214 protein-coding genes, 2 tRNA genes, 2 pseudogenes and 1 riboswitch (1 of these 219 running past the window's edge) are annotated in these 205480 nt (G+C 66.5%); of the genes and pseudogenes, 99 read left to right on the top strand and 119 right to left on the bottom strand.

Going from position 1 to position 205480, the window contains the following annotated elements; all coding sequences use genetic code 11:
- Together JC881_RS05535 and JC881_RS05540 are read left to right on the top strand one after the other, a co-directional pair.
- Positions 1–397: the final stretch of a hypothetical protein gene (locus tag JC881_RS05535; RefSeq protein WP_198784648.1), read on the top strand. The gene continues 1850 nt to the left of window position 1, outside the view; 397 of the gene's 2247 nt are visible here — the last part of the coding sequence; the start codon falls outside the window, past its left edge; the stop codon is at positions 395–397.
- A 73-nt stretch (positions 398–470) separates the two neighbouring features.
- Positions 471–1427, top strand: coding sequence for a S1C family serine protease (locus tag JC881_RS05540; protein WP_198784649.1), 957 nt, complete (start codon positions 471–473; stop codon positions 1425–1427).
- A 13-nt stretch (positions 1428–1440) separates the two neighbouring features.
- Here the strand turns inward: JC881_RS05540 and JC881_RS05545 are convergent, their stop codons facing one another.
- From JC881_RS05545 to JC881_RS05565, 5 genes are all read right to left on the bottom strand, one after another.
- Complete coding sequence (locus tag JC881_RS05545; protein WP_198784650.1) at positions 1441–2490, bottom strand: alpha/beta fold hydrolase; 1050 nt, start codon at positions 2488–2490, stop codon at positions 1441–1443.
- Between the two features lie 175 nt (positions 2491–2665).
- Positions 2666–2896 carry a hypothetical protein gene (locus JC881_RS05550; protein ID WP_198784651.1) on the bottom strand — a complete coding sequence of 77 codons (231 nt, stop codon included), beginning with the start codon at positions 2894–2896 and terminating at the stop codon, positions 2666–2668.
- Between the two features lie 80 nt (positions 2897–2976).
- Positions 2977–3954 carry a Bug family tripartite tricarboxylate transporter substrate binding protein gene (locus JC881_RS05555; protein WP_198784652.1) on the bottom strand — a complete coding sequence of 326 codons (978 nt, stop codon included), beginning with the start codon at positions 3952–3954 and terminating at the stop codon, positions 2977–2979.
- 29 nt (positions 3955–3983) lie between these two features.
- Complete coding sequence (locus JC881_RS05560; protein WP_198784653.1) at positions 3984–4922, bottom strand: dihydrodipicolinate synthase family protein; 939 nt, start codon at positions 4920–4922, stop codon at positions 3984–3986.
- On the bottom strand, positions 4919–6043 hold the full coding sequence (locus JC881_RS05565; protein ID WP_198784654.1) for a mandelate racemase/muconate lactonizing enzyme family protein: 1125 nt from the start codon (positions 6041–6043) through the stop codon (positions 4919–4921). The genes JC881_RS05560 and JC881_RS05565 overlap by 4 nt, the downstream gene beginning before the upstream one ends.
- Positions 6044–6203: 160 nt before the next feature.
- On the opposite strand from JC881_RS05565, the gene JC881_RS05570 reads away from it, so the two are divergent.
- Positions 6204–7079 (top strand): LysR family transcriptional regulator, encoded by an 876-nt coding sequence (locus tag JC881_RS05570; protein ID WP_198784655.1) that lies wholly within the window; start codon positions 6204–6206, stop codon positions 7077–7079.
- Between the two features lie 95 nt (positions 7080–7174).
- Entirely contained in the window at positions 7175–8860 is a 1686-nt protein-coding gene (locus tag JC881_RS05575; RefSeq protein WP_198784656.1) for an alpha/beta fold hydrolase, read from the top strand.
- Positions 8861–8869: 9 nt separating this feature from the next.
- On the opposite strand, the gene JC881_RS05580 is transcribed toward JC881_RS05575, so the two are convergent.
- Positions 8870–10573: a M14 family zinc carboxypeptidase gene (locus JC881_RS05580; RefSeq protein WP_198784657.1), complete on the bottom strand. Its 1704-nt coding sequence runs from the start codon at positions 10571–10573 to the stop codon at positions 8870–8872.
- 79 nt (positions 10574–10652) lie between these two features.
- On the opposite strand from JC881_RS05580, the pseudogene JC881_RS05585 reads away from it, so the two are divergent.
- Positions 10653–11543, top strand: a pseudogene (locus JC881_RS05585) (amidohydrolase family protein).
- A 149-nt stretch (positions 11544–11692) separates the two neighbouring features.
- Positions 11693–12838, top strand: coding sequence for an ABC transporter substrate-binding protein (locus JC881_RS05590; RefSeq protein ID WP_198784658.1), 1146 nt, complete (start codon positions 11693–11695; stop codon positions 12836–12838).
- A gap of 16 nt (positions 12839–12854) precedes the next feature.
- Here JC881_RS05590 and JC881_RS05595 read toward each other — a convergent pair whose 3' ends face one another.
- On the bottom strand, positions 12855–13625 hold the full coding sequence (locus tag JC881_RS05595; protein ID WP_198784659.1) for an IclR family transcriptional regulator: 771 nt from the start codon (positions 13623–13625) through the stop codon (positions 12855–12857).
- 132 nt (positions 13626–13757) lie between these two features.
- On the opposite strand from JC881_RS05595, the gene JC881_RS05600 reads away from it, so the two are divergent.
- Genes JC881_RS05600 through JC881_RS05610 form a run of 3 tightly spaced genes read left to right on the top strand, consistent with a single transcriptional unit; the run spans position 13758 to position 17678 of the window.
- Positions 13758–14735, top strand: coding sequence for a tripartite tricarboxylate transporter substrate binding protein (locus tag JC881_RS05600; RefSeq protein ID WP_198784660.1), 978 nt, complete (start codon positions 13758–13760; stop codon positions 14733–14735).
- A gap of 13 nt (positions 14736–14748) precedes the next feature.
- Entirely contained in the window at positions 14749–15561 is an 813-nt protein-coding gene (locus JC881_RS05605; RefSeq protein ID WP_198784661.1) for an enoyl-CoA hydratase/isomerase family protein, read from the top strand.
- Entirely contained in the window at positions 15558–17678 is a 2121-nt protein-coding gene (locus JC881_RS05610) for an acetate--CoA ligase family protein (RefSeq protein WP_233101537.1), read from the top strand. Before JC881_RS05605 ends, JC881_RS05610 begins: the two co-directional genes overlap by 4 nt.
- Before the next feature lie 18 nt (positions 17679–17696).
- Here JC881_RS05610 and JC881_RS05615 read toward each other — a convergent pair whose 3' ends face one another.
- Positions 17697–18680 carry a D-2-hydroxyacid dehydrogenase family protein gene (locus JC881_RS05615; RefSeq protein WP_198784662.1) on the bottom strand — a complete coding sequence of 328 codons (984 nt, stop codon included), beginning with the start codon at positions 18678–18680 and terminating at the stop codon, positions 17697–17699.
- 17 nt (positions 18681–18697) lie between these two features.
- Complete coding sequence (locus tag JC881_RS05620) at positions 18698–19687, bottom strand: Bug family tripartite tricarboxylate transporter substrate binding protein (protein ID WP_198784663.1); 990 nt, start codon at positions 19685–19687, stop codon at positions 18698–18700.
- 372 nt (positions 19688–20059) lie between these two features.
- On the opposite strand from JC881_RS05620, the gene JC881_RS05625 reads away from it, so the two are divergent.
- From JC881_RS05625 to JC881_RS05640, 4 genes are all read left to right on the top strand, one after another.
- Positions 20060–20215, top strand: a complete 156-nt coding sequence (locus JC881_RS05625; RefSeq protein ID WP_198784664.1) for an HHHH-motif protein — start codon at positions 20060–20062, stop codon at positions 20213–20215.
- 607 nt (positions 20216–20822) lie between these two features.
- Positions 20823–21002, top strand: coding sequence for a DUF3606 domain-containing protein (locus JC881_RS05630; protein ID WP_198784665.1), 180 nt, complete (start codon positions 20823–20825; stop codon positions 21000–21002).
- A complete protein-coding gene (locus JC881_RS05635) occupies positions 21002–21259 on the top strand; it encodes a hypothetical protein (RefSeq protein ID WP_198784666.1) in 258 nt (85 codons plus the stop codon). The genes JC881_RS05630 and JC881_RS05635 overlap by 1 nt, the downstream gene beginning before the upstream one ends.
- A gap of 10 nt (positions 21260–21269) precedes the next feature.
- The gene (locus JC881_RS05640) at positions 21270–21509 is read left to right on the top strand and encodes a hypothetical protein (RefSeq protein WP_198784667.1); all 240 of its coding nucleotides are present in this window, start codon (positions 21270–21272) and stop codon (positions 21507–21509) included.
- 4 nt (positions 21510–21513) lie between these two features.
- Here JC881_RS05640 and JC881_RS05645 read toward each other — a convergent pair whose 3' ends face one another.
- The gene (locus tag JC881_RS05645) at positions 21514–22281 is read right to left on the bottom strand and encodes an SOS response-associated peptidase (protein ID WP_198784668.1); all 768 of its coding nucleotides are present in this window, start codon (positions 22279–22281) and stop codon (positions 21514–21516) included.
- A gap of 75 nt (positions 22282–22356) precedes the next feature.
- On the opposite strand from JC881_RS05645, the gene JC881_RS05650 reads away from it, so the two are divergent.
- The 4 genes from JC881_RS05650 (at position 22357) to JC881_RS05665 (ending at position 25048) form a co-directional block, all read left to right on the top strand.
- Positions 22357–22824, top strand: a complete 468-nt coding sequence (locus tag JC881_RS05650) for a hypothetical protein (RefSeq protein ID WP_198784669.1) — start codon at positions 22357–22359, stop codon at positions 22822–22824.
- Between the two features lie 315 nt (positions 22825–23139).
- Positions 23140–23358, top strand: coding sequence for a hypothetical protein (locus tag JC881_RS05655; protein WP_198784670.1), 219 nt, complete (start codon positions 23140–23142; stop codon positions 23356–23358).
- Between the two features lie 74 nt (positions 23359–23432).
- On the top strand, positions 23433–24554 hold the full coding sequence (locus JC881_RS05660) for a HigA family addiction module antitoxin (protein ID WP_198784671.1): 1122 nt from the start codon (positions 23433–23435) through the stop codon (positions 24552–24554).
- Positions 24555–24562: 8 nt separating this feature from the next.
- On the top strand, positions 24563–25048 hold the full coding sequence (locus JC881_RS05665) for a hypothetical protein (protein WP_198784672.1): 486 nt from the start codon (positions 24563–24565) through the stop codon (positions 25046–25048).
- 51 nt (positions 25049–25099) lie between these two features.
- Here the strand turns inward: JC881_RS05665 and JC881_RS05670 are convergent, their stop codons facing one another.
- Positions 25100–25390, bottom strand: a complete 291-nt coding sequence (locus JC881_RS05670) for an HNH endonuclease (RefSeq protein WP_233101538.1) — start codon at positions 25388–25390, stop codon at positions 25100–25102.
- 180 nt (positions 25391–25570) lie between these two features.
- On the opposite strand from JC881_RS05670, the gene JC881_RS05675 reads away from it, so the two are divergent.
- Positions 25571–25795 (top strand): hypothetical protein, encoded by a 225-nt coding sequence (locus JC881_RS05675; protein ID WP_233101539.1) that lies wholly within the window; start codon positions 25571–25573, stop codon positions 25793–25795.
- Positions 25796–25942: 147 nt separating this feature from the next.
- On the opposite strand, the gene JC881_RS05680 is transcribed toward JC881_RS05675, so the two are convergent.
- From JC881_RS05680 to JC881_RS05835, 33 genes are all read right to left on the bottom strand, one after another.
- Positions 25943–26185, bottom strand: a complete 243-nt coding sequence (locus JC881_RS05680) for a hypothetical protein (protein ID WP_198784675.1) — start codon at positions 26183–26185, stop codon at positions 25943–25945.
- 3 nt (positions 26186–26188) lie between these two features.
- Positions 26189–26620, bottom strand: a complete 432-nt coding sequence (locus tag JC881_RS05685) for a hypothetical protein (RefSeq protein WP_198784676.1) — start codon at positions 26618–26620, stop codon at positions 26189–26191.
- A gap of 117 nt (positions 26621–26737) precedes the next feature.
- Positions 26738–27262 carry a DUF2514 family protein gene (locus JC881_RS05690; RefSeq protein ID WP_198784677.1) on the bottom strand — a complete coding sequence of 175 codons (525 nt, stop codon included), beginning with the start codon at positions 27260–27262 and terminating at the stop codon, positions 26738–26740.
- On the bottom strand, positions 27262–27780 hold the full coding sequence (locus JC881_RS05695; RefSeq protein WP_198784678.1) for a lysozyme: 519 nt from the start codon (positions 27778–27780) through the stop codon (positions 27262–27264). Before JC881_RS05695 ends, JC881_RS05690 begins: the two co-directional genes overlap by 1 nt.
- Positions 27777–28079 carry a hypothetical protein gene (locus tag JC881_RS05700; RefSeq protein ID WP_198784679.1) on the bottom strand — a complete coding sequence of 101 codons (303 nt, stop codon included), beginning with the start codon at positions 28077–28079 and terminating at the stop codon, positions 27777–27779. Before JC881_RS05700 ends, JC881_RS05695 begins: the two co-directional genes overlap by 4 nt.
- An 8-nt stretch (positions 28080–28087) precedes the next feature.
- Complete coding sequence (locus JC881_RS05705) at positions 28088–28597, bottom strand: hypothetical protein (protein WP_198784680.1); 510 nt, start codon at positions 28595–28597, stop codon at positions 28088–28090.
- Between the two features lie 12 nt (positions 28598–28609).
- Positions 28610–29239, bottom strand: coding sequence for a phage tail protein (locus JC881_RS05710; RefSeq protein WP_198784681.1), 630 nt, complete (start codon positions 29237–29239; stop codon positions 28610–28612).
- Position 29240: 1 nt separating this feature from the next.
- Entirely contained in the window at positions 29241–32303 is a 3063-nt protein-coding gene (locus tag JC881_RS05715; RefSeq protein WP_198784682.1) for a phage tail protein, read from the bottom strand.
- On the bottom strand, positions 32303–32722 hold the full coding sequence (locus JC881_RS05720; protein ID WP_198784683.1) for a DUF6950 family protein: 420 nt from the start codon (positions 32720–32722) through the stop codon (positions 32303–32305). The genes JC881_RS05715 and JC881_RS05720 overlap by 1 nt, the downstream gene beginning before the upstream one ends.
- Positions 32719–33303 carry a hypothetical protein gene (locus JC881_RS05725; RefSeq protein WP_198784684.1) on the bottom strand — a complete coding sequence of 195 codons (585 nt, stop codon included), beginning with the start codon at positions 33301–33303 and terminating at the stop codon, positions 32719–32721. The genes JC881_RS05720 and JC881_RS05725 overlap by 4 nt, the downstream gene beginning before the upstream one ends.
- The gene (locus JC881_RS05730; protein ID WP_198784685.1) at positions 33300–33893 is read right to left on the bottom strand and encodes a hypothetical protein; all 594 of its coding nucleotides are present in this window, start codon (positions 33891–33893) and stop codon (positions 33300–33302) included. The genes JC881_RS05725 and JC881_RS05730 overlap by 4 nt, the downstream gene beginning before the upstream one ends.
- Entirely contained in the window at positions 33890–36052 is a 2163-nt protein-coding gene (locus JC881_RS05735; protein ID WP_198784686.1) for a hypothetical protein, read from the bottom strand. Before JC881_RS05735 ends, JC881_RS05730 begins: the two co-directional genes overlap by 4 nt.
- 1 nt (position 36053) lies before the next feature.
- Entirely contained in the window at positions 36054–36314 is a 261-nt protein-coding gene (locus JC881_RS05740) for a hypothetical protein (RefSeq protein WP_198784687.1), read from the bottom strand.
- 77 nt (positions 36315–36391) lie between these two features.
- Positions 36392–36760 (bottom strand): hypothetical protein, encoded by a 369-nt coding sequence (locus tag JC881_RS05745; RefSeq protein WP_198784688.1) that lies wholly within the window; start codon positions 36758–36760, stop codon positions 36392–36394.
- A 2-nt stretch (positions 36761–36762) separates the two neighbouring features.
- Positions 36763–37413, bottom strand: coding sequence for a phage tail tube protein (locus JC881_RS05750; protein WP_198784689.1), 651 nt, complete (start codon positions 37411–37413; stop codon positions 36763–36765).
- Between the two features lie 12 nt (positions 37414–37425).
- On the bottom strand, positions 37426–37878 hold the full coding sequence (locus JC881_RS05755) for a hypothetical protein (protein ID WP_198784690.1): 453 nt from the start codon (positions 37876–37878) through the stop codon (positions 37426–37428).
- A complete protein-coding gene (locus JC881_RS05760; RefSeq protein ID WP_198784691.1) occupies positions 37878–38180 on the bottom strand; it encodes a head-tail joining protein in 303 nt (100 codons plus the stop codon). Before JC881_RS05760 ends, JC881_RS05755 begins: the two co-directional genes overlap by 1 nt.
- Before the next feature lie 15 nt (positions 38181–38195).
- The gene (locus JC881_RS05765) at positions 38196–38519 is read right to left on the bottom strand and encodes a DUF2190 family protein (protein WP_198784692.1); all 324 of its coding nucleotides are present in this window, start codon (positions 38517–38519) and stop codon (positions 38196–38198) included.
- Between the two features lie 70 nt (positions 38520–38589).
- On the bottom strand, positions 38590–40635 hold the full coding sequence (locus JC881_RS05770) for a ClpP-like prohead protease/major capsid protein fusion protein (protein ID WP_198784693.1): 2046 nt from the start codon (positions 40633–40635) through the stop codon (positions 38590–38592).
- A 95-nt stretch (positions 40636–40730) separates the two neighbouring features.
- The gene (locus JC881_RS05775) at positions 40731–42311 is read right to left on the bottom strand and encodes a phage portal protein (protein WP_233101540.1); all 1581 of its coding nucleotides are present in this window, start codon (positions 42309–42311) and stop codon (positions 40731–40733) included.
- 3 nt (positions 42312–42314) lie between these two features.
- Positions 42315–42548, bottom strand: a complete 234-nt coding sequence (locus tag JC881_RS05780; protein WP_233101541.1) for a hypothetical protein — start codon at positions 42546–42548, stop codon at positions 42315–42317.
- A 10-nt stretch (positions 42549–42558) separates the two neighbouring features.
- Positions 42559–42921 (bottom strand): Mor transcription activator family protein, encoded by a 363-nt coding sequence (locus tag JC881_RS05785; protein WP_198784694.1) that lies wholly within the window; start codon positions 42919–42921, stop codon positions 42559–42561.
- Entirely contained in the window at positions 42918–44990 is a 2073-nt protein-coding gene (locus JC881_RS05790) for a phage terminase large subunit family protein (RefSeq protein ID WP_198784695.1), read from the bottom strand. Before JC881_RS05790 ends, JC881_RS05785 begins: the two co-directional genes overlap by 4 nt.
- Positions 44990–45532, bottom strand: coding sequence for a hypothetical protein (locus JC881_RS05795; protein WP_198784696.1), 543 nt, complete (start codon positions 45530–45532; stop codon positions 44990–44992). Before JC881_RS05795 ends, JC881_RS05790 begins: the two co-directional genes overlap by 1 nt.
- A gap of 175 nt (positions 45533–45707) precedes the next feature.
- Positions 45708–46496, bottom strand: coding sequence for a hypothetical protein (locus tag JC881_RS05800; RefSeq protein ID WP_198784697.1), 789 nt, complete (start codon positions 46494–46496; stop codon positions 45708–45710).
- Positions 46497–46832: 336 nt separating this feature from the next.
- A complete protein-coding gene (locus JC881_RS32675) occupies positions 46833–47783 on the bottom strand; it encodes a toprim domain-containing protein (RefSeq protein ID WP_198784698.1) in 951 nt (316 codons plus the stop codon).
- Positions 47784–47793: 10 nt separating this feature from the next.
- Positions 47794–49335, bottom strand: a complete 1542-nt coding sequence (locus JC881_RS05810) for a DEAD/DEAH box helicase (RefSeq protein WP_198784699.1) — start codon at positions 49333–49335, stop codon at positions 47794–47796.
- Positions 49332–50285 (bottom strand): ParB N-terminal domain-containing protein, encoded by a 954-nt coding sequence (locus JC881_RS05815; RefSeq protein WP_198784700.1) that lies wholly within the window; start codon positions 50283–50285, stop codon positions 49332–49334. The genes JC881_RS05810 and JC881_RS05815 overlap by 4 nt, the downstream gene beginning before the upstream one ends.
- Positions 50282–50566 (bottom strand): hypothetical protein, encoded by a 285-nt coding sequence (locus JC881_RS05820; protein WP_198784701.1) that lies wholly within the window; start codon positions 50564–50566, stop codon positions 50282–50284. Before JC881_RS05820 ends, JC881_RS05815 begins: the two co-directional genes overlap by 4 nt.
- The gene (locus JC881_RS05825; protein WP_198784702.1) at positions 50566–50919 is read right to left on the bottom strand and encodes a hypothetical protein; all 354 of its coding nucleotides are present in this window, start codon (positions 50917–50919) and stop codon (positions 50566–50568) included. Before JC881_RS05825 ends, JC881_RS05820 begins: the two co-directional genes overlap by 1 nt.
- Positions 50920–50935: 16 nt before the next feature.
- Positions 50936–51061: a hypothetical protein gene (locus JC881_RS32560; RefSeq protein ID WP_269823127.1), complete on the bottom strand. Its 126-nt coding sequence runs from the start codon at positions 51059–51061 to the stop codon at positions 50936–50938.
- Positions 51061–51552, bottom strand: coding sequence for a phage regulatory CII family protein (locus tag JC881_RS05830; RefSeq protein ID WP_198784703.1), 492 nt, complete (start codon positions 51550–51552; stop codon positions 51061–51063). The genes JC881_RS32560 and JC881_RS05830 overlap by 1 nt, the downstream gene beginning before the upstream one ends.
- A gap of 331 nt (positions 51553–51883) precedes the next feature.
- Positions 51884–52129, bottom strand: a complete 246-nt coding sequence (locus tag JC881_RS05835; RefSeq protein ID WP_198784704.1) for a YdaS family helix-turn-helix protein — start codon at positions 52127–52129, stop codon at positions 51884–51886.
- Between the two features lie 78 nt (positions 52130–52207).
- On the opposite strand from JC881_RS05835, the gene JC881_RS05840 reads away from it, so the two are divergent.
- The 6 genes from JC881_RS05840 to JC881_RS05865 all read left to right on the top strand — a co-directional run bounded on the left by JC881_RS05840 (position 52208) and on the right by JC881_RS05865 (position 54569).
- Positions 52208–52630 (top strand): helix-turn-helix domain-containing protein, encoded by a 423-nt coding sequence (locus JC881_RS05840; protein ID WP_198784705.1) that lies wholly within the window; start codon positions 52208–52210, stop codon positions 52628–52630.
- 68 nt (positions 52631–52698) lie between these two features.
- The gene (locus JC881_RS05845) at positions 52699–52974 is read left to right on the top strand and encodes a hypothetical protein (protein ID WP_198784706.1); all 276 of its coding nucleotides are present in this window, start codon (positions 52699–52701) and stop codon (positions 52972–52974) included.
- A gap of 41 nt (positions 52975–53015) precedes the next feature.
- Positions 53016–53228, top strand: coding sequence for a hypothetical protein (locus tag JC881_RS05850; protein WP_198784707.1), 213 nt, complete (start codon positions 53016–53018; stop codon positions 53226–53228).
- Positions 53229–53272: 44 nt separating this feature from the next.
- On the top strand, positions 53273–53899 hold the full coding sequence (locus JC881_RS05855; RefSeq protein ID WP_198784708.1) for a hypothetical protein: 627 nt from the start codon (positions 53273–53275) through the stop codon (positions 53897–53899).
- A 6-nt stretch (positions 53900–53905) separates the two neighbouring features.
- Positions 53906–54193 carry a hypothetical protein gene (locus JC881_RS05860; RefSeq protein WP_198784709.1) on the top strand — a complete coding sequence of 96 codons (288 nt, stop codon included), beginning with the start codon at positions 53906–53908 and terminating at the stop codon, positions 54191–54193.
- Positions 54183–54569, top strand: a complete 387-nt coding sequence (locus JC881_RS05865) for an HIRAN domain-containing protein (protein ID WP_198784710.1) — start codon at positions 54183–54185, stop codon at positions 54567–54569. The genes JC881_RS05860 and JC881_RS05865 overlap by 11 nt, the downstream gene beginning before the upstream one ends.
- A 66-nt stretch (positions 54570–54635) precedes the next feature.
- Here JC881_RS05865 and JC881_RS05870 read toward each other — a convergent pair whose 3' ends face one another.
- The 3 genes from JC881_RS05870 to JC881_RS05880 form a co-directional block, all read right to left on the bottom strand.
- Positions 54636–55067, bottom strand: a complete 432-nt coding sequence (locus JC881_RS05870; RefSeq protein WP_198784711.1) for a type II toxin-antitoxin system YafO family toxin — start codon at positions 55065–55067, stop codon at positions 54636–54638.
- 12 nt (positions 55068–55079) lie between these two features.
- Complete coding sequence (locus tag JC881_RS05875; RefSeq protein ID WP_198784712.1) at positions 55080–55307, bottom strand: hypothetical protein; 228 nt, start codon at positions 55305–55307, stop codon at positions 55080–55082.
- 236 nt (positions 55308–55543) lie between these two features.
- Positions 55544–56320, bottom strand: a complete 777-nt coding sequence (locus JC881_RS05880; RefSeq protein WP_198784713.1) for a hypothetical protein — start codon at positions 56318–56320, stop codon at positions 55544–55546.
- Positions 56321–56444: 124 nt separating this feature from the next.
- Between JC881_RS05880 and JC881_RS05885 the strand changes: the two genes are divergently transcribed.
- Positions 56445–57596: an ATP-binding protein gene (locus JC881_RS05885; protein ID WP_198784714.1), complete on the top strand. Its 1152-nt coding sequence runs from the start codon at positions 56445–56447 to the stop codon at positions 57594–57596.
- A 100-nt stretch (positions 57597–57696) separates the two neighbouring features.
- Here JC881_RS05885 and JC881_RS05890 read toward each other — a convergent pair whose 3' ends face one another.
- From JC881_RS05890 to JC881_RS32565, 3 genes are all read right to left on the bottom strand, one after another.
- Positions 57697–58137 carry a hypothetical protein gene (locus JC881_RS05890; RefSeq protein ID WP_198784715.1) on the bottom strand — a complete coding sequence of 147 codons (441 nt, stop codon included), beginning with the start codon at positions 58135–58137 and terminating at the stop codon, positions 57697–57699.
- Between the two features lie 153 nt (positions 58138–58290).
- The gene (locus JC881_RS05895; RefSeq protein WP_198784716.1) at positions 58291–58872 is read right to left on the bottom strand and encodes a hypothetical protein; all 582 of its coding nucleotides are present in this window, start codon (positions 58870–58872) and stop codon (positions 58291–58293) included.
- A 544-nt stretch (positions 58873–59416) separates the two neighbouring features.
- A complete protein-coding gene (locus JC881_RS32565; protein WP_198784717.1) occupies positions 59417–59623 on the bottom strand; it encodes a YegP family protein in 207 nt (68 codons plus the stop codon).
- A 190-nt stretch (positions 59624–59813) separates the two neighbouring features.
- On the opposite strand from JC881_RS32565, the gene JC881_RS05905 reads away from it, so the two are divergent.
- Entirely contained in the window at positions 59814–60530 is a 717-nt protein-coding gene (locus tag JC881_RS05905; RefSeq protein ID WP_198784718.1) for a hypothetical protein, read from the top strand.
- Between the two features lies 1 nt (position 60531).
- Positions 60532–61353 (top strand): hypothetical protein, encoded by an 822-nt coding sequence (locus JC881_RS05910; protein ID WP_198784719.1) that lies wholly within the window; start codon positions 60532–60534, stop codon positions 61351–61353.
- A gap of 164 nt (positions 61354–61517) precedes the next feature.
- On the opposite strand, the gene JC881_RS05915 is transcribed toward JC881_RS05910, so the two are convergent.
- Positions 61518–62072: an Arc family DNA-binding protein gene (locus tag JC881_RS05915; RefSeq protein WP_198784720.1), complete on the bottom strand. Its 555-nt coding sequence runs from the start codon at positions 62070–62072 to the stop codon at positions 61518–61520.
- A 90-nt stretch (positions 62073–62162) separates the two neighbouring features.
- Here JC881_RS05915 and JC881_RS32785 point away from each other — a divergent pair, with 90 nt between their 5' ends.
- The 7 genes from JC881_RS32785 (at position 62163) to JC881_RS05950 (ending at position 66155) form a co-directional block, all read left to right on the top strand.
- Positions 62163–62345: an Arc family DNA-binding protein gene (locus JC881_RS32785; protein ID WP_198784721.1), complete on the top strand. Its 183-nt coding sequence runs from the start codon at positions 62163–62165 to the stop codon at positions 62343–62345.
- Positions 62342–63052, top strand: a complete 711-nt coding sequence (locus JC881_RS05925) for a phage antirepressor KilAC domain-containing protein (protein ID WP_198784722.1) — start codon at positions 62342–62344, stop codon at positions 63050–63052. Before JC881_RS32785 ends, JC881_RS05925 begins: the two co-directional genes overlap by 4 nt.
- 81 nt (positions 63053–63133) lie before the next feature.
- The gene (locus JC881_RS05930; protein ID WP_198784723.1) at positions 63134–63490 is read left to right on the top strand and encodes a hypothetical protein; all 357 of its coding nucleotides are present in this window, start codon (positions 63134–63136) and stop codon (positions 63488–63490) included.
- Positions 63487–64596, top strand: coding sequence for a hypothetical protein (locus JC881_RS05935; RefSeq protein WP_198784724.1), 1110 nt, complete (start codon positions 63487–63489; stop codon positions 64594–64596). Before JC881_RS05930 ends, JC881_RS05935 begins: the two co-directional genes overlap by 4 nt.
- Entirely contained in the window at positions 64593–64820 is a 228-nt protein-coding gene (locus tag JC881_RS05940; RefSeq protein ID WP_198784725.1) for a hypothetical protein, read from the top strand. The genes JC881_RS05935 and JC881_RS05940 overlap by 4 nt, the downstream gene beginning before the upstream one ends.
- Before the next feature lie 35 nt (positions 64821–64855).
- The gene (locus tag JC881_RS05945) at positions 64856–65041 is read left to right on the top strand and encodes a hypothetical protein (RefSeq protein ID WP_198784726.1); all 186 of its coding nucleotides are present in this window, start codon (positions 64856–64858) and stop codon (positions 65039–65041) included.
- A gap of 28 nt (positions 65042–65069) precedes the next feature.
- Positions 65070–66155 carry a site-specific integrase gene (locus JC881_RS05950; protein ID WP_198784727.1) on the top strand — a complete coding sequence of 362 codons (1086 nt, stop codon included), beginning with the start codon at positions 65070–65072 and terminating at the stop codon, positions 66153–66155.
- Between the two features lie 96 nt (positions 66156–66251).
- On the opposite strand, the gene JC881_RS05955 is transcribed toward JC881_RS05950, so the two are convergent.
- The 11 genes from JC881_RS05955 to JC881_RS06005 all read right to left on the bottom strand — a co-directional run bounded on the left by JC881_RS05955 (position 66252) and on the right by JC881_RS06005 (position 76576).
- Positions 66252–66328: transfer RNA gene (locus tag JC881_RS05955), tRNA-Pro, on the bottom strand.
- Between the two features lie 26 nt (positions 66329–66354).
- Positions 66355–66810 carry a MerR family transcriptional regulator gene (locus JC881_RS05960; protein WP_198784728.1) on the bottom strand — a complete coding sequence of 152 codons (456 nt, stop codon included), beginning with the start codon at positions 66808–66810 and terminating at the stop codon, positions 66355–66357.
- A gap of 64 nt (positions 66811–66874) precedes the next feature.
- Positions 66875–67246, bottom strand: a complete 372-nt coding sequence (locus tag JC881_RS05965) for an integration host factor subunit alpha (RefSeq protein ID WP_198784729.1) — start codon at positions 67244–67246, stop codon at positions 66875–66877.
- A gap of 2 nt (positions 67247–67248) precedes the next feature.
- On the bottom strand, positions 67249–69690 hold the full coding sequence (gene pheT / locus JC881_RS05970) for a phenylalanine--tRNA ligase subunit beta (RefSeq protein ID WP_198784730.1): 2442 nt from the start codon (positions 69688–69690) through the stop codon (positions 67249–67251).
- Positions 69691–69727: 37 nt separating this feature from the next.
- Positions 69728–70804, bottom strand: a complete 1077-nt coding sequence (gene pheS, locus JC881_RS05975; protein ID WP_198784731.1) for a phenylalanine--tRNA ligase subunit alpha — start codon at positions 70802–70804, stop codon at positions 69728–69730.
- A gap of 113 nt (positions 70805–70917) precedes the next feature.
- On the bottom strand, positions 70918–71277 hold the full coding sequence (gene rplT / locus JC881_RS05980) for a 50S ribosomal protein L20 (RefSeq protein ID WP_007832499.1): 360 nt from the start codon (positions 71275–71277) through the stop codon (positions 70918–70920).
- 24 nt (positions 71278–71301) lie between these two features.
- On the bottom strand, positions 71302–71505 hold the full coding sequence (rpmI, locus tag JC881_RS05985; protein WP_007832497.1) for a 50S ribosomal protein L35: 204 nt from the start codon (positions 71503–71505) through the stop codon (positions 71302–71304).
- Between the two features lie 154 nt (positions 71506–71659).
- A complete protein-coding gene (infC, locus tag JC881_RS05990; protein ID WP_080898454.1) occupies positions 71660–72283 on the bottom strand; it encodes a translation initiation factor IF-3 in 624 nt (207 codons plus the stop codon).
- 101 nt (positions 72284–72384) lie between these two features.
- Complete coding sequence (thrS, locus tag JC881_RS05995; protein WP_198784732.1) at positions 72385–74292, bottom strand: threonine--tRNA ligase; 1908 nt, start codon at positions 74290–74292, stop codon at positions 72385–72387.
- Positions 74293–74624: 332 nt separating this feature from the next.
- Entirely contained in the window at positions 74625–75944 is a 1320-nt protein-coding gene (aceA, locus tag JC881_RS06000; RefSeq protein WP_093434976.1) for an isocitrate lyase, read from the bottom strand.
- A 218-nt stretch (positions 75945–76162) separates the two neighbouring features.
- Positions 76163–76576 carry a gamma-glutamylcyclotransferase family protein gene (locus tag JC881_RS06005; protein WP_198784733.1) on the bottom strand — a complete coding sequence of 138 codons (414 nt, stop codon included), beginning with the start codon at positions 76574–76576 and terminating at the stop codon, positions 76163–76165.
- Positions 76577–76614: 38 nt separating this feature from the next.
- Between JC881_RS06005 and JC881_RS06010 the strand changes: the two genes are divergently transcribed.
- Both JC881_RS06010 and JC881_RS06015 read left to right on the top strand, forming a co-directional pair.
- Positions 76615–77538 carry a DMT family transporter gene (locus JC881_RS06010; protein ID WP_198784734.1) on the top strand — a complete coding sequence of 308 codons (924 nt, stop codon included), beginning with the start codon at positions 76615–76617 and terminating at the stop codon, positions 77536–77538.
- 155 nt (positions 77539–77693) lie between these two features.
- Positions 77694–78134 carry an SWIB/MDM2 domain-containing protein gene (locus JC881_RS06015; RefSeq protein ID WP_176656515.1) on the top strand — a complete coding sequence of 147 codons (441 nt, stop codon included), beginning with the start codon at positions 77694–77696 and terminating at the stop codon, positions 78132–78134.
- Positions 78135–78173: 39 nt separating this feature from the next.
- On the opposite strand, the gene JC881_RS06020 is transcribed toward JC881_RS06015, so the two are convergent.
- Entirely contained in the window at positions 78174–78953 is a 780-nt protein-coding gene (locus tag JC881_RS06020; RefSeq protein WP_198784735.1) for an AraC family transcriptional regulator, read from the bottom strand.
- A 103-nt stretch (positions 78954–79056) separates the two neighbouring features.
- Between JC881_RS06020 and JC881_RS06025 the strand changes: the two genes are divergently transcribed.
- Positions 79057–79350: a hypothetical protein gene (locus JC881_RS06025; RefSeq protein WP_198784736.1), complete on the top strand. Its 294-nt coding sequence runs from the start codon at positions 79057–79059 to the stop codon at positions 79348–79350.
- Here JC881_RS06025 and JC881_RS06030 read toward each other — a convergent pair.
- Positions 79316–81040: a thiamine pyrophosphate-binding protein gene (locus JC881_RS06030; protein ID WP_198784737.1), complete on the bottom strand. Its 1725-nt coding sequence runs from the start codon at positions 81038–81040 to the stop codon at positions 79316–79318. The genes JC881_RS06025 and JC881_RS06030 overlap by 35 nt on opposite strands.
- Positions 81041–81133: 93 nt before the next feature.
- On the opposite strand from JC881_RS06030, the gene JC881_RS06035 reads away from it, so the two are divergent.
- The 13 genes from JC881_RS06035 to arsC all read left to right on the top strand — a co-directional run bounded on the left by JC881_RS06035 (position 81134) and on the right by arsC (position 93657).
- Positions 81134–81790 (top strand): TetR/AcrR family transcriptional regulator, encoded by a 657-nt coding sequence (locus JC881_RS06035; protein ID WP_198784738.1) that lies wholly within the window; start codon positions 81134–81136, stop codon positions 81788–81790.
- Between the two features lie 288 nt (positions 81791–82078).
- The gene (locus tag JC881_RS06040) at positions 82079–83083 is read left to right on the top strand and encodes a tripartite tricarboxylate transporter substrate binding protein (RefSeq protein ID WP_198784739.1); all 1005 of its coding nucleotides are present in this window, start codon (positions 82079–82081) and stop codon (positions 83081–83083) included.
- A gap of 40 nt (positions 83084–83123) precedes the next feature.
- Positions 83124–83897, top strand: coding sequence for an ABC transporter permease (locus JC881_RS06045; RefSeq protein ID WP_198784740.1), 774 nt, complete (start codon positions 83124–83126; stop codon positions 83895–83897).
- 41 nt (positions 83898–83938) lie between these two features.
- Entirely contained in the window at positions 83939–84949 is a 1011-nt protein-coding gene (locus JC881_RS06050; protein WP_198784741.1) for an ABC transporter substrate-binding protein, read from the top strand.
- Between the two features lie 50 nt (positions 84950–84999).
- Positions 85000–85779, top strand: a complete 780-nt coding sequence (locus tag JC881_RS06055; protein WP_198784742.1) for an ABC transporter ATP-binding protein — start codon at positions 85000–85002, stop codon at positions 85777–85779.
- Positions 85780–85788: 9 nt separating this feature from the next.
- Entirely contained in the window at positions 85789–87219 is a 1431-nt protein-coding gene (locus JC881_RS06060) for an enolase C-terminal domain-like protein (protein WP_198784743.1), read from the top strand.
- A 43-nt stretch (positions 87220–87262) separates the two neighbouring features.
- The gene (locus JC881_RS06065) at positions 87263–88426 is read left to right on the top strand and encodes a Gfo/Idh/MocA family protein (RefSeq protein ID WP_198784744.1); all 1164 of its coding nucleotides are present in this window, start codon (positions 87263–87265) and stop codon (positions 88424–88426) included.
- A gap of 13 nt (positions 88427–88439) precedes the next feature.
- Complete coding sequence (locus JC881_RS06070) at positions 88440–89627, top strand: dihydrodipicolinate synthase family protein (protein WP_198784745.1); 1188 nt, start codon at positions 88440–88442, stop codon at positions 89625–89627.
- Between the two features lie 8 nt (positions 89628–89635).
- Positions 89636–90514, top strand: coding sequence for a sugar phosphate isomerase/epimerase family protein (locus JC881_RS06075; RefSeq protein ID WP_198784746.1), 879 nt, complete (start codon positions 89636–89638; stop codon positions 90512–90514).
- Between the two features lie 48 nt (positions 90515–90562).
- A complete protein-coding gene (locus JC881_RS06080) occupies positions 90563–91669 on the top strand; it encodes a DNA glycosylase AlkZ-like family protein (RefSeq protein WP_198784747.1) in 1107 nt (368 codons plus the stop codon).
- A 92-nt stretch (positions 91670–91761) separates the two neighbouring features.
- Positions 91762–91925, top strand: a riboswitch (FMN riboswitch).
- Positions 91926–92021: 96 nt separating this feature from the next.
- Positions 92022–92534: a 6,7-dimethyl-8-ribityllumazine synthase gene (locus tag JC881_RS06085; RefSeq protein ID WP_198784748.1), complete on the top strand. Its 513-nt coding sequence runs from the start codon at positions 92022–92024 to the stop codon at positions 92532–92534.
- A gap of 32 nt (positions 92535–92566) precedes the next feature.
- A complete protein-coding gene (locus tag JC881_RS06090) occupies positions 92567–93250 on the top strand; it encodes a glutathione S-transferase family protein (RefSeq protein ID WP_198784749.1) in 684 nt (227 codons plus the stop codon).
- A 26-nt stretch (positions 93251–93276) separates the two neighbouring features.
- The gene (gene arsC, locus JC881_RS06095; RefSeq protein WP_198784750.1) at positions 93277–93657 is read left to right on the top strand and encodes an arsenate reductase (glutaredoxin); all 381 of its coding nucleotides are present in this window, start codon (positions 93277–93279) and stop codon (positions 93655–93657) included.
- A gap of 123 nt (positions 93658–93780) precedes the next feature.
- Here arsC and queG read toward each other — a convergent pair whose 3' ends face one another.
- Positions 93781–94851, bottom strand: coding sequence for a tRNA epoxyqueuosine(34) reductase QueG (queG, locus tag JC881_RS06100; protein WP_198784751.1), 1071 nt, complete (start codon positions 94849–94851; stop codon positions 93781–93783).
- Between queG and tsaE the strand changes: the two genes are divergently transcribed.
- The 3 genes from tsaE to JC881_RS06115 all read left to right on the top strand — a co-directional run bounded on the left by tsaE (position 94837) and on the right by JC881_RS06115 (position 97277).
- Complete coding sequence (gene tsaE / locus JC881_RS06105; RefSeq protein ID WP_198784752.1) at positions 94837–95352, top strand: tRNA (adenosine(37)-N6)-threonylcarbamoyltransferase complex ATPase subunit type 1 TsaE; 516 nt, start codon at positions 94837–94839, stop codon at positions 95350–95352. The genes queG and tsaE overlap by 15 nt on opposite strands.
- Positions 95349–96839: an N-acetylmuramoyl-L-alanine amidase gene (locus JC881_RS06110; protein ID WP_198784753.1), complete on the top strand. Its 1491-nt coding sequence runs from the start codon at positions 95349–95351 to the stop codon at positions 96837–96839. The genes tsaE and JC881_RS06110 overlap by 4 nt, the downstream gene beginning before the upstream one ends.
- Positions 96840–96992: 153 nt before the next feature.
- Positions 96993–97277 carry a glycine zipper domain-containing protein gene (locus JC881_RS06115; RefSeq protein ID WP_198784754.1) on the top strand — a complete coding sequence of 95 codons (285 nt, stop codon included), beginning with the start codon at positions 96993–96995 and terminating at the stop codon, positions 97275–97277.
- Between the two features lie 71 nt (positions 97278–97348).
- Here JC881_RS06115 and JC881_RS06120 read toward each other — a convergent pair whose 3' ends face one another.
- Complete coding sequence (locus JC881_RS06120; RefSeq protein WP_198784755.1) at positions 97349–98011, bottom strand: DedA family protein; 663 nt, start codon at positions 98009–98011, stop codon at positions 97349–97351.
- 49 nt (positions 98012–98060) lie between these two features.
- Here JC881_RS06120 and JC881_RS06125 point away from each other — a divergent pair, with 49 nt between their 5' ends.
- The 3 genes from JC881_RS06125 (at position 98061) to JC881_RS06135 (ending at position 101722) form a co-directional block, all read left to right on the top strand.
- Positions 98061–98552 (top strand): GNAT family N-acetyltransferase, encoded by a 492-nt coding sequence (locus tag JC881_RS06125; protein WP_198784756.1) that lies wholly within the window; start codon positions 98061–98063, stop codon positions 98550–98552.
- A 103-nt stretch (positions 98553–98655) separates the two neighbouring features.
- Positions 98656–100557, top strand: a complete 1902-nt coding sequence (mutL, locus tag JC881_RS06130) for a DNA mismatch repair endonuclease MutL (protein ID WP_198784757.1) — start codon at positions 98656–98658, stop codon at positions 100555–100557.
- A 187-nt stretch (positions 100558–100744) separates the two neighbouring features.
- A complete protein-coding gene (locus JC881_RS06135; RefSeq protein ID WP_198784758.1) occupies positions 100745–101722 on the top strand; it encodes an alpha/beta fold hydrolase in 978 nt (325 codons plus the stop codon).
- Positions 101723–101868: 146 nt separating this feature from the next.
- Here the strand turns inward: JC881_RS06135 and JC881_RS06140 are convergent, their stop codons facing one another.
- From JC881_RS06140 to JC881_RS06150, 3 genes are read right to left on the bottom strand one after another with little or no spacing between them, the layout of a single operon-like run.
- Complete coding sequence (locus JC881_RS06140) at positions 101869–104115, bottom strand: xanthine dehydrogenase family protein molybdopterin-binding subunit (protein ID WP_198784759.1); 2247 nt, start codon at positions 104113–104115, stop codon at positions 101869–101871.
- Positions 104116–104125: 10 nt separating this feature from the next.
- A complete protein-coding gene (locus JC881_RS06145; protein WP_198784760.1) occupies positions 104126–104599 on the bottom strand; it encodes a (2Fe-2S)-binding protein in 474 nt (157 codons plus the stop codon).
- Positions 104600–104645: 46 nt separating this feature from the next.
- Positions 104646–104996, bottom strand: a complete 351-nt coding sequence (locus JC881_RS06150; protein WP_198784761.1) for a c-type cytochrome — start codon at positions 104994–104996, stop codon at positions 104646–104648.
- A 243-nt stretch (positions 104997–105239) separates the two neighbouring features.
- Here JC881_RS06150 and JC881_RS06155 point away from each other — a divergent pair, with 243 nt between their 5' ends.
- From JC881_RS06155 to JC881_RS06165, 3 genes are all read left to right on the top strand, one after another.
- Positions 105240–106166 (top strand): AraC family transcriptional regulator, encoded by a 927-nt coding sequence (locus tag JC881_RS06155; RefSeq protein WP_198784762.1) that lies wholly within the window; start codon positions 105240–105242, stop codon positions 106164–106166.
- A 110-nt stretch (positions 106167–106276) separates the two neighbouring features.
- On the top strand, positions 106277–107266 hold the full coding sequence (gene miaA, locus JC881_RS06160) for a tRNA (adenosine(37)-N6)-dimethylallyltransferase MiaA (protein WP_198784913.1): 990 nt from the start codon (positions 106277–106279) through the stop codon (positions 107264–107266).
- Positions 107263–107913, top strand: a complete 651-nt coding sequence (locus tag JC881_RS06165) for an ABC transporter ATP-binding protein (protein ID WP_198784763.1) — start codon at positions 107263–107265, stop codon at positions 107911–107913. Before miaA ends, JC881_RS06165 begins: the two co-directional genes overlap by 4 nt.
- A gap of 6 nt (positions 107914–107919) precedes the next feature.
- Here the strand turns inward: JC881_RS06165 and JC881_RS06170 are convergent, their stop codons facing one another.
- Entirely contained in the window at positions 107920–108876 is a 957-nt protein-coding gene (locus JC881_RS06170; RefSeq protein WP_198784764.1) for a threo-3-hydroxy-L-aspartate ammonia-lyase, read from the bottom strand.
- 114 nt (positions 108877–108990) lie between these two features.
- Here JC881_RS06170 and JC881_RS06175 point away from each other — a divergent pair, with 114 nt between their 5' ends.
- The 5 genes from JC881_RS06175 (at position 108991) to JC881_RS06195 (ending at position 113713) form a co-directional block, all read left to right on the top strand.
- A complete protein-coding gene (locus JC881_RS06175; RefSeq protein WP_198784765.1) occupies positions 108991–109707 on the top strand; it encodes a GntR family transcriptional regulator in 717 nt (238 codons plus the stop codon).
- Positions 109704–110579 (top strand): phytanoyl-CoA dioxygenase family protein, encoded by an 876-nt coding sequence (locus JC881_RS06180; protein WP_198784766.1) that lies wholly within the window; start codon positions 109704–109706, stop codon positions 110577–110579. Before JC881_RS06175 ends, JC881_RS06180 begins: the two co-directional genes overlap by 4 nt.
- 4 nt (positions 110580–110583) lie before the next feature.
- Positions 110584–111945, top strand: a complete 1362-nt coding sequence (locus JC881_RS06185; RefSeq protein ID WP_198784767.1) for an NAD(P)H-dependent oxidoreductase — start codon at positions 110584–110586, stop codon at positions 111943–111945.
- Between the two features lie 167 nt (positions 111946–112112).
- On the top strand, positions 112113–112484 hold the full coding sequence (locus JC881_RS06190; RefSeq protein WP_198784768.1) for a YciI family protein: 372 nt from the start codon (positions 112113–112115) through the stop codon (positions 112482–112484).
- A complete protein-coding gene (locus tag JC881_RS06195; protein WP_198784769.1) occupies positions 112481–113713 on the top strand; it encodes an RNA polymerase sigma factor in 1233 nt (410 codons plus the stop codon). The genes JC881_RS06190 and JC881_RS06195 overlap by 4 nt, the downstream gene beginning before the upstream one ends.
- Positions 113714–113725: 12 nt before the next feature.
- Here the strand turns inward: JC881_RS06195 and JC881_RS06200 are convergent, their stop codons facing one another.
- The gene (locus JC881_RS06200; RefSeq protein WP_233101545.1) at positions 113726–115180 is read right to left on the bottom strand and encodes a serine hydrolase domain-containing protein; all 1455 of its coding nucleotides are present in this window, start codon (positions 115178–115180) and stop codon (positions 113726–113728) included.
- 107 nt (positions 115181–115287) lie between these two features.
- Here JC881_RS06200 and JC881_RS06205 point away from each other — a divergent pair, with 107 nt between their 5' ends.
- Positions 115288–117894 (top strand): FtsX-like permease family protein, encoded by a 2607-nt coding sequence (locus JC881_RS06205; protein WP_198784771.1) that lies wholly within the window; start codon positions 115288–115290, stop codon positions 117892–117894.
- 21 nt (positions 117895–117915) lie between these two features.
- Here the strand turns inward: JC881_RS06205 and JC881_RS06210 are convergent, their stop codons facing one another.
- Positions 117916–118635, bottom strand: coding sequence for a class I SAM-dependent methyltransferase (locus tag JC881_RS06210; RefSeq protein WP_198784772.1), 720 nt, complete (start codon positions 118633–118635; stop codon positions 117916–117918).
- Positions 118636–118640: 5 nt separating this feature from the next.
- Positions 118641–121166, bottom strand: coding sequence for a penicillin acylase family protein (locus tag JC881_RS06215; protein WP_443083333.1), 2526 nt, complete (start codon positions 121164–121166; stop codon positions 118641–118643).
- A gap of 130 nt (positions 121167–121296) precedes the next feature.
- On the opposite strand from JC881_RS06215, the gene JC881_RS06220 reads away from it, so the two are divergent.
- Positions 121297–122382, top strand: coding sequence for a PLP-dependent cysteine synthase family protein (locus JC881_RS06220; protein ID WP_198784774.1), 1086 nt, complete (start codon positions 121297–121299; stop codon positions 122380–122382).
- The gene (locus JC881_RS06225) at positions 122382–123458 is read left to right on the top strand and encodes a lipocalin-like domain-containing protein (protein WP_198784775.1); all 1077 of its coding nucleotides are present in this window, start codon (positions 122382–122384) and stop codon (positions 123456–123458) included. The genes JC881_RS06220 and JC881_RS06225 overlap by 1 nt, the downstream gene beginning before the upstream one ends.
- Before the next feature lie 214 nt (positions 123459–123672).
- Here JC881_RS06225 and JC881_RS06230 read toward each other — a convergent pair whose 3' ends face one another.
- The 6 genes from JC881_RS06230 to JC881_RS06255 all read right to left on the bottom strand — a co-directional run bounded on the left by JC881_RS06230 (position 123673) and on the right by JC881_RS06255 (position 129604).
- The gene (locus JC881_RS06230; protein ID WP_198784776.1) at positions 123673–124677 is read right to left on the bottom strand and encodes a branched-chain amino acid ABC transporter permease; all 1005 of its coding nucleotides are present in this window, start codon (positions 124675–124677) and stop codon (positions 123673–123675) included.
- A gap of 10 nt (positions 124678–124687) precedes the next feature.
- Positions 124688–125563 (bottom strand): branched-chain amino acid ABC transporter permease, encoded by an 876-nt coding sequence (locus JC881_RS06235; RefSeq protein ID WP_198784777.1) that lies wholly within the window; start codon positions 125561–125563, stop codon positions 124688–124690.
- Between the two features lie 45 nt (positions 125564–125608).
- The gene (locus JC881_RS06240) at positions 125609–126805 is read right to left on the bottom strand and encodes an ABC transporter substrate-binding protein (RefSeq protein WP_198784778.1); all 1197 of its coding nucleotides are present in this window, start codon (positions 126803–126805) and stop codon (positions 125609–125611) included.
- A 54-nt stretch (positions 126806–126859) separates the two neighbouring features.
- Positions 126860–128008: an ABC transporter substrate-binding protein gene (locus JC881_RS06245; RefSeq protein WP_233101626.1), complete on the bottom strand. Its 1149-nt coding sequence runs from the start codon at positions 128006–128008 to the stop codon at positions 126860–126862.
- A gap of 118 nt (positions 128009–128126) precedes the next feature.
- Positions 128127–128834, bottom strand: coding sequence for an ABC transporter ATP-binding protein (locus JC881_RS06250; protein WP_198784780.1), 708 nt, complete (start codon positions 128832–128834; stop codon positions 128127–128129).
- A complete protein-coding gene (locus JC881_RS06255) occupies positions 128834–129604 on the bottom strand; it encodes an ABC transporter ATP-binding protein (protein ID WP_093431332.1) in 771 nt (256 codons plus the stop codon). Before JC881_RS06255 ends, JC881_RS06250 begins: the two co-directional genes overlap by 1 nt.
- Before the next feature lie 228 nt (positions 129605–129832).
- On the opposite strand from JC881_RS06255, the gene JC881_RS06260 reads away from it, so the two are divergent.
- Positions 129833–130810 (top strand): LacI family DNA-binding transcriptional regulator, encoded by a 978-nt coding sequence (locus JC881_RS06260; protein WP_198784781.1) that lies wholly within the window; start codon positions 129833–129835, stop codon positions 130808–130810.
- A gap of 274 nt (positions 130811–131084) precedes the next feature.
- On the top strand, positions 131085–132284 hold the full coding sequence (locus tag JC881_RS06265) for an AGE family epimerase/isomerase (protein WP_198784782.1): 1200 nt from the start codon (positions 131085–131087) through the stop codon (positions 132282–132284).
- 65 nt (positions 132285–132349) lie between these two features.
- Here JC881_RS06265 and JC881_RS06270 read toward each other — a convergent pair whose 3' ends face one another.
- From JC881_RS06270 to JC881_RS06285, 4 genes are read right to left on the bottom strand one after another with little or no spacing between them, the layout of a single operon-like run.
- A complete protein-coding gene (locus JC881_RS06270) occupies positions 132350–133912 on the bottom strand; it encodes a DHA2 family efflux MFS transporter permease subunit (RefSeq protein ID WP_198784783.1) in 1563 nt (520 codons plus the stop codon).
- A 38-nt stretch (positions 133913–133950) separates the two neighbouring features.
- A complete protein-coding gene (locus tag JC881_RS06275) occupies positions 133951–135303 on the bottom strand; it encodes an HlyD family secretion protein (RefSeq protein ID WP_198784784.1) in 1353 nt (450 codons plus the stop codon).
- A gap of 55 nt (positions 135304–135358) precedes the next feature.
- Positions 135359–136867, bottom strand: coding sequence for an efflux transporter outer membrane subunit (locus JC881_RS06280; protein WP_198784785.1), 1509 nt, complete (start codon positions 136865–136867; stop codon positions 135359–135361).
- Positions 136860–137396, bottom strand: a complete 537-nt coding sequence (locus JC881_RS06285; protein WP_198784786.1) for a MarR family winged helix-turn-helix transcriptional regulator — start codon at positions 137394–137396, stop codon at positions 136860–136862. The genes JC881_RS06280 and JC881_RS06285 overlap by 8 nt, the downstream gene beginning before the upstream one ends.
- A 79-nt stretch (positions 137397–137475) precedes the next feature.
- Between JC881_RS06285 and JC881_RS06290 the strand changes: the two genes are divergently transcribed.
- On the top strand, positions 137476–139260 hold the full coding sequence (locus JC881_RS06290) for an ABC transporter transmembrane domain-containing protein (protein WP_198784787.1): 1785 nt from the start codon (positions 137476–137478) through the stop codon (positions 139258–139260).
- 12 nt (positions 139261–139272) lie between these two features.
- Here JC881_RS06290 and JC881_RS06295 read toward each other — a convergent pair whose 3' ends face one another.
- The 26 genes from JC881_RS06295 to JC881_RS06420 form a co-directional block, all read right to left on the bottom strand.
- Positions 139273–139725, bottom strand: coding sequence for a DUF1178 family protein (locus JC881_RS06295; RefSeq protein WP_198784788.1), 453 nt, complete (start codon positions 139723–139725; stop codon positions 139273–139275).
- 7 nt (positions 139726–139732) lie between these two features.
- Complete coding sequence (locus JC881_RS06300; RefSeq protein WP_198784789.1) at positions 139733–140338, bottom strand: NUDIX domain-containing protein; 606 nt, start codon at positions 140336–140338, stop codon at positions 139733–139735.
- Between the two features lie 5 nt (positions 140339–140343).
- On the bottom strand, positions 140344–140649 hold the full coding sequence (locus tag JC881_RS06305) for a DUF2818 family protein (RefSeq protein WP_198784790.1): 306 nt from the start codon (positions 140647–140649) through the stop codon (positions 140344–140346).
- A 15-nt stretch (positions 140650–140664) separates the two neighbouring features.
- On the bottom strand, positions 140665–142152 hold the full coding sequence (nuoN, locus tag JC881_RS06310; RefSeq protein ID WP_198784791.1) for an NADH-quinone oxidoreductase subunit NuoN: 1488 nt from the start codon (positions 142150–142152) through the stop codon (positions 140665–140667).
- 110 nt (positions 142153–142262) lie between these two features.
- Complete coding sequence (locus JC881_RS06315; protein WP_198784792.1) at positions 142263–143741, bottom strand: NADH-quinone oxidoreductase subunit M; 1479 nt, start codon at positions 143739–143741, stop codon at positions 142263–142265.
- Positions 143742–143766: 25 nt separating this feature from the next.
- The gene (nuoL, locus tag JC881_RS06320; RefSeq protein WP_198784793.1) at positions 143767–145821 is read right to left on the bottom strand and encodes an NADH-quinone oxidoreductase subunit L; all 2055 of its coding nucleotides are present in this window, start codon (positions 145819–145821) and stop codon (positions 143767–143769) included.
- Positions 145822–145828: 7 nt separating this feature from the next.
- On the bottom strand, positions 145829–146137 hold the full coding sequence (gene nuoK, locus JC881_RS06325) for an NADH-quinone oxidoreductase subunit NuoK (RefSeq protein WP_007837741.1): 309 nt from the start codon (positions 146135–146137) through the stop codon (positions 145829–145831).
- The gene (locus JC881_RS06330; protein WP_198784794.1) at positions 146134–146799 is read right to left on the bottom strand and encodes an NADH-quinone oxidoreductase subunit J; all 666 of its coding nucleotides are present in this window, start codon (positions 146797–146799) and stop codon (positions 146134–146136) included. Before JC881_RS06330 ends, nuoK begins: the two co-directional genes overlap by 4 nt.
- 37 nt (positions 146800–146836) lie before the next feature.
- The gene (gene nuoI, locus JC881_RS06335; RefSeq protein WP_198784795.1) at positions 146837–147382 is read right to left on the bottom strand and encodes an NADH-quinone oxidoreductase subunit NuoI; all 546 of its coding nucleotides are present in this window, start codon (positions 147380–147382) and stop codon (positions 146837–146839) included.
- 17 nt (positions 147383–147399) lie between these two features.
- A complete protein-coding gene (nuoH, locus tag JC881_RS06340) occupies positions 147400–148476 on the bottom strand; it encodes an NADH-quinone oxidoreductase subunit NuoH (RefSeq protein WP_198784796.1) in 1077 nt (358 codons plus the stop codon).
- On the bottom strand, positions 148473–150644 hold the full coding sequence (nuoG, locus tag JC881_RS06345; protein ID WP_198784797.1) for an NADH-quinone oxidoreductase subunit NuoG: 2172 nt from the start codon (positions 150642–150644) through the stop codon (positions 148473–148475). Before nuoG ends, nuoH begins: the two co-directional genes overlap by 4 nt.
- A 20-nt stretch (positions 150645–150664) precedes the next feature.
- Positions 150665–152005, bottom strand: a complete 1341-nt coding sequence (nuoF, locus tag JC881_RS06350) for an NADH-quinone oxidoreductase subunit NuoF (RefSeq protein WP_198784798.1) — start codon at positions 152003–152005, stop codon at positions 150665–150667.
- Positions 152005–152547 carry an NADH-quinone oxidoreductase subunit NuoE family protein gene (locus JC881_RS06355; RefSeq protein WP_198784799.1) on the bottom strand — a complete coding sequence of 181 codons (543 nt, stop codon included), beginning with the start codon at positions 152545–152547 and terminating at the stop codon, positions 152005–152007. Before JC881_RS06355 ends, nuoF begins: the two co-directional genes overlap by 1 nt.
- 10 nt (positions 152548–152557) lie before the next feature.
- Positions 152558–153811 (bottom strand): NADH-quinone oxidoreductase subunit D, encoded by a 1254-nt coding sequence (locus JC881_RS06360; RefSeq protein WP_042579830.1) that lies wholly within the window; start codon positions 153809–153811, stop codon positions 152558–152560.
- A 1-nt stretch (position 153812) separates the two neighbouring features.
- The gene (locus tag JC881_RS06365; protein ID WP_198784800.1) at positions 153813–154424 is read right to left on the bottom strand and encodes an NADH-quinone oxidoreductase subunit C; all 612 of its coding nucleotides are present in this window, start codon (positions 154422–154424) and stop codon (positions 153813–153815) included.
- A gap of 13 nt (positions 154425–154437) precedes the next feature.
- A complete protein-coding gene (locus tag JC881_RS06370) occupies positions 154438–154917 on the bottom strand; it encodes a NuoB/complex I 20 kDa subunit family protein (RefSeq protein WP_007837763.1) in 480 nt (159 codons plus the stop codon).
- 12 nt (positions 154918–154929) lie between these two features.
- Positions 154930–155289, bottom strand: coding sequence for an NADH-quinone oxidoreductase subunit A (locus JC881_RS06375; protein WP_041943881.1), 360 nt, complete (start codon positions 155287–155289; stop codon positions 154930–154932).
- A 67-nt stretch (positions 155290–155356) separates the two neighbouring features.
- Positions 155357–155441, bottom strand: a tRNA-Leu gene (locus tag JC881_RS06380).
- Between the two features lie 119 nt (positions 155442–155560).
- Positions 155561–155971 carry a preprotein translocase subunit SecG gene (gene secG / locus JC881_RS06385; RefSeq protein WP_042579832.1) on the bottom strand — a complete coding sequence of 137 codons (411 nt, stop codon included), beginning with the start codon at positions 155969–155971 and terminating at the stop codon, positions 155561–155563.
- Positions 155972–156008: 37 nt separating this feature from the next.
- Entirely contained in the window at positions 156009–156794 is a 786-nt protein-coding gene (tpiA, locus tag JC881_RS06390; protein ID WP_198784801.1) for a triose-phosphate isomerase, read from the bottom strand.
- Entirely contained in the window at positions 156788–157798 is a 1011-nt protein-coding gene (locus tag JC881_RS06395) for an NAD(P)H-quinone oxidoreductase (RefSeq protein WP_198784802.1), read from the bottom strand. Before JC881_RS06395 ends, tpiA begins: the two co-directional genes overlap by 7 nt.
- 87 nt (positions 157799–157885) lie before the next feature.
- Positions 157886–160213, bottom strand: a complete 2328-nt coding sequence (pnp, locus tag JC881_RS06400; RefSeq protein ID WP_198784803.1) for a polyribonucleotide nucleotidyltransferase — start codon at positions 160211–160213, stop codon at positions 157886–157888.
- A 206-nt stretch (positions 160214–160419) separates the two neighbouring features.
- A complete protein-coding gene (gene rpsO, locus JC881_RS06405) occupies positions 160420–160686 on the bottom strand; it encodes a 30S ribosomal protein S15 (protein WP_007837783.1) in 267 nt (88 codons plus the stop codon).
- Positions 160687–160884: 198 nt separating this feature from the next.
- Complete coding sequence (locus tag JC881_RS06410) at positions 160885–161808, bottom strand: DMT family transporter (protein ID WP_198784804.1); 924 nt, start codon at positions 161806–161808, stop codon at positions 160885–160887.
- A gap of 83 nt (positions 161809–161891) precedes the next feature.
- Positions 161892–163064 (bottom strand): pyridoxal phosphate-dependent aminotransferase, encoded by a 1173-nt coding sequence (locus tag JC881_RS06415; RefSeq protein ID WP_198784805.1) that lies wholly within the window; start codon positions 163062–163064, stop codon positions 161892–161894.
- 33 nt (positions 163065–163097) lie between these two features.
- Entirely contained in the window at positions 163098–164390 is a 1293-nt protein-coding gene (locus tag JC881_RS06420; protein WP_198784806.1) for a branched-chain amino acid ABC transporter substrate-binding protein, read from the bottom strand.
- Positions 164391–164515: 125 nt separating this feature from the next.
- On the opposite strand from JC881_RS06420, the gene JC881_RS06425 reads away from it, so the two are divergent.
- Together JC881_RS06425 and JC881_RS06430 are read left to right on the top strand one after the other, a co-directional pair.
- Positions 164516–164887: an Hsp20/alpha crystallin family protein gene (locus tag JC881_RS06425; protein WP_198784807.1), complete on the top strand. Its 372-nt coding sequence runs from the start codon at positions 164516–164518 to the stop codon at positions 164885–164887.
- Positions 164888–165077: 190 nt separating this feature from the next.
- A complete protein-coding gene (locus JC881_RS06430; protein ID WP_198784808.1) occupies positions 165078–165845 on the top strand; it encodes an alpha/beta hydrolase-fold protein in 768 nt (255 codons plus the stop codon).
- On the opposite strand, the gene tsaD is transcribed toward JC881_RS06430, so the two are convergent.
- Complete coding sequence (tsaD, locus tag JC881_RS06435) at positions 165781–166842, bottom strand: tRNA (adenosine(37)-N6)-threonylcarbamoyltransferase complex transferase subunit TsaD (protein WP_198784809.1); 1062 nt, start codon at positions 166840–166842, stop codon at positions 165781–165783. The two genes, JC881_RS06430 and tsaD, sit on opposite strands and share 65 nt — an antisense overlap.
- Positions 166843–166980: 138 nt before the next feature.
- Here tsaD and JC881_RS06440 point away from each other — a divergent pair, with 138 nt between their 5' ends.
- From JC881_RS06440 to JC881_RS06455, 4 genes are all read left to right on the top strand, one after another.
- Positions 166981–168261, top strand: a complete 1281-nt coding sequence (locus tag JC881_RS06440) for a nitrate- and nitrite sensing domain-containing protein (RefSeq protein WP_198784810.1) — start codon at positions 166981–166983, stop codon at positions 168259–168261.
- Between the two features lie 336 nt (positions 168262–168597).
- Positions 168598–169842, top strand: a complete 1245-nt coding sequence (locus JC881_RS06445; RefSeq protein WP_198784811.1) for a CmpA/NrtA family ABC transporter substrate-binding protein — start codon at positions 168598–168600, stop codon at positions 169840–169842.
- Positions 169843–169862: 20 nt separating this feature from the next.
- Positions 169863–170792, top strand: a complete 930-nt coding sequence (gene ntrB, locus JC881_RS06450; RefSeq protein ID WP_198784812.1) for a nitrate ABC transporter permease — start codon at positions 169863–169865, stop codon at positions 170790–170792.
- The gene (locus JC881_RS06455; RefSeq protein WP_198784813.1) at positions 170789–171598 is read left to right on the top strand and encodes an ABC transporter ATP-binding protein; all 810 of its coding nucleotides are present in this window, start codon (positions 170789–170791) and stop codon (positions 171596–171598) included. The genes ntrB and JC881_RS06455 overlap by 4 nt, the downstream gene beginning before the upstream one ends.
- Positions 171599–171623: 25 nt before the next feature.
- On the opposite strand, the gene JC881_RS06460 is transcribed toward JC881_RS06455, so the two are convergent.
- Positions 171624–172904: a type IV pili methyl-accepting chemotaxis transducer N-terminal domain-containing protein gene (locus tag JC881_RS06460; protein WP_198784814.1), complete on the bottom strand. Its 1281-nt coding sequence runs from the start codon at positions 172902–172904 to the stop codon at positions 171624–171626.
- 281 nt (positions 172905–173185) lie between these two features.
- Between JC881_RS06460 and JC881_RS06465 the strand changes: the two genes are divergently transcribed.
- Positions 173186–174439 carry an MFS transporter gene (locus JC881_RS06465; RefSeq protein WP_198784815.1) on the top strand — a complete coding sequence of 418 codons (1254 nt, stop codon included), beginning with the start codon at positions 173186–173188 and terminating at the stop codon, positions 174437–174439.
- 101 nt (positions 174440–174540) lie between these two features.
- Here JC881_RS06465 and JC881_RS06470 read toward each other — a convergent pair whose 3' ends face one another.
- Positions 174541–176247 (bottom strand): bifunctional protein-serine/threonine kinase/phosphatase, encoded by a 1707-nt coding sequence (locus JC881_RS06470; RefSeq protein WP_198784816.1) that lies wholly within the window; start codon positions 176245–176247, stop codon positions 174541–174543.
- Between the two features lie 63 nt (positions 176248–176310).
- On the opposite strand from JC881_RS06470, the pseudogene JC881_RS06475 reads away from it, so the two are divergent.
- From JC881_RS06475 to cobA, 4 genes and pseudogenes are all read left to right on the top strand, one after another.
- Positions 176311–177528 (top strand): annotated as a pseudogene (locus JC881_RS06475) (NAD(P)/FAD-dependent oxidoreductase); the annotation flags it as partial.
- A 93-nt stretch (positions 177529–177621) separates the two neighbouring features.
- Positions 177622–180426: a nitrate reductase gene (locus JC881_RS06480; protein ID WP_198784817.1), complete on the top strand. Its 2805-nt coding sequence runs from the start codon at positions 177622–177624 to the stop codon at positions 180424–180426.
- 47 nt (positions 180427–180473) lie between these two features.
- Positions 180474–181379, top strand: coding sequence for a DNA-binding protein YbiB (gene ybiB / locus JC881_RS06485; protein WP_198784818.1), 906 nt, complete (start codon positions 180474–180476; stop codon positions 181377–181379).
- A complete protein-coding gene (cobA, locus tag JC881_RS06490; RefSeq protein ID WP_198784819.1) occupies positions 181376–182176 on the top strand; it encodes a uroporphyrinogen-III C-methyltransferase in 801 nt (266 codons plus the stop codon). The genes ybiB and cobA overlap by 4 nt, the downstream gene beginning before the upstream one ends.
- Positions 182177–182179: 3 nt before the next feature.
- Here cobA and JC881_RS06495 read toward each other — a convergent pair whose 3' ends face one another.
- Positions 182180–183247 (bottom strand): hypothetical protein, encoded by a 1068-nt coding sequence (locus JC881_RS06495; RefSeq protein ID WP_198784820.1) that lies wholly within the window; start codon positions 183245–183247, stop codon positions 182180–182182.
- Between the two features lie 222 nt (positions 183248–183469).
- On the opposite strand from JC881_RS06495, the gene pilQ reads away from it, so the two are divergent.
- The 11 genes from pilQ (at position 183470) to JC881_RS06550 (ending at position 194725) form a co-directional block, all read left to right on the top strand.
- Positions 183470–185566, top strand: coding sequence for a type IV pilus secretin PilQ (gene pilQ / locus JC881_RS06500; protein WP_198784821.1), 2097 nt, complete (start codon positions 183470–183472; stop codon positions 185564–185566).
- A gap of 112 nt (positions 185567–185678) precedes the next feature.
- Positions 185679–186704, top strand: a complete 1026-nt coding sequence (locus JC881_RS06505) for an ABC transporter ATP-binding protein (protein WP_198784822.1) — start codon at positions 185679–185681, stop codon at positions 186702–186704.
- 49 nt (positions 186705–186753) lie between these two features.
- Positions 186754–188022: an ABC transporter substrate-binding protein gene (locus JC881_RS06510; protein WP_198784823.1), complete on the top strand. Its 1269-nt coding sequence runs from the start codon at positions 186754–186756 to the stop codon at positions 188020–188022.
- A 16-nt stretch (positions 188023–188038) separates the two neighbouring features.
- Entirely contained in the window at positions 188039–188953 is a 915-nt protein-coding gene (locus tag JC881_RS06515; protein WP_198784824.1) for an ABC transporter permease, read from the top strand.
- Positions 188954–189256: 303 nt separating this feature from the next.
- Positions 189257–190147: an ABC transporter permease gene (locus JC881_RS06520; protein ID WP_198784825.1), complete on the top strand. Its 891-nt coding sequence runs from the start codon at positions 189257–189259 to the stop codon at positions 190145–190147.
- Between the two features lie 67 nt (positions 190148–190214).
- Positions 190215–191339, top strand: a complete 1125-nt coding sequence (locus JC881_RS06525) for a sterol desaturase family protein (protein ID WP_198784826.1) — start codon at positions 190215–190217, stop codon at positions 191337–191339.
- Positions 191336–192127, top strand: a complete 792-nt coding sequence (locus JC881_RS06530; RefSeq protein ID WP_198784827.1) for a YaeF family permuted papain-like enzyme — start codon at positions 191336–191338, stop codon at positions 192125–192127. Before JC881_RS06525 ends, JC881_RS06530 begins: the two co-directional genes overlap by 4 nt.
- A 5-nt stretch (positions 192128–192132) precedes the next feature.
- Complete coding sequence (locus JC881_RS06535; protein WP_198784828.1) at positions 192133–193365, top strand: NAD(P)/FAD-dependent oxidoreductase; 1233 nt, start codon at positions 192133–192135, stop codon at positions 193363–193365.
- 110 nt (positions 193366–193475) lie between these two features.
- Positions 193476–193688, top strand: coding sequence for a 30S ribosomal protein S21 (rpsU, locus tag JC881_RS06540; RefSeq protein WP_007833691.1), 213 nt, complete (start codon positions 193476–193478; stop codon positions 193686–193688).
- A gap of 111 nt (positions 193689–193799) precedes the next feature.
- Positions 193800–194249 (top strand): GatB/YqeY domain-containing protein, encoded by a 450-nt coding sequence (locus JC881_RS06545; protein ID WP_198784829.1) that lies wholly within the window; start codon positions 193800–193802, stop codon positions 194247–194249.
- A complete protein-coding gene (locus JC881_RS06550) occupies positions 194249–194725 on the top strand; it encodes an NUDIX domain-containing protein (RefSeq protein ID WP_198784830.1) in 477 nt (158 codons plus the stop codon). The genes JC881_RS06545 and JC881_RS06550 overlap by 1 nt, the downstream gene beginning before the upstream one ends.
- Before the next feature lie 6 nt (positions 194726–194731).
- Here JC881_RS06550 and JC881_RS06555 read toward each other — a convergent pair whose 3' ends face one another.
- Positions 194732–195493, bottom strand: a complete 762-nt coding sequence (locus JC881_RS06555; RefSeq protein ID WP_198784831.1) for a sulfite exporter TauE/SafE family protein — start codon at positions 195491–195493, stop codon at positions 194732–194734.
- A gap of 100 nt (positions 195494–195593) precedes the next feature.
- Between JC881_RS06555 and JC881_RS06560 the strand changes: the two genes are divergently transcribed.
- Positions 195594–196511, top strand: coding sequence for a LysR family transcriptional regulator (locus tag JC881_RS06560; RefSeq protein ID WP_198784832.1), 918 nt, complete (start codon positions 195594–195596; stop codon positions 196509–196511).
- On the opposite strand, the gene JC881_RS06565 is transcribed toward JC881_RS06560, so the two are convergent.
- The 5 genes from JC881_RS06565 to JC881_RS06585 form a co-directional block, all read right to left on the bottom strand.
- A complete protein-coding gene (locus JC881_RS06565; RefSeq protein ID WP_198784833.1) occupies positions 196486–197475 on the bottom strand; it encodes an SDR family oxidoreductase in 990 nt (329 codons plus the stop codon). The genes JC881_RS06560 and JC881_RS06565 overlap by 26 nt on opposite strands.
- Entirely contained in the window at positions 197472–198374 is a 903-nt protein-coding gene (locus tag JC881_RS06570; protein WP_198784834.1) for a bile acid:sodium symporter family protein, read from the bottom strand. The genes JC881_RS06565 and JC881_RS06570 overlap by 4 nt, the downstream gene beginning before the upstream one ends.
- 17 nt (positions 198375–198391) lie before the next feature.
- Positions 198392–199720 (bottom strand): flavin-containing monooxygenase, encoded by a 1329-nt coding sequence (locus tag JC881_RS06575; RefSeq protein WP_198784835.1) that lies wholly within the window; start codon positions 199718–199720, stop codon positions 198392–198394.
- Positions 199720–200550, bottom strand: coding sequence for an SDR family oxidoreductase (locus JC881_RS06580; RefSeq protein WP_198784836.1), 831 nt, complete (start codon positions 200548–200550; stop codon positions 199720–199722). The genes JC881_RS06575 and JC881_RS06580 overlap by 1 nt, the downstream gene beginning before the upstream one ends.
- Before the next feature lie 93 nt (positions 200551–200643).
- The gene (locus JC881_RS06585; RefSeq protein WP_198784837.1) at positions 200644–201030 is read right to left on the bottom strand and encodes a DUF4280 domain-containing protein; all 387 of its coding nucleotides are present in this window, start codon (positions 201028–201030) and stop codon (positions 200644–200646) included.
- Between the two features lie 227 nt (positions 201031–201257).
- On the opposite strand from JC881_RS06585, the gene JC881_RS06590 reads away from it, so the two are divergent.
- Genes JC881_RS06590 through JC881_RS06615 form a run of 6 tightly spaced genes read left to right on the top strand, consistent with a single transcriptional unit; the run spans position 201258 to position 205371 of the window.
- Entirely contained in the window at positions 201258–201830 is a 573-nt protein-coding gene (locus tag JC881_RS06590; RefSeq protein ID WP_198784838.1) for a DUF4255 domain-containing protein, read from the top strand.
- 7 nt (positions 201831–201837) lie between these two features.
- Positions 201838–202845 (top strand): hypothetical protein, encoded by a 1008-nt coding sequence (locus JC881_RS06595; protein WP_198784839.1) that lies wholly within the window; start codon positions 201838–201840, stop codon positions 202843–202845.
- A gap of 34 nt (positions 202846–202879) precedes the next feature.
- On the top strand, positions 202880–204247 hold the full coding sequence (locus JC881_RS06600; protein WP_198784840.1) for a phage tail sheath family protein: 1368 nt from the start codon (positions 202880–202882) through the stop codon (positions 204245–204247).
- A gap of 53 nt (positions 204248–204300) precedes the next feature.
- On the top strand, positions 204301–204735 hold the full coding sequence (locus tag JC881_RS06605) for a phage tail protein (protein WP_093431235.1): 435 nt from the start codon (positions 204301–204303) through the stop codon (positions 204733–204735).
- Between the two features lie 22 nt (positions 204736–204757).
- On the top strand, positions 204758–205198 hold the full coding sequence (locus JC881_RS06610) for a phage tail protein (RefSeq protein ID WP_198784841.1): 441 nt from the start codon (positions 204758–204760) through the stop codon (positions 205196–205198).
- 11 nt (positions 205199–205209) lie between these two features.
- Positions 205210–205371 carry a DUF5908 family protein gene (locus tag JC881_RS06615; protein ID WP_198784842.1) on the top strand — a complete coding sequence of 54 codons (162 nt, stop codon included), beginning with the start codon at positions 205210–205212 and terminating at the stop codon, positions 205369–205371.
- The last annotated feature ends 109 nt before the right edge of the window (positions 205372–205480 follow it).

Below are 205480 nucleotides of genomic sequence, written 5' to 3' on the forward strand. Positions count from 1 at the left end.
CCTGGGGCAGTGGATACCGGTGGCACTCGTCGGCATCGTCGCGGCGATCTCCGGGCCGAGCATGCTGATCGCGTGGCTCAAGCTGCGCCAGCGCAGCCTGGGGCCGATCCTGGACGCGAGCGGCTGGGCCATCAATGGGCGCATGAAGGTCAATGTGCGGCTGGGCGGCATGCTCTCGCAGACCGCGCACGTGCCGCCGGGCGCGCGGCGGGTGGCGCGCGACCCGTACCGCGAGCGGCATGGCACCACAGGTTTCGCCGCAGCGGTGGTGCTGGCGCTGGCGCTCGTCGTGCTGGCCTGGCGCATGGACTGGCTGGACAACCGGCTGCCCGCCGCGCTGCAGCATTCGCCGACCGCCGCCGCATCGCAGGTGACGCCGCCTGCCCCGGCCTCGTGACTTGAGGGCGGGTTGAAAACGCCCGGGAGCGCCGCCATTTCATTCGGACCTGCCGATTGAAAGAGGCGCTCCCATGGGCTCACGCGACGAATTCCTTCTCGACTCCTACTCGGCCACCGTCACCCAGGTGGCCCACACCGCCAGCGCGGCCGTCGCGCACATCAAGGTCCGAAAGCCGCCGCAGCGCGGCACTGCGGGCGGCCAGGGCAGCGGCTCCGGCTTTCTCTTCACGCCCGATGGCTTCGCCATCACGAACGCGCATGTGGTCGAAGGCGCGAGCGAGTTGCGCGCGGCCTTCGTCGACGGCACCGAGAGTGCCGCGCGGCTCGTCGGCATCGACGCATCGACCGACATCGCGGTGCTGCGCTTCGAGTCGCACCCGAGCGCCTTCCTGCCGCTCGGGAGTTCGGCGGGCCTGCAGCCCGGGCAGTTGGCGGTCGCGGTCGGCAACCCACTGGGCTTCGATTTCACCGTGACGGCCGGCATCGTGAGCGCGCTGGGCCGCAGCCTCCCTTCGCGCGGCGGCCGGATGATCGAGGACGTGATCCAGACCGATGTGGCGCTGAACCCCGGCAACTCGGGCGGCCCGCTGCTGGACAGCACCTCCCAGGTCATCGGCGTGAACACGGCGGTGATCCCATCGGCGCAGGGACTGAGCTTCGCGGTGGCCATCGACACGGCGCGCTGGGTGGCCGGCGAGCTGATGCGCCACGGCACGGTGCGCCGCGGCAAGCTGGGCGTGCAGTGCGCGGCCGTGCCGCTGCCGCGGCGCTGGGTGCGCGAGAACGAGTGGCCGGTCGCGACCGGCGTGCGGGTGGTCGAGGTGGTGGCGGGCTCGGCTGCGGCGCGCGATGGCCTTCGCAGCGGCGACATCCTGGTCGGCTGCGACGGCACGCCGCTCGCGCAGCTGTCCGACCTGCTCAAGCGGCTCGCGGGCGAAGGCTACGGGCGCCCGCTGCTGCTCAAGCTATTGCGGCCCGTGGCGGGGACGCTGACGCCGTTCTACCTGACGGTGTCGCCGGGCGGCTGATCGCCGCCGCGGTTCAGAACCGGTCCACGTCGATCACCGCCTGCGCGAAGGCCTCGGGCGCCTCCTGCGGCAGGTTGTGGCCGATGCCGCCCTGCAGCGTGCGGTGCGCGTACTTGCCGGTGAACTTGTTGCGGTACTTCGACGGATCGAGGAACGGCGCGCCGTTGGCATCGCCCTCGAGCGTGATCGTGGGCACGCCGATGGCCGGGGCCGGGGCGAGGCGCTTTTCCAGCTCGTCGTAGCGCGCCTCGCCGGGGGCGAGGCTCAGGCGCCAGCGGTAGTTGTGCATCACGATGGCGACATGGTCGGGGTTGTCGAACGACGCGGCGCTGCGCTCGAAGGTGGCGGCATCGAACTTCCACTTCGGCGATGCCGTCTCCCAGATGAGCCTGGCGAATTCGCGCCGGTACTGCGCGTAGCCCGCCTGGCCGCGCTCGGTCGTGAAGTAGTACTGGTACCACCAGTCGAACTCGGCCTTGGGCGGCAGCGGCTTCTTGCCGGCTTCCAGGTTGGTCATGAGGTAGCCGCTCACCGAGACCAGCGACTTGCAGCGCTCGGGCCACAGCACCGCCAGGATGCAGGCGGTGCGCGCGCCCCAGTCGAAGCCGGCGATGCTGGCCTTCTGGATCTTGAGCGCGTCCATCAGCGCGATGATGTCCAGCGCCACGGCCGACTGCTGGGCATTGCGGACGGTGCTGTCCGAGAGAAAGCGCGTGGAGCCATGGCCGCGCAGGTGCGGCACGATCACCCGGTAGCCCGCCGCCGCGAGGATCGGTGCGACGTCGACGAAGCTGTGGATGTCGTAGGGCCAGCCGTGCAGAAGAATCGCGACCGGGCCATCGGCGGGGCCGGCTTCGGCATAGCCGATGTTCAGGAGCCCCGCATCGATCTGCTTGATCGCAGCGAACGATGTGTTGCCCCCGGTCCTGCCCAGCGACGGCGCCACTTTGGCTCCCACGCCCTGTGCGTTGGCGCTCCCCACGATGCCGAACTGCGCGGCGGTGATCGTTGCGGCGGCCGCGCCGAAAAAGATGCGGCGGTGGCGGTTGATTTCTTCGGTCATCTGCTTCTCCAAAAGCGTTTGCGATGGAAGCATTGGACCGGCGCGGCGTATCCGCGATGTGTCCTCGAACAGGGGGTTTTGAATGCCCGTGTACGGATCGGGCAGGCAGATACAGTGGGCTACAAAACTCTGGCGGGCCGCGTTGCACAAAGCCCGGGGATCAGGGGATCTGGCGTCAGCTGCGGGGCCGCAGGTCCCACTCCTGGATGAAGTGACCGACCCGCAGCTTCACGCGCGCGATGGCGGCGTCCCAGGTGAGTTGCTGGGTGATCACGAGCACGCCGCGGGGAACGCCACCGGAGCTCAGGCTCGCCATGCCGACATAGCTGCCACCGCCGGTCCGGGTGAGCACGAAGGAGCCGGTCCAGTGCGCCGGCAGGTCGATGGCGAGGGGGGTTGCGTCCATGAGGGGGTCGAGCGTAGTGGCTCGCCCCCGTCGCCCCAAGGAACTATTACCAGTGCGGCGATAAATTCCGTGTGACTTGTTTATTTGTCCACGGTGATGTTCGCCGTCTTGATGATGCGGGCCCACTTCTCGCGCTCGGCATGCATGAAGTCGCCGAAGCGCTGCGGGCTGCCGCCGCCGTCTTCCGCGCCGAACTGGTCCAGCCGCGCGATCACGTCCGGCATCGCAAGCACCGTGTTCACATCCTTGTTCATGCGATTGACAAGCGCCGGATCCATGCGGGCCGGCCCGACCAGGCCGAACCAGATGCTCGCCTCGTAGCCCTCGAAGCCCGACTCGGCCAGCGTGGGCACCGCGGGAAAGCTCCTGGAGCGCTTGGCGCGCGTCTGCGCGATGGCCGTCATCTTGCCGCCGGCCAGGTACTGCGTGGCCGTGGTCATTCCCTCGAAGCTGTACTGCACATGGCCGCCCAGCATGTCGGTGACCAGCGGCGCGGAGCCCTTGTACGGCACGTGCAGCACGTCGATGTTGGCGCGCGCCTTGAAGAGCTCCAGCGCCAGGTGCTGCGCCGAGCCGTTGCCGGCCGAGCCGAAGATGATTTCCCCCGGCCGGCTGCGGCACAGCTCGACCAGCCCCTTGAGCGTCCTGACCGGCTGGTTGCTCGCGCAGATCAGCATCTGCGGCGTGGCGCCGACGAGCGCGATCGGCGCGAAATCGCGCTCCGCCGAATAGCTCAGCGACTGCAGCCCGGGCGCGATGCCGTGGCTGTTGATGTGGGCCATCAGCAAGGTGCTGCCGTCGGGCTGCGACTTGGCCACGTCGCCCGCCGCGATGATCCCGGCCGCGCCCGCCTTGTTCTCGACGACCACCGGCACGCCCCACATCGCGCCCAGCTTCTGGGCCAGCAATCGCGCGAGCACGTCGGTGCCGCCGCCGGGCGGGAAGCCCACGACGATGCGCACCACGCTCTTGGGCAAGGTTTGGGCGAACGCGCGCGTTGCGGCCAGTGGCGCCAGCGCGGCCGCGACGGCGCCGCCTGTGAAGAGTCTTCGTTTCATTTGTCTTGTCTCCTGTTTTTTTTCGGGTGTCAGGCGGCGAGCGCCGACGCATGCGGCATGCGGAATCCGCAGGCCTCGAGATCGGCCGCGAGCATCGCGCGCTGCGCCGCCTCGATCTCCACGAGCGGCGGGCGCACCGTTGCCCAGCCGGCGTCGCCGGTCTGCCGCGCGATGGTGGCTTTCATGGCCGCGATCATCGGCAGCTTCTGGAAGGCCGCGCGTGTCTCGTTGAGGGCTTTCTGTTTGTCGTCGGCGCCGGCGTCGGTCCAGTGTTCGTACAGATCGACGATGGCTGCAGGGTTCACATTGCCCGTGGCCGTGATGCAGCCCGCGCCGCCGGCGCGCAGCGTGGGCAAGAGCACCGTCTCGGTCCCGGCGAACACGTCGAAGCCCTGCGGCTGGAATTCGCGCAGCAAGGCGGCGGTGTTGTTCCAGTCGCCCGAGCTGTCCTTGATGCCGGCCACCGTGCGCGGATAGGCCTTGAGCAACCGCTCGGTCAGCGCCAGGCTGAGGCCGACCTGCGCCACCGGCGGGATGTGATACAGGTAGATGCGCAGCCGCTCGTCGGCCACCGCGTCGATCACCCGCGCGAAGCTGCGAAAGAGGCCCTCGTCGGACACGCCCTTGTAGAAGAACGGCGGCAGCATCAGCACCCCGGCACAACCGGCCGCCACCGCATGCCGCGTGAGCTCGATGGTGTCGCCGGGCGCGCAGGTGCCGGTGCCGGGCATGAGGCGCTCGGGCGGCACGCCGTCTTCCAGCAGCGCATCGAGTAGGCCCCGCTTCTCCGCGACCGTCAGCGAATTGGCCTCGGAGTTCGTGCCGAAGACCGAGAGGCCCACACCCGTGTCGAGCAGCCAGCGGCAGTGCCGCACGAAGCGCGGCACCGACGGCGAGAGGTCCGCGTCGAACGGCGTGAGCACCGGCGAGAGCACGCCGCGCAGCCTGGGTGCGCTCGCTGCGTTCATTGCACCGAGCCCCACTTGCCGTACTTCTGCACCGCCTTCTCGTCGAAGCCGAAGCCCAGCCCCGGCGTCTGGTGCAGCACGACGCGGCCGTTCTTGTGATCGAGCTGACGGTCGACCAGGCGGCGGAAGTTCAGCACCTGGTCGTCCCAGAAGAACTCCACATAGCGCGCATTGGGCGTGGCCGCCACGAGCGGCGCGTGCACGTCGTGGAACCAGTGCGGGCACATCACCACGCCGTGGCTGGACGCCGTCGCGGCGATGCGCCGCCACTCGGTGATGCCGCCGCACACGAGCGCATCGGTCTGCAGGATCGAGGCGGCGCCCTTGTCCAGCAGCTCCTTGTGGTACCAGCGGCCGTAGCCGATCTCGGCGGTCGCCACCGGGATGCGGGTGAGCCGCGCGAGCTTGGCGTGGCTGTCGATGTCGTCGGGGCCGAAGGGCTCTTCGATGAAGTACGGGTCGTAGGCCTCGAAGCGGCGGATGTACTGCATGGCCTGGGTGGTGTCGACCCAGCCGTTGTTGCAGTCCATCATGAGTTCGACGTCGGGGCCGACGGCGTCGCGCGCGGCCTTCAGGCGCTCTTCCTCTTCCCTGGGCGAGAGGCGCCCGGTCTTCATCTTCACGGCCTTGAAGCCCTTGTCGACGTAGCTGGCCATCTCCTGGCCCAGCATGGCGGGCGTCTTGCCGTCGAGGTAGTAGCCGCCGCTCGCATAGGCCGGCACCGAGTCGAGCTCGACCGCGCCCAGGTACTTGTGCAGCGGCAGGCCGTGCGTTCTCGCGTTCAGGTCCCACAGCGCCGTGTCGAGCGCGCTGAGGGCGCGCATCACCGTGCCCGAGCGCCCCTGCAGCAGCGACTCCTGGTACATGGCGGACCACAGGCCTTCGACGGCGTACGAGTCCTTGCCGATGAGCACCGGCGCGAGCAGCTGCTCGACCGCGGTGGCAAAGAGCGCGCCGCCCGCGCTCCCCACGTAGCAGAAGCCGATGCCCTCCACGCCCTCGTCGGAGCGGACCTTGACGAGCCCGTAGTGGCGAACGCTCACGGTGCGGTTGGAGAACGAGGTCACGCGGTCGAGCGGAACGGCGGCGGCGCAGAAATGGATCGATTGAATCTTTGGCAAGGAAGTCTCCAGGAGGGTTGTGCGAATCGGCCCCGCGGGCTCGGATCGGAATGAATTCTGGAATTCTTCAAAGCAAAGAAAAATGGTTGTTTCATATCTTCTGAAGCAGTAAATTGTTTCTTCCACTTCGAGCCCTTTCGAGCCCTTCGACACCTTCTCCATGGATTCACGCTTCCTTCAGAGCTTCGTCTCGGTCGTCGAACTCGGCTCGATCGCCGAGGCCGCGCGCCACCTGGACATGACCCCCGCCACGATCGCGCAGCGCGTGCGCGCGCTGGAGGCGGACATCGGCAGCCAGCTGATCGTGCGCTCGGGGCGCACCGTGCGGCCGACCGTTTCCGGTGCGCGCATCCTGGCGCGGGCGCGCAATGTGCTGCGGGAGCTGCGCGACCTGCAATCCGAGGCCTCCGACACCGAGCTTCCCGCGGGGCCGCTGCGGCTCGGCGCGATTCCCACGGGGCTCATGGGCATCGTGCCGCTGCTCTTGAAAGACTGGGTGCGGCGGCATCCGCACATCCGCATCTACATCGAGCTCGGCACGAGCACGGCGCTGTATGGCCGCGTGATGGCGGGCGAGCTCGATGCGGCGATCCTCGTGCATCCGGTGTTCGAGCTGCCCAAGACGAACAACTGGCACACCCTGCGCGAAGAGCCGCTGGTGCTGCTGGCGCCGGCGCGCATGAAGGTCACGGATGCGCTGGCCACGATCGCGCGCGAACCGTTCATCCGCTACGACCGCCAGGTCGTCGGCGGCAAGATGGCCGACGACTACCTGCGCCAGCGCGGCATCCGCCCCAACGTGCGCGTCGAGCTCGACGGTATCGAGTACATCGCGAAGCTGGTGGCCGAGGGGCTGGGCGTCTCGGTGCTGCCCGACTGGGCCGTGGTCGGTGCGCTCAACCGGGCGGTGAAGAAATGGCCGCTTCCATCGCCCTGCCCCACCCGTACCGTGGGCGTGCTCTGGCAACGCTCGACCGTGCGGGCGCCGCTGGTCGATGCGCTGCTGGACATCGCGCGCGGGCACTTCCCGCGGTAGGAGCCCTCCCGCACCACAAAGCGCCATCGGCCCCGCCCCGTTCGTCACGGACGGCGCACACAATGGCACGCCTCACTGCACCAGCCCTCGCCCGCATGACCCTCCACGAACTGTCGCCCCGCCTCGAACGAAGTCTCTGTGCAATCGGGCTTTGCGCGCTGCTCGCGCTCTCGGCCTGCACGGGCACCACCGAAGCCAAGCGCCAGGCCGAGAACAGCACGCCCCCGCCCACCGACTGCACCGCCTGGGTGGGCACCGACCGCAATGCGATGCTCCCCGGCTATCTGCTGCACCAGGGCCCCAAGGGCACGGGCAACACCGTCTGCGTGCCGCTGCTGCTCACGGCCAACCCCACGCCGGCCAGCTACGCGGGCGGCGACTATCACATCAGCGAATTCACCGACGACAAGCTCAAGGCCCGCTGGCGCGCCTGCAAGGAAGATGCGGCCTGCTTCAAGCGCATCGACGCGCAGATGCAGCGCTGGCTGCCGCCGAACATGGAGCGCGCCACGCGCTCCACCGGCGTGGTCGATCCGTCCGGAAAGATCGACCCCGAGGGGCAGGTGGACCTCAAGCAGATCCGCCGGCCCGCCTTCTTCGCGAAGGCGCCCTACCGCGAAGGCATTGCCGAGGCGGAGGGCCGCACGTACACGGTCGAATTCACCGTGCCACCCGATGCCTTCGAGCGCATCGATTTGAAGAAGACCGCCGACATCAAGCTGCGCGGCTGGTACATCGAAGGCGCCGGCGTGGACGACGGCAAGGGCCGCAAGGTGCGCGCGCTCGCGATCATGGCGCCGGGCGGCGGCGGGCAGCTCACGGCGATCCAGCATCCGGACGAGGTGTCCTACCGCACCGACGAGAAGACGGGCAAGACCACGCCCGTGAAGTTTCCCAACGCCACCACCGAGACCATGGGCCAGCGCTGGTGGCGCGAGAACCTGCATGCGCTGAACCAGGCCGGCTTCGACGTGCTGGCCTACGACCGGCGCGGCGAAGGGCTCTCGGGCGGCTTCAGCGACACCAACACGCTGGAGCAAGGCGAGGACGTGTTCCGCACGCTCGGGCAACTGGAAGACGGCCGGGGCCTTCGCATGCTCACGCCCTCGGGCGAAGTGCTCGAAGGCACCGCCGCGCGCGGCCGGCTGCTGGCGGGCATGAAGGCCAACGAGATTCCGCTGGTGCTGGGCGGCTACTCGCGCGGCTCGATGTCCACCGCGTGGGCGATGACCACCAACTACGTCGCCTCCTGCAGCTTCGACCTGCCGGAGGTCACCTGCGCCAAGCCGCGGGGCCTCAAGAACATCCGCGGGGCGATCCTGCTGTCGTCGTTCGCGAGCGGCGCGGGCTATGTGGGCGACGCGCCCGACCTCGCGGACCGCAACCTGTTTTTGGGTGGCATGGCGGCGGACCACCACATCCTTTTCTATCCGAACTCCGCCCCGCTCGCGGGCATGGACCGGTGGCCCGCGGCCTTCTTCGGCAAGGGGCTGTGGGACCGCGCGGAAACACTGGAAGGCACCGTCGCGGCCTACAACCGCATCCGCGGCGTGAAGGAGATCGTGCTGGCGCGCGGTCCGCATTCGATCGAGACCTGGCCCGAGTCCGACCGGCGCTACCTGCGCGAGCGCATGGTCGCGTATGCGAAGGTGGTGGTGATCGGCGGGCGCACCGTGCCGGGTGCGCGGTCGTGGAAGGACTTCAAGGGGCTGGTCGCGACCACGCCCGATTCGTGGGAGCCCTCGTCGCGGCCGAAGACGACGAGCGCCGCGCGGCCCTGAGGCGGGAAATCAGGTCAACGCCACCACCGGGTAGCGCCGCCAACCGGCCTCCGCGTGGCGCCGGCCGTGCGCGAAGATGAAGCCGAGGACTTCACGCGGATCGGAGAGCTTGTCGGGATGGCGCTTCTTCCATGCCTCGAAGGCGGCCCTCAGCGCCGGCTCTTCTTCCAGCATCCGGTGCGCCGTGTCTTCGAAAACGTAGTCCGAGAAGAACTCTTTCTTTTCGAGCACGCCGTTGAAGAAACCCCAACGAAAGAAGCTGTCGTGGGCCTCGGGCTCGAGCGTCTCGACGATGTAGCGGGCCTTGGGCTGGTCGAGCGAAATCCACACGTCGCCGGCGCGTGCATGCACGGTCTCGGTGTGCGCAACGAGCGCCACCTCGTCGTGGAACATGTGCCCTTCGTACGGGCCGGGGCGCGAAGCCACGCGCTCGATGCGGTACACGCGGGCGTTGTCGAAGACCTGGTCTTCTTCCAGCCTGCGCATCGCCACGCCGTTCCACGCCAGCCGCTCGATCACTTCGCGCCAGGCCTGCGGGACGAGATAGGCCTTGGGCGCGGCGACGGACGCGTCTTCCACGAAGCGGTCGAAGTACGGGATGTCTTTTTCCCAAGGCTGGTTGCGGTCGTAAGCCAGGCGCTGGTAGGTGCCCAGGCTGCTCGGCGAATAGACCGCTTCGTATCCCTTGAAGCGGAAGCTGTTCGGTTGGCTCTGGTCGGAACGCCACGACAGCGGCCAGCGCGTCCGCTGTGCCGCACCGGCCTTCGTCTCGCGACGCAGTTCCTGTATCTGCGCCGCATGCGCGACGGTGAAATCCAGCACCACCTCGACCAGCGTGCGCATCGCCGCCACGCGGTCGGCGTAGGGCTTGAGCATGTGCGTCTCGGGCATGAAGCCGATCGTGTGGTGCAGGGCCGCGTAGCCGGTCGAGAAACGCGGCATGTCGAGGAAATCGGCGATGCCGTCATCGGGCGTCTCGGCCACGCAGTTCACGTAGGGGCAGGTGGGCCATCCGCGCGCGTCCATGCCGCCGTAGATCGCCGGCAGCATGCGGCTGCGCAGGAACTGCCCGAGCCCGCCGCCGAGCTTGTCGGGCTGGGTCGGGATCAGCGTCATCGTGCAGGCGTAGTCGGCGCCGTTGGAGGTGTGGGTGTCGACCATCACGTCCGGATCCCACGCGGTGAAGAAGCGGTTGAACACCTGGGCGGCGAGGCTGTCGCACTTGATGAAGTCGCGGTTCAGGTCCAGGTGCCGCGCGTTGCCGCGAAAGCCGAACGATTCCGGGCCGAGCTGGTTCGCGCGCGAGGTGCTCTGCCGGTTGAGGCAACCGTCGACGTTGTAGACCGGGATGAAGAGGAAGACCGTGCTGCCCAGCGCCGCGAGCCGAGCGGGCTGCGTGCAGAAATCGCGCACCAGCGCCATGCAGGCATCGATGCCCTCGGGCTCGCCCGGGTGGATGCCGTTGTTGTTGAAGAAGACCGGGCGGCGCTGCCGCTGCAGCGACTCGCGGTCGAACTGCGCATCGGCGGTGACGATGCCCGCGTGCATCGGGATGCCGTTGTCGGAAGTGCCGATCTGCTGCCATCGCAGCACCGAGGGGAAGTCCTTGGCGAGCCGCTCGTAGAAGGCGATGCATTCGGCCCAGGTGGTCGTCTGGTTGCGGTTGCCGGCTTCGTACGGCGTGGGGTATTGGGGGGCTTGTTCGACTGGCATCGGGGAAGGCTCCGTTGATCGAAAGCAATTCTGCATCGACGATCGCATATCTTCCCCGTGCATCTCGCAAGGAACACCCATGTCCCGCTCTTCGATCTTCCGCGCTGCGCTCCTGGCTTGCGGTGCAGCCTTCGCCCTCGCCACGCATGCAGCCGACTACACCGGCCCGATCTTCGACGCCCACCTCCACTACAACGAGGAGGCCTGGAACGGCAGCAGCGGCCCGTTTCCGCCGGCCGATGCGCTCGCGCGCATGCAACGCAACGGCGTGCGCGCGATCGTCGGCAACTCGCGGCCCAACGAAGGCACGCGCACGCTCGCGGCCCTGCGCGAGACGCGCGATGCGGGCGTCACCGTCGTGCCCTTCGTGCGCCTCTAACGCAACCGCGCCGACTACACCAACTGGTTTCGCGACGAGACCATCCACGAGATGGTGCAGAGCGAGCTGGCACGCGGCACGGCGAGCGGCCCCTATCGCGGCATCGGCGAGTTCCACCTGTACGAAAGCGCCAACGCCAACGGGCCTGTCGCCAAGAAGCTGATGGTGCTGGCCGAGCAACGGCAGCTCGCCGTGCTCGCACATGTGGACGACGAGGCGGTCGACCTGCTGATGGCGCACTCGCCCACGCAGGGCCGCGAGCTGCGGCTGATCTGGGCGCACACCGGCATCGGCGGCGCGCCCATCGCGCGGGTGCGGCAGATGCTCGAGCGCTATCCGAAGCTGATGGGCGAGCTGTCGTACCGCCCCGGGCTCACCTGCGAAGGCGGCAAGCTGTGCGCACCGTGGCGCGAGCTGATCCTGGCGTTTCCCGACCGTTTTCTCGTCGGCTCGGACACCTGGATCAACCAGCGCTGGAGTTCGTACGACGAGATCATGCAGGGCTACCGCGGCTGGCTCGGCGACCTGCCGCCGGCCGTGGCGCAGCGCGTGGCGTGGGGCAACGCGGCCGGCTTGTTCGGGGTGCGATAGCCCAACATCGCCCGGACAAGGTTCGACATAGCCCGACGACACCAAGGGTTTACCCGAACCCGCGGTTACACTGCGCATCACCTTCTTACATGAGCAGTGGGGGTCCTGTCAGGTTCTGTTGAGGCCTTCAGCTGCTCGGCACCTGTCCAATGTCCTCCCTGAAAACTTCCCTTCACCGCAGAGACGCGATCAAGTACTTTGCCGCCGCGGGCGCCGCGCTCGCGCTTCCGGCCCTTGCCCAACCCGCCCGCATCGTGCTCGGCCAGTCCGCCGCCTTCAGCGGCCCCGCGGAGCAACTGGGCCTGCAGATGAACCAGGGCGCGCGCATCTACTTCGACGCGCTCAACGCCACCGGCGGCGTCAACGGCCGCACCATCGAGCTGCGCACGCTGGACGACGGCTACGAGCCCGAGCGCTGCAAGGCCAACACCGACAAGCTCATCAAGGACGACGTCTTCGCCCTCTTCGGCTACGTCGGCACCCCCACCTGCATGGCCGCGATGCCATTGGTCGATGCCGCGAAGATCCCGTTCTTCGGCCCCTTCACCGGCGCCGAGGCCCTGCGCGATCCGTTCCGCAAGACCGTGTTCCATGTGCGCGCCTCGTACGACGACGAGACCGCGCTGATCGTCAAGCAGCTCACCTCGCTGGGCATCCAGAAGATCGCCGTGTTCCACCAGAACGACGCCTACGGCCAGGCCGGGCTCCAGGGCGTGCTGCACGCGATGAAGCCCATCGGCCTCGCGCCGGTCGCGGTCGGCACGGTCGAGCGCAACTCGGTCGACGTGGCCAAGGCGGTGAAGGACATCATGGCCGCCAAGCCCGCGGCCGTGGTCCAGGTGGGCGCCTACAAGGCGTGCGCCGCGTTCATCCGCGAAGCGCGCAAGGCCGGCTACGGCGGCACCTTCTTCAACGTGTCGTTCGTCGGCACGCAGGCGCTGGCCGACGAGCTGGGCAAGGACGCCCGCGGCGTCGTGATCAGCCAGGTGATGCCCTCCCCGTTCTCCACCACCACCGCGATCTCGCGCGAGTACGTGGAGGCCGTGCGCAAGGCCGGCGGCGACGCCAGGCCGAACTACTCGAGCATGGAAGGCTACGTGGCGGCCAAGGTGTTCGCAGAGGGCTTGAAGCGCGCCGGCAAGCCGGCCACGCGCGATTCGCTGGTCACCGGGCTCGAATCGATGCAGAACACCGACTTCGGCGGCTTCCACGTCGACTTCAGCGCGCGCGACCACAAGGCGTCGAACTACGTGGAGCTCTCGATGCTCACGGAAGACGGCAAAGTCCGCCGCTGACCTCGACCAACGCCCGCTAGCGCATCGCGCCGGCGGGCTCCCGCGTATCGACAGCGCGGGTGATCTTCTGGCTCAGGGCCAGCAGCGGCGCGCCCAGTTCGGCGGCGACGTCGCTCGGTGATTCCGTGGACGACACGCTCACGTTCAGCACGTAGCCCCACGCGGATTCCAGCTTCAGCGGCGCGGCCAGCGCCACCACCTCCGGCTGCCACGACGCGGCGCACCAGCCCCGCTGCGCGACGCTCTCGATGGACTTGTCGATGTCCTTGCGCAGCCGCGGCCAGTCGGTTCTTCGCGCGGCGAATTCAGCGTACAGCGCCTCGCGCGCGTCAGCCGGCGCGACGGCCAGCCAGGCGCGTCCCAGCGACGTCAGCTCGATCGGCACGCGCTGCCCGCTCACCACGTTGCGCAGCGACGCGCGGCGGTTGTAGCGGATCGATTCCAGATAGACCATCTCCGCCCGGTCGGCCACCGCCAGGCCGACGTTGATGCGCAGCTTTTCGGCGAGCGTGCGCATCAGCGGCGCGGCCGCCTGCAGCACGACGGAGCCGGTGCGCATCGCATGCGCCAGGCTCAGCACCGGCGCGGCCAGCCGGTAGGCGCGCGCGCTGCGGTCGTGCGCGAGCATGCCGCCCGCCACGAGCGTCTGCGTGAGGCGGCTCACGGTCGCGGGCGAAAGCCCGGTGCGCTCGGCGATCTCGCCATTGCCCAGCAAGGTGGAGCCGGGCCGGAAGGCGCGAAGGATTTCCATGCCGCGTTCGAGCGAACGATTGAGCGTGCTTGCCATGTCGTCTCCTTGGATTCTCATTGGCGCGACCCTCTGCTCATTTCCATTCAGTGGAATTGGGCCGGTGCGCGGCGGGAGTATGCGACCTAAGCTGAAGGCTCGCTTCAAACCCCTACAAAGAGAGACACAGGCATGCCGACATTCACACCGTTTCGTGCGCTCGCGTTATCGCTGATCGCACTCGCTCCCCTCGCCCCGGTCGCCGCACGGGCGGCCTTCCCCGACAAGCCGCTGCGCATCGTGGTGCCCTTCGCGCCCGGCGGCGGCACCGACGCCATCACGCGCTCGCTGGGCATCGGCATGTCGGAGGCGCTGGGCCAGCCCGTCATCGTCGACAACAAGCCGGGCGCCGGCACGATCATCGGCAGCGAGTTCGTCGCCAAGAGCGCGCCCGACGGCTACACGCTCGTCATGGCGACGTTCGCGCACGCGGTGAACCCGGGGCTGCAGCCCAAGCTGCCCTACGACACCGACAAGGCCTTCGCGCCCGTGGCGCTGATCGGCGTCTCGCCCAACGTGCTGGTGGTGCGCGCCGACAGCCCGTACAAGACCGTCGCGGAGCTCATCGCCGGGGCCAAGGCGAAGCCGGGCAAGCTGACCTTCGCGTCGCAGGGCAACGGCACCTCGGCGCACCTGGCGGGCGAGCTCTTCAAGAACCTCGCCAAGGTCGAGCTCACCCACATTCCCTACCGCGGCGCGGGCCCCGCCATGACCGACCTCCTGGGCGGCCAGGTGGACATGATGTTCGCCACCGCCTCGGCCGTGCGCCCCTTCGTGGACAGCGGCAAGATGCGCGCGCTCGGCGTGACCACCGCGCGCCGCTCCCCCGCCTACGCCAGCGTGCCGACGCTCGCCGAAGCCGGCGTGCCGGGCTACGCGGCCGAGAGCTGGTACGGCCTCTACGTGGCGGCCAAGACGCCCAAGGACGTGATCGACCAGCTCAACGCCGCGGTCAAGAAAGCCGTCAAGGCACCGGCCTTCATCAAGCAGACCGAATCGGAAGGGCTCGCCGTCGACGTCGGCGCGCCCGCGCAACTGGAGACCTACGTGCGCGCCGAGGAAGTGCGCTGGCGCAAGGTCGTCAAGGACAACCACATCACCACAGACTGAGGAGCACCATCCCATGAGCACCACACCGGACACCGCACCGTCGCTGATCGAACTGGAAATCAAAGCCGGCATCGCGACGCTGACGCTGAACCGCCCCGAGAAGCGCAACGCCATCACCGACGGCATGCGCAGCGACTTCATCGCCGCGCTCGAGAAGATCGGCGCCGACAACACCGTGCGCGCGCTGGTGCTGACCGGCGCCGGCAAGGGCTTCTGCGCCGGCGGCGACGTGGCCGGCATGCAGCGGCGCATGGACGCGCCCGCGGGCGAAGTGGGCTTCAACGGCTGGAGCCGGCAGCAGCGCGTGCACCACTCGGTGTCGCTGCTGCACACGATGCCCAAGCCGGTCGTCGCGGCCGTCAACGGCGGTGCCAACGGGCTGGGCGCCGACATGGCGATGGCCTGCGACTTCGTGCTGGCCTCCGACGCGGCCAGCTTCGCGTGGAGCTACATCAAGCGCGGGCTGATTCCGGACGGCGGCGGCATGTATTTCCTGCCGCGGCGCGTGGGGCTCTCGCGCGCAAAAGAACTGATCTTCACCGGCCGCAAGGTCGAGCCCGATGAAGCATTGAAGCTCGGCATCGCCGACCGCGTGACCAGCGCACAGAGCCTGCTGGCCGATGCGCATGCGTGGGCGACCGAGCTGTCGCAAGGCTCGGCGGCCGCGATCGCGCTGGGCAAATCGATCCTGAACCAGAGCTTCGAATCGCCGGCCGAGCAGGTGTTCGCCAAGGGCAGCCAGGCGCAGGGCATCTGCTACACGACGCAGCAGCATCGCGACGCGGTGCTGGCGTTCCTGAATGCGGGCAAGGAGAAGGCGGCATGAGCGCCCCCTTGCCTGACATGCGAGACAACGCGATCGCGCGCTTGATGAAGCCGCGCAGCGTGGCCGTGATCGGCGCCTCGGCCGACCCGACGAAGACCGCAGGCCGCCCCGTCGCGTACCTCACGAAGCACGGCTTCGGCGGCGCGATCTATCCGGTGAACCCGCGCGCCGACGTGATCGGCGGGCTCAAGAGCTATCCCGATGTGCAGTCGCTGCCCGAGGCGCCCGATGTCGGCATCGTGCTGCTGGGCGCAGAGCGCGCGCACGAGGCGGTGCGCGACCTCGCCGCGCGCGGCACCGCGGCGGCCATCGTGCTGGCCAGCGGCTACACCGAGGTGGGCGCGGAAGGCGCGCGGCGCCAGCAGCAGTTGCTGGAGGCCGCGGGCGGCATGCGCATCCTCGGGCCCAACACCATCGGCCTCGTCAATCTCACCGACCGCATCACGCTCTCGGCCACCGGCGCCCTGGAGCTGGAAGACTTCACGGCCGGCAGCATCGGCGTCGTGTCGCAGAGCGGCGGCATCCTGGGCGCGCTGCTGTCGCGCGCGGCGGCGCGGGGCATCGGGTTGTCGAAGCTCATCTCCACGAGCAACGAGGCCGACCTGGACATGGCCGACTTCATCGATCACCTGGCGGACGACGAAGCGACCTCGGTGATCGCGCTCTACATGGAAGGCGTGCGCAACCCCGCGAAGTTCAAGGCCGCGGCGCTCAAGGCCGCGCGCAAGGGCAAGCCGGTCGTCGTGTTCAAGGTCGGGCGCTCCGAGTCGGGCGCGGCGGCGGCCGTGTCGCACACCGGCGCGCTCGCGGGCGCGGACCGCATGTACGACGCGCTTTTCCGCGAAGTGGGCGTCATCCGCGCGCAGGCGTTTTCCGACCTGCTCGACCTGCCGGCGGCGCTGGTCACCGGCCGGCGCCTGGCGGGCCGCCGTGTCGCGGTGCTCACATCGACCGGCGGCGCCGGCACGCTGGTGGCCGACAGCCTGGGCACCGCGGGCTTCGAGACGCCGGCACCCGACGAAGCGACGGCTGCGGCGCTGCGCGCGCTGCAGTCCGGCGACCACGCGGTGCTGGACCGCAACCCGATCGACGTCACGCTGGCGGGCCTGCAGCCTGCCCTGCTGCGCGGCGCGATCACCTCGCTGCTGGCGAGCCCGAGCTACGACGCGGTGGTGGTGATCGTCGGCTCTTCGGGATTGGCGATGCCCGACCTCATGGCCAGCGCCATCCACGACAGCCTGCCGGGCAGCGACAAGCCGCTGGTCGTGTTCGTGAGCCCGCATGCGCCCGGCATCGCGAGCCTGTTGAACCGGCGCGGCGTGCCCGCGTTCATGGCACCCGAAAGCTGCACGAGCGCGCTCGCGGCGATGCTGGAAACGGCGCGGTGGAAAGAACCTGCGGCGCGAGGCGACGATGCGACCGCCGCCGTCCGCATCGACGACCTGCCCGATGGCGCGTTGAACGAAGCCGAGGCGAAAAACCTCTTCGCGCGCTTCGGCGTGCCGTGCGTGCGCGAGCGCATCGTCGGCAATGCCGAAGAGGCGGTCGCCGCGGCACGCGAGCTGGGCGAAGGCAAGGTCGTGCTCAAGATCCTGTCGTCCGAGATCACGCACAAGAGCGACGTCGGCGGCGTGGCCGTCGGCATCGCCGCGGACCGCGCCGGCGAACGGCTCGAGCGCATGGCCGCCGAGGTGAGCGAGCGCGCCGGCGTGCGGCCGCAGCAATTCCTGGTGCAGGAGATGGTCGAGGGTGGCGTGGAGCTGATCCTCGGCTGCCATCGCGATCCGCTGGGCTCGGCCGTGCTGCTGGGCATGGGGGGGGTGACGGCAGAGCTGCTCAAGGACACGGCGCTGCGCATGGTGCCGCCCGGTGGTCTTGGCCGCGACGAAGCGCTGTCGCTGGTGCGCGAGCTGCGCACGTGGCCGCTGCTCGATGGCTTCCGGGGGCGCAAGCTGGCCGATGTCGACGCGCTGGTGTCGGCGATCGTCGCGTTCTCCCGGATGATCGACGCGCTCGGCGAGCGGCTCGTCGAGGCGGAGATCAATCCGGTGTTCGTGCTGCCGAAGGGAGAAGGCGTGCGTGCGGCGGACGGGGTGGCCGTGCTCGCACGCGGTTGATCTGTGCGCGCCGCCGGATCAGCTCTTGCGGCGCGAAGCCTCCAGCGCTTCAGGGTTCACGACATCGGTGAGCCGCCCTTCGGCGAACGCATTGATGTTGTCGAAGGCGATGCCGAAATAGCGCTCGTAGTTGTCCTTCTCGACATAGCCGATGTGCGGCGTGCACAGCACGTTGGGCAGTGCGAGGAGCGGATGGTCGGGCGTCATGACGGGCTCCTGCTCGTAGACGTCGACCGCGGCGAAACCGGGATGGCCCGCGCGCAGCGCCTGCTCGAGCGCGCCCTCGGCAACCAGTTCGGCGCGGCTGGTGTTGACCAGCAGCGCCGTGCGCTTCATGCGCGCGAGGTCGTCGGCCGTGACCAGTCCGTGGGTCTCCGCCGTGAGCCGCACGTGCAGGCTGACCACATCGCTCTCGGCAAAGAAGGCTTCGCGCGACGGTGCCACCTCGAACCCGTCGGCACACGCGGCGGCGGTCGATGCCTCGCGGCCCCAGACCCAGACCTTCATGCCGAACACGCGGCCGTAGGCGGCCACCTGCCGGCCGATGCGGCCGTAGCTCCAGACGCCCAGGCGCTGCCCGCCCAGTTGCTGGCCGAGGTGGCCCTGCCAGAGCCCCTGGCGCATGCGGTTGGCCTCGTCGACCAGATGGCGGCGGCTCGCGAGCGCGAGCGCCCAGCTCAACTCCGCGGTGGCGGAACCCGCGCCGCTGCCTTCGGCCACGAGCACGCCGCGCGCCGTGCAGGCTGCCAGGTCGACGTGGCCCGCGAGCTTGCCGGTCTGGCTGATGAGGCGCAGCCTGGGCAAGCGATCGAGCAGCGCAGCATCGATGCGCGTGCGCTCGCGCGTGAGCACGATGGCCTCCGCATCGGCGAAGCGTTCGGCCAGCGCGTCGGTGCCCTTGACCGTGTCGTTGAAGATGCGCGTCTCGTGGGCGTCGAGCTTCGCGAAGCAGTCGAGGCTTCGGACGCAGTCCTGGAAGTCGTCGGGGATCGCGATGCGCATGCGCGGGTGCTCCTTGTTCATTGCAGCGTGATGTGAAGTTCTTCGACCGTGCGCTTCCACATCGCCAGGTCATTGCGAACCAGCGTCGTGAACTGCTCGGGCGGCATGCCGCCGGGGGCGATGCCCTGGGCCTTGAAGAGATCGCGCACTTCCTTGGTGTCGAGGGCGCGCTTGACTTCGGCATAGAGGCGCTGCGTCACGGCCGCCGGCGTTCCGGCCTTGAGCAGCAGGCCGTACCAGCCGTGCACCTCGAAGCCGGGAAAGCCCTGCTCGGCCACGGTCCGCACGGCGGGCAGTCCCTCGAAGCGCGTGGCCGTCGCGACGGCCAGCGCGCGCAGCTTGCCGGCCTGGATGAACGGCAAGGCGCTGCTCATGTCGAGGAACATGAACTGGATCTGCCCGCCCAGGAGGTCTTGCACCGCGGGGCCCGCGCCCCGGTAAGGCACGTGCGTCGCGCGGATGCCGGCGCGCTGCGCGAAGAGCGCCGCGCCCAGGTGCGCCGAGGTGCCGTTGCCGGAGGAGCCGTACGACAGGCCGTCCGGCTTGGCCTTCGCGCTCGCGACCAGCGCCTGCAGGTCGGCCGCGGGAAAGTCGGTGCGCACCACGACCGCGTGGGGCACGAAACCCACGACGGTCAACGGCGCGAAATCGCGCAGCGTGTCGAAGGGGTAGCCGGGCATCAGCGCCGGATTGGTGACCGCCAGGATCGACGGAAAGACCAGCGTGTAGCCATCGGCCGGCTGGTGCTTGACCTCGCTCATGCCGATGACGCCGCCACCACCGGGCTTGTTGTCGATGATCACGGGCTGGCCCAGGTTCGTCGACATGATCTTGCCGATCGCGCGCGCCATGAGGTCCGTCGGCCCGCCGGGCGAGAACGGCACGACGATGCGGATCTGCTTGGAGGGAAAGGTGTCGGCCCAGGCGCGCGGGGCGAGCGCCATGAGCGCGAGTGCGCCTCCCATGGCATTGAAGTGGCGCCGGGACGGGGCGAGGGTTGGGGGCATCGGGTCTCCTTGGGGATGTATCGCTGTGTGCGGACATCTTTTTGCTCAACGGATCAGCTTAGGCCCGCGTTCATTTGGCCGCATCCTCCCAATTCCATTCAATGGAATTGAAGGGCGCGCGTTCCTTCCCGGCTAAATCACTTTTCGCCACAGAGAGAATTAATACGTTAGACTTCACTTCGGTAGCCCCTTGTTTTCTCCCTCCTCCCCTTCTCAGGGCTACCCTTGCCCGCCTCGTGCGGGCTTTTTCTTGGGCGATCGGCTTGTGCAATTCGCGGGTTCCGGCGTGTCGTCGGAGAACGAAGTCGAACGTTATCAAGGGGCGTCGTTCACACGGCGCATCCTTTGATGCCATTGCTTAGAAAGAAACACATGAAGATCAAGCAGCTCGTTCTCTCCAGCCTCGTCGCCTTCGCCACCCTGGCGGCGTTCGCACCGACCATCGCTTCGGCAGCGCCCCACAAGGCGCACAAGGTGTGCAAGTGGGATGCGCGCCATCACCACCGGGTTTGCCACTGGGTGCGTTGAAGCTGGCGCCGCAAGGCGTGTGACGAAAGCCCTCCTTGCGAGGGCTTTTTTACGTCTGGCGTGTGAGGGTTGCGGGGGTGAAGCAACTCGCAGCGAGCGACTGGGAGCGCCTGGGAATGATCGGCGGCGGCTTCGGAAAGGCCACATAGCATTTCGATCCGAACAAAGAAAAACGGGCCAGAGCTTGTGGCTCTGACCCGTTGTTCTATCTAGCGTTTTGGTCGGTGTGAAAGGATTCGAACCTTCGACCCCTTGCACCCCATGAGGCCGGCGACAACGCTCTAAGTACTTGATCGCACGAGGATTTTCTCAATCGAGGCTGACAAACCCGGAAGCTCAAGATGTGAGTTTTGCATATGAATCTCCCCTTGAAATATCGGCGTTTGTCAGGCGCGGGGGCACCACGCCACAAGCGCTGACCAACGTACTCCGCAAACTGCGTGATGCAACCGACACGCCCGAACCCAGTTGAGTCGGTGAAGCAGTGCCCCTTTGCGTAGGAGAGCTGCCGTCAGTAAAAGGCGGAAAAACGGCATGGTACGGGGCGCGCGGCGCTGTCATCTTGGCTTCGCGACGGGCTGTTCCGCGCGCTGACCTGGAGGCACACATGACCGACGACACCAAGAAAACCGGGCTGGACCGCAAGCTGATCTCGCTGGAGGAGCCGCACGAGGTGCGCTCGTGGACCGACTCGCTGAAGTGCTCGGAGACGCAGCTGCGCGACGCCGTGAAGGCCGTGGGCAACTCGGCGGAGGCCGTGCGCGAGTACCTCGCCGGGAAACGGTAATGAGCCACATCCGGCGCATCGCCGTCCACGTCGACGAGTCGGACCCCGGGCACTTCTACTGGGTGCTCATGGAGGAAGGCGACGACGCGAGCCAATGGGTCGAGCTCGAGTCAGCCGATGAGCCCTACGACATGTGGCTCGACGCGCTGCAGGCCGGCGTGCGCGCCTTGGAGGGCTACGCGCCAGACGAGCGGATTGGACCGCGCGCGGCCGGGGACGATGAAGACGCCGTCCCAGTAGGCATACCCCTGCGGTAAGCTGGATCTCATGTGGAAGCCGGACAAGCCCATCGTCGACTTCGGCCGCACGCTGACCGATCGGGAGGCGTGGTGGCACGAATTCAAGGCCGAGTACGGCGACGTGTGCCGCGGCGCGGTCGATCACGAATGGCTTGCCGCGCTCGCGGTGCACCTCTACCCCTTCTGCGGGGAACGCGAACCGCGTGAGGTCGCGGAACTGGCCATGCTGGTCCTGGCTTTCGAGCTACCTGGCCACGGCCAAGGCTGACGCGTCAGAAGGGTAGTTCCTCTTCTTCGTCGTTCTTTGGCTTCTTGCCCGCAGGCTTCGCCTCAACCGGCGCCGGCCCCGCGATCATCCGATCTGCCGGGATGAGTTGGACCATCTCCCGGGCTTCTTCAGGCGTGCAGGTCAGCCAGCGGTCGAAGTCGTGCTCTTCAATCGCGACGACGGAGCGCTTGTCCTGCACCTCCAGCGGCTTCTTCGTCGCCTTGTCGATCTCGGGCTTGTGCATGCGCGACATGATCGGGTGCAGGTTGGCGTTGACGGTGAGCATCGTGAAGCTCTCCCACATGATCTCGGTCTCGTAGTCGAGCCAATGGCTCCACAGGCCTGCCAAGCCCCACGACCGGCCGTCGGCTCGCGCGAAGCGCCACCACTCATTTTTGCCGGACTCCCAGTTCGGCTCGTCGAAGCTCAGCGCGGGGATGATGCAGCGCCGCCCATTCGTCCAGGAGTCCTTGAAGGACGGCTTCTTCTCGATGCCGGCGAAGCGGGCGTTGTGAGTCGCGAGCACTTTCCCCTTCGTCTCGCCCTTGCGCGGTTTGGTCTGGGGAATGTGGCTCGGTGAGAACGCCGGGATTAGCGACCACTGCCCGACCACCAGTTCACGCTCGTATCCGGTCACGTCCGCCGCGCGACGCATGAACGGTCCCATCGACAGCGGCCGCATGCTGCGCAGCCAGCGCTCGGCGGTGCGAGCCCCGATGTACCAAGCGGCCTCAATCTCGCGATCCTCGGGGGAAATGTAACGAGTACACATGGCTTCATTCTGCCTGTTGACGGCCAAAAACGGCGCGCGGATACTGTATGTTCATACAGTAATTTGGAGTTCACCATGGAAACCAACGTTCATCCCCTTACCGCGGCCCGCACCGCTGCTGTGGAGCCCGAAGTCCCCTTTTCGGAGTTGTCTCGGCGGGCCGCCAAGAACGACTGGATCAACCGCTACGTCGCCGAGTGGCAGCTGCTCGCGAACGGCCGCGTCGACGCCGAGTACGCGATGCTGGACGGCAGCACGCTGCACTATGTCGTTGGCCACCGCCTGCCCGAAGAGATCGCACGCCAGCACTTCAACGGATGCACCGGCGCAGATTCGAACCTCGAGCGCGCAGAGGAAAAATACCAGTCGCTCGCCGTTGAGGTCGATCTGGTCTCGGCGGGCACACCCCTGTCGAAAGCGCAGTTGGACTTCGCGTATGGCGTGGCCGTGCTGTGCGCCTCGGTCGGGGACCGTTTCCGCGATCCCCGTGAGGGCAGCGCTGGCGACCAGATCCGAGCCAGCTACGGGCCGGTGCCCTTCTGATGCTCTTCGCACGATGTTCAGTACGGTCTACCGGCTTCGCGAAGGCGGCAGCAAGCTCCCCAGGGAATCCGTCCGAGCCCAAGGCGTGCCGGGATGGCTCGAGGTGCGGCGCAATGCCGGATGGCCGGAATGGCATGCGCGCTTCTACTCGGGGCCGCCGACGACGACTGGAAGGCACATCGATCCCCTGTTCGAGATCAGAAACATCAGCCTCGTTCGCATTCAAGGAGGTGTGATGCTCTCGGGCTTCGAGCGGCCAGTGCACGGGCCACAGTGCCGGCAGGCTTGGTGGTGCGTCCCTACGAGAATCCCCTCATGAGCCAAACCGATTTTTTCCAAGACCAAGTCACGATCCTCCGCGCGCCCTCCTGGCTCGGCCGGGATGTGCATGAAGACCGCGCGCTGCCGCTCACCCCAGGCAACTACAAGATCACGCCGGGGACGCGATGGACCGTCACCTCGTTAAAAACCAACGAGGTCATCTATGACGGCATCGGACCAGTCAAGATTCGGCGCGAGCCCCACTCATCCTAAACAATGCACCCTTCCCAAAACTTGCGAAATTTCGAAATTTCGAAATTTCGCAAGTTTTGGTCTATAGTAGGGTCGTGGACGAAGACTTCAAAACCCCCGGACAGCTCATTGATTCCCTCTTGCGAGAGCGGGGTTGGAACCAGCGTGTTCTCGCAGCGGTTCTGTCGATGAGCGAGTCAACGCTAAACAAGCTCATCTCCGGCAAGCAGGCCGTCAGCGCGGAAATCGCGATTTCGCTTGAGGAGGTGTTCGAAGTGGATGCCACCAGGTTTCTACAGTTGCAGCAGATGTACGACCTTGCGCGTGCTCGCATTGTGAGCAGGCCCGACCCATCCCGGGCAACGAGGGCCCGAATCTTCGCCGAGCTCCCCGTAGCTGAACTGATTCAGCGCCGATGGCTCAACGTCGAAGACGTGCGCGACATGGAGCGGGTGGAAGCTGAGCTGTTCTCATTCTTTGAAGGTCAGACTCCGGCACAAGTTGCAGCGACGCCGCATGCGGCAAAGAAGACTTCTGAAGGTCAGCCGCCCTCGATGGCACAGCTGGCGTGGCTGTTCCGAGTACGTCAGATCGCCAAGGAGTTGCTGGTGCCACGGTACGACGAAGGCGCAACGCGGGCAGCTCTACCCAAGTTGAAGGCTCTACTGTCCGCACCAGAAGAAGCCAGGCATGCCCCTCGCATTCTTCAGGAGTGTGGCATTCGCCTCGTCGTTGTCGAGGGCTTGAAGTCTTCGAAAATCGACGGAGTGTGCCTCTGGCTGAACGATCACGCGCCCGTTATTGGCATGACGATGCGATTTGATCGCATGGACAACTTCTGGTTCGTCTTGCGCCACGAACTCGAACACGTGCTTGAACGCCACGGCATGAAAGAGCCGCTGTTGGACATCGACATGAATGGCGCCGCGATCGGCGAGGAAGAGCGGCTGGCAAACGCTGCAGCCGCCGACTTCTGCGCGCCTGTTGCTCGTGTTGAGAGCTTCATCAAACGAAAGGCCCCGATCTTTCCTGAGAGAGATTTTCTCGGACTCGCCAAAGTGCTTGGCGTGCACCCAGCTCTCGTCGCGGGCCAGATCCAACACAAAACAGGTAGGTACGACTTGTTCAGGTCGCACCTCGTAAAGATCCGCAACCGTGTTTTGCCGAGCGCGATTGTTGATGGTTGGGGCGACGTTGCCCCGGTGGGCATTCATTAGGAGTAGGCGTGAACAGAAATGAGCAACTTCAGGCGCTGATCCAGCGTTACAAGACCGAGACCGGAGAGAAGACGGTCGACATGGACGTGGTTGCCGACTGGGCCATTAAGCGCGGTGCAACGATGCCGAAGCCCAAGACCGCTCGGGAACTTTTCTCCGCGCAGCTCGCGGACGCGGCTCGTGCGGAATACCGCACCGACCCGAAGACCGGCCTCTCATATCGAGCGAACCATGCCATGCGCCAACGGACGAAGGATGGTCGCCAAGCTGTGCTGTGGTTCGACATGGAGGACGCGACACGCCCTCAGATGCTGTACTCCCTTTCGGATCGTCGGCAGCAGATGGTTGGCGATGCGGTGCATCTCAAGATCGACGAAATGATCTGGAATAACAAGCATCCAGATGAACAGCAGATTGACCTCGATATGGATTTCCACTACGACGTCGAGGAGCGCTTGAACTCTCCTGGCTTCGGCAGCGGCGAGGCAGCCTAGTTCCTACCGCAAAAGCTCACTGCGACTCAAGCCGCCCTCGAGGCGGCTTTTTCATGCGCGATCGAAGCTCAGCCCGGCCGCGGCCATCAGCAGGACGAAGCACTGATAGGTCTCCGGGTCGGGGGCCGCGCCAGGGAACAGCGCATGGCGCGACTCATTGCAGCGCTGATGCGCCGCCACAATGTTGTCGCGCGTGTCCTTGCCACCGTCCATGCGCGCCACCAGGTGCTCGGCGGTGACGTTGCGCCCCATCGGCAGAAGACAGTAGAAGCATCGGCCGCCCTGCTCTTGGCAGGCGCGATGGCGAAGTAATTTGAGGCGAAGGTGGTGGTGTGCCCGCATGGGGACTCCTAAGGTTGAACTTGGAAGTCCCCGATGCATTTGATGCAGAGCGGGCGCCGGGCCTGGGGAGATCGGCGGGTGCGTTCGTGGAACGCACGGTCGAGCAATTGCCCGAGCACACGGATTTTAGGTTGCCGCCATCATCGCGACAATGGTCCTATGGCAAGTCTCTATCTCTCCATGACTGAAGGCGTCATCAACCACTGGAAGGCGAACGCGAACGCCTACCCTCGGAAATTCATCCTCACGCCCGCTCAGCACCAGGGCTACGTCGAGTCGCGACGCAAGGGCATCGGCGGCACCAGCGTCAACGTGAACGAGCACATGGGCGTGCCCGTCGAGCTCGACGAGAGCACCCCTGGTGTGATGGTCGCAGCAGACGGCAGCGAACTCACACTGCCCTGACAGGCGTGCATACTGCGCGCCGCTTCAGCTATTGACTGCGGCGCCGAGGGCGCCGGCAGCGCGGCGACGCTCATGGGCAGCGCGGTGGAAGCGCTGCAGGTGATGGCAGTCAGGCTGACAAACCTCCCCATGCGTGTTCTGGAGAGCTCAGTCCTCAAGGTCAAACTGCTGCTGCAGTTGGCGAATGATCTGCGCGATGTCAGCGCGACGCATGCTCCAGTCGGTCGTCGCCCAGAGCATCCAGTTCGGTCCGCCCTCCCCGTCGCCGCTCATGCCCACCACTCGGCCGCGGTGCACGTCCGTCGTCTGGCCGTGCAGATCGGGGATGGCCTCGATGCGCTCGATCAGCAACTGGTGCAGCTGCTTGGCGGTGCGGGTCGGCTTTGCCATCCCCTATCTAGCCACTCCGACTCGGTGCTCGATGCTTTGCTCAGTGAGCGTGCAGACGAGGTGGTAGACGGCGGCGTCGTCAAGATTATTGATCTTTGCCGCCTGCCCGCCCGGTGTGCCTGCAGGGTCACCTTCGCAGAAGACGCGTGCATTCCAATCAGCTCGGCGATCGCCATAGATCGAATATTCCACCTCATACGTGAACTCGAGCCCGTCGCTATTCCGCTTATAGGTACGACTGCCAAGTCGCCTAGAAATCGCTCGCCGTGCCGAATCAGTCGCTTCAGAGCGAGCCGCATCCTCCGTCCGCGCTCGACTTTCCTTCAAGCGATGGGTTTGGCCGTCAACGTGGGCCATCCAGTCCCACCGCCCGCCCGCTTCCATCAAGTCGATCTTGAAATCGACGCCCTTGTACTGGTGATGCTCCGTCGTCATGGCCGTCTCCTAATTGCGAGGACCGCAGTATGGACCTCCACTACACGAGCGCGCGCACGAGATTCAGGCCGTGCAGATGGCCGCCCAGCAGCAGGCCGAAGACACGCACATCACGGCTCAGGGCGGTGTGGTGGCGTCGGCGTGCCGCTCGCAGACGGTGCCGGCGGCGCCCCGCTCGTCAGCGATGCGCGCCAGATCTCCCGCTCGCGTGTCAGCCCGGCCGAACAGGTCGGAGAGCAAATCGAGGGGGTCGGCGGCTGGCGCCCCTCCGCCGGGAGCCGTGGGCGCTGCGCTGGCTGCACGGACGGCGGCGCGGAAGGTCGCGAGCTGGTTGCGCAGGCCGCCAGCAGCACGGGCAGCGTCATCAGCATCAGCACGGGCAGCAGCGATTTGTTTCTGGCCATCTTGAATCACTCCATCGACGCGATCGCGCCAGGTCTGTTCTTGGATGCGCTGTGCGCGCTCGGCGAGGCGGGCGGACTCCGCCATGGTGCCGCGGTACTCGGCGAGTTCCTGCCGGGCCTTGGCGGCGTCTGTGCGCGCGCCCGCCGCCCGCGTGCGCTCGATGCCGGCCGTGGCCAGCGCGGCCACGAGCGCCAGGCCGAGGCCCCAGAGCAGGGGGGCTTTGAGGTCGAGCAGCATTACTGGCCCTCCGCCAGCGTCAGACACCAGTTCTTTTCGTACTGGCGCCGGTTCTGCAGCCCCTGCACGTACACGCCGCTGGCGTAGCTCCACGACGGTCGTCCGTTGGGCCCGCGTGCGAGCGCCTTGCACGCTGCCTCGCGGTTGCCGTCCCGCAGCAGCTGCGCCGCGCGCGACCCGCACGCGCCCTGCTTGCCCACGTTAATGGCGAACAGGGTGAAGGCGTCGAAGCTGTTCTGGTCGAGCTTGTCGGCCGGCACACATGCGAGGACCGCCCGGCCGTACTCGATGGCGGTCTGGCGGTCGATCGTGTCGCATTGGGCCTGCGTGAGCACGTCACCCACGGCCCGCGGCGGCTGCGTGCGCCCGCTGCAGTAGGTTGGTAGCCCGCCGGCCAGCTTGTCGGCGTAGACGGTCAGGCGCTGGTCTTCCCACTGGTGCATCGCGCTGAGTAGCGCCACGCCCCCAAGCACCAGCGGGGCTGCGAGCTTCGCTGCGAATTGAAAGCGCTCGCTCATTTGACGGTCGTCCCTGCCTTGAAGGCGGTGTACAGGCTCACAACTGCAGCGATCGCGCCGGCGATGTAGCCGAGCGGTCTTGCGAACTTGCCGATCCAGTTGAGCACCTTGAAAGCGCCCTTCAGGTTGGCGAAGGCCTCCACCAGGTCGGAGGTGTTCGCCTCGATGCGCTTCGTGGCGGCCGTGTTGTCAGCGAGCTCGGTCTTGAGGGTTTCGAAGCCGTCTTCGAGATTGCCCACGCGATCGCGCAATTCGCCCAAGTCCGTGGTGGTCGGGTCGTTGGTCACGATGTCTCGCATGTCGCTCTTCATGTCGGCAACCCCGGCGCGGGAAGCATCACGATCAGTTGCTCGGCCGTCGGCTCGGCGATCTCGCCGGCCTGCACCTGTGCCAGCAACTCGTAGCACTTTGCATAGACCGAATCCATCCAGATCGCGAAGGCCATGCCTTCATCGTGGAACGGGCCGGGATAGCCTGCCCGCAGTGCGGCCGTGATGATGCTGTCGTAGCCCCTCGCCCGAGCGGCAACGTTCAAATGAGCATCGACGGCGCGAAGAAGTGCGGCCGCCCGCTCTTCGAGGGTTGGCGTCGGAGCGGGCTCCGGCTCAGGCTCCTCCGACAACATCTGAAGCACCCATTCGCCATCGACGACGAACGGCCACTGCCCGCTCGGAGGCGTGGGAGGCACGGCCTCGAGGCAGCCACCGGGGATTAGATAGACATCGTCTTCGAGCGGCGACTTGTCGCTGTCGCCGAGATCCACGGGGACTGTGAATGCGCCGGTGGCGCGGTCGAATGCATAAACGGTTTTCGTCATGGTGGTGGCTCCTCAGTACTTGATGCAGGCGAGCAGCGCAACGTTGCGCGGCCGGGTCTCGTTGCCGACCCGCGGCGTGCCGTTGCCACTTGCGAGAGCTGCTTGCGCTTCGAAGACCGTTGCGGCAGTCGCCGTTCCGGTAGATGTGTTCACGGTGCTGCTGTTGTTGTAGAAAAAGGCCGTCGCCCCGGCCGACGTCGCCTTGGTAGCAACCGCGTGACCGTGACCTTGGAAGCAGTCAGCCTGCGCGGAGCCGAACGCTCGCGCTGCGTCGATGCCTCGTGAGTCATCCCATGCGCGCAGGTGCTCGCCGCGTAGCTCTGGCAGATTGAAAGTCGTCGTGCCGTCACCGACTCCAAAGGTAGTTCCGATGACCGCGAACAGGGCCGCGTAGGTGGTACGGGACACCGCGGCGCCGTTGGCCTTGAGGGCACCAGGAGGAGGGGTGTTCGCGGCATGGAAGAAAACCATGCCGGGCTCGATTTGGGCACCGAGCGCCGCGCGCGCATCCGCCGCATTGCCGGTGATGCCGAACAGGCCAGCCAGATATTCCCAGAGCTTTCCAAAGCCCACGCGAGCTTGCCCGCTTGAGGGAACTGGATAGGCTGAAGAGATCTCTGCTTTTAGTGGGAGTGCGGGCATGTCAGTAGCCTTTCAAAGTGATGTCGGCAGTTGCGCCGGAGACTGCGGTGTGAGCGGCGGTGAACGCCTTGATGGAAGGCGCGAGCGGGAGAGATTTGTTGAGCTCTACGGTCACGGCACCGCTGACGTTGGCCTGCAAGGAGGCCTGGATCGTTTTGATCGACGTGAAGCTCTTCGTGTAGGGGATGGCAGTGCCCGCCGCATTGATCGCAAGATCTGCGATCTGCTCCTCCAGGTCGGGCGCGTCAACAGTCAGGACCAGCCCAGTAATCTTTCCTTGGGTCGATCCGGCGCCAATGGTCACGCGGAATTGATAGGCATCGTTGTCGACAACGATCTGACCCGGCCAGGGCATCCACGCGCCCGGCGCCAGGTAGAACGACTCGTCGTCGGCACCATAAAACGACCCGGTATCGGGGCCATAGAACGAGCCGGGTCCTGCAAGCCGGTAATCGATGTGGACGTCGATCCCTTCGGTCTGCGCGACCAGCGTCATGATCGACCCAGCCAACGCGGAATTAAGACTTATCAGCTCGGTCACGTAGACCATCTGGCTGTAGCTGCTGAGCTTGTAGAACGACTCGGTCTCGACGCCATAGAACGACTGGTCGTCAGTGCCGTAGAACGAATCCAGATCGTCCGCAGTTGGGTCACCGCCGACCAGCGACCAGCCGCTCTGCATTCCGACCTCCGCGGGCCAGCCCAAGGCGGCGAAGTCCCATTGCTCGATGATGTTGGCAATGGGTGGATCGCCTAAATTCAACGCGACGTTGCCGGTTGCGAGCGACCAGTTCCCGCTCGTATCTCTCGCCTTGCCCATGATCGTGACTACGCCGCCTGGGCGCGTATCGGGGGTCCACGGGCTTGAAAGAATCAACCCTTCATGAAGGGGGGCGGCGCTGTTCCAGTCGAGGTTGTTGCCGTAGTGGAAGCGGAAAACGAAGCCTGCTAGATCCACCGGGCGGCGCGCCAGTGACCACGACAACGTGTAGCCTGCGATGGACAAGTTTTCGATGTTCGGAGGCGGTGCAGTTTTGCCGATCACCTGGTGATAAATCTGTGCACTCCACGCGCTCGAAGCCAAGCTGTTGTAGGTGCGTGCACGAACCACAATGACTGACGAGTCCTCAACGCCGGTGAACTTCAACTCTGTGGAATCACCAGGCGCGGTCTCGGTGTGCCACGCACCATTCGGCAGGACCAACCACTGCACTTCGACTTTGCCACCGGAGAGAATCGATGCGTCCTGAATAGCCGCCCACGACACCCGAACGGCAGTGAGGATCGAGCCATCGGATCCGAGGATCAGTTCGTCCTCACCACTGCTGATCGACGTGATCGTCGGCGGGCGTATGTCCCAGGGGCGCGGCAAGCCTGTGTTGTCCGCGTAGCCCTGCGGCAGGAAGGGCGCGCCGTAGGCGAAGATCGCTGCCGTTGTCTCCTTCAGCGTCAACGTGACGAACATTCCCTCGGGGGAAAACTCGCGCTCGAGGATGCGGAATTCCTTGCTGCTCCACCCATAGTCCGGCAGCGTCAGGGTAATGCTGTCGAAGAGCTCGAGCGGATAAGCGCGCATCTTGAAAGGGATGCGCGCCGTCATCGGATCGCGGCTGTCGCGAATAAGGATGCCGGCGATGTGTCGGGCTTGCGGTGCGTAGAAGACCGCCGGCATTGGAAGTTCTTGCGAGAGCTCAGCGCCATCCGCCGCGATCAGGGCGTCCGCTCGAATCGGATCCAGCGGGGTCTCGATGTAGTTCGCCGCCTGGTCGCAGATCCGAGGCGCGACCGAGTTGATTTTCTGGTTGCGAGGCCGGTGCGTGCTGATCGTGATCGGGATTCGCGTGACCGTGCCGTCAGCTTCTTGCTGCTCGACTGCCAGGTCGTCCTCGGTCAGATGCATCACTGGCGCCTGATAGACGCCGGGGCGCACCAGAAACTCGGCTCCTGCGAACGCCCACTCGCCGCCCATTGCCTGCTGCAAGTCGTCGAGCACGTCCTTGGGCGGCGTTCCGAATGGCGCGACGACGGTGGCCCGGAAAGTCGGAACGACCTCGGCGCCGGTGTAGTTGATCGGGACGTCGCACGCGTTGGCCACAGCGATGATGCGCGCGTCTTCCGCGGCTGTCAGGCTCGTGCGCTTCCCGAACTGCGGATGCATCAGTACGTGCCGCATCATCAGCGCCGGGTTCTCAGTGAACGCGGTCAACCCAGTGCGAGGGTCATAGATCTTGGCGCCGGCTATCTGGGCTGTGATGTTGGGCAAGCCGTTCGGGAATGACGTCTCGTCGTAGACGAACTCGCACTCGATGTACGGCACTCCTCGAGCGCGGTGATCTGCGGTCCAGATACCCGGCAACAGCAGTTGCATCCGAGGGTCCGAGACCTGGTCCGGTGAGCCGAGATGCACGAACACACGCGCCGTCGACAGGAATTGCTCCCACTGGTACGTCACGGTGTACTCATCGCCAGGGACCGGATCGGTGATGTTGAGCGTGCTGCCGACCAGGGAGAACGCAACATTGCTGGCGCCGTTCGGAAAGAAGTAGTCTCCCGAGCCGAATGGAACGGCGCGTAGCACAGAGAGAGTTCCGGGAATCGGTGTGTGCGCCAATGTGCGCACCGGGTGCCCGTCTGTTTCCTTGACGGTGATCTTGTTGTATCGGCCCCAGGGCGCGGTGGTGACGTTGCCGTCCCCGTCCAGGTCGATGGGCGTTTCGTTGAAATAGATCCGCTCGACGGCCGCGATCTCATTGCCTGCCAACGCCAGGCACGCAACGTAGACCGCGTTGTGGGGCGCAACACTGGTCTGAAAGTAGACAGCCCCGCCCTTCCGTGTCCGTCCCATGACGAGCTCACGCGTCGCGGTCGGACTGGCGACATTCACCATGCGGTCGACGACCGAAGCCTCGTAATCCGCGCGCTGCTTGCGCTCTGCCTTGCGCTTCTGCGCGCCGCTCATGACCAGCGTCGTGATGAGCGTGGCGGCGTACACGGCGACCGTGACGGCCGTGCTGACCGTTGCACCAGTGGCGAGTCCGATGACGCCGACGATTGCTTGTGGCATCAGATCTTCCAGGCTGCGGTCGCAGCGTCCATGCCAAGGGCGACGATGCCTTTCTCGCCGGGGGCGAGAACATTGACGCCATTGCACACACCGAGCATTTCTCGGCCGGCGTTCATCACCAGCACCACGTCGCCGACGCCGGCCATCAACGGCGGCACGGCCTCACCGAGATAGACAGACGCGATCGCCTTCAAGCCGCCAGCTTTTTCGAGGCGTCGCAACGTCCGACGCAGGGCCTTCCTCATCGATCCGCGCGTGGTGCCGTAGGGTTCGAAAGCTGCCATCGGGTTCGAGCCAGTGAGCGCAGAAACGGCAGCCGCAGCAAAGATGCAGCAGTCGTTCGTCCCCCACAAAAAGGGCATCGATGCGCGCTCCTGCGAGAAGCCAGCAAAACGCTCCTGCCAGTCCCGGCGCCTCATCGGCCCCCCAGTGCAATGAGCCATTGCTTGCCTGCCCAGGTGACGGGCTTGTTGGCCTGCGAGATCACGTACTCGAAGGCGCGATCGCCGGGGTACAGGGACCACTGGTCGACGTTGCTGTACGTGAGCGGTGTGCCGCGCAGAAGATCGACCGCCGTGCTTTCCGCGCTGACCGAGATCGAGCAGGTAGCGCCGTCCTCCTCGATGCCCATGACGTCCAGCCGACCGGCCCAGTCGATGGGCGCGTCGAGGACCTGCCAGTCCGCGCTGAGGATTGCCAGGCGGATCGTGAGCGGCGTTCCCTGCACAATGTTCGTGTCGTCGAGGGCCAGCGCCATGTACTCGGTGGGCACGCCGGACAAGCCCAGCTGCAGGCCCTTGATTTCGCCGGGGGAATCCGTGATGGCGCCGATGGCCCCGAGGCCCGCAGCGCCGCGGTAGGTCACCCCGCCGAAATCGATGTCGACATTCGACGAGTTGAGTGCGACAGGCACTCCGGGAAAATCCATGTGCACGAGCTGAACGACGGAAAGGCCGCCGGCGCTCAGCGCTGCAATCGCGAGTGCGCTGAGCGACTTCATCCGATCTTCTCCAGGAAATCGAAGGAGATCTCGGGCGTGCTGCCCGGCACGTATTGGACAGGCGTACCGCCGATCAGGCGGAACGGTGCCGAGGGCCTGTCCCATGTCACTACGGCGCCGCCCACGATCGCGAATCGGAGGCGGTTCACGATCGGCAGCACCAACACACCAGCGCCGTTCGCGACTGTCTTCTGCTGGGCTTGCAACAGCAAGCCACTCACACCCACCATGTCGCCGGCGAGCAGCGTCGCTCCGGGTGTGGTGTTGATGGTGATCACGCCGGCGCCCTTCGCGGCCGCCTGTGCGGTGGGTGTTCCACGCAACGTCCCACGCGGCTCTGGCCGAACTAGGTGGTAGAGATCCACCCAGTTGGTCATGCCCCGCATCGACGCCCTGAAGGCCTCGACCTCCGCTGCGTCATCGTGCGTGCGTGCCGGAAGCGTCAGATTTGCGCTCCACCGGTCGTTCAGTCGATCGACGACCTGCTGGCTGCCGCCGCCTGGTGCCGAGTTGGCTCGCTGGTTCGTCAGCGGGTCCATCGTGAAAGTCGCGGGATCGTCGAAGAAGTCCGGGCGTGCGATGAGGCTCATGATCGAAGCACCCCCCCGTAGCCCATGCTGCGACCCGTGGCGGCTGCAGCACGCCGCTCCGAGTCGGCGATCGCCTTCTTCACGGTGCTCACGGTCGCGACGTCACCGACCGTGAAATAGTTGTTCGTGACCCCGCCGCCGAGGGCGTGGTTCGGCGTGATGCTGCCCACGACGCCCGGCTTGAACAGTTCGGGGCCTTGCTCGCCCACCAAGTAGGTTTCGCCGCCATACACGGTGCCGCCTGCTGCTCGGCCGGGGCCGGAGAAGGCCATTGCCATGCCATCTAGAGCAGACATGTCCGCAGCGCTGTAGCCGCCGCCCAAGGAGGTTCCTGTCAGCAGCTGGCCGATGGTCCCCAGGACGCCGCCGAAGGATCCTTTGCCCTTGCCGCCTTCGACCAGGTCGCCGAACATCGCGCGCGAGATGTCGGCAGCGATGGCCTCCGAGACCATGCGCTTGATCATCTTGCCGAAGTTGTCGCCGATGTCCTTGAAGTTGCCGTCGAGCGCATCGTTCAGTCCCTGCCCGAGCGAGTCCTGAATGTTCCCCGCGGCCCGCTTGGAAAACTCATCGCCTTGCGCGGCCAGCTTCTTTTGCGCCTCGGTGAGCTCCTCGCCTTCCTTCGCCAACGCGCGCACGTAGGTCTGCGTCGAAATCGCACCCTGCTCGCGCAATTCGTTGAGGTGCTCGACAGCTGCGTTGTAGGCCTCGAGCGGTGTGAGCGTGGCTTCGTAGAGCTTCTTCCCCTCATCCTGAAGCGCGAAAAGGCGGCGCTGCGCTTCCTCCTGATCGTGCGCTGCCTCTTTCTCGGCGGCCGAGCGTTCCTTCGTGATGTCGATCTCGGCCGCGAGTTGCAGCATCCGCTGCTTCTGCGCCTCGGTGACTTCGCCGCCTTGCGCGCGGATGCGCTGGATCTCGGCCAAAGTCTCTTCGACCTGGCTCAGTTCCTTGACCTTTTCGCGCTGCTTGTCGAGGCTCTCGATATACCGCTTGGCCGCGGCTTCGTCGTCCTTCGCCTTCTTCTCGGCACCGCCGCCGCCGGTCGCCACGACGGGCGCCTTCGCCTTCGGGTCCTTGATGTCCGGCGTCCAGCCGCGCTCTTCGAGCCCCTTCTGCGCGGACCCGAACGGATCGGCCTTGTCGGCGAGCTTCTTCAGTTCGGTGCTGGCCGCGTTGGCGATGCCGATCTGCTCTTGGATCTTCTTGTTGTAGGTCTCAAGACGACGGCGAGCCATCTCGTTGCCGGGCTCGCGCTGCAGCTGCAACTCAGGACCGTTGCGCAGGCCCTCCAGACGCTTTTGCTCTGCGACCGCGGCCTGGGCCTTCTTCTGAACCTGGCCGATCTCATCCACGCCCAGGGTGCGCGCGGCGGCACCACGCAGGACATCGAGAATGGCCTGCAGCGCGCCCGCTTCCTTGCGTGCCTCGAGCAGCTGCGCGGAAATGCTGACCAGCGACTTGAGGAACGGGCCACCGAAAGAGATCGCGGCGGCTTCCGACGACAGCTTGAGCTTCGTCAGGTTGTCGTTGAAGTCGGCGGCGTCCTTGGCAAGCGCGCCGCCGTAGATGGCCCCGAGCTTCTCGGCCTCGATGCGTAGCTTCTCGATGCCCTCGCGGCCTTGATTCAGGAACGGAATCATCTCGGCGCCGCTCTTGCCGAACACGCGCTGCGCGAGCGCCGCCTTCCCTGCGCCATCCTCGTAACCCGAGAAGCGGTCGGCCAGGTCGCCGAGCACCTCTTCGTTCGTGCGCAGTGTGCCGTCCGCGTTCTGGACTTCGACCTTCAGCGATTTGAACGTGGCAGCCGCTTCTTTGTTTCCGCCTGCGGCCTCGGCCATGAGCTTGCTCAGGCGACCCACGCCGCCGGCCAACGCCTCGAAGGGCGTGCCCACGGACTCACCGGCGAAGCGGAGTTCGCTCAGTTTCTCGACGCTGATCCCGGTCTTCTCCTGCAGGTCGTCGAGTTGGTCGAGCATGTCGATCGAACTCTTGACCTGCAGCGCGGCGACGGCGCCAGCAACGGCCGTGGCGACACCGGCCAGGCCCGATCGCGTCGTCTCGGCCTTCGACCGCAGACCATCCAGCGACCGGCTCGCGCTCGCGAACGCGGCCTGCGAGATGTCCTTGCCGGCAATGAGGATCTCGGCTCTGGTTACCACGTCACCCCTTCCGTCGCCGGCGCGCGTTCTGCGCCTTGACCTGATCCAGCACGCTGACGCGCCGCACGGGCGGCTCGACTGGCGGGTTCCAGGGGTCCACGTTCATGAAGTGCAGCGCCGACCACGCCTTGCCGTCGCGGCGCGTGCTGGCACCCTGCAGCGCTGCGGCCAGTGCCTTGGCATGGCGCAGGCGAGTGGCGTCGGGGCCAAGCCCTTCCTTCTCGTAGATCACTTGCCATTGCCCAAACTCCTGCGCGCTCATGCGGTGCCCTAGTTCTTCGACGGTGCATCCCAGATCCCGCGCCAGAACAAAGGCAAAACGCAGCGCGGGCCGGGCAGTTAGTTTTTTGCGGTGGCCTTGCTGTCCTGGCCGGACAGCCGCAACGCGATGTGAAAGAGGCTGAAGAAGGCTTCGGAATGCGCAGCGCCGAACATGTCCCACTCGTGGACCGACATCAGCGGTTGGCCCGCGTCATCGACCACGCATTTGTGAAGGAGGCGGGGCGTCACCAGCGACCCGGCACGCGCGCGCGCTTGGTCTTCGGTTTCGCCTTCGAGCGGCTCGCGCGCCTTCTGGTTGAGCGCGTCGTTTTCGAGGCGCTCCGACAGCAGCATCCCGCGCACGATCACGTCGCCGCCGAGCTCTTCGCACGGCTCGACCTGTTGCGGCAGCGTCGGGACCTTGAGGTTCTTCCGATCGAGCGCCATGCTTACGCCCCCGGGTAGGCTTGCAGCCAGCCGCGCACGTCGATGCTGACGGGCGTGGTCACCGCGGCACCGGCTGCGCCACCAGGTGCGAGGTTCGTGCTGGGGATGCCGGCGAAGAGCACCACAGTGCCATCGAGGAAACGGAAGCGGATTGCCACCACTTGGCGGCCACGCGATGCAGCCTTCAGGGCCAGCAGCGCCGGATCGGCGATGTCCCAGAGCGAGCCGAATGCATAGGCGAGCGGCGTCTCGTTGCCCGGCAGGTTGTAGTCGCGCTTTGTGTGGATGGTGCGGATCGCGACCTTGTCGGCCTCGCCGCCGCTGGGCGTCACATCGGTGAAGGTGGCGGCAGACACGCCGAAGGTGATCTTGCTCGCGGTTCCGGAGATGAAGGTGCCCAAGAAACCGGAGGTGTCGATGTCGTCCAGCGTGAACGACACACCCGCAGAGATCGCTTTCACGCGCACCACGGCATAGTCGAGATCGCTGAACCCCTTGACGCGCAGCAACACGATGTCGCCGACGATGAAAGTGTGGGTTGCCGCAGTCGCTACGGCCGGATTGGCTTTGGAGATCGCGGTGATGGGGATGGGCGTAGCCGCGACGGATTGAACATCGACGCCGACTTCGGACCAGATTTGTACTTCGGACATGGATGGCTCCTGTTAACGGGCAAGGTCCGGCGCACCGCGCCGGGTGTAGTAGGTGAAGCGCCAGAGCTGTTCGCGGCCGACCATGGGGACTTCGCCCTCGCCGCCGAGAAAGATCCGGCTGCCAGCGATGCGCGCGCGGTTGTGTTTGGGGATGGCGAAGGTGGGCACGCCGATAAGTTGCTCGACCTGCAGACCCAGCGCGCGGCCGCGCTTGGCGGCGTCCTCGGCGGCAGCATCGGCCACCACGCAGGTGATCAGCACGCCGTAGGTGCGCGCCTCCAGGCCGTCGACCGTCTGCGGGTCCACGGTCTCGCCCTCGGGAGCTTCCTGCACCAGCAGGGCCGGGAGTTCGCCCCGCGTGAGGCGGTCCGAACGATCGAGGAACACGTTCAGGCCCGCATCGGTGGCGCCGGCCTTGAGCGCATCGCGCACGCCTTCGAGGATGGTTTGCGTGACGGCGGGCATCAGACGCGCTCCTGCACTTGCACGTTGACCCATCCCGAGCTATCGGGCTCCAGGCCGCCGACAACCTTGTAGGCCGTGCCGTTGATGACGATCTCTTTGCCGTAGGCCAGGCTCGGCGTGTACTTCTGCTCGAAGCTCGCCAGCAGGCCGGCGCTTTCGGCATCGTCCAGCGGGTTGACGGGCGCCGCGTCGAAGATCACGCCGAACGGTTCGCTGCCCTCATAGGTCGCGGACGCGTTCGCGAGCCGGCGGGTGCAGGCTGCGTTCACGCGTTGCTCCAGGGCTGCGAACGGATCGACCATGTAAGGCTCGGGCGATCAGGCGTTCAGGTGCAGCCAGACGGTCGTGACACCGTTGCCCGCGGCCTTGGCGGCGTAGCCGGCGAGCACGTTGCCGCTGGCGGTCGTGGTCAGGCGGGTGTTGGCCGCGTCCCAGTACAGCAGCGCGCCCTGGGCCGGGGTGTCGGTGCTGAGCTTGGCCAGTTCGGCCACGCCCTTGACGCGGATCGCGCCGGTGCCGCCGGCGGGGATGTCAGCAATGACGATGCCGACGCGAACGCCGAACACGACCACGGCACCGGACGCCACTGCGCCAGCGCTCGTGTAGTCGAGGACGTTGCCTTCTTGAACAAAATTTTTCATGACGGTTCCTTGAGGGAGGGAGTGGCTTGCGGGCCGGCAGGGCATTGCTGCCCCGCCCTGCCCTCATCGATCACGCGCCGGGGTTCTTGGCCAGCGTGCGGAAGTCGAGCGGCGAGACGCCGGCATCGATGCGGACCTTGAATTCCGTGCCGTCGACGTTCCAGCCGTTCTTCTGCTCGAGGTACGGCGTCTGGTTGCCGTCGAGGTAGTTCACTTCGATGGTGTCGGCCGTGTTGGGGTTGGCTGCGCCGTACCAGGCCGTCGCCGAAGCCGCATCGAGGCGGGCATCGGAGACCACCTCGAAGGTTTCGCGCACGCTGTTGGGCGTGGTGTTGTTGCGCGTGGCGGCACCGACCTCGAACTCGCTCGCGCGCACCACGTTGGCGGTGCCCTTGAGAGCGCGCGGAACGATCAGGTACTGCAGGCCGATGTTCAGCGGCGATGCGCCTTGCTTCTGCAGCGCCATCGCAGCTTGCATCGCATCGACGCTGGCGGTGGTGATCGCCGCGCCGGTCAGCAGATTGCCGTGCGTGGCATGGAACAGCGCCACGCCATCGGGCATGTTCGGGTTCGCGGTCAGGATCGCGTAGACCAGATCGCCGATCGTGCGGATCGCAGCGCGGCCCATGAGGCGCGGCACGCGGGTGAACGCGTCGAGGTCATCGTTGATGATGGCCTGACGGGTGATGCTGAACAGTTCGCCGTAGGTCGCCAGCACGACGCTCGCACCGCGCTCGGTAAGCGTTGCGTACTTGTACTCGGCACCTTCGTTCACCTTGCGCAGGCTCGGGAACGAGTTGAGGTCGACGCGCTGGCCCACCTTGAAGTCCGACAGGGTGCCGGGACGGGTCCACAGCTGGAAGGTTTCGTCCGCTTCCTGGTAGCCCTTGAGCAGCGACTTGCTGGCGACATTCGCGAGCAGGCCCGGGAAATCGCTGGTGCTGTGCGTGAAGGCCGCGCCGATGAAGGACATCTTGTCCATGCCTTCGTGGCGCACGCCCGCACGGGCGAGACTCTCGCGGGCGAGCTCGGCGAGCGTGAAGCCGCGGAACGGGTTGGCGCCTTCGATCTTCTCGTAGCCGGCGCGCGCGAGCAGCGCCTGCGTGGTGGCCGTGCGGCGCTTGTCCTTTTCGTCCTCGACCGTGACGGCGTGCGTCCCGGCGGTCGGGGTGGCGCCAGCGGCGAGGTGCGCGAGCAGGCGGCTGCCAGCGGCTTCGACGGTCACGGCGTGAGCGTCTTCGCACTGGCGCTGCAGTTCGGCGACGCCAGCCTGCGCGGCGAAAGGCGCGAAGCTCGCGCGGATCGCGTTGCGGCGCGCGGTATCGGCGGCCAGGATGGCGGCTTGATCGGCTGCAGGAGCAGCGACGGGAGCAGCAGCAGTCGGGTTCGGTGCGGCCGCCGGGAGGGTGGTTTCGGGCATAGAGGGCTCCGTGGTTTTTGCGGCGGCTGCCGCGGGAATGCCTGCCACACGCGCGAGAGACGCGGGCAGCGAGCGATAACGGGAAACAGGAAGGTCTCGCGCCGAAGCGGAGACCGGCATTGCGTCGGTGATGCCGTCGATCAGCTTTGCGTCGAGCGCTTCGGCGGCGGTGTAGAAGTGATCCTTGCCATCCATCAGCAGGGCCAGCATTGCGGGCTGGTCTCCGGTTTTGGTGGCGTAGCTGGTGGACATGGCCGCAGCCCAGGTGTCCAGCTGGTCGGCCATCTCGCGAAGCTCCACGCTGTTGCCGGCTACATAGGACCAGGGCGCGTGAATCATCAGCACGGCGTTCTCGGCCATGTGGACCGTGTCGCCGCCCAATGCGATCAGGCTGGCGATGGAAAGCGCCATGCTGTCGACCTCGGTCGTGATGTGGGCCTTGTGCCGGCGCATCGCGTTGAAGATGGCCAGGCCATCGGGCACGCTGCCGCCAATGCTGGCGATGCGTAACGTGATCTGTTCAACGTCGAGCTCCGCGAGCTCGCGCACGAACGATGCAGCGCTGACCGTCTCTTCCCACCAGCTTTCGCCGATGTCGCCGTAGATCAGGATCTCGGCCGAAGATGCCGCGCCCAGCGCTGCTGCAGCGACTGCTGTGCGGCGGCGGACTGCGTACCAGGTTGAGGTTTGGGGCATGTGAGTGCTCGTGTAAGAGCACCCACTGTCCTAAAAAGGGCGTCCAGTTTTTAGGGGAGAAACTGGATTATTTGAAGCTGCCCGCAGGCCCTGCATCAGGGCGATGCGCGCGAGCCGCGCGTGCGGCCTTCCTCTTCTTCGTCATCCGGTGCCGGTGCGGGCGCAGGTGCCGGCGCGTCGTTCTTCGTCGTCGCGTAGTTGCTGCTGAACTGCAGTGCTCGGCGGGCCGCGTCCTTGCGGAACGAATCGACCTGCTCCACCACATCGCGCGGATTGCCGCCGCGCTTGCGGATGACTTCGACCTCGCTTGCGAAGCCGGCCTGCACGAGCTTCTCCCAGGCCATCGCCTCTTTCATCGGATCGATCCACGGCATGCTTTGACCGACGAACAGAGCGTCATCTTCGGTGCCGGGCTTCACGTCAGCAGGGATCGGCACGACGCCGCTCAGGTTCGCGATCTGCACGAAGGATCCCCAAGACGGCTGAACGAACATCGAGACGAACTCGTCGGACAGCACGGCATAGTGAATCCACTGCTCGACCAGTTCCTGGCGCTGGGCGCTGTACGTGCCGTCGTAGTCGCGGCTCACGCTCGAGTAGCTCGCGCCGATGCCGGCGGCGAACGCGCGCAACTGACCCGCACGCCATCCGATCAGGTTCGGGTTTGGGCGTTTGCTGTCGACCATGCCGATCTCTTCGCCGGCCACCAGCGAGTCGATGATCATCCCCGGCTGCATGCGCAGGTCCCGCGGAATGGCATTGCCCTCTGCATCGACGGGCAGCGTAGAGGCATCGAAGCCGGCGGGGTCGAGGCGCTTCACGTAGGCAGTGAGAGACGCAGCCACCTTGGCCGCGATGCGCTCGCTCTCTTCGTAGTCTTTCAGATCCTCGCCGCGGGTGATGACGCTGGCGAACTCCGAGACCCCGCGCTGCTGGTGCAGACGATCGAAGGTCGCGACGTGCATCATGTTGCTCGCCGGGATGAACTTGAGGCTACCGATGTCGTTCACCGTCATCGCCTCGCGCGGGTCGCCCTTGTAGACCCAATACCCTGTCGCCTCGCCCCAGGCGTTGCGCTGGATACCCTGGCGGATGTTTCGGCTGGGGTCGTCATAGTCGAGCGGCACGAAGTCGGGCTCAAGGAGCTCCAGCGAATACGGCACGCGGGTGCCGTGATTGAGCGCCACGACCGGGCCCTTGAGTTCTTGAGCGAAGGTTTCGCCATCCCGCAGCCAGGTGTACGCCGTCATTCGCTGGGCCAGTGGCCACCGATATTTGCCGGTCACCTCGGGCCGCCGCTGCCAGTCGCGATGTGCTTCCCGCAGGGCGCTGGCGTATTCCTCGTGAATGGTGCCGTCCATGCGCCGTGGCTGCGGCTCGATGCCAATGCCGAAGGGGCCGACTGTGTTGTTCACGAGCGTGCGCAACGCACCGCGCGTCAGGTCGTGGTTCCGTTCGAGGTAGCGGATGTGCGCGCGGATCTGCGCCGCGCCGCCGCTGACCAGGTTGTTCGGGCTGCTGTTGTCGTTGCGACGCGCGCGTTGCTTGGTCGGCTTCGCAGCCTCGTAGTACGACAGGACACGGCGCGCTTCGGCACGACGCACGCCGGCACGCGGACTGACCGCGCCAATCAGGCGATCGAGGATATTCAGATCTGCGACCGGTTCTTTGTCCATGTGTCAGTCCCGCCCGCAGCCAGGGTGATCGCCGAAGGTGGCGACGGAATAGCCGAGCCCCGAACGGGCGCGGCCTTGTTCGACGGCAACCCGCTTCTCCCATTCCTGGCGCCCCTTGCGGATCTCGCTCAGGTTCTCGTTGGTCAGCGTCCGACCATTGAACTGAATGGTCTTCCCCGCGAGGATCGCGGCTTCGGCGGCCAGGTAGCTGGCGAGCATGTCGGTGGTGGCGGTCATGGCAGTGACGCTACTCCGTCGTCTGTCCAGTTTTTAGGGGCGAAGTTGGACTTTTTCCGGGGAGGCGTTGTCCCGCAATCGCGTAGATGCGCGCTCGGCTCAGACCGTGCCGGCGCATCAGTTCCTCGCAATTCGAGCCGGTGAAGTCGCGTCGGATTGCGGCATCGCGCTCGGAGCGGTCGGGAGCGGGGATATACAACTCGCTGCCGCCGTGCGATTGGCGCAGGCCACGCACGATGGCCTGGCCGGCCAGCGTCGCGAAGGCGGGATGCATGCCGATCTCGGTGCGAATGATCTCGGCGAACTCGTATTCGAGTTGGACTGCAGCGTCCTCGGATTGGCCGGCGGTCAAACTTGGTTGAGGTGCGGTCATAGGCGATTACTCCAGTCATCGGATGCGAAGGGTGAAACGGGCGGGCGGGCCGGGCGGCGCTTGGCGGGCGCGGCTGGCGGTGGGGTGGCGGGTGGTGCTTCAGGCGCGGGCGCAGGTGCCGGCCGTGGCTGTTTCGGCACCTCGACGTGCAGCTTCTTCTGCAGGGTCGTCCAGGCGCTATCGGTCTTCGTGTGCAGCGCGAGGCGGTAGGCCGCGAAGAGTGCATAGACCGTGCAGTCGAGCACCTCGTTGCGCTGCCGGTTGACGTTCACCCAGCGCGTGAGAACGCCGCGGGCGGTCGACACCGGCACGCGAGATTCGGCCGTCAGCTGCAGATAAAAGGCGTCGGGCAAGTCCTTGCTGAAGTGGACATAGCCTGGGCCGGGGTCGCGCACCTTGAGGCGCGAGAACATCACGTCCTTCGCAGTGTCGGTGCCGACGTACCAGAGCTTCGCGCCGCGCTTGACCACCGTGCCGCGGAAGTTCACGTCCTGCAGCTTCGGCTTGGCGCCGATGGGCTGGCCTGGTTGCGGGTCGCCGCGCACGCCGTAGACCTTGCTCGATTCGCGGAAGCGCGTGTAGTTGTAGCCCTGGTGCGTGAAGTCGCCCATCATGTCGATGCCGACCGCCGAGATGCCGAGCTCGACGCCGCACTCGTGCGTGAAGGTGCTGCGCAGGTAAGGGTCGAGCTTTGCCGCCCACTCGTCCTCCAGGCCGGGATCGCCGGGGATGACGCAGTAGTCGATAACCCACATTTCCTCGCCGCGGCCCATGGCCCAGACGACCACCTCCCAGCGATCGCCCTGCACGTCGACACCGGCGACGAGCACCAGGCCGCCGGCGGGCACGGTGCGGAGGCGGTAGTCCTCGGCGCGCTGCTTGAGCACGTCGATCTCCAGCTTCTCCGCCTCGTCGTCTTCCCAGGTCTCGCCGAGCGTCTCGTTGATCCAGCCCATCAGCGGGCCCTTGTCGCCCGCCTTGCGCTTGACCATCGCGTGCAGGAACGATTCGACGATCTCGGCCCAGGTGGCTTGCGGGCTGTACGCGGTCCAGATCTTGAAGGCGACGTGACGCGGCGGCTTCGTTGGCATGCCGGCCGCATCGCGCCAGCAGCGATCGACGCCATACCGCCAGTTCCCGCACTCGCTGACCCACGCGCCATCCTTGTAGATGCGCAGGTAGTCGGACTGGCGCAGCTTGCCGTGGCAGTGGTGGCACTGATGCCAGACGTTGGCCGGATCGTCCTTGTCCCACTTGAAGCCGTGCTGCTTGTCCTCGCCGCCCCAAGACAGCGGGTGTTCGAGGCCGCAATGCGGACAGAGGATGTGGAACACCATCCGCGCCTGCGCGGCCAGCGTCCGGCCTTCGATGTGGCTCAGGCCCTTGACGCGCGGCGTGCTGCCGATGATGTGCTTCGGAAAGGTGGCGCCTTCCAGCCGCTTCCGGCTCAGGGTCCACGGGTCCGCGCTGCGCTCGATCAGTTGGTCGAAGCCGTCGATCTCGTCGAGCTTGGCGCTGGCCACCGTGATCCGCCGATAGTTCTTCGAGGCCTTCCCGCCGAGCAGGTGCAGCAGGCTCCCGAGAAACACCTTCAGCCGCAGCGTGTTGTCCTTGCTCTTCTTCAGGTAGCTCGGGAACACCTTGCGCATGACTTTCACGTCGCGCAGCATCGGCTCGAGCTCGGTCTTGCAGAACGAGTCGGAGTCGTCGTCGGTGGGCTGCCAGAGCGCCTGGTTGCGCTTCTTGTGGTGGGCGTCGTAGGCGATGCTCGCGAGCAGCATCTTGGTATAGCCCACGCGCGCGCTCTTGAACACGTCGACCTCTAGGATGCGGTCGTCGCCCATCGCATCCATGATCCCAGGCTGGAATGGGTACGGGACCCAGCGCTGCTGTGTCTGGCTCGACTCGGCCGACAGGTAGAAGTGCTTCTCGGCGAACTCCGAGAGCGTCATCGGCGGCTCGACAGTCAACGGGCTGAAGCCGGCGCGCATCGCCTGGCGGATGGCGTTCTCGGTCTCGGGGTTCAGCGCCTCGATGTCGGTGATCGGGAAGTTCTCGCGCGCGCCCATCAATCGGCTCCCTCGTCTTCGGGCGGCTCTTCGTCCTCGTCATCCTCTTCCAGTTCGCCGCGGACTTGGAGGTCTTCGGTGTCGGACACCCAGTCATTGCGCGCGCGGGCGATGGCTCCCCGCAAAGCCGTGATGGCTTCGTCCGGCAGGTCGGGCACCACCTTCAGCAGTTCGCCGGGCAGCGCGTCCAACTTCGCCGAAACCGCTGCGGTGGCCGAGGCGAGCACGCGGGTCAGCAGCGCGATCGGCGCGTACTCGCCCAGGTCTCGGAGGTTCTTGATGCGCTGGCCCATGCGCTTCTCGCGGTCGAGCGCGGCCTTTTCCTGCGCAGGGTCGAGCTCGCCGGCAGCAGGTGCGCGGCCGGCAGCCACCTCGCGCAGCTGTTCGCAGTACCCGGCGATCCATTCCGCGCCTGTGTCGCCGCGGGTCAGCGTCCCCTCCTTCACGATCTGGCTCACGCGCGCTTCGCTGAGTCCGACGATCTCCGCGAACTCCTTCTGCGAAATGGTTCTATCGAGTGCTTCCAAAGCGGCCGAATTCACTTAAGGCCCTTTGAGACGTTGCTAAATAGCGACAGGACAGGCCCCGAATTACCCGTGCACGGCAATTCCCAAGAGGACCCGCCCTCTTGTTTGTTGCATGAATACAACACACGCAGAGCATGCCCCGAGTTGGTGCGAGGCAAGGTCAGGGCGTCAGTTGTGCCCATGGCTGCGATCAAGTTGCACCTCCCGGTCGTGCGCTCTTCAATGCCTTCGCGTACTCGCGGTCGAAGTGCCCCTCGAACACGCGATTGATGGTTCGATCTGCCACCTCGTAGAACTTGAAGCGTCGGCCGTAGACCGCCTTCGAGACGAACAGCAGGATCGGCTTCACCGTCGTGCCCGTTGCACTGGCGGTGCGCACCCAGATGCCACGAGGCAGGTGCTGCTTCATGCGTCCGTTACGCCATGAGCGCTTACCGAATGGGTGTGTGCCCTGCCCTGTGCTTACGAAGTACGCTTCACGCACGCGCTTGCTCTTGCTGCGCTTGCTATCGGTGGCGTTGGCATCCGAGCCAGCGAGGTTGAATGTCTTGAGCTGGCTCAGGATCTTGGTGATCTGGCCTCGGCCCATGTTGCCGAAGCTGTCGAGCTTGGCGCCAATACCAGGCACAGCACGCTCGTTCGCCCGCATGAGCCCACGCTGCAATAGCAGTTGCTCGAACCGCTTCTGTTGCCGAGCCCCGCCCTCAATCTGCGGCAGTAGGTAGTGGCTCGGGCGCTCGCTGTCCTTCACCCACACGCTGGCCGTCAACGTCTGCTTGGTGGCTGGCTTGATGAACAGGGAGTTCAGCGTGAAGGAGGTCGGCTTGCTGAAGGACGTACCCATCTCGGTCTTCTCGTCCGTGCGCACGTCTTGCACAGTGCGCGTGAGTGCGACTGCCAGGGCGAATGGCGCCTGCTTCGCATCGTTCTGCAGCGCCGCCTTGGCGCTGGCGAAGTTGTCGCGCACGTCGAGCTTCATGTGTTGCTACCGCCTCCTGCGGCGGCCGCTACTCGAGCTGGCGATGTGAAAGTCTGCTGGACCACTGCGCTACTCCTTTATCTGTAGAGCCCCTGTATTCGGGGTCTGGTTTTAAGTACCCGGCTTGGTGGGCAGACCTAGCCCATCCTGGGTAGGCCTTCACAATGCAATCGCACCCGTCATGGAGCCGCACTGACCCGTCAGCCGTTCGATGCAAGGGCGCTAACTTCGCCACCCTTTCCCCTGTTTCAGCACCTGATCCAACAGTCGGGGACTCACTCTGCGCCGCTGTTGTTAAACCGTGTCCAACCAGCGCAGTGAAGAAGCGATCCCGCGCTACGGCACGGTTTCCGCGCCCGGAGCCGGCCTTGAAGGACGCACGGCCTTGGCGCCGCGCAGGATCTCGCGCTGGATTCGCGCAGGGGCTCGCTCGCCCCACTCCTTCAGGGCGTCGCACCAGTCGGTGCCCTCGATGTCTTGGGGGTAGGCCACGCCGCAGCTAATGAGCTCGGCGGCGTTGCGGGCCTTTTCGATTCCTGGGTTGCCCTTGCCCTTGGCGGCAGTACCCCAGTCGTTATCGGCGGCGACCACGACGGCACCGGAGGGGCGCAGTTCATCGACGACGGGCGTCAGGTTATCGGCGTAGAACGCGACAATGACCTTGGCCAGGCGGATGCTCTGGAAGACGGCGAGCCCCGTAGCGAGGCCTTCGACGACGACGGTCACCGCGGCATTGGGGCGCGAAAGCTCGAGGCTGGCGCCGATCTGCGGAGCGCGCGCGATCTGGCGCTTCACGCCAGCCGTGCTGATGCGCTGCACGTTGACCAGCTTCCCACGCCAGAACATCGGCACGAGCAACCAGTCGTCCAGGATGCGGGTTTCATCGACCCAGACTTCCCCGCGCCACACGCGCAGGTGATCGCAGCCCAAGACGCTCAGGCCCTTGCGCGCAAGGTAGTCATGCGGCGCATAAGGCCGAGCCCCGGCCCAGAGTTCACGGGCGTAGCGAACGGCCTTCAACGTCTCCGCGCGCTCCTGCTCGCGCTTGGCGCGAAGGATGGCGGGGTCGATGGGCCTGGCCTTGGTGTTGCTGCCGTCTGTCCATGTATTCGGCTCGGAGTCTGTGGCCCAGTTACGCCACCAACCAATGCAGCCGTCGAGCGCCAACTTGTAGGCCCCGTTCCGCTTCTTCGGATGGTCTTCGGTCGCACAGCGATGCCAGCGACCATCGGGAACGATGTCCCGAGGGTGAAAGCCGGAGGCGATGAGGGTGTCGCGGAAACTCACGTGCGACACCTCACGTCCTGCGCCGGTGGGCGGCGCGGATCTGAATGCTCTTGATCTTGCCCAGCACCTCGGTGCTCGGCGGGGCCGCCGTGGTGGACTCGAACCATTGCCCCTTCGGGAAGTCGCCGACCATCTCGCGATAGAGCCAGAGCGCATAGCCGCGCCCGCCGTCCTCTTTCGCGCTGGGCTTCGACTTATCGCGCTCACGGGCGTAGCCACAGATCTGCGGCCAGAGGGCGGCGGTGATCGTCTGGGGCGTGCCAGCGGCGAGCAGTTCCTTCAGCGTGCCGGCAACGTGCTCGACGGCCAGGCGCTTCGGGTATTCGTGACCGCAGCCCGGACAGAACGGCTGCGCCTTATGCACCCGGTTGCACTTCGGACACTTCATCATCGTGTCCTCGGGCTTCTTCTCGATGGTTGGCTTCTCGCGCTTCTTGCCGTCGTCGAGCTCGTTCACGCCGTTCTCGAAGACCTCGTTCCACTCGTCCCAGAACCGGGCGCAATTGCCGGAGTGGTCGAGGACGATGCAATCGGTCTTGCCGGGCGAGATACGCAGGCCGCGGCCGAAAAATTGGATGTGCTCTGCCAGCGACTTGCGCAGCGGGCGGGCCATGATCACGCAGCCGATGTCGGGCACGTCGAAGCCCTTGGACGCGGCCGTCACGGTGATCAGGCCTCGGATGCTGCTGTCGGCCCGGCGGAATTCGGTCACCGTCTCGTCGCGGTCCTCGTCCAGGTCCTTGTAGGTGTAGGTCGCAGCGTTCACGCCAGCGGCGAGGAACTGACGCTGCAATTCTTGGACGTGCGCCGTGTCGACGGCGGAGCAGATGAATTTCCGCCCTTCCCCATGCAGCAGGTACTCGGCCACCACGTCGCCGACGACCTGCAGAGCGCGCTTCTCGAGCTCCTTGCGCTCGAACTCTCCGGCAACGACCTTGACGCCTTTCAAGTCGGGTTCGACACACGCGAAGATGCGGTACTTCGACAGGAAGCCCGCTTCGATAAGCTTGTTCGTGGTGGTGACGTTGACGACCTTGTCGTAGAGCTTGCCGAGCCCCTTGGTGAAGGGCGTTGCAGACAGGCCGAGCGCAGGCGAAGTGCGCGGCGAGATCCTGGCCTCGACCACCTTGTTGACGGTGTGGGCCTCGTCCACGATCACGAGATCGGCGTCCGGCCAGCGGCGGCGCCCGATGGTTTGCACTGAGCAGACCTGCGTCTGCAGGCTGGGGCGGAAGCGGGGGTGATCGGCTTGGATGACGCCGTGCGCGATGCCGTGCAGGTCGAAGGTGTCGCTGGTCTGGCGAATGAGCGATTTGCGATCGACAACAAACGCCGACCGCTTGCCCTTCTTTTGATTCAGGTCCGCGAGGCAGGACGCGATCTCGGTCTTTCCCGAGCCAGTCGGTGCGCAGATCAGAACGTTCCTGGCGCCGCCGCGGATCGCAGCGCGCATGCCTCGAATGGCGTCCTTCTGATAGTCGCGCAGACGGCCGGCCCAATATGCGCCGAACTCGGCGATCTCCGGATCGACCAGGTCGGCGACTTCTGTCATGCGCTGACCTTTGCCGCGCGTGCGATGCGCTCGACCGCCGGAGCGATCTTGTCGGTGTCGTCCTCGCCGACTGCCTTGCCGCAGCGCTTGAGCTGGCGGGAGAGGAAGTCGATCTGCTTGTCGCGCGATGCGATCGTCTGCAGGTGCTCGTCGCTGCGCCGCTGGGCAACGTCGTATGCGCTCTGCCAACGCAGCGCCTCGGCGGCCTTGTCGTCCGCGTCCAGCAACTGGCGGAGCTTGATGTTCTCGTCGTTCGCCTGTTGCAGTTCAACGAACGGGTCGAAATCGGCGGTGTGATCTTCGTCCGCGTCTTCTTGGCGGCCTTGGCCAGCAGGCGCGGCGCTGGCAGGTGCGCTTCCCTGAGCAGCTTTCACCACGGTTTTTTCTGCCGGCGGCGCGGCTGCTGGGCCTGAATCTTCGACCTCGATCGCAGTCATTCGGGGGCCGATCGCCGTCGTGTCCTGGGTGTAGACCGAACCGCCCCGTTCGACTTTCCGCACCTTGCTATCTGCGGAATTTCCGCAACGATCACTACGAGCGGCGGCTACGGTCTTGCCGGTGACCCCGGCGATCTCTGCGATCCTCCGGTCGCTCCACGAGCCCCACTCTTCATCGCACAAGAGCATTTCAACCGCACGTCGCTTGTCCGCGTTAGAGCGGCGCAGTCCGTGCTCTCGGTTCGCTCCCACCGCGTACAGGACCGCGCTGCGGCGGGTGCCGTTCAAAATCTCTGACTGGATCGCGGTCTTGCCAGCTGCGACGCTTGCGTGATAGCGATGGAACCCGTCAGCGAGCCAGTATTCCGAGCCGTCGAAGACCAGGACCACGGCGGGGAGCTTTTCGCCAGCTTTGATCGCCTCCGCATATTCAGCGACCACGTCCTGCTGCAGTTGCTCACGAGCCTGGGTGCCGCCGTCAATGCGGATGATCTTGATGTCGATGGACTTCATGGTTTTTGCCACTCGAAGCACTCGCAGCGCTGGAGCATGTCTTTCACGGGGGTAAGGTAGGGAGCGGCACCGTGGATCCAGCCTTGCCGAGCGGCGAAGCAGCCGCCGGTCGTCTGCAGGTGGGCGCACTCGATGCACATGCGCCGGTCGTCGCGGTCGGCGTCGCGCAGCAGGAGCAGCTCGGCCAGTTCGCCGGCACGTTCGGTGCCACAGCCGCGGCGCTTGAACAGCGCGACGCGCTTGTCGAGGCGGACGATGGCGGGGTCTTTGACGGCGTCCATCAGCAGATCGCCTCCGAGTCGTAGGGGCGCCACTTCACCTCGAACTCGCCGAGCGTCACGGGGACGCAACGCAGCGCCTGCGCGGTCAACGCAGCCAGCGCCGGCGGAGCAAGGTGCTTCAGCGTGTCGCCGCAACCGGGTCCGCCGAAGACGAATTTCTCGCCGCTTGCCAGCGTCTCCATCAGCGTGGCAAGACAGTAGTCCGCTCTGTAGACGCCTTGCGCCCGCTGCTGACGCAGGGAGATCGTCGGACCCAGTCCCTCGCCTCGCAGCATCAGGACGATCCAGAGCTCGCCGTCCATGTCGCGCACACTGTCGAGCGCGCGCAAGAGCTCGTTCTTCGCTGCACTCATGCGGCCGCCCGGTGATTCATTGCTTGCTCCACGCCCTGCCCTCATGAGCCATGCACCACAGCGCGCTCGACCAGGACCGATGCACGCGCAGGTAGTAGAGGAAGTGCGCGATGTAGATCACGCGGTTAATGGGGCGGCGCATCACGCAGCCTCCCGCTCGAGCAAGGCAGCCGGCTTTTCCGCAGCGTGGATCGCGGCGAGCCCTGCGCGCACGCGCTGTGCGCAGCCGATGAGTTCGCTGAGCTCGCGGTCGACGTCGCGAAGTTCGTTGCCGGTCACACGGCCATCAGCCATCGCTGACGATGTCGTCGCGACGAACTCCGCGAATTCCTTGGCGGTGGCAGCGAGGTCTTCGAACGTGGCGCCGCTGCCCTCATGGAGGCCCGGCAATGGGATCAGCACTGCGCCGCAGTTGGTCGCGAGCACGTTCAGGAGCTGCAGCGGGTTCTCGACGTGCTCTTCGATCGCGAGTTGGGTAATCAGCTCGGCGTCCTGCAAGCCGAGCTTGTAGGCGTCGGAGCCTGCAACTTCATGGCGCAAGGTCGAGGCGCGCTTGCCGAGGCGGATGGCCAGGCATTCGATGCCGCCAGGGAAGCGGCGGACGAGGTGACGGGCTGCGTCCAAGATGTTCATAGCAATGCCGCCTTGACGTTGCTATGGATGGGAAGCGAGCAAGCCGAGACACTGCCTGTCATGCCCTCTTCCACACCGCCACCCAGCCACCTGCCCGGCAGCTTGGTGCACAGCAGCACACACACATGCCTCTCGACCAATGCAGACCCCGACTCGACGCGGCCAGCGCGCATGCGCATCTCGACAACACGGCTGGAGATGCGAACGCTCGACGGCGAACTGGCCTTGTGGTTCACCGGGCACCTTGTGACCGGCCTTCCGGCGCGGGACTCGGCAACCCGGCAGGAGCGAAAGCGCCGCCCATGAGCAAACACGATCGAAGTCATGATCATCATGCGGCCACGACGGACTTGCGCGGGCTGCGACGCTTCGACGAGTTGCGCAGCACTTCCCAGGGAACGTCGGGGCGCAGCTCCTCGCAACGAACGCCGGTTTCACGCTCGATCGCTGGGCAATGCTCGGCGGGCACCTTCTTGCGGAAGGCCCACATCCCTGGCGTCGAACTCGCCACTCCGATCAGTTCAGCCAGTCGCAGCCGGCTGCCCGCAATCTCGATAGCCCTGAGGAACGCTTCCATGCCCACTCCAAGTTCAAACACGATAGAAGCCTTTACTCTAACACGATCGCATTTAAAAGGTGTGGGAGAATTTCGTTCGTGAACACCATCGCAGAACGAGTCAAGGCCGTCCGGCAGGAACTGGGCTGGAGCCAAGTGCAACTGGCAGAAGAAGTGGGCGTGTCCCAAAGCTCGATCGGAAACATCGAATCGGGCGTCAGGCAGCGCCCGCGGGAACTCGTCTCCATCGCCAAGGCGCTACGCGTCTCGCCGGAGTGGTTGGAGACGGGTAAGGGGCCGCGTACCGAGCGCGCCTCCCTATCGCTCGTTGGCGCCAACGCGGAGCCGTCAGTGCGTGCGCTGGTGGAGTACCTCGCTGAGATCGCGGCCAAGCAGAGGCCGACGCTCCGAAAGAACTTGGGGAATCTGCTGGTCGACCTGGTCGATCACCCGGAGGACACGGCTTTGATCGAGCAGACCATTGCCGACATCGAGCGGTTCTTCACGCCACCCGCGACCTGACAGGGTTCTCGCTCATAGCGCCCTCGTAACGAATAGTTAGGATCGCGCTGCACAACAAGGAGCGAGGGATGAAAAGTCTTGCAGCCATGGCGCTGCTGGCCTTGGCCGGCTGCGCAGTTCCGACGACCAGCGTTGTCCCGCGCGGCGACGACATGTTCACGGTCACGCGACAAGGCAGTAGTGCCTGGGTGAGCGTTGATTCGCTAAAGACCGCAGCGCTTCAGGAGGCGGATGCCTTTTGCGCCAGCCGCAGCAAGCGCATGAAGTTCATCTACAACAAAGACATTCCTGCTGGCCCACTCGGCCGCTGGCCCGAGTCAGAGGTGCTCTTCAAATGCGACTGACTATCTTGGCGGTTGCCGCCGCCGTCGCTGCCTGCACATCCATGACGCCAATCCAGCCTGTCGGCAAGGACCGATTCATGGTGTCCTCCACCACTCGAGGCGGCTTTACTACCGACGGCCAGATCAAGGCCGATCTGCTGGATCGGGCTCGCGCCTTCTGCGGCAAGAAGGAAATGGTTTTAGAGTCATCGACCTCTGGCGGGACCCAGGGCTGGACGCCCCAAACGGCCGAAGTTCTGTTCAAGTGCGAGTGATGGCCTGAACCGTTAGCACGGGAACAAAGCTCAGACAGGGACGTATGACCGACAAACGAGGCATCAGCTACAAGGCTGGCGGCCAATGGGCACGAATGTCTTGGTCGTCCCGCATCGGCGCGATCGCGGCTGTTGGCGTGCTCATCGTAGCCGTTGGAATTTGGCATCGTGCCAACCAAGCATCCTCGGCCACAACAACTTCGGCGGCGGCAGCTTCGGCAGTCGCTCCAAGTGGGCCTACCCGGGCCGAGGCCGAGAATGCCCAGCGCGAAGCTCAGGCCAAGATGCTCCGAAGCAAGTGCACAGAAGGCCTGCCTGAAATCCTCAAGGCGTCGCGCGATCTACTGGCGGCCGGCGACGAGCACATGGCAGCGGCAACGCTCAATCCTTGCCTCCCAATCTCGAAAGATCCCACCTTTGCTGCATTGGTGAAGAAGATCGAGACCGCCAGGACAGTCAAGGTGGCGAAAGCAGCCAAGGAAGAAGCGGCTCAAAAGAAAAAGTCCGGAGTGCACATCGGCATGTCGAAAGACGACGTTCTCGCCAGTATGTGGGGCAAGCCCCGCAAGATCAATCGCACAACCACCGCTCGCGGGACGCGCGAGCAGTGGGTCTATGACGGCGGCTACCTCTACTTTGAGGGCGACACCCTCACCACCATTCAGAACTAACGACCGATGACCTCCTTCCTCTACATCGTCACCCTCTTTTCATCAGTAGCCGGGGCGTTCACTCTCGCATCGGCATTCTCCGGAGGCTCTGCGCCGCAGCAGGCAGCTCTAGCGGCGGTCGCGATTGGCCTTGCCGTGATCCCTTATGTGTTCAGCAGATGCGTGCAGATCTCAGTGACCGAAGCGCGGCAAAAGAAGGAGCATGCGCAGATGATCGACCGACTGGACGCCCTCGAGCGAGCTACGTCCAAAATGGCGGAGACGCGCTCTGGAAAGTTGCCTGATGCCCTCTAAATCGATCCGAGCCGTCGTCGCAGGTACGGGTTTCGAAGATCGAGCTGAACGCATTCGCCGCTTCTGTCAGGACGGTGCCGAAATCGACCTACGCAGAGAACCAAAAAACCGATTCGATCCTGAAGCGATCGGCGTCTGGATGCGCTGCAGGCTCTTCTTCGGGCTCTGGAAGCCGTGGGCGATGATTGGGTACATCCAAGCGGACCGGGCGGACCAACTGGCACCGAAGATGGATAGCGGGGAATCCCGGGTGATCCGTGCTTACGTGAAGAGCTTCTATGCACCGTCAGGGCGAGAGCACCCAAGGGTTTCAGTGGAGATCGAGATTGAGACTGCTGAGCCTCCAAAAAAGGCCAGAACGAAGAGGATTGCTTGAGGGCATCCTGCCCGCTAGAAGCAGAGAAAGGCAGACATGAAAAAAGCCCTCATGAGAGGGCTTGGGTTATCCAAGGATAATACCCGTCTGGATGAATCGCTCAGCGATCACAGAGAGTGATTGCATCAGTTGTCTATGCGTACTCGTGCGCATCTGAGCGATTTCATGGGCATGAGGCTCATCCAGAATAAAGATCAACAGATGACCATGAGTGGGGTCACTCGCATAGACGAGAACACGATCACTCACCCTGCGAGACTGTCGCTTCCATGCGATGTTCCACTTCATCAGTGCATTCACATCGGAGAGCGGAACCAGATGAACATGGCGGAGCTTGTCCGGACGGATGTAGCCACCATCCTTCCCAAATAGGTAGTTCGCATACTCACCTGCCAGTCCTTGGGACTTCCAGTGGTCGAACTCACTAGCGAAATTTGCAGCGTTCTCGCCCAGGGATCTGAGCTGCCCTTCAAGCGCAGCCGTGCAACGGGTCGTCAATGAACGCCCCGACTAACCCTTGATGTGCCCGAACGCCTTGAAGGCCGCCTCAACCGTGAAAAGAGAGGCGTTTTTGGGATCGGAAATCTTGCGGAACGTGCTGGCGGTTTGTTCGCTAATCCTCACAACCGCTTGAGGAGGGCGCTTGAGCACACGCACAGAGTAGCCCAATCGTGCCGCGCGAAGGGTCGCCGCAGGACGTCCTTTGTGATGCACAACGGTGACATATGTGATGGGCATGAATGTCGTTTAGAGGGTTTTAACTTCCAACGGAAGTTATTCTGCATCAAAAACCGTTGAGGTATTACCGAATCAACGAAATGCCACCACAGATCTTGACGGTTCTGTCAACGTCAAGATTGGCGTTTCGTTGACGAAACCGTTAACCGCATTTGACGGCGGCCGGACATCGATAAACCAGTCATTTGCAATCAACTGCAATCCACAGTGCTCCGTTTTTGATAGCATTAATCTGCCTACCACCGCCCATCCAGGATGATCTGAGGCACGCTTAGTCGTTGCGGCTCTGGCTCAAAGCTGAACTGAAACGAAACATAGTCGGCGCACTTCGCGAGCAGCGCTTCACCGCTGCGGCTGTAGAGGTCTGCGCCGACGGTGAGCTGCAGCTTTGCGTAGAACCCTCGTGGCCACCGAGTTGTCGTCCGGATGTGCTTGACGTGACGCTCTGTCGCGAAAGCAATCGCCACCGCAGCAGTCTCGCCCCAACGTCTCTTGCGAAACACCGGTGCTATCCAGGCCTGGTCGAGTTCTACCTCGAGCTCCGCTTCATTCTTCCGGCCGGCGAAGGCATCGACGATCCACTTCAACCGGAACGAGACGAAGCCCACGGCATCGCCATCCGCTCGCTCCGTCACGACCGCCAGCAGATCGGTGGTCACGTATGCGCGCACCGCGGACTTCGCGGACAGAACTTCACCGCCATGTTCTGAGTAGAGATCAATGCTGGTCCCGAGATCGCGCAGATTCGCTTCCCGTAGCGGCGCCGCGCTGAGTGGGCTGATGCCCTCCTCCGTCTTGTAGGTCTCGTCGGCCTCGTGGAGCTTGCGCAGTTGCCGCGCCCAGGTTCGCATCCGCGTGCACTGCCGCGTGACGATGTAGACCACGCCCTCGACCTCATCCAGCGGCTCATCGTCGTCCCAGGCGACAGGCGTCACAGCTTTGGGGTAGATCGGCTCGATGGGCTTGGTGAGCCGGAGAAACAGGGGGTGGCGACGGCCGCGAGGTACAGGCATGCGCTTTTCTAGCGCGGATCCGCAGAAAGCTTGAACACGGGCTTTTCGGTCGTGATCAACCAAAGATCCATGCAGTAATTTCACGGTGCCGTGAGCGCTCTCCTACAAAGCGCATACTCCCGCGATGCGCCTAAGCCAATTCATCAGGGACAACATCGAGCCGATCCTGGTGGAGTGGGAAATGTTCGCTCGCACCATGATTCCCCCGGCCGAGACGATGTCGGTCGTCGAACTGCGCGATCACGCGCACGAGATCCTGCTCGCGATCGCCGACGAGATGGAGTCCACGCAGTCCGAAGACGAACGCGAAGCGAAGTCCAAGGGCCTGGCGGCGCCCCGCAGCAGGACTACCTTCGCCGCCGTGCACGGCACGTTGCGCCAGCGCGTGGGCTTCGACCTGAGCCAGCTGAGCGCGGAATACCGTGCCCTGCGCGCATCGGTGCTGCGGCTGTGGATGGCCCGCATCGGCGCGGTCGATGCCGCCGTGCTCGAGGAAGTCATGCGCTTCAACGAAGGCATCGACCAGGGTCTTGCCGAGGCCATGCTCACCTACTCAGAACACATGGCCAGTTCGCGGGACACCTTTCTGGCCGTACTCGGCCATGACCTGCGAAGCCCGCTCGGGGCGCTCAGTTCCTGCGTGCATCTGCTCGGGCACGTCGTCGATGGCAAGCCCAACGAGCGCGCGCTGCGCATTGCAAGGCAGAGCGTCACCTCCATCAGCGAAATGATCACCGACCTCCTGGAGTACACCCGCACCCGGCTCGGACGCGGGATCGAAGTCACGCCGCAGCATGGCGATCTGAGCGCGCTGTGCGAAGAGGCTTTCGACCAGGTCTGCACAGCCTATCCGCTGCGCAAGCTCGAGGCGGACATCGCGCCCGCCGTGACGATGGATTTCGATGCGCCACGCATGCGCCAGGTGCTCTCCAATCTCCTGAACAACGCCGTGCAGCACGGCGACCCGGCCTTCCCGGTGGTCCTGGCGGTTCACATCGAGGGGCAGGAAGCGACGCTGACCGTCAGGAACCACGGCACGCCCATTCCCGCCGACTCGATGCAGGTCATCTTCAATCCGCTGGTGCAGGTCGCGTCGAAGGAATCGGAGCCACACGAGCGCCCTGCGACCAGCCTGGGCCTGGGCCTGTTCATCGCCCGGGAAATTGTGAAAGGTCACGAGGGGACGATCGCAGTGACATCGTCGGAAGTAGAAGGCACGTCCTTTGTCGTGCGCTTGCCCCTATCTAGCGCGACGTGCTTCGGAGACGCACGGTAAGCCGAAATCGGCACACCCTACGCGGTAGGATGCGCCCAAGTGGAAGCCCGCCTCGCGCGGGCTTTTTTCATGTCCGAGAGGAGATACTTCGTCGCGGGGACTACCTCGCACCCCAGCGGCATCCTCCTGGCGCCTTAGTCGGGATGGACAACTTCTCGCCATTCTCAACAGGTTGCTCGTAGAGATCGTAGGTGCACTGGAAGACCTTCTCCTTGAGGTCCGAGATGTACGAGGCGCCTTCTTTCGGAATGAACGAATAGAAGAAGCTGCAAGTGCTGCCCGCATAGCCAGTGGTGTTCTTGTGCCCCACGTAGACCCTCACACCGGCTGGAATTTCAACCCAGCGCCAGGTCTTTGCATCGCCCTCCTCTCCGCACTTGTCAGACACCGACAACGTCGCGGAGATGCGGTTGGCATCGTCGTAGAACTTGATGCGCGCCTTCGATTCGGTCGCGGGGAATACAAAGGGTTTTGGCGGCTTTGTCGGGGCACAGCCAACGAGGATTGCAAGCAGAGCAAACGAAGCAAGGGCGACGCGCATGTTCAGGGCTTGATGTTGTTTGAGCGGCGGAGCATACACGCCGCCCTCGTCGCGCCAGGACGCCCGAGGCCGGCATCGAACCGGAACAGCTTTGACTTTTTGAGTCCTCGGCGCTGCCACTGCTGCAGCCAACTAGGACTTCAGCAGTGGTGATCAGATTCGACCCGGAAATCTTCGGCGCCGCGGCGCCCTTCTGCTCAAAGGACCGTCAGGTAGTGCCTCGCCCGCAAGATGCCGCTTGTAGTTGCAGAAGAGGTCTTCAAGTTCAAAAGAGGACAGGCGTCGATACTCTTTCGGTAATGCCCGAATGGCTACTGTGCGCCCGCTCGCTTCAAGCCGTCGAGCACCTTCGCGAGTGCCCGCATGCAAGTACACAACGTCAGGTTCCGGCAAACCCATGGCGAGACAAAGACGTTGAGCCGTGTCATAAATAAGCAGCTCACCGACGCCGCGAATCGGCCTAATAAGGCCACCAATCAACCCATACAGCGACTGGAAATCCGTACATTGGAGGATGGCGTTGGTCTCTTGAACAAGCCTCCGCTTTGCCCGATTCAAGACCAGTTGAGGAATCCTCCTCTGGTGTCCGTTTCTCCTTCCGTCCGAATCGACCGAGAGCACCGCCCGAGCAATACTGGCCTCAGCTGCGCCAAACTCAGCGTAGTGGTCGATCTCGATCTGGCGAGGACTCCATTTCTTGAAGTGCGCGACGATCTCGCGATGCGTTGGGGGCATTTTGATCCGAGAGGGTTGATGCGCCGGACGCGCGATGTTTATGTTGGTACTAAGCCCTCTGATCGCAGAAGGCCCGAGGTGAGTACGCGACCGATTGGAGTTATTCCAGTAATGATTTGTCCACCTGAAAGCCGGACGTTCTCAAATGTCTGGATTGCAGGCTGGCCAAGGTGCTCAAAGAATGTGATCGTTCTTAGAGAGTCCGGCACGAACAGAACATAACGCTCGCCGTCCTTCCGCGGAGTTACGTCAATCAGATTTCCTTTTGGGTCACACCAAACCGAATGAAATTCGGCTTCGACGAAGTTCGCCGCCTTCGCCTGCCAGATTACCCACCCGGCAACGGCGCCCCCGCCTGGGTTTCGCTTCCAGTGAGCCCAGACGTTTACGTGGCATTGAACGATCTCCGGTGTAAAGCCGTCGGGCGCCGTGAACTCCAGCCAGCGCGCATCGCTCGGTGCGACGCCCAATACGTGAAGCAGTTGAAGGACTGCTTCGTCCAACCTCTCTGGAGTAGATCCAACCATTTCGGCTCACGTCTCGCTCACGGTGGGATGAACCATGTGCCGTCAGGACGCTGCTCATAGCACAAGGCTCCGGCCGCGTGAGTGCGAACCAACTGAAGTCCACTGACAGCATCGTTGCGGTTTTGATAGCCCTCACCTCCGATGGCGATCGTGCGGCCGTTGTCAGCAACCATCCGCCAGTACCACTGACTGTTCTGGGCGGACTTGTAGAGCTCGAACTTCACCTGGTTCTCCTCAGCGACCAAGCTGTCGCTGTTCGCAGTGTGGCCGATCTGCGCGCTATGTCGCCATGGGTTTCTCCGGTGTTGCATGGGCAGCGGGCCTAGCGTCGAAGTCCTTGAATTTGCGCCCCTTCCCTCGTGTTGATGGCAATATCACGGGTGTGATCAAAAAGACCTTCTCCACCGTCGCATCGTGGTTTCCGTCAAACCTAGTTTTAGCGGCGCGCTAGAGATGCCGGACGACGACCGCGCAATCCACACCAGGGCTTGGGAGTTTGTGAAAGCTTTCAAACCTCAGACGGCTGCGCTTTTGATCATCGGAATTGATCCGGCAGCCGCTATCGAAGTGGACACTCGTCGTAGTGCTAATGTCTTGAAACAGATGCGCGTGAGTTATTCCCACGCCTGCGCTTCTGCCGAAGCAAGTAGTGCCTTCGGTTCGCCGCTTCCTTTCGCACAGCCAGCCGGCTCCTTAGCAAGCATCCAGTTCCGTGTGATGCTGGAACGAGCCACCAAATGGAATGATGCGAGGGACTTCATAAATTGGATTCGAGGAAGCAACGGTCTGTTTGAGGAACAATCCTTCTCGCGCTCCGACATAGATCAGTGGCTCATAGCGAAAGGATTTCAAAGTGCTTACGCTTTTGTCGCCCCTCCGGCCAAGTCTGCGCAGGCCAACGCCCCACTCAGCAGCAAAGAGCGCACCACGCTCCTAAATACCATCGGCGGCCTTCTGGCATTGATGCTCGAGACGGGTCCGTTAGGGAAGACGCGTTCAGGCTACGACGATCAGGCTGCCATCATCGACGGATTGCTCGCCCGCTACGCTGGAGCAGCTGGCCTTAGCAAGCGCAATTTGGAAGCGAAATTTGCTGAGGCAAAACGGACGCTGAGCGGACGAGCCGAATGAGATGAGCAAAATGCTTCGTCTCCGAGAATGGCTTACCCTTGATGAGGCCGCAACTCATGTCAGCTCGCTAGTAGAGGAGAACGTCAGTGTCCTTGATCTCCTACGACTTGGTGCGGAACGTCATCTCACGCTTTCCGTGCGAATCCCCAACCCAACGATGGCAAAGCTCTGCGCTTTCAAAGCGTTTGACGAGGTGCCGAAAGCAGTGCCGCTGCGAGCGAACCCTGATCTGCCTTGGACGGGGGAGCTAGTGACCTTGGGAGATTCGATCGATGGCATTACCTGGGTTGTTGAAACCAGACACGAACCCGTCGAGGTATATGGCGTTTTCGAGTTGCTGATGATTGGCGGGGATGCCATTTCTGTCGAGGATGAATACCAAGCGCGGCGAGGAGGCCCTCCACTCGAGTTTGTCTCGATGAATGGGGCATACATCATCGAGCCCAAAACGCTGCTATACGGAGAGTTGCAAGGAGGCCGTCCTTTCAAGCTGATGGAGCGCTTCGAGGACGATTCGGGTTACTACCCCGCGAGCCGCCTACCTCCGGACAGCGAACTTGTAGTTCGCCCTGCATCGATAAATGACTTGGTGGGCAAGCTCCAACCGCCACGAGCAGAAAAGCCGCTGGCAGCAAAAGAAAGAACTAGTCACCTCAATGTGATCGGTGTTCTGCTCGAACTTCTTCGATCGCCGCGGCCTGGCCGGGATACTGAAGCCGCGATCATCAAAGAAATGCTGGAGAACTACCCGGACAAGGCCGGCATTAGCAAGCGCAACCTTGAGACGAAGTTCGCCGAAGCGAAGAAAAGCTTGAAAGGCTAGACCGCAACTGCGGTGGGCCGCGCCGCAATTGCGGTGACGGCGGTCAAGCTTCCAGCGACAGTCCGAGCATGCCGTTCGGACTTTTTCAACCCCATGCAGCGAGCCACGCAGCCACGCGCGACCGTCGGCGGAATGCTGGGCGCGATCTAGTGAGCGCGACGCGGCTAAGACTTCAGTTTCTTCAGCTCCGCGGCTTTCCGATCAAGCCCCACTTCAGCGACACGGTCAGCGTCGAGTTGCTGCTGGAGCCGGATCTCTTGGCGCCTCAGAGCATCTGCCAAGTCTTTGGGCTCTTTCGCATCGGCAGCTTGCTGCATGATCTTCGCCGCTGCTTCCTCAAGCCCCGCAGCGCCTGGCGCCTTGAGCGCGCGAGCAAATTCGTAGGCATTCGCCAACGCCTCGGTGCGACGGTCTGCGGGCAAAAGCTCAAAAAGTCGAACGACGTTATTTGCCAGCATCGACCGCACCGTGACCATTACGAACTGATCGGCCTCGAAGCTCAGCACGGCGTTACGCAACGTGCTCTCAAACTGCTCCTTGGTCACATAGCCGGAAGCCAAGTCAAAGCTGCCTTCCAGCCGAGCAACCACCTCTGCGTTCATCGAGCGACCGCTTTCCTTGGCGGCCGCCTCAATGCGTTCCTTGAGGTCCGGCTGCAGCCGAAGCCCGAAGGGGGGGATATGCGCCGTCTGAGGTCTGCCAATCTCTTTTTTTGCCATAGCTACATGATGCAGCAAAAAAAGCTTGCGACTCTGGCTACATCATGTAGTATTGCCTCATTAGCTACATGGTGTAGCCAAGGAGCGCAAATGCGCGGTAACTCGAAACTGGCCCCGTCTCCGGTGCGCCTGCCCCAGGATCTTAAGAACTGGCTCAAGCATCAGGCGATCGATAACAAACGATCCATGAACGGTGAGGTAGTTGCCCGTCTTGAGGAATCTCGGGCGCGGCAAGGCTCGGCCCAGCAACCCGTCCAAGGACCACGGCGGTGAACAACATCATCCCCTTGGCCGGTAGTTGTGCCGTCACGATGACCAGCCGCGAAATCGCGGATTTGGTCGAGTCGCGTCACGACAACGTGCGCGTGACAATTGAGCGACTCGCCGAAAAAGGTCTGGTGTCGTTCACTGCAACGCAGGAACCGACGCCAGGCGGCGGCAAGGCGACATCGGTTTATCTGGTGAACAAGCGCGACAGTTACGTCATCGTCGCTCAGCTGTCGCCCCAATTCACTGCGCGCCTCGTTGATCGTTGGCAGGAGCTCGAGCAGCAAGTCGTAGCGCCGATCAGTCTGGATGATCCTGTCGCGCTGCGCGCCGCTCTGCTCGGCTACACGGAGAAGGTGCTCGCGTTGGAAACGACCGTGAAGGCGCAAGCGCCAAAGGTCGAGTTTGCTGATGCCCTTCTCAACGCCGACGGCACGACACTGGTTCGCGACGTGGCCAAGACCATCGGAGTCGGCGTGCGACCGCTGGAACGCGCTCTGCGCGAAAAAGGCGTGATTCTGGCAAACAACGCGCCGGCCGCCCAGTACGTCTCAAAGGGCTACTTCAAAGAAGAAACCCATCCTTTCGAGACGAAGACCCGCGGCACGCAAATCAGCCACACAGCGCGCGTGACCGGCAAGGGCATCGAGTTCATCAGGCGCTTTGTGCGCCGGCATGCCGGCCTTTTGGGCCGACAGGCTGGGGCAGCATGAGCCCCGAAAAAGGTGCTGCTTCGGTGATTGGACCCACCAAAGCAGCGATGAAAAACCACCCCGTCAAGGATAGGACTTCACATGTCGAACGGTAGCACACGCCCACAAGTCGGCGCAACTGGCGAGCAATCGCCCTCTCCCATCCGGTCGGCTACGCCGATCCAGAGGCCCATCTCGTTCGACTCGTCGGCGAGCGACACGATCTCGATGCGTTGCGATGAGATCAAGGCCCTCGCGTCGTGCATGGTCTGCTTGGCCGCAATCGAAAAATCCAGCCAAGGCGACTTTGCGGGCTACGAACTCATCGACGACGCGCTGCCGCTGCTGGGTGGCGTGATCATGCGCATGGCCAGGGAGGTCGGCCAGGCGGGCGACCAACTCTGGGCTCAGTACACGGAAGCCCGTGCGATCGCCAACGGTAGCGAGGTGGCAGCATGAACGCCATCATCGACAAGCCCCGCGCCAAGGCCAAGCCGAAGGCCGCGAAGAACGTCATCGTCCAGCAGCCGAAGGTCAGCATTGCCGACATTCGATCTTGGATCCGGGCGGCCGACGAAAAACTCGAGGCGGTCTATGACGCTGCAGAACGCGGCGAACCGCTCGATGTGCTGCTCGACCACCTCAACCACTCGGTCCTGTGCACGCCGATCGCGATCATCCATCGCGAAGACCTGACCCAGGCGGACATCAAACGCCTTTACGCCGCGCTGTTCCCGGTGCTGGCATGCCTTCAGGGTGCGATCAAACTCGCAGAAGGCACGGTCCTGCAGCATTCCCTCGGCGACGCGTTCGCGCTGCTCGATGCTGCCCAGACCGCGCTTGATCCGGTGACTGAGGCAGTCCGTGCTTTGCCCAAGGGCGGCGAGGCCCACGACTTCGAGCGCGGCAGGGATCTCGCGATCGAGATGCTGACCAACTGCTACGAGCTAGCGTGCGATGCCGAGTGCTATCGCAAAAATCGAGAAACCGGCACGCGCCAGAAGAACATCATCTCCGACTACATGACCAAGGTTGAATGCAGTCCCGAGCTGTTCGACGGGTTCACGGCAGTGCTGTCTGGCGCTATCGGCCCACAGATCACCGATGCGAACTGGTTCACGGCTTTGACACTGGCCGACACGCAAGCCGGACAGCCGGGTGAAGACGGCACGCAATCGCTGGACGGTGACGCGGTCGTGGCAACCGCCGGCGCGCCTAAGAGCGACGCCTTCGACCACGCCACCTTCGACGATATTTACTGCGCCATCAGCGAGGTGATCGCGATCATCCAGGCTCGCGCTCACGACGTTGACTCGTCGGATCTGGTGTTCGGCGCGCTCTACACCACTGAGCGTGCATACGACATCCTCGCGGAAGGCATCAGAGCGCGCGACGTGCCGGCATGCGAAGACGCAAGTGCCCCGCTGGCAGTCGCGCTTGCGGTTCTCAATGCCGGGCTTGAAAAAGCGGATGATGTCGCGCTCTTCGGGGCCGAGCGTCTGCTGAATCTGGCCAAGGATCGGCTCGACGACGCATGCAGCCCATCGGGCAAGGGTCAGCAATGAAGCCGCAAGGTTCCGGCACGCGTAAGCCGCTCCTGCGCCTGGTCCCAAAACCCCGGGGCACCGCCGATGCCGATTGGATCGCATCGAGGGTGATGGAAAACCTCGATCAGGCTGCGCCGGGTTTCTGGGATCGCCATCCGGTCGCAGATCGCGGGAGCCTGCGCAACATCATCGTTCGTGTGGTGATGGCAGAAGCCGAGGCTCTTGGGCAGGCAAGGCCATGAGGTGCGCCGCCTGCACGAGCGAAGAGGTTCGGGTCATGACGACCCGGCACACCGACGCCAAGGTGATGCGACTGCGCTGCTGCGGCGCCTGTGGCCACCGTTGGACGACCGTCGAGGTCGACGCGCAGAATCTGTCCCGCATGGAATCGACCGTCAAGGCGTTCCGGGCGTTCGCAACGCTCACTCGGGAAATAGACGATGCCACGCCCTCGCACAGTTAACCGGAAGATCCCAGACCTGCCGCGGGGCATGCGAAAGGTCGGGCAAGTCTGGTACTGGCGCGGCACGGACAGCCTGACCAAGGAGATCGAGGCCAAGCTGAGGGAGGCCGGGCTGCGGATGCGCTGCGGCACAACGCCGGTGCAGGCCCGGGTCTGGTGGGAGAAGCACGTCTCCCCCGCCTTGGTCGCGGCCGTGCCAGACGACGATGTGATGGGCACCGTCGAGGAGGTCATCCGCAAGTACGAGGCTGACGAGTTGCCCACGATCAAACGTGAGGCTACCAAGAAGGAGTACGAAGGCCGAATTCGCCGCCTGCGGTCGAAGTTCAGCACGAAGCGCTACGCCAGGACTGAGTTGCAGGCGATGCTGCCCGGTCATCTGAGCGCAGTTGTCATCACTCAACACCTGCACGAGAACCGCGACCGCGCTGCATCGGCAAACAAAGACATCCAGCTGTTGTCGCGCATGTTTCGCCTGGCGCGTGTGCGCTGGGGCCTGACGACCTTCAATCCCTGCGACGGGATCGAATACCTGCCTGAGTCGCCACGCGACCAGTACGTGAGCGACGAGCGGTACGCGGAGATCTACAACGCGGCCAGCCCCGTGCTGCAGTGCATGCTGGAGATCAGCACCCAGACCGGCGCGCGCGAAGGAATGATCTTCGACATCCGGGTCGGCGACTTCAACGAAGCCCAGATCGAGCTTCGCGTGACGAAAAAGCGCAACGACAAGGGCTACATCACCAAAGCCTACAGCATGACGCCGGACCTGCGGGCGGCACTCGTTCGTGCGCTTGAGCTCCGGAAGAAAAACCGCGGCGGTGCGGCCAGTCTGCCGAGTGACTATCTGTTCATCACGAAGCAGGGCAAGCCCTACGGCAAGGAAGCGTTCAAGACGCTCTGGGGCGCGGTGCGCAAGAAGCTTGGCTTGAAGCCGCGGGAGATCACCTTCCACGACATGCGCGCGAAGGCAGCCTCGGATTCCGATTCGGACGCGTCTGCGCAGGAGCTGCTGCACCACGAGGACGTGAAGGTGACGAAGCGCGTGTACCGCCGCAAGGTGCCTACCGGAACACCATTGCCATCGGCGATCGGGGGTCGCGGAAGCAGCTGAAAGGGCTGCGTTTGTCAGGAACCACCCGGTTTGGCAAAACCAAAGAAAAACGGGTCAGAGCTTGTGGCTCTAACCCGTTGATCTGACTAACGTTTTTGGTCGGTGTGAAAGGATTCGAACCTTCGACCCCTTGCACCCCATGCAAGTGCGCTACCAGGCTGCGCCACACACCGAAGCTCTCAATTATAGCCGGCTGAAATCAGCGTCCGACGGTCAGGAGCTCACGAATTTCAAAAAGCTCGCGCCGAAGGTGCAACAACTGGGACAGATCGACCGTGCGCGGCGCGGTCGGGTCGGGGCTGTCCTGCACGGCGGCGTCGAATTCTTCCTGGTCGATCTCGATCGCTTCCATGCCTTCGAGCGGCACCTCGCCGGCCTTGCGACGGTCGCGTTCGCCCTGCACCAATTCCTGCAGCTTGTTGCGCGCGCCGCTGATCGTGAAGCCCTGGTCGTAGAGCAGGTCGCGGATGCGGCGGATCATGAGCACCTCGTGGTGCTGGTAGTAGCGACGGTTGCCGCGGCGCTTCATGGGCCGCAGCTGCGTGAACTCTTGTTCCCAGTAGCGCAGCACGTGCGGCTTGACGCCGCAGAGTTCGCCGACCTCACCGATGGTGAAGTAGCGTTTGACAGGAATCGGCGGGAGTGTTTTCTCCATTGAAATCAAGACGGTGCGCGGGAAACCTCAGAGATTACTCTACGCAACCGCCGAGCACCAAGCACTATTCGGTGCCCAGGCTCCACTCGACTTCGGACGAGCCGCTCTGCTCGATGCTTCCGTGAATCTGCTCCTTGAGCTTGGCGCTCGCATGGAACGTGGCGACGCGGCGCTCGCCGATCGGAATGGCCTCGCCGGTGCGCGGATTGCGACCGGGCCGCGGCGCCTTCACGCGGATCTGGAAGTTGCCGAAGCCCGAGATCTTCACGTCCGTGCCTTCGATCAGGCTGTTGGCCACGAGCTCGAAGAACGCCTCGACCATGTCCTTGGACTCGCGCTTGTTCAGGCCGATCTGCTCGAACAGCAGGTCGGCCAGATGCGCCTTGGTGAGCGCCGGCGTTTCGAGGGCCTCGAGCGTGAATTCGGCAGCGTTCATCTTCATCCTCTCAAGCGGCCGCCGACCTTGGCGCCCAGTTGTTCGACGATTGCGCGGACCGCGGGCTCGACCTGCTCGTCCGTGAGGGTGGCGCTGTCACTCTGGAAGCTCAGGCGCACCGCCATGCTCTTCTCGCCTTGCGCCAGCGCACCGGGCGCTGCGACCGCGCCATCACGCAGCGGCTGCGGGCGGTAGATGTCGAACAGCGTCGCGTCGCGCAGCAGGCCCTGTACGGCTGCGGTGCCGCGGATCGCGTTCATCAGCGCGTCGTGCGTGACGGCCTCGGCGACCACGACCGCGATGTCGCGCTCGACGGCCTGGTGCTTGGGCACTGCCTGCGCCACGGGCACGAGACGCGCGGTGACGGCGTCGAGGTCGAGTTCGAACAGAACGGGTGCCTGCGCGAAGTCCCACTTCTGGCGCCAGCGCGGATGCAGTTCGCCGACGAAGCCGATGGCCTTGCCGTCGACCAGAACGCGAGCCGAACGGCCGGGGTGCAGCGCGGGATGCTCGGCCGGCTCGAAGCTCGGCACCAGCGGCGCGAGCAGCGCTTCGACGTCGCCCTTGACGTCGAAGAAATCGACGCGGTGCGCCTTGCCGTCCCAGCGCGCTTCATCGGCATCGCCCCAGGCGAGACCTGCCACGCGCATCGGCTGGTTCACGCCGCGCACGGTGCTGTCGGTGGTGACGACGCTGTCGTCGCGCATGAACACGCGGCCCAGTTCGAACACGCGCACGCGCGGTGCCTTGCGGTCGAGGTTGAACTTCAATACCTGCAGCAGCGAGCCGAGCAGCGACGAGCGCATCACGCTCATCTGGCTGGCGATGGGGTTCAGCAGCTTGACGGGGTTGGCGTTGCCCGCGAGGTCCTGCTCCCAGTGCGCTTCGACGAAACTGAAGTTGATGGTTTCCTGGTAGCCCAGTGCCGCGATGCTGCGGCGCACTGCGAAGCGGCTGCGCTGCGCTTCGGGCCGCACGCGGGCGGTGATGGGCGCGAGCGGCGCGGTGGTCGGCAGGTTGTTGAAGCCGATCAGGCGCGCGACTTCTTCGATCAGGTCTTCCTCGATCAGCAGGTCGAAGCGGTGCGGCGGCGGGGTCACGGTCAACGTGCCCTCGCCTTCGGTGATGGCGAAGCCGAGGCGATTGAGCGCGTCGGCGCATTGCGCCTGCGTCAGCGGCATGCCGATCACGCGCGCCGCACGTGCAACGCGCAGCGTGACGGGCACGGCGGCGGGCACGTTCAGCGTCTGGTCGTCCATCTTGCCGGCTTCGCCGCCGCAGATCTCGGTGATCAGTTGCGTGATGCGCTCGATGATCTCGACGCTGCGGCTCGGATCGACGCCGCGCTCGTAGCGGTGGCCCGCATCGGTCGAGAAGTTGAAACGGCGGGAGCGCCCCTGCACGGCCTCGGGCCACCAGAACGCGGCCTCGACGTAGATGTTGCGGGTGTCGTCCGAGACGGAGGTTGCGTCGCCGCCCATGATGCCGGCCAGCGATTCGACTTCGCGGTCGTCGGCGATCACGCCGACCTTGTCGTCCACGGTGATCGTGGTGCCGTTCAGCAGCTTGAGTTGCTCGCCCGCCTTGCCCCAGCGCACCGTGAGGCCGCCGTGGATCTTGTCCAGGTCGAAGATGTGGCTGGGCTGGCCGTACTCGAACATCACGTAGTTCGAGATGTCGACCAGCGGCGTCACGCTGCGCTGGCCGCAGCGCGCGAGGCGCTCCACCATCCACGCGGGCGTGGCGACGGTGGTGTTCACGCCGCGCACGATGCGGCCGGAGAAGCGGCCGCAGAGCTCGGGCGCTTCGACCTTGACGGGCAGCACGTCGTTGAACGACGTGGCCACGGGCGCGATCGCCGGCGTCTTGAGCGGCGCGCCGGTGAGCGCTGCGAGTTCGCGCGCGACACCATAGACGCTCAGGCCGTGCGCGAGGTTGGGCGTGAGCTTGAGGGTCAGCAGGGCGTCGTCGAGCTTGAGCACATGGCGCACATCGGCGCCGATGGGCGCATCGGCGTCGAGTTCGAGCAGGCCGCCGTGGTCTTCGCTCAGTTGCAGTTCGCGTGCCGAGCACAGCATGCCCTGGCTCTCGACGCCGCGCAGCTTGCCCAGCTTGATGAGGAAAGGCTTGCCGTCTTCACCCGGCGGCAGTTCGGCGCCGACGAGCGCGCAAGGCACCTTGATGCCGACGCGCGCATTGGGCGCGCCGCACACGATGTTGAGCAAGGCGCCCTGCCCCACGTCCACCTGGCACACGCGCAGGCGATCGGCGTTCGGGTGTTGCACCGCTTCCTTGATTTCGCCGACCACGATGCGCGCGAAAGGTGGCGCCACCGGTCGGCGCTCTTCGACCTCGAAGCCGCCCATGGTGAGCGTTTCGGCCAGTGTGGCGCTGTCGAGGGGCGGGTTGCAGAACTCGCGCAGCCAGGATTCCGGGAATTGCATCTCTTCGATCTCGATCTGTTTTTCTGGGGATGGGTGCTTACTGGAACTGCGAGAGAAAACGCAGGTCGCCGTCGAAGAAAAGGCGCAGGTCGTTCACGCCGTAGCGCAGCATCGTGAGCCGGTCGGGGCCCATGCCGAAGGCGAAGCCGATGTAGCGCTCGGGGTCCAGGCCCATGTTGCGCACCACATTCGGATGCACTTGGCCGGAGCCCGACACCTCCAGCCAGCGGCCGGCCAGCGGGCCGCTCGCGAACTGGATGTCGATCTCGGCACTCGGCTCGGTGAACGGGAAGAAGCTCGGACGGAAGCGCAGCACGAGGTCGTCGCGCTCGAAGAAGGTGCGGCAGAAGTCGGTGAAGACGACCTTCAGGTCCTTGAAGCTCACGTTCTCGCCGAGCCAGAGGCCCTCGCACTGGTGGAACATGGGCGAGTGCGTGGCATCGCTGTCGACACGGTAGGTGCGGCCGGGGGCGATCACGCGGATCTCGGGCGCCTTCACGCTGCCGGTGGTGTCGGCGGCGGCAGCGGCGAATTCGGCTGCGTACTTCTTGATGTGCTGATGCGCATAGCGCACCTGCATCGGGCTGGTGTGCGGGCGCAGGTTGTAGGGGATGCCGTCGTCGCCGTTGAGGTCGACGTAGAAGGTGTCCTGCATCGAGCGCGCAGGATGGTTCGGCGGGTTGTTGAGCGAGGTGAAGCTGTGCCAGTCGCTCTCGATCTCGGGGCCGTCGGCCACGTCGAAGCCCATGCTCGAGAAGATCTCCTCGATGCGCTCCAGTGTGCGGCTCACCGGATGCAGCCCGCCCGGAATGCGGCGGCGGCCGGGCAGGCTCACGTCGAGTGCCTCGGCGCGCAGTTGCAGGGACAGTTCTTCGTCGGCCAGTTGCTGGCGGCGATCGGTCAGCGCGGACTCGATGGCCTGCTTGGCGACGTTGATCGCGGCGCCGCGGGACTTCTTCTCTTCGACGCTCAACGCGGCCATGCCCTTCATCAGCTCGGTGATGCGGCCCGACTTGCCAAGGAACTGGGCCTTGGCGTTTTCGAGCTCGGCGGGCGTTTTCGCTTCGGCGAAGGCGGCGCGTGCGGTGTCGACCAGGGAGTCCAACTCGTTCATAGCAACAAAAATCTTCGAGGGAAAATAAAAAAGAGCTGGAGCCTTTTCAAGCGCCAGCCCTTGAGCCGTGGGCGCAGGAAGCTGCCCGAAGGCCGCATCCCTGCTGTGCAGAATCAAGCAGCCAGCTTGGCCTTGACCTGCTCCACGATGCCGGCAAAAGCGGCCTTGTCGTGCACGGCGATGTCCGCAAGCATCTTGCGGTCGATCTCGATACCGGCCTTGCGGATGCCGTTGGCGAACTGGCTGTAGGTCAGGCCCAGTTCACGCGAGGCGGCGTTGATACGCGCGATCCACAGCTGACGGAACACGCGCTTCTTGGTACGGCGGTCACGGTAGGCGTATTGGCCTGCCTTCATCACCGCCTGTTTGGCGACGCGGAAGACATTGCCGCGGCGACCGCGGAAACCCTTGGCGAGTGCGAGAACTTTCTTGTGGCGGGCGCGAGCCGTTACACCACGTTTGACGCGAGGCATGTGTGTACTCCTTGTTCGTCTGAGTTAAATGCCACGGCCGGGCAGCATGGCGGCGACAGAAACCATGTTGGTCTCATGCACTGCGACTGCACCACGGAGGTGACGCTTGTTCTTGGTGGTCTTCTTCGTCAAGATGTGACGCTTGAAGGCTTGACCGCGCTTGACGGTGCCACCGGGACGAACGCGGAAACGTTTTTTCGCGCTGCTCTTGGTCTTCATTTTGGGCATGTGAATGCTCCTTTAGTTTGTGCTCGTGAGGCGCCGCGGATACTCCGCGAACTTGTTGGCCCCGAGACACTTCTTTATCTCGCCCCTGCCGGCACTTCTTTCAAAGTGCCGGCAACGGCGAAATCCCTTCAAAACCTCGTCTGCCGCAAACGCCTCAGGCGGTTGCCGCGGGCGCCGTTGCCGGTGCAGCGTCTGCTGCCGGCTTGGGAGCCCCGCCACCGGCCTTCTTGCGGCCCGGAGCGATCATCATGATCATCTGCCGACCTTCCAGCTTCGGGAACTGCTCGACCATGATCAGGTCGCCCAGTTCATCGCGAATGCGCTGCAAGAGTGCCAAGCCGAGCTCCTGGTGCGTGATCTCGCGGCCACGAAAGCGCAGCGTGATCTTGCATTTGTCGCCCTCTTCAAGAAAGCGCTTGATGTTGCGCATCTTGATGTTGTAGTCACCGTCGTCGGTACCGGGCCGGAACTTGATTTCCTTGACCTCGATGACCTTCTGCTTGGACTTCGCCTCGGCCGCTTTCTTCTGCTCGTGGTACTTGAACTTGCCGTACTCGATCAGGCGACATACCGGCGGATTGGCCGCCGCGACGACCTCCACCAGATCCACATCGGCCTCGCCAGCAAGGCGCAAGGCCTCCGAGAGACTCATAACACCCAATGGCTCGTTTTCCGGGCCTACAAGGCGGACTTCCGGGGCCATGATTTCCCGGTTCAGGCGGTGTTGGCGTTCCTCGCGGTGGCGGCGGTCGCGAAATGCAGTAGCGATGGTCAGAATCCTTCAAAATTTGCTACAAAATCTGTAGCGAACGCCGGTCAGTCCTCGCGGACAAGCGGCACGATTTGGCTGGGAAACATATGGGGTGTTTCGGAGACAAATCAACGCTTGTCGGCAATGTCCTGGACGAGCCGTTGCACGAACGATTCGAGGGACATTGCTCCGAGGTCTTGATTGCCCCGGGCGCGCACTGCGACGGCACCTGCTTCCTTTTCCTTGTCGCCCACGACGAGGATGTAAGGGAGCTTTTGCAACGAATGCTTCCGTATTTTATACGTAATCTTCTCGTTGTGCAGGTCAAGCTGAACCCTAAGCCCTTGATTTTGCAGCGTTTTCGCAACTTGCGCAGCGTAATCGGCCTGTCCTTCGCTGATATTGAGCACCGCCACCTGCACCGGAGCGAGCCACGCAGGCATCGCGCCGGAGTGGTGTTCGATCAGCATGCCGATGAAGCGCTCCAGGCTGCCCACGATGGCGCGATGCAGCATCACGGGGTGCGCGCGGCCACTCGATTCCGTGACGTATTCGCCGCCCAAACGCTCGGCCGTGTTGAAGTCGACCTGCATCGTGCCGCACTGCCACTGCCGGCCGATCGCGTCGCGCAGCGTGTATTCGATCTTCGGACCGTAGAAGGCGCCGTCGCCCGGCGAGATGACGAAGTCGACGCCCGAGCGGCGCAGCGATTCCATCACCGCGTGCTCGGCCTTGTCCCACAGCTCGTCGGAGCCCACGCGGTTCTCGGGCCGCGTGGCGACCTTGTAGAGGATGTCCGTAAAGCCGAAGTCGGCATAAACCTTCTGCAGTTGCTCCGTGTAGGCGATGCATTCGTCGAGGATCTGGTCTTCCGTGCAGAAGATGTGTCCGTCGTCCTGCGTGAAGCCGCGCACGCGCATGATCCCGTGCAGCGCGCCGCTGGGTTCGTTGCGATGGCACTGGCCGAACTCGCCGTAGCGCAGCGGCAGGTCGCGGTAGCTGCGCAGGTCGCTCTTGAAGATCAGCACGTGGCCCGGGCAGTTCATCGGCTTGAGCGCGTATTCGCGCTTCTCCGACTCCGTCGTGAACATGTTGTCGCGGTAGTTCTGCCAGTGGCCCGTTTTCTCCCACAGGCTCTTGTCGAGGATCTGCGGACCCTTCACTTCCCAGTAGCCCGTGTCGCGGTAGATGCCGCGCATGTACTGCTCGACCTGCTGCCAGATCGCCCAGCCCTTCGGGTGCCAGAACACCACGCCCGGCGCCACTTCGTCGATGTGGAACAGGTCCAGCTCCTTGCCGAGCTTGCGGTGGTCGCGCTTCTCGGCTTCCTCGATGCGCTGGATGTACTGGTCGAGCTGCTTTTTGTCAGCCCAGGCCGTGCCGTAGATGCGCTGCAGCTGCTCGTTCTTGGCATCGCCGCGCCAATAGGCGCCGGCCAGCTTCGTGAGCTTGAAGACCTTCAGGAAGCGCGTGTTCGGCACGTGAGGGCCGCGGCACATGTCGACGTATTCCTGGTGGTAGTAGAGGCCCATCGCCTGCTCGTCGGGCATGTCCTCGACGAGACGCAGCTTGTAGTCCTCGCCGCGCGACTTGAAGACCTCGATCACCTCGGCGCGCGGCGTCATCTTCTTGACCACGTCGTAGTCCTGCGCGATCAGCTCGCGCATGCGCGCCTCGATGGCGGCCATGTCCTCGGGCGTGAAGGGGCGCTCGTAGGAAATGTCATAGTAGAAGCCCTCGTCGATCACCGGGCCGATCACCATCTTGGCCGCCGGGTAGAGCTGCTTGACCGCATGGCCGACCAGGTGGGCCGTCGAGTGGCGAATGATCTCCAGGCCTTCGTCGTCCTTGGGCGTGATGATCTGGAGCTTGGCGTCGTGGTCGATGACGTCGCTGGCATCGACGAGCCGGCCGTCGACCTTGCCAGCTACCGTCATCTTGGCCAGGCCTGGGCCGATGGACTGGGCCACTTCGGCCACCGAAACCGGGCCGGGGAACTCGCGGCGCGAGTTGTCGGGGAGCGTGATCTGGATCATGTGAAACCTCGGGAGAAAAACAAAAAAGCGCGGTGGATGCCGCGCTTTGCTTGGTTGGGAGCTGGAAGAAACCAGCGAGCGCGGGCTACCGGCCCTTTCCTTCGATCGTGTCGAAGAAGAAAAAGCCGCTCGATCCTTGCGGAGTAGTTCGCGGTGTCATAACCAAGGTGCCTTTCTCGCTCTTGTTGAGTGCAGAGGCAGCAATTCTAACTTCTGCCCGCCGGGCCGTGGCGCCTGCGTTCTCGAGTCCCTGCACCTCGCCGGGCCGCACGCAAAAAAGCCCGGCACATGGCCGGGCCTGAAAGTGACAGCGAAAAATCGGTGTCGGCAGATCAGTGGAACTGCTCTTCTTCGGTCGAACCGGTCAGCGCGGTGACGCTCGACTTGCCGCCCTGGATCACGGTGGTCACTTCGTCGAAGTAACCCGTGCCCACTTCCTGCTGGTGCGAAACGAACGTGTAGCCGCGGTCGCGCGCTGCGAATTCGGGCTCCTGCACCTTCTCGACATAGGCCGACATGCCGCGCGCCACGTAGTCCTGCGCCAGGTCGAACATGTTGAACCACATCGAGTGGATGCCGGCCAGCGTGATGAACTGGTACTTGTAGCCCATGGCGCCCAGTTCCTTCTGGAACTTGGCGATGGTCGCGTCGTCCAGGTTCTTCTTCCAGTTGAACGACGGCGAGCAGTTGTAGGCCAGCATCTTGCCCGGGTGCACCTTGTGCACGGCTTCGGCGAACTTGCGAGCGAACTCGAGGTCGGGCGTGCCGGTTTCGCACCACACCAGGTCGGCGTAGTAGGCGTAGGCAACGGCGCGGCTGATGGCCTGGTCCATGCCCTTGTTCGTGCGGTAGAAGCCTTCGGCGGTGCGCTCGCCGGTGATGAAGGGCTTGTCGTTCTCGTCGTAGTCGCTGGTGATGAGGTCGGCCGCTTCCGCATCGGTGCGGGCGATCACGAGCGTCGGGGTGCCGCAGACGTCGGCAGCCATGCGCGCTGCGATGAGCTTCTGCACCGCTTCGGTGGTGGGCACGAGCACCTTGCCGCCCATGTGGCCGCACTTCTTGACCGAGGCGAGCTGGTCTTCGAAGTGCACGCCGCCGGCGCCGGCCTTGATCATGGCCTTCATCAGCTCGAAGCCGTTCAGCACGCCGCCGAAACCGGCTTCGGCGTCAGCCACGATGGGCGCGAAGTAGTCGGTGTAGCCCTTGTCGCCGGGGTTCACGTTCTTGGACCACTGGATCTCGTCAGCGCGGCGGAAGGTGTTGTTGATGCGCTCGACCACCGTCGGCACCGAGTCCACCGGGTACAGCGACTGGTCGGGGTACATCGAGGCGTAGCTGTTGTTGTCGGCGGCGACCTGCCAGCCCGACAGGTAGATGGCCTTCACGCCGGCCTTGACCTGCTGCATCGCCTGGCCGCCGGTGAGCGCGCCGAGGCAGTTGACGTAGGGCTCGTTGTTCACCAGGTCCCAGAGCTTCTCGGCGCCGCGGCGGGCCAGCGTGTGCTCGATGGGGAAGGAGCCGCGAAGGCGCACCACGTCGGCGGCGCTGTAGCCGCGCTTGATGCCCTTCCAGCGCGGATTGGTGGCCCAGTCTTTTTCGAGGGCGGCAATCTGCTGTTCGCGGCTCAGTTGTTCTGTGAGGGTCTGGGGCATGGTCACTCCGTGAGGTTGATTGAAGGGTTGAAAGCGGTTGGGCGCTGCGGCCTTGGGATCAACTGTAATTCGATCCGAGACTCTTATGTCTTATAGAAGACATATTTTTCAATCAACAAAATCAACCACTTACGGCGATATCTCTCAATGCGAAATTATTTTTCTCATATTGAGAAAAAATATTGCGCCGCAACAGCCACGTCTTCCACGATGTGCAATCAACCTTTCGGTGGTGAAAACGCCGGCGATTTCTGTGCGGCGTGGGCGATCCAGTCACCGCTGCCGATCACCGGCCGCCCCGCAATCCGCGAAGGATGAATCTCGTAGACCAGGCAATTGACCCACTGCGCACCCACCGCCACGCGAACCTCGCGCTTGATGTACTCGCCCGAATCGTCCTCGGCCACTTCTTCGAGCAGATCGAGCGCCACCTCGACCGCAGGCTCGACGCGATAGATCTCGCCCTTCACGCGCCCCTCCCCGCCGAGCACCACGCCTGGATAAGCGCCAAGGTCGTACAGCGTCCCGGCAATGCTCGCCTCTGCGACGAAGACGGGCGCCGGCCTGTAGCGCGCGATGTCATTGCGCCCGTGCCGGCGCAGCGTGCCGTAGACAAAAACGTGGGGCATCATCGAATCCGCTTTCTCCGCAACAACAAAACTTCAGTCTATTGAACTCCGCCGCCCCCGCTTCCGGCCGCCTCGTGGCCTATGGCTGCCTGGCCCTGAGCATGTCGCTCGTCGGCGCCTACGTCGCCCTCTCCAAACCTCTTGTCGCGGCCTTCCCGGTGCTGCTGCTCGCATGGCTGCGCTTCGGCATCGCCGCGCTGGCCATGCCCCACTGGCTCAAGCGCGGCGTTGACGAGCCGCCGATGACGGCGCACACGCGCTGGCTCGTCTTTCTCGAATCGTTCCTCGGCAACTTCCTGTTCTCGATCTGCATGCTGTACGGCGTGAGCATGACGAGCGCGGTGTCGGCGGGCGTGATCATGGCGTCGATCCCCGCGGTGGTCGCGGTGGCGAGCTGGCTGTTCCTGCGCGAGCGCATCACGGTGCGCATTGGCCTGGCCATCGCATGCGCGGCGCTCGGCATCGGCCTCCTGGCCCTCAGCCCCGCGCACGCGCCGGCTTCGCCCGACGCGGCGACGTCGTCGATGCCGTGGCTCGGCAACCTGCTGGTGTTCTGCGCCGTGCTCTGCGAGACCGCCTATGCGGTGATCGGCAAATCGCTCACGGGGCGCCTGGGGCCCAAGCGCATCGCGTCGCTCATCAACCTCTGGGGCTTCGTGCTCTCGATGCCCTTCGGCATCTGGTTCGCACTGTCGTTCGACTTCGGCGCGGTGCACGGCGGCATCTGGGTCCTGCTCGCGGTCTACGCACTCGCTGCGAGCATCTGGACGGTGTGGCTCTGGATGACGGGCCTGCGCCATGTTCCCGCCGCGCGGGCCGGTGTTTTCGCGGTGTTGCTGCCCGTCAGCGCGGCGCTCGTGGGCGTGCTCGTGCTCGGTGAAAACCTCTCTTCGCCGCAGCTGCTCGCGTTCGCGATTGCACTCGTGGGCGTGGTGCTTGCGACGTGGCCTGGGCGCCGAACGTGAAAAACGAGGCTTCTCCCCTCTGAAAAAACAACAACTCCCAATGAAAAAACCGCTTTTTCCCTTGGAAACGCGTTTTTTCTCCTTTAGCATCCGCATTGCCACTGGAGACGCAAGTTTTTCATTGGTGAATGTTCAACCAAAAAAGGAAATCAACCATGGCAACTGCAAAGAAGGCTCCGGCCAAGAAAGCTCCGGCAAAGAAGGCCGCTCCCGCAAAGAAGGCTGCGGCTCCTGCGAAGAAGGCTGCACCGGCCAAGAAGGCCGCTCCCGCAAAGAAGGCTGCTCCTGCGAAGAAGGCCGCACCGGCGAAGAAGGCTCCTGCAAAGAAGGCCGCTCCCGCCAAGAAGCGCACTCCCAACGCTGCGTTCATGAAGGCCCTGACCCCCAGCCCGGCACTCGCTGCCGTGGTCGGCTCGACGCCTCTGCCGCGCACCGCTGTCGTGAGCAAGCTGTGGGACTACATCAAGAAGAACAACCTTCAAGACAAGGCCAACAAGCGCAACATCAACGCCGACGCAAAGCTGAAGGAAATCTTCGGCAAGGCGCAAGTGTCGATGTTCGAACTGGCCGCGCTGATTGGCAAGCACGTCAAGTAAGCACCCAGGGGCCTCGCGCTCCTGAATCAAAAAGCCGGCTCACGCCGGCTTTTTTTTCGCCTGCGGCAAGGCCATGCCCTCCTCGAAGAAACGTGCCGGCGTGCAGCCGAAATTCTTGCGGAAAGTTTCGATGAACGCGCTCACCGAGCTGTAGCCGACCGTCAGCGCCACCGTCGTCACGGCCTCGCCCAGGCTCAACAGTTCGACGGCCTTCAGCAAGCGCGATTGCTGCCGCCATTGCGCAAAACTCAATCCAGTCTCGACAGCGAAGCGGCGCGTGAGCGTCCTGCGCGCCATGCCGATGCGATCGGCCCACTGGTCGATGGTGTCGGGCATCGCGGGATCGTTCGCCAATGCCGTGGCCATTGCCGCCAGGCGCTTGTCCTGCGGCATCGGCAGATGAAGCGACGGCCTCGCGCTCGCGACGAGTTCATCGAGCAACACGGCCACAAGCCGCGCGCGGCGTTCCTCGAAGGCGCTCGACGATGCATCGAACGATGTCAGCCGATCGATCACCGCCTGCATCAGCGGCGTCGTTGCGAACACATGCGGGCCTTCGGGCAGACCGGCCGCCATCGCCGCATCGATGTGCAGGCTCCAGCCCGCGGTGGCGCCGAAACTCTGCGCCGCATGCGCGCACCGCGGCGCGATCCAGCCGATCCACCCCGGCGGCTGCACCCAGCGCCCGGCAGGCGTCTCGATGACCTGCAGCCCCTCGCGCAAGGCGAACAGCTGCCCCGTCTCGTGCGCGTGGTAGCCCGTGACGCGCGGCGCCTCGTAGGCATTGATCCAGAGCCTGACCGGCGCGTCAGCCGCCATGCCTGGCCCGCCGGAGGTATCGATTGGCCCCGCGCCGCAAGCCGCGAAGCGCCCTGCTGCCTAGCATCGAGTTCATCTTCACAACGCCTTCAAAGGAACACACATGCAAGCTCAGGACGTACTGCCCGATGGCCAGGATTTCGTCATCAGGAACGGACTCCCCTTGCGCAAGGGCTCGGTCGGCGCCTTCCTCATCAATGCGCAGTTGCTGCAGGACCCGAACGCCAGCGCAGAGGCGAAGCAGGCCGCCGAGCGCGACCTGATCGACCTGCTCCCCGCTCTCGAAGCGCTGGGCCTGTTCGACGTGTTCGAGTTGCGCTCGCCCACGTTGCGCGACGAGGTGGCCCGTCATCGCGCGGCGCTCAGCTGCGCGCCGGCTGCTGCGCCGCGCGCCTGATCGACGCCAGCGTCCCGCGCGTGGTGATCACCTCGGGGTCCAGCGGAATCTCGATCAGCGTGCCCGTGTCGGCCGCCAGCGCGCGCAGCAGCGCGGCTTCGAACTGCCCGGTCTCCGTCACGCGTTCGGCCGCATAGCCGTAGGCGCGGGCGAGGCCGCAGAAGTCGGGGTTGCGCAGCGCGGTGCCGCTGGTGCGCGCCGGGTACTCGCGCTCCTGGTGCATGCGGATCGTGCCGAACATGCCGTTGTTGAGCAGCACGACGATGCTCTTGCCGCCGTGCTGCGCAGCCGTCGCGAGCTCCTGCCCTGTCATCAGGAAATCGCCGTCGCCCGCGATCGTGAAGGCCACGCGCCCCGTCGCGAGGTTCGCGGCAATGCCAGCCGGCACGCCGTACCCCATCGCGCCGCTGGTCGGCGCCAGCTGCGTCTTGTGGCCCTTGGCGAGCCCGTGATAGCGGAAGTAGCGATGTACCCAGCTCGCGAAGTTGCCGGCACCGTTGGTGATGGCCGCGTCCGGTGGCAGGTGCTTTTGCAGCAGCGCGACGACCTCGGCCATGTCGACAGGCCCGCGCGGCGTCTCGGCCGGCATGCCGGCCAGCGCCTGCGGCACGAGGTTGGCCTCGTAGTCCGCATGCGCCTGCGCGGTCCATTCTTCCCAGGGCAAGGTGGGCGGCGCACTCAGCACCTCGAGGCTGCGCGCCGCGGCGCTCATGCCGGCGTTGATCGCGAGGTCGGCCTGGTACACGCGGTTGAGTTCCTCGGCGCTCGCATGGATGTGCACCAGTACCTGCCTGGCCTTGGGCGCCTCGAGCAGCGTATAGCCGCCGGTCGTCATCTCGCCCAGGCGCGGACCGATCGCAAGAATCAGGTCCGCGTCCTTCACGCGCTGCGCGAGCTTCGGGTTGATCGCGATGCCGACATCGCCCGCATACAGCGGATGGTGGTTGTCGAAGGTGTCCTGGTAGCGGAAGGCATTGGTCACCGGCAGGCGCCAGTTCTCGGCGAAGCGCTGCAGCGCCTGCGCGGCCTGTGTAGTCCAGCCGCCGCCGCCCGCGATCACCAGCGGCTTGTGCGACTTCAGCAGCAGCTCGCGCAAAGTGCGCAGCGCACCCGGATCGCTCCATGGCTGCACCGCCTCCACGCGCGGCAGCGGCCGCGCTGAAGTCTCCGTGCGCAGCATGTCCTCGGGCAGCACCAGCACCACCGGCCCGGGCCGCCCGTTCATCGCGGTTGCGAAGGCGCGCGCCACGTACTCGGGAATCCGGTCCGCGTCGTCGATGCGCTCCACGCGCTTGGCGAATCCCTTCGTGCTCGGCCCGAAGAAGCTGCCGTAGTCCACTTCCTGGAAGGCTTCGCGGTCGCGGAAGTCGCTGCCGACGTCGCCCACGAACAGCACCATCGGCGTCGAATCCTGGAACGCGTTGTGCACGCCGATCGATGCGTTGGTGGCGCCGGGCCCGCGGGTGACGAAGCACACACCCGGCCGCCCGGTGAGCTTGCCGTGCGCCTCGGCCATGAAGGCCGCGCCGCCCTCCTGCCGGTTCACGATGAAGCGCGCGCGATCGCCGTAGGCATGAAAGCCGTCGAGCACGGCGAGGAAGCTTTCGCCCGGCACGCCGAACGCGATCTCCATGCCTTGCGCGACCAGGCACTCGACGATCAGGTGGCCTGCGGGTTGTGATGTACTCATGAGAAGTCGAACCTCAGCTGCAATGTCTCCGGCAATTATGTGCGTCTGCTCCTCATGCCTTGCGTTAATTCCCCAAATGGTTAAATTCGCGCCATGAAGGCACCGAAGGATTCCCCGCCCGAGACGCTCGAACCGCGCTCGCGCGATGCCGACCGCTCGCAGCTCGCCATCCTCGCCGCGGCGCGCGAGGAGTTCTCGCAGCTGGGTCTGGCCGGCGCGCGCATGGACAGCATCGCGACGCGCGCGGGCCTGAACAAGCGCCTCATCTACTACTACTTCGGCAGCAAGGACGACCTGTTCCTCGCGGTGCTCGAGCGCACCTACGCCGACATCCGCGATGCCGAGCAGCGGCTGCACCTGGACGAGATCGAGCCGGTCGAGGCGATCCGCCAGCTCGTCTCTTTCACCTGGCACTACTACCTCGAACACCCCGAGTTCATCACGCTGCTCAACAGCGAGAACCTGCACCGCGCCGCGCACCTGAAGCGCTCCGAGCGCATCCAGGAAATGAACTCGCCGCTGGTGCAGCTGCTCGATACCGTGCTGGAGCGCGGCCGCCGCGAGAACCTGTTCCACGCGGGCGTGGACCCGGTGCAGCTGTACATCTCGATCGCGTCGCTGTGCTACTTCTACCTCTCGAACAACCACACGCTCTCGGCCATCTTCGGGCGTGACCTGCGTGCGCCCAAGGCGATGGCGCAACGCCTCTCGCACATGACCGACCTGGTCCTGGGCTACGTCCTGAAATAGGCTCACCCCCAGGCTTCGCGCACTTCGTGTCGCTACGCAAACCCCCTTCCGGGGGCAACACCTGCGGCCCGGCAAAGCCGGTTCCGCGGTGTTACTGGCCTTGGCTGCGCCAGCTTCACGCGCCGCGCGCGGCGCAAATCCCTTCGACCAACCACTGAGCCTCCTTCGGGTATTCACTAGGCGACGTCGGTTGACGCTGCGGCGCAGCCGTTCCTAAAATCGTTAATTCACTTATTGGTGAATTGATCGATTCAAGACAGCGGCACGACCGCGCGGAGACAGACACCCATGAAGCGACTCGCACGCACCACTGCCACCACCACCGCATTCGCTGCGCTCACCGCCCTGGCCTCGTTGGCCGCGCTGATGCCGGGCTTGGCGTCCGCGCAGAACGGCTACCCGACCAAGCCGATCCGCGTGATCGTTCCCTTCGCGGCCGGCAGCACCACCGACATCATTGCGCGCGCCATCGCCGACAAGATGAGCCAGAGCATGGGCCAGACGCTGGTCATCGACAACCGCGGCGGCGCGAGCGGCACCATCGGCCAGCAGGCGGTGGCCACGGCCGCGCCGGATGGCTACACGGTCATGATCCATTCGTCGTCGCACACGGTGAGCCCTTCGACCTTCGCCAAGCTGCCGTTCGACACGGTGGGCGATTTCGCGGGCGTCACGCCGATCTCCTCGCTCCCCAACGCGCTGGTCATCTCGCCCACCAAGAACATCAAGACGCTGCCGCAACTCCTGGCCGCCGCGCGCGCCAAGCCCGGCAGCATGAACTTCGCCTCGGCCGGCCAGGGCAGCGCGACGCACCTGAACGCCGAGAAATTCAAGATGGCCGCCAAGATCGACGCGACCAACATCCCCTTCAAGGGATCGGGAGAAGCGGTGACCGAGGTGCTCTCGGGCCGCGTCGACTACTACTTCTCCCCCATCGCCCCGGTGATCGGCCAGATCAAGGAAGGCCAGCTGCTCGCGCTCGCCGTCGGTTCGCCCAAGCGCGCGGCGGCCTTGCCCGACGTGCCCACCACCACCGAGGCCGGCGTGCCTGGCTCCGAGTTCAACTTCTGGATCGGGATGATGGCGCCCGCCAAGACGCCGCGCGACGTCGTCAACCGCCTGCACGACGAAGTGGCGAAGGCGCTGGCCACGCCCGAGGTGAAGGAGCGTTTCCTCAAGCTGGGCGCCGACGCCTGGACGCTCAAGCCCGAGCAGTTCGACGCCTACATCAAGGAAGAGATCGCGAGCAACGCGCAACTCGTGAAGGCCGCGGGCCTGCAGGTCCAGCAGTAAACGCACGTCCTCCGCGCCGAGAAAGATCCGAGTCGCCACCATGCTCCGCAAGCTCCTGCTCTCCCCGGCCCTGCGGCCGTTCCTGCTGATCCTGTTGCTGCTGGTGCTGTGGGACCTCGTGATCCGCCTCTTCAGGATCCCGGCCTACCTGATTCCGCCGCCGTGGGAAGTCGTGAAGCAGCTCGTGGCCGAGTGGCCGCGCCTCCTCGCCGAAAGCTGGAAGACCACGCTCGCCACGCTCGGCGGCTTCGGTCTCACGATCCTCATCGGCATTCCGATCGCGATGGTCATCGCCTACTCGCGGCTGGTCGAGTCGTATGTGTACCCGCTGCTGGTGTTCTCGCAGAGCATCCCGAAGGTGGCGATCGCGCCGCTCTTCGTGGTGTGGTTCGGCTTCGGCATCCTGCCCAAGGTGATCAGCGCGTTCCTGCTGGGCTTCTTCCCCGTGGTGGTGTCCACGGTGATGGGCTTCAAGTCGGTCGAGCCCGACATGCTGGACCTCGCCCGCTCGATGGGCGCGAGCCGCCTGCAGACCTTCTTCAAGATCAGCCTGCCGCAGGCGCTGCCCGCGATCTTCAGCGGCTTGAAGGTCTCGGTCACGCTCGCCGTCGTGGGTGCTGTGGTCGGCGAATTCGTCGGTTCCAACTCGGGTATCGGCTACGTGCTGCAGGTGGCCAACGGCAACTTCGATCTACCGCTGATGTTCGCCGCGCTCGTGGTGCTGTCGAGCATCGGCGTGGTCCTTTTCGTCGCGGTCGATCTGGTCGAGCGCGTGATGATTCCGTGGCACGCCTCCCAGCGCCACGTGCAATGAGTTCCTTCGTCATACCCAGAAAACTCCCGGAGACAACCGCCATGAAGAAACTGCTTCCCTCGATGCTCGCCGTCGCCGTCACGGCCCTGGCGACCTTCGCCATCGCGCCGGCCCATGCCCAGGCTGAAAAGCCCAAGGACAAGGTCACGCTGATGCTCAACTGGTACCTCTACAGCGAGCACGCGACCTTCTTCCTCGGCAAGGAAAAGGGCTTCTACGCCGAAGAGGGCATCGACCTCGACATCCAGGAAGGCCGCGGCTCCGCCGTCACCGCGCAGGCGGTGGCCGCCAAGTCGGCGACCTTCGGCTACATCGACGTCACCACCATGATCAAGGCCGCCGCCAAGGGCGCGCCGCTGAAGTCGACCGGCGTGCTGTTCCAGGTGAGCCCGATGTCGGTCATGGGCTTCACCGAGAAGAACATCAAGACGCCCAAGGACATCATCGGCAAGACCGTGGCCGTGACGCCCGGCGACTCGATGTCGCAGATGTGGCCGCTCTTCCTCAAGGTCAACGACATCAAGCCCGACCAGGTGAAGATCGTCTCGGGCGACGGCCAGACCAAGCTCAATGCGGTGACCAACGGCCAGGCCGACCTCCTCCTGGGCTACGTGATGGACCAAGCCATCAAGCTGCAGGACGCCACCGGCAAGCCCGTGACGCCGATCCGCTTTGCCGACTCGGGCGTGAACCAGATCAGCTCCGGGATCATCACCAACAAGAACCTCCTGACCGAGAACCCCGACCTCGTGAAGCGCTTTATGCGCGCCTCCACCAAGGCCGCCGAAGCCGCCGAGAAGAGCCCCGAGGCGGCCGTGGACGCGATGCTGAAAGCCAACCCGAAGGCCGGCGTGCGCGACACGCTGATCGTGGGCATGAAGCAGAGCGTGGCGCTCTATCACACGAAGGACACGGCGAACCAGCGCCCGTTCCGCGTGGCGATGAAGAACGTGAACGACTCGCTGGACCTTTTGGTGCAGTACGGCGGCATGGATGCATCGACGCGCGGCAAGCCCGAGGACTACGTCACCCTCGACTTCCTGCCGAACTGATCTTTCTTCCGCGCGTTCGCTCGCTTGCAGTTGCCACCTCTCACGCACCCATGTCCCAAGTCAACCTGATCGAAGCGCGCGGCGTCTCGAAGACCTACCAGAGCAAGGACGGCCCGGTCGAATCGCTCAAGCCCCTGGACTTCGCCATCCAGGAAGGCGAATTCGTCTCCGTCGTCGGCCCCTCGGGCTGCGGCAAGAGCACGCTGCTCAAGATGGTCGCGGGCCTGCTGCCGATCAGCGGCGGCGAACTCACGCTGGCCGGCAAGCCGATCAAGGGACCGCAGAAGGACGTGGGCATCGTGTTCCAGAGCGCGGTGCTGCTGCCCTGGCGCAGCGTAGAAGACAACATCCTGCTGCAGGCCGAGATGCGCCACCTGCCCAAGGCCGCCGCCAAGACCCGGGCGCGCGAACTCATGGAGATGGCCGGCCTCAAGGGCTTCGAGGGCAAGTACCCCTGGCAGCTTTCGGGCGGCATGCAGCAACGCGCGTCGATCTGCCGCGCGCTGCTGCACGACCCCTCGGTGCTCTTGATGGACGAGCCCTTCGGCGCGCTCGACGCGATGACGCGCGAGAAGATGAACCTGGAACTGCAACGCATCTGGATGGCCTCCAAGAAGACCGTGATGCTGATCACCCACAGCATCCCCGAGGCGATCTTTCTCTCGGACCGCGTGATCGTGATGAGCGAGCGCCCCGGCTCGATCGCGGCCGTCTACGACATCGACCTGCCGCGCCCGCGCACGCTCGACATGATGGCCTCGCCGGAGTTCGGCGCGTACACGAAGCTGGTGCGCGCGCATTTCTTCTCGCAGGGCATCCTGGACCACTGAACGCCTGCCATGGACGCGCCCCGCTTTCACATCGAAGAGATCCGTTTTTCCGAGCGCGACGTGGCGCTCCGGCTGCCGTTCCGCTTCGGCGCCGCCACCGTCACCGCCTGTCCGCAGGTGTACGTGCGGGCCCGCATCCGCTTCGAGAACGGCGGCACGGCCGAGGGCTGCGCGGCCGAGATGATGGTGCCGAAATGGTTCGACAAGAACCCGGCCCTCAACAACGAGCAGAACTTCGAGCAGCTGCGCTTCGCGCTGCGCGATGCGCGCGATGCGTATGTGGCTGAAGACGACGCGCAGACCGCGTGGACGCACTTCGCCTCGAACTACGCTGCGCTGCAGGCCCGCGCGAAGGCCAAGGGCCTGCAAGCACTCGTAGCGAGCTACGGCCCGGCGCTGATCGACCGCGCCGTGATGGACGCGCTCTGCCTGCACACCGGCACGAGCTTCGCGACCGCCATGAGCGCCAACCTCTGCGGCATCGACATTGCGGGCAGTGGGCTCGCCGACGATCTCGCGGGCTTCGACATGCCCGCCTTCCTGGCCAGCCATTCCCCGCAGGCAAGCATCGCGGCACGCCACACCGTCGGCCTGGCCGATGCCATCGACGACAGCGACGCACTGCCCGACGCGCCCGCCGACGGCCTGCCCACCACCCTCGCCGCAGCGGTAAAACGCTACGGCCTCACTCACTTCAAGCTCAAGCTCTGCGGCCACACCGCGCAAGACATCGACCGGCTACAACGCATCGCCCGCGTGATCGACGGCCACGCCCAACTCGTGACGCTCGACGGCAACGAGCAGTACGCCGATGCCGACGACTTCGCCGTCTTCCTCGACCGCATGCTCTCCACGCCCGTGCTGTGGAAGCTCGCGCAGAAGACCGTCTTCGTCGAACAGCCGATCCGCCGCGATGCCGCGCTGGAGCGCGACGTGTCGGCACTGGGCAAGCGCATTCCGCTTCTGATCGACGAATCCGACGCCACGCTCGACGCCTTCGTGCAGGCCCGCGCGCTCGGCTACACGGGCGTATCGAGCAAGAGCTGCAAGGGCTTCTACAAGTCGGTCGTCAACGCGGCGCGCTGCGCGCACTGGAATGCGGCGAAAGACAAGCCGCGCTATTTCCTTTCCGGCGAAGACCTCACGATGCAGGCCGGCATCGGCGTGCAGCAGGACCTCGCGCTCGTCGGGTGGCTGGGCCTCTCGCACGTCGAGCGCAACGGCCACCACTACGTCAACGGCCTCGCGGCCGTGCCCGAGGCCGAGCAGCAGGCGCTTGCCGCGCTGCACCCAGGCCTCTACGAAACCAGCGACGGCGCCGTGCGCCTCGCCATCCGCGGCGGACAGCTCCCTCTGTCGTCGCTCGCCACCGCGCCCGGCTTTGCCACCGGCATTCCCGGCGCGGGCATCTCGTGGGACGCCATGCGTTCCGTCTACTGAAGCACCCCTCTCGCACCCCTCTCGAATCTCAAGGAAGAAAACGATGGCCACCCAACGTCTCGGAATCATCATGCACGGCGTCACCGGCCGCATGGGCATGAACCAGCACCTGATCCGCTCGATCTGCGCGATCCGCGCGCAAGGCGGCGTCACGCTGTCGAACGGCGACAAGGTCATGCCCGACCCCATCCTCATCGGCCGCAACGCCGAGAAGATGGAAGCGCTCGCCAAGGCCCACAACATCGCGCGCTGGGGCACGGACCTCGACAAGGCGCTGGAGAACAAGGACGACACCATCTTCTTCGACGCCGGCACCACGCAGATGCGCCCCACGCTGCTGGCCAAGGCGATCCGCGCCGGCAAGCACGTGTACTGCGAGAAGCCGATCGCGACCAACCTCAACGAAGCCGTGGAAGTCGCGCGCCTGGCCGAAGGCTCGGGCCTCAAGCACGGCGCCGTGCAGGACAAGCTGTTCCTCCCTGGCCTGCGCAAGCTGGACATGCTGCGCCGCGCCGGCTTCTTCGGCCGCATGCTCAGCGTGCGCCTGGAGTTCGGCTACTGGGTGTTCGAGGGCGACCTGCAGCCCATCCAGCGCCCGAGCTGGAACTACCGCAAGGAAGACGGCGGCGGCATGATCCTGGACATGATGTGCCACTGGCGCTACGTGCTGGACAACCTGTTCGGCGAAGTGAAGTCGGTCTCGTGCATCGGTGCCACGCACATCCCCAAGCGCTGGGACGAAGCCGGCAAGCCATATGAAGCCACCGCCGACGACGCGGCCTACGCCACCTGCGAACTCACTGGCCACAACGGCGAGCCGGTGATCGCGCAGATCAACATGAGCTGGGTCACGCGCGTGCGCCGCGACGACCTGGTGACCTTCCACGTCGACGGCACCGACGGCTCGGCCGTGGCCGGTCTTTCCAGCTGCCGCGCCCAATCGCGTGTGGCCACGCCGCGCCCGGTGTGGAACCCCGACGAGAAGCAGATGATGAATTTCTTCGACCAGTGGCAGGAGATTCCGGACTCGCAGGTTTACGACAACGGCTTCAAGATCCAGTGGGAGCATTTCATTCGCCACGTGGTGGAGAACGAGCCCTACAAGTGGACGCTGCCCGAAGGCGCCAAGGGCGTGCAGCTGGTCGAGGCCGCGCTCGAATCGTGGAAGGACCGTCGCTGGGTCGATGTGCCTGCGCTGAAGGTCTGAAGAAGAAGCTGCCATGGCCCTCTCGCTGACCCTCCCCACCGCGAACGGCACGCTCGCGCCCTACGCCCTGCGCGGCACCGCGCCGGTCAAGCCCGATGCGGGCGTGAAGTTCAACCGCATCGCCTACTCGGCCGCGCACGTCGTGGCCGACCCGCTCGCGGCCGTCAACCCGTGGCTGCAGGCCGCGGTCGACTGGGACACCACCATCGCCTACCGCCGCCACCTGTTCTCGCTCGGCCTGGGCGTGGCCGAGGCGATGGACACCGCGCAGCGCGGCATGGGCCTGGACTGGCCCACGTCGCTCGAACTGATCCGCCGCTCGCTCGATGCGGCGAAAGACGTGCCGGGGGCGCTCGTCGCTTCAGGCTGCGGCACCGACCACCTGAACATCGACGAAGTGAAGAGCGTCGACGACGTGATCCGCGGCTACGAGGAGCAGATGGCCGCCATCGAGGCGCTCGGCGGCAAGCTGATCGTGATGGCCAGCCGCGCGCTCGCCCGCGTGGCGAAAAGCCCCGCGGACTACGAGCGCGTGTACGACCGCATCCTGAGCCAGGCCAGGCAGCCCGTGGTGCTGCATTGGCTCGGCGACATGTTCGACCCGGCGCTCGCGGGCTATTGGGGCACGAAGGATGTGGATGCGGCGATGGACACGGCCGTGGGCATCATCGCGGCGCATCCGGAGAAGGTCGATGGCATCAAGATTTCCTTGCTCGACAAGGACAAGGAAATCGCCATGCGCCGCCGCCTTCCCAAGGGTGTTCGCATGTACACCGGCGACGACTTCAACTACGCCGAGCTGATCGCCGGCGACGGCTTCGGCGACGAGCCGACGCACGGCAAGAGCGATGCGCTGCTGGGCATCTTCGACGCCATCGCGCCCGCAGCGAGCGCGGCGCTCGGCGCACTGGCGCAAGGCAACACCGAAAAGTTCCACGCGATCCTCGGCCCCACGGTGCCGCTGTCGCGCCACATCTTCGCGGCGCCCACGCGCTTCTACAAGACGGGCGTGGTGTTCATGGCCTGGCTCAACGGCCACCAGAAGCACTTCACGATGGTGGGCGGCCAGCAGAGCACGCGCTCGCTGCAGCACTTCGCCGAACTGTTCCGCTTGGCCGATGCGGCCAACCTGCTGGAGCAGCCGGAGCTGGCGGTGCGCCGCATGAAGACTCTGTTGGCCCTGCACGGCATGGAAGGTTGAACGGACCCATGCGCGATTTCTCGCAGAACCACGACTGGCTCTCGATCAACACCGCGACCGTGCGCAAGCAATCGGGCGCCGAGGTGCCGCTGGACCGCATCATCGACCAGTGCGCCGAGCGCGGCATCCGCGCGATCAGCCCGTGGCGCGATCAGGTCGCGGCCGTCGGGCTCGACAAGATCGCCAGGCAATTGAAGGCGCATGGCATCGGCCTTTCGGGCTACTGCCGCGGCGGCTTCTTTCCCGCGCCCGACGCGGCGGGCCTGAAGGCCGCGCTGGACGACAACCGCCGCGCCATCGACGAGGCGAAGACGCTCGATGCGCCCTGCCTCGTGCTGGTCGTCGGCGCCCTGCCCGGCGCGCTCGACGGCAAGGCCGCGTACAAGGACATCGCCCGTGCGCGCAGCGAAGTGCGCGACGGCATCGCCGCATCGCTGGACTACGCCCGCGAAGTCGGCATGCCGCTCGCCATCGAGCCCCTGCACCCGATGCAGGCGGCCGACCGCGCCTGTATCAACACGCTCGAGCACGCGCTCGACCTCTGCGACGAACTCGACGCGGGCAAGAGCGGCATGCTGGGAGTGGCGCTGGACATCTACCACGTGTGGTGGGACCCGAAGCTGCAGCAGCAGATCGCCCGCGCCGGCCGCGAGCGCCTCCTGGCCTACCACGTCTGCGACTGGCTCACGCCCACGCGCGACCTGCTCTCGGACCGCGGGATGATGGGTGATGGCGTGGTCGAGCTCAAGAAGATCCGCGGCTGGGTCGAGGACGCGGGCTTCGCGGGCTTCAGCGAGGTAGAGATCTTCTCGAACCTCGATTGGTGGCAGCGCCCGGGGGCCGAGACGCTGGACGCGTGCATCGAGCGACATCGCAGCGCGGTCTGATGCATTGCGCCGAAGCGAAGCGCAGCCGCCTGTGCTGCAATTCGCCCCATGGCTGACCCGACCCTCGACGACCTGCGCCGCTACGCGGTGGCGCGCACCCTCTTCAAGCCCACCACCCTCCCCGGCGCGATCCGCCAGCTCGGCTTCGTGCAGGCCGATCCGATCCGCGCACCGGCGCGCGCGCAAGACCTGACCTTGCGCCATCGCGTGAAGGACTACCGCGCGGGCGATCTCGAAAGCCGCTACACGCGCCTGGCGATCGAGGAAGACTGCCTCGTCAACTACGGCTTCCTGCCGCGCGAGCACCTCGCGCTCATGCATCCGCGCGAAGCCAAGCAGGCCTGGGACGCCGCGACGCGGCGCAAGGCCGCCGACGTGCTGGCCTATGTGCGCGAGCACGGCCCGGTGCATCCGCGCCAGGTCGAGCAGCACTTCGCGCACGGCCGCATCCAGAACTACTGGGGCGGTTCGAGCAACGCGACCACGCACCTGCTGGACGGCATGCACTACCGCGGCATGCTGCGCGTGGTGCGGCGCGACAGCGGCACGCGGGTCTATGAAGCGGTGACGCACATGCCCGCCGACGACAGCCCCGCCGGCCGCGCGCAACGCGCTGCCGCGCTCATCGAATTGATCGTGCGCAAGTACGCGCCGCTGCCGGCCGCGAGCCTCACTTACCTCGTGCGACTGCTGGGCTACGGCGCGCCGCACCTCGCGGCGCAGACGCAGGCGGCGTTGCGCCTGGCGCGTGAAGAGCTCGCGAGCTGCCGCATCGATGGCACCACCTGGTATTGGCCCGCGAGCGAGAACCCGGCCTCCAAACGCCATGCACCGGATGACGCGGTGCGCCTGCTCGCGCCCTTCGATCCGGTCGTGTGGGACCGCCGCCGCTTCGAGCTGCTGTGGGGCTGGACGTACAAGTTCGAGGCCTACACGCCCGCGCCCAAGCGCCAGTTCGGCTACTACGCGCTGCCGCTCTTGTGGCACGACCGCGTGATCGGCTGGGCCAACGTGACCGCGCCTGAAGGCCGGCTGCAGCCGGCCTTCGGCTACGCCGGCAGAAAGCCGCGCGATACGGCGTTCCGCGCGGCGCTCGACGACGAGTTGCACCGCATGACGCAGTTCCTCGCGGGGCGTGTGTTGCCGATCAAATAAATCCCCGCGCGGCCCAAGGTCTGGCGCGCGGGCGACAACCCGGGCTGGGCGGCGCTCCTAGAATCGCGCCGTCGTCCGGTTCGCCGGGCGGCAAGCGTTCTCAGGGCGGGGTGCAATTCCCCACCGGCGGTGATGGCGACCGAAAGGTTGCACAAGCCCGCGAGCGCCCGAGGCCTGTGCAAGCAGGCCGAGGGGTCAGCAGATTTCGGTGCGATTCCGAAGCCGACGGTCACAGTCCGGATGAAAGAGAGCGCGAAATGCGGGCACGCCCGCGCGCTCTCGCATGAGCGCGCGGTGTGCCTTGCGGTTTCGTGCGCCCTGATTCAGGAAACCTGCTTTTCAGAGGCACACCATGAGTCAGATCAACGACCTTCCCCTCTCCGCCATCACCGCGTCGAATTCGTCGCGCGGCGAGCGCATCGCTTTCGTCGAGGCGCAGTGGCATTCCGACATCGTCCATCAGGCACGCGACGCCTTCCTCGAAGAGATGGCGCGCCTGGGCGTGGCGCGCGAGCTCATCGACGTCTTCGATGTGCCCGGCGCCTTCGAGATCCCGCTGCATGCCAAGCGCCTGGCGAACTCGGGCAAGTACGCGGCCATCATCGGCTGCGCGCTGGTGGTCGATGGCGGCATCTACCGCCACGAGTTCGTCGCGAACACGGTGGTGAGCACGTTGATGCAGCTTCAACTGGAGACCGACGTGCCGATCTTCTCGGCCGTGCTCACGCCGCACCACTTCCACGAGCACGTGGAGCACCGCAAGTACTTCCATCGCCATTTCGCGATCAAGGGCACCGAAGTGGCCGAGGCCTGCTTCAAGACGCTCGAGGCGCTCAAGCAGGTGGACGCGGCACTGGCCGCGTGACAACGGCCCCCCGTCCGCAGTAATCTGCGCGGATGGCCTCTCCATCCGCCCCAAGAGATCGCTACACCCTCTACGGCGCGCCCGGCTCGGGCGCCACGCCGGTCCATGCGGCGCTGACGCTGATCGGCGCGGAAGTCGAGACCATCGACGTCGCCACCTGGGAGGGCGATGCCGAGCGCGAACGCATGGCGAGCGTCAACCCGATGCGCCAGGTGCCCGCGCTCGTGCTGCCTTCCGGCGAAGTGATGACCGAGAGCGCGGCCATCCTCATCTGGCTCGGCGACCGCTACCCCGAAGCGGGCCTGTGCCCCGCGCCCGGCGATCCGCTGCGCGCGCGCTACCTGCGCTGGATGGTCTATCTGCCCGCGGCCATCTATTCGCTCTTCTGGGTGCGCGACGATCCCACGCGCCTCACGCCCGACCCCGCGGCGCAGGCCGTGATGCTCGAGCGCACGGCCGAGCGCATCGCGCACTGCTGGCACCTGATGGACACGCAGATCGACGAGCCCGCGCCTTATCTCCTCGGCGAGAAGATCAGCATGCTCGACCTGTACGTGACGGTGATGTCGCGCTGGACGCCGCAGCGCCGGCGCTTCTACCGCGTGGCGCCGCGCATGGCGCGCGTGGTGCGGCGCGTGGACGCCGATCCGCGGCTGGCCGCGTTCTGGGCCGCGCGCTTTCCGTTCTCGATGGACGAGCAAGCCGAAAAAAATTGACGCCCGCCCTTCCGATAATCGACGCCATGACCGCACGCACCCCCACCACCGACTACCCGATGACGATCTACCACAAGCCCAACTGCAGCACGTCGCGCAACGTGTTGGGCTTGATCCGCGAAAGCGGCGTGGAGCCGACGATCGTGCTGTACCTGGAGACGCCGCCTTCGAAGAAGAAGCTGCGCGAGCTCGCCAAGGCCATGGGCATGACGGCACGCGACCTGCTGCGTACGAAGGAAGCGCCGTACGAAGAACTGCAGCTGGCCGACGCGAAGTGGACCGATGATCAGTTGTTCGATGCGATCGTGGAGCACCCGATCCTCTTGCAGCGCCCCATCGTCGTCTCGCCGCGCGGCACGTTGATGTGCCGGCCCTGGGAACGAGTGCGCGAGATCCTGCCGGTGTAAAAGGCTCACCCCCAGGCTTCGCGCACTTCGTGTCGCTTCTCCAACCCCCTACCGGGGGCAACACCAGAGGCCCGGCAAAGCCGGTTCCTCGGTGTCCCACGAACAGACACACACCGTGTCGCTTCAAGTGCTCTGCTGCATCAATCCCCACGCGACATGCTCGCGCACGAGTTCGCTCGGGTGCTCGGCCCGCGTCGCGAGCGCTTCCCTCGCGCCGACATCGCCCGACCGCACCGCATTGCCCAGTGCCACTGCGATGTTGCGCAGCCACCGCTCGTGCCCGATGCGCCGTATCGGACTGCCCTCGGTACGGCGCAGGAACTCGTCTTCGGTCCATGCGAAGAGCTCGGCCAAGGTGCGCCCCGTGAGGCCTTCGCGGGCGTCGAAATCGGGCAGCGCGCTTTTCTTGGCGAACTTGTTCCACGGGCAGATCAGCTGGCAGTCGTCGCAGCCGTAGATGCGGTTGGCCATCAGCGGCCGCAGCTCCTCCGGAATCGGGCCGCCGTGCTCGATGGTGAGGTACGAGATGCAGCGCCGCGCATCGAGCCGCCCCGGCGCGACGATGGCCTGCGTCGGGCACACGTCGATGCAGGCGCTGCAGCTGCCGCAGTGCGCGGTGACGGGTTCGCTCTCGGGCAGCGCCATGTCGATGTAGATCTCGCCGAGGAAGAACATCGAGCCCGCCTCGCGGTCCAGCACCAGCGTGTGCTTGCCGCGCCAGCCCTGGCCGCTGCGCGAGGCGAGCTCGGCCTCGAGCACAGGCGCCGAATCGGTGAATGCGCGATGGCCGAAGGGGCCGACCTCTTCGGCGATCTTCTCGGCCAGTTTCGCGAGCCGGTTGCGCAGCACCTTGTGATAGTCGCGGCCCCGCGCATAGACCGACACGATGGCCTCGCCGGGACGCGCGAGGCGGTCGAACTCGATGGCCTGCCAATCGGGCTGCGTGTCGCGCGGCAGGTAGTCCATGCGCGCGGTGATCACGCTCACCGTGCCCGGCACCAGCTCCGCGGGGCGCGCGCGGCGCGTGCCGTGCGTTGCCATGTATTGCATCTCGCCATGGAACCCATGGGCCAGCCATTGCATCAGACCGTCCTCGGCGCTCGATAAATCGACGCCCGCGATTCCGATTTGGGAGAATCCGAGTTCCCGGGCCAAAGCCTGAATACGAACAACGAGTGGATGGCTGACGATCACTTGCCGATTGTAGAAACGCCCAAGGGCATCCCCCGCACCCGCGTCTTGCGCTGGGGCAGCGAAGCCGACACCGACGCCTTCGCGCAGTCGCTCGCCGCCTCGCCCGCATTGCGCGATGCCTTCATCGCGCTCGAGGGCGACCTGGGCGCCGGCAAGACCACTTTCGTTCGCCACCTGCTGCGCGCGCTCGGCATCGAAGGCCGCATCAAGAGCCCCACCTATGCGGTGGTCGAGCCGCATGAAGCGCCCGACGGCCTCGCAATCTTCCATTTCGACTTCTATCGCTTCGCCGACCCGCGCGAATGGGACGACGCCGGTTTCCGCGACATCTTCGCGGGCCCGGGCCTCAAGCTGGCCGAGTGGCCGCAGAACGCCGCGGGCCGCACTCCACCTGCCGACCTAGCTATTAAAATCGAAGCAATGACCGACGACACACGCAGCGTGACCCTCCTGGCGAACACCCCCCGCGGCAGCGACCTGCTGGCGCGCATCGACGCATGAAGGCGGGCGGACTGAAACGGCGCGTGCTGCTGCAGGGCGGCAGCATCGCGCTGATGCTGGGCGTGCACCAGATCGCACGCGGCGCCACCATCCTCGCCGTGCGCGTCTGGCCCGCGGCCGACTACACGCGCGTGACCATCGAGTCCGATGCGCGGCTCACCTCGCAGCAACTGGTGGTGGGCAGCCCGCCGCGGCTGGCCGTCGACATCGAAGGCATCGAGCTCAACAGCGAACTGCGCGAACTGGTCGGCAAGATCAAGCCGGGCGATCCGTACATTAACGGCCTGCGCGTCGGGCAGAACGCGCCGACGGTCGTGCGCATCGTGTTCGACCTGAAGCAGACGGTGCGCCCGCAGGTCTTCTCGCTCGCGCCCGTGGCGGCCTACAAGCACCGGCTGGTGCTCGACCTGTACCCCGAGCAGGCCATCGACCCGATGGAAGCGCTGATCGCCGAGCGGCTGCGCGATTCGCCCAGCCCGGGCACTGGCATCAACAACAACGGCTCGGCGGTGGCGGGCATTGCGCCTTCACCCTCGCCGGTGCCCGGTGCTGCGCCTGCACCGGTGCGCCCGGCGATGCCCGCCGTCGATCCGCTGGGCGATCTCATGGCGCAGCAATCGATGCGGCCCGGGCCCGCAGCGCCAGCACCGCCCGTGCTCGTGGCGCCATCGCCGTTGCCGCCCGTGGTGGGCACCGCACCGGTGAGACCCGTGTCGCCCCCCGTCGCGGTCGCGCGCGGCGGCGCCACGGCGAGCCGCACCGACCGCATCATCATCGTGGCGCTCGACCCCGGCCACGGCGGCGAGGACCCCGGCGCCACCGGCCCGAGCGGCACGCGCGAGAAAGACATCGTGCTGCAGGTCGCGTTTCGCCTGCGCGACCGCATCAACGCGGGCAGCGTCAACGGCAATCCGATGCGCGCCTTTCTCACGCGCGATGCCGACTTCTTCGTGCCGCTGGGCGTGCGCGTGCAGAAGGCGCGGCGCGTGCAGGCCGACCTGTTCGTGAGCATCCATGCCGACGCGTTCACCACGCCCGCCGCGCGCGGCGCGAGCGTGTTCGCGCTCAGCCAGAGCGGCGCATCGAGCAGCGCGGCGCGATGGCTCGCCAACAAGGAGAACGACGCCGACAAGGTCGGCGGCGTGAACGTCGGCAACCACGAGGCGCAGGTGCAGCGCGCGCTGCTCGACATGAGCACGACCGCGCAGATCAACGACAGCATGAAGCTCGGGGGCGCGATGCTCGGCGAGATCAAGGGCATCGGCGCGCGGCTGCACAAGGGCCAGGTCGAGCAGGCGGGCTTCGCGGTGCTGAAGGCGCCAGACATCCCGAGCGTGCTGGTGGAAACGGCCTTCATCAGCAACCCCGAGGAAGAAGCGAACCTGCGCCGCGTCGACTACCAGGAGAGCTTGGCCGATGCGCTCATGCGCGGTATCCAGCGCTACTTCGCGCAGAACCCGCCGCTCGCGCGCAGCCGGCAGCTCTGACGCTTCGGGCGGCGTGCCTTGTAAAGCCAAAGCACGCTTTTTGTCCCACGCGCAACGGCCCGTGACACCGCACAGGCAGGCGCGGCAGGCTCCTACACAAAGCGAACAGCCGTTTTGATGATGATGAACCATCACTCCTCGAAAGGGCACATCATGAAGACACGTCTCTGGATCGCTGCAGCCGCAGCCACTTCGGTCATGACGATTGCGGGCTGCGCAAGCGGCCCCAACCAGAACCTCGGTACTGGCGTCGGCGCCGTCGGCGGTGCGCTGGTGGGCAATGCCATCGGCGGCAACACCGCCAGCACGGTGGGTGGTGCGGCCATCGGCGGCATCATCGGCAACCAGGTCGGCCGCAACGCCGACGAGCGGAACTACAACCGCCAGCGCTACCCGCAAGGCAGCGGCTACTACCCCGGCAACGGCCCGAACTATTGATCGGCCGGCTGCATAGAAAAAGCGCGCTCTGGGCGCGCTTTTTTCATGGGCAAGTGGAACGTTGAACGGCCTCAGGCCTGCGCGGCAGCGCGCGCCTTCTCTGCCTTCGACGCACGCCACGCACCGAAGATCGCCAGCAGCCCCGGCACGAAGATCAGCGCCCAGATGATCTTGTCCAGGTGCTGCCGCACGAACGGCAGGTTGCCGAAGAAGTAGCCCGCCGTCGCGATGCCCAGCACCCAGATCAGCGCACCCACCACGTTGTACATCGTGAACTTCGCGCGGCTCATTTCGGCCACGCCCGCCACGAAGGGCGCGAAGGTGCGGATGAAGGGCATGAAGCGCGCGAGAATGATGGTGATGCCGCCATAGCGCTCGTAGAAGCCGTGGGCCTGGTCGAAGGCCTTGCGGTTGAAGAAGCGCGAGTTCTCCCACTGGAAGACCTTAGGCCCGAAGTAGCGGCCGATCGAATAGTTGCACTGGTCCCCGAGGATGGCCGCGGCGATCAGGATGCCGCAGGCCAGCGGAAAGTTCATGAGCCCCGCGCCGCACAGCGCGCCGACGATGAAGAGCAATGAATCGCCCGGCAGGAACGGCATCACCACCGCACCGGTCTCCACGAACACGATCAGGAAGAGCAGCGCATAGACCCAAGGGCCGTAGGCAATGACGAAGGCCTCGAGATGCTTGTCGACGTGAAGGATGAAGTCGATGAGATAACTGATGATTTCCATGGCCGCGGATTATCCTTGTTGACGTCTTGAACCCCTTTCGAATCACCCCATGATCCGCATACGCGAGGCCCTCGATGCGGACTGGCCGGCGCTCTGGGCCGTGCTCGAGCCGACGTTCCGCCGCGGCGACACCTACACCTTCGCCACCGACGTGACCGAGGACGAAGCGCGCCATGCGTGGACGAAAGTGCCCACCGCCACCTTCATTGCATGCGACGAACATGGCACGGTGCTCGGCACCTACGTCATCAAGCCCAACCAGCCCGGCCAGGGCGCACATGTGAGCAATTGCGGCTACGTGGTGTCCGAGGCCGCGCGCGGCCTGGGCGTGGCCTCTGCACTGTGCGAACACTCGCAGCAGCAGGCGCTGCGCATGGGCTTTCTGGCGATGCAGTTCAACTTCGTCGTGTCCACCAACGAGCGCGCGGTGCGGCTCTGGCAGCGGATGGGCTTCGCCATCGTCGGCACGCTGCCCGGCGCGTTCAGGCATCCGCGGCATGGCTTCGTGGATGCATTCGTCATGTACAAGCAGTTGCAATAAGCACCGTCCCACACCCGCGGGAAACCGTGTGACCGTTTTCCCGGCCCAGTCCCCGATCCCCCGTTGAGGGCCCCGACCTCCGTCACACTTCTAAAATGCCTTGGTGAGCGCACTCCCCTCCTCCATCCCCCCCTCCCCACGCCGCCCGATCCGCGAGCTCCCCGATGAGCTGATCAGCCAGATCGCCGCCGGCGAGGTGGTCGAGCGGCCGGCCTCGGTGGTGCGTGAGCTGCTCGACAACGCGCTGGACGCCGGCGCGAGCCAGGTCACGGTGCGGCTCGCCTCGGGCGGCGTGCGGCTGATCTCGGTGGAAGACAACGGCCTGGGCATTCCGCGCGAAGAACTCACGGTGGCCCTGCGCCGCCATGCGACCAGCAAGATCGCGAGCCTGGACGACCTGGAGACGGTCGGCACCATGGGCTTTCGCGGCGAGGCGCTCGCAGCCATCAATGCAATTGCCGAACTCAGCATCCTCTCCCGCTTCACCGGGGCCGACAGCGCCTTCGCGCTCGACGGGCGCACTGGCGAACTGCGGCCGGTGGCGCGCGCGGTCGGCACGACCGTCGAGGTGCGCGAGCTGTTCTTCGCGACGCCCGCGCGCCGCAAATTTCTCAAGACCGATGCCACCGAACTGGCCCACTGCATCGAGGCCGTGCGCCGCCATGCGCTGGCGCGGCCGGAGGTCGGCTTTTCGGTGTGGCACGACGGCAAGCTGGTCGAGCAATGGCGCGCCGCCGACGCGCGCGAGCAGCGGTTGGCCGATGCGCTGAGCGACGACTTCGTGGCCAACAGCGTGGCCGTCGAGCGCCTGGGCGGCGTGGTGCGCGTGGTCGGCCGCGCCGGCATTCCCGATGCGGCGCGCTCGCGCGGCGACCAGCAGTTTTTCTATGTCAACGGCCGCTTCGTGCGCGACAAGGTGCTCTCGCACGCGGTGCGCAGCGCCTACGAGGACGTGCTGCACGGCCAGCGCCAGCCGATCTATGCGCTGTACCTGGAGATCGATCCGTCGCGCGTCGATGTGAACGTGCACCCGACCAAGATCGAGGTGCGCTTTCGCGATGGCCGCGAAGTGCACCAGGCGGTGCGCCACGCCATCGAGGACGCGCTGGCCGCGCCGCGCGCCAGCGATGCCGTGGCGCCCACCGGCGCGCCGCAGCCCTTCTTCAAGGAAACCGCGCTGCCCGAGAGCGCGAGCTGGTCGCAGCCGGCCATGAATTTCGTGGCGCGGGAGCGCGGCGCCGGCGATTTCGAGGCCATGTGGCCGCGCCGCACCGACGAGCTCGGGCACGCGCCCGATGCCACGCCCTCGCACTGGCCTCCGACGAGTGCGGCGGGCGCGGCGCCGATGGCCTTCCGGGCCCCCGTGGGACTGCCGGCGAGCCCCGAAGGCGATGCGGATGCCGCCGCCACCAACGAGGAAGCCTGGCCCCTTGGCCGTGCGCTGGCCCAGTTGCAGGGCATCTACATCCTGGCCGAGAACACCCAGGGCCTGGTGGTGGTCGACATGCATGCGGCGCACGAGCGCATCGTCTACGAGCGGCTCAAGACGCAGCTGGACGGTGCCGCCATCACCAGCCAGCCGCTGCTGATTCCGGCGACCTTCGCGGCCACGCCGCAGGAAGTGGCCACGGCCGAGGCCTGCGCCGAGGTGCTGCCCACGCTGGGGCTGGAAATCACCGCGTTTTCGGCACGCACGCTCGCGGTGCGCGCCGTGCCCGGCACGCTGGCCGACGGGGACCCAGTCGAGCTGGCGCGCAGCGTTTTGGCCGAACTGGGCCAGCACGACGCCAGCACCGTGGTGCAGCGCGCCCAGAACGAACTGCTCTCCACCATGGCCTGCCACGGTGCCGTGCGGGCCAACCGCAAGCTCACCATCGACGAGATGAACGCACTGTTACGCCAGATGGAAGCGACCGAGCGTTCGGACCAGTGCAACCACGGCCGGCCGACCTGGCGGCAGCTGTCGATCCGCGAGCTCGACACGCTGTTCATGCGCGGCAGGTAGCCGAATCGGCGGCTTTTTCAGGGTTTTCGAGGGTTTTGGTGGGTCATCCGGAGACCGGGCACGCACGTTGCATGGTCTCAGCAAAGCGCCGTTGAGCGCTGTTTCGGGGGGTTACCAGGGCGCAACGTCGGCGCGTCGTGGTGAAAGTGGATGAAACTTTCGGCCGGCATCGCTGTCCCTCAACCCCATGATGAAACGCTGGACCCTCCTCGCGTCTGTCCTCTCGCTTTGCGCCCTGCTCGCCGCCGGGTGCTCCACGTTCGACGAACAACAGCGCGAATGGATCTTCCAACCCAGCGACCGCAGCTGGGGCAACACCGCCACCATGACCGAAGGGATGCAGGACGTCTGGATCGATTTCCAGTCCTCCATCAGCGGCGAGCCTGCGCGCCTGCACGGCCTGTGGCTGGGCGGCGCGCCCGAGACCACCGACACCCCCGTGCTGCTGTACCTGCACGGCGCCCGCTACAACGTGGCCGGCTCGGCCCCGCGCATCCAGCGCATGCACGAGCTGGGCTTCTCGGTGCTGGCCATCGACTACCGCGGCTTCGGCAAGAGCTCCAAAGGACTGCCTTCTGAAGAGTCGGCCCGCGAGGACGCCCGCGCCGCCTGGACCTGGCTGGCCGCGCGCCATCCCAGGCAGCACCGCTACATCTTCGGCCACTCGCTGGGCGGCGCCATCGGCATCGACCTGGCGGCGCATGTGAACGACGAGAGCGGCACCATCGTGGAGAGCACCTTCAGCTCCATCGCCGACGTGGTCAGCAGCTTCAAGTGGGGCTGGCTGCCGCTGGGCCCCTTCATCACGCAGCGCTTCGAGGCCATCAACACCGTCAAGGACATCGGCGCGCCGCTCCTGGTGGTGCATGGCACGGCCGATAGCCTGATCAACCCCACGCTGGGCCGCAAGCTCTATGACGCGGCCACGGTGCCCAAGCTCTTCGTGCTGGTCGAGGGCGGCTCGCACCACAACACCAACTCGGTGGGCGAGGCGCAGTACCGCGCGGCGCTCACGCAGCTGTTCCGCATGAAGCCCGACAGCATGATGGCGCGCAGCCAGCCCAAGCTGTCACCGCCCGCGCTGAAGCTGCCGCCCGTGCCCGCCATGGCGCCGCAGGACGTGCGCGGCGAGGCGCGCGCGAGCAGCGTGCCCGCGGCGATCTAGCTGTTGCATGACGCGCGTCGCGAAGGCGCGGTCAAAAAAACCATCCGTTCGGGCTGAGCCTGTCGAAGCCTTGCGCGGCGCTTCGACAAGCTCGGCGTGAACGGCTCTGGTCTTGCAGCTCTAGCGCAATACAGCGCTCGTACGCATCAAGCCAGGTTGAAAGGCAACTGCCGCAAAGGCTTGCCCGTCAGCTGCGCCACCGCATTCGCGAACGCAGGCGCCAGCGGCGGCAGCCCCGGCTCCCCCATTCCCTTCGGCGCATCGGCACTGGGCACGATGTGGATGTCGAACTCCGGCACCTGCGTGATGCGCGCCACCGTGAAGTCCCCGAAGTTGCCCTGCTGCACGACGCCGTCCTTCAACGTGATCGCGCTGCCGGCCAGGCACGTCGACAGCCCCATCACCGCGGCGCCCTGCACCTGCGCTTCCACGCTGCGCGGGTTCACGGCAAGGTTGCAGTGCACGCCGCTGGTCACACGGTGCAGCACCGGCTGGCCGTCCTTGACCGAGGCCTCCACCACATAGGCCACCACCGACTCGAAGGACTCGTGCACCGCCACGCCCCAGGCGCGGCCGTCCGCGAGCTTCTTCTTGCCGTAGCCGCTCTTGTCCACGGCCAGTTGCAGCGCGGCGCGATGGCGCGGGTGCTTGTCGCCGAAGAGCTGCATGCGGTAGGCGACCGGGTCCTGCTTCGTGCTGCGAGCGATCTCGTCGATCAGCGTCTCCATCACGAAGGCGGTGTGGGTGGAGCCCACGCTGCGCCACCACAGCACCGGCACGTTGACCTGAGGGTGGTGCACCGTCAGGCGCATGGGCACCGGATACGGATCGCGCATGCCCTCCACCGCCGTGGCGTCGATGCCGTCCTTGACCATCATGCCGGCGAACACCGTGCCCGCGGTGATGGACTGGCCCACGATGACGTGGTCCCACGCGAGGATCTTGCCGCGCTCGTCGAAGCCGATGCGCGCGCGGTGCAGGTGCATGGGCCGGTAGTAGCCGCCCTTGATGTCGTCCTCGCGGCTCCACAAGAGGCGCACGGGTGCGTCGAGGCCCGCGGTACGCGCGGCCTTGGCGATCTCGCAGGCCTCGACCACGAAGTCGCTCGAGCCCACGAAGCGCCGGCCGAAGCCGCCGCCCGCCATCTGCACGTTCACCTTCACCTGCGCGGGATCGAGCTTCAACGTGCGCGCCGCGGCCTGTCCGTCGAGGTCGGCGCTCTGAGTGCCGACCCACAGTTCGGCGCGGCCGTCCGACAGCTTCACGGTGCAGTTCAGCGGCTCCATCGGCGCATGGGCCAGGTACGGGAACACGAACTCGGCCTCCAGCTTGCGGGGCGCATTGGCCAGCGGTGCCATGTCGGCGTCGAACTTGCGGTTGCCGGGACGGCCGGCGAGCTCGCGGTACTGGGCCAGCTGCTTGTCGCTGTCGACCTTTTCCGCAGCGGCCGTGTTCCATTCCAGCTTCAGCGCATCGCGGCCCAGCTTGGCCGGCCAGTAGCCATCGGCCACCACGGCCACGCCTTCGGCGCCGCGGTCCAGTGGAATGCGCAGCACGGCCTTCACGCCCTTGACGGCGCGCGCCGCGCTGTCGTCCACCGAGCTCAAGCGCGCGCCGAACACCGGCGGATGCGCCACCACCGCCGTGAGCTGCCCCGGCTGGCGCACATCGATGCCGAAGTCCTGGTGCCCGCTGCTCTTGGCGCGCTGATCGAGGCGCGTGGTCGCGCGGCCGATGATGCGGAAGTTCTTCGGGTCCTTGAGCACGACCTTCTCGGGCACCGGCAGCGCCATGGCTGCTTCGGCCAGTTCGCCGTAGCCTGCCTTGCGGCCGCCCGGGCCGATCACCGTGCCGGCCCGCGTGCGCAGCGTGGCCACGTCGACCTTCCAGCGCGCCGCCGCGGCCGACAGCAGCATGGACCGCGCGCGCGCGCCCAGTTCGCGGTACTGCGTGTAGCTGTTCTTGATCGAGTTGGAGCCGCCGGTCAGGTGCATGCCGAAGAGCGGGTCGGCGTAGGCGGCATCGTTGGTGCCGCTGCGGCTGCGCACCAAGGCCCAGTCGGCGTCCAGCTCCTCGGCCAGGATCATCGGCAGGCCGGTCTGCACGCCCTGGCCGAATTCGAGGCGGTTGATGGTCACCATGACTTCGCCGTTGGGCGCGATCTGCACGAAGGCCGAGGGCTGCTGCGTCGGCTTCAAGCCGCCGGCCGCGGGCGGCGCGCCATCGGCCTGTGCCATGGCGAGATGGGGAAAGGCGCCGAGCACGAGGCCGCCGGCGCCGGCCATCTTCAGGAAGCTGCGGCGGGGCAGCGTGGCGGCCTCGTCGGTCGCGGGTTGGGCCATCAGGCGCTGCAGCGCGCGCGGCAGTTCGTTGTAGTCGATGTGGGGCAGCATGTCGGCTCCTTCAGGCGAGGGTCTTGGCCGCATCGGCCACGGCGGCGCGAATGCGCACGTAAGTGCCACATCGGCAGATGTTGCCGGCCATGGCCGAGTCGATCTCGTCCACGCCGGGCTGCTTGCCCTTGGGCAGCGACTTCAGGAACGCGGTCGCGCTCATGATCTGCCCGCTCTGGCAGTAGCCGCACTGCGCGACGTCGTGCTTGACCCACGCGGCATGCACGGCCGCGCCGACGCGGTCGCTGCCGTCGGTGGCGGCTTCGATGGTGGTGATCTTCTTGCCCTCGGCGGCGGAGATCGGCGTGATGCAGGAGCGGATCGCCTGGCCGTCCAGGTGCACGGTGCAGGCGCCGCACAGCGCGGCGCCGCAACCGAACTTGGTGCCGGTCATGCCCAGCGTGTCGCGCAGGGCCCAGAGGATGGGGGTGCCGGGATCGGCATCGACCGTGTGGTCACGGCCATTGACGTGGAGCGTGCTCATGTTCTTTTTCTCCGTGGGTGGTGGTTGTGGGTTGGGTGGAATCCGTTTACTTGGCGCCGTCGAGCAGCCACTGCGCGAGCGCCTGCAGGTCGGCATCGGGCACCTGGGCCTGCGGCGGCATCGGCATCGCGCCCCACTTGCCCGAGCTGCCGGCCTTGATGCTGGCGGCGAGCTGGGCGGCCGTGCCCTTGCCGTCGCCGTACTTCGCGCCGATGTCTTTCCACGACGGGCCGACCACCTTGGTGGCGGGCTGGTGGCATGCGACGCATGAATACTTCTGCGCGAGCGCCAGGCTCGCGTGGGCATGCTGCGGCCACATGGCGCCCGCGCCGAGGCCCAGAGCGATCGCGATGGACGCGGTGAACGCGGTGATGGAGGCGGTCTTTTCTGTTTTCATCGTGGAATCGTGGAATCGTGGAATCGTGGGAAGAGGAGATTTGTCGGAATCAACGGATGGCCCTCGGCGCATGACACCCCATGCACGCCGGCACATCGCGGGCCAGTGTCGGGCGAAGACCCTTCGGCCGTTTGCCCAATCCGCGCGTGTTCTTGCCTGAAACAACGAGACTGCGCCGTCAACGCGTGGCACACGAAATGCGCGAGCTAGACTTTTTCGTTGGCGTCATTCGAAAGGATTCAGATGGAAGTGGCACAGCCGGCGAAGCAAGAGGCATCGGGCGTTCCAGGCGTTCTGGGCGACCTGGCGCATGCGGTCGCACGCATCGCGCAGAGCGACGGCGACTACCTCACGGCCATTCCCGAGCTCTCCGTGCACCGCCGCAGCGCGACGACGGAGCCCATGCACTGCCTCTACGGCTTCGGCGTCGGCATCACGGTGAGCGGACAAAAGCGCGTGGCGCTCGGCGAAGAGGTGTTCGACTATTCGGCAGGCCAGTCGCTCCTGACGACGGCCGACCTGCCCGTGGTGACGCACATCACCCGCGCGAGCGCCGCGCAGCCCTTCATGGGCCTCATGCTGCGGCTCGACCCGCGCGCCATCGTGCAGGCCGCCGCCGAGATGGCCTTGCCGCAGCCGACCCGGGATTGCAGCTACCGCGCCATGTCGCTCGGCGATCTCGACCCCACGCTGCTCGGCGCGGTGACGCGGCTCGTCGCGCTGCTCGACGAGCCTCGGCTGATGCCGCAGCTCGCGCCGCTGCTGCAGCGCGAGATCCTCGTGCGGCTGCTGGCCGGGCGCCATGGCCCGCAGCTGCAGCGCCTCGTGGCGATCGGCTCGCCGAGCCAGCAGGTGGTGCAGAGCATGGCCTGGCTCAAGATGAATTTCACGCAGCCCGTGCTCGCGGACGACCTGGCCGCTTCCGTGCACATGAGCCCCTCGACCTTCAGGCAGCACTTTCGCGCCGTGGCGGGCATGAGCCCGATGCAGTACCTGAAGCAACTGCGCCTGCAGGAAGCGCGGCAGCTGATGCTGAACCAGGGCATCGATGCCGGCACCGCGGGCGTGCGCGTGGGCTACGAAAGCGCCTCGCAGTTCAGCCGCGAATACGCGCGCCTGTTCGGCGCGCCGCCGCTGCGCGACATCCGGCGGATGCGCGAAACGACCTGAGCCGCCGGGGCCATCCGCGCCCTCCCCGCCGAGCGGCACGCGCCATTTGCTACCCTCGGCGCACCATGTCTCCCAGTTCCGCATCGGCCGCCGAGGCCGCTCCTTCGGCAATGTCTGCCGCTGCGCTTTCCGTTCCGCCGCGCTACGTCGCGCTCGCCGGCCCCACCGCCTCCGGCAAGACCGCAGCCGCGCTCGCCCTCGCACGGCTGCAGCCGGTGGAAATCATCTCGGTCGATTCCGCATTGGTCTACCGCGGCATGGACATCGGCACGGCCAAGCCCACGGCGGCCGAGCAGGCAGCCGTGCCGCACCACTTCATCGATATCCTCGATGCGCGCGAGAGCTACAGCGCCGCCGCCTTCGTGGCCGATGCGACGCGGCTCATCGACGAGATCCGCGCACGCGGCGCGCTGCCGCTGCTGGTGGGCGGCACGATGCTGTATTTCAAGGCGCTGTTCGACGGCATCGATGCGATGCCCGCTGCCGACTCTGCGGTGCGCGCGCGCATCGACGCGGAAGCCGCCGAGCGGGGATGGCCCGCGATGCATGCACGGCTCGCCGAAGTCGATCCAGTCACCGCCGCACGCCTCGCGCCGCAAGACAGCCAGCGCATCCAGCGCGCGCTCGAGGTGTGGGAGAGCAGCGGCCAGCCACTTTCCAGCTTTCATGCGAGCGACAACAAAACCGCCAATGCCGTGGACGGCGGCGTGCTCTTCTCGCTTGAACCCACCGATCGCGCGTGGTTGCATTCGCGCATCGCCGACCGCTTCGATGCGATGCTCGCAGCGGGCTTTCTCGATGAAGTGAAAGCACTGCGCGCGCGCGGCGACCTCTCGACCGACCTGCCTTCGATGCGCTGCGTCGGCTACCGCCAGGCGTGGGAAATGCTCGATGCCTGCGGCACCGCCGCGCCCGACGCCAAGGCCATGGATGACCTGCGCGAACGCGGCATCGCCGCCACGCGCCAGCTCGCCAAGCGACAGATCACCTGGCTGCGCAGCATGCCGCAGCGCACCGTGATCGCCTGCGACGCGCCCGGCGCGGTGCAGACCGCCGTTCAACTGATCGCCAAGACCACCCTTACCACTTCGCCCGGATGACGCTGCGCATTACCAACCTCGGCAAGCACTACGGTGAATCGCCCGTCTTCGAAAACGTGACGCTGGAGGTCCAACCGGGCGAGTTCGTCGCCATCGTGGGCGAGTCGGGCGTGGGCAAATCGACGCTGCTCAACTGCATGGCCGGCCTGGACAGCTGGGACCAGGGCACGGTGACGCACGACGGCACCGACATCGGCGCGCTCGACGGCGAGGCCTGCGCGCTCTGGCGGCGCAGGCATGTCGGCTTCGTGTTCCAGGCCTTCCACGTGCTGCCGCACCTGGACGTGGCGCAGAACGTGTCGCTGCCGCTCATGCTCCTGGGCCAGAAGAAGGACGACGGCCGCGTCGCGCACATGCTCGATGCGGTCGGCCTGCCCGGCATGGGCGCCCGGCTGCCGCAAACGCTCTCGGGCGGCCAGCTGCAGCGCGTGGCGATCGCGCGTGCGCTGGTGCACCGGCCCGCGCTGCTGCTGGCCGACGAGCCCACGGGCAACCTCGACCCGACGACGGCCGCGAAGGTGATGGAACTCCTGATCGGCCAGACGCGCGAGCACGGCGCCTCGCTCGTGCTGGTGACGCACTCCGAGAGCGCCGCCGCCCGTGCGGACCGCCTGCTGCACCTGACGGCAGCAGGCATCCGCGCCTGAAGCAACTTACGCGAGCAGCGCCGCGAAGCGCGACAGGTCAACGTTGCCGCCGCTGATCACGATGCCCACGCGCTTCCCGGCAATGGCCTGGCCCGCGGCGATGGCGCCCGCGAACGCGAGGCACCCCGTCGGTTCCACCACCATCTTCATGCGCTCGGCGAAGAAGCGCATCGCCTCCACGAGCTGGTCGTCGGTCACGGTGAAGATGTCGTCCACGTCGCGCTGGATGATGCCGAACGTGTACTGGCCCAGGTGCTGCGTCTGCGCGCCGTCGGCGATGGTCTTGGGCGTTTCGATGTGCACGATCTTCCCCGTGCGAAACGACTGTTGCCCGTCGTTGCCTGCCTCGGGCTCCACGCCGTAGACCTTGCAATCGGGCGAGAGCGCCCGCGCCGACAGCGCCGAGCCCGAGAGTAGCCCGCCGCCGCCCAGGCACACGAACAGGTGATCGAGCGGCCCCGTCTCCTCGATGAGCTCCTTCACCGCCGTGCCCTGGCCCGAGAGCACGTCGGGGTGGTCGTAGGGCGGAATCATCGTCATGCCTCGCTCTTGCGCGAGCTGTTTGGTGAGCGCCTCGCGGTCTTCGGTGAAGCGGTCGTACATCACCACTTCGGCGCCGTAGCCCTTGGTGGCCGCGACCTTGGCGGCCGGTGCGTCCTTGGGCATGACGATCACGGCCGGCATCGACAGGAGGCGCGCCGACAGCGCGATGGCCTGCGCGTGGTTGCCCGACGAAAACGCGATGACGCCGCCCTTGCGCTGCGCCGCATCGAACCTGGAAAGCGCATTGAACGCGCCGCGGAACTTGAACGCGCCCATGCGCTGGAAGTTCTCGCACTTGAAGAAGAACTGCGCGCCCCACCGTTCGTTGGCGGTGGTCGATTGCAGCACCGGCGTGCGGTGGGCATGGCCTTCGAGCCGCGCGGCCGCGGCGGTGACGTCGTCGTAGGTAGGGAGTTGCATGGGTCGAGCTTAGCGAAGGCTTACGTTCTTTTGCAGCCCCCGTCGGTAAAAACCCGGGATACGCAACGGCCCGGATCTTCGTACTCTGTATACAGAGTTCAAAGAAAGCCGCCCATGCCCGCCCAGCTCGTCAGCATCGAAGTCGCGCCCGACCTCGTCGACCAGGTCTACCGCGCGCTGCTCGGCGCCATCAGCAGCGGCTCGCTGGCGCCGGGCGAGCGCATCACGCAGGAAGACATCGCGCAGCGCCTGTCGGTGTCGCGCCAGCCGGTGCTGCAGGCGCTGCGCCTCCTGAAGAAAGACGGCTTCGTGCACGACGCGCCCGGCCGCGGCGTGCTGGTGGCGCCGCTCGATGCCGAGGGCATGCGCCACATCTACCAGGTGCGCGGCGTGCTCGACGTGCTGGCCGCGCGGCTCGCGGCGCAGCAGCGTTTTCGCATCGACGCGAAGCTCATCGAGCGCGGCCGGCGCGCCGCGCGCGGGCGCAACGTCGAAGCCATGATCGATGCCGACGTGGCCTTTCACCGCGCGATCTACGACGCCTCGGGCAACCCGCTGATCGGCCAGAGCGCCGATCCGCACTGGCGGCACCTTCGCCGCGCGATGGGCGCGGTGCTGCAGGCCGAGCCCCAGCGCGAGTCGCTCTGGGACGAGCACGAAGCCATCGCCAACGCCATCGCCGCGGGCAACGCGGACCGCGCCGCGCGCCTGAGCGAAGAGCACGTCGCGCAGGCCAGCGACGCACTGGCGCGGCGCCTGACGGAACAGCAGGCCCGCAACGCACCCACCCACACCCTCCCTCACAAAGCCCACAAAGGAGACAAGGCATGAAGCTGACCCCCGAGCAACGCGCGCAGTTCGAGCGCGACGGCTACCTGTTCTTCCCCGGCCATTTCTCGCCCGAAGAAACCAGGGCGCTGACCGATGCGGTGCCCGATCTCTACAGCAAGCGCGAGGCCTTCAACGTGCGCGAGAAAGGCTCCGACGCCGTGCGCACGAACTTCGCCGCGCACCTGATCAGCGAGCCCTTCGCCAGGCTCGCGCGCCATCCGCGCATGGTCGGCCCGGTGATGGACCTCTTCGAGGAAGAGGTCTACATGCACCAGTTCAAGATCAATGGAAAGATGGCCTTCGAAGGCCAGGTGTGGCAGTGGCACCAGGACTACGGCACCTGGCTCAACGACGACCTCATGCCCACCGAGCGCGCGATGAACGTCGCGATTTTTCTGGACGACGTGAACGAGCACAACGGACCGCTGATGTTCATTCCAGGCAGCCACCGCAAGGGCGTGGTCGATGCCAGGCACGACCTCACCACCACGAGCTATCCGCTCTGGACGGTGGACAACGACCTGATCGCCCAGCTGGTGGACCGCGCGGGCGGCAAGGAGGGCGGCATCGTCTCGCCCAAGGGCCCGGCCGGTTCGATGATCCTTTTCCACAGCTGCCTCGTGCATGCATCGGGCAGCAACCTCTCGCCCTTCAACCGCGTGGCGGTGTACCTGAGCCTGTGCGCCGTCAGCAACCACATCCGTCGCCACAAGCGGCCCGAGTACATCGCGCACAGAAACTTCACGCCCATCGAGATGCTGCCCGACGACTGCCTCCTGAAGCCCTATCCGGTCGATGTGCCCTGGAAGCACGGCCTGCCCGAGAGCGCGCTGCAGACTTCGCTCGACGTGCGCGACACCGCGGAGGCCTGACCCCATGAGCCTCCACACCCGCCTGCAGCAGCGCGCCGCCGAAGGCCGCCCCATCCGCATCGGCCTGATCGGCGCCGGCAAGTTCGGCGCGATGTACCTCGCGCAGATCCCGCGCACGCCCGGCGTGCAGCTCGTCGCGATCGCCGACCTGTCGCCCGATGCGGCGCGCGTGAACCTCGCGCGCGTCAGCTGGAAGCCAGAGCGCAGCGCCGCGGGCTCGGTGCAGGAAGCGCTGAAGACCGGCGCCACCTGGATCACCGACGACTGGCAGGCCGTGACGCGCGAGCCCTCCATCGACATCGTGGTCGAGTGCACCGGCAACCCGGTCGCCGCCGTGGACCATTGCCTGGATGCCTTCGCGCACGGCAAGCACGTGGTCAACGTGACGGTGGAGGCCGATGCCTTCTGCGGCCCGCTGCTCGCGCACAAGGCGCAGCAGGCCGGCGTGATCTATTCGCTGGCGTTCGGCGACCAGCCCGCGCTCATCTGCGACCTGGTCGACTGGGCGCGCACCTGCGGCTTTCCGGTGGTGGCGGCCGGGCGCGGCCACAAGTGGCTGCCGCACTTCACCGAATCGACGCCCGAGACCGTGTGGGGCAACTACGGCCTCACGCCCGAGCAGGCGCTGCGCGGCGGGCTCAACCCGAAGATGTTCAACAGCTTTCTGGACGGCTCCAAGCCGTCGATCGAAAGCTCGGCGGTGGCCAACGCCACCGGCCTTACCGTGCCGTCGGACGGCCTCCTCTACCCGCCCGCGAGCGTGGAAGACATTCCCTTCGTCACCCGTCCGCGCAGCGAAGGCGGCGTGCTCGAGCGCAAGGGCATGGTCGAGGTGATCTCCTCGCTCGAAGCCGATGGCCGCAAGATTCCCTACGACATCCGCATGGGCGTGTGGGTCACCGTCGAGGCCGAGACCGACTACATCAAGAACTGCTTCGAGGAATACAACGCCCACACCGACCCGAGCGGGCGCTACTTCACGCTCTACAAACGCTGGCACCTGATCGGCCTGGAGGTCGGCATGTCGGTGGCGAGCGTGGCGCTGCGCGGCGAGGCGACCGGCGTGGCCACCTGCTGGAACGCCGACGTGGTCGCCACCGCCAAGCGCGACCTCGCGGCCGGCGAAATGCTCGACGGCGAAGGCGGCTACACCGTGTGGGGCAAGCTGCTGCCGGCCGATCGGTCGCTGCGCCTGGGCGGCCTGCCGCTGGGCCTGGCGCACAACGTCAAGCTCGTGCGGCCGGTGAAGAAGGGCCAGAGCCTCGGCTGGGCCGACGTGGCGATCGACACCTCGACCGCCGCCTATCGCCTGCGCCACGAGATGGAAAGCATGTTCTCCGCCTCCGTCAACGAGAAGGCAGCCTAAAGGCGTACCAGACGAAAGACGTAGGTAGCGCAACCGTTGCGCCAAACGGCAATCGCGTAAAAAATAATCTGCGCGGCACGGACCTTCCGTGTCGAAATGACCGGCTGCGGACCGTCATTGTGGTGAGCGATCTTGCTCAGCAAGCTTTTCCTTCACGGAGAGACACCATGCAGTACATGTTGATGTTCTATCAGCCCGCGGCCGAATTCGAACAGCGCGACGACGCGTCATCCCAGGCCTACCGGTCCAGCTGGATCGCGTACGCCGATGCGGTGCGCCAGTCGGGCGTTGCCCTCGGCGGCCACGGCCTCTTCCCGCCCATGACCGGCACCACGCTGCGCATCCGCGGCGACAAGCGCCAGGTGCAGGACGGCCCCTTTGCCGACACCAAGGAGCAGCTGGGCGGCTACTTCGTGGTCGATGTGCCCGACCTGGACGCCGCGCTCGAATGGGCGGCGCGCGCGCCCTGCGCCGCCAGCGGGGGCGTGGAGGTGCGGCCGGTCTTCATGGCCACAGCGGCTACTGCGGCTACAGCGTGAACTCCCCGGCGGCTCATCAGGCCGCCGACAAGGCGGCGCGCGAGTCGTACGGCCGGCTGCTGGCGATTTTGTCGGCGCGCACGCACGACATCGCCGCTTCCGAAGACGCGCTCGCCGATGCCTTCGCGCGCGCGCTCGAACGCTGGCCTGCCGACGGCATTCCCGCGCAGCCCGACGCGTGGCTCCTGAGCGTGGCGCGGCACCGCAAGCTCGACGCCTGGCGCCACACCCGCGTGCAGGATCAGGCCACGCAGACCCTGCTGCTGCTCGCCGGCGAAATGGACGAAGCCGCCGCCGAGGGCACCGCCGTGCCCGACGAGCGGCTGCGCCTGCTCTTCGTCTGCGCGCACCCGGCCATCGACGCGGCCGCCCGCGCGCCGCTCATGCTGCAGACCGTGCTGGGCCTCGACGCGGCGCGCATGGCCGGCGCCTTTCTCTCCGCGCCCGCCACGCTGGGCCAGCGCCTCGTGCGGGCGAAGGCGCGCATCCGCGCGGCGGGCATTCCCTTCGAATATCCGCAAGCGCGCGACCTGCCGCAGCGGCTGCAGGACGTGCTCGACGGCATCTACGCCGCCTACGGCACCGGCTGGGACGACGTCGACGGCGCCGATGCGCTGCCGCGCGGCCTCACGGCCGAAGCCATCGACCTGGGCCGCATCCTCTGCCACCTGATGCCCGGCGAGCCCGAGCCGCTGGGCCTGCGCGCGCTGATGCTCTTCTGCGAAAGCCGCGCCGCAGCACGCCGCAGCGACACCGGTGCCTACGTGCCGCTCGACCAGCAGGACACCTTGCGCTGGGACCCCGACCTGCTCGCGGAGGCCGAGCGGTGCCTGCGCCTGGCATCGGAGATGAAGTCCCTCGGCGCCTACCAGCTGGAGGCCGCCATCCAGTCGGCCCATTGCGAGCGCCGCGTGGGCGCGCCGGTGGCGCCCGAGGTGCTGGTGTCGCTGTACGAAGGCCTCTTGGCCTTGCGGCCCAGCATCGGCGCGCAGGTCAGCCGCGCCTGCGCGCTGGCGAATGCGCGCGGACCCGAAGTCGGGCTGCGCGCGCTCGAAGCGATTCCCTCGGACGAGGTGGCGAGCTACCAGCCCTTCTGGGCGGCGCGCGCGCATCTGCTCGCTGCCGGCGGCGCGCGTGCCGCGGCGCGGCAGGCTTATGACCGCGCGATCGGGCTCAGTGCGAATGCGGCGGTGCGGGCGTATCTCAACGGGATGTCGCAGCGGCTCTGAGCGACGCCGCGCTCACTCCTGCGGTACGGCGACAGCCTCGCCCACCCGCCGCCCTTCGAGCTGGCTCCCTCCTTGCGCCAGCGTCACCCCCACCACCGCATTGCCCTCCCCGCGCCGGAAGACGATCTGCGCGCCGATGGTGGCAACCGCGAAGCGATCGGTGCCCGTCGGCGTGAGCGCGTTGTAGCCGCGCCCCGTCTCGCGCACCAGCAGGCGCCCGTTGCGCACCGTGAAGCCCAGCGCCTTGGTCTTGCTGATGCGGTACTCGCCCTTGTAGTCCTCCAGCCGCTTTGGATCGACCGGCACTTCCGTCGTCGACACCGGGTAGCGGTTCTTGCCGATCGCCAGCATCACCGGCTGCAGCGGCGCGCGCGCGTTGCTGCTGAGCACGATCAGCGCCTCGCCCGTGTCGGGCGCGATCAGCCACAGCGTGCGGTAGCCCTCGGTGAGCCCCGCGTGCCAGTACGTGCGGCGCCCGCCCTCGGGGCCGCGCACCATCACGGCGTAGCCGATCTCGGCGCCCTCGTAGCGCGCGAGCGGCGTGAGCATGCGCGCGGCCGCCGGGCCCAGCGGGCCGCTTGCGCCGGCCAGGACCGCGCGGCTGAAGGTCATCATGTCGGCCGCTGTCGAGCGCAGCGCGCTGGCCGGCGCGTAGGCCATCATGTCCAGCAGCGGCCGGCGGCGGTCGCCGGAGAAGGCCGGGGCCATGCGCGAGGCCTTGTCGCCCAGCGAAATCACGGTATCGTTCATGCCCAGCGGCTCGGTGATGCGCGCGCGCACCAGCTCGCCCCACGAGGTGTTGTAGCGCTCGGCCAGCAGCTGCCCGAGCAGCGCCATGCCGAAGTTGCTGTACGCGGCCTCGCACGGCGCCGCTGGCGCGGTGAGCTTGATGCGCGAGAGCGCGGCCCAGAACATCGGCCGGTCGAAACTGCGCAGCTGCTCGGCCAGCGGCTCCCCGCCCGTCACGCCATCGGCCATCACGGGCATGCAGCCCGTGTGCGTGGCGAGTTGCCTGAGCGTGACCGCGCCCACCGCGGGCGGCATCCCCTGGACCTTGCCCGCGAGCACCTTGCCCACGGTGTCGTCCAGCTTCAGGTCGCCACGCTCCACCGCCTGCGCGAGCAGGAGGCCGGTGAAGACCTTGGTGACCGAGCCGATCTCGAACATCGGCTGCTCGGCGCTGTTGGGCTCGATGGCGCGCGGGGGCGAGAGCGGCTCGGGGTTGTAGGCCGCGCCATACGAGGCCTTGCCGTTGCGCAAGAGGCCGACGACGAGCGTTCCGCGCTCGGCCCCGAGCGCCGTCTTGGCCAGCACGGCCGGATCGCTCGCGAGGGACAGCGGTTGCTGCTGTTGTTGTGATTGCTGCGGCGGCTGGAGTTGTGCGGCGGCGTTGCCGGCCAGCAGCGGGGCCAGAAGCCAGGCCGCGAACCAGCGGCGGCGCATCACCGGGAACATGCTTGTGGACAAGGCTGGGGGCAGGCGCCGCATCGTCGAATTCCTCGGGGCATCGTCATCGAAAGAGGCGCCATCGTGCCACGCGGATGTAACACGCGGCCCGCGGCCACAATCGGCGCATGCGTGCATTGCTCACCACCTTCTCCTGGCAGGAACTGCGCCACCACCCCTGGCGCAACGCGGCGGCCGTGCTGGCCGTGATGCTGGGCGTGGCGCTCGCGTTCTCGGTGCAGCTCATCAATGCCTCCGCGCTCGACGAGTTTTCGAGCGCGGTGCGCTCGGTCAATGGCCAGCCTGATCTCGAGGTGCGCGCCGTACAGGGCGGCTTCGACGAGGCCGTGTTCGCGCAGCTGGCGCGGCATCCGCAGGTGACGCTCGCGAGCCCCGTGCTCGAGTTCCAGGGCCTGGCCCTCGCCAGCGGCGAACGCCAGGTGCCGATACGCGTGATCGGCGTCGATGCGCTGGTGCTTCCCACCATCGCGCCCGCGCTGATGCCGCAGCCCTCGGCCGGCGCCGACCGCTTCTCTCTCTTCGCGCCCGGCCATGTGTTCCTCAACGCCGCAGCACGCAGCGTGCTGGGGCTCCCGACGGAAGCCACCGGCACCGCCGAGACGGTGCAACTGCGCAGTGGCGCGACATGGCACAAGCTCGACGTGGCCGGCCACGTCGCCGCCAGCGGCACGGCGCTCGCGGTGATGGACATCGCGGCCGCGCAAGACCTGTTCGACCAGGTCGGGCGCCTGAGCCGCATCGACCTGCGCCTGGCGCCCGGCACCGACCGCGCGGCCTTCACCGAGGCGCTGCAGAAATCCCCCGGCTGGCCCGCGGGCGTGCAGTTCGCGGAGCCGGGCGATGCGGCCGAGCGCGTGAGCAACCTCTCGCGCGCCTACCGCGTCAACCTCACGGTGCTCGCGCTGGTGGCGCTGTTCACGGGTGCGTTCCTGGTGTTCTCTGTGCTGGCACTCAGTGTGGCCAAGCGCGCGCAGCAGTTCGCGCTGCTCGGCGTGCTTGGCCTCACGCCGCGCGAGCGGCTGCGGCTGGTGCTGGCCGAATCGCTGGTGCTGGGCGTGATCGGCAGCGCCGCGGGCCTGGCGCTCGGCACCGCGCTCGCGGCCTTCGCGCTGCGGGTGCTGGGCGGCGACCTGGGCGGCGGGTATTTCGAAGGCGTCGCGCCCAAGCTGCACTGGAGCGGCGGCGCGGCACTGCTCTACGGCGGCCTCGGCGTGGCGGCCGCGCTGGTGGGCGGCTGGTGGCCCGCGCGCGCGGCACAGGCGCTGCCCGAGGCGCAGACGCTCAAGGGGCTGGGCGCCGCGCCCACGCAAAGCCGCAGCCACTGGCTCGCGCTCGGGCTGATCGCACTGAGCGCTGCGCTCGCCAACATCCCGGCCATCGGCGGCATTCCGGTGGCGGCGTACCTCTCGGTGGCGTGCCTGCTGGTGGGCGGCATCACCGCCCTGCCCTGGCTGATCGCGCTGCTGTACGACCGCATCGCGCCCGCGTTCGCCGAGCGCGTGCTGCCGATGCTGGCCATCGAGCGCGCGCGGCGCATGCGCGGCACGGCGGCCGTGGCGGTGAGCGGCGTGGTCGCGAGCCTGAGCCTCGCGGTGGCGCTCACGGCGATGGTCGCGAGCTTTCGCGATTCGGTGACGCACTGGCTCGACGTGGTGCTGCCGGCCGACCTGTACGTGCGCGCCACCGCGGGCGGCCGCGGCGGCAACAGCGGCGGCACGAGCAGCACCGACACCGCGACCTTTCCGCCCGCGTTCGTGCAGGCACTGGCGCAACTGCCCGGCGTCGCACGCACAGGCACGCTGCGCACGCAGTCATTGCAGCTCGATGCCGCGCAGCCGGCCGTGACGCTGATCGCGCGCAGCCTGGAAGGCAGCGCGTCGCAATCGCTGCCGCTGGTGGGCTCGGCGCTGCCCGTGCCCCCGGGGCAGATCGGCATCTACGTGAGCGAGCCGATGGTGGAGCTCTACGGCGCGAAGCCGGGCACGGCCTTCGCGCCGCTGGCCGCCGCGCTGTCGGCCACCGCGCTTCCCACGAAGGTCGCGAACACCTTCTTCGTCGCGGGCGTGTGGCGCGACTACGCGCGGCAGTTCGGCGCCATCACGATGGACGCGCGCGACTACGAGCGCATCACCGGCCAGCGCGACGTGAGCGACATCTCGCTGTGGCTCGCGCCGGGCGCCTCCGAAGGCGCCGTGCAGGCGGACGTGCGCGCGCTCGCCGCGCGCCAGGGTGGCGGGTCGCCCGACTCCGTGGAGATCGCCTCGGTCGGGCAGATCCGCACGACGTCGCTGCGCATCTTCGACCGCAGCTTCGCGGTGACCTACTGGCTGCAGGCCGTGGCCATCGCCATCGGTCTCTTCGGCATCGCGGCGAGCTTCAGCGCGCAGGTGCTCGCGCGGCGCAAGGAGTTCGGGCTGCTTGCGCACCTGGGGTTCACGCAGCGCCAGGTGCTCGCGGTGGTGGCGGGCGAAGGCGCGGCGTGGACGGCCATCGGCGCGGTGGCCGGACTGGTGCTCGGGCTCGCGGTGTCGGTGGTGCTCGTGAAGGTGGTGAACCCGCAGAGCTTTCACTGGACGATGGACCTGCTCGTGCCGTGGGCGCGCCTCATCGCGCTGTGCGGCGCGGTGGTCGTGGCGGGCACCGTCACCGCCTGGCTGGCGGGACGGGCGGCCGCGGGCAAGGACGTGGTGCTGGCGGTGAAAGAGGACTGGTAGGACCCTCTCGTCCTTCAACGCTCAGAGGTCCGACGTTCCGTTCCAGTCGACGAGGCCCGTGCCGCTCCAGTGGCCGAAGGAAGTGAGGTCCATCTTGGGCCGGGCGATGCGGCGCCAGATATCGATCATGTTCACGACGCGGATGTCGTCGAACACGATCACCACGTCGCGCGACAAATTCAACGTGGCCAGATTCGCGAGGATGTTCGCTTCGGTGATGCCGTCCTTCGGCCCGTCGACAAAGATCAACTCGGCCGCTTCGAACAGCGCGCGATGCGGCTCGATGCCGCCTGGCGCGGAGATGTCGTGCAGCACTTGCCGCACGCGGCCCGCGGCGAAGTCGGAAGGCGCGAGCCATGTGTCGGGAAAGCTGTCCCACGCCAGCAGGTCGAAGGTGGTCAGCGTGCCCGATGGCTGCAGCTCCTGCGCGAGCGCCAGCGTGCCCATGCCGGTGAAGGTGCCGATCTCGATCACTGTCCTGGGGTTCAGCGTGCGCACCAGCGCGGCGAGCAGGCGGTAGTGCTCGCCGGGCCAGGTGTCGAACCAGTGCGGCTCCGTCGACGCGCGGCCTTCGTAGATCGGAAGCGCCCCATCCATCGCCGCCGAACAGGCCTCCAGCGCGATCTCCATCAGGCGCCGGCTGGGCCGGGCAGGCTCGTCATCCATGCTCGCGATGATCGAGACTTCCTTGTGGCGCGCGGGGACTGCGGCGAATGTCCGGTTGAGCTCGTCGAGGGTCATGCCGCCTATTTTGCGGGCGCGAGCTGGATGCGCTCCACCGTTTCCTTCTCCACCGCCCCGCGGCTGTAGACCAGCGGCACGTACTTGCCTTCGAGCCACAGCGGCGCGAGGTCGCGGTAGTTCGGGCTGTCCGGGTTGCCCGACTGGCCGGGCGTGTTGATCACGCGCGAGGCGTCCCAGTTGCCCACGTCCAGCACCATGCGGAACGATGCGCCCGCGGTCAACTTGTAGTCGCTCGCGCGGTAGGTCGCGGCCATCGGCGTGAAGCTGGAACCGGACATCGGCCAGTCGCCGACGTCGAGCTTCTTGCGCGTGGCCGCATCGACCACGCCGGCCAGCGGATGGCGGAACTCCGCGCGGTGCAGCGTGCCCCACTTCCAGGCCTTCATGTCGGGGCCGAGCTTGGCGGTGAGTTCCTGCATCGCGGGCGGCAGCGTCTGCAGCAGCAGGGCATCGCGCTCCGCGTCGCTGACCCAGCCGAACGGGTTCTCCAGCAGCAGCACCATGCGCGTGTTGTCGCCGGGCGCCGCCAGCGGCGCGCCCACATCGCCCGCGCCGGCCTTGAGCACCGCCGCGCGCAGCGGCTTGCTGCTCCACACCTCGTAGAGCGCGGCCGCGGCGCTGTCGCGGTCCATCGTGCCGTCCCAGCCCTGCAGCAGGCGCAGGCCCGCGGCCGTTTGCGCGTCGTCGCTGCGCAGGCCCGCCAGCAGCTTCAGCAGCCGCTGCGCGGGCGTCGCGACGATGTCGTTCTGCATGCGCTCGGAGTCCTCGATGGTGAAGCGCGAGCCCGCCGCCACCTTCGCGGCGAACAGCTCCTTCAGGCGGCGCGCGCGGGCCGCATCGCTCCACTCGTAGCCGATGCCTTTCTTGGCGGCCGGATGGTCGGGCGGAATGTTGTTCTCGTTGGCGGTCACCACGTAGCCGCGCGCGGGGTTGAACTCCGAGGGCAGCTCGTCGCCATTGCGAAAGCCCGACCACTCGTAGCGGCCGTCGCCCGGCACGGGCATGAGGCCGTCCCAGTTCGGGCGGATGGGCGTGAGGCCGCCCGGAATCCAGCCGACGTTGCCGCTGCTGTCGGCATACACCTGGTTCTCGCCGGGCGCGCCCCAGCGGTTCATCGCGGCGCGGAACTGGTCCCAGTTGCGTGCGCGCATGTAGTCCATCGAACCGAAGTACGGCGCCATGCCGGGCTCCAGCCAGGCCGCGCGCAAGGCATACGCGCGGCGCTTGCCGGGCTCCGAAAGCAGCACGGGCCCGTGGCGCGTGAAGGTGTTGACCACTTCGCGCGGCGCGCCCTCGCCCTTGACCGCGATGCGCTCGGTGACGCGCGTCATCGGCTCCCAGCGGCCCTGGTAGCGGTACTCGTTGGGGTTGCGCGGGTTGAGCTGGTACACGTACAGGTCTTCCTGGTCCATGTAGAAGCGCGTGAGGCCGAAGGCGATGGTGCCGTTGTGGCCGATCGACAGGCCCGGCAGGAAGGGCTCGCCCGCGCCGATGGCGTCCATGCCGGGCGCGCTCAGGTGCGTCATGTAGCGCAGGCTCGGCGCGCCGTGCGAGCGGTGCGGGTCGTTGGCCAGGATGGGCCGGCCCGTGGACGTGAGCTTCGGCGAGATGACCCAGTTGTTGCTGCCGTAGGCGCCCGTGGGATCGCCTTGCAGGGCCTGTTCCTGTTGCTGCGCCGCGTCCTGCTCGGCTTTCGCGGCGATGGATTCGGCGCTGCCGGGCAGCAGGGCGACCGGCGTGGAGGGCGCGCCCGCGTCCATGCCCACGCGCGTGTTCGCCTTGCTGAACTGCGGCGATTCGGTCGCCCGCATGTAGGCCGCGCGCAGCTCCGCCGCGGGGATGGTGCAGGGATCGAAACCCACCGGCACCTTCGGCGTGACCGGCGGATCGAGCTCGCGGCGCAGCCAGTCGGCCTTGACGCCCTGCCCGCCGGCGCAGAAAGCGCGCGCGCGATCGACCTCGGACGTGAAATTGAGCGTGAGCCCGTGGTGCCGGATGCGCACCACGTCCTCGGGCGACCACGTGGCCGGCTGGTAGCCCAGCAACGCGAACTCGGTGGGCAGCAGCGCGGGCTGCGCGCGCACCTGCGCGACGTAGGCGTTGACGCCGGCGGTGAAGGCCTCGGCCACGCGCTTGGCGTCCGACCCGTAGGCCAGCCACTCGCGGTACATGTCGCCGCGGTAGAGCACGGCGCGCGCGGCGCGGTCGCTCTCGACCCAGGCGGGGCCGAAGTCTTTCGCCATTTCGCCGAGGCCGCGCTTGCGCCAGAGGTCCATCTGCCAGAGCCGGTCGCGCGCGGCGATGAAGCCCTGCGCCACGAAGGCGTCGTAGAGCGTGCCCGCATACAGGTGCGGAACGCCCCAGCGATCGACCAGCACCTCGGCGGGTTTCTCCAGGCCGGGCACGGTGAAAGATGAAGAGGGGCGCGTGGGCGTGTCGCTGCTGCCCGGAGGGCTGGATGCGCAGCCGGCCAGTGCGATGGCTGCAAGCGCCGTGGCGCCAAGGGAAAGCCGATGGTTGTTCGGCATGCGTCGCGCTGCGAGGCGCGGGCTCGTTCTTTTCATGTGTCTCGTCTCCTGCCTTGTTGATGGCAGCGCACAGTATCCAGATTTCTTCGGGGCGCGAGGTTACAAGGCATGACTTGTAGACTGGCGCGCTATGCAGCCCACACCCTCCTTTCTCCCTGGCGCCTCGTGCAGCGGCTGGCTCGGCGGCGCCATCCACCGCATCGAGGCCGACTACCAGCGCAGCGCCGACACGCACCTGATCCCGCTGCCCCTGCCCGCGCTCGCGGCCGCGGGCATCGACCTGTACCTGAAGGACGAATCCACCCATCCGACGGGCAGCTTGAAGCACCGGCTCGCACGTTCGCTCTTTCTCTATGCGCTGTGCAACGGCTGGGTGCGCGAGGGCACGACGATCGTGGAGGCGTCGAGCGGCTCGACGGCGGTGAGCGAGGCCTACTTCGCGCGGCTCCTGGGCCTGCCCTTCATTGCGGTGATGCCGCGCAGCACCTCGCCCGAGAAGATCGCGCAGATCGCCTTCTACGGCGCGAGCTGCCACTTCGTGGACCACGCGGCGCAGGTGTACGAGGAAGCCCGCGCGCTGGCCGAGCGCACGGGCGGCCACTACATGGACCAGTTCACGTATGCCGAGCGCGCGACCGACTGGCGCGGCAACAACAACATCGCCGAGAGCATGTTCCAGCAGATGGCGCGGGAGCGCCATCCGATCCCCGAATGGATCGTGGTGGGCGCGGGCACCGGGGGCACGAGCGCCACCATCGGCCGGTACCTGCGCTACCGCTGCCACGACACGCAGGTGTGCGTGCCCGATCCGAAGGGCTCGGTGTTCTCGGCCTATCACCGCACGGGCGATGCAACGCTGACGGCGGTCGGCTCGCGCATCGAAGGCATCGGGCGGCCGCGCGTGGAGCCGAGCTTCATCCGCACGCTGGTCGATCGCATGATCGAGGTGCCGAACCTCGATTCGGTCGCGGCGATGCATGCGCTCTCGGCGCTGCTCGGGCGCAAGGTGGGGCCTTCGACGGGCACCAACTTCATCGGCATGCTGGCCGTGGCGCAGGAGATGCGCGCGGCCGGGCGGCAAGGATCGATCCTGTCGCTGCTGTGCGATTCGGGCGAGCGCTACCTGCCGAGCTACCACGACGCGGCGTGGGTGAAGAACGCGTTCGGCGACATCGGGCCGGCGCAGCAGCGCGTCGATGCGCTGGTGGCGGGGTGATGTCGTTCGGCCCTTTCGGCCCTTCCGGCCTCTCGCGGCGCAGCCTGTTGCTGGCTGCGTTGGCTGCGGCACCCGCAAGCTGGGCCTTGTCCGCGCGCTCGCTGCAGTTCCCGCGTGACTTCGGCAGCCATCCTGATCTGCACACCGAGTGGTGGTACATCACCGGCCATGCGAAGAATGCGGCGGGGCGCGAATTCGGCTTCCAGGTGACCTTCTTCCGCTCGCGCATCGACGCGACGCAGGCCATGCGCTCGGCCTTCGCCGCGAAGAACCTCGTGTTCGCACACGCGGCCGTCACCGATCTCGAAGGCCGCGTGCTGCTGCACGACCAGCGCATCGCGCGCGCCGGCTTCGGCGTGGCATCGGCGAGCGAAGCCGACACCGAGGTGCGATTGCGCGACTGGTCGCTGGTGCGCAAGGACGGCAGCTATGCGGCGCGCATTCCGGCCGGCGAGTTCGCGCTCGACCTGCGCTTCACGCCGACGCAGCCTGTTCTCCTGCAAGGCAACGCCGGCCTCTCGCGCAAGGGACCCGATGAAGCCCAGGCGAGCTACTACTACAGCGAACCCCAGTTGAAGACGCAGGGCAAGCTCACGCTCAAGGGCCAGGGCTTCGATGTCGATGGCACCGCGTGGCTCGATCACGAATGGAGCGAGGCGCTGATGCATCCCGAGGCCGTGGGCTGGGACTGGATCGGCATGAACCTGGACGATGGCAGTGCGCTCACCGCCTTTCATCTGCGTCGCAAGGATGGCAGTGCGCTGTGGGGTGGTGGTTCGTTTCGCACGCGCGATGGTGTTCTGCGCGTGTTCAAGAACGACGAGGTGCGCTTCGAGAGCGTCAACGCGTGGAACAGTCCGCGCACGCAGGCGAAGTACCCGACGCAATGGCGCGTGCAGACGCCGTCCGGCAACTTCGAGGTGCGCGCGCTGCTCGATGACCAGGAACTGGACAGCCGCGGATCGACCGGAGGCGTGTACTGGGAAGGCCTCAGCGATCTTCTTGATGCGCAGGGAAAGCGCGTGGGGCGTGGCTATCTGGAGATGACGGGGTACGCAGCGCCGCTGCGGCTGTAGGTTCTGTTCAGGGCGGGTGCACAGGCCACCGGGTGCTCCCCTCCGCGAATGTCCCCCGGGCTTCGCCCTCCTCCTTGATTTCGCTGCGGGGAGCACCCGATGCCCTGCGCACGATGGGCGCTGTCGTTGTGCCGGAGGATCAACCGCGGGGGATCGAGATCACTGTGCTGCCGAAGGCCAACCAGCGGCCTTCGGGGCGGGTGCGTTCAGCCGGTCAGTGCGACGGGCCCGAGCCGCGTCCCTTGCGCCGGTCGATGAAGGCGATGATCTCGCCCATGATCCCCTTGCGGAAAGCGAGCACGCAGATCACGAAGATCAGGCCCGTGACCATGGTCACCGACTCGCCCAGCGTGTTGAACCAGTCGATGGTCGTGATGCGCGCGAGGAAGTTGCCCAGCTCGCCGATCTTGTTCTCCAGCAGCACCACCACCGCCGAGCCGACCAGCGGACCCGAGAGCGTGCCCAGGCCGCCGACGAGCGTCATCAGGATGACCTGGCCCGAGGCGGTCCAGTGCACGTCCGACAGGGTGGCGAAGCCCAGCACCAGCGTCTTTAGCGAGCCCGCGAGGCCCGAGAGCGCGGCCGAGATCACGAAGGCCAGCAGCTTGAAGCGGCTCACGTCGTAGCCGAGGGACAAGGCGCGCGGTTCGTTCTCCTTGATGCCTTTCAAGACCTGCCCGAACGGCGAGTGGATGGTGCGCACGATCAGGAGGAACGCGGCCACCACGACGACCAGCGCGACGTAGTACATCGTGAGGTCGTTCGACAGGTCGATGACCCCGAAGAGCTTGCCGCGCGGCACGCCCTGCAGGCCGTCCTCGCCGCCGGTGAACCTGGCCTGCAGCGCGACGAAGAACATCATCTGCGCGAGCGCCAGCGTGATCATCGCGAAGTAGATGCCCTGGCGGCGGATGGCCACGATGCCGAAGATCCAGCCGAGGAAGGCGCCGCTCAAGGTGCCGGCGATGAGGCCCAGCTCGGGGGTGAGGCCCCAGACCTTCATGGCATGGCCCGCCACGTACGCGGAGCCGCCGAGGAATGCCGCATGGCCGAACGACAGCAGGCCGGTGAAGCCCAGCAGCAGGTTGAAGGCCGCGGCGAACAGCGCGAAGCACATGAGCTTCATCACGAACACCGGGTAGGCGCCGAAGAACGGCGCCGCGATGAGCGCGACCAGCAGCAGTGCGTAGACGACGGTGGAGATCTTTTTCATGTTCATGCCGTCCGCCTTATTTCTCTTTGCCGAACAGGCCGGCGGGGCGGATGAGCAGCACGATGACCATGATCACGAACACAACCGTAGACGATGCCTCGGGATAGAAGACCTTGGTGAGCCCTTCGATCACGCCGAGGCCCAGACCGGTGAGGATGGCGCCCATGATCGAGCCCATGCCGCCGATCACGACCACGGCGAAGACCACGATGATGAGGTTCTGGCCCATGAGCGGCGAGACCTGCATCACCGGTGCGGCCAGCACGCCGGCGAAGGCGGCGAGCGCGCAGCCGAAGGCGTAGGTCAGCGTGATCATCAGCGGCACGTTGACGCCGAAGGCTTCCACCAGGCGCGGGTTCTCGGTGCCGGCGCGCAGGTAAGCACCCAGGCGCGTCTTCTCGATCACGTACCAGGTCGCAAAACAGATCACCAGCGAGGCGACGACCACCCAGGCGCGGTAGTTGGGCAGCACCATGAAGCCCAGGTCGGTGGCGCTGGAGAGCGCATCGGGCGCGTCGTAGGGCAGGCCCGAGACGCCGTAGACCGAGCGGAACACGCCTTCGATCAGGAGCGTGAGGCCCAGGGTGAGCAGGAGGCCGTAGAGATGGTCGAGCTTGTAAATCCAGCGCAGCAGGAGCCGCTCGATCACCACGCCGAAGAGGCCGATGACGATGGGCGCGGCAATCAGCATCACCCAGTAGTTGATGCCGAAATACTCCATGGCCATCCAGGTGAGGACGGCCCCCAGCATGAACAGCGCGCCGTGCGCGAAGTTGATGACGTTGAGCAAACCGAAGATCACCGCCAGCCCGAGGCTCAGGATGGCGTAGAACGAGCCGTTGACCAGCCCCAGAAGGAGTTGGCTCAACAAGGCGGGAAGGGAAATGGTCATAAGCGTTTCAACGAACCCGGGCGCCGCTGCGGCGCCCGCGGGAGATCACTTCCAGAGGGCGCACCGGCTCTCGGCCTTGGTCGTGAAGACTTCTTCGCCCTTCAGCTTCTGGACGACCTTGTAGTAGTCCCACGGCTGCTTGGATTCGGCCGGCGACTTGACCTGCATCAGGTACATGTCGTGCACGAAGCGGCCGTCGGCGCGCACGGTGCCCTTGGCATAGAAGTCGTCGATGGGCGTGGACTTGATGGTCTCCATCACCTTGTCGGCATCGACCGTCTTGGCGGCCTGCACGGCCTTGAGATAGGTCATGGTGGCCGAGTAGTCGGCCGCCTGGATGTCGGTGGGCATGCGCTTGGTCTTCTCGAAGAAGCGCTTGCCGAAGGCGCGCGTCTTGTCGTCCAGGTTCCAGTCCCAGCTGGTGGTGAGCAGGAGGCCCTCGGTGTTCTTCAGGCCCAGGCTGTGCACGTCGGTCACGAACACCAAGAGGCCGACCATCTTCATGCTCTTGGAGATGCCGAATTCCTTGGCGGCCTTGATCGCGTTCTGCGTGTCGCCGCCCGCATTCGCGAGGGCCAGCACCTGCGCCTTGGAGTTCTGCGCCTGCAGCAGGAACGACGAGAAGTCCGACGTGTTGAGCGGATGCTTCACGCTGCCCAGCACCGTGCCGCCCTTCTCCTTCACCACCTTGGTGGCGTCGGCCTCGAGCGCCTGGCCGAAGGCGTAGTCGGCCGTGAGGAAATACCAGCTCTTGTCGCCGCGCGCGATCACCGCGCCGCCGGTGCCCTTGGCCAGCGCCACGGTGTCGTAGGCGTAGTGCACGGTGTAGGGCGAGCACTGCTCGTTGGTGAGCGCCGAGCTGCCCGCGCCGTTCACGATGAAGACGCGCTTCTTCTCCTGCGCGACCTTCGCCATGGCCAGGCCCGTGCCCGAGCTGGTACCGCCGAACAGCATCGTCAGGCCCTGCGTGTCGATCCACTCGCGTGCCTTGGAGGCGGCGATGTCGGCCTTGTTCTGGTGATCGGCCTGCAGCAGCTCCACGGGCATGCCGTTGACCTTGCCGCCGAAGTCGTCAATGGCCATCTGGATGGCGAGGGCGCCATTCTTGCCCTCCACGTCCGCGTAGAGGCTCGACATGTCGGTGATGAAACCGATCTTGACCTTGTCCTGCGCCTGCGCGGCGCCGGCCGCCATCAGGCAGGTTGCGGCGAGGCAGGCGGAGGCGATGAGCGTGCGTTGCATGGCGTGATCCTCTTGGTTGACTTCGGTGAAAAGGTCTGGCGCGGCTTCAGCCGTTTATTTCCAGAGCGTGCATTTCGTCTCGGCCTTCGTGGTGAAGACCTGGTCGCCCGGCAGCGTCTTGAGCACCTTCAGGTAGTCCCAGGGCTTCTTCGACTCGGCGGGCGACTTCACTTCGACCAGGTACATGTCGTGGATGAAGCTGCCGTCGGCGCGGATCTGGCCCTTGGCGTAGAAGTCGTCGATCTTCATGCTCTTGAGCTGCGCCATCACCTTGTCCGAATCGGTGGTCTTGGCGGCGGCCACGGCCTTCAGATACGTCATGGTGGCCGAGTAGTCGGCGGCCTGCACGTCGGTGGGCATGCGCTTGGTCTTCTCGAAGAAGCGGTTGGCGAACTTGCGCGATTCGTCGTTCAGGTCCCAGTACCAGCTGGTGGTGTGCAGGAGGCCCTCGGTGTTCTTCAGGCCCAGGCTGTGCACGTCGCTCAGAAAGACCAGCAGGCCCGCGGTCTTCATGGTCTTGTTGATGCCGAATTCCTTGGACGCCTTGATCGCGTTGATGGTGTCGCCGCCCGCGTTCGCCAGACCCAGGATCTGCGCCTTGGAGTTCTGTGCCTGCAGCAGGAACGAGGAGAAGTCCGATGCGTTCAGCGGATGGCGCACCGCGCCCACCACCGTGCCGCCCTTTTCCTTCACGACCTTGGTGGTGTCCGCTTCCAGCGCGTGGCCGAAGGCGTAGTCGGCCGTGAGGAAGAACCAGCTCTTGCCGCCGCGGTCGACCACCGCCGCGCCGGTGCCCTTGGCGAGCGCCACGGTGTCGTAGGCGTAGTGCACGGTGTAGGGCGAGCACTGCTCGTTGGTGAGCACGGAGCTGCCGGCGCCGTTGTTGAAGTACACGCGCTTCTTCTCTTCGGCCACCTTGGCGGTCGCGAGTGCGGTGCCGGAGTTGGTGCCGCCAAAGATCATGGTCACGCCGGCCGTGTCGACCCACTCGCGGGCCTTGGAGGCGGCGATGTCGGCCTTGTTCTGGTGGTCCGCGACCAGGAGCTCGATGGGCTGGCCCAGCGCCTTGCCGCCGAAGTCGTCGATGGCCATCTGGATGGCGGTCGCGCCGCCCTTGCCTTCGAGGTCGGCGTAGAGGCTGGAGAGGTCGGTGACGAAGCCGATCTTCACTTTTTCCTGCGCCTGTGCGGCGCCCGCGCCCATGGCGAGGATGGCGACGGCGGTGGCGATGAGGCCGAGTTTCTTGTTCATGGTGTTGTCTCCTGAAGGAATCTTTGTGGGATGAGGAAAGGGGGAAAGAGTCTTTTGGACTTTTGCGGGTTCAGACGCCGAGCAACTCGGTGAGCACCGGCATCTTGGCTTCGAGCTCGGCCGCGCCGAACTTCTCCACGATGCGCCCGTGCTCCATCACGTAGAAGCGGTCGGCCAGCGGCGCGGCGAAGCGGAAGTTCTGCTCCACCATCACGATCGTGTAGCCCTTGGCGCGCAGCGTGGTGATCATGCGGGCCAGCGCCTGCACGATGACGGGCGCGAGGCCTTCGGAGATCTCGTCGAGCAGCAGCAGTTTGGCGCCCGTGCGCAGGATGCGCGCGACCGCCAGCATCTGCTGCTCGCCGCCCGAGAGGCGCGTGCCCTGGCTGTGGCGGCGTTCGGCCAGGTTGGGGAACATGGCGTAGATCTCTTCGACCGACATGCCCTGCCCGGCGCCCTTCAACTCCGGCGGCAACAGCAGGTTCTCTTCGCACGAGAGGCTCGCGAAGATGCCGCGTTCCTCGGGGCAGTAGCCGATGCCCAGGTGCGCGATGCGGTGCGTCGGCATCGCGATGGTCTCTTTGCCGTTGACTTCGATGCTGCCTTTGCGCGCACCGGTCAGGCCCATGATGGCCCGCAGCGTGGTGGTGCGGCCGGCGCCGTTGCGGCCCAGGAGCGTGACGACTTCGCCGGGCTGCACGACCATGTCCACGCCATGCAGCACGTGCGATTCGCCGTACCAGGCCTGGAGCCCTTTGATTTCGAGTGCGGCGGTCATCAGTGCGCGCCCTGCATTTCGCCGTCGGTGGTGCCCATGTAGGCTTCCATGACCTGCGGGTTCTTCGAGACTTCGGCGTAGGGCCCTTCGGCCAGCACGGCGCCGCGCTGCAGCACGGTGATGGTGTCGGCAATGGTCGAGACCACGCTCATGTTGTGTTCGACCATGAGGATGGTGCGTCCGGCCGACACGCGCTTGATGAGCTCGGCCACGCGGTGCACGTCTTCATGGCCCATGCCCTGGGTGGGCTCGTCCAGCAGCATGAGCTCGGGTTCCATCGCGAGGGTGGTGGCGATCTCCAGCGCGCGCTTGCGGCCGTAGGGCAGGTTCACGGTCTGTTCGTCGGCAAGGTCTTCCAGGCCGACTTCAGCCAGCAGCTCGCGGGCTCTGGCATCCAATGGCTTGAGCGACTTCTCGCTCTTCCAGAAGTGGTACGAGGTGCCCAGTCGCCGTTGCAGCCCCAGGCGCACGTTCTCCAGCAGCGTCAGGTGCGGGAACACGGCCGAGATCTGGAACGAGCGGATGATGCCGCGCCGCGCGATCTGCGCGGGGCGCTCGCCGGTGATGTCCTGGCCGTTGAACAGGATCGTGCCCGTGGTGGGCTCCAGGAACTTGGTGAGCAGGTTGAAGCAGGTGGTCTTGCCGGCGCCGTTGGGGCCGATGAGTGCGTGGATCGAGCCGCGCACCACCGAGAGGTTGACCTTGCTGACCGCGGTGAACCCCTTGAATTCCTTGGTGAGCTGGCGTGTTTCGAGGATGACGTCGCTCATCTCGCGAGGTCGCCCGGGTTCGGAAAAAAGAAGTCGGTCATGCAGTCCATCTCGGCGCGCCACCATGGAGCGCGGACCGATTGTTCGTGGGCGACTCGCGCTTGCATACTGGGGCAAATGCCTATGCTGCACTGCAACCTGCCGGCAGCGGAGAAGTTATGCACGATCACCAACTGTCGTCGCAGTGACAATGACGCCTCCCGCCCGACAACTCCCCCCATGCAATCCATGCCCGTAACGATCCGCGATGTGGCCGAGGCCGCCGGCGTGTCGATCAGCACCGTCTCGCGCGCCTTGAAGAACCAGCGCGGCCTCTCGGACGACACCCGCCGCATGATCCGCAAGATCGCCAGCGACGTCGGCTACAACGCCGGGCGCCTACGCAGCGCCAAGGCCAAGCGGCTGGTCTTCATGGTGCACCGCCAGCACAGCCACTTCTCGGTCAACCCTTTCTTCTCCGACGTGCTGCATGGGGTGGAAGACGCCTGCCGCGAGTTCGGCATCGTGCCCACGCTGCTCACGTGCGGCCCGACCGACCCGATCCGCGAACAGCTGCGGCTGCACGAGCCGGACATGATCCTGGCCGCGGGCTTCTTCGAGACCGAGGTGCTGGACATGGTGGCCGCGCTCGACCTGCCCTTCGCGCTCATCGATTTCTCGCTGCGCGACATGCTTGCGGTGAACCCCGACAACGCGACCGGCGGGTACCTGGCCACGCGGCACCTGCTGGACATCGGGCGCCAGCGCATCGCCTACATCGCGGGGTCGCTCGCGCACGTGAGCATCCTGGAGCGGGCCCAAGGCTACCGCCGCGCGCTGTTCGAAGCGGGCATCCTGGCCGACCCGGAGCTGGAGGTGGTCGCGCCGCTGGGCCTCGCGCACGACCGCGGCGCTTCTGCCGCCATGCAGCAGTTGCTGCGCCTGCGCAAGCCGCCGGACGCGGTGTTCGCCTGCAACGACATGGCCGCGCTCGCGGCGCTCGACACGTGCCTGGCTGCCGGCCTCCGCGTGCCCGAGGACGTCGCGATCGTCGGCTTCGACGACGTGCAGACCGCCGCATCGGCCAAGCCCCCGCTCACCACGGTGCGCGTGGACCGCCAGGCGCTCGGCCGCATGGGCGTCGCGCTGGCGATGCAGGGCGGCTCGCTGCCGCGCCTGAACACGCTGCCGGTCGAGCTGATCGTGCGGCAGAGCACGGTGGGCTGAGGCCGCTCGCGGTCACCTCTTCTTCGGCTTTTTCTTCTCGCGTTCTTCTCTTTGGCGCGGCGATCGTTGTTGCGCTGCCGACGCCATGTTTCGTCGGGGAAAGCACAAGGCGATATGGCAGGCGCCCCTGCCAAAATGCCATGCACCCTGCAACGGAGAAACACATGAACCAACGCATCGTCGCACTCGCCGCCAGGCTGGCCATCGGTCTTGCTGCCAGTGCACCAAGATAGAGACCCGATCGCTTGAGAACGACGCCCCTCATCTGCTCTTCATGCCCGATTTCCGCTCACCCGATTTCCTCGTCGACCACATCCGGCACACGCTGGCCTTCTACGACCCGCGCGACGCCGACGCTTCGGGCGGCTTCTTCCACTTCTTCAGGGACGACGGCACGGTGTACGACCGCCGCACGCGCCACCTGGTGAGCAGCGCGCGCTTCGTGTTCAACCATGCGAACGCCTACCGCCGCTTCGGCCAGGCGGCGGACCTCGACGCGACGCGCCACGGCCTGGCCTTCCTGCACGGCGCGCATGCGCTGCCCAGGGGCGGTTTTGCGTGGCTCCTCGACTGGCACGAAGGCCGCGCCACGGTGCAGGACGGCACGCAGCACTGCTACGGCCTGGCCTTCGTGCTGCTCGCACATGCGCACGCGCTGATGGCCGGCGTGACCGAGGCGCGCGAAGGGCTGGCGCACGCGTGGGACCTGATGGAGCGGCACTTCTGGGAGCCGCGCCACGACCTCTACGCCGACGAAGCCACGGCCGACTGGCGCGTTGCGCCCTACCGCGGCCAGAACGCCAATATGCATGCCTGCGAGGCGATGATGGCGGCCTTCGAGGCAACGCGCGACACACGCTACCTCGACCGCGCGCTCGCACTCGCAGAGGCCGTAACGGGCCGCCAGGCCGCGCTGGCCGATGGCCTCGTGTGGGAGCACTACCGCGCGGACTGGTCGATCGACTGGGACTTCAACCGCGGCGACCGCAGCGACATCTTCCGGCCCTGGGGTTTCCAGACCGGCCACCTGACCGAGTGGGCCAAGCTGCTGCTGCAGTTGGAGCGCCTCTTGCACGCGCAAGGCCGCGAGGCCGGCTGGATCGTGCCGCGCGCGCGCCACTTCTTCGACACCGCGATGTTCCGCGGCTGGGATGCGGACAACGGCGGGCTGGTCTACGGCTTCGCGCCCGACGGCGCGGTGTACGACGGCGACAAGTATTTCTGGGTGCAGGCCGAGAGCTTCGCCGCCGCCGCGCTGCTGGCCGTGCGCACCGGCGATGCGAGCTACTGGGACTGGTACGACAGCATCTGGGCGTATTCGTGGGCGCACTTCGTGGACCACAGGCACGGCGCGTGGTACCGCATCCTGACGCCGCAGAACCAGAAGATCAGCGACGAGAAGAGCCCGGCCGGCAAGACCGATTACCACACGATGGGCGCGTGCTACGACGTGCTGAAGGCGCTGGGCAAATAAAAACCCCCAGGGTTCCGAAGAAGCCTGGGGGTGACGACAGGGCCCGTTGTCAGTGCGTCAGTGCGTCAGTGCGCGCCGGCCGCGGCATCGCCGCCGGCGCCGCCCTTCTGCGGCTTGGCCAGCCACACCAGCGGGATCAGCAGCAGGAACAGGATCGCCGACGCATAGAAGATGTCGTTCGTCGCCAGCATGTAGGCCTGCTGGTCCACGAGGCGATTGATCTGCCCCATCACCTGGTCGGTGCTGAAGCCACTGCTGGAGAGCCCGGCCATCGCGCTGGTGGCGGCGTTGTTGCCCTGGTTGATGGTTTCGGCCAGTTGCGAATGGTGCAGCGTCGCGCGGTTGTCCCACAGCGTGGTGGTGAGCGACGTGCCCATGGCACCGGCCGTGATCCGCAGGAAATTCGACAACCCCGAGGCGGCCGGAATGCGGTCGGGCGTGAGGCCCGAGAGCGTGATCGTCACCAGCGGGATGAAGAAGAACGCCATCGCGATGCCCTGGATGACCGTCGGGATGATGATCGTCACGAAGTCGGCCTGCGTGTTGAAGTTCGAGCGCATCCACAGGATCAGCGCGAACACCAGGAACGAGAAGGTCGCATAGCGGCGCGGATCGATCTTGGCCACCGTGAGACCGACGATCGGCGAGAAGAAGATCGCCAGCAGCCCCACGGGCGCCATGATCATCCCCGCCTGCGTCGCGGTGTAGCCCATCCATTGCTGCAACCACAGCGGCAGCAGCACCACGTTGCCGAAGAAGAGGCCGTAGGCCACGGCCGTTGCCACGGCGCCCGACCAGAAGTTGCGGCGCTTGAAGAGCGAGAGGTCCACCACCGGGTGCTTGTCGGTCAGCTCCCAGATCAGGAAGAACGCGAAGCCCACCACCGCCACCACCGCCATCGTGACGATCTGCGGCGAATGGAACCAATCGAGCTCCTTGCCCTTGTCGAGCATCAGCTGCATCGAGCCCACCCACAGCACCAGCAGCGCGAGACCGATGGCGTCGATCGGCACCTTGTGCGTCGTGCTCTCGCGCTTGCGATAGAGCGCCCAGGTGATGGAAGCCGCGACGATGCCCACGGGGATGTTGATGTAGAAGATCCACGGCCACGAGATGTTGTCGGTGATCCAGCCGCCCAGGAGCGGCCCCATCACCGGCGCGACCAGCGTGGTCATGGACCACATCGCCATCGCCAGGCCCGCCTTGGCCTTCGGGTAGCTCGACAGCAGCAGCGTCTGCGACAGCGGAATCATCGGACCCGCGACAAAGCCCTGCAGCGCGCGGAACAGGATGAGCGTGGTCATGTTCGGCGCCAGGCCGCACAGCAGCGAGGCCATCATGAACAGGATCACGCTGGCCATGAACAGGCGCACCTGGCCGAAGCGCTGGGTCATGAAACCCGTGAGCGGCACCGCGATGGCGTTGGCCACCGCGAAGCTGGTGATGACCCAGGTGCCCTGCGTGGTGCTCACGCCCAGGTCGCCCGAGATGGCGGGCAACGACACGTTCGCGATCGACGAGTCGAGCACGTTCATGAAAGTTGCCGCGGAGAGCGCGATCGTGCCCCACACGCGGGCGGAGCCCTCGAGCGGTGCGTGCGCTATGTAAGCGGGAGCGGCGGTGGCCATTGCGCGTGCTTTTTCAGTTCAAGCGAAGCGGGCAACGATCAACCGGGCTGACCCTGCGTGGCCACCTGGGCGCCGGTGGCGGCCGGTGCCGACGTCGCAGCAGGCGCGCCCTTGGCCGGTGCGGCAGCGGCGTTGGCCGGTGCGGCGCGGCCCAGGTTGGCCGCGACGATGCGGTCCACTTCGGCATCGGCGCCGCGGTCCAGCTGGCTGTAGACCTGCGTCTGCGTGAGCGCGCTGCCGCGCGGCGCGTCGGCGAGCATCTTGCCGCTCTTGGAGGAGATGTCGATCTCCGCGTCCATCGACAGGCCGATGCGCAGCGGGTTGGCCTTGAGCTGCTCGGGGTCCAGCGCGATGCGCACGGGCACGCGCTGCACCACCTTGATCCAGTTGCCGGTGGCGTTCTGCGCGGGCAGCAGCGCGAACGCGCTGCCGGTGCCCACGCCCAGGCCCGCGACCTTGCCGTCGTATTCGACCTTCTTGCCGTAGACGTCGGCCGTGAGCTTCACGGGCTGGTCGATGCGGATGTTGCGCAGCTGCACTTCCTTGAAGTTGGCATCGACCCACAGCTGGTTGAGCGGAACGATCGACATCATCGGCGTGCCGGCAGCGACGCGCTGGCCGAGCTGCACGGTACGCTTGGCGACGTAGCCGTCGACCGGCGCGGGCATCGCGACGCGCTGAGTGGCCAGGTACGCCTCGCGTACCTTGGCGGCCGCGGCCAGCACGCTGGGGTGCTGTGCCACGCTGGTGCCGTCGGTCAGCGACTGGTTGCTCACCAGCGCTTCCTTGGCGGCGACGACGCCGGCCTGCGCGGCGGCAAGCTGGCTCTTGGCGGTGTCCAGCTGCGTCTCGGCGTGGTTGAGTTCTTCCTTGGACACCGCGCCGTTGCCTGAGAGCGCGCGGCGGCGCTGCAGGTCGTCCTGCGCCTTGGCGATGTCGCTCTGCGCCTTGACGATGTCCGACTGGCGCAGCGTGACCTGCGCGGCCAGCGAGCCGTTGTTGGCGTAGAGCGTGCGCACCTGGCGCACGGCCTGCGCAAGCGCGGCCTCGGCCTGCTCCAGCGAGACCTTGGCATCGGCCGGGTCCAGCTGCACCAGCGGCTGGCCAGCCTTCACGAAGTCGGTGTCGTCGGCGTTGATGGCCATGACGGTGCCGCCGATCTGCGGCGTGATCTGGATCACGTTGCCCTGCACGTAGGCGTTGTCGGTGTCCTCGTAATGGCTGGCGACCAGCCATTCGTAGAGGCCCCAGCCGCCGCCGGCGACGATGACCACGGCCGCGAGGGCCGTGAGCGCGCGGCGGCGCTTGCCGTTGCCGGCGGGGGCTTCGGGTGCAGCAACGGCTGTGGAGGCTGCGGAAGCAGCGGGCGTCGGAGTGTTGTTGTCGCTCATGATGAATTTCTTTCCGAAAACGAGGGAGTCGGGAGCCGTGTCAGCGCGGTTCTTTTCAGTTCACTGCGGCCGTCGGGGCCGATGCCGTGGCCGTCGAGGTCGACGGGGGCTGCCAGCCGCCGCCCAGGGCACGCGCGAGGCCCACCTGCGTGTCGAGCGCGCGCGCGGCCAGATCGACGGCCAGGCGGCGCTGCGCCAGCACCGAGGTCTCCGCGGTCAGCACGTTGAGGTAGTTGCCCAGACCCGCGCGGTAGCGCTGCACGGCGATGTCGTAGGCGCCTTCGGCGGCCGTTTGCGCGGCGCGCTGTTCGGTCTGCTGGCGGGTGATCGACTGCGCGCTGGACACCTGGTCGGCCGCATCGCGCACCGCATCGATGACCGTGGCGTTGTAGCTCTCGACCGCCACGTCCAGGTCGGCCGACTTGCCGCGCAGGTTGGCGCGCAGCTTGCCGCCTTCGAAGATCGGCAGGCTGATGGCCGGGCCCACGCCCCACTGCTCGCTGCCCGACTTGAGCAGCTTGCCGAAGCCAAGGCTCTGGAAGCCGACGAAGGCCGTGAGGTTCACGTTGGGATAGAACTGGGTCTTGGCATTGGCCACGTCGCTGGTGGCCGCCTCGACGCGCCAGCGGGCGGCGGCGATGTCGGCGCGGCGGCCCAGCAGGTCGGCCGGGATGTTGGCCTGCAGCGCCATCGGCTTGACGCCGTCGAGCATCGGGGGCTTGAGCGAAGCCGACACGTTGGGCTGGCCCACGAGCGCATCGAGCGCGTGCTGCTGCAGTGCGATCTGTTCGTTGAGCGCTTCGATCTGCTGGCGCGCTTCGGGCAGGCCGCCTTCGCTCTGGCGCAGTTCGAGGCGGGTGTCCAGGCCGGCGGAGACGCGGTCGCGCACGAGCTTCAAGGTTTCGTCGCGCTGGGCGAGCGTGCGCTGCGCCACGGTGAGCTGGTCGTTCAGGCGCGCCCACTGGAAGTAGCTGCGTGCGACGTTGCTGGCCAGCAGCACGCGGGCGGCGTCGGCATCGGCCGCGGCGGCGTTGGCGGCGCCGATGGCCGTATCGAGCGCGGTGCGGTTCTTGCCGAAGAAGTCGAGCTCCCAGCTTGCGCCCAGCTGCAGCAGGCCGATGTTCTGCGTCGAGCCGCCCAGCGGTGCGGGGTAGATGTAGTTGCTGTTGAACTTCTGGCGGTTCAGGTCGAGCTCGCCGTTGACCTTGGGCTTGAGCGCCGCGCCGGCGATGTCCGCCGAAGCCTGCGCCCGCGCGAGGCGGGCCTGCGCGACCTGCAGGTTCGGATTGCCGGCCACGGCCTGGTCGATCAGCGTGTTGAGCTGCGTGTCGCCGAAGGCGAGCCACCATTGGGTGTCGAGCCGGGAGACGGGCGCTGCCGCGGTGTCGGGCGCGATGCCGAGCGACGAGGCGTCGCGCAGCTTGGCCTGGGAACCGATGCCGGCCATGTCGGCACAACCGGCCAAGGCGACCAGCAGCAAGGCGGCTGCCACGATGGGAGTGCGACGCACAGCGCGCAGGACGGGAGTGCGACGCACAGCGCGCACGGCGAGGGAATCATTCATTTTTATCTCCACGGGCCGCAAGGGCCTGCGCGTTGTCGAGGATGCGGCGCAAGTAACCCTTGAGCTGCTCCCATTCCTCGGTGGTGAAACCTGCCAGGTGCTCGTTCTGCACGCGGCTGAGCACGTAAGGCACTTCCTTGGCGGCGGCACGGCCTTCGTCGGTGAGTTCGATGTTGACCACACGGCGGTCTTCGAGCGAACGCACCCGGCGGCACAGGCCCTTGGCTTCGAGGCGGTCGAGCAGCCGTGTCATGGCGCCGGTGTCGAGTTCGCAGGCCCGGGCCAGTTCGGCCACCGTGGTGGCCGCGCCGATGTGCAGCTTGTACAGCGGCACCCACTGCGGGAAGGTCGGGCTGCCGGGATCGCACATGCGGGTTTCTACCGACTGGGCCACCGCCGTGACGATGCGGCGCATCAGATAACCGATGCTGTCCTCGGCCCGGTAGTTCTCCGCCCGGTAGAAGACAGGCGGACGACGCACAGCGTCATCGGGGTCCGATGAGGCCTTCGGGGTGTTTGCATCGCTCATGGGTCGGAATATTAGCTGCCATGGCAGTTATTGTCAAGGCTGCCTTTGTAGAGGCAAGGTTTCGGTAGAATCCGCGCCCATGGCTTCCTCCCCACCGTCTTCCATGGCCAAGGGCTCGCCCCGGTCGCTGTCGGGGCTGAGCCCCTTCCTTCGCCCCTACCGCGTGCAGATCGTGCTGGCGGCCGTTTTCCTGGTGATGGCGGCGGTCACGACGCTGGCCTTTCCGCTGGCGCTGCGCAGCCTGATCGACGGCGGGCTGATCAACCCCGACAAGGGCGCCCAGACCATGGCGCTGCGCGAGCACTTCGGCGCCCTCTTCGCGGTGGCCGTGGCGCTGGGCCTGTTTTCGGCCGCGCGCTTCTACACGGTGAGCTGGCTGGGCGAACGCGTCACGGCCGATCTGCGTAACGCGGTCTACGGCCACGTGCTGCACCAGAGCCCGGCTTTCTTCGAGACCACGCAGACCGGCGAGGTGCTCTCGCGCCTGACGGCCGACACGACGCTGGTGCAGACGGTCGTCGGCTCGTCCCTCAGCATGGGCCTGCGCAACGCGGTGATGGGCGTGGGCGCGCTGGCCGTGCTGGTCTGGACCAATCCTTATGTGATGGTGCAGGTACTGGGCATCCTGGTGCTGGTGGTGCTGCCCAGCATGTGGTTCGGCCGGCGCGTGCGCAAGCTCTCGCGCGCGAGCCAGGACCGCGTGGCCGATTCGAGCGCCATCGCGGCCGAAGTGCTGAATGCGATTCCAGTCGTTCAAAGCTACACGGCCGAAGCCCGCGAGGCCTCGCGCTTCGACGCCTCGACCGAAAACGCCTTCCGCACCGCCGTGCGCCGCACCAAGGCGCGCTCGGTGCTCGTGGCCTTCATCATCATCGCGACCTCCGCGGCGCTGCTCTGGGGCCTCTACCAGGGCACGCAAGCCGTGCTGCGTGGCGACATCACGGCCGGCCACCTCGGCCAGACCGTGGTCTACGTGGCCATCCTCGCGAGCGCGACGGCGGTGCTCGGCGAGGTGTACGGCGACCTGTTGCGCGCGGCCGGGGCCACCGAGCGGCTGATGGAACTGCTGCATGCGCCGGCCGTCATCACCTCGCCGCCGAATCCGACGGTCACGCCGATTCCGGCTGCGGGCAGCACGATCAAGCTCGACGCAGTGACCTTCCACTACCCATCGCGGCCCGGCACGCCGGCGCTGCGCGATTTCAGCCTCGACATCGCGCCCGGCGAGACGGTGGCGCTGGTCGGCTCCAGCGGCGCGGGCAAGAGCACGGTGTTCCAGCTGCTCCTGCGCTATTACGACCCGCAGTCGGGCCAGCTGCTGCTGGACGGCGCGCCGCTGGCATCGCTCGCCCTGCCCGACCTGCGCACCCGCATCGGGTTGGTGCCGCAGGACGCGGTGATCTTTTCGGCGAGCGCGTTCGAGAACATCCGCTACGGCCGGCCCGAAGCCACGACAGACGAGGTGCATGCAGCAGCCCGCGCCGCCTTCGCACACGACTTCCTGACAGCATTGCCCGAGGGCTACGACACCTTCCTCGGCGAACGCGGCGTGCGTCTCTCCGGCGGCCAGCGCCAGCGCATCGCGATTGCACGCGCGATCCTCAAGAACCCGCCCTTGCTGCTGCTGGACGAGGCCACCAGCGCCTTGGACGCGGAGAGCGAACGCATGGTGCAGGCCGCGCTCGAGTCCGCCATGGAAGGCCGCACGACGCTGGTGATTGCGCACCGCCTGGCGACCGTGCAGAAGGCCGACCGCATCATCGTGCTGGACCACGGCGGCATCGTCGAACAGGGAACGCACACGGCGCTGGTAGCGCAAGGCGGGGTCTACGCCCGCCTGGCCGCGCTTCAGTTCACGGCCTGAGCCGCGGGGCGCTTACTGCAGCGTCTCTTTGAGCGCTGCGGGCATCGGCAGCGGCATCACCGCGATGCCTTCGTCGAGCAGCGCCTCGGTCTGCTCGGGCGTCGCCTGGCCACGGATGCCGCGCTCTTCGGCTTCGCCGTAGTGCATCTTGCGGGCCTCTTCGGCAAAGCGTTCGCCGACGTCTTCGGTCTTGGCGATGACCTCGCGCATGGCACGCATCCAGCGGGCTTCGGGAGAAAGTGGGGCCGACACCTGCGATGGCGCTGCGGGTGCCGCTTCTGCTGCCGGCGCCTTGGCATTGCCGAGATTGAGGCGCGGCGCGCTCAGCAACTTGACGATCGCGGTATCGCCGCAGACCGGGCATTCGACCAGCCCGCTGGCCAGTTGGGTCTCGAAGGCCTCGTTGGACGCGAACCAGCCCTCGAAGCCATGGCCATGCGTGCAGCGGAAATCGAGGACCTTCATGCGCGGATTATCCCGCGCCGCCCTGCGAGGCCGCCGCTTTCCAGTCGAGTGCCCATGCGCCGGAGAGGACGTTCTGCATCCACAGGGTGCAGGTCAATGACTTGGCATCGGTCACGGTGCCGTCTCGGCACCAGCCGATCATTTCCTCAGGCGTGGCGGTGAACACGTCGAGGAATTCGCCGTGGTCGAGCTGACGCTCGCCGAGCGAGAGGCCCCGCGCGAAGTAGATGTGGATGATCTCGGTCGAATACGCCACGGCCAGGTGCATCGCACCGGCATGCGCCCATTCGAGCGCGGTGTAGCCGGTTTCCTCGAGCAGTTCGCGCTGGCCGCAGACCAGCGGGTCTTCGCCCGGATCGAGCTTGCCGGCCGGAAACTCGACCATCACATGGCCTACCGGGTAGCGGTACTGCCGCTCCAGCACCACGCGCCCATCGTCGAGCAGCGGAATCACCACCACCGCGCCGGGATGCACCACATATTCGCGCGTCGCGTTGTGGCCATCGGGCAGGCGGATGGTGTCGCGCTTGGCATGCAGGAACTTGCCCTTGAAGAGCTCCTCGCTGCTGACGAGTTCTTCCCTCAGGTGCGAATCGGCGATGGGTGATGTCATGTCGTTCAGTGCCTGTGCTTCATCAGGTAGCGCCAGGTGAACCCTGGAAAGGCCAGCACGATGAAGAGCGCGCCGGTCACCGCGTAGAACTCCCAGCCCTGGGGCGAGATCTGCCCTGCCCTGCGCTCGAACAAGAGGCCGATGCCGCCGGCAATGAAGTACAGCACCACCAGCTCGGCAAAGCGGATCGCCAGCGATTTGCGCTTTGCCGGCAGCGGCACGGCGCCGAACAGGCGCTCGTTGAAGAACGGCAGGTTGGCGGCCAGGAGCGCCACCAGCAGGACGACCCAGACCGACGCGGTTTGCGACACCGTGGGCCGGCCGCGTCAGTGGGCCAGCGTGGCCGCGATGGCGTCGTAGCACAGCGTCATCAGACCGCCGGGCAGCACGCCGAGAATCAGGATCAGTGCGCCGTTGATCGTGAGCACGGTGCGCACGTCGAACGAAGCCGACACGGTGGTGGCCGTGACCGGTGCGTCGAAGTACATGACCTTGACCACGCGCAGGTAGTAGAAGGCGCCGACCAACGACATCATCACGGCGAACACGGCCAAGCCGATGTAGATGGCCTGGCCCGAGGCGATCAGCGCCTGCAGCACGGCCAGCTTCGCGTAGAAGCCGACCAGCGGCGGCAGGCCCGCCAGCGAGAACATCGCAATCGCCATCACGCCGGCGTACAGCGGGCTGCGTTGGTTGAGACCTGCGAGGTCAGTGATCTCTTCGCTCTCGAAGCCTTCGCGCGCCAGGAGCAGGATGATGCCGAAGCTCGCCAGCGTGGTGAGCACGTAGGTCACGATGTAGAACATCGAGGCGCTGTAGGCGGCCTGCGCGTTCTGCGTGCCCGACAGGTCCGAGCCGGCCACCATGCCCAGCAGCATGAAGCCCATCTGCGAGATGGTCGAGTAGGCGAGCATCCGCTTGAGGTTGCTCTGCGCGATGGCGGCGAGGTTACCGATCAGCAGCGACGCGATGGCCAGCACGGCCAGCATCTGCTGCCAGTCGATCGCGAGCGGCTGCAGGCCATCGACCAGCAGGCGGATGATGATGCCGAAGGCCGCCAGCTCGGGCGCCGCGCCGATCAGCAGCGTGACGGCCGTGGGCGCACCCTGGTAGACGTCGGGCACCCACATGTGGAAAGGGGCTGCCCCCACCTTGAACGCCAGGCCGGCCACGATGAACACGAGGCCGAACACCAGCACCTGGTGGTTGACCTTGCCGGTCGAGATCGCCTTGAACACTTCGTTCAGGTCGAGCGAGCCGGTCGCGCCGTACATCATCGAGAGGCCGTACAGGAGGAAGCCGCTGGCCATCGCGCCGAGCACGAAGTACTTCATCGCCGCTTCGCTGGCCACCGCGTTATCGCGGCGCAGCGCGACGAGCGCGTAGCTCGAGAGCGTGAGCAGTTCCAGGCCCAGGTAGATCAGCAGGAAGTTGCTGCCCGAGATCATCACGAACATGCCCAGGAGCGCGAACATGCTCACGGTGAACAGTTCGCCGCCGCGCAGCATCTCGCGGTCGGCCGCATAGGGGCGGCCGTAGATCAGCGTGACCATCAGGGCGATGGTGGCGAAGCACTTGAGCCAGTTGCCCATCGAGTCGCTCACGACCATGCCGCCGAAGCCGTAGGCGGTCTTGCCGTCGAGCGCGGCCATGCCGGTGAGCACGGCCACCACCAGCAGCGTGAGCAGCGTCAGCACATAGGTGCGGGTGCGGCGCGGGCTCGTGTCCGACAGGTCGACCAGCGCAATGATGCAGGCCATGACCAGCAACACGATTTCGGGGTAGATCGTGACCCAGCTGAGTTTGTCAATCATCTCGTTCTCTTGTCTTCAGCGTGGCCGGACGGCGCAGGGCCGCCCCGAGCCGGTCCGGGGCCCCCTTGGGGGGCAGTGCAGCGGCATAGCCGCAAACGTGGGGGTCATCATCAGGAGGGCAGCTTCGAAATCGCCACATGGCGAAGGAGCTCAGTGACCGAGGCATCCATTGCATCGGTGAATGGCTTCGGATACAGGCCCATCCACAACACGGCGATCGCCAGCAGCGACAGCATCAGGAACTCGCGGGCGTTGATGTCGGAGAGCTCCTTGACGTGGTCGTTGCCGACCGGGCCGAGGTACACGCGCTTGTACATCCAGAGCGTGTAGGCGGCGCCGAAGATCAGCGCGGTGGCGGCTCCCAGTCCGATCCAGAAGTTGGCCTTCACGGCGCCCAGGATCACCATCCACTCGCCCACGAAACCGGCGGTGCCCGGCAGGCCGCAGTTGGCCATGGCGAACAGCAGCGCGAAGGCGGCGAACTTGGGCATGGTGTTGACCACGCCGCCGTAGTCTGCGATCTGGCGCGAGTGCACGCGGTCGTACAGCACGCCGATGCCCAGGAACATGGCGCCCGAAACGAAGCCGTGGGCGATCATCTGGACGATACCGCCGGCGACGCCCAGCTCGTTGAAGATGAAGAAGCCCAGCGTCACGAAGCCCATGTGGGCGACCGACGAGTAGGCCACCAGCTTCTTCATGTCCTGCTGCACCAACGCCACCAGGCCCACGTAGATCACCGCGATCAGCGACAGCGCGATCATGAGCCAGGCCCATTCGTGCGAGGCGTCGGGCGCGATGGGCATCGAGAAGCGCAGGAAGCCGTAGGCACCCAGCTTCAGCATGATCGCGGCCAGCACGGCCGAGCCGCCGGTGGGCGCCTCGACGTGCACGTCGGGCAGCCACGTGTGGACCGGCCACATCGGCACCTTCACGGCGAAGGCCGCGAAGAAGGCGAAGAACAGGAAGGTCTGCGCGGTCGAGCCCAGCGGCAGCTTGTGCCAGGCCAGGATGTCGAAGCTGCCGCCCGACTTGTTGTACAGGAAGATCAGCGCCACCAGCATCAGCAGCGAGCCGAGCAAGGTGTAGAGGAAGAACTTGAACGCCGCGTAGATCTTGTTCGGGCCGCCCCAGATGCCGATGATCAGGTACATCGGGATCAGCGTGGCCTCGAAGAACACGTAGAACAGGATGCCGTCCAGCGCGGAGAACACGCCGATCATGAAGCCCGAGAGGATCAGGAACGCGCCCATGTACTGGTTCACGCGCTCGGTGATCACTTCCCAGGCCGAGATCACGACCACGACCGTGATGAACGAGGTCAGCAGCACCATCCACAGCGACAGGCCGTCAAGACCGATGTGGTAGTTGACGTTGAAGCGGGAGATCCAGCTCGTCTTCTCGACGAACTGCATGGCGGCGGTTCCGTTCTGGAAGCGCGTGAACAGCGGCACCGTGACCAGGAAGCTCACGATGGCACCGACGAGCGCGACCCAGCGCACGCCCTTGGCATGCTCTTCGCGGCCAAACGCCAGCAGCACGGCGCCGAATGCGATCGGCACCCAGATGGCAAGGCTCAACAAACCCATTTTTCTTTTTCTCCAGCGTTCGGGCTCAGCGTTTGAACCAGACGAAGTACGTCATCAGGATGAAGATGCCGAGCAGCATCGCGAAGGCATAGTGATAGATGTAGCCCGACTGCACCCAGCGCACCACGCTGGAGACACGGCCGATCACTTTCCACGAACCATTGACCACGGCACCGTCGATCAGGGCCTGGTCGCCGCCCTTCCAGAGGCCGGTACCGAGCGCGCGCGCACCGCGGGCGATGATGTTCTCGTTGATCCAGTCGAGGTAGTACTTGTTCTCGAGCAGGCGGTAGATCGGCTCGCAGGCGCGCTTGATCGCAGCCGGCAGCGCCGGGTTGATCATGTACATGTAGTACGACAGCACCACACCCGCCAGCGCCAGCCAGAACGGCGCGGCCTGCAGACCATGAATGGCCATGGCGACGGGGCCGTGGAAGGCTTCTTCCAGTTCCTTCATGGCGTGGTGCCTGGTACCGTCCACGAAGATCGCCTGCTTGAAGAACTCGCCGAAGAGCATCGGCTCGATCGTCATGAAGCCGATCACCACCGAGGGGATGGCCAGCAGCACCAGCGGCAGCCAGACCACCCAGGGCGATTCGTGCGGCTTGTGGGCGTCATGGCCGTGGGCGTGATCGTCGTGGCCGTGATCGCCGTGCGCATCGTGCGCGTGGTCGTCATGGTGCGCATCGGGGTTCTGGTCGTAGCGCTCCTTGCCGTGGAAGACCAGGAAGTACATGCGGAACGAATAGAACGCCGTGATGAACACGCCCGCCAGCACCGCGTAGTAGGCGAAGTTCGCGCCCCACAGGTGGCTCTCGTGCACCGCTTCGATGATGCTGTCCTTCGAGTAGAAGCCGGCGAAGAACGGCGTGCCGATCAGCGCGAGCGAACCCAGCAGCGACGTGATCCAGGTGATCGGCATGTACTTGCGCACGCCGCCCATCCAGCGGATGTCCTGGTTGTGGTGCATGCCGATGATCACCGAGCCCGCGCCGAGGAACAGCAGCGCCTTGAAGAACGCGTGCGTCATCAGGTGGAACACCGCGACCGAGTAGGCCGAGGCACCGAGCGCCACCGTCATGTAGCCCAGCTGCGAGAGCGTGGAGTACGCGACCACGCGCTTGATGTCGTTCTGGATGATGCCGAGGAACCCCATGAAGAGCGCCGTGATGGCGCCGATCACGAGGATGAAGCTCAGGGCCGTGTCGCTCAGCTCGAACAGCGGCGACATGCGCGCCACCATGAAGATGCCGGCGGTCACCATCGTGGCCGCGTGGATCAGCGCGGAGATGGGCGTCGGGCCTTCCATCGAATCGGGCAGCCACACGTGCAGCGGGAACTGCGCGCTCTTGCCCATCGCGCCGATGAAGAGACAAATGCAGATCACGGTGATCAGCATCCACTCGGTACCGGGGAAGGTGATGCCGGCCAGCGTGTTGGCCTTGGCGAAGGCTTCGCCGTAGTTCAGCGTGCCGGCGTAGGCGGCAATGAGGCCGATGCCCAGGATGAAGCCGAAGTCGCCCACGCGGTTGACCAGGAAGGCCTTCATGTTCGCGAAGATGGCCGTGGGCTTGTTGAACCAGAAGCCGATCAGCAGGTACGACACCAGGCCCACCGCTTCCCAGCCGAAGAACAGCTGGAGCATGTTGTTGCTCATGACGAGCATCAGCATCGAGAAGGTGAACAGCGAGATGTACGAGAAGAAGCGGTTGTAGCCGTCGTCTTCTTCCATGTAGCCGATGGTGTAGATGTGCACCATCAGCGACACGAAGGTCACCACGCACATCATCATGGCCGTGAGGCCGTCGACCAGGAAGCCGACTTCCATCTTCAGGCCGCCGACGATCATCCACTCGTAGAGCGTCGCGTTGAAGCGGGCACCGTCGACCACCACGCTCTTGAGCGTCATGGCCGAGATGATGAAGGCGACCAGCACGCCCAGGATCGTCAGCGAATGCGTGACCTTGCGGCCGATGTGATTGCCGCCGAACTTGGTGCCGAAAAGGCCTGCGACGGCAGCGCCGACCAAGGGTGCCAGCGGCACGGCCAGCAGGGTGGATGCGGAAAGGGTTGCGCTCATGTTGATTTCAACCCTTGAGCGAGTTGAGCTCGTCGACGTTGATGTTGGACTTGTTGCGGAACAACAGCACCAGCAACGCGAGACCGATCGCCGACTCGGCCGCGGCCACCGTCAGGATGAAGAACACGAAGATCTGGCCGTGCATGTCGCCCAGGTAGTGCGAGAAGGCCACGAAGTTCATGTTGACCGCCAGCAGCATCAGCTCGATGGCCATCAGCAGCACGATCAGGTTCTTGCGGTTCAGGAAGATGCCGATCACCGACAGCGCGAAGAGCATCGCGCCGAGCGAGAGAAAGTGTCCGAGCGTGAGCGTCATGCCTTGTTTTCCTTTGCCGCTTCGGCCGGTGCTGCCGGCGCCGCTTCCACCACGGGTTCAGCCGCACGCGTCACCGGCATCTGCACGATGCGCACGCGGTCGCGCGCCTTCACGCGCACCTGGTCCGACGGGTTGGTGTACTTGCTGTCCTTGCGGGTGCGCAGCGTCAGTGCAATGGCCGCCACGATGGCCACGAGCAGGATGACCGCGGCGATTTCCAGCGGGTAGAGGTACTCGGAATAGAGCAGCTTGCCCAGCTCCATCGTGTTCGAGGTGTTGGGAGAGGTGACCGCCATGGCGCGCGGTGCTTCGCCCAAGCGAAAGCCGCCCATGAGCACGGCCGCCATTTCGAGCGCGATCAGCGCGCCCACGCCGGCCGCGAGCGGGAAGTGCTTCCAGAAGCCCTGTCGCAAGCTGTCGACGTTGATGTCCAGCATCATCACGACGAAGAGGAACAGCACCATCACGGCGCCGACGTACACCAGCACGAGCGAGATCGCGAGGAACTCGGCGCGCAGCAGCAACCAGATGGCCGAAGCCTGGAAGAAGGCCAGCACCAGGTACAGCGCGGCGTACACGGGATTGCGGGCGGTGATGACGCGGAAGGCTGCAAAAAGCAGCACCACGGCAAACAGATAGAACAGACCGGTCTTGACGTCCATTGGAATTCGGGTGGGTACGGGTTTCGGGCTGGACGGATCAGCGGTACTTGGCGTCGGCCGCCTTGTTCGCTGCAATTTCTTTTTCGTAGCGGTCGCCCACGGCCAGCAGCATGTCCTTGGTGAAGTACAGGTCGCCGCGCTTTTCGCCGTGGTATTCGAAGATGTGGGTCTCCACGATCGAGTCGACCGGGCAGCTCTCTTCGCAGAAGCCGCAGAAGATGCACTTGGTCAGGTCGATGTCGTAGCGCGTGGTGCGGCGCGAGCCGTCGTCGCGCACATCCGATTCGATGGTGATCGCCAGCGCCGGGCAGACGGCTTCGCAGAGCTTGCAGGCAATGCAGCGCTCCTCGCCGTTTTCATAGCGGCGCAGCGCGTGCAGGCCGCGAAAACGCGGCGACAGCGGTGTCTTCTCTTCGGGGAACTGCACCGTGATCTTGCGGGCGAAGGCGTACTTGCCGGTGATCGCCAGGCCCTTGAACAGTTCGAACAGCATGAAGCTGCCCAAAAAATCCTTGAGCGAGAACGGTGCGGAAGCCAGCTTGGACGGGCGCGCGAGCGCGCTGGCGGATTGCGCAGCAGTCATGATATTGGCGCTTCCAGTTATTTCCAGATGTTGAACGGCGTCTGCATCCAGCCACCGACCACGACCAGCCACACCAGGGTGACGGGAATGAAGATCTTCCAGCCCAGACGCATGATCTGGTCATAACGGAAGCGCGGGAACGTCGAGCGCACCCACAGGAACATGGTGACCACGCAGAAGGTCTTGGCACCGAGCCAGATCCAGCCGGGAATGAAGCTCAAGAACTCGAAGGGCGGCAGCCAGCCTCCGAGGAACAGCACCACGGTCAGGATCGAGACCAGCCACATGTTGGCGTACTCGGCCAGGAAGAACATCGCGAAGCTCATGCCCGAGTACTCGATCATGTGGCCGGCGACGATTTCCGATTCGCCTTCCACCACGTCGAACGGGTGGCGGTTGGTTTCAGCCAGGCCCGAGATGAAGTAGACGACGAAGATCGGCAGCAGCGGCAGCCAGTTCCACGACAGGAAGCCCACGCCCATGCTGGCGAAGATGCCCTTGCCCTGCACGTTCACGATCTCGCTCATGTTCAGGCTGCCGGTGACCATCAGCACCACGACGAAGCAGAAGCCCATCGCGATTTCGTAGCTCACCATCTGCGCCGAGGCGCGCAGCGCGCCCAGGAACGCGTACTTCGAGTTCGATGCCCAGCCGGCGATGATCACGCCGTACACCTCGAGCGAGGTGATGGCCATCACGAACAGGAGACCGGCATTGATGTTGGCCAGCGCCACGTCGGGGCCGAAGGGAATCACGGCCCATGCGGCGAGCGCCGGCATGATGGTCATGATCGGGCCCAGCAGGAACAGGCCCTTGTTGGCGACCGTCGGAATGATGATTTCCTTGGTCATCAGCTTGAGCGCGTCGGCAATCGGCTGGAGCAGGCCCATCGGTCCGATGCGGTTCGGGCCCACGCGGATCTGCGTGAAGCCGATGGCCTTGCGCTCCCACAGCGTGAGGTAGGCCACGGCCAGCATCAGCGGGATCACGACCACGATGATCTTGATCAGCGTCCAGATCACGGGCCATGCCACTGCCGTCCACCAGCCCGCGGCGATCAGCCCCTGGCCGAAGCCATGAATGGTGTCGATCATGCCAATGCCTCCTCGGCCTGACCCGATGCGACCGGCGCGTTCGATGCGTTGCGTGCATCGGCCGTCAGTTGCAGCGACGGAGCGCGGCGCACGATGGAGTCGAGCTGGTAGATGCTCGCGACCACAGGTGCCGATGCGGCGCCGTTGGAGGCGACGGCGTTCGCGGCCGTTGCATTGTTCAGGGCGTTGGCCGGAAGCGCACCGCCCTCGCCCACCGTCTTGAGCACGTCGGCGGTCGATTCGAACGCGAAGCCGGGCAGGCCCAGCAGGTTGGCCAGCACGCGCAGCACCTTCCAGGCCGGACGCGCTTCGCCTTGCGGCTTCACGACGGCATGGAAACCTTGCAGGCGACCTTCGGCATTGACGAAGGTGCCGGGGGTTTCGGTGAACGGGGCGATCGGCAGCAGCACGTCGCTGAATTCGAGGTTGGCCTTGAAGGGACTCAGCGTGACGACCATCTGCGCGTTGCCGACGACATCGGCAGCGGCGGCACCGGCGGCCGAGTCGAACACCGGTTCGGTGTTCAGCAGCAGCACGGCCTTGAGGCCGGAGCCCGCGGCGAGCATGCGGCCGGCATCGAGGCCGCCGTTCTTCGGATAGGCGCCGACGAGTTGCGCGCCCACGGTGTTGGCGGCTTCGGTCAGGTAGCCGACGGTCGCGCCGGTTTGTGCGCCGATCCAGTTCGCAAGGGCCAGCAGGCTGCTGGCTTGTGCGTGGTGGGCGGCGGCATTGCCGAGCAGGATGGCCTTGCGTTCGCCGCCCAGCAGCGACGCTGCGATGGCCTCTGCGGCGGCATCGGGTTCGTTCTTCGGTGCCAGCGGTGCGGCAGCGCCGTTGGTCTTGCCGATGGCGGCGGCGACCGCGGCCAGCGCCTCGACCCATTGGCCCGCGTCGACGATGGTCGATTGCGCGGCGGTGATGGCCCACGCCTCGCGGTCGGCCATCAGGTCGGCCGAGGTGATCACCGACAGCGCGGCGCTCTTGCGCACGGCCTGGCGGATGCGCTGCGCAAACAGCGGGTGGTCCTTGCGCAGGTTCGAGCCAATGACCAGCGCGCGCTGCACCTGCGTGAGCGAAGCGATCGAGGTGCCGAGCCAGCGCACACCTTCGAACGCCGTGAATTCGGCGTTGCGCAGGCGGTAATCGATGTTGTCGCTGCCCAGTTCACGCGTGAGCATGGCGGCGAGCTGCAGCTCTTCGAGCGTGCTGTGCGGGCTCACCAGCGTGCCGATGCTTTGCGCGCCGTGGTCGGTCTTGATCTGCTTCAGGCCATTGGCCACGTACTCGAGCGCGGTCTGCCAGTCGACCTGCTGCCATTGGCCGCCTTGCTTGAGCATGGGCTGCGTCAGGCGTTCCGTGCCGTTGAGGGCTTCGTACGAGAAGCGGTCGCGGTCGGCGATCCAGCATTCGTTGACGTCTTCGTTCTCCAGAGGCACCACGCGCATCACGCGGTTGTTCTTGACCTGGACGATCAGGTTCGAGCCGGTGGAGTCGTGCGGGCTCACCGACTTGCGGCGCGACAGTTCCCAGGTGCGGGCGCTGTAGCGGAACGGCTTGCTCGTGAGCGCGCCGACCGGGCAGATGTCGATCATGTTGCCCGAGAGCTCCGAGTCGACCGAGTCGCCGAGGAAGGTCTCGATTTCGGAGTGCTCGCCGCGCTGGGTCATGCCCAGCTCCATCACGCCGGCCACTTCCTGGCCGAAGCGAACGCACCGCGTGCAATGGATGCAGCGGCTCATCTCCTCCATGCTGATGAGCGGGCCGACGTCCTTGTGGAAGACGACGCGCTTTTCTTCTTCGTAGCGCGAAGAAGAGCCGCCGTAGCCGACGGCCAGGTCCTGCAGCTGGCATTCGCCGCCCTGGTCGCAGATGGGGCAATCCAGCGGGTGGTTGATCAGGAGGAACTCCATGACCGACTGCTGCGCCTTGATGGCCTTCTCGCTCTTGGTGCGAACGATCATGCCCTGCGTGACGGGCGTGGCGCAGGCCGGCATCGGCTTGGGCGCCTTCTCCACGTCGACCAGGCACATGCGGCAGTTGGCCGCGATGCTGAGTTTCTTGTGATAGCAGAAGTGCGGGATGTAGGTGCCCGCCTTGTCGGCCGCATGCATCACCATGCTGCCTTCGGTCACTTCGACCTTCTTGCCGTCGAGTTCGATTTCGATCATGAGTATGTTTCTTCTCGCGCTCAGGCCTGGACGGGCGCCTTCGGGACGTAGCCCGGGATCAAGGCCTCGAACTCGTGACGGAAGTGCTTGATCATGGCGCGCACCGGCATCGCCGCCGCATCGCCGAGGGCGCAGATGGTGCGGCCCTGGATGTTGTCTGCCACGGAGTTCAAGAGGTCCATGTCGGTCGCCTTGCCCTGCCCGTTGTGGATGCGGTCCACCACGCGGTAGAGCCAGCCCGTGCCTTCGCGGCACGGCGTGCACTGGCCGCAGGACTCGTGCATGTAGAAGTACGACAGGCGCTTGAGCGACTCGACCATCGAGCGGCTGTCGTCCATGACGATCACCGCGCCCGAGCCCAGCATGGAACCGGCCTTGGCGATGGAGTCGTAGTCCATGGTGCAGGCCATCATGATGTCGGCGGGCAGCACCGGCGAGGACGATCCGCCGGGGATCACCGCCTTGAGCGTGCGGCCCTTGCGCACGCCGCCGCACAGTTCCAGCAGCTTGGAGAACGGCGTGCCCATGGGCACTTCGTAGTTGCCGGGCAGCTCGACGTCACCGCTGACCGAATAGATCTTGGTGCCGCCGTTGTTCGGCTTGCCGCATTCGAGGTAGGCCGGACCGCCGTTGTTGATGATCCAGGGCACCGCCGCGAAGGTCTCGGTGTTGTTGATCGTGGTGGGCTTGCCGTACAGGCCGAAGCTCGCCGGGAACGGCGGCTTGAAGCGCGGCTGGCCCTTCTTGCCTTCGAGCGATTCGAGCAGCGCGGTTTCCTCGCCGCAGATGTAGGCGCCGAAGCCGTGGGCCGCGTGCAACTGGAAGTTGTACGTGCTGCCCATGATCGCGTCGCCGAGGTAGCCGGCCGCGCGCGCCTCTTCGAGGGCTTCCTCGAAGCGGTCGTAGCTCTGGAAGATCTCGCCGTGGATGTAGTTGTAGCCCACGCTGATGCCCATCGCATAGGCGGCGATGGCCATGCCTTCGATCACGATGTGCGGGTTGAACTGCAGGATGTCGCGGTCCTTGCACGTGCCCGGCTCGCCTTCATCGGAGTTGCAGACGAGGTACTTCTGGCCCGGGAACTGGCGGGGCATGAAGCTCCACTTCAGGCCCGTCGGGAAACCGGCGCCGCCGCGGCCGCGAAGGCCCGAGGCCTTCACTTCGGCGATCACCTGGTCGGGCGTGAGGCCCTCGGTGAGGATCTTGCGCAGCGCCTTGTAGCCGCCGCGCGCTTCGTAGTCGGCCAGGCGCCAGTTGGTGCCGTTCAGGCCCGCATAGATCTGCGGCTCGATGTGGCGGTCATGGAAACAGGTCTGCACGCCCGTCGCCTGGAACTGCTGGAGTACTTGCTCGGGTGACATTACGCGGCCTCCCCTTTGGTCGAGCCACGCAGGCCCTCGATGAGCTGGTCGAGCTTCTCGTTGCTCATGAAGCTGCACATGGTGCGGTCGTTGACCAGCATCACGGGCGAATCGGCGCAGGCGCCCAGGCACTCGCTCTGCTGCAGCGTGAACAAACCGTCCTCGGTCGTCTCGCCCATCTTGATGCCCAGCTTCTTCTCGAGGTGAACGAGCGCGGTGACGCCGTCACGCAGCTGGCACGGCAGGTTGGTGCACACGTTGAGCTTGAACTTGCCCACCGGATGCTGGTTGTACATGTTGTAGAAGGTCGTCACCTCGTGCACGGCGATGGGCGCCATGCCGAGGTAGTCGGCGATCTCGCGCTCGCGCTGCATGCTGATGTAGCCTTCGCCCTGCTGGACGATGGCCAGGCACGCCATCACGGCGGAGGCCTTGCCGGCCTCGGGGTACTTGGCGACTTCGCGCGCAAAGCGCTCGAGGACGTCGGCCGTCAGCGGCGCCGAAGGGGCCGCGTCGTGGTGATGGGTTGAGGAAGTCGTCATTCGCTCTTTCTCACCTGTCGATTTCGCCGAACACGATGTCCATCGTGCCGATCACCGCGACAGCGTCGGCGATCATGTGACCGCGCGACATTTCGTCGAGGGCGGCGAGGTGCGGGAAACCGGGGGCGCGGATCTTCAGGCGGTAGGGCTTGTTGGCGCCGTCGCTCACGAGATAGATGCCGAACTCGCCCTTCGGATGCTCGACGGCGGCATAGGCCTCGCCTTCGGGCACATGGAAGCCTTCGGTGAAGAGCTTGAAATGGTGGATCAGCTCCTCCATGTTCGCCTTCATCGATTCGCGCGCGGGCGCGGCGACCTTGTGGTTGTCGGTGATCACCGGGCCGGGGTTGGCGCGCAGCCATGCCGAGCACTGCTGGATGATCTTGTTGGCCTGGCGCATCTCTTCGACGCGTACGAGGTAGCGGTCGTAGCAGTCGCCGGTCTTGCCCACGGGCACGTCGAACTGCATCTGGTCGTAGACGTCGTAGGGCTGCTTCTTGCGCAGGTCCCATTCGATGCCCGAGCCGCGCAGCATCGGGCCGGTGAAGCCCAGGTTCAGCGCGCGCTCCGGCGTCACGACGCCGATGCCCACGGTGCGCTGCTTCCAGATGCGGTTGTCGGTGAGCAGCGTCTCGTACTCGTCGACCATTTTCGGGAAGCGCTTGCAGAAGTCGTCCACGAAGTCGAGGAGAGAACCCTGGCGGTTCTCGTTCAGGCGCTCGATGGCCTTCGCGTTCTTGATCTTGCTGACCTTGTACTGCGGCATCGCGTCCGGCAGGTCGCGGTACACGCCACCCGGACGGAAGTACGCCGCGTGCATGCGCGCGCCGGAGACGGCCTCGTACATGTCGAACAGGTCTTCGCGCTCGCGGAAGCAGTAGATGAGCATGTTCATCGCGCCGCAATCCAGGCCGTGCGCGCCGAGCCACAAGAGGTGGTTCAGGAGACGGGTGATTTCGGCGAACATCACGCGGATGTACTGCGCGCGAATCGGCACGTCCAGGCCCATCATCCGCTCGATGGCCAGGCAATAGGCGTGCTCGTTGGACATCATCGACACGTAGTCGAGGCGGTCCATGTAGGGCAGCGACTGGATGAAGGTGCGCGATTCGGCGAGCTTCTCGGTCGCGCGGTGCAAGAGGCCGATGTGCGGGTCGGCGCGCTGGATCACTTCGCCGTCGAGCTCGAGCACCAGGCGCAGCACGCCGTGCGCGGCCGGATGCTGGGGGCCGAAGTTGAGGGTGTAGTTCTTGATTTCGGCCATATCAGTGCAAACCGCCGCCGTAGTTGTCTTCGCGGATCACGCGTGGCGTGATTTCCCGCGGCTCGATCGATACCGGCTGGTACACGACGCGCTTCTGTTCTTCGTCGTAACGCATCTCGACGTGACCCGACACCGGGAAGTCCTTGCGGAACGGGTGGCCGATGAAGCCGTAGTCGGTCAGGATGCGGCGCAGGTCGTCGTGGCCGTCGAACACGATGCCGTAGAGGTCGAACGCTTCGCGCTCGAACCAGGTGGCGGCGCTCCAGACGGGCTGCAGCGAATCGACCACGGGCAGGTCTTCGTGGGGCGCGAACACCTTCAGGCGCACGCGCTGGTTGAGCGTGACCGACAGCAGGTGCGAAACGACGCAGAAGCGCTCGCCCTGCCACTCGCCTTCGCGGTAGTCGGAGTAGTCCATGCCGCAGAGGTCGATCAGTTGCTCGAAGCGGCAGCCGGGCGCATCGCGCAGCAGCGTGGCGGCGTCGATGTAGTCGGCAGCACTCACCACGACAGTCACCTCGCCCAGTGCGAGCGTCACGCTCTTGGCTTTGGCGCCGAGCGTCTCGGTGATGGTGGCGCGCAGCACCTCCGGCGAAATTGCAAAGTCAGTCATCGTCGGCAATCTCTCAGGCGCGGGCAATGGTGTTGGTGCGGCGAATCTTCTGCTGCAGCTGGATCACGCCGTAGAGCAATGCCTCGGCGGTGGGCGGGCAACCCGGAACGTAGACGTCGACCGGCACGATGCGGTCGCAGCCGCGCACGACCGAATAGCTGTAGTGGTAGTAGCCACCGCCATTGGCGCACGAGCCCATCGAGAGCACCCAGCGCGGCTCGGGCATCTGGTCGTAGACCTTGCGCAGCGCCGGCGCCATCTTGTTGCACAGCGTGCCGGCCACGATCATCAGATCGGACTGGCGCGGGCTTGGACGGAACAGCATGCCGAAACGGTCGATGTCGTAGCGGGCGGCACCCGCATGCATCATTTCGACCGCACAGCATGCGAGGCCGAACGTCATCGGCCAGAGAGATCCGGTCTTCGCCCAATTCACCACCGAGTCGTAGGTGGTGGTGACGAAACCTTCTTTGAGAACGCCTTCAATGGCCATCGTGATTCCTTGTCATTCCCAGTCGAGCGCGCCTTTTTTCCACTCGTAGATGAAACCTACGACGAGGATGGCGAGAAAGATCATCATGGCCCAGAAGCCGACAGCACCGATCTCCTTGAGCGCAATGGCCCACGGGAAAAGAAAGGCAATTTCGAGATCGAACAGGATGAAGAGAATGGCAACGAGGTAATAGCGCACGTCGAACTTCATGCGCGCATCCTCGAAGGCTTCGAAGCCGCACTCGTAGGGAGCGTTCTTCGCAGCGTCTGGCCGGTTGGGGCCGAGGATGTATCCGATGACTTGGGGGGCGACGCCTACGCCGACTCCGACCAAAATGAACAAAAGGACGGGAAGGTAGGAATCGAGGTTCATCGAGAAATTTTCACCGCTTGCCACCGGCAAGAAGAACCTCTGGATGAGGTTTTCTGCCGATGAGATTTGGTGCGGTCGGCGAGACTCGAACTCGCACAGCTTTCGCCACTACCCCCTCAAGATAGCGTGTCTACCAATTTCACCACGACCGCGGTTTTTGCTGTTCAGATGGCATGAGGTACCGGTTAAGGCATTTGGCTTTCTGAACAGCTTTAGAGTTTACCCTGAAATGCAGCCGTTTCTCGCTGACGACTGCATGAAAACGACTGGATTACTTGTTCGGAATCTGACCGGCGCCCGAAACGGGTGCGGCAGGTGCCGAAGCCGGTGCGCTCGGAGCACCGGCGCCAGGGATTTCGCCTGCGGCACCAGAGGCCGGCGTGGCCGGCGCAGCGGGTGCGCCCACGGCCGCACGCTCCAGAAGACTGCCGCCGCCCGCAGGACGCGCGTGACTGAAGTACGCGAGCAGCAGCGTGCATGCGAAGAACACCGCGGCCAGCACGGCCGTGGTGCGCGAGAGAAAGTTCGCGCTGCCGCTGGCACCGAACAGGCTGCCGGCACTGCCGCTGCCGAAGGCCGCGCCCATGTCGGCGCCCTTGCCGTGCTGGATCAGGATCAGGCCGATCATCGCCAGGGCCGCCAGCATTTGCACGCCGACCAGAAGGTTGAGGACCACGTTCATTCGTTCTTACTCCTAATTGATGACAGCCGTTGCGCGCTCAGCGCGCAGCGGCAGAAATGATCTGCAGAAAATCGGGGGCCTTGAGCGACGCGCCGCCGATGAGGCCGCCGTCGATGTCGGCCTGCGCCAGCAGTTCGGCGGCATTGGCCGCGTTCATGCTGCCGCCGTAAAGAATGCAGATGCCGGCAGCGTGCTCGCTCGCGGCATGGTGCAGTTGCGCACGCAGCACGGCATGCACCGCCTGCGCCTGTTCGGGCGTTGCCGTCTTGCCGGTGCCGATGGCCCAGACGGGCTCGTAGGCCACGACGATTTCGCTGATGCAGTGGCCATTCACATGGATCACCGCGGCCAGCTGGCGCTTGACGACTTCTTCGGTCTGCCCTGCTTCGCGCTCGGCCAGCGTTTCGCCGACGCAGACGATCGGCGTGATGCCGTTCGCCAGCGCGGCGGCCGCCTTCGCGGCCACCGTCTCGTCGGTTTCGCCGTGGTACTGCCGACGCTCGGAGTGACCGACGATGGCATAGCGCACGCCGAAATCCTTCAGCATCGCCGCCGACTGCTCGCCGGTGAACGCACCTTGCGGATGCGCCGAAACGTCCTGCGCACCGAGCGCCAGCGACGGCGAGCCCGCCAGCAGCGATTGCAGCTGGGCGAAGTACGGCGCCGGCGCGCACAGCGCGACATCGCAAGCGGCCGGGCTTGCCGCCAGGCCTTGCTGCAGAGCCTTCACCAGCGCCTCGTTGGCGGCCAGGCCGCCATTCATCTTCCAGTTGCCGGCGATCAGTTTCTTCTTGGTTGTCATCGCGTTGTTCGTTGTCACCATGTCAGCACGATCTTGCCGATGTGCTGGTTCGATTCCATGAGCGTGTGAGCCTGGGCCGCACCACTCGTCGTGCCATCGGGTTCACCCGCCGCCACAAAAGTGCTGTGGATCACGGGCTTGATCGCGCCGTTTTCGAGCAGCGGCCAGACCTTTTCGCGCAATGCCTTGGCAATCGCGCCCTTGAACGCCACCGGCCGCGGCCGCAGCGTCGAGCCGGTGATCGTGAGGCGCCTGCGCAGCACGAGGCCCGCATTGATCTGGGCCTTCACGCCGCCCTGCACCGCGATGATCACGAGCCGGCCGTCTTCGGCCAGACATTCGATCTCGCGCGCCACGTAGTCGCCGGCCACCATGTCCAGGATCACGTCCACGCCCTTGCCACCGGTGAGCTTCTTCGCCTCTTCGACGAAGTCGCTCGTGCGGTAATTGATTGCGTGGTCGGCGCCCAGCTTCTTGCAGGCTTCGCACTTGTCGTCGCTGCCGGCCGTGACGATCACCGTCGCGCCCAGCGCCTTGGCGATTTGGATCGCCGTGACGCCGATGCCGCTGGAGCCGCCCTGGATCAGGAGCGTCTCGCCCTTTTGCAAGCGGCCGCGCTCGAACACGTTGCTCCAGACGGTGAAGAAGGTCTCGGGCAGCGAAGCCGCGTCGACATCGCTCCAGCCCTTGGGCACCGGCAGGCATTGCGCCACGGGCGCCACGCACAGCTGGGCATAGCCGCCACCGGCGATCAGCGCGCAGACGTGGTCACCGATCTTGAAGCCCGCCTCGGCCAGCGCCGCGGCGTCGCCCGAGACGATCTCGCCGGCCACTTCGAGGCCCGGCAGGTCTGAGGCGCCCGGCGGCACCGGATAGTGGCCCATGCGCTGCAGCACGTCGGGGCGATTCACCCCGCTGGCTGCGACGCGAATCAGCAATTCGCCCACGCCCGCCACCGGATCGGGACGATCGGCCACGCGCAGCACCTCAGGGGCGCCGTACGAAGTGATTTCAATGGCTTTCATGGTCTTTCGGCCTCCAACGCCCGCAGGTGGGGCGCAGCTAGCTGTTCAAAAGATAGCAACGGCAGGTTTGCTGCCGTTGCGCCCTTCTTACTCCTGAGGCTCGCGCGGTGCTTGCGACTGCTCGCCGGCCGGAGCCTGCTGCTGGTCGTTGCGCGGTTGCTGCTGCTGGTCGTTGAAGCGCGGTGCGCGCTCGCCACGATCACCACCACGGTCGCCACCGCGATCGCCACCACGGTCCGAACGCTCACGGCGCTCGCCACCACGGTCGCCGCGATCACCGCGGTCTTCACGCGGCGGGCGCTCGCTGTACTCCATGCCGGCCGGACGCTCGGTCAGGGCCTTCATGGACAGCTTGACGCGGCCCTTCTCGTCGGTCTCCAGGACCTTGACCTTCACGATCTGGCCTTCGCTCAGATAGTCGGTCACCTTCTCGACGCGTTCGTGCGCGATCTGGCTGATGTGCAGCAGGCCGTCCTTGCCGGGCAGCAGGTTGATGAGCGCGCCGAAGTCCAGGATCTTGGTGACCGGGCCTTCGTAGACCTTGCCGATTTCGACTTCCGCGGTGATCTGCTCGATGCGCTTCTTGGCGAACTCGGCCTTTTCCGGATCGGTCGAAGCGATGGTGATGGTGCCGTCTTCGTCGATGTTGATCGTCGTGCCGGTTTCTTCCTGCAGGCCGCGGATGACCGAGCCGCCCTTGCCGATCACGTCGCGGATCTTCTCGGGGTTGATCTTCAGCGTGGTCAGGCGCGGTGCGAAGCTGGAGACTTCGGCCTTGGCCTCGCCCATGGCTTCCTGCATCTTGCCCAGGATGTGCATGCGCGCTTCCTTGGCCTGCGCCAGTGCGACCTGCATGATTTCCTTGGTGATGCCCTGGATCTTGATGTCCATCTGCAGCGCGGTGATGCCGTTGGTCGTGCCCGCAACCTTGAAGTCCATGTCGCCCAGATGATCTTCATCGCCCAGGATGTCGGTCAGCACGGCGAAGCGGTTGTCTTCCTTGATCAGGCCCATGGCGATGCCGGCCACGTGCGCCTTCATCGGCACGCCCGCGTCCATCATCGAGAGGCAGCCGCCGCAGACCGAAGCCATCGACGAGGAGCCGTTCGACTCGGTGATTTCCGAGACCACGCGCACGGTGTACGGGAATTCTTCCTTGGTCGGCAGCACGGCGACGAGCGCACGCTTTGCCAGGCGGCCGTGGCCGATTTCGCGGCGCTTGGTCGAGCCCATGCGGCCCACTTCACCGGTGGCGAAGGGAGGCATGTTGTAGTGGAACAGGAAGCGGTCTTCGTACTCGCCGGCCAGCGCGTCGATGCGCTGCGCATCGCGTTCGGTGCCGAGCGTGGTGATGACCAGCGCCTGCGTTTCGCCGCGCGTGAACAGGGCCGAGCCGTGGGTGCGGGGCAGCACGGAATTGCGGATCTCGATGGGGCGCACGGTACGCGTGTCGCGGCCGTCGATGCGGGGTTCGCCCGACAGGATCTGGCTGCGCACGATCTTCGATTCGATGGCAAACAGCAGGTCGTTGACCTTGCCGGCGTCGAAGGGCTCGCCGCTTTCCTTGAGCGTGCTCATGACGCTGGCGTTGGCTTCGCGCAGGGCTTGCGTGCGGGCTTGCTTGCTGCGGATCTGATAAACAGCGCGCAGCTTTTCTTCGGCCAGGCCCTTGACCTTGGCGACGAAGGCTTCGTCTTCGGCCGGTGCCTGCCAGTCCCACACCGGCTTGCCGGCGTCGCGCACGAGGTCATGGATCGCGTTGATCGCGATGCCGGCCTGTTCGTGGCCGAACACCACGCCGCCGAGCATGATTTCTTCGCTCAGTTGCTGGGCTTCGGACTCGACCATCAGCACGGCGGCTTGCGTGCCGGCGACGACGAGGTCCATCTGCGAATCCTTGCGGGCGGTCTGGCCCGGATTCAGCACGTACTGGCCGTTGATGTAGCCCACGCGGGCGGCACCGATCGGACCGCTGAACGGGATGCCGGAGATCGACAGCGCGGCGCTCACGCCGATCATGGCGGCGATGTCGGCATCGACTTCGGGGTTCAGCGACACGGTGTGGATGACCACGTGCACTTCGTTCAGGAAGCCTTCGGGGAACAGCGGGCGGATCGGACGGTCGATCAGGCGGCTGGTCAGCGTTTCGTGTTCGCTGGGCTTGGCTTCGCGCTTGAAGAAGCTGCCGGGGATCTTGCCCGCGGCGTAGGTCTTCTCGATGTAGTCGACGGTCAGCGGGAAGAAATCCTGGCCCGGCTTGGCGGACTTGGAGGCGACCACGGTCGCCAGGATCACGGTGCCGTCGATGTCGACCAGCACGGCGCCATTGGCCTGGCGGGCGACTTCGCCCGTTTCCATGACAACGGTCTTGTCGCCCCATTGGAAGGACTTGGTGACTTTGTTGAAGAGGCTCATGTTTGCTCCTGTTTTAGTAGCGAACCACACAGGGTTCGCAAGGGGCGGAGGCTGTCTCAGAACACGATGCCATTCCAGCGAAGCTCGGGGAGAACTTCATTGGAATGACACAGCTTCGCTCTGTTTTGGCACTCCGAAAGTGGATCGCGAAGTAAAAAACGCCTGAGCTAGCGGACTAACCCAGGCGTTTTTTCATGCGATTCGGTTTACTTGCGCAGACCCAGCTTGGCGATCAGCGCGGTGTAACGGTCGGCGTCCTTGGACTTGAGGTAGTCCAGGAGCTTGCGGCGGCGGCTCACCATGCGCAGCAGGCCGCGACGGCCGTGGTGGTCCTTGGCGTGCGTCTTGAAGTGGGGGGTGAGCTCGTTGATACGGGCGGTCAGCAGTGCGACTTGCACTTCGGGGCTGCCAGTGTCGTTGGCGGCGCGGGCGTTGTCTTTGACGACTTCGGCCTTGATGGAGGCTGCGATCATGTTGAATTTCCTTGTTCCGGGATGTTTGACTTGCGGTGAGCGCTGGAACTGCCCTCATCGTGCGCCTTGCGGCATGCAAAGCCTCGGGATTATAGCTTGTCATGGACTCGCCCCCAGGCTGCGCGCACTCCGTGTCGCTTCGCCAACCCCCTACCGGGGGCAACACCTGCGGCCCGGCAAAGCCGGTTCCGCGGTGTTTCACGAAGGAGCGGCAGCATGGCCAGAGCCTTTTTCGCCCCTTCCATCGAGCGAAGCCAGCCCCACCGCGCCCAGCACGCACGCAGCCCCGCCGACCTGCGCCAGACTGATACTTTCGCCCAGCCAGAGCGCCGCCAGTATCAGCGCAGAAACCGGCAGGAGCGCCGTGAAAAGCGCCGCCTCCGCCCCCTTGAGCCGCGCCGATCCGGCAAACCAGAGGACAAAGCCCAGCACCGTTGGCACCAGCGCGTAATAGGCGACGCCAGCCAGCGCATCGTTCGGCAACGGGTGCTCCCAGGCGCGCTCGAACAGCGCCGGCACCAGCGACAGGAGGAGCCCGAAAGCCGTCATCAGCGTCGACAGCGCCAGCGGCCGCACCGGAACGCGCAAACGCTTGTTGAGCAGGATGAACATCGCCTCGCAGACGACCGCGCCCAGCACCAGCAAATTGCCGACCATCGCCGCAGGGGATTTCGAGTCCCCCGCGGCGCCCTCCCCCGGCCAGCTGATCGCCAGCACGCCCGCCGTCGCCAGCACGATGCTGCCGATCAGGTACCGCCCCGGCCGCTCGCGCAGTGCCAGCACCGCCACCAGCGCCGCGACGGCCGGCAGCGTTCCGGCCACCACGCCCGCGCTGGCGGCCGGCGCCCAGCGCACGCCAAGGATCAATAGCACCGTGTAGCCGACGCTTCCCAGCCCGGCCTGGCACAGCAGCAGCGCGAGGTCGCGCCGGTCGGGCCGCGGCCACGGCGTGCGCGTCACCCGCAGCAGCAGGAGAAACACCGGCAGCGCCATCGCGAACCGCAGCGCCGTCGCGGTGAACGGCGGCAGGCCGCCGGCAATCACTTTGCTGGCCACGACCGTGCTGCCCACCGTGACCATCGCCAGCGCGCACAGCGCCATTCCCTTGATTCGTTCCGACATGCATGACCTTTCGCTCTCGAAGAAAGGCCGAGCTTCGCGGGCCGCACGCCCCGCGTATTGAACGAAATTGCAGTCCGACCGGCTCAGCCCTTGCGCTGCGGCTGCGCAGCCAGCCACTGGCGCAGGCGCTCCACGCCCTGCACCAGCCGCTGCGGGTCTTTCGACGCGAAGCACCAGCGCAGCCAGCCCTGCGCCTCGGGCGCGAAGGCATTGCCGGGCGCGAGTCCGAGGCCCGCCTCGACCACCAGCCGCTTGGCCATGTCGAGCGAATCGCCGAAACCGTCGAGCCGGAAGAAGGCGTACATGCCGCCCTTGGCCGGCGCCACCTGCACGCCGGGCACCGCGGCCAGCAGCGGCACCAGCGTGTCGCGGCACAGCTTCAGGTGCGCGACCACGCGCGGCGTGATGTCTGCCGTGTGCGCGATCGCCGCGATGGCCGCGCGCTGCGTGAACACGCTCGCACACGAGGTGTTGAACTCGATCAGCTTGCCGATGCCATCGACCATCGCGGGCGGCAGCACCAGCCAGCCGAGGCGCCATCCGGTCATGAGGAAGCTCTTGGAGAAACTGTGCGTCACGACCAGCCGGTCATCGGGCTTGGAGATGTCGAGAAAGCTCGGCGCGCAGCCGTTCGGCGAGGCCTCGAAATACAGCCGCTCGTACACCTCGTCGGCGAGGATCCAGGTGCCGGTCTCGCGGCAATGGTCGAGCACGGCCTGCTGCTCGTCGCGCGTCATCGTCCAGCCGGTGGGATTGTTGGGCGCGTTGACGATCAGGAGCTTCGTCTTCGATGTGACCGCGGCCCGCAGTGCGGGCAGGTCGAGCGTCCACTGTCCTTCGACTGGCACCAGCGACACCGTGCGCACGTGCGCCCCCATGATCGCCGGCTGCGCCGTGAGGTTCGGCCACACCGGCGTCACCGCGACCACATCGTCGCCCGCATCGACCAGCGCCTGCACCGCCAGCATCAGCGCGCTCACGCCGCCCGAGGTGACGGCGATGCGCGAGGCGTCGACCGCGGGATGCAGCGCGCTGGTGTAGCGCGCGATCGCCTCGCGCAGTTCGGGCAGTCCAAGGTTGTGGGCATAGAAGGTCTCGCCGCGCTGCAGCGATTCGATGGCGGCCTGGCGGATCACCTCGGGCGTGACCTCGTCGCTTTCGCCGAACCAGAAGGCGAGCACGTCGTCGCGGCCCAGGCCCGCATTGGCGACCTCGCGAATCTTGGAGGCTTCGAGGTTGTGGATGGCTTCACGCATCGGCTGTCGTCCTGTTGGTCGTCATTGGGGGTGTCATTGGGGTCGTTTCATCTTGCACGATGTCGGCAGCTCGGCGCGCTCCGGGGCGATCGTCTTGATCACGCGAAAGCCGTAGCCCGAGCCCTCGACATCGAACTGCACGCCGGGCTTGCCCTGCCGGTCCATCACGCCGACCACCAGCTGCTGCTGGAACTGGTGGTCCGCCGCGCGCATGCGGCCACGCTGGCCGTAGAGGCTCACGTCGGCCTGCTCCAGCGCGCGCGCCACGGCCACTGCTTCGACACTGCCCGCGCGTTCGACGGCCTGCGCGAGCGACTCGACGAGCAACTGCATCCGCATGTGCACATAGTCGTCCGCGGGCTTCGGAAAGCGCGCACGGAAGGCGCGATAGAACGCCTCCGACTGCACGGTCTGCACGTTGGGCAGCCAGTCGGCCACCGCCACCACGCGGCCGATGCCCGCATCGCCGATGGCCGCGGGCGCGCCGAGCGCGTTGCCGTAGAAGGTATAGAAGCTGCCGTTGAAGCCCGCCTCGCGCGCCGCCTTCACGAGCAGCGTGAGGTCGTTGCCCCAGTTGCCGGTGAACACCGCCTGCGCGCCGCTCGCGAGGATCTTGGTGGCGTAGGGCGCGAAGTCCTTCACCTTGCCCATCGGGTGCAGTTCGTCGCCGACGATCTCCACGTCGGGCCGCTGCACGCCCAGCTGCCGGCGCACTTCGCGCAGCACCGCCTGGCCGAAGCTGTAGTCCTGCCCGATCAGGTAGGTGCGCTTGAGCGAGGCGTCGTCCTTCACCACGTCCATCAGCGCGGCCACGCGCATGTCGGCATGGGCGTCGAAGCGGAAGTGCCAGAAGCTGCAGCGCTCGTTGGTCAGCGCCGGATCGACCGCCGCGTAGTTCAGGAAGATCACGCGCCGCGCCGGGTCGCGCTCGTTGTTCTTGTCGACGGCATCGACCAGCGCCGCCGCGGTGGCCGACGAGTTGCCCTGCAGCACGATGCGCGCGCCGTCGTCCATGGCAGCGCGCAACGCGGAGAGCGCCTCTTCGTTCTGGCCCTTGCTGTCGTAGCGGTCCAGCTGCAGCGGACGCGCGCCGCCCGGCAGCTTCACGCCGCCGCGCGCGTTCACGCGCTCCACCGCCCACAAGAGGTTGCGGAACACCGCCTCGCCCGTGTTCGCGAAGGGCCCGCTCATGCTTTCGATCAAGGCAAGACGGATGGGCGCGGGCGGCGCTGCCGGGCTTTGCGCAAGCCCGGCCAAGGGGGTCGCGCATAGCGCCAGCGCCGCGAATTTCAAGGCCCGGCGGCGCCAAATAAAGGGGGGAGTCATCGTCTTGAAACGCGTGCGGCTGCGCCTAGATGAGGTGTCAAGCGGCACTCAGGATTGAATGGCCGCGCAGTGTAAGGGACACACATTCCTTGTCCCCATTGTGTTCATTCAGGAGCTTTTCCATCATGTTTTTCGCACCCACCATCCGCACCACCCGCTTCGTTCCCCGCTCGCAAGACCGCGCGTTCGAACGCTTCGTGAACGACGCTTTCGCCGCACCCCGCCGCTCGCCGCTGGTGGAGCAGGACGACACGAGCTGGACCCTTTCGCTGGACGTGCCGGGCCTCTCGCGCGACGACCTCGCGATCAGCATCGAAGGCGCCGTGGTCCGCATCGACAGCAAGGCCGAAGCCAAGCGCCAGTTCAAGGCCGCCTACGAATTGCCGCAGGACATCGATGTGACGGCGAGCGACGCCAAGCTCGAGAACGGCGTGCTCACGCTGAAGCTGGGCAAGCTGGTGCCCGTGAACCGTGCCTCGCAGTTGCAAATCAACTAACCAAGGCGATGCCCACAAGAGGAAAATGTTAGTAGTGGCTTGTTTTTGACTTTAAACAAGCACCTTATTCACAATAGCGCTGGATAACGTCACATGATGTGACGTTTTTTTAGTACTTTCTTCTTCGTGGGCGTCTCGCAAGCGCATCGAATTTCGTGCCGGTGCGGGGCCGGGTGCCCCTCAAGGCACCATGAACACGCACCTGCGGTCAGCCACTGACAACGAACGGTCCGAAACGCTCCTGGTCTTCTTGCCGGGCGCGTACCTGAAACCCGAAGAGTTCGAGCAGCATGGCTTCATCAGTGCCGTGCGCGAGCGCCACCTGGCGGCCGACGCGATGCTGGTCGATGCCGACGTTTCCTACTACTACGACCAGACGCTCAGCGACCGCCTGCAGGCGGACGTCATCGAGCCGCAACGCGCCCGGGGCTACACCTCGATCTGGCTCGTGGGCATTTCGATCGGCGGCTTCGGCGCGCTGATCCACGAGCTGGCGCGGCCGGGCTCGGTGGACGGCATCGTCGCTCTCGCGCCCTACCTCGGGCGCCGCGTGCTCGGCGCGGAGATCCAGAAGGCGGGCGGCCTGCGCGCATGGCATGCGCCCACCGGCCCCCAGCCCGACGAGGAGCCCGACCGCAAGCTCTGGCCCTTCTTCCAGGAGTACCTGCAGGCCCAGCCCTCCCGGAACCTGCCGCCGCTGTACCTGGGCTTCGGCCTCAAGGACCGCTTTGCGGGCAACCACAAGCTGCTGGCCGACGCCCTGCCGGCGGGCCGCGTCTTCACGACCGAAGGCGGGCACGACTGGCCCGAATGGCGCGAGCTCTGGCGCAGTGTGCTGGACGTGCTGCCCCTGCCCTTGCAGGGGCGTGCGCGCCAATCGCCGCTGCAACCAGTTACGCAGTCTCAGGCAGCGGCTGCGCCTCGGCCGCCAGCGAAGCCATGGGCCATCGCGGCTTGACGTCGAAGGCATAGCGCGCGCTGGCCTGCGACAGGCCCGACTGCAGGCGCATCGCGGCGGCCATGGCGATCATGGCGCCGTTGTCGGTGCACAGGTGCAGCTCGGGGTAGTGCACGCGCACGCGGCGCTTGGCGCAGGCTGCATTGAGTTGCTCCCGCAGGTTCTTGTTCGCGCCCACGCCACCGGCCACCACCAGGCGCTTGAGCCCGGTCTGCTCGAGCGCGGCGAGCGACTTCTTCAGCAGCACCTCGACGATCGCCGCCTGCGTGGATGCCGCGAGATCGGCCTTGTTCGCCTCGAGCTGGTCGCCCAGCTTCTTGGCCTGCGTGAGCACCGCGGTCTTCAGGCCCGCGAACGAAAAATCGAGATCGCCGCTGTGCAGCAGCGGCCTCGGCAGCTTGAACGCCGTCGCGTTGCCATCTTCGGCCAGCTTCGCGAGCCACGGGCCGCCCGGGTACGGCAGGCCCATGAGCTTGGCGCTCTTGTCGAAGGCCTCGCCGGCCGCGTCGTCGATGGTTTCGCCGAGCAGTTCGTAGCGGCCCACGCCATCGACCCGCATCAGTTGCGTGTGACCGCCCGACACCAGCAGCGCAACGAACGGAAATTCGGGCGGATCGGCACTCAGGAACGGCGACAGCAGGTGCCCTTCGAGGTGATGCACCCCCAGCACCGGCTTGCCCAGCGCCACGCCCAGCGCGCAGGCCACGCCGGCGCCCACGAGCAGCGCGCCCGCGAGCCCCGGGCCGCGCGTGTAGGCCACCACGTCGATCTCGTTCAACGCGCGCTTGGCCTCGGCCATCACGGTTTCGGTGAGCGGCAGCACGCGGCGGATGTGGTCGCGGCTGGCCAGCTCGGGCACCACGCCGCCGTAGGCCTGGTGCATGGCGATCTGGCTGTGCAGCGCGTGCGAGAGCAGCACCGGCAGCGCGTCGCCGTGCGACTCGACCAGCGCCACGCCGGTCTCGTCGCAGGATGATTCGATTCCCAACAAGAGCATCCGGCGAGTGTAGGTGGCGCCTGCGGCGCACGCCCGCAAAGGGGCAAGCACGCGCCCGGCACGGGGCGAAGGCACGGATGTTGCAGCAACGGTGTGCGTCCCTTTCCCTCTTCCGCCTTCCGCCTTCCGCACTCCCCCATGAAATCCGGCCTGCACTTCCTGATCGCCGCCCGCCAGTGCGAAATCGACGAGCTCGACCAGCTCGCGCGCACCAGCGAGCTGGTCGGCCTGATCGGCCGGCTGGTGCATGCGCTGCAGCGCGAGCGCGGCATGTCCAACGTGTTCCTCGCCTCGCGCGGCCAGCGCTTTGCCGACCAGCGCGACCCGCAGATCGCCGAATGCCAGGCGCTCGAGCAGGCGGTGCGCAACGGCTTCGACCAGCTGGAGACCGAGGCCCGCCAGCGCGCCAGCGCAGGCAACAGCGCGCGCCTGTTCAGCCGCATCGCCTGGGTGCTGCCGGGGCTGGACGCCCTGCCCGCGCTGCGCGGGCGCATCGGCGCGCTCGAACTCGCGCCGGCGCAATCGACCGCGGCCTTCGCCAAGCTCGTCGCGGGCCTGCTGGCCGTGGTGTTCGAGGCGGCCGACGGCGCTACCGATCCGGAGATCTCGCGCCTCCTGGTCGCGATGTTCAACTTCATGCAGGGCAAGGAATTCGCCGGCCAGGAGCGCGCCTTTGGTGCCGCCACGCTGGCGCTGGGCCGCAGCAACGAGGCGCAGCGCGTGCAGTGGCTGCACCTCATCGAATCGCAGGAGCGGTGCTTTCACGTCTTCACCGATTTCTCGAGCGCCCAGGTGCTGGTGCTCTGGCGCGAGAGCCAGGCCGATGCCACCATGGCCGAACTCGAGCGCTTGCGCCGCGTCGGCACCACAACGCTGGTCGCGGCGCCCGATGCGCAATACGGCCAACTCAGTCAAAGCTGGTTCGACTGCTGCACGCGCCGCATCGACGCCATGCGCACGGTCGAAGACAGCCTCGCCGACGAGCTGCGCGCCCTGTGCAACCGCAAGACCGCGCAGGCGCGCACCGACCTCGCGGCCTACCGGCAACTGCTCGATACGCTGGCGCCGCAGTCAGGCGGCGCCCTGTTCTTCGACGATGCCGGCACGCAGGCCGTGGCGCCCGCCCCCTACGGCCGGCTGCTGGAGCGCTCGGTGCTCGACATGGTGCAGGAGCAGTCGCAGCGCCTGCAGGCCATGAGCGACGAACTGCAGACCGTGCGCGCCTCGCTCAACGAGCGCAAGGTGGTCGAGCGCGCCAAGGGCCTCCTGATGGCGCACCGGCGCCTGAGCGAGGACGAGGCCCACAAGATGCTGCGCCAGACCGCCATGAACCAGAAGCGCCGGCTGGTCGACGTGGCCGAATCGATGCTCGCCATGGCCGACTACCTGCCGATGCCCGATGCCCGTGCGCCGCGCTGAAAGCGTTTCAACTTGGTGCGCCGCACAAAAACGGGCTTTCGACGAGCCATGGACTCCGGCGGCACTTCTGTCCTGCACGCACCGCGCGCCAGGGCTACTTTTTCGATAGCACCATGCACCCCGCGATCACTGGCACGCAGTTTGCGTAAGTGAGTACATCAGACCTGCGTGGTCTACAGGCAGGCGGCACCCAACGGCGGGTGCCACCCACCGAACCGGACAAAGGCGTCCCCATCCCGCAAGGGCTCTCGTTCGCGAGCAGCCCCCGCGTGGTCGGGACGCCTTTTTTGTTTTTGACTTTGCCTTTTGTTCGTTCTTCAACCGGAGCCCGCCCCCATGACCGACCTGCTGAAAATCCGCCTCAGCCGCCGCCGCGTACTGCAAGCCGCCGCCATCGGCGCCGTGGGCGTCGACCCCGCGCTGCGCGCCGCCGTCTGGGCCCAGGGCTCGGACAAGCCCGAGAAAGAAGAAGTGAAGATCGGCTTCATCCCGCTGACCGATTGCGCGAGCGTGGTGATGGCCTCGGTGCTGGGCATCGACAAGAAATACGGCGTGAAGATCGTCCCCAGCAAGGAGGCCAGCTGGGCCGGCGTGCGCGACAAGCTCTCCAACGGCGACCTAGACATGGCGCACGTGCTCTACGGCCTGGTCTACGGCATGCACCTGGGCCTGAGCGGACCGAAGAAGGACATGGCCGTGCTCATGACCCTGAACAACAACGGCCAGGCCATCACGCTCTCCAAGAAGCTGTCCGACAAGGGCGCGGTCGATGCCGCCTCGCTCGCCAAGCTCATCGCCACCGAGAAGCGCGAGTACACCTTCGCGCAGACCTTCCCCACCGGCACCCACGCGATGTGGCTCTACTACTGGCTCGCCTCAGCCGGCATCGATCCGTTCAAGGACGTGAAGAACATCACCGTGCCGCCCCCGCAGATGGTGGCCAACATGCGCGTGGGCAACATGGACGGCTACTGCGTGGGCGAGCCGTGGGGCCAGCGCGCGATCATGGACGGCATCGGCATCACCGCCATCACCACGCAGGACATCTGGAAGGACCATCCCGAGAAGGTGCTGGGCACCACCGCCGAGTTCACGAAGATGTACCCCAACACGGCGCGCGCCGTGACTGCCGCGATCCTCGAGGCGAGCAAGTGGATCGACACCGGCCTGCAGAACAAGAACAAGATGGCCGAGACCATCGCCGACAAGAGCTACGTCAACACCAGCGTGGACGCGATCAACCAGCGCATCCTGGGCCGCTACACCAATGGCCTGGGCAAAAGCTGGGACGACCCGAACCACATGAAGTTCTACAACGGGGGCGCGGTGAACTTCCCCTACCTCTCGGACGGCATGTGGTTCCTCACGCAGCACAAGCGCTGGGGCCTCCTGAAGGAGCACCCGGACTACCTGAAGGTGGCCACCGAGATCAACCGCATCGACATCTACAAGCAGGCAGCCGCCGCCACGCAGACGCCCGTGCCCAAGGAGGTGCTGCGCACCAGCAAGCTGTTCGACGGCTCCGTGTGGGACGGCAAGGACCCGAAGAAGTACGCCGAGTCGTTCAAGCTGCACGTCTGATGCTTCAGGAGAAACGCACCATGGTCAGCGCTGTATTCCACTCCCCGCTCGAAGCGGCCGCATCGCAGGCCGCGGCGCCTGCCGCGTCCAAGCCCACGGCCTCCTTGGCACCCGCGCCCGCCGTGATGGCGGCCCCTGCGCCCGAGCCCCGCACCCGCTCACCCCTGGATCTGCGCGCCTTCTGGATGCGCGTGCTCCCGCCGCTCGCGGGCTTCGGCCTGCTGCTGCTGGTCTGGGAGCTGGTCGCCATGAAGAGCACCACCGGCTTTCCCACGCCGCTGGCGACCTGGCAGCAGGCGCTCACGGTGTTCAGCGATCCGTTCTACAGCAAGGGCCCCAACGACCAGGGCGTGGGCTGGAACGTGCTCTCGTCGCTGCAGCGCGTGGCGCTGGGCTTCGGGCTCGCGGCGCTGGTGGGCATTCCGGCGGGCTTCGCGATCGGGCGCTTCGAGTTCCTAGCGCGCATGTTCAATCCACTCATCAGCCTGATGCGCCCGGTGTCGCCGCTCGCATGGCTGCCCATCGGCCTCCTGGTCTTCAAGGGCGCGAACCCTGCGGCCATCTGGACCATCTTCATCTGCTCGATCTGGCCGATGGTCATCAACACCGCCGTGGGCGTGCAGCGCGTGCCGAGCGACTACATGAACGTGGCGAAAGTGCTGAACCTGTCCGAATGGAAGATCCTCACCAAGATCCTCTTCCCCGCCGTGCTGCCCTACATGCTCACCGGCGTGCGCCTGGCGGTGGGCACCGCATGGCTGGTGATCGTCGCGGCCGAGATGCTCACCGGCGGCGTGGGCATCGGCTTCTGGGTGTGGGACGAGTGGAACAACCTGAACGTCGCCAACATCATCATCGCGATCTTCGTGATCGGCATCGTCGGCCTGGTGCTGGAGTTCGCGCTCATCAAGCTGGCCACTGCATTCACTTTCGAAGAGGTGAAGTCATGAACGACGACAGCAAGTACATCGAGATCCACGGCGTCGAGCAGCGCTTCAAGACGGCCAAGGGCAGCTTCCTCGCGCTGCGCGACATCAACCTGAACGTCGCCAAGGGCGAGTTCATCACGCTCATCGGGCACTCGGGCTGCGGCAAGTCGACGCTGCTGAACCTGATCGCCGGGCTCACGACGCCGACGCAAGGCGTGCTCCTTTGCGCGAACCGCGAGATCAAAGGCCCCGGCCCCGAGCGCGCCGTCGTGTTCCAGAACCACTCGCTCTTGCCCTGGCTCACCTGCTTCGAGAACGTGTACCTCGCGGTCGAGCGCGTGTTCGCGGCCACCGAGAGCCGCGCGCAGCTACGCCAGCGCACCGACGCGGCGCTCGCGCTGGTCGGACTCACGCCTGCCGCGCAGAAGCGGCCCGGCGAAATTTCCGGCGGCATGAAGCAGCGCGTGGGCATTGCGCGCGCGCTGTCGATGGAGCCCAAGGTGCTGCTGATGGACGAGCCCTTCGGCGCGCTCGACGCCCTCACCCGCGCCAAGCTGCAGGACGAGCTGCTCGCCATCGTGCAGAAGACGCACAGCACCGTCGTCATGGTCACGCACGACGTCGACGAAGCGGTGCTCCTGAGCGACCGCATCGTGATGCTCACCAACGGCCCGGCCGCCACCATCGGCGAAGTGCTGGCGGTGGACATCGCGCGCCCGCGCAACCGCGTCGAACTGGCCGAAGACCCGGCCTATGTGCATGCGCGCAAGGCGGTGATCGATTTCCTCTACACGCGTCAGGCGCATGTGGAGAAGGCCGCGGCCTGACGCAGCGGGTGCCGCACGACCGGCTTCAGGACATGATGACCTGCAGGCTGTGCTCGTACCAGGCGGTAAGGCGCTCGAAGGTGTCGACGAGGGCTTCGCTGGAACGCACCAGCGTCGCGCGGCCGTCAGGGCTGTCGAGCGCTTGCACACCGCCTACGAGACGCAGCCATTCGTCCCGCGCGCTCGCCAGTCCTGCGCGGATCTCGGGCGAGCTGAGCGGCGCGCGCTCCAGTTCCACGAGCGCGGCTTCGAATTCGTTCATCGTCGGCAGCAGCCGAGCGCGTGAAGCGCTTGCTGCGAGCGTCGATGCCAGCAGCGCATCTTTCGCCAGGCGCTGCGCCCGCATGCGCTGCCGCCCGCAGATGTTGACGATGCGCAGCGCGCGCCGCGCGCCCGATGCTTCCAGCGCTTCCGTCATCGCTTCAGCCGCGAGCAGCAAGGCCTCGCCGCGCGCATCAATCTCCGCGAGCGCTTGCGGCGACGGCTTCACGGGCAGTGCAGCGCTCAACCCGTTCCATGCCGCCTGCACGACGCCCAGCGCCTGCACGCCGGCCGCGCCCAGCGCGAGGGTCGCGAGGTGATCCAGGTTCTGCTGCATGCGCTCGGTCGATTGCGTGCGCAGGACCCGCGCGCGCTGCACGTCGATGCCTGCGAGCAGCTGCGCCGCCACCCGCACCAGCCGCTGCGACAGCATGCGCAGTTGCCCCGCGCGGTTGATCGCCTCGGCCCACTGCGCGGCCTCCAGGACCGAGCGCGACACCTTGCCCAGCCGCAGGTTGGCGTGCATGGCCGCGCCGCGCAGCAGGCCGAAGGCCTCGTCCTCGCCGATGCCGCGCGCGGACATCAGGAGGCCCTTGGCGCGATCGACCCACTTGCGCTCGTCCATGCGCGTGCGCAGGTTGTCGAGCTCGGTGCGCAGCGCGGCTTCGCGCGTCCATCGGGCCTGCGCGCGCGCCAGCAGCGCGGGAATGGCGGGCGCATCGAGCGGCGCCCATGCGTGCACGCCGAGCGCGACCAGCGCCTCGTGCTGCGCGCTTTCCAACGGCGCGCTGGCCACGCTCACCGCGCAGGGCGGCACACCGGTCCATGCCTGCAGCGCATCGCGCAACGCCTGCAGCTGCGCCGCCTCGGGCAACCACACCAGCACCTGTTGCGGTGCAAGCGCGCCCGCTTGCTGCACCAGCGTGCGGCAAGCGGCGCGCCCGAGCACCGTGGCGCCCGCATCCGCGATGCCCTGCCGGAGCACCTCCGGCAAGAGCGCGGGAGCATCGAATTCATTGGGAAGGACGAGCAGAAGGGAAGTCATGGCGGCGTGTCGGCGGGCACGGCAAGCATAGGCCACGCTCGCGCGCACGCCTGTGCGATTTCGCGGGCACGCCTCTTGCAACGAAGGGGATGCGGTGTAACGAAGCACCGCTTTGGTGAGGCTGCAGGCTCCTGCAACCCGTCCGGCCGCGCACACCCAGCGCACAGGCCGGACACACCCCCCACGCCGACAGCGTCCGCTGCCGGCACCCCGCCCCCAACCCTGTCCGTCGACACGACCCGTCCAAGGTCGCGCCGCGGCTTTTTGCACTTGTGAACACCATGTCCGGTTTCAGGAATTTCTTGCAGTCAGGCCACAGTCCCACGCTGTTCGCGGCGTTCCTGTACTTCTCGTTCTCCTGCTGCATCTGGGTGCTCAACGGCGCCATGGCGCCCTTCATCGGCGAGACCTTCGACCTCTCGCCCGCGCAGAAGGGCCTGATGCTGTCGGTGCCGATCATCGCGGGCGCGCTCATGCGCTTTCCGCTGGGCATCCTCTCGCAGTACATCGGCCGCAAGAAAGCCACGCTGGTCGAGATGGGCCTCATCGCGGTGGCGATGCTGTTCGGCTTCTTCTTCGTCAAGAGCTTCAACGACCTGCTCGCCATGGGCGTGCTGCTGGGCATTGCCGGCGCGAGCTTCGGCGTGGCGCTGTCGCTGGGCTCGGGCTGGTTCCCGCCGCAGCACAAGGGCCTGGCGATGGGCCTGGTGGGCGCGGGCAACGTGGGCACGGCGGTGTCGGTGCTGGTGGCCCCGCCGCTCGCGCAGTGGCTGGGCTGGCAGGCGGTGTACGGCGTGGCCGCGGTCGCGATCCTCATCCCGATGGTGGTGATGGTGGTGTTCGCCAAGGAGCCGCCCGACGTGGACAGCCACGCGAGCTTCCGCGCGCACATCGCGTGCCTCTTCGAGAAAGACGGCTGGGTCTTCAGCCTCATCTACGGCGTGACCTTCGGCGGCTTCATCGGCCTCACCACCTTCCTGCCCTCGTACTACTACGACCAGTTCGGCGTGAGCAAGGTGGAGGCGGGCCAGCTCACCATGCTCGCGGCCTTCATGGGCGCGGCGGTGCGCATCGTGGGCGGCTGGCTCTCCGACCGCTGGGGCGGCGTGAACACGCTGACCGTCGTGCTGCTGGTGGTGGCCGTGGGCCTCGTGCTGGTGGGGCTGTCGTCGGGCTCGCTGGTGCTCACCACGCTGCTCCTGATCGTGTGCTTCGCCGCGCTGGGCGCGGGCAACGGCGCGCTGTTCCAGCTGGTGCCGCTGCGCTGGCCGCTGAGCACCGCGGTGGCCGGCTCGATGATCGGCGAGATCGGCGCCCTCGGCGGCGGCCTCGTGCCCAACGCCATGGGCCTGTCCAAGCAGTTCCTGGGCAGCTATCTCTGGGGCTTCGTCTTCTTCGGCGCGCTCTCGCTGGCGATGCTGGGCGTGATGCGCGTCATGCAGATTCGCTGGACGCGCACCTGGGCCGAGAAGGGTGGGCGTGCGCGCACCTCACCCGCGCCCGCCGTCTCATCGCCTGCACGAAGGGCTGCATGATTTTCCCACCCGCTCGCCCTGAGCTTGTCGAAGGGTTGTCTCCATCGCGAGCGGGGCTTCGACAAGCTCAGCCCGAACGGGGATGGTGGCTGCCATCGTCCTCAGCGTGGCAAGAACAGCAGCCACACGACGAGCAGTGCGTTGAACAGCAGCGACACGCCCAAGGCGATCCTGTAGAGCATCACAGGATCTCGGCGCACGAGCGGCGTGGCCATCGGCGCGCCGACGGGGCGCGAGGCGCCGCGCTCCAGCGCGAGCAGCATCTCCTCGGCCGTCTCGAAGCGCTCGCGCGGATCGCGGGCCACGGCCTTGCGCACGAGGTGGTCGAGCCACACCGGCACATCGGGCCGCAGCCGCGAGAGCGCGACCGGGTCGCGCCGGTAGCGCGCCACCTGGTAGGGCTCGATCTCGCCGTAGGGCAGGTGTCCGCCGAGCCACTGGTAGAGCGTGGCGCCGAGCGCGAACAGGTCGCTGCCGGCATCCGCGACGCCGCCCTCCTCCCACTGCTCGGGATTGATGTAGCTCGGCGTGCCCGCATGGAGTTCCCGCTGCGCTGCGCCCTCGCGGCCGGAGAGCGCCACGCCCAGGTCGAGGATGCGCCAGCGCCTGTCATCGCCCAGGTGCAGGTTGCCGGGCTTGATGTCCCGGTGCACCACGCCGTGGCGGTGCAGCCGGCCGAGCGCCTTGCTCACCTCGATGGCCGCGGCGACCACCTCGGCCACCGCGCCGCGCGCCCCCGTCCTGCGCATCTGCTCCAGCGTGCGGCCGCCATGCCAGTCGAACACGATGTAAAGCGCGCTCGCGTTCTCCGCGCGTTCGTGCACGCGCACGAAGCCGCCGCTCTCGCCGACGCGCTGGCCGAGCCACGCCTCGTGCGCCAGCATCGCGCGCTCCTGCGGATCGCTGGCGCGCGACGGGTGCAAGGTCTTCAGCGCGACCAGCGCGCGCGTGCCCGGATGGCGCGCCTGGTAGAGCAGGTGCACGCCGGTGTCGGCCACCAGCGCGGTGACGACGTAGCCGTCGAGCACGTCGCCCACCTTCAGCAGCGGCGGCGGTGCGAGCCGGCGGCCGTCGCCGAGTTCGTCGTCCAGCTGCCGCGCGTCGAGGCCGACGACGCGGATCACCAACGCGGTCGCGTTGTCGCGCGTGCCGGCATCGAGCGCCGCATGCACCAGCGCCTCGCTCGCCGCTTCGGCATCGCCCTGCAGCGCGATCGCGGCCACCTGCTGCGGCTTGAGCACGCCGTGCACACCGTCGGAGGTCAGCACGAAGCAGTCGCCCACGCGCACGTCGCCCTGCGCGTAGTCCACGCGCACCTGGTCATCGAGGCCGATGGCGCGCGTGAGCCGGCTGCGCATGTCGGGATGTTCGAAGGCGTGGTCCAGCGTGAGCGGCACGGCCGCATCGCCATCGGCGCGCACGCGCCAGGCGCGCGTGTCGCCCACGTGGGCCAGCGTGTAGCTCTGGCCGTGCAGCACCACCGCGGTGAGCGTGGTGAGCGCGGTCGTGTCGCCCGCGCGGCGGCGGTTGTGGTCGGCCAGCCAGGCGTTCTGCGCGCCGATCAAACGGTCGAGCGCGGCGGTCGGCTCCCAGGTGTCGGGCGTGGCGAAGTAGTCGGCCAGGAGACCCATCACCGTGGTCTGCGCCGCCTCCAGGCCGCGCCCGCCGGTGGAGACGCCATCGGCAATCGCCGCGATGAGCCCGCGCGCCTCGTCGCCGCGCGGCGCATGCACGGCACCGGCGAAGTCTTCGTTCACCTCGCGGGGTCCGCGCAGGCTGCTGTAGCCGATGTCCACTTCAAAGCTCATGGCGCGATTCTCCACGCGCGCCCCGGGCCTTCGTTCGCCTGATTTCCAGCAAAGGCCCAGCCCATGAAGAAGAAATTGAAACTCGTGATGGTCGGCAACGGCATGGCCGGCGTGCGCACGCTCGAGGAGCTGCTGAAGATCGCGCCCGACCTGTACGACATCACCGTCTTCGGCGCCGAGCCGCACCCCAACTACAACCGCATCATGCTGTCGCCGGTGCTCGCGGGAGAGCAGACGATCGACGAGATCGTTCTGAACAGCTGGGCCTGGTACAGCGACAACCGCATCACGCTTCATGCCGGCAAGAAGGTGGTGGAGGTCGACCGCATCAAGCGCATCGTGCGCGCCGAGGACGGCACCGAGGCCGCCTACGACCGCCTGCTGATGTGCACCGGCTCCACCCCCTTCATGCTGCCCGTGCCGGGCAACAACCTGAAGGGCGTGATCGCCTACCGCGACATCGCCGACACCGACTGCATGATCGAGACCGCCCGCACGCACAAGAATGCGGTCGTCATCGGCGGTGGCCTCCTGGGCCTTGAGGCGGCCAACGGCCTCATGCTGCGTGGCATGAACGTGACCGTGGTGCACGTCATGCCCTGGCTCATGGAGCGGCAACTCGACGACGTGGCGGGCAAGCTGCTGCAGAAGTCGCTGGAAGACCGGGGCCTCACGTTCCTGATGGGCGCGCAGACGCAGGACATGGTGGGCGGCGAAGATGGCCGCGTAAAGAGCATCCGCTTCAAGGACGGCACCGAGGTCGCGGCCGACCTGGTGGTCATGGCCGTGGGCATCCGCCCCAACGTCGAGCTGGCCGAGAAGATGCGCCTGCACTGCAACCGCGGCATCGTGGTCACCGACACCCTGCAGACCGTGACCGACGCGCGCATCTACTCGGTGGGCGAATGCGCGGCGCACCGCGGCATCGCCTACGGGCTGGTGGCGCCGCTCTTCGAGCAGGCCAAGGTGGCGGCCAACCACCTCGCGCAATTCGGCATCGACCGCTACCTGGGTTCGCTCACCTCCACCAAGCTGAAGGTGACGGGCATCGACCTCTTCAGCGCGGGCGAATTCATGGGCGGCGAAGGCACGGAAGAAATCGTGATGAGCGACCCCTTCGGCGGCGTCTACAGGAAGCTGGTGCTCAAGGACGACAAGCTGGTGGGCGCGTGCCTGTACGGCGACACCGGGGACGGCAGCTGGTACTTCAAGCTGCTGCGCGAAGGGCTCAGCGTGCACGAGATCCGCGACCGGTTGATGTTCGGCGAGCCGGACGCCGGCCTCCAGAAAGAAGGCTGATGTGAGGACCGCAGCGTGCACTTTGCCGGCGCCATCGACGCTCACCCCTTTTCTTCGCCCGAGGGAGTGGGCGTGATGCGGGAAACGAAATCCACCTGCCCTTATTGCGGCGTCGGCTGCGGCGTGATCATCGAATCCGACGGCGCGCAGATCACCGGCGTGCGCGGCGACCCCGACCACCCGGCCAACTTCGGGCGCCTCTGCACCAAGGGCTCGACGCTGCACCTCACGGCCAGCGCGCCGGTCACGCGGCAGACGCGGCTCCTGCAGCCGATGCAACGCCTCGTGCGCGGCGAGGCGCCCATGGCCGTGTCGTGGGATACGGCCATGGACAACGCCGCAGGCAAGTTCGCGCAGGTCATCCAGGACCACGGCCCCGATTCGGTCGGCTTCTACATTTCGGGCCAGTTGCTGACCGAGGACTACTACGTCTTCAACAAGCTCGCCAAGGGTCTGGTGGGCACCAACAACGTCGACACCAATTCGCGCCTGTGCATGAGCAGCGCGGTCGCCGGCTACAAGCAGACGCTGGGCGCCGATGCGCCGCCGGCCTGCTACGACGACCTGAAGCACGCCGAGTGCCTCTTCATCGTGGGCAGCAACACGGCGTGGGCGCATCCGATTCTTTTTCGCCGCATCGAAGACGCGAAGGCCGCCAACCCGGCGCTCAGGATCGTGGTGGCCGATCCGCGCCGCACCGATACGGTGGAGATCGCCGACCTGTTCCTGCCGATCCAGCCCGGCACCGACGTGATGCTGTTCAACGGCATGCTGCACCTGATGCTGCGGGAAGGCTGGACCGACGCGGCGTACATCGCCGCCCACACCAACGGCTTCGATGCGCTCGCGGCCACGGTGCGCGAATGCACGCCCGACAAGGTGGCGCAGGTCTGCGGCATTGCGACAGACGACCTGCTTGCGGCCGCGCGCCTCTTCGCGACCTCGCCCACGACGCTGAGCCTCTATTGCCAGGGCCTGAACCAGTCCTCCAGCGGCACAGCGAAGAATGCGGCGCTCATCAACCTGCACCTGGCCACCGGCCAGATCAGCAAGCCCGGCGCGGGCCCGTTCTCGCTCACCGGCCAGCCCAATGCAATGGGCGGGCGCGAAGTCGGAGGCCTCGCCAACCTGCTGAGCGCGCACCGCGACCTGGCCAACCCCGCGCACCGTGCCGAGGTGGCCGCGCTCTGGGGCGTGCCTTCGGTGCCCGAGAAGCCCGGCAAGACGGCCGTGGAGATGTTCCAGGCCGCCGCCGACGGCGAAATCCGCGCGCTGTGGATCGCCTGCACCAACCCCGCCCAGTCGATGCCAGACCAGGCGACGGTGCGCCGGGCGCTCGAGCGCGCCGAGTTCGTGGTGGTGCAGGAAGCCTTCGCCACCACCGCCACCTGCGCCTTCGCCGACCTGCTGCTGCCCGCCACCACCTGGGGCGAGAAGGACGGCAGCGTGACCAACAGCGAGCGCCGCATCTCGCGCGTGCGCCCGGCCATCGCCGCGCCGGGCGAGACGCGGCACGACTGGTCGATCGCCACCGATTTCGCGCGCCGGCTCGAAGAGCGGCTCGGCCGCACGGGCACGCTCTTTCCGTATGAAAGCGCTGAATCGGTGTGGAACGAGCACCGCGAGACCACGCGCGGGCGCGACCTGGACATCACGGGCCTCAGCTACGCGATGCTCGATGACCTCGGCCCGCAGCAATGGCCGCTCAAGGAAGGCGACGCCACCGGCCGCGCGCGCCTCTACGAAGACGGCGTGTTCCCCACGCCCGATGGCCGCGCCCGTTTCGCGGACACGCCCTACACGCCCGTGGCCGAGGCCCGCGAGGCGCGCTACCCCTTCTCGCTCAATACCGGGCGCCTGCGCGACCAGTGGCACGGCATGAGCCGCACCGGCACCGCACCGCGTCTGTTCGGCCACGTGGCCGAGCCCATGGTGCAGATGAACCCGCAGGACATGGCGCGGCGCCAGATCGGCGAAGGCGACCTGGTGCACCTGACATCCAGGCGCGGCTCGATCATGCTGCCCGCGCGCGCCAGCACCGAGATCGGGCTCGCCCAGGCCTTCGTCGCGATGCACTGGGGCGAGGAGTACCTGAGCGGCTGCTCGTCGACCGGCACGCGGCTGGCCGGCATCAACGCGGTCACCACGCCCGCCTACTGCCCCACCTCCAAGCAGCCCGAGCTCAAGCACACGGCGGTGAAGATCCTCAAGGCCGAGCTGCCGTGGTCGCTGCTGACGATGGCGTGGCTCCCGCCAGACGAGGTGTTGGCGGTGCACCGCGCGCTGCAGCCGCTGATGGCGATGTTTCCGTTCGCCACCTGCGTGCCGTTCTCGGGCAACACCCGGGACGCGGCAGGCGGCGAGCGCAGCGGCCTCCTGTTCCGCGCGGCCGCGCACGATACGCCGGCCGATGCGCTGCTCGAACAGATCGAGGCCCTGCTCGGCCTGCAAAGCGCCGACACCCTGCGCTACGCCGACCGCCGGCGCGGCCAGCGCCGCTCGGTGCGGCTGGTGCGCCGCGCCGACCAGAGCGCCGGACTGGAAGCCTTTTTGCTCGCAGGCGACACCAGCGCGGAAGCGTGGATCGCCACGCTGCTGCGGGAAGAACTCCCCGCGCAGAGCTACGGCCGCCTGCTGCTCTCGCCCGGTTCGCGTGCGCCGCTGGCGGTGCAATCGCGCGGAAAGCCGGTGTGCACCTGCTTCAACGTGACCGACCTGGCGATCCGGACCGAACTCGGCCGCTGCGGCGGCGCACCCGACGAACGGCTGGCCGCCCTGCAGGGGGCGCTGAAATGCGGCACGAACTGCGGCTCGTGCATTCCGGAGCTCAAACGCATGATCCGCATGGCGCCCGCCGAAGTCATTCCCGAGGGGGCATAAGCCGACTCGCATTCCGGCATAAGCGTTGCAGGACAATCCGCCTACCCATGGGAATCAGTCAATACATCAAGGAAATCGGCCGCGGCGCGCGAGGCGCCAAGCCGCTCACGCGCGAACAGGCCACCGACCTGTTCGGCCAGGTGCTGGACGGCACCGTCACCGACCTCGAAATTGGCGGCTTCTGCCTGGCGATGCGCATCAAGGGCGAGACGCCCGAGGAGATGGCCGGTTTCCTCGACGCCACGCATGCGCGGCTGCAGCACATTCCCGCCGGCGACCGCGCGCTCATCGTGCTGCCCAGCTACAACGGCGCGCGCAAGCTGCCGGTGCTCACCCCGCTGCTGGCACTGCTGCTGGCGCGCGAAGGCCTGCCGGTGCTGGTGCATGGCAGCGCCACCGAAACGGCGCGCGTGCTGGCCTCGAACGTGCTCGCCGCGCTCGACGTGTCGCCCATGACCGCCATCGGCCCCATCGCCAACGGCACCGTGGGCTTCGCCGCGACCGAGCTGCTGAATCCCGCGCTCAAGCGCCTGCTGGACGTGCGCCGCGTCGTCGGCCTGCGCAACCCCGGCCACAGCGTGGTCAAGCTGATGCAGCCCACCGCCGGCCCCGCCGTGGTGGTGGCCAGCTACACGCACCCCGAATACGCGCGCACCATGGGCGAGACCTTCGAGCTGATGGGCACCACCGCCCTCCTCTCGCGCGGCCTCGAAGGCGAAGTGGTCTCCGACCCGCGCCGCACCGCGCAGATCGACGGCTTCGTGCGCGGCGCGCGCACCGAACTGCAGGCGCAGGCCAGCGGCACCGCGGCCGAGGTGCCCGGGCTGCCCAAGGAAATCGACGTCGCCACCACGGCCGACTACACGCGGCGCGTATTGAACGGCGAGCTTCCCGTGCCCGAAGCCATCGCCGCACAGGTCGGGCACATCAAGCAACTGGCATCCCACGCATGAACAACGCATCCCACCTCATCACCGGCCGCTGCACGCTGGTGGGCGCCGGCCCCGGCGACCCGGAACTGCTGACCATCAAGGCCGTCAAGGCGATCCAGGCGGCCACCGTGCTGCTGGTGGACGACCTCGTGAGCGAAGAGATCCTGGCCTACGCCCGCCCCGGCGCGCGCATCGTGCACGTGGGCAAGCGCGGCGGCTGCAAGAGCACGCCGCAGGCCTTCATCGAGCGGCTCATGATCACCGCGGTGCGCGAAGGCGAGACCGTGGTGCGCCTGAAAGGCGGCGACCCGTTCATCTTCGGCCGCGGCGGCGAAGAGGTGGAGCACCTGCGCGAAGCGGGCATCGAATGCGCGGTGGTCAACGGCATCACCGCGGGCCTCGCGGCCGTGACCTCGCTGGGCGTGCCGCTCACGCACCGCGACCATGCGCAGGGCGTGGTGTTCGTCACCGGCCATGCCAAGACCGGCGCGGGCTCAGAGGACGACCCGACCGACTGGCGCGCGCTCGCCGCCATGGCGCACAACGCGCGCCTCACCCTGGTGATCTACATGGGCGTGGCGGGCGCCCGCCACATCGAGCGCGAACTGCTGCACGGCCTGCCCGGCGACACGCCGGTGGCCGTGGTGCAGCACGCGAGCCTGCCGCACCAGCGCCACATCGCGACCACGCTCGAAGGCCTGCAGGCCCGCATCGCCGAAGCCGGGCTCGCGAGCCCCGCGGTGATCGTGGTGGGCGATGTGCTGCGCGGGTTGGCGGCGGCAGCGCTGCCGGCGGATGCGGACCGCTTCGGCACCTAGCCTTCAGAAACGCCCGACCAGGCCGGGCCGCGTGCGCAAAGCGGCGGCGTCCGGCGCAGGACGCCCGCGCAGCACGACCGGCGTCCGGCTCCCGAGGCTCGCGACGAGCGCGATCCAGGCGATGGCCAGTTCGCCATCGGCCGCGGCCAGGCGCTGCTGCTCCAGCATCAGGCCCTGGAAGTCTTCCAGCATCTGGACTTCCGACATGTCTCCGCGGCTCATCCGCACCTTCGAACGCGCGAATTCGTCTTTCGCTTCATGCGCCCGCCGGGCCGCATCGGCCGCCACGCCGTTCGATGCATGCAACCTGCGCAAAGCCTCGGCGACCTCCGCGCGGCCCTGCGCCACGACCTGCGGAAAGAGCGGCGCGCCCGGCAGGTCCGCATCGGTGGCTGAATCGCTCCCGGCGTCGATGGTGCCCGCGAGCAAGGCCTGCGGCTCGATGCCGTAGAGCGATGCGGCCAGTTGGATGTCGTCGCGGTTGGCCAGCAGCGCCGCGGGCACGGCCTGCGGCAGCGAGGCCGCGAAACGGGGCAGCCTGCGCTGTGCAACCTCTTCGGCGATCGCCTGGTTCAACGCTGCTTCCGACAGGCCGCAGCGCGCGATGAGAAAGGCGAAGTTCGCTTCGCGTTGCGCATCGATCTTCTTCATCGCCGTTGCGGCGCCGGTTTCGCGGCGCTCGAGTTCCTTGGCGAAGTCATCGTGCAACGCCGGGCTGGCCGCGACGAGTTGCGACTGCCGGCGCACCGCGGTGAGCGCGCTTTCGATGTAGGTTGATCGCAGCGTCTGGACGACCACCGCGACGTAGGCCGCCGAGACGCCGATCTCCGCAGCCGGCGCATCGAGATCGCTGCCACCGGTCGCGTCGCGGCCCGCGTCGGCGATCAACGTGTTCAGCGTCTCGCTCCCGAAAGCCGACCACCAAGGGACTGCGCCGGGGCGCAATGCAGGCACCGCCACAGGCAGCGCCTCCCGATGCGCCATGGCGTAGCTCGCGCTCACGCCCGAACCGGCGCAGGCGATGCCCAGCGCCCCGACCAGCATCGCCACCATCGACCGATTCAGCACCATTCGCACGCTCCACAAAAATCCGCAAGCCGCGATGGTTCATTGCAAATTCGGAGAAATCGAAGAGGCGGCGAAGCGCTGCCGTCGCAGTCCATTGCATCCGTGCAACACAAGTTGCGATCCGTCGCGGCTCGGCAAGATTCCTCCCAGATTGGGCGAAACCATCGATCCGTCATCGGCAGGGCGCGCGTGTCGTTCGCGCCTCGCCTCACACGGAGAGAACCCATGAAGAATTGCCCGCGCTCGCCGAGCGTTTTGCGAACGCGACGTTGGATCGGCACCGCGGTCGTTGCATTGGTCTCGATCGCCGCGCATGCGCAGAACGCCATCGAAGCCGTCACGAGCACTGCGAGAGGCGACACCGAGCTCGTGCGCATCGACTTCACGCAGCCGCTCGCCGCGCTGCCCACCGGCTTCGTCGTGCAGGAACCGGCCCGCATCGCGCTGGACTTTCCGGGCGTGACCAACGCCGTGGGCCGCTCGGCCATCGAATTCAACACCGGCAACCTGCGCACCGCCAACGTCGTGCAGGCCGGCGAGCGCTCGCGCGTGGTGCTGAACCTGCAGCGCGCGGCCACCTACGAGGCGCAGATCCAGGGGCGCTCGCTGCTGGTCTCGCTGCAGTCCGGCACGGGCCAACCGACGAAGACGCCGGCCAACGCCGAGTTCGCCGAAGGCCGGGAGCGCCAGGTGACGCCGCTGCAGGACATCGACTTCCGCCGCGGCAGCGATGGCGCCGGCCGCGTGCTCATCGCCATGGGCAACAGCCAGCTCGGCGTGGACGTGCGGCGCCAGGGCGCGACGCTGGTCGCCGAGTTCATGCGGGCGTCGCTGCCGGAGGGGTTGCGAAGGCGCCTGGACGTATCCGACTTCGGCACGGCCGTCGACACGGTGAGCGCGCAGCAGCTGGGCGACCGGGTGCGCCTCGCGATCACCGCGCACGGCGACTGGGAGCAGAGCGCCTACCAGGCGGACGACCAGTTCGTCATCGAGGTGCGCCCGCGCAAGACCGATCCGGCCAGGCTCACGCAGGGCACCGGCTACAGCGGCGAGAAGCTCACGCTCAACTTCCAGAACGTGGACGTGCGCGCGCTGCTGCAGGTGATCGCGGACTTCACCGGCTTCAACGTGGTGACCTCGGACTCCGTCTCGGGCGCCCTCACGCTGCGACTGAAGGACGTGCCGTGGGACCAGGCGCTCGAAGTCATCCTGCAGGCGAAGAACCTGGGCCTCCGCAAGAACGGCAGCATTCTCTGGATCGCGCCGAAGGACGAGATCAACGCCAAGGAAAAGACCGAGCTGGAGGCGCAGGCCACGGTCGAGAACCTGGTGGCGCTGCGCACGCAGTCGTTTCAGCTGAACTACGCCAAGGCGGCGACGGTGGTGCAGAGCCTGACGGGCACCGGAAGCGGCGGCGGCGGCGGCGGTGGCGGCGCGGCGGCCACGCGCCTCCTGAGTACGCGCGGCAGCGCCATCGCCGAGGTGCGCACGAACCAGCTCTTCGTCACCGACACGCCCGTGCGCCTGGCGGAAGTGAGCGAGCTCATCCGCAAGCTCGACGTGCCGGTGCGCCAGGTGCTGATCGAGGCGCGCATCGTCGAGGCGTCGGACACCTTCGGCAAGTCGCTCGGCGTGAAGCTGGGCGGCGGCGCCACCGGCAAGAACGCCTCTTTCGGCACCAGCCCCACGGGCACCGGCAATGCCTTCACCTCGTTCACCAACAGCAACTTCGTGAACCTGCCGGCCGGCGATGCGGGCGGCACGGGCAACAGCGCAGGGGCGTTCTCGCTGTCTCTCTTCAACTCGAGCTTCACGCGCATGCTGAACCTGGAGATCTCGGCGCTGGAGGCCGAGGGCAAGGGGCGGCTGGTGTCGAGCCCGCGCGTGGTGACGGCCGACCAGACCAAGGCGCTGATCGAACAGGGCGAGGAGATTCCCTACCAGCAGGCCACCTCCAGCGGCGCAACGTCGATCTCGTTTCGCAAGGCCGTGCTGAAGCTCGAAGTGACGCCGCAGATCACGCCCGAGGGCAACATCATCCTCACGCTCGATGTGAGCAAGGACGCGCGCGGCGTCAACACCTCGGCGGGCCCCGCCATCAACACCAAGCATGTGCAGACCGAGGTGCTGATCGACAACGGCGGCACGGTGGTGATCGGCGGCATCTTCGAGCTGACCGAGACCAGCGACGAATCGCGCGTGCCGGTGCTGGGCGAGGTGCCCTACCTGGGTGCGCTGTTCCGCTCGCGCGAGCGGGTGGTGAACAAGGTGGAGATGCTGGTGTTCATCACACCGAAGATGATCGGGCGCACGGGTTCTTGACCCACGCGATGCCCTGACACGGTGCGCCGGCGACCGCCCCGTTCCGGGGCCATGTGGCATGGAGCGTGCTTAGACCGTGCATGCCCGCCTCCAGCCCGCCCTCCGCCCGGTAATGAACGCCGTCGCCCCGCTTCCGCCCGCCGCGGTCGAGATCGTCGCGCTCAGCAAGCGCTACGCCCCCGGCACGCCGGCCGCCGTCGACGCCATCGACCTGCGCATCGCCAGCGGCAGCTACTGCTGCCTGCTGGGCCCCTCGGGCTGCGGCAAGAGCACCACGCTGCGCATGATCGCGGGCCACGAGTCGGTCACCAGCGGCGACATCCTCTTGGACAACCGCAACATCACCAACCTGCCCGCGGCCGCGCGCGGCACGGCGATGATGTTCCAGAGCTTCGCGCTGTTCCCGCACCTCTCGGCCACCGACAACGTGGCCTTCAGCCTCAAGATGAAAGGCGTCGGCAAGGCCGAGCGCCAGAAGCGTGCGCGCGACCTGCTGGCGCGCGTGGCGATGGGCCACCTGGCCGAGCGCAAGCCCGGCGAGCTCTCCGGCGGCCAGCAGCAGCGCGTGGCGCTGGCGCGCGCGCTCATCACCGAGCCGCGCGTGCTGCTGCTGGACGAGCCGCTCTCGGCGCTCGACCCGTTCCTGCGCATCCAGATGCGCGCGGAGCTGCGGCGCTGGCAGAAGGAGCTGGGGCTGACCTTCGTGCACGTCACGCACTCGCAGGAAGAAGCCATGGCGCTGGCCGACACGATGGTGGTGATGAACCACGGCGTGATCGAGCAGGTCGGCTCGCCGCACGAGATCTACAACCACCCCGCCAACGAGTTCGTCGCGCGCTTCATGGGCGGGCACAACGTGATCGACACGCCCGCCGGGCCGATCGCGGTGCGCAACGACCACATGCGGATCGCCCCGGGCCCCGACGCCGGCGGCCTAGCCGCCGCGGTCACCGACGTCGAATACCAGGGCACCTACGTGCTGCTCGGCCTGGCGCTGGAAGCCGCTGCGCCGGAGCGCCGGAACGTGTCGGTGCTGCTGGGCGAAGCCGCCTTTCTCGCGAGCCCCTATGCGCAGGGCGAGACGGTTCGCCTGTCGTGGGCCGAGGCCGATGCGCGCGCGCTCGCCGTGGCCCCCTGATCTTTTCCTTTCCCTTTCGTCCGCCTCTTTTTTCCACGGAGACACTGCCATGACCGATCCCATCGACTCGACCCCCGGCGTCAAGCGCCGCGCCCTGCTGCAAGGCACCGCCGGCATCCTGGCCACGGGCATCGCGCCCTTCGTGCATGCACAGGAAAAGATCGTGCTGCGCTACCTGGGCACCGCGGTGAACCAGGACAAGGCCATCGCCGAGAAGTTCAAGGCCGACACCGGCATCGAGATCCAGTACGTGGCCGTGACCACCGACGACGTGACCAAGCGCGCCGTGACCGCGCCCAACAGCTTCGACCTGATCGACACCGAGTTCTTCTCGCTCAAGAAGATCGTGCCCACCGGCAACCTGAAGGGCATCGACACCAAGCGCGTGAAGAACGCCGGCAAGATCACCTCGCTCTTCACCAAGGGCGAAGTGGGCGGCAAGAAGGTCGGCGACCAGGGCACGGCGCCCATCAAGGTGATCTACCTCGAAGGCGAGAAGAGCAAGGCCTTCGCCAAGTCGCCGACGCAGTTCATGTCGTTGATTCCGACCACCTACAACGCCGACACGCTGGGCATTCGCCCCGACCTCATCAAGCGCCCGATCGGCTCGTGGGCCGAGCTGCTGAACCCCGAGTTCAAGGGCAAGGCCGCGATCCTGAACATTCCCTCGATCGGCATCATGGACGCCGCGATGGTGGTGGAGGCCAAGGGCATCCACAAGTACGCGGACAAGGGCAACATGACCAAGGCCGAGATCGACCTGACGATCAAGACCCTGATCGAAGCCAAGAAGGCCGGCCAGTTCCGCGCGCTGTGGAAGGACTTCAACGAATCCGTCAACCTCATGGCCTCGGGCGAGGTGGTGATCCAGTCGATGTGGTCGCCTGCCGTCACCGCCGTGCGCGGCAAGGGCATCGACTGCACGTTCCAGCCTCTGAAGGAAGGCTATCGCGCGTGGGCCTCGGGCTTCGGCCTGCCGGCCACGCTCTCGGGCAAGAAGCTCGATGGCGCCTATGAATTCATCAACTGGTTCCTGGACGGCTGGGCCGGCGCGTACCTCAACCGCCAGGGCTACTACAGCGCCGTCCTGGACACCGCCAAGACCAAGATGGAAGCCTACGAGTGGGCCTACTGGATGGAAGGCAAGCCCGCCGCGCAGGACATCAAGAGCCCGCAGGGCGACGTGATCGCCAAGGCCGGCGCGGTGCGCGACGGCGGCAGCTACGAGCAGCGCATGGGCGGCATCGCGTGCTGGAACGCCGTGATGGACGAGAACGAGTACATGGTGCGCAAGTGGAACGAGTTCGTCGCGGCCTGACCGCCCTCCTGATCCTGTGAGCGCTCCCGCCACCCGCGCCGCCGCCGCCGACCCGCTCCACACCGTGAAGGCGTGGTGGCAGGCGGCGCCGTTCGCGCTGGTGTTCCTGCTGTTCTTCCTGGTTCCGCTGGCGCTGGTCGCGATGGCGAGCCTGTGGAATTTCAACGAGTACGAGCTGATCCCCGCGGTCACGCTGCGCAACTACCTGAGCCTGTTCGAGGGGTGCTCGCACCTCACCGACAACGGCGACCTGTGCGTCACGCTCAACACGTACCTGAGCACCTTCAAGTTCTGCGTGCTGGTGTGGGGCATCACGCTGCTGGTCGGTTTTTCGGTGGCGTACTTCCTCGCGTTCCATGTGCGCTCGTCGACGGTGCAGACGGTGCTGTTCGTGCTGTGCACCGTGCCCTTCTGGACATCGAACGTGATCCGCATGATCTCGTGGGTGCCGCTCCTGGGGCGCAACGGCCTGGTCAACCAGGCGCTGATGGGCGCGGGCTTCGTGAGCCAGCCGGTCGAGTGGCTGCTGTTCTCCGATTTCTCGGTGGTGCTGGCCTTCGTGCACCTCTACACGATGTTCATGATCGTGCCGATCTTCAACAGCATGATGCGCATCGACCGGTCGCTGCTCGAAGCGGCCAGCGACGCGGGCGCCTCGGGCTGGCAGACGCTGTGGAACGTGGTGGTGCCGCTGTCGCGCACGGGCATCCTGATCGGCTCGATCTTCGTCATCACCATCGTGATGGGCGACTTCGTGACCATCGGCGTGATGGGCGGCCAGCAGATCGCCTCGATCGGCAAGATCATCCAGGTGCAGACCTCGTACCTGCAGTTTCCGCTGGCCGCGGCCAACGCGATGATCTTGCTGGCGGTGGTGCTGATGATCATCTGGGGGCTGACCCGGCTGGTCGATATTCGCAAGGAGCTTTGAAGTGCTCCTGTGCGCCAACGTTCGAATCGTGCAGGGCCATCCAGGGCGCGATCCTGCCGACGGGGTACCTTGCTCCGCGAATGTCCCCCGCCCTTCGGGCTCCTCCTTGATTTCGCTGCGCAAGGCACCCCATCGGCGTGCTCGTTGTTCAGAGCAGTCGTTGATCGCCGCACACCCGCCGCGTGCCCAGGTGCGCAGGGCATCGGGTGCTTCCCGCAGCGAAATAAAGGAGGAGGCCGCAGGCCGGGGGACATTCGCGGAGGGAAGTACCCGGTGGCCTGTGCACACGCCCCGAAGGACCCCATGACCCCACCCATCAGAGAACCACGCGCCCCCGGCTTCTGGCCCCTGGCGATCGTTTTCGCCCTCTTCGTGCTGTTCCTCTACGGCCCGATGATCACGATCTTCGTGCTGAGCTTCCAGGGCCCCGAGGGCGGACTGACCTTTCCGCTGCGCGGCGTGTCGCTGCACTGGTTCTACAAACTCGCCGAAGGGCTGGGCACCGTCGACATCGGCGCGGCCTTCCGGCGCTCGCTCGCGCTGGGTGCGGTCGTGATGGCCTTTACCGTGGTTCTGTCGGTGCTGGCCGGGCTCGCGTTCCGCAAGAAGCTCAAGGGCGGCAATGCGCTGTTCTTCGTCACGGTGGCCAGCCTGATCATGCCGTCGATCATCATTTCGCTGGGCATCGGCCTGCAGTTCCGGCTGCTCGATACGGGCATCAAGGGCGTGCTCACGGCCATGGAAGCCACCACGCTGCTCGAAGGCTATGGCACCGCGCTCGGCCTCTTCAGCTCGGCGCTGGGCGCGCACCTGACGTGGACGCTGCCCTTCGGCCTCTTGATCATGTTCGCGGTGTTCAACCGCTTCAACCCGGCCTACGAGGAGGCCGCGCGCGACCTCGGCGCGACGCCCTGGCAGGCCTTTCGCCATGTCGTGCTGCCGCTGATCGGCCCCTCGATCGTGGGCATCGGCATGTTCGGCTTCACGCTCTCGTGGGACGAAATCGCCCGCACCTCGCAGGCGATCGGCGACGTCAACACGCTGCCGCTCGAACTGCAGGGGCTGACTTCGACGGTCACCACGCCCTCGATCTATGCGCTGGGGACGGTGACCACCGTCGTTTCGCTGCTGGTCATGGCCGTGGCGCTGGGCGCGGCGGCGCTGTTGCGGCGGCGGGCCGTTCGGCCTATGTGAGATTTTTCCTACGCCGCCTAAAATCGCGCTCCAACAAAGCACAAGCGATAGAGAGAGAGAGGCGGACATGCTCGACAAATTGAACGATTTCACGGGGAGCCACGGCCAGCTGCAGCGCGGCCGCGGCCTCGTCACCGGAACCATCGCCCTGAGCCTGGGCATCCTGTGTTTCCTGGGCGTGCTGGCCTTTCACTTTCCGCAGTACCTCACCACGCCCGAACTGCGCAAGAGCTACAACGTCGACGTGATGCGCTACATCCTGCTCACGGCGCTGGTCGTCTCGGGCGGGCTCTCGCTGGTGAACATCATCTTCAACCGCTCGCGCTGGCTGTCGTCGGCCGCGTTCCTGCTGGTGGTGGCTTCGGCGCTGCTGGGCGGGCACAAGGTGCCGGTGCACGACTTCGCGGACAACACGCCGTACATCGGGCTGGACTGGTTCATCCTGGACCTCCTGGGTTCGTCGCTGATCTTCATCTTCATCGAGAAGCTGTTCGCGCTGCGCAAAGACCAGCCGGTGTTCCGCGAAGAGTGGCAAACCGACTTCCACCACTTCGTGGTGAACCACATGATCGTGGGCTTCGTGCTGCTGGCCACCAACCTCATGGTGCACAAGCTCTTCGGCTGGGCCGCCAACGACGGCATCCGCGGCTGGGTGGGCAACCTGCCGTTCTGGGCGGGCATCCTGCTGATCATCCTGGTGGCCGACCTCGTGCAGTACTGGACGCACCGCGCGTACCACGAGGTGCCCGTGCTCTGGCGCCTGCACGCGGTGCACCACAGCGTGAAAAGCATGGACTGGATGGCCGGCTCGCGCCAGCACATCCTGGAGTTGCTGATCACGCGCACGCTGGTGCTCGCGCCGATCTACGTGCTGGGCTTCAGCAAGGAAGTGATCGATGCCTACATCGTGGTGGTCGGCTTCCAGGCCGTGTTCAACCACTGCAACGTGAGCGTGCGCCTGGGACCGCTGCGCTACATCATCGTGACGCCCAACTTCCACCACTGGCACCACAGCCAGGACATCGAGGCGCTGGACAAGAACTACGCGGCGCACTACGCCTTCCTCGACTACCTCTTCGGCACCGCAGTCAAGAGCACCAAGCTCTGGCCCGAGAAGTACGGCGTGCTGGGCGACTACGTGCCCAACGGCTTCTTCAAGCAGTTGAAGTTTCCGTTCGTCTGGAAGGGATGATGCGCGCCGCTCTTCGTGCCGCCGCGCTCGTGGCCGCGGCGGGTGCCGCGCTGCTGCTTTCGGCCTGCGCCACCCGCCTGGACATGCCCTCCAAGGACAACGGCCTGCGCCTGCGGGTGCAGAGCTCGGTCATCGCGCCGGGCAACGGCGGCGAGCTCATCACGGCCAAGGCCCTCGCGCCGGGCGACATCCTCCTGACCTCGAGCGCCACGGTCAATTCGTTCGGCATCCGGCTGGGCACCTTCTCGCCGGTGAGCCATGCGGTGCTGTACCTGGGCGACGGGCTGATCGCCGAAGCCGTGGGCACCGGCGTGCGCGCGCGGCCGCTGGCCGACGTGGTGGCCGAAGAACAGATGGTGGTGGCCTTTCGCGTGCCGGGCCTCGATGACGCGGGCGTCGCGAAGCTGCGCGCCTGGGCCAATTCGCAGGTCGGCACGCGCTACAACACCACCGGCGTGCTGCTGAACGCGCCCTTCGTGCTGAACCGGCGCCTCTGCGAGCTGCCGCTGATCCCGGCCTCGGTGAGCAACTTCTGCATCAGCGGCATGGCCATGGTGCAGCTGGGCGCGAGCCGCGACGACCAGTTCTTCTGCTCGCAGTTCGTGCTGGAGGCCTACCGCCAGGCGGGCCTGCCGATCACCGCGGCCGATCCGCGCTGGGTGAGCCCGGCCGACCTGCTGCACATGCGCGAGGGCGACGTGCCCTCCATCGCCGCGACGCAGCCGCTGCGCTACGTCGGGCACCTGAAGTACAACGCGCCGCCGATCCTGGCGGCCGATGGGCCCTGACCGTCTTGAGCGCCACTTTCCAGTTCGATGTCGTCGTGGTCGGCGCGGGTGCGGCCGGGCTGTTCTGCGCCGGGGTGGCGGGCCAGCGCGGGCTCAAGGTGCTGCTGGTCGACCACAGCGAAAAAGTCGGCGAGAAGATCCGCATCTCGGGCGGCGGGCGGGCCAATTTCACCAATCGCGACCTGGACGTGCGCGCCCCGCAGCGTCACTTCATCGGCGACAACCCGAATTTCTGCCGCTCGGCGCTGTCGCGCTATGCGCCGCAGCAGTTCATCGAGCTGGTGCAGAAGCACGGCATCGCGTTCCACGAAAAGCACAAAGGGCAGCTGTTCTGCGACGGCTCCTCGCAGCAGATCGTGGACATGCTGCTGGCGGAATGCGCGGCCGGCGGGGTGACGCGGTGGCAGCCCTGCAAGCTGGGGAACATTGCTTTTTCTCCGGCAACCGCCGATGCAGCGGGCGCCGGAAGCTATCGAATCGATAGCGATCGCGGCGTGATCGAGACGCCGAAGCTGGTGATCGCGACCGGCGGCCTGTCGATCCCCCAGATCGGCGCCACCGACTTCGGCTACTGCCTCGCCGCGCAGTTCGGCCTGCGCGTGGTCGCGCCCCGCCCGGCGCTCGTGCCGCTGACTTTCGGCGGCGAAGGCTGGGCGCCGTATGCCGAACTGGCCGGACTGGCACTGCCGGTGCGGATCGAAACCGGCGCCAAGAAAGAAAAGATGGCTTTTCTCGAAGACCTGCTCTTCACCCACCGCGGCCTCTCGGGCCCGGCGGTGCTGCAGATCTCGAGCTACTGGAAGCCGGGCGCCCCGCTCACCATCGATTTCGCCCCGGGCACGGACGTGGCCGAGGCGCTGGGCGAGGCCAAGCTGCGCTCGAAGAAGCGCATCGCCAACGAACTGGCCGCGCTGGTGCCCTCGCGGCTGGCGGACGCCTGGGTCGGCCAGGACCCGGCCCTGCAGCGGCCCGTGAACGAAGCGGCCGACAAGGCGCTGGCGACGCTGTCCGAGCGCATTGCCCGCTGGCAGATCACCCCGAGCGGCACCGAGGGCTACAAGAAGGCCGAAGTCACCGCCGGCGGCGTCGACACGCGCGATCTGTCGTCCCAGACGATGGAATCGAAGCAGCCGGGCCTGTATTTCATCGGCGAAGTGGTCGATGTGACAGGTTGGTTGGGCGGATACAACTTCCAATGGGCCTGGGCGAGCGCCCATGCGTGCGCAACCGCGCTATAATCGCGGGCTAACTTTTGGCCTTCCCTCAACGGCCACCAAAGATTTCAGTTGAGGAACCCCGGCTTTGGGCCTCGATCTCCCCGAGCCAACTTCAGTTCAACGATTCATCAATGACCACCATCCGCGTTAAAGAAAACGAGCCCTTCGACGTCGCTCTGCGTCGCTTCAAGCGCACCATCGAAAAGCTCGGCCTGCTGACCGACCTGCGCGCCCGCGAGTTCTACGAAAAGCCGACCGCCGAGCGCAAGCGCAAGAAGGCAGCCGCCGTCAAGCGCCACTACAAGCGCGTGCGCAGCATGCAGCTGCCCAAGAAGCTGTACTAAGCAACACCTGCGGGCAGCCGGCCCTCGACGAAAGTCACCGCCCGCGCCCCGTTGCCTCAGCCGCGCCAGGGAAACCTGCCGCGGCTTTTGTTTTTTCCGAAAGGCTGACGAATGACACTCAAAGAACAGATCACCGAAGACATGAAGACGGCGATGCGCGCCAAGGACTCCGAGCGCCTGGGCACCATCCGCCTCCTGCTCGCGGCCCTGAAGCAAAAGGAAGTCGACGAGCGCGTGGAACTGGACGACGCCATGGTCGTGGCCATCGTGGACAAGATGGTCAAGCAGCGCAAGGACTCGATCGCCGCGTTCACCACCGGCGGTCGCACCGACCTCGCCGACAAGGAAGCCGCCGAGATCAAGGTGCTGGAGGTCTACCTCCCCCAGCGCATGAGCGCCGATGAAACCGTGGCCGCCGTGAAGGCCATCGTGGCCGAGCTGGGCGCCAGCGGCCCCGGCGACATGGGCAAGGTGATGGGCGTGGTCAAGACCCGCCTGGCCGGCAAGGCCGACATGGGCCAGGTCAGCGCAGCGGTCAAGGCCGCCTTGACGGGCGCCTGATGAGCGACAGCAGCGCCAGCCCCTCCGATCCGATCCTCAAGGCCTGCGCCTGCCTGGTCGACGCGCGGGGCCGGCTGCTGGTGTTCCGCCACCCCGGCGACGGCAACACGCAACTGCCCAAGGGCACCATCGAGCCCGGCGAATCGCCCGAGGTGGCGGTGCGGCGTGAGCTGCTCGAGGAATCGGGCATCGACTTCACGGGCGAGCTGCAATCGCTCGGCACGCTGGACCGCGAATGCGAAGCCGGCGTCGAGGGCAACACGCACCGCCATCCGCAGCTGTGGCACCTGTTCCTGATGCGCGCCGAGGCGCCGCTGCCCGAGACCTTCGCGCACATGGCCACCGGCAGCCCCGAGGAAGAGGGCCTCGTGTTCTCCTTCCGCTGGCTGAACCCGGACGATCCGCTCGAGGACTTCGCCCTGCCCTACCGCCAGACCATCGAGCGCGTGCGCGCCGCGCTGCTGTCCGTCGCCTGAGGCACTTCAGGCCATGGCGCGAACCGCCATGTACGTCCCCAGCAGCGCCAGCCCGGCCAGGAAGCAGCGCTTGAACACCGCCACCGGCAGCTTCTGCCGCAGCCACGTCCCGATCACCATGCCGACGATCGCCGGCACCAGCATCGCGACCGACCCACCCACCGCCGCCATCGGATAGCCGCCATTGCCCGCGAGACCGATGCCCAGCACGATGGTCGAGGTGGTGAACGAAATCCCCATTGCCTGGATCAGCGAATCGCGCTGGAACCCCAGCGCTTGCAGATAGGGCACGGCCGGCACCGCGAACACGCCGGTCACCGCGGTCACCAGCCCGGTCACCACGCCCACCAGCGGCCCCAGCCACCACTCTTGCGCCGCAGGCGCGTGCAACTGCCGCCCCGTGAGCCCCCAGAGCGCATAGGCCACCAGCGCCACGCCGAGCGCCACCGACGCCCACGCGCCCCCCGGGGCGCCGAGCCACAGCGCGCCGCCCAGCGTCCCCACCACGATCCCCGCCTGCATGCCGCCGATGCGCCGCAGCACCGCGCCGAAGCTCGCGCGCGGCCCGGTCTGCCAGATGTTCGTGACGAGCGAGGGCACGATGAGCAGGGCCGCCGCCCGCACCGGTGGCATCCACAGCGCGAGCAGCGCCATCGACACGGTCGGCAGCCCCAGCCCGATCACACCCTTGATCACCCCGGCCAGAAGAAATACGGCGGCAGCCGCGGCCCAGTGGCCCGCCGTCAGTTCGTTGGAAAAAATCGTCATTGCCGCCGAGTCTGCAGACCGGGCGCGCCCCTGAAAATGCGGCATTCGCGCACCCAGCCTCAGGCACAGGCTGAGGCTCGCGTGCTACCTTGCGGCCATCATGCGATTCGACCTCACGGACCTCCGGCTCTTCATCCACGTCGTCGAGGCCGGCAGCCTCACCGCGGGCGCCGAGCGCTCGCACATGACGCTCGCCTCGGCCAGCCAGCGCGTGCGCGGCATGGAAGACGCGCTCGGCAGCCCTCTTCTCACCCGCCACGCGCAGGGCGTGCGCCCCACCGAGGCCGGCCGCACGCTGCTGCACCATGCGCGCGTCGTGCTGCAGCAGATGGAGCGGCTGCGCGGCGAGCTCGGCGAATACGGCCAGGGCCTCAAGGGCCACGTGCGCTTCATGTGCGGCACCTCGGCGCTCACCGAGCACCTGCCCGAGGTGCTCAGCCGCTTTCTCGCGCAGCACCCGCGCATTTCGGTCGACCTGGAGGAGCGCCCGAGCCCCGACACCGTCGATGCGCTGCGGGCGGGCCTCTGCGACATCGGCATCGTTTCCGACGCAATCGATTCCGAGGGCCTCGAATGCCATCCCTTTCGCCGCGACGACCTCGTGCTCGTGATGCCGCGCGGCCATGCGCTGGCCGCGCGCCGGCGCGTGCATCTGGCCGAAGTGGTCGACGATGAATTCGTGGGCCTGCCCGCCGACACCGCGCTGCAGCAACTGCTGACCGGCCACGTCCGCGCCCTCGGCAAGCACCTGGCCTACCGCGTGCGCGTGCGCAACTTCGAGGCGGTGTGCCGCATGGTCGAGTACGGCATCGGCGTGGGCATCGTGCCGCAGACCGCGGCCGAGCGCTGCGCCCGCTCGATGAAGATCGCGCGCGCCTCGCTCGCCGATGCCTGGGCCGAGCGCACGCTCATGGCCTGCGTGCGCTCGTCGGAAGATCTGCCGATCAACGCGCGGCGCATGCTCGAGCACCTGATCGCGCCGCCCGAAGAAGCTACCAGGAAGAAGACGCGGAAGTGACCGGCCGCCCCTGCCGCGCACGTGCCACGACGAACGCGTCGAAGGCCTCGCTGCTGGTCTTGCGCGGCACGTAGCCGAAGCGCTCCTTCAGCGCCGTGTTGAGCAGCACCGGCCGGTAGCGCAAGAAGTCGAGCTGCTCCGGGCCGTAGCGGCTGACACCCAACGCCGAGCCCACCGCGAGCGCCGCCTTGAGCACACCCGCCGGCCAGTCGGTCGCCCGCTTGCGCAGGCGCGATGCGATCTCGTGGATGGTGAGCGCGCCATCGCCCGCGAGGTTGTAGCAACCGGGCGGCGCGCCGCCCAATGCATGCGCGATGGCGCCCGTCACGTCCTCGTCCCACACGAACACGAACGGGCTCGCGCTGCCGCGAATGGCGATCAGCCGCTTCTTCTCGAACAGCGCGGTGATCTGGTTGTCGACCCGCTCGCCGAGGATGGTGCCGATGCGCAGCACCGTCTGCGCGAGCGCGGGGTGCATCGCGCGATAGTCCGCGAGCATCTCCTCCACCTGCCGCTTGTGGTCGGCATATGCGAACACCGGGTTGCCGCGAAGGGGCTGCGACTCGGTCATCCACGCCGGGTTGTCCGCGTGGTACCCGTAGGCCGCGCCGCTGGACGACACCACGATGTGCCGCACGCCCTGCGCCACGCAGGCTTCGAGCACGTTGCGCGTCCCGCCCACATCGACCGAATGCTCGAACGCGCGGTTCGAGTCCTTGCCCGGCGTGACGATCGAAGCCAGGTGCACGACCGTGTCGATCGCGTATTCGGCGAGCGTGCCGGCAATGCCCGCATCGCGCACGTCCTGCTGCCGATAGACCACGCCCGGCAGCTGACGCTCCGCAGGCACCTCGCGCACGTCGAGCGACACGAGCGCCTCAAGCGACTTCCCCACCAGCGCAGCCAGCACGCCGCGCCCCAGAAACCCATCGCCGCCCGTCACGAGCACGCGGCGCGCACTCATGGCGTCGCGGGCTTGCGCCCCCACCAGCTCGCGAGCGCGAGGCCCGCGATGATGTCCCAGAAGCCCCACACGCCCGCCACCACCGCCATGCCGCCCAGCCCTCCGAAAAAACTGAAGATCAGCACCAGCCCGAGCCCCGCGTTGCGGATGCCGACCTCGATCGACACCGCGCGCCGGTCGTAATCGCCCAGCCCCGAGAGCCGCGCGCAGAGATACCCCGTGCCGAAGGCCAGCGCATCGTGGATCGCCACCGCCAGCAGCACCAGCCCCACGTAGTCCAGAAAGTAGCGCCAGTTGCCCGCGATGGCGCCGACGATGAACGCGATCAGCGCGAGAAAGCTCAGGATGCGCGCCGGCTTCTTGATGCGCGCCGTGAACCCTGGCAGCTGATGCGCGCAGGCCACGCCCAGCACGAACGGAATGCCGATGATCATCACGATGTGCCCCAGCATGTCGAGCGGATCGAGCGCAATGGTCTTGAGCAGCGCGGAGGCCGTCGGATGCAGCCCGCCCCAGAATGCGAAGTTCAGCGGCATGACGACGATGGAGAGCGCATTCGAGATCGCCGTCATCGACACCGACAGCGCCACGTTGCCGCCCGCGCGGTGCGTGAGGATCTGCGAGATGTTCCCCGGCGGGCAGCACGCCACCAGGATCATGCCCAGCGCGATGCTCGGCCCCGGCTTCAGGATGAGCGTGAGCGCGAAGGTCACCGCCGGCAGCACGATGAACTGCGCGCCGATGCCCACCGCCATTGCGCCCGGCATGCGCGCGACGCGCTTGAAGTCGTCGATGCGCGTGTCCAGCGCAATGCCGAACATCAAAAAGCCCAGCACCACGTTGAGCAGCACCAGCGAGGCCGGGTTGAAGTGAAGGCGGATTTCGTCGACGGGCAGCATGAGAGTGGTGACCTCGTTCAGCGCGGATCGGCCAGCGCCGCCGAGGCGCTGCGCACCGCCGCGCGGTAGGTGTCCTTGTGCACGTAATACGCCATGCGCTCGAGCTGCAGGTACTTGTAGCCGCCCGACAGATCGGGCGCGGGCCCCTGCACCGCCGCGCGCAACGCATCGGCCTTGGGCGAACCGACCGCCTTCGCTCGGAAGTAGCGCGCCAGCAACTCGGCCTGCTCATAGCGCCCCTGCCAGCCGATGCCGCTCGCCTCGATCATCCCGAGCACGCCGATATTCTCGAAGCGCGGCGCGAAGATGTTGAGGTAAAGGCGCGGCGCCATGCCCTCCCAGTTGAGCAGCGCACGGTCGATGAACGGGTAGTGCAGCGCATAGCCCGTCGCGGCCAGAATGAGGTCGTAGTCGCGCGCGCTGCCGTCCTTGAAATGCACCGTGTGTCCCTCGAGCCGCGCGATGTCGCCGCGCACGCCGATGTCGCCGTGCCCCACGTGGTGCAGCACCAGCGAATTCACGATCGGGTGCGACTCGTACATCCGGTAGTCGGGCTTCGGAAACCCGAAGCGCACCGGGTCGCCGGTGAACCACTTGAGCACCGTCGCATCGACCCGCTGCTTGAGCCACGGCGGCAGCGGCCGCTTGCCGCCGAGCGTGTCGGCGGGTTTGCCGAAGACGTACTTCGGCACGAAGTAATAGCCGCGCCGCACCGAGATGTCCACGCTCTTGGCGTAGTGCACCGCATCGACGGCGATGTCGCAGCCCGAATTGCCCGCGCCGACGATCAGCACGCGCTTGTCCTTGAAAAGCTCGGGGTGCTTGTAGTCGCTGGTGTGCAGCAGCTCGCCATCGAAGTGCCCGTCGAAGCGCGGGCGCTTGGGCTCGGCGAGCGTGCCGTTGGCAATGACCACGCCCTTGTATTCGGCCGTCTCGCCGGCGCCGTCGCCGGTACCGACGGTCACGCGCCAGCGCGTGTCGGGCGCCTCGCTCACCGGCTCCACGCGCAGCACGCGCGTGTTGAAGCGAAAGTGCTCGCGCAGCCCGAAGCGGTCGGCGAAGTCGCTGAAGTAGCGGCGCAGCTCGCGGTGGCTCGGGTAGTCGGCCACCGAGTCGGCCATCGGGAATTCGGCGAATTCGGTGGTGCGCTTGCTGGAGATCAGGTGCGCCGAGTGGTAGACCGTGGAGCGCGGGTTGTCGATGTCCCAGAGGCCACCCACGTCGCTGTGCGCTTCGAAGCCCTGGAAGGGAACGCCGTGCTTCTGCAGGTTGCGCGCCCCTGCAAGACCCGAAGGGCCGGCGCCGATGAGCGCGATCTTCTCGTGGGTGGGGACGTTGTCTGCCATCAGTGCGGTGGATGTTTGTCTGAGACGCCGGAAAGACCGGGAATGGCGGTGGCACCCGCCTCGCCCACGCGCGGCTTGCGCGGCTGCCCGCGCAGAACGCGGTCATGCAGCTTCTCGGGCAGCAGGTTCAAGAGCTTCGAAAGCCAACCGATGCGGCGGGGCAGCACGATCTGTTCACGCCCTGCACGCACGCCGGCAAGCAGCTGATGCGCGGCCTCCTCGGCTTCGAGCAGGCCCGGCATCGCGAAGCGGTTGCCCGCCGTCAACGCAGTGCGGATGTAGCCGGGGCTCACGGTGTGCACCGTGATGCCCGTCTCGCGCAACTCGGCACGCAGGCTTTCGAGATAGCGAATGAGCCCCGCCTTGCTCGCGCAGTACGCGCCGTTGCCCGGCATGCCGCGCCATCCCGCGATGCTGGCCACGCCGACCAATGCGCCACGCTGCTGCGCACGCATCGGCTTCACGAACGGCTGGAAGGTGGTCGCCGCGCCAAGCAGGTTGATCTCCAGCATGCGGCGCAGCACCGCGAGGTCATCGGCCTCGGCCGTGTCGAAGCCGCCTGCCACGCCCGCATTGGCGATCACGAGGTCGGGCACGCCGGCCCTGGCCATCCAGTCGATGGCCATGGACTGCATCGCGGCGCTGTTCGACACATCGGGCGTGTAGGCCGCGCAGCGCCCAGGTGCCAGTGCAACCAGCACGTCCAGCTTCGCCACGTCGAGGCCAACCAGCGCCATCTGCGCGCCACCGTCGATCAGTTCGCGCGCCAGTGCCTGGCCCAGGCCACCGCAGGCTCCGGTGAGGACGACGTTGCAAAACGAAAGAGGCATATGCGATGAGGCGGCGAGTGGCAAAACGCAGCCACTTTAGCCGCGCACCCTCCTCGCGCTCCCCGGCGTTTTCCCTTGCGCGACGTGGGTGCTTCAGGTGACGTCCACCACCACCTGCCCCGGCGTCACGACGCTGATCACGCCGCCCCACACGCACTGCAACGTGCAGCCATCGTGCAAGGCGGGCATGCCGCCCAGCTGCACCATCGCGGCCCCGGGCGTCCACGGCGCGGGCGTCACTGGCACGCAAGGCATCGGCGTCAACACACCGGCCGCGGCCGCCGTGGCCGATGCCACCGAAGGATTGGCGGGACTGCGGCACATGCCGAAAGGCGAGATGTTCAGAAAGGGCACGCTGTCCTGCACATTGCCCGGCGGGCCCGCGGGCATCGCGGCCACCTTGGGCGTCGCGTTGAACGCCGAAGGCGCAAGCCCCATCGAGCACGAGACCTGGGCACCGCTGCACACCTGCTTGGGCATTCGCACGCTCCTTCGTTCGTCGTTCCGGGGACGGTTTGCACCGGTTCCAGCTTAGCGGCGCACCCGTGGAGTTCAAGCGCCAGGCGGCCGATGCGCGCTCGGCTACACGGCCGATGGAGGTTCGTCGTACCTCCTGAGGTCTACGGCCGTTGGCTCGATTGCGCACGCCAAACCCCGGGAATATGGTTGCGCTCCCCGATACCGAGGGGATGTTTCTGGAAGGGTGCATGGTGATCGACACAGCGCTTGATTTCATCGCCGACGAGGTCAATGTCCATCTGCGCAAGCGCACGGGCAGCGAGCTCGGTGCCGTGGACATCGGCCCGATCGTCGACGACCGCGGCAACTGGCTCGGCGTGGTCGATACCACCCGCCTCACGCTGTTCCAGATCGACGAGGAGCGCGTGCTGCGCGAGCAGATGCCCGAGCGTGCCATCGTCGGCGGCCGCGAGGTCGTGCTGCCGCCACCGCTCAAGCTCAACCTCGTGCTGCTGTTCTCGGGGCGCTTCCAGCAGTACGCACAGGCGCTGCGCACGCTCTCGCACATCATGGGTTTCTTCCAGGCGCGGCCGCTGTTCACGCCGCCCGACAGCCCCGCGCTGCCCGTGGGCCTGGAGCGCGTGTCGCTCGAGCTGCTGAGCTACGGCCCCGAGCAGCTGAACCAGATGTGGACGTGCCTGGGCGCCAAGCACCTGCCCTCGGTGGTGTACCGGATGCGGGTGGTGGCGCTGCAGGACATGGAGCCGATCGGCACCGGCATGCCGGTCACCTCGATCCAGACCTCCCTGCACGGACGCTGAAGACACCATGGCCCGCATCGACTTCCGCCCGCTCTGGACCATCGAGGTGCAGCATGCCTTCTTCGGCGGCGCCTGCGATGCGATCGAGTTTCTCGTGCCGCCTTCCACGCAGCGCGCCCTCGCCGGCGCGCATGCCATTGCAAGACAGCGCGACGGCCGCCTGCACGTGCTCTACGAAGCCGACGAAAGCGCACAGCCGCTCTCGCCGCTTGCGGGCCGCAGCTTCCTCTTCGGCCTCAGGCCGCGCGAGCCGTCGTTCGACCTCATCACCGTGCCGCTCGGCTTGTCACCGGGCGATGCGGCGCTCTGGCGCAACGCGCCCGATGCCGACGCACTCACTGGTCCCGCAGCAGTGCGAATGAGCGGCGAGCAGTTGCGCATCGAGCCGCGTTCGTCGCAACGCCCGTTGACCCTGCGCCTCTTCGATGCGACCGACACGCAGCGCGCGCAGAACATGCTCAACATCGGCGACGAGGCATGGACGCCGTTGGGCCTTTTCACGCGCGGCATCTGGCGCATCGAGGAAGACGATGGCAACGCGCCGCCGCAGAGCTGGCGCCTGCAGGTCGAGCCCGAGCTGGCGGGCGCATGGGGCCTGCTCGAACTCACCGTGGACGCCGGCCACATCGCCGCCGGCCACGCCTTCACGCTCTCGTTCGCCGCGCGCACCGACACACTGCGCTACTACGTCGTGGCCAGCCGCTTCGGCGAGGCCGAGTTCAACCAGGTGCAGGTGCTGGACAACGGCTTCGCCGCCGAGTCGCGCCCCGCCATCCAGTTCAACCGCGTGCTGCCCGCCGCCTTCGGCGCCGGCCACCTGGCGCCCGGCCTGCTCGACCCCACGGGCGGCGCGCGCATCGCCCTGTTCGAGGCCCAGGCCAGCGTCGCGCGCCGCGCGCGCGGGCCGTCGGGGCTGGAACTGCACCGCAACGGCGACGTGCTGGTGGGCCACCTGCCCCAGCCCGGGGCCGACCGCGCCGACGCGCAATTCGTCGTCCACCTCTCGCAATCCTGAACCATTTCGCAAGCACAGCAAAGGAGCCTTCGCCATGCCGACCTACCGCACGCCCGACGTCTACGTCGAAGAGATCTCGGTCTTTCCACCTTCGGTGGCCGAAGTCGAGACCGCGATCCCGGCCTTCATCGGCTACACCGGGCAAGCCCGCAAGGTGAGCGCTGGCGACCTGGCCAACCGGCCCACCAAGATCTACAACTTCGCCGAATACGAGCAGTACTTCGGCGGCCCGGACACGCCCGACATCGACGTGGCGCTGGTGGCCGACGGCCCCGGCTTCATCGCCACGGTGACGCCGCCCGACATCACCTACCTCATGTACTACGCGGTCAAGATGTTCTTCGACAACGGCGGGGGCAAGTGCTACATCGTGTCGGTGGGCGGCTATGCCGATGCCATCGACATCGCCGACTTCACCGCGGGCCTGGACGCCGTTGCGCTGGAAGACGAGCCCACGCTGCTCGTGTGCCCCGAGGCCGTGCAGCTGGGCGGCACGGGCTACGACACCATGTCGCAGAACATGCTGATCCAGTGCGGCACGCTGAAAGACCGCTTCGCGATCCTCGACCTCTTCGGGGGCGAGGCCGCGCAGGACAACACGGCGCTCACCGCCAACCGCGCGCGCGTGGGCAACAACAACCTGAAGTACGGCGCGCTCTACTACCCCTACCTGCGCTCGAGCTTCAACCATGCGGTGATGGGCCTGGGCACGAATGTCAACGTCACCATCGGCGGCGGCGCCGCGGCCACGCTCGACACGCTGCAGACCACCGCCACGGCCGCCTTCAACGCCGCCAAGGCGGCCCTCCTGGACCACTACATCGTGCTGCCGCCCAGCGGCGCGGTGGCCGGCGTGTATGCCGCGACCGACACCGCGCGCGGCGTCTGGAAGGCGCCCGCCAACGTGGGCCTGGCCGACGTGGTGGAGCCCACCGTGCGGCTGGACAACGCGCGCCAGGACGAGCTCAACGTCGATGCCACCACCGGCAAGTCGATCAACGCGATCCGCGCCTTCGCGGGCAAGGGCACGCTCGTGTGGGGCGCGCGCACGCTGGCCGGCAACGACAACGAGTGGCGCTACGTGCCGGTGCGGCGCTTCTTCAACATGGTGGAGGAGTCGGTCAAGAAGAGCACCTACTGGGCCGTGTTCGAGCCCAACGACGCCAACACCTGGGTCAAGGTGCGCGGAATGATCGAGAACTACCTCACGCAGAAATGGCGCGAGGGCGCGCTCGCGGGCGCCACCACCAAGGACGCCTTCTTCGTGCGCTGCAGCCTGGGCACCACGATGAACGCGCAGGACATCCTGGAAGGCCGCATGAACGTGGAGATCGGCATGGCCGCCGTGCGCCCCGCCGAATTCATCGTCCTGAAGTTCTCGCACAAGCTGCAGACCAGCTGAGCGACACCCCCATTCATCCATCGATTGATTGAAACCCTCGAGGAGCCGACGCCATGCCGCAGCAATACCCTCTTCCCGTCTTCCACTTCACCGTCCAGTGGGGTGGCACCCGCCTCGGTTTCTCCGAAGTCAGCGGGCTCACGCAGGAGAACCAGGCCATCGAATACCGCGACGGCTCGTTCCCCGAGTACTCGTCGATCAAGATGCCGGGCCTTCGCAAGTTCAGCAACGTGACGCTCAAGCGCGGGATCATCAAGGCCGACAACGACTTCTTCAAATGGCTCTCCACCGTCAAGCTCAACCAGGTGGAGCGGCGCGACGTGGTGATCTCGCTGCTCAATGAAGAACATGCGCCGGTGATGACCTGGAAGATCCACAACGCCTTCCCGGTGAAGGTGGAAGGGCCGGGCCTCAAGGCCGCGGGCAACGAGGTCGCGATCGAGTCGATCGAGATCGCGCACGAAGGGCTCGAGCTGCAGAACGACTGACACATCAGTCAACAGGCCCGTCATGTTCACGCCCCCTCTGGGCTTCCACTTCAAGGTGGAAGTGCTCGGCATCACGCCCGCGGCGGACGACCTTCGTTTCACCGAGGTCGGCGGTCTCGCGCTGGAAATCGCCACCGAGGACATGCCCGAAGGCGGCGAGAACCGCTACGTGCAGCGCTACCCCGGCGTGGCCAAGTACGGCGACCTGGTGCTCAAGCGCGGGCTGCTCAAAGACAGCCAGGTGTGGAACTGGGCGCGCCAGTGCATCGAGGAGCTGGACATCACCCCGCGCGACGTGGACGTGACGCTCTTGAACCCCGAGCACGAGCCGCTCATGACGTGGCACGTGGTGGGCGCCTTTCCAACGAAGTGGTCGATCGCCGATCTCAACGCGTCGGCCAACACCTTCGTCGTGGAGACGCTGACGCTGGCCTACAAGTATTTCCGGCTCGACAAGAGCTGAAGGAGCCTTCCATGCCCATCGTCGTGGATGAAGTGGTGATCACTGTCGAGGTCGGCAACGCGGCCGGCGGCGGGACCGCGACGCCGCCCGCGCCGGCGGACGATCGGCAGTCGCTGGTGGCGGAGTGCGTCGAGCGGGTGCTCGAAATTCTTCGCGATCGCGAGGAGCCTTGAGATGAGGCTCCGATCTCTTGTTCATCGTCGCGGGAGTCATTCAGGGCGCGATCCCGCCGACGGGGTACCTTGCTCCGCGAATGTCCCCCGGGCTTCGCCCTCCTCCTTG

The organism is Variovorax sp. IB41 (assembly GCF_016405905.1).
Lineage (GTDB): Bacteria > Pseudomonadota > Gammaproteobacteria > Burkholderiales > Burkholderiaceae_C > Variovorax.

Coding starts and splice junctions, on each gene's coding strand:
- JC881_RS05540 (WP_198784649.1), top strand. CDS start 471: ATGGGCTCACGCGACGAATTCCTTCTCGACTCCTACTCGGCCACCGTC.
- JC881_RS05545 (WP_198784650.1), bottom strand. CDS start 2,490: ATGACCGAAGAAATCAACCGCCACCGCCGCATCTTTTTCGGCGCGGCC.
- JC881_RS05550 (WP_198784651.1), bottom strand. CDS start 2,896: ATGGACGCAACCCCCCTCGCCATCGACCTGCCGGCGCACTGGACCGGC.
- JC881_RS05555 (WP_198784652.1), bottom strand. CDS start 3,954: ATGAAACGAAGACTCTTCACAGGCGGCGCCGTCGCGGCCGCGCTGGCG.
- JC881_RS05560 (WP_198784653.1), bottom strand. CDS start 4,922: ATGAACGCAGCGAGCGCACCCAGGCTGCGCGGCGTGCTCTCGCCGGTG.
- JC881_RS05570 (WP_198784655.1), top strand. CDS start 6,204: ATGGATTCACGCTTCCTTCAGAGCTTCGTCTCGGTCGTCGAACTCGGC.
- JC881_RS05575 (WP_198784656.1), top strand. CDS start 7,175: ATGACCCTCCACGAACTGTCGCCCCGCCTCGAACGAAGTCTCTGTGCA.
- JC881_RS05580 (WP_198784657.1), bottom strand. CDS start 10,573: ATGCCAGTCGAACAAGCCCCCCAATACCCCACGCCGTACGAAGCCGGC.
- JC881_RS05590 (WP_198784658.1), top strand. CDS start 11,693: ATGTCCTCCCTGAAAACTTCCCTTCACCGCAGAGACGCGATCAAGTAC.
- JC881_RS05595 (WP_198784659.1), bottom strand. CDS start 13,625: ATGGCAAGCACGCTCAATCGTTCGCTCGAACGCGGCATGGAAATCCTT.
- JC881_RS05600 (WP_198784660.1), top strand. CDS start 13,758: ATGCCGACATTCACACCGTTTCGTGCGCTCGCGTTATCGCTGATCGCA.
- JC881_RS05605 (WP_198784661.1), top strand. CDS start 14,749: ATGAGCACCACACCGGACACCGCACCGTCGCTGATCGAACTGGAAATC.
- JC881_RS05610 (WP_233101537.1), top strand. CDS start 15,558: ATGAGCGCCCCCTTGCCTGACATGCGAGACAACGCGATCGCGCGCTTG.
- JC881_RS05615 (WP_198784662.1), bottom strand. CDS start 18,680: ATGCGCATCGCGATCCCCGACGACTTCCAGGACTGCGTCCGAAGCCTC.
- JC881_RS05620 (WP_198784663.1), bottom strand. CDS start 19,687: ATGCCCCCAACCCTCGCCCCGTCCCGGCGCCACTTCAATGCCATGGGA.
- JC881_RS05625 (WP_198784664.1), top strand. CDS start 20,060: ATGAAGATCAAGCAGCTCGTTCTCTCCAGCCTCGTCGCCTTCGCCACC.
- JC881_RS05630 (WP_198784665.1), top strand. CDS start 20,823: ATGACCGACGACACCAAGAAAACCGGGCTGGACCGCAAGCTGATCTCG.
- JC881_RS05635 (WP_198784666.1), top strand. CDS start 21,002: ATGAGCCACATCCGGCGCATCGCCGTCCACGTCGACGAGTCGGACCCC.
- JC881_RS05640 (WP_198784667.1), top strand. CDS start 21,270: ATGTGGAAGCCGGACAAGCCCATCGTCGACTTCGGCCGCACGCTGACC.
- JC881_RS05645 (WP_198784668.1), bottom strand. CDS start 22,281: ATGTGTACTCGTTACATTTCCCCCGAGGATCGCGAGATTGAGGCCGCT.
- JC881_RS05650 (WP_198784669.1), top strand. CDS start 22,357: ATGGAAACCAACGTTCATCCCCTTACCGCGGCCCGCACCGCTGCTGTG.
- JC881_RS05655 (WP_198784670.1), top strand. CDS start 23,140: ATGAGCCAAACCGATTTTTTCCAAGACCAAGTCACGATCCTCCGCGCG.
- JC881_RS05670 (WP_233101538.1), bottom strand. CDS start 25,390: ATGCGGGCACACCACCACCTTCGCCTCAAATTACTTCGCCATCGCGCC.
- JC881_RS05675 (WP_233101539.1), top strand. CDS start 25,571: ATGACTGAAGGCGTCATCAACCACTGGAAGGCGAACGCGAACGCCTAC.
- JC881_RS05680 (WP_198784675.1), bottom strand. CDS start 26,185: ATGGCAAAGCCGACCCGCACCGCCAAGCAGCTGCACCAGTTGCTGATC.
- JC881_RS05685 (WP_198784676.1), bottom strand. CDS start 26,620: ATGACGACGGAGCATCACCAGTACAAGGGCGTCGATTTCAAGATCGAC.
- JC881_RS05690 (WP_198784677.1), bottom strand. CDS start 27,262: ATGCTGCTCGACCTCAAAGCCCCCCTGCTCTGGGGCCTCGGCCTGGCG.
- JC881_RS05695 (WP_198784678.1), bottom strand. CDS start 27,780: ATGAGCGAGCGCTTTCAATTCGCAGCGAAGCTCGCAGCCCCGCTGGTG.
- JC881_RS05700 (WP_198784679.1), bottom strand. CDS start 28,079: ATGCGAGACATCGTGACCAACGACCCGACCACCACGGACTTGGGCGAA.
- JC881_RS05705 (WP_198784680.1), bottom strand. CDS start 28,597: ATGACGAAAACCGTTTATGCATTCGACCGCGCCACCGGCGCATTCACA.
- JC881_RS05710 (WP_198784681.1), bottom strand. CDS start 29,239: ATGCCCGCACTCCCACTAAAAGCAGAGATCTCTTCAGCCTATCCAGTT.
- JC881_RS05715 (WP_198784682.1), bottom strand. CDS start 32,303: ATGCCACAAGCAATCGTCGGCGTCATCGGACTCGCCACTGGTGCAACG.
- JC881_RS05720 (WP_198784683.1), bottom strand. CDS start 32,722: ATGAGGCGCCGGGACTGGCAGGAGCGTTTTGCTGGCTTCTCGCAGGAG.
- JC881_RS05725 (WP_198784684.1), bottom strand. CDS start 33,303: ATGAAGTCGCTCAGCGCACTCGCGATTGCAGCGCTGAGCGCCGGCGGC.
- JC881_RS05730 (WP_198784685.1), bottom strand. CDS start 33,893: ATGAGCCTCATCGCACGCCCGGACTTCTTCGACGATCCCGCGACTTTC.
- JC881_RS05740 (WP_198784687.1), bottom strand. CDS start 36,314: ATGAGCGCGCAGGAGTTTGGGCAATGGCAAGTGATCTACGAGAAGGAA.
- JC881_RS05745 (WP_198784688.1), bottom strand. CDS start 36,760: ATGGCGCTCGATCGGAAGAACCTCAAGGTCCCGACGCTGCCGCAACAG.
- JC881_RS05750 (WP_198784689.1), bottom strand. CDS start 37,413: ATGTCCGAAGTACAAATCTGGTCCGAAGTCGGCGTCGATGTTCAATCC.
- JC881_RS05755 (WP_198784690.1), bottom strand. CDS start 37,878: ATGCCCGCCGTCACGCAAACCATCCTCGAAGGCGTGCGCGATGCGCTC.
- JC881_RS05760 (WP_198784691.1), bottom strand. CDS start 38,180: ATGGTCGATCCGTTCGCAGCCCTGGAGCAACGCGTGAACGCAGCCTGC.
- JC881_RS05765 (WP_198784692.1), bottom strand. CDS start 38,519: ATGAAAAATTTTGTTCAAGAAGGCAACGTCCTCGACTACACGAGCGCT.
- JC881_RS05770 (WP_198784693.1), bottom strand. CDS start 40,635: ATGCCCCAAACCTCAACCTGGTACGCAGTCCGCCGCCGCACAGCAGTC.
- JC881_RS05775 (WP_233101540.1), bottom strand. CDS start 42,311: ATGGACAAAGAACCGGTCGCAGATCTGAATATCCTCGATCGCCTGATT.
- JC881_RS05780 (WP_233101541.1), bottom strand. CDS start 42,548: ATGACCGCCACCACCGACATGCTCGCCAGCTACCTGGCCGCCGAAGCC.
- JC881_RS05785 (WP_198784694.1), bottom strand. CDS start 42,921: ATGACCGCACCTCAACCAAGTTTGACCGCCGGCCAATCCGAGGACGCT.
- JC881_RS05790 (WP_198784695.1), bottom strand. CDS start 44,990: ATGGGCGCGCGCGAGAACTTCCCGATCACCGACATCGAGGCGCTGAAC.
- JC881_RS05800 (WP_198784697.1), bottom strand. CDS start 46,496: ATGAAGCTCGACGTGCGCGACAACTTCGCCAGCGCCAAGGCGGCGCTG.
- JC881_RS05810 (WP_198784699.1), bottom strand. CDS start 49,335: ATGACAGAAGTCGCCGACCTGGTCGATCCGGAGATCGCCGAGTTCGGC.
- JC881_RS05815 (WP_198784700.1), bottom strand. CDS start 50,285: ATGAAGTCCATCGACATCAAGATCATCCGCATTGACGGCGGCACCCAG.
- JC881_RS05820 (WP_198784701.1), bottom strand. CDS start 50,566: ATGGACGCCGTCAAAGACCCCGCCATCGTCCGCCTCGACAAGCGCGTC.
- JC881_RS05825 (WP_198784702.1), bottom strand. CDS start 50,919: ATGAGTGCAGCGAAGAACGAGCTCTTGCGCGCGCTCGACAGTGTGCGC.
- JC881_RS32560 (WP_269823127.1), bottom strand. CDS start 51,061: ATGCGCCGCCCCATTAACCGCGTGATCTACATCGCGCACTTCCTCTAC.
- JC881_RS05830 (WP_198784703.1), bottom strand. CDS start 51,552: ATGAACATCTTGGACGCAGCCCGTCACCTCGTCCGCCGCTTCCCTGGC.
- JC881_RS05835 (WP_198784704.1), bottom strand. CDS start 52,129: ATGGAAGCGTTCCTCAGGGCTATCGAGATTGCGGGCAGCCGGCTGCGA.
- JC881_RS05845 (WP_198784706.1), top strand. CDS start 52,699: ATGAAAAGTCTTGCAGCCATGGCGCTGCTGGCCTTGGCCGGCTGCGCA.
- JC881_RS05850 (WP_198784707.1), top strand. CDS start 53,016: ATGACGCCAATCCAGCCTGTCGGCAAGGACCGATTCATGGTGTCCTCC.
- JC881_RS05855 (WP_198784708.1), top strand. CDS start 53,273: ATGACCGACAAACGAGGCATCAGCTACAAGGCTGGCGGCCAATGGGCA.
- JC881_RS05860 (WP_198784709.1), top strand. CDS start 53,906: ATGACCTCCTTCCTCTACATCGTCACCCTCTTTTCATCAGTAGCCGGG.
- JC881_RS05865 (WP_198784710.1), top strand. CDS start 54,183: ATGCCCTCTAAATCGATCCGAGCCGTCGTCGCAGGTACGGGTTTCGAA.
- JC881_RS05875 (WP_198784712.1), bottom strand. CDS start 55,307: ATGCCCATCACATATGTCACCGTTGTGCATCACAAAGGACGTCCTGCG.
- JC881_RS05880 (WP_198784713.1), bottom strand. CDS start 56,320: ATGCCTGTACCTCGCGGCCGTCGCCACCCCCTGTTTCTCCGGCTCACC.
- JC881_RS05885 (WP_198784714.1), top strand. CDS start 56,445: ATGCGCCTAAGCCAATTCATCAGGGACAACATCGAGCCGATCCTGGTG.
- JC881_RS05890 (WP_198784715.1), bottom strand. CDS start 58,137: ATGCGCGTCGCCCTTGCTTCGTTTGCTCTGCTTGCAATCCTCGTTGGC.
- JC881_RS05895 (WP_198784716.1), bottom strand. CDS start 58,872: ATGCCCCCAACGCATCGCGAGATCGTCGCGCACTTCAAGAAATGGAGT.
- JC881_RS05910 (WP_198784719.1), top strand. CDS start 60,532: ATGAGCAAAATGCTTCGTCTCCGAGAATGGCTTACCCTTGATGAGGCC.
- JC881_RS05915 (WP_198784720.1), bottom strand. CDS start 62,072: ATGGCAAAAAAAGAGATTGGCAGACCTCAGACGGCGCATATCCCCCCC.
- JC881_RS32785 (WP_198784721.1), top strand. CDS start 62,163: ATGCGCGGTAACTCGAAACTGGCCCCGTCTCCGGTGCGCCTGCCCCAG.
- JC881_RS05930 (WP_198784723.1), top strand. CDS start 63,134: ATGTCGAACGGTAGCACACGCCCACAAGTCGGCGCAACTGGCGAGCAA.
- JC881_RS05935 (WP_198784724.1), top strand. CDS start 63,487: ATGAACGCCATCATCGACAAGCCCCGCGCCAAGGCCAAGCCGAAGGCC.
- JC881_RS05940 (WP_198784725.1), top strand. CDS start 64,593: ATGAAGCCGCAAGGTTCCGGCACGCGTAAGCCGCTCCTGCGCCTGGTC.
- JC881_RS05945 (WP_198784726.1), top strand. CDS start 64,856: ATGACGACCCGGCACACCGACGCCAAGGTGATGCGACTGCGCTGCTGC.
- JC881_RS05950 (WP_198784727.1), top strand. CDS start 65,070: ATGCGAAAGGTCGGGCAAGTCTGGTACTGGCGCGGCACGGACAGCCTG.
- JC881_RS05960 (WP_198784728.1), bottom strand. CDS start 66,810: ATGGAGAAAACACTCCCGCCGATTCCTGTCAAACGCTACTTCACCATC.
- JC881_RS05965 (WP_198784729.1), bottom strand. CDS start 67,246: ATGAACGCTGCCGAATTCACGCTCGAGGCCCTCGAAACGCCGGCGCTC.
- pheT (WP_198784730.1), bottom strand. CDS start 69,690: ATGCAATTCCCGGAATCCTGGCTGCGCGAGTTCTGCAACCCGCCCCTC.
- pheS (WP_198784731.1), bottom strand. CDS start 70,804: ATGAACGAGTTGGACTCCCTGGTCGACACCGCACGCGCCGCCTTCGCC.
- rplT (WP_007832499.1), bottom strand. CDS start 71,277: ATGCCTCGCGTCAAACGTGGTGTAACGGCTCGCGCCCGCCACAAGAAA.
- rpmI (WP_007832497.1), bottom strand. CDS start 71,505: ATGCCCAAAATGAAGACCAAGAGCAGCGCGAAAAAACGTTTCCGCGTT.
- thrS (WP_198784732.1), bottom strand. CDS start 74,292: ATGATCCAGATCACGCTCCCCGACAACTCGCGCCGCGAGTTCCCCGGC.
- aceA (WP_093434976.1), bottom strand. CDS start 75,944: ATGCCCCAGACCCTCACAGAACAACTGAGCCGCGAACAGCAGATTGCC.
- JC881_RS06005 (WP_198784733.1), bottom strand. CDS start 76,576: ATGATGCCCCACGTTTTTGTCTACGGCACGCTGCGCCGGCACGGGCGC.
- JC881_RS06015 (WP_176656515.1), top strand. CDS start 77,694: ATGGCAACTGCAAAGAAGGCTCCGGCCAAGAAAGCTCCGGCAAAGAAG.
- JC881_RS06020 (WP_198784735.1), bottom strand. CDS start 78,953: ATGGCGGCTGACGCGCCGGTCAGGCTCTGGATCAATGCCTACGAGGCG.
- JC881_RS06025 (WP_198784736.1), top strand. CDS start 79,057: ATGCAAGCTCAGGACGTACTGCCCGATGGCCAGGATTTCGTCATCAGG.
- JC881_RS06030 (WP_198784737.1), bottom strand. CDS start 81,040: ATGAGTACATCACAACCCGCAGGCCACCTGATCGTCGAGTGCCTGGTC.
- JC881_RS06035 (WP_198784738.1), top strand. CDS start 81,134: ATGAAGGCACCGAAGGATTCCCCGCCCGAGACGCTCGAACCGCGCTCG.
- JC881_RS06040 (WP_198784739.1), top strand. CDS start 82,079: ATGAAGCGACTCGCACGCACCACTGCCACCACCACCGCATTCGCTGCG.
- JC881_RS06045 (WP_198784740.1), top strand. CDS start 83,124: ATGCTCCGCAAGCTCCTGCTCTCCCCGGCCCTGCGGCCGTTCCTGCTG.
- JC881_RS06050 (WP_198784741.1), top strand. CDS start 83,939: ATGAAGAAACTGCTTCCCTCGATGCTCGCCGTCGCCGTCACGGCCCTG.
- JC881_RS06055 (WP_198784742.1), top strand. CDS start 85,000: ATGTCCCAAGTCAACCTGATCGAAGCGCGCGGCGTCTCGAAGACCTAC.
- JC881_RS06060 (WP_198784743.1), top strand. CDS start 85,789: ATGGACGCGCCCCGCTTTCACATCGAAGAGATCCGTTTTTCCGAGCGC.
- JC881_RS06065 (WP_198784744.1), top strand. CDS start 87,263: ATGGCCACCCAACGTCTCGGAATCATCATGCACGGCGTCACCGGCCGC.
- JC881_RS06070 (WP_198784745.1), top strand. CDS start 88,440: ATGGCCCTCTCGCTGACCCTCCCCACCGCGAACGGCACGCTCGCGCCC.
- JC881_RS06075 (WP_198784746.1), top strand. CDS start 89,636: ATGCGCGATTTCTCGCAGAACCACGACTGGCTCTCGATCAACACCGCG.
- JC881_RS06080 (WP_198784747.1), top strand. CDS start 90,563: ATGGCTGACCCGACCCTCGACGACCTGCGCCGCTACGCGGTGGCGCGC.
- JC881_RS06085 (WP_198784748.1), top strand. CDS start 92,022: ATGAGTCAGATCAACGACCTTCCCCTCTCCGCCATCACCGCGTCGAAT.
- JC881_RS06090 (WP_198784749.1), top strand. CDS start 92,567: ATGGCCTCTCCATCCGCCCCAAGAGATCGCTACACCCTCTACGGCGCG.
- arsC (WP_198784750.1), top strand. CDS start 93,277: ATGACCGCACGCACCCCCACCACCGACTACCCGATGACGATCTACCAC.
- tsaE (WP_198784752.1), top strand. CDS start 94,837: ATGGCTGACGATCACTTGCCGATTGTAGAAACGCCCAAGGGCATCCCC.
- JC881_RS06110 (WP_198784753.1), top strand. CDS start 95,349: ATGAAGGCGGGCGGACTGAAACGGCGCGTGCTGCTGCAGGGCGGCAGC.
- JC881_RS06115 (WP_198784754.1), top strand. CDS start 96,993: ATGAAGACACGTCTCTGGATCGCTGCAGCCGCAGCCACTTCGGTCATG.
- JC881_RS06120 (WP_198784755.1), bottom strand. CDS start 98,011: ATGGAAATCATCAGTTATCTCATCGACTTCATCCTTCACGTCGACAAG.
- JC881_RS06125 (WP_198784756.1), top strand. CDS start 98,061: ATGATCCGCATACGCGAGGCCCTCGATGCGGACTGGCCGGCGCTCTGG.
- JC881_RS06135 (WP_198784758.1), top strand. CDS start 100,745: ATGATGAAACGCTGGACCCTCCTCGCGTCTGTCCTCTCGCTTTGCGCC.
- JC881_RS06140 (WP_198784759.1), bottom strand. CDS start 104,115: ATGCTGCCCCACATCGACTACAACGAACTGCCGCGCGCGCTGCAGCGC.
- JC881_RS06145 (WP_198784760.1), bottom strand. CDS start 104,599: ATGAGCACGCTCCACGTCAATGGCCGTGACCACACGGTCGATGCCGAT.
- JC881_RS06150 (WP_198784761.1), bottom strand. CDS start 104,996: ATGAAAACAGAAAAGACCGCCTCCATCACCGCGTTCACCGCGTCCATC.
- JC881_RS06155 (WP_198784762.1), top strand. CDS start 105,240: ATGGAAGTGGCACAGCCGGCGAAGCAAGAGGCATCGGGCGTTCCAGGC.
- miaA (WP_198784913.1), top strand. CDS start 106,277: ATGTCTGCCGCTGCGCTTTCCGTTCCGCCGCGCTACGTCGCGCTCGCC.
- JC881_RS06165 (WP_198784763.1), top strand. CDS start 107,263: ATGACGCTGCGCATTACCAACCTCGGCAAGCACTACGGTGAATCGCCC.
- JC881_RS06170 (WP_198784764.1), bottom strand. CDS start 108,876: ATGCAACTCCCTACCTACGACGACGTCACCGCCGCGGCCGCGCGGCTC.
- JC881_RS06175 (WP_198784765.1), top strand. CDS start 108,991: ATGCCCGCCCAGCTCGTCAGCATCGAAGTCGCGCCCGACCTCGTCGAC.
- JC881_RS06180 (WP_198784766.1), top strand. CDS start 109,704: ATGAAGCTGACCCCCGAGCAACGCGCGCAGTTCGAGCGCGACGGCTAC.
- JC881_RS06185 (WP_198784767.1), top strand. CDS start 110,584: ATGAGCCTCCACACCCGCCTGCAGCAGCGCGCCGCCGAAGGCCGCCCC.
- JC881_RS06190 (WP_198784768.1), top strand. CDS start 112,113: ATGCAGTACATGTTGATGTTCTATCAGCCCGCGGCCGAATTCGAACAG.
- JC881_RS06205 (WP_198784771.1), top strand. CDS start 115,288: ATGCGTGCATTGCTCACCACCTTCTCCTGGCAGGAACTGCGCCACCAC.
- JC881_RS06210 (WP_198784772.1), bottom strand. CDS start 118,635: ATGACCCTCGACGAGCTCAACCGGACATTCGCCGCAGTCCCCGCGCGC.
- JC881_RS06215 (WP_443083333.1), bottom strand. CDS start 121,166: ATGCCGAACAACCATCGGCTTTCCCTTGGCGCCACGGCGCTTGCAGCC.
- JC881_RS06220 (WP_198784774.1), top strand. CDS start 121,297: ATGCAGCCCACACCCTCCTTTCTCCCTGGCGCCTCGTGCAGCGGCTGG.
- JC881_RS06225 (WP_198784775.1), top strand. CDS start 122,382: ATGTCGTTCGGCCCTTTCGGCCCTTCCGGCCTCTCGCGGCGCAGCCTG.
- JC881_RS06230 (WP_198784776.1), bottom strand. CDS start 124,677: ATGAACATGAAAAAGATCTCCACCGTCGTCTACGCACTGCTGCTGGTC.
- JC881_RS06235 (WP_198784777.1), bottom strand. CDS start 125,563: ATGACCATTTCCCTTCCCGCCTTGTTGAGCCAACTCCTTCTGGGGCTG.
- JC881_RS06240 (WP_198784778.1), bottom strand. CDS start 126,805: ATGCAACGCACGCTCATCGCCTCCGCCTGCCTCGCCGCAACCTGCCTG.
- JC881_RS06245 (WP_233101626.1), bottom strand. CDS start 128,008: ATGGGCGCGGGCGCCGCACAGGCGCAGGAAAAAGTGAAGATCGGCTTC.
- JC881_RS06250 (WP_198784780.1), bottom strand. CDS start 128,834: ATGACCGCCGCACTCGAAATCAAAGGGCTCCAGGCCTGGTACGGCGAA.
- JC881_RS06255 (WP_093431332.1), bottom strand. CDS start 129,604: ATGAGCGACGTCATCCTCGAAACACGCCAGCTCACCAAGGAATTCAAG.
- JC881_RS06260 (WP_198784781.1), top strand. CDS start 129,833: ATGCCCGTAACGATCCGCGATGTGGCCGAGGCCGCCGGCGTGTCGATC.
- JC881_RS06265 (WP_198784782.1), top strand. CDS start 131,085: ATGCCCGATTTCCGCTCACCCGATTTCCTCGTCGACCACATCCGGCAC.
- JC881_RS06270 (WP_198784783.1), bottom strand. CDS start 133,912: ATGGCCACCGCCGCTCCCGCTTACATAGCGCACGCACCGCTCGAGGGC.
- JC881_RS06275 (WP_198784784.1), bottom strand. CDS start 135,303: ATGAGCGACAACAACACTCCGACGCCCGCTGCTTCCGCAGCCTCCACA.
- JC881_RS06280 (WP_198784785.1), bottom strand. CDS start 136,867: ATGAATGATTCCCTCGCCGTGCGCGCTGTGCGTCGCACTCCCGTCCTG.
- JC881_RS06285 (WP_198784786.1), bottom strand. CDS start 137,396: ATGAGCGATGCAAACACCCCGAAGGCCTCATCGGACCCCGATGACGCT.
- JC881_RS06290 (WP_198784787.1), top strand. CDS start 137,476: ATGGCTTCCTCCCCACCGTCTTCCATGGCCAAGGGCTCGCCCCGGTCG.
- JC881_RS06295 (WP_198784788.1), bottom strand. CDS start 139,725: ATGAAGGTCCTCGATTTCCGCTGCACGCATGGCCATGGCTTCGAGGGC.
- JC881_RS06300 (WP_198784789.1), bottom strand. CDS start 140,338: ATGACATCACCCATCGCCGATTCGCACCTGAGGGAAGAACTCGTCAGC.
- nuoN (WP_198784791.1), bottom strand. CDS start 142,152: ATGATTGACAAACTCAGCTGGGTCACGATCTACCCCGAAATCGTGTTG.
- JC881_RS06315 (WP_198784792.1), bottom strand. CDS start 143,741: ATGGGTTTGTTGAGCCTTGCCATCTGGGTGCCGATCGCATTCGGCGCC.
- nuoL (WP_198784793.1), bottom strand. CDS start 145,821: ATGAGCGCAACCCTTTCCGCATCCACCCTGCTGGCCGTGCCGCTGGCA.
- nuoK (WP_007837741.1), bottom strand. CDS start 146,137: ATGACGCTCACGCTCGGACACTTTCTCTCGCTCGGCGCGATGCTCTTC.
- JC881_RS06330 (WP_198784794.1), bottom strand. CDS start 146,799: ATGGACGTCAAGACCGGTCTGTTCTATCTGTTTGCCGTGGTGCTGCTT.
- nuoI (WP_198784795.1), bottom strand. CDS start 147,382: ATGACTGCTGCGCAATCCGCCAGCGCGCTCGCGCGCCCGTCCAAGCTG.
- nuoH (WP_198784796.1), bottom strand. CDS start 148,476: ATGATCGACACCATTCATGGCTTCGGCCAGGGGCTGATCGCCGCGGGC.
- nuoG (WP_198784797.1), bottom strand. CDS start 150,644: ATGATCGAAATCGAACTCGACGGCAAGAAGGTCGAAGTGACCGAAGGC.
- nuoF (WP_198784798.1), bottom strand. CDS start 152,005: ATGTCACCCGAGCAAGTACTCCAGCAGTTCCAGGCGACGGGCGTGCAG.
- JC881_RS06355 (WP_198784799.1), bottom strand. CDS start 152,547: ATGACGACTTCCTCAACCCATCACCACGACGCGGCCCCTTCGGCGCCG.
- JC881_RS06360 (WP_042579830.1), bottom strand. CDS start 153,811: ATGGCCGAAATCAAGAACTACACCCTCAACTTCGGCCCCCAGCATCCG.
- JC881_RS06365 (WP_198784800.1), bottom strand. CDS start 154,424: ATGACTGACTTTGCAATTTCGCCGGAGGTGCTGCGCGCCACCATCACC.
- JC881_RS06370 (WP_007837763.1), bottom strand. CDS start 154,917: ATGGCCATTGAAGGCGTTCTCAAAGAAGGTTTCGTCACCACCACCTAC.
- JC881_RS06375 (WP_041943881.1), bottom strand. CDS start 155,289: ATGAACCTCGATTCCTACCTTCCCGTCCTTTTGTTCATTTTGGTCGGA.
- secG (WP_042579832.1), bottom strand. CDS start 155,971: ATGAACGTGGTCCTCAACCTTCTGGTCGGCGTGCAAATGCTGGCGGCC.
- tpiA (WP_198784801.1), bottom strand. CDS start 156,794: ATGGTGACAACGAACAACGCGATGACAACCAAGAAGAAACTGATCGCC.
- JC881_RS06395 (WP_198784802.1), bottom strand. CDS start 157,798: ATGAAAGCCATTGAAATCACTTCGTACGGCGCCCCTGAGGTGCTGCGC.
- pnp (WP_198784803.1), bottom strand. CDS start 160,213: ATGAGCCTCTTCAACAAAGTCACCAAGTCCTTCCAATGGGGCGACAAG.
- rpsO (WP_007837783.1), bottom strand. CDS start 160,686: ATGATCGCAGCCTCCATCAAGGCCGAAGTCGTCAAAGACAACGCCCGC.
- JC881_RS06410 (WP_198784804.1), bottom strand. CDS start 161,808: ATGTCGGAACGAATCAAGGGAATGGCGCTGTGCGCGCTGGCGATGGTC.
- JC881_RS06415 (WP_198784805.1), bottom strand. CDS start 163,064: ATGCGTGAAGCCATCCACAACCTCGAAGCCTCCAAGATTCGCGAGGTC.
- JC881_RS06420 (WP_198784806.1), bottom strand. CDS start 164,390: ATGACTCCCCCCTTTATTTGGCGCCGCCGGGCCTTGAAATTCGCGGCG.
- JC881_RS06425 (WP_198784807.1), top strand. CDS start 164,516: ATGTTTTTCGCACCCACCATCCGCACCACCCGCTTCGTTCCCCGCTCG.
- JC881_RS06430 (WP_198784808.1), top strand. CDS start 165,078: ATGAACACGCACCTGCGGTCAGCCACTGACAACGAACGGTCCGAAACG.
- tsaD (WP_198784809.1), bottom strand. CDS start 166,842: ATGCTCTTGTTGGGAATCGAATCATCCTGCGACGAGACCGGCGTGGCG.
- JC881_RS06440 (WP_198784810.1), top strand. CDS start 166,981: ATGAAATCCGGCCTGCACTTCCTGATCGCCGCCCGCCAGTGCGAAATC.
- JC881_RS06445 (WP_198784811.1), top strand. CDS start 168,598: ATGACCGACCTGCTGAAAATCCGCCTCAGCCGCCGCCGCGTACTGCAA.
- ntrB (WP_198784812.1), top strand. CDS start 169,863: ATGGTCAGCGCTGTATTCCACTCCCCGCTCGAAGCGGCCGCATCGCAG.
- JC881_RS06455 (WP_198784813.1), top strand. CDS start 170,789: ATGAACGACGACAGCAAGTACATCGAGATCCACGGCGTCGAGCAGCGC.
- JC881_RS06460 (WP_198784814.1), bottom strand. CDS start 172,904: ATGACTTCCCTTCTGCTCGTCCTTCCCAATGAATTCGATGCTCCCGCG.
- JC881_RS06465 (WP_198784815.1), top strand. CDS start 173,186: ATGTCCGGTTTCAGGAATTTCTTGCAGTCAGGCCACAGTCCCACGCTG.
- JC881_RS06470 (WP_198784816.1), bottom strand. CDS start 176,247: ATGAGCTTTGAAGTGGACATCGGCTACAGCAGCCTGCGCGGACCCCGC.
- JC881_RS06480 (WP_198784817.1), top strand. CDS start 177,622: ATGCGGGAAACGAAATCCACCTGCCCTTATTGCGGCGTCGGCTGCGGC.
- ybiB (WP_198784818.1), top strand. CDS start 180,474: ATGGGAATCAGTCAATACATCAAGGAAATCGGCCGCGGCGCGCGAGGC.
- cobA (WP_198784819.1), top strand. CDS start 181,376: ATGAACAACGCATCCCACCTCATCACCGGCCGCTGCACGCTGGTGGGC.
- JC881_RS06495 (WP_198784820.1), bottom strand. CDS start 183,247: ATGGTGCTGAATCGGTCGATGGTGGCGATGCTGGTCGGGGCGCTGGGC.
- pilQ (WP_198784821.1), top strand. CDS start 183,470: ATGAAGAATTGCCCGCGCTCGCCGAGCGTTTTGCGAACGCGACGTTGG.
- JC881_RS06505 (WP_198784822.1), top strand. CDS start 185,679: ATGAACGCCGTCGCCCCGCTTCCGCCCGCCGCGGTCGAGATCGTCGCG.
- JC881_RS06510 (WP_198784823.1), top strand. CDS start 186,754: ATGACCGATCCCATCGACTCGACCCCCGGCGTCAAGCGCCGCGCCCTG.
- JC881_RS06520 (WP_198784825.1), top strand. CDS start 189,257: ATGACCCCACCCATCAGAGAACCACGCGCCCCCGGCTTCTGGCCCCTG.
- JC881_RS06525 (WP_198784826.1), top strand. CDS start 190,215: ATGCTCGACAAATTGAACGATTTCACGGGGAGCCACGGCCAGCTGCAG.
- JC881_RS06530 (WP_198784827.1), top strand. CDS start 191,336: ATGATGCGCGCCGCTCTTCGTGCCGCCGCGCTCGTGGCCGCGGCGGGT.
- rpsU (WP_007833691.1), top strand. CDS start 193,476: ATGACCACCATCCGCGTTAAAGAAAACGAGCCCTTCGACGTCGCTCTG.
- JC881_RS06545 (WP_198784829.1), top strand. CDS start 193,800: ATGACACTCAAAGAACAGATCACCGAAGACATGAAGACGGCGATGCGC.
- JC881_RS06550 (WP_198784830.1), top strand. CDS start 194,249: ATGAGCGACAGCAGCGCCAGCCCCTCCGATCCGATCCTCAAGGCCTGC.
- JC881_RS06555 (WP_198784831.1), bottom strand. CDS start 195,493: ATGACGATTTTTTCCAACGAACTGACGGCGGGCCACTGGGCCGCGGCT.
- JC881_RS06560 (WP_198784832.1), top strand. CDS start 195,594: ATGCGATTCGACCTCACGGACCTCCGGCTCTTCATCCACGTCGTCGAG.
- JC881_RS06565 (WP_198784833.1), bottom strand. CDS start 197,475: ATGAGTGCGCGCCGCGTGCTCGTGACGGGCGGCGATGGGTTTCTGGGG.
- JC881_RS06570 (WP_198784834.1), bottom strand. CDS start 198,374: ATGCTGCCCGTCGACGAAATCCGCCTTCACTTCAACCCGGCCTCGCTG.
- JC881_RS06575 (WP_198784835.1), bottom strand. CDS start 199,720: ATGGCAGACAACGTCCCCACCCACGAGAAGATCGCGCTCATCGGCGCC.
- JC881_RS06580 (WP_198784836.1), bottom strand. CDS start 200,550: ATGCCTCTTTCGTTTTGCAACGTCGTCCTCACCGGAGCCTGCGGTGGC.
- JC881_RS06585 (WP_198784837.1), bottom strand. CDS start 201,030: ATGCCCAAGCAGGTGTGCAGCGGTGCCCAGGTCTCGTGCTCGATGGGG.
- JC881_RS06590 (WP_198784838.1), top strand. CDS start 201,258: ATGGTGATCGACACAGCGCTTGATTTCATCGCCGACGAGGTCAATGTC.
- JC881_RS06595 (WP_198784839.1), top strand. CDS start 201,838: ATGGCCCGCATCGACTTCCGCCCGCTCTGGACCATCGAGGTGCAGCAT.
- JC881_RS06600 (WP_198784840.1), top strand. CDS start 202,880: ATGCCGACCTACCGCACGCCCGACGTCTACGTCGAAGAGATCTCGGTC.
- JC881_RS06605 (WP_093431235.1), top strand. CDS start 204,301: ATGCCGCAGCAATACCCTCTTCCCGTCTTCCACTTCACCGTCCAGTGG.
- JC881_RS06610 (WP_198784841.1), top strand. CDS start 204,758: ATGTTCACGCCCCCTCTGGGCTTCCACTTCAAGGTGGAAGTGCTCGGC.
- JC881_RS06615 (WP_198784842.1), top strand. CDS start 205,210: ATGCCCATCGTCGTGGATGAAGTGGTGATCACTGTCGAGGTCGGCAAC.